The organism is Streptosporangium carneum, assembly GCF_027922005.1.
Lineage (GTDB): Bacteria > Actinomycetota > Actinomycetes > Streptosporangiales > Streptosporangiaceae > Streptosporangium > Streptosporangium carneum.
Genome location: NZ_BSEV01000005.1, coordinates 113,877 through 344,562 on the forward strand (window position 1 = coordinate 113,877; position 230,686 = coordinate 344,562).

Annotated in this window: 190 protein-coding genes and 2 pseudogenes (1 of these 192 running past the window's edge); 100 read left to right on the forward strand and 92 right to left on the reverse strand. The window is 70.5% G+C overall.

The window, feature by feature from the left end:
- Positions 1–51 precede the first annotated feature (51 nt).
- A complete protein-coding gene (locus tag PKF00_RS14050; protein ID WP_271217927.1) occupies positions 52–393 on the reverse strand; it encodes a winged helix-turn-helix transcriptional regulator in 342 nt (113 codons plus the stop codon).
- Positions 394–488: 95 nt separating this feature from the next.
- On the opposite strand from PKF00_RS14050, the gene PKF00_RS14055 reads away from it, so the two are divergent.
- Positions 489–1,373 (forward strand): NAD(P)-dependent oxidoreductase, encoded by an 885-nt coding sequence (locus PKF00_RS14055; protein ID WP_271217928.1) that lies wholly within the window; start codon positions 489–491, stop codon positions 1,371–1,373.
- A 116-nt stretch (positions 1,374–1,489) separates the two neighbouring features.
- On the opposite strand, the gene PKF00_RS14060 is transcribed toward PKF00_RS14055, so the two are convergent.
- Positions 1,490–2,314 (reverse strand): SDR family NAD(P)-dependent oxidoreductase, encoded by an 825-nt coding sequence (locus PKF00_RS14060; protein ID WP_271217929.1) that lies wholly within the window; start codon positions 2,312–2,314, stop codon positions 1,490–1,492.
- Positions 2,315–2,470: 156 nt separating this feature from the next.
- On the opposite strand from PKF00_RS14060, the gene PKF00_RS14065 reads away from it, so the two are divergent.
- Positions 2,471–3,139, forward strand: coding sequence for a TetR/AcrR family transcriptional regulator (locus PKF00_RS14065; RefSeq protein ID WP_271217930.1), 669 nt, complete (start codon positions 2,471–2,473; stop codon positions 3,137–3,139).
- Positions 3,140–3,357: 218 nt separating this feature from the next.
- A complete protein-coding gene (locus tag PKF00_RS14070; protein ID WP_271217931.1) occupies positions 3,358–4,059 on the forward strand; it encodes a type 1 glutamine amidotransferase domain-containing protein in 702 nt (233 codons plus the stop codon).
- Between the two features lie 150 nt (positions 4,060–4,209).
- On the opposite strand, the gene PKF00_RS14075 is transcribed toward PKF00_RS14070, so the two are convergent.
- From PKF00_RS14075 to PKF00_RS14090, 4 genes are all read right to left on the reverse strand, one after another.
- Complete coding sequence (locus PKF00_RS14075; RefSeq protein WP_271217932.1) at positions 4,210–5,736, reverse strand: NAD(P)-binding domain-containing protein; 1,527 nt, start codon at positions 5,734–5,736, stop codon at positions 4,210–4,212.
- 459 nt (positions 5,737–6,195) lie between these two features.
- Positions 6,196–7,179: a helix-turn-helix domain-containing protein gene (locus tag PKF00_RS14080; protein WP_271217933.1), complete on the reverse strand. Its 984-nt coding sequence runs from the start codon at positions 7,177–7,179 to the stop codon at positions 6,196–6,198.
- Between the two features lie 401 nt (positions 7,180–7,580).
- On the reverse strand, positions 7,581–12,704 hold the full coding sequence (locus tag PKF00_RS14085) for an Lhr family helicase (RefSeq protein WP_271218146.1): 5,124 nt from the start codon (positions 12,702–12,704) through the stop codon (positions 7,581–7,583).
- 271 nt (positions 12,705–12,975) lie between these two features.
- Complete coding sequence (locus PKF00_RS14090) at positions 12,976–13,389, reverse strand: hypothetical protein (protein ID WP_271217934.1); 414 nt, start codon at positions 13,387–13,389, stop codon at positions 12,976–12,978.
- A gap of 252 nt (positions 13,390–13,641) precedes the next feature.
- Between PKF00_RS14090 and PKF00_RS14095 the strand changes: the two genes are divergently transcribed.
- Positions 13,642–14,130 (forward strand): VOC family protein, encoded by a 489-nt coding sequence (locus PKF00_RS14095; protein ID WP_271217935.1) that lies wholly within the window; start codon positions 13,642–13,644, stop codon positions 14,128–14,130.
- A 140-nt stretch (positions 14,131–14,270) separates the two neighbouring features.
- Here the strand turns inward: PKF00_RS14095 and PKF00_RS14100 are convergent, their stop codons facing one another.
- Both PKF00_RS14100 and PKF00_RS44675 read right to left on the reverse strand, forming a co-directional pair.
- On the reverse strand, positions 14,271–15,599 hold the full coding sequence (locus PKF00_RS14100; protein ID WP_271217936.1) for a phospholipid carrier-dependent glycosyltransferase: 1,329 nt from the start codon (positions 15,597–15,599) through the stop codon (positions 14,271–14,273).
- Positions 15,600–16,527: 928 nt separating this feature from the next.
- Positions 16,528–16,692, reverse strand: a pseudogene (locus PKF00_RS44675) (S26 family signal peptidase); the annotation flags it as partial.
- Positions 16,693–17,232: 540 nt separating this feature from the next.
- Between PKF00_RS44675 and PKF00_RS14105 the strand changes: the two are divergent.
- From PKF00_RS14105 to PKF00_RS14125, 5 genes are all read left to right on the forward strand, one after another.
- Positions 17,233–18,669, forward strand: a complete 1,437-nt coding sequence (locus PKF00_RS14105; RefSeq protein WP_271217937.1) for an MBOAT family O-acyltransferase — start codon at positions 17,233–17,235, stop codon at positions 18,667–18,669.
- A gap of 12 nt (positions 18,670–18,681) precedes the next feature.
- Positions 18,682–19,875 (forward strand): alginate O-acetyltransferase AlgX-related protein, encoded by a 1,194-nt coding sequence (locus PKF00_RS14110; protein ID WP_271217938.1) that lies wholly within the window; start codon positions 18,682–18,684, stop codon positions 19,873–19,875.
- A gap of 79 nt (positions 19,876–19,954) precedes the next feature.
- The gene (locus PKF00_RS14115) at positions 19,955–20,149 is read left to right on the forward strand and encodes a DUF3046 domain-containing protein (RefSeq protein WP_271217939.1); all 195 of its coding nucleotides are present in this window, start codon (positions 19,955–19,957) and stop codon (positions 20,147–20,149) included.
- Between the two features lie 633 nt (positions 20,150–20,782).
- Complete coding sequence (locus PKF00_RS14120; protein ID WP_271217940.1) at positions 20,783–21,373, forward strand: response regulator transcription factor; 591 nt, start codon at positions 20,783–20,785, stop codon at positions 21,371–21,373.
- A gap of 126 nt (positions 21,374–21,499) precedes the next feature.
- On the forward strand, positions 21,500–22,423 hold the full coding sequence (locus PKF00_RS14125) for a DMT family transporter (protein WP_271217941.1): 924 nt from the start codon (positions 21,500–21,502) through the stop codon (positions 22,421–22,423).
- On the opposite strand, the gene PKF00_RS14130 is transcribed toward PKF00_RS14125, so the two are convergent.
- From PKF00_RS14130 to PKF00_RS14140, 3 genes are read right to left on the reverse strand one after another with little or no spacing between them, the layout of a single operon-like run.
- Positions 22,364–23,797, reverse strand: a complete 1,434-nt coding sequence (locus PKF00_RS14130; protein ID WP_271217942.1) for a cation:proton antiporter domain-containing protein — start codon at positions 23,795–23,797, stop codon at positions 22,364–22,366. The genes PKF00_RS14125 and PKF00_RS14130 overlap by 60 nt on opposite strands.
- Positions 23,794–25,323, reverse strand: coding sequence for an amino acid adenylation domain-containing protein (locus PKF00_RS14135; protein WP_271217943.1), 1,530 nt, complete (start codon positions 25,321–25,323; stop codon positions 23,794–23,796). The genes PKF00_RS14130 and PKF00_RS14135 overlap by 4 nt, the downstream gene beginning before the upstream one ends.
- Positions 25,320–26,447 carry an acyl-CoA dehydrogenase family protein gene (locus tag PKF00_RS14140; RefSeq protein ID WP_271217944.1) on the reverse strand — a complete coding sequence of 376 codons (1,128 nt, stop codon included), beginning with the start codon at positions 26,445–26,447 and terminating at the stop codon, positions 25,320–25,322. The genes PKF00_RS14135 and PKF00_RS14140 overlap by 4 nt, the downstream gene beginning before the upstream one ends.
- A 303-nt stretch (positions 26,448–26,750) precedes the next feature.
- On the opposite strand from PKF00_RS14140, the gene PKF00_RS14145 reads away from it, so the two are divergent.
- Genes PKF00_RS14145 through PKF00_RS14165 form a run of 5 tightly spaced genes read left to right on the forward strand, consistent with a single transcriptional unit; the run spans position 26,751 to position 31,202 of the window.
- A complete protein-coding gene (locus PKF00_RS14145) occupies positions 26,751–27,005 on the forward strand; it encodes an acyl carrier protein (protein ID WP_271217945.1) in 255 nt (84 codons plus the stop codon).
- Positions 27,006–27,053: 48 nt separating this feature from the next.
- The gene (locus PKF00_RS14150) at positions 27,054–28,397 is read left to right on the forward strand and encodes an NAD(P)/FAD-dependent oxidoreductase (RefSeq protein WP_271217946.1); all 1,344 of its coding nucleotides are present in this window, start codon (positions 27,054–27,056) and stop codon (positions 28,395–28,397) included.
- A gap of 43 nt (positions 28,398–28,440) precedes the next feature.
- Complete coding sequence (locus PKF00_RS14155) at positions 28,441–29,802, forward strand: TrpB-like pyridoxal phosphate-dependent enzyme (RefSeq protein WP_271217947.1); 1,362 nt, start codon at positions 28,441–28,443, stop codon at positions 29,800–29,802.
- A 1-nt stretch (position 29,803) separates the two neighbouring features.
- Positions 29,804–30,796, forward strand: a complete 993-nt coding sequence (locus PKF00_RS14160) for an amidohydrolase family protein (protein WP_271217948.1) — start codon at positions 29,804–29,806, stop codon at positions 30,794–30,796.
- Positions 30,780–31,202: a MaoC/PaaZ C-terminal domain-containing protein gene (locus tag PKF00_RS14165; protein WP_271217949.1), complete on the forward strand. Its 423-nt coding sequence runs from the start codon at positions 30,780–30,782 to the stop codon at positions 31,200–31,202. Before PKF00_RS14160 ends, PKF00_RS14165 begins: the two co-directional genes overlap by 17 nt.
- Before the next feature lie 96 nt (positions 31,203–31,298).
- On the opposite strand, the gene PKF00_RS14170 is transcribed toward PKF00_RS14165, so the two are convergent.
- Positions 31,299–32,774, reverse strand: a complete 1,476-nt coding sequence (locus tag PKF00_RS14170) for an aminotransferase-like domain-containing protein (RefSeq protein WP_271217950.1) — start codon at positions 32,772–32,774, stop codon at positions 31,299–31,301.
- Positions 32,775–33,309: 535 nt separating this feature from the next.
- Entirely contained in the window at positions 33,310–33,594 is a 285-nt protein-coding gene (locus tag PKF00_RS14175; protein ID WP_271217951.1) for a hypothetical protein, read from the reverse strand.
- A 281-nt stretch (positions 33,595–33,875) separates the two neighbouring features.
- On the opposite strand from PKF00_RS14175, the gene recA reads away from it, so the two are divergent.
- From recA to rny, 3 genes are all read left to right on the forward strand, one after another.
- Positions 33,876–34,973: a recombinase RecA gene (recA, locus tag PKF00_RS14180; protein ID WP_425582276.1), complete on the forward strand. Its 1,098-nt coding sequence runs from the start codon at positions 33,876–33,878 to the stop codon at positions 34,971–34,973.
- A gap of 13 nt (positions 34,974–34,986) precedes the next feature.
- Positions 34,987–35,904, forward strand: coding sequence for a recombination regulator RecX (recX, locus tag PKF00_RS14185; RefSeq protein ID WP_271217952.1), 918 nt, complete (start codon positions 34,987–34,989; stop codon positions 35,902–35,904).
- A gap of 449 nt (positions 35,905–36,353) precedes the next feature.
- Positions 36,354–37,973, forward strand: a complete 1,620-nt coding sequence (gene rny / locus PKF00_RS14190; RefSeq protein ID WP_271217953.1) for a ribonuclease Y — start codon at positions 36,354–36,356, stop codon at positions 37,971–37,973.
- 231 nt (positions 37,974–38,204) lie between these two features.
- Here the strand turns inward: rny and PKF00_RS14195 are convergent, their stop codons facing one another.
- The 8 genes from PKF00_RS14195 to PKF00_RS14230 form a co-directional block, all read right to left on the reverse strand.
- On the reverse strand, positions 38,205–41,099 hold the full coding sequence (locus PKF00_RS14195; protein ID WP_271217954.1) for an ATP-binding protein: 2,895 nt from the start codon (positions 41,097–41,099) through the stop codon (positions 38,205–38,207).
- Positions 41,096–41,602, reverse strand: coding sequence for a hypothetical protein (locus tag PKF00_RS14200; RefSeq protein WP_271217955.1), 507 nt, complete (start codon positions 41,600–41,602; stop codon positions 41,096–41,098). Before PKF00_RS14200 ends, PKF00_RS14195 begins: the two co-directional genes overlap by 4 nt.
- Before the next feature lie 189 nt (positions 41,603–41,791).
- Entirely contained in the window at positions 41,792–43,672 is a 1,881-nt protein-coding gene (locus tag PKF00_RS14205) for a S9 family peptidase (protein WP_271217956.1), read from the reverse strand.
- 142 nt (positions 43,673–43,814) lie between these two features.
- Positions 43,815–44,756, reverse strand: coding sequence for an amino acid ABC transporter permease (locus tag PKF00_RS14210; protein WP_271217957.1), 942 nt, complete (start codon positions 44,754–44,756; stop codon positions 43,815–43,817).
- A complete protein-coding gene (locus PKF00_RS14215; protein ID WP_271217958.1) occupies positions 44,753–45,421 on the reverse strand; it encodes an amino acid ABC transporter permease in 669 nt (222 codons plus the stop codon). The genes PKF00_RS14210 and PKF00_RS14215 overlap by 4 nt, the downstream gene beginning before the upstream one ends.
- A gap of 55 nt (positions 45,422–45,476) precedes the next feature.
- Positions 45,477–46,286 (reverse strand): glutamate ABC transporter substrate-binding protein, encoded by an 810-nt coding sequence (locus tag PKF00_RS14220; RefSeq protein ID WP_271217959.1) that lies wholly within the window; start codon positions 46,284–46,286, stop codon positions 45,477–45,479.
- A 40-nt stretch (positions 46,287–46,326) separates the two neighbouring features.
- Complete coding sequence (locus PKF00_RS14225) at positions 46,327–47,082, reverse strand: amino acid ABC transporter ATP-binding protein (RefSeq protein WP_271217960.1); 756 nt, start codon at positions 47,080–47,082, stop codon at positions 46,327–46,329.
- Between the two features lie 100 nt (positions 47,083–47,182).
- Positions 47,183–47,830, reverse strand: coding sequence for a Uma2 family endonuclease (locus PKF00_RS14230; RefSeq protein WP_271217961.1), 648 nt, complete (start codon positions 47,828–47,830; stop codon positions 47,183–47,185).
- 170 nt (positions 47,831–48,000) lie between these two features.
- On the opposite strand from PKF00_RS14230, the gene miaB reads away from it, so the two are divergent.
- Together miaB and PKF00_RS14240 are read left to right on the forward strand one after the other, a co-directional pair.
- The gene (miaB, locus tag PKF00_RS14235) at positions 48,001–49,503 is read left to right on the forward strand and encodes a tRNA (N6-isopentenyl adenosine(37)-C2)-methylthiotransferase MiaB (RefSeq protein WP_271217962.1); all 1,503 of its coding nucleotides are present in this window, start codon (positions 48,001–48,003) and stop codon (positions 49,501–49,503) included.
- Positions 49,504–50,163: 660 nt separating this feature from the next.
- Positions 50,164–50,925 carry a class III extradiol ring-cleavage dioxygenase family protein gene (locus PKF00_RS14240; protein ID WP_271217963.1) on the forward strand — a complete coding sequence of 254 codons (762 nt, stop codon included), beginning with the start codon at positions 50,164–50,166 and terminating at the stop codon, positions 50,923–50,925.
- A 19-nt stretch (positions 50,926–50,944) separates the two neighbouring features.
- Here the strand turns inward: PKF00_RS14240 and PKF00_RS14245 are convergent, their stop codons facing one another.
- Complete coding sequence (locus PKF00_RS14245; RefSeq protein ID WP_271217964.1) at positions 50,945–51,874, reverse strand: ribonuclease Z; 930 nt, start codon at positions 51,872–51,874, stop codon at positions 50,945–50,947.
- 55 nt (positions 51,875–51,929) lie between these two features.
- On the opposite strand from PKF00_RS14245, the gene PKF00_RS14250 reads away from it, so the two are divergent.
- Positions 51,930–52,412 carry a methylated-DNA--[protein]-cysteine S-methyltransferase gene (locus PKF00_RS14250; RefSeq protein ID WP_271217965.1) on the forward strand — a complete coding sequence of 161 codons (483 nt, stop codon included), beginning with the start codon at positions 51,930–51,932 and terminating at the stop codon, positions 52,410–52,412.
- A gap of 135 nt (positions 52,413–52,547) precedes the next feature.
- On the opposite strand, the gene PKF00_RS14255 is transcribed toward PKF00_RS14250, so the two are convergent.
- Positions 52,548–52,922: an antitoxin gene (locus PKF00_RS14255; protein WP_271217966.1), complete on the reverse strand. Its 375-nt coding sequence runs from the start codon at positions 52,920–52,922 to the stop codon at positions 52,548–52,550.
- A 75-nt stretch (positions 52,923–52,997) separates the two neighbouring features.
- Between PKF00_RS14255 and miaA the strand changes: the two genes are divergently transcribed.
- From miaA to PKF00_RS14290, 7 genes are all read left to right on the forward strand, one after another.
- Entirely contained in the window at positions 52,998–53,903 is a 906-nt protein-coding gene (gene miaA, locus PKF00_RS14260) for a tRNA (adenosine(37)-N6)-dimethylallyltransferase MiaA (protein ID WP_271217967.1), read from the forward strand.
- Positions 53,904–54,022: 119 nt separating this feature from the next.
- Positions 54,023–54,829 (forward strand): diaminopimelate epimerase, encoded by an 807-nt coding sequence (dapF, locus tag PKF00_RS14265; protein WP_271217968.1) that lies wholly within the window; start codon positions 54,023–54,025, stop codon positions 54,827–54,829.
- Between the two features lie 157 nt (positions 54,830–54,986).
- Entirely contained in the window at positions 54,987–57,263 is a 2,277-nt protein-coding gene (locus PKF00_RS14270) for a tetratricopeptide repeat protein (protein WP_271217969.1), read from the forward strand.
- Between the two features lie 223 nt (positions 57,264–57,486).
- The gene (locus PKF00_RS14275) at positions 57,487–58,245 is read left to right on the forward strand and encodes an SDR family NAD(P)-dependent oxidoreductase (RefSeq protein ID WP_271217970.1); all 759 of its coding nucleotides are present in this window, start codon (positions 57,487–57,489) and stop codon (positions 58,243–58,245) included.
- Positions 58,246–58,350: 105 nt separating this feature from the next.
- The gene (locus tag PKF00_RS14280) at positions 58,351–58,713 is read left to right on the forward strand and encodes a phosphomannose isomerase type II C-terminal cupin domain (protein WP_271217971.1); all 363 of its coding nucleotides are present in this window, start codon (positions 58,351–58,353) and stop codon (positions 58,711–58,713) included.
- 668 nt (positions 58,714–59,381) lie between these two features.
- Complete coding sequence (locus PKF00_RS14285; protein ID WP_271217972.1) at positions 59,382–60,203, forward strand: 3-hydroxyacyl-CoA dehydrogenase family protein; 822 nt, start codon at positions 59,382–59,384, stop codon at positions 60,201–60,203.
- 52 nt (positions 60,204–60,255) lie between these two features.
- Entirely contained in the window at positions 60,256–60,927 is a 672-nt protein-coding gene (locus PKF00_RS14290) for an HNH endonuclease family protein (RefSeq protein ID WP_271217973.1), read from the forward strand.
- A gap of 633 nt (positions 60,928–61,560) precedes the next feature.
- Here the strand turns inward: PKF00_RS14290 and PKF00_RS14295 are convergent.
- A complete protein-coding gene (locus PKF00_RS14295) occupies positions 61,561–62,010 on the reverse strand; it encodes a carboxymuconolactone decarboxylase family protein (RefSeq protein ID WP_271217974.1) in 450 nt (149 codons plus the stop codon).
- Positions 62,011–62,092: 82 nt separating this feature from the next.
- On the opposite strand from PKF00_RS14295, the gene PKF00_RS14300 reads away from it, so the two are divergent.
- Positions 62,093–62,971 (forward strand): sigma-70 family RNA polymerase sigma factor, encoded by an 879-nt coding sequence (locus PKF00_RS14300; RefSeq protein ID WP_271217975.1) that lies wholly within the window; start codon positions 62,093–62,095, stop codon positions 62,969–62,971.
- Positions 62,972–63,859: 888 nt separating this feature from the next.
- Here PKF00_RS14300 and PKF00_RS14305 read toward each other — a convergent pair.
- From PKF00_RS14305 to PKF00_RS14330, 6 genes are all read right to left on the reverse strand, one after another.
- A complete protein-coding gene (locus PKF00_RS14305) occupies positions 63,860–64,960 on the reverse strand; it encodes a CU044_5270 family protein (RefSeq protein ID WP_271217976.1) in 1,101 nt (366 codons plus the stop codon).
- Positions 64,957–65,526 carry an RNA polymerase sigma factor gene (locus PKF00_RS14310; protein WP_271217977.1) on the reverse strand — a complete coding sequence of 190 codons (570 nt, stop codon included), beginning with the start codon at positions 65,524–65,526 and terminating at the stop codon, positions 64,957–64,959. The genes PKF00_RS14305 and PKF00_RS14310 overlap by 4 nt, the downstream gene beginning before the upstream one ends.
- An 847-nt stretch (positions 65,527–66,373) precedes the next feature.
- Entirely contained in the window at positions 66,374–67,204 is an 831-nt protein-coding gene (locus tag PKF00_RS14315; RefSeq protein ID WP_271217978.1) for a hypothetical protein, read from the reverse strand.
- Positions 67,205–67,266: 62 nt separating this feature from the next.
- Positions 67,267–69,270: an MMPL family transporter gene (locus PKF00_RS14320; RefSeq protein WP_271217979.1), complete on the reverse strand. Its 2,004-nt coding sequence runs from the start codon at positions 69,268–69,270 to the stop codon at positions 67,267–67,269.
- Positions 69,271–69,655: 385 nt separating this feature from the next.
- On the reverse strand, positions 69,656–70,345 hold the full coding sequence (locus PKF00_RS14325; RefSeq protein WP_271217980.1) for a response regulator: 690 nt from the start codon (positions 70,343–70,345) through the stop codon (positions 69,656–69,658).
- Positions 70,342–71,529: a sensor histidine kinase gene (locus PKF00_RS14330; RefSeq protein WP_271217981.1), complete on the reverse strand. Its 1,188-nt coding sequence runs from the start codon at positions 71,527–71,529 to the stop codon at positions 70,342–70,344. The genes PKF00_RS14325 and PKF00_RS14330 overlap by 4 nt, the downstream gene beginning before the upstream one ends.
- Positions 71,530–71,727: 198 nt before the next feature.
- On the opposite strand from PKF00_RS14330, the gene PKF00_RS14335 reads away from it, so the two are divergent.
- Positions 71,728–72,651: an SPFH domain-containing protein gene (locus PKF00_RS14335; RefSeq protein ID WP_271217982.1), complete on the forward strand. Its 924-nt coding sequence runs from the start codon at positions 71,728–71,730 to the stop codon at positions 72,649–72,651.
- 149 nt (positions 72,652–72,800) lie between these two features.
- Here PKF00_RS14335 and PKF00_RS14340 read toward each other — a convergent pair whose 3' ends face one another.
- From PKF00_RS14340 to aceB (PKF00_RS14360), 5 genes are all read right to left on the reverse strand, one after another.
- Positions 72,801–73,532, reverse strand: coding sequence for an IclR family transcriptional regulator (locus PKF00_RS14340; RefSeq protein WP_425582287.1), 732 nt, complete (start codon positions 73,530–73,532; stop codon positions 72,801–72,803).
- A 176-nt stretch (positions 73,533–73,708) separates the two neighbouring features.
- Complete coding sequence (locus tag PKF00_RS14345) at positions 73,709–74,947, reverse strand: (Fe-S)-binding protein (RefSeq protein WP_271217984.1); 1,239 nt, start codon at positions 74,945–74,947, stop codon at positions 73,709–73,711.
- 2 nt (positions 74,948–74,949) lie between these two features.
- Positions 74,950–76,281: an FAD-binding oxidoreductase gene (locus PKF00_RS14350; protein ID WP_271217985.1), complete on the reverse strand. Its 1,332-nt coding sequence runs from the start codon at positions 76,279–76,281 to the stop codon at positions 74,950–74,952.
- Positions 76,281–77,738 (reverse strand): FAD-linked oxidase C-terminal domain-containing protein, encoded by a 1,458-nt coding sequence (locus PKF00_RS14355; protein ID WP_271217986.1) that lies wholly within the window; start codon positions 77,736–77,738, stop codon positions 76,281–76,283. Before PKF00_RS14355 ends, PKF00_RS14350 begins: the two co-directional genes overlap by 1 nt.
- A gap of 141 nt (positions 77,739–77,879) precedes the next feature.
- The gene (gene aceB, locus PKF00_RS14360; RefSeq protein WP_271217987.1) at positions 77,880–79,466 is read right to left on the reverse strand and encodes a malate synthase A; all 1,587 of its coding nucleotides are present in this window, start codon (positions 79,464–79,466) and stop codon (positions 77,880–77,882) included.
- 234 nt (positions 79,467–79,700) lie between these two features.
- Here aceB (PKF00_RS14360) and PKF00_RS14365 point away from each other — a divergent pair, with 234 nt between their 5' ends.
- On the forward strand, positions 79,701–80,390 hold the full coding sequence (locus PKF00_RS14365; RefSeq protein ID WP_271217988.1) for a DUF4097 family beta strand repeat-containing protein: 690 nt from the start codon (positions 79,701–79,703) through the stop codon (positions 80,388–80,390).
- Between the two features lie 219 nt (positions 80,391–80,609).
- Positions 80,610–82,067 carry a GTPase HflX gene (gene hflX, locus PKF00_RS14370; protein ID WP_425582277.1) on the forward strand — a complete coding sequence of 486 codons (1,458 nt, stop codon included), beginning with the start codon at positions 80,610–80,612 and terminating at the stop codon, positions 82,065–82,067.
- Between the two features lie 99 nt (positions 82,068–82,166).
- Here the strand turns inward: hflX and PKF00_RS14375 are convergent, their stop codons facing one another.
- Genes PKF00_RS14375 through PKF00_RS14400 form a run of 6 tightly spaced genes read right to left on the reverse strand, consistent with a single transcriptional unit; the run spans position 82,167 to position 88,125 of the window.
- The gene (locus PKF00_RS14375; RefSeq protein WP_271217989.1) at positions 82,167–83,759 is read right to left on the reverse strand and encodes a fused response regulator/phosphatase; all 1,593 of its coding nucleotides are present in this window, start codon (positions 83,757–83,759) and stop codon (positions 82,167–82,169) included.
- Positions 83,756–85,495 (reverse strand): ATP-binding response regulator, encoded by a 1,740-nt coding sequence (locus tag PKF00_RS14380; protein WP_271217990.1) that lies wholly within the window; start codon positions 85,493–85,495, stop codon positions 83,756–83,758. Before PKF00_RS14380 ends, PKF00_RS14375 begins: the two co-directional genes overlap by 4 nt.
- Positions 85,492–86,502 carry an ATP-binding SpoIIE family protein phosphatase gene (locus PKF00_RS14385; protein ID WP_271217991.1) on the reverse strand — a complete coding sequence of 337 codons (1,011 nt, stop codon included), beginning with the start codon at positions 86,500–86,502 and terminating at the stop codon, positions 85,492–85,494. The genes PKF00_RS14380 and PKF00_RS14385 overlap by 4 nt, the downstream gene beginning before the upstream one ends.
- Positions 86,490–86,891: an anti-sigma regulatory factor gene (locus tag PKF00_RS14390; RefSeq protein ID WP_271217992.1), complete on the reverse strand. Its 402-nt coding sequence runs from the start codon at positions 86,889–86,891 to the stop codon at positions 86,490–86,492. The genes PKF00_RS14385 and PKF00_RS14390 overlap by 13 nt, the downstream gene beginning before the upstream one ends.
- Positions 86,888–87,268, reverse strand: a complete 381-nt coding sequence (locus tag PKF00_RS14395; RefSeq protein WP_271217993.1) for an STAS domain-containing protein — start codon at positions 87,266–87,268, stop codon at positions 86,888–86,890. The genes PKF00_RS14390 and PKF00_RS14395 overlap by 4 nt, the downstream gene beginning before the upstream one ends.
- Positions 87,268–88,125 (reverse strand): STAS domain-containing protein, encoded by an 858-nt coding sequence (locus tag PKF00_RS14400; protein ID WP_425582278.1) that lies wholly within the window; start codon positions 88,123–88,125, stop codon positions 87,268–87,270. Before PKF00_RS14400 ends, PKF00_RS14395 begins: the two co-directional genes overlap by 1 nt.
- Positions 88,126–88,983: 858 nt before the next feature.
- Between PKF00_RS14400 and hutI the strand changes: the two genes are divergently transcribed.
- From hutI to PKF00_RS14420, 4 genes are all read left to right on the forward strand, one after another.
- On the forward strand, positions 88,984–90,192 hold the full coding sequence (gene hutI, locus PKF00_RS14405) for an imidazolonepropionase (RefSeq protein ID WP_271217995.1): 1,209 nt from the start codon (positions 88,984–88,986) through the stop codon (positions 90,190–90,192).
- Between the two features lie 93 nt (positions 90,193–90,285).
- Positions 90,286–91,131 (forward strand): DegV family protein, encoded by an 846-nt coding sequence (locus PKF00_RS14410; protein ID WP_271217996.1) that lies wholly within the window; start codon positions 90,286–90,288, stop codon positions 91,129–91,131.
- 1,090 nt (positions 91,132–92,221) lie between these two features.
- Positions 92,222–92,896, forward strand: coding sequence for a ComEA family DNA-binding protein (locus PKF00_RS14415; protein WP_271218148.1), 675 nt, complete (start codon positions 92,222–92,224; stop codon positions 92,894–92,896).
- Positions 92,897–93,256: 360 nt separating this feature from the next.
- A complete protein-coding gene (locus PKF00_RS14420; RefSeq protein ID WP_271217997.1) occupies positions 93,257–95,782 on the forward strand; it encodes a ComEC/Rec2 family competence protein in 2,526 nt (841 codons plus the stop codon).
- Between the two features lie 160 nt (positions 95,783–95,942).
- Here PKF00_RS14420 and PKF00_RS14425 read toward each other — a convergent pair whose 3' ends face one another.
- Positions 95,943–97,586, reverse strand: a complete 1,644-nt coding sequence (locus PKF00_RS14425; protein ID WP_271217998.1) for an SMI1/KNR4 family protein — start codon at positions 97,584–97,586, stop codon at positions 95,943–95,945.
- 363 nt (positions 97,587–97,949) lie between these two features.
- The gene (locus PKF00_RS14430; RefSeq protein ID WP_271217999.1) at positions 97,950–98,108 is read right to left on the reverse strand and encodes a hypothetical protein; all 159 of its coding nucleotides are present in this window, start codon (positions 98,106–98,108) and stop codon (positions 97,950–97,952) included.
- A 100-nt stretch (positions 98,109–98,208) separates the two neighbouring features.
- On the opposite strand from PKF00_RS14430, the gene holA reads away from it, so the two are divergent.
- On the forward strand, positions 98,209–99,192 hold the full coding sequence (holA, locus tag PKF00_RS14435) for a DNA polymerase III subunit delta (protein WP_271218000.1): 984 nt from the start codon (positions 98,209–98,211) through the stop codon (positions 99,190–99,192).
- Between the two features lie 858 nt (positions 99,193–100,050).
- On the opposite strand, the gene rpsT is transcribed toward holA, so the two are convergent.
- A complete protein-coding gene (gene rpsT / locus PKF00_RS14440) occupies positions 100,051–100,323 on the reverse strand; it encodes a 30S ribosomal protein S20 (RefSeq protein WP_271218001.1) in 273 nt (90 codons plus the stop codon).
- Between the two features lie 381 nt (positions 100,324–100,704).
- A complete protein-coding gene (locus PKF00_RS14445; protein ID WP_271218002.1) occupies positions 100,705–101,706 on the reverse strand; it encodes a glycoside hydrolase family 18 protein in 1,002 nt (333 codons plus the stop codon).
- A gap of 74 nt (positions 101,707–101,780) precedes the next feature.
- Here PKF00_RS14445 and lepA point away from each other — a divergent pair, with 74 nt between their 5' ends.
- Positions 101,781–103,619, forward strand: coding sequence for a translation elongation factor 4 (gene lepA / locus PKF00_RS14450; protein WP_271218003.1), 1,839 nt, complete (start codon positions 101,781–101,783; stop codon positions 103,617–103,619).
- A 293-nt stretch (positions 103,620–103,912) separates the two neighbouring features.
- A complete protein-coding gene (locus tag PKF00_RS14455) occupies positions 103,913–104,548 on the forward strand; it encodes an MOSC domain-containing protein (protein WP_271218004.1) in 636 nt (211 codons plus the stop codon).
- A 721-nt stretch (positions 104,549–105,269) separates the two neighbouring features.
- Here PKF00_RS14455 and PKF00_RS14460 read toward each other — a convergent pair.
- The 3 genes from PKF00_RS14460 to PKF00_RS14470 form a co-directional block, all read right to left on the reverse strand.
- Positions 105,270–106,547: a glycoside hydrolase family 18 protein gene (locus tag PKF00_RS14460; RefSeq protein ID WP_271218005.1), complete on the reverse strand. Its 1,278-nt coding sequence runs from the start codon at positions 106,545–106,547 to the stop codon at positions 105,270–105,272.
- A gap of 251 nt (positions 106,548–106,798) precedes the next feature.
- Complete coding sequence (locus PKF00_RS14465; protein WP_271218006.1) at positions 106,799–107,149, reverse strand: hypothetical protein; 351 nt, start codon at positions 107,147–107,149, stop codon at positions 106,799–106,801.
- Positions 107,146–108,918, reverse strand: coding sequence for an AbeC-like domain-containing protein (locus PKF00_RS14470; protein ID WP_271218007.1), 1,773 nt, complete (start codon positions 108,916–108,918; stop codon positions 107,146–107,148). Before PKF00_RS14470 ends, PKF00_RS14465 begins: the two co-directional genes overlap by 4 nt.
- Before the next feature lie 285 nt (positions 108,919–109,203).
- On the opposite strand from PKF00_RS14470, the gene hemW reads away from it, so the two are divergent.
- On the forward strand, positions 109,204–110,415 hold the full coding sequence (gene hemW, locus PKF00_RS14475) for a radical SAM family heme chaperone HemW (RefSeq protein WP_271218008.1): 1,212 nt from the start codon (positions 109,204–109,206) through the stop codon (positions 110,413–110,415).
- Positions 110,416–110,445: 30 nt separating this feature from the next.
- On the opposite strand, the gene PKF00_RS14480 is transcribed toward hemW, so the two are convergent.
- From PKF00_RS14480 to PKF00_RS14490, 3 genes are read right to left on the reverse strand one after another with little or no spacing between them, the layout of a single operon-like run.
- On the reverse strand, positions 110,446–111,063 hold the full coding sequence (locus tag PKF00_RS14480) for a DUF4870 domain-containing protein (RefSeq protein WP_271218009.1): 618 nt from the start codon (positions 111,061–111,063) through the stop codon (positions 110,446–110,448).
- Positions 111,064–111,087: 24 nt separating this feature from the next.
- Entirely contained in the window at positions 111,088–111,903 is an 816-nt protein-coding gene (locus PKF00_RS14485) for a DUF3097 domain-containing protein (protein WP_271218010.1), read from the reverse strand.
- A 57-nt stretch (positions 111,904–111,960) separates the two neighbouring features.
- Positions 111,961–112,722 (reverse strand): hypothetical protein, encoded by a 762-nt coding sequence (locus PKF00_RS14490; protein WP_271218011.1) that lies wholly within the window; start codon positions 112,720–112,722, stop codon positions 111,961–111,963.
- A gap of 185 nt (positions 112,723–112,907) precedes the next feature.
- On the opposite strand from PKF00_RS14490, the gene hrcA reads away from it, so the two are divergent.
- From hrcA to PKF00_RS14505, 3 genes are all read left to right on the forward strand, one after another.
- A complete protein-coding gene (gene hrcA, locus PKF00_RS14495; protein ID WP_271218149.1) occupies positions 112,908–113,921 on the forward strand; it encodes a heat-inducible transcriptional repressor HrcA in 1,014 nt (337 codons plus the stop codon).
- A gap of 14 nt (positions 113,922–113,935) precedes the next feature.
- Positions 113,936–115,075, forward strand: a complete 1,140-nt coding sequence (gene dnaJ, locus PKF00_RS14500) for a molecular chaperone DnaJ (RefSeq protein ID WP_271218012.1) — start codon at positions 113,936–113,938, stop codon at positions 115,073–115,075.
- 87 nt (positions 115,076–115,162) lie between these two features.
- Positions 115,163–115,894, forward strand: coding sequence for a 16S rRNA (uracil(1498)-N(3))-methyltransferase (locus PKF00_RS14505; protein ID WP_271218013.1), 732 nt, complete (start codon positions 115,163–115,165; stop codon positions 115,892–115,894).
- A gap of 215 nt (positions 115,895–116,109) precedes the next feature.
- On the opposite strand, the gene PKF00_RS14510 is transcribed toward PKF00_RS14505, so the two are convergent.
- Together PKF00_RS14510 and PKF00_RS14515 are read right to left on the reverse strand one after the other, a co-directional pair.
- Positions 116,110–116,766 (reverse strand): hypothetical protein, encoded by a 657-nt coding sequence (locus tag PKF00_RS14510; protein WP_271218014.1) that lies wholly within the window; start codon positions 116,764–116,766, stop codon positions 116,110–116,112.
- Entirely contained in the window at positions 116,763–117,242 is a 480-nt protein-coding gene (locus tag PKF00_RS14515) for a SigE family RNA polymerase sigma factor (RefSeq protein WP_184719763.1), read from the reverse strand. The genes PKF00_RS14510 and PKF00_RS14515 overlap by 4 nt, the downstream gene beginning before the upstream one ends.
- Positions 117,243–117,523: 281 nt before the next feature.
- On the opposite strand from PKF00_RS14515, the gene PKF00_RS14520 reads away from it, so the two are divergent.
- The 9 genes from PKF00_RS14520 (at position 117,524) to PKF00_RS14560 (ending at position 125,786) form a co-directional block, all read left to right on the forward strand.
- Entirely contained in the window at positions 117,524–117,877 is a 354-nt protein-coding gene (locus PKF00_RS14520) for a histidine triad nucleotide-binding protein (protein ID WP_425582281.1), read from the forward strand.
- 92 nt (positions 117,878–117,969) lie between these two features.
- Complete coding sequence (locus tag PKF00_RS14525; protein ID WP_271218015.1) at positions 117,970–119,046, forward strand: PhoH family protein; 1,077 nt, start codon at positions 117,970–117,972, stop codon at positions 119,044–119,046.
- Positions 119,043–119,525, forward strand: coding sequence for an rRNA maturation RNase YbeY (gene ybeY, locus PKF00_RS14530; RefSeq protein ID WP_271218016.1), 483 nt, complete (start codon positions 119,043–119,045; stop codon positions 119,523–119,525). Before PKF00_RS14525 ends, ybeY begins: the two co-directional genes overlap by 4 nt.
- Entirely contained in the window at positions 119,522–120,826 is a 1,305-nt protein-coding gene (locus PKF00_RS14535; protein WP_271218017.1) for a hemolysin family protein, read from the forward strand. The genes ybeY and PKF00_RS14535 overlap by 4 nt, the downstream gene beginning before the upstream one ends.
- A 385-nt stretch (positions 120,827–121,211) precedes the next feature.
- Entirely contained in the window at positions 121,212–121,895 is a 684-nt protein-coding gene (locus PKF00_RS14540; RefSeq protein ID WP_271218018.1) for a hypothetical protein, read from the forward strand.
- Between the two features lie 71 nt (positions 121,896–121,966).
- Positions 121,967–122,299: a cytidine deaminase-like protein gene (locus PKF00_RS14545; RefSeq protein ID WP_271218019.1), complete on the forward strand. Its 333-nt coding sequence runs from the start codon at positions 121,967–121,969 to the stop codon at positions 122,297–122,299.
- Positions 122,300–122,316: 17 nt separating this feature from the next.
- On the forward strand, positions 122,317–123,237 hold the full coding sequence (era, locus tag PKF00_RS14550) for a GTPase Era (protein WP_271218020.1): 921 nt from the start codon (positions 122,317–122,319) through the stop codon (positions 123,235–123,237).
- A 471-nt stretch (positions 123,238–123,708) separates the two neighbouring features.
- Positions 123,709–124,782 (forward strand): transporter substrate-binding domain-containing protein, encoded by a 1,074-nt coding sequence (locus PKF00_RS14555; RefSeq protein WP_271218021.1) that lies wholly within the window; start codon positions 123,709–123,711, stop codon positions 124,780–124,782.
- Entirely contained in the window at positions 124,779–125,786 is a 1,008-nt protein-coding gene (locus tag PKF00_RS14560; RefSeq protein WP_271218022.1) for a hypothetical protein, read from the forward strand. Before PKF00_RS14555 ends, PKF00_RS14560 begins: the two co-directional genes overlap by 4 nt.
- Positions 125,787–125,793: 7 nt before the next feature.
- Here PKF00_RS14560 and PKF00_RS14565 read toward each other — a convergent pair whose 3' ends face one another.
- Positions 125,794–126,783, reverse strand: a complete 990-nt coding sequence (locus PKF00_RS14565; RefSeq protein WP_271218023.1) for a GNAT family N-acetyltransferase — start codon at positions 126,781–126,783, stop codon at positions 125,794–125,796.
- Positions 126,784–126,849: 66 nt separating this feature from the next.
- Positions 126,850–127,095 carry a DUF2630 family protein gene (locus tag PKF00_RS14570; protein ID WP_271218024.1) on the reverse strand — a complete coding sequence of 82 codons (246 nt, stop codon included), beginning with the start codon at positions 127,093–127,095 and terminating at the stop codon, positions 126,850–126,852.
- Positions 127,096–127,403: 308 nt separating this feature from the next.
- Here PKF00_RS14570 and leuA point away from each other — a divergent pair, with 308 nt between their 5' ends.
- A complete protein-coding gene (leuA, locus tag PKF00_RS14575; protein ID WP_271218025.1) occupies positions 127,404–129,116 on the forward strand; it encodes a 2-isopropylmalate synthase in 1,713 nt (570 codons plus the stop codon).
- Positions 129,117–129,401: 285 nt separating this feature from the next.
- Here the strand turns inward: leuA and PKF00_RS14580 are convergent, their stop codons facing one another.
- On the reverse strand, positions 129,402–129,941 hold the full coding sequence (locus tag PKF00_RS14580) for a PadR family transcriptional regulator (RefSeq protein ID WP_271218026.1): 540 nt from the start codon (positions 129,939–129,941) through the stop codon (positions 129,402–129,404).
- Between the two features lie 95 nt (positions 129,942–130,036).
- Between PKF00_RS14580 and PKF00_RS14585 the strand changes: the two genes are divergently transcribed.
- The 25 genes from PKF00_RS14585 to PKF00_RS14705 all read left to right on the forward strand — a co-directional run bounded on the left by PKF00_RS14585 (position 130,037) and on the right by PKF00_RS14705 (position 160,131).
- A complete protein-coding gene (locus tag PKF00_RS14585) occupies positions 130,037–130,615 on the forward strand; it encodes a DUF3159 domain-containing protein (RefSeq protein WP_271218027.1) in 579 nt (192 codons plus the stop codon).
- Positions 130,616–130,677: 62 nt separating this feature from the next.
- Positions 130,678–132,012 (forward strand): carotenoid oxygenase family protein, encoded by a 1,335-nt coding sequence (locus PKF00_RS14590; protein ID WP_271218028.1) that lies wholly within the window; start codon positions 130,678–130,680, stop codon positions 132,010–132,012.
- A gap of 239 nt (positions 132,013–132,251) precedes the next feature.
- Complete coding sequence (locus tag PKF00_RS14595; protein WP_271218029.1) at positions 132,252–133,889, forward strand: ABC transporter substrate-binding protein; 1,638 nt, start codon at positions 132,252–132,254, stop codon at positions 133,887–133,889.
- Between the two features lie 12 nt (positions 133,890–133,901).
- Positions 133,902–134,846, forward strand: coding sequence for an ABC transporter permease (locus PKF00_RS14600; RefSeq protein ID WP_271218030.1), 945 nt, complete (start codon positions 133,902–133,904; stop codon positions 134,844–134,846).
- Positions 134,843–136,786: a dipeptide/oligopeptide/nickel ABC transporter permease/ATP-binding protein gene (locus tag PKF00_RS14605; protein WP_271218031.1), complete on the forward strand. Its 1,944-nt coding sequence runs from the start codon at positions 134,843–134,845 to the stop codon at positions 136,784–136,786. Before PKF00_RS14600 ends, PKF00_RS14605 begins: the two co-directional genes overlap by 4 nt.
- Positions 136,783–137,634 (forward strand): ATP-binding cassette domain-containing protein, encoded by an 852-nt coding sequence (locus PKF00_RS14610; RefSeq protein ID WP_271218032.1) that lies wholly within the window; start codon positions 136,783–136,785, stop codon positions 137,632–137,634. Before PKF00_RS14605 ends, PKF00_RS14610 begins: the two co-directional genes overlap by 4 nt.
- On the forward strand, positions 137,631–138,839 hold the full coding sequence (locus PKF00_RS14615; protein ID WP_271218033.1) for an acetyl-CoA C-acetyltransferase: 1,209 nt from the start codon (positions 137,631–137,633) through the stop codon (positions 138,837–138,839). Before PKF00_RS14610 ends, PKF00_RS14615 begins: the two co-directional genes overlap by 4 nt.
- Positions 138,840–138,905: 66 nt before the next feature.
- Positions 138,906–139,604, forward strand: coding sequence for a TetR/AcrR family transcriptional regulator (locus tag PKF00_RS14620; RefSeq protein ID WP_271218034.1), 699 nt, complete (start codon positions 138,906–138,908; stop codon positions 139,602–139,604).
- 423 nt (positions 139,605–140,027) lie between these two features.
- A complete protein-coding gene (locus tag PKF00_RS14625; protein ID WP_271218035.1) occupies positions 140,028–142,127 on the forward strand; it encodes a hydantoinase/oxoprolinase family protein in 2,100 nt (699 codons plus the stop codon).
- 23 nt (positions 142,128–142,150) lie between these two features.
- A complete protein-coding gene (locus PKF00_RS14630; protein WP_271218036.1) occupies positions 142,151–144,448 on the forward strand; it encodes a hydantoinase B/oxoprolinase family protein in 2,298 nt (765 codons plus the stop codon).
- A 26-nt stretch (positions 144,449–144,474) separates the two neighbouring features.
- The gene (locus tag PKF00_RS14635; RefSeq protein WP_271218037.1) at positions 144,475–146,145 is read left to right on the forward strand and encodes an AMP-binding protein; all 1,671 of its coding nucleotides are present in this window, start codon (positions 144,475–144,477) and stop codon (positions 146,143–146,145) included.
- On the forward strand, positions 146,138–147,634 hold the full coding sequence (locus PKF00_RS14640) for an AMP-binding protein (RefSeq protein ID WP_271218038.1): 1,497 nt from the start codon (positions 146,138–146,140) through the stop codon (positions 147,632–147,634). The genes PKF00_RS14635 and PKF00_RS14640 overlap by 8 nt, the downstream gene beginning before the upstream one ends.
- The gene (locus tag PKF00_RS14645; RefSeq protein ID WP_271218039.1) at positions 147,631–148,368 is read left to right on the forward strand and encodes a 3-hydroxyacyl-CoA dehydrogenase family protein; all 738 of its coding nucleotides are present in this window, start codon (positions 147,631–147,633) and stop codon (positions 148,366–148,368) included. Before PKF00_RS14640 ends, PKF00_RS14645 begins: the two co-directional genes overlap by 4 nt.
- A gap of 204 nt (positions 148,369–148,572) precedes the next feature.
- Positions 148,573–149,181 carry a VOC family protein gene (locus PKF00_RS14650; RefSeq protein WP_271218040.1) on the forward strand — a complete coding sequence of 203 codons (609 nt, stop codon included), beginning with the start codon at positions 148,573–148,575 and terminating at the stop codon, positions 149,179–149,181.
- 1 nt (position 149,182) lies between these two features.
- A complete protein-coding gene (locus PKF00_RS14655; RefSeq protein WP_271218041.1) occupies positions 149,183–149,431 on the forward strand; it encodes a hypothetical protein in 249 nt (82 codons plus the stop codon).
- Between the two features lie 6 nt (positions 149,432–149,437).
- Positions 149,438–150,682 carry an alpha/beta fold hydrolase gene (locus PKF00_RS14660; protein ID WP_271218042.1) on the forward strand — a complete coding sequence of 415 codons (1,245 nt, stop codon included), beginning with the start codon at positions 149,438–149,440 and terminating at the stop codon, positions 150,680–150,682.
- Between the two features lie 76 nt (positions 150,683–150,758).
- On the forward strand, positions 150,759–151,688 hold the full coding sequence (locus PKF00_RS14665; RefSeq protein WP_271218043.1) for an SDR family NAD(P)-dependent oxidoreductase: 930 nt from the start codon (positions 150,759–150,761) through the stop codon (positions 151,686–151,688).
- A complete protein-coding gene (locus tag PKF00_RS14670) occupies positions 151,685–152,926 on the forward strand; it encodes a metal-dependent hydrolase family protein (protein WP_271218044.1) in 1,242 nt (413 codons plus the stop codon). Before PKF00_RS14665 ends, PKF00_RS14670 begins: the two co-directional genes overlap by 4 nt.
- The gene (locus PKF00_RS14675; protein WP_271218045.1) at positions 152,923–154,086 is read left to right on the forward strand and encodes an acetyl-CoA acetyltransferase; all 1,164 of its coding nucleotides are present in this window, start codon (positions 152,923–152,925) and stop codon (positions 154,084–154,086) included. The genes PKF00_RS14670 and PKF00_RS14675 overlap by 4 nt, the downstream gene beginning before the upstream one ends.
- A 26-nt stretch (positions 154,087–154,112) precedes the next feature.
- Positions 154,113–154,508 carry a Zn-ribbon domain-containing OB-fold protein gene (locus tag PKF00_RS14680; protein ID WP_271218046.1) on the forward strand — a complete coding sequence of 132 codons (396 nt, stop codon included), beginning with the start codon at positions 154,113–154,115 and terminating at the stop codon, positions 154,506–154,508.
- Positions 154,505–155,104, forward strand: coding sequence for a GNAT family N-acetyltransferase (locus PKF00_RS14685; protein WP_271218047.1), 600 nt, complete (start codon positions 154,505–154,507; stop codon positions 155,102–155,104). The genes PKF00_RS14680 and PKF00_RS14685 overlap by 4 nt, the downstream gene beginning before the upstream one ends.
- Positions 155,101–155,853: a maleate cis-trans isomerase family protein gene (locus PKF00_RS14690; protein ID WP_271218048.1), complete on the forward strand. Its 753-nt coding sequence runs from the start codon at positions 155,101–155,103 to the stop codon at positions 155,851–155,853. Before PKF00_RS14685 ends, PKF00_RS14690 begins: the two co-directional genes overlap by 4 nt.
- Before the next feature lie 158 nt (positions 155,854–156,011).
- A complete protein-coding gene (locus PKF00_RS14695) occupies positions 156,012–157,433 on the forward strand; it encodes an FAD-linked oxidase C-terminal domain-containing protein (RefSeq protein WP_271218151.1) in 1,422 nt (473 codons plus the stop codon).
- Positions 157,433–158,668, forward strand: coding sequence for an FAD-binding oxidoreductase (locus PKF00_RS14700; protein ID WP_271218049.1), 1,236 nt, complete (start codon positions 157,433–157,435; stop codon positions 158,666–158,668). Before PKF00_RS14695 ends, PKF00_RS14700 begins: the two co-directional genes overlap by 1 nt.
- Before the next feature lie 185 nt (positions 158,669–158,853).
- Positions 158,854–160,131: a (Fe-S)-binding protein gene (locus PKF00_RS14705; protein ID WP_271218050.1), complete on the forward strand. Its 1,278-nt coding sequence runs from the start codon at positions 158,854–158,856 to the stop codon at positions 160,129–160,131.
- A gap of 94 nt (positions 160,132–160,225) precedes the next feature.
- On the opposite strand, the gene PKF00_RS14710 is transcribed toward PKF00_RS14705, so the two are convergent.
- Entirely contained in the window at positions 160,226–162,181 is a 1,956-nt protein-coding gene (locus PKF00_RS14710; protein ID WP_271218051.1) for an FAD-dependent monooxygenase, read from the reverse strand.
- A 173-nt stretch (positions 162,182–162,354) separates the two neighbouring features.
- On the opposite strand from PKF00_RS14710, the gene aceB (PKF00_RS14715) reads away from it, so the two are divergent.
- Together aceB (PKF00_RS14715) and PKF00_RS14720 are read left to right on the forward strand one after the other, a co-directional pair.
- Positions 162,355–163,971, forward strand: coding sequence for a malate synthase A (aceB, locus tag PKF00_RS14715; RefSeq protein ID WP_271218052.1), 1,617 nt, complete (start codon positions 162,355–162,357; stop codon positions 163,969–163,971).
- The gene (locus PKF00_RS14720; RefSeq protein WP_271218053.1) at positions 163,968–164,087 is read left to right on the forward strand and encodes a carotenoid oxygenase family protein; all 120 of its coding nucleotides are present in this window, start codon (positions 163,968–163,970) and stop codon (positions 164,085–164,087) included. Before aceB (PKF00_RS14715) ends, PKF00_RS14720 begins: the two co-directional genes overlap by 4 nt.
- Before the next feature lie 228 nt (positions 164,088–164,315).
- Here PKF00_RS14720 and PKF00_RS14725 read toward each other — a convergent pair whose 3' ends face one another.
- The 5 genes and pseudogenes from PKF00_RS14725 to PKF00_RS14745 all read right to left on the reverse strand — a co-directional run bounded on the left by PKF00_RS14725 (position 164,316) and on the right by PKF00_RS14745 (position 168,452).
- Complete coding sequence (locus PKF00_RS14725; protein WP_271218054.1) at positions 164,316–164,528, reverse strand: DUF397 domain-containing protein; 213 nt, start codon at positions 164,526–164,528, stop codon at positions 164,316–164,318.
- A pseudogene (locus PKF00_RS14730) lies at positions 164,516–165,014 on the reverse strand (DUF5753 domain-containing protein). The gene PKF00_RS14725 and the pseudogene PKF00_RS14730 overlap by 13 nt, the downstream one beginning before the upstream one ends.
- A gap of 6 nt (positions 165,015–165,020) precedes the next feature.
- Positions 165,021–165,365: a helix-turn-helix domain-containing protein gene (locus PKF00_RS14735; RefSeq protein WP_271218056.1), complete on the reverse strand. Its 345-nt coding sequence runs from the start codon at positions 165,363–165,365 to the stop codon at positions 165,021–165,023.
- Positions 165,366–165,732: 367 nt separating this feature from the next.
- On the reverse strand, positions 165,733–167,364 hold the full coding sequence (locus tag PKF00_RS14740) for an SIR2 family protein (RefSeq protein WP_271218057.1): 1,632 nt from the start codon (positions 167,362–167,364) through the stop codon (positions 165,733–165,735).
- A 629-nt stretch (positions 167,365–167,993) separates the two neighbouring features.
- Complete coding sequence (locus PKF00_RS14745; protein WP_271218058.1) at positions 167,994–168,452, reverse strand: nuclear transport factor 2 family protein; 459 nt, start codon at positions 168,450–168,452, stop codon at positions 167,994–167,996.
- 95 nt (positions 168,453–168,547) lie between these two features.
- On the opposite strand from PKF00_RS14745, the gene PKF00_RS14750 reads away from it, so the two are divergent.
- Entirely contained in the window at positions 168,548–169,126 is a 579-nt protein-coding gene (locus tag PKF00_RS14750) for a TetR/AcrR family transcriptional regulator (RefSeq protein ID WP_271218059.1), read from the forward strand.
- A 25-nt stretch (positions 169,127–169,151) separates the two neighbouring features.
- Here the strand turns inward: PKF00_RS14750 and PKF00_RS14755 are convergent, their stop codons facing one another.
- Complete coding sequence (locus PKF00_RS14755) at positions 169,152–171,356, reverse strand: GmrSD restriction endonuclease domain-containing protein (RefSeq protein WP_271218060.1); 2,205 nt, start codon at positions 171,354–171,356, stop codon at positions 169,152–169,154.
- A 489-nt stretch (positions 171,357–171,845) separates the two neighbouring features.
- On the opposite strand from PKF00_RS14755, the gene PKF00_RS14760 reads away from it, so the two are divergent.
- Positions 171,846–172,169: a hypothetical protein gene (locus PKF00_RS14760; protein WP_271218061.1), complete on the forward strand. Its 324-nt coding sequence runs from the start codon at positions 171,846–171,848 to the stop codon at positions 172,167–172,169.
- Between the two features lie 354 nt (positions 172,170–172,523).
- On the opposite strand, the gene PKF00_RS14765 is transcribed toward PKF00_RS14760, so the two are convergent.
- Entirely contained in the window at positions 172,524–173,393 is an 870-nt protein-coding gene (locus PKF00_RS14765; protein WP_271218062.1) for a glycoside hydrolase family 19 protein, read from the reverse strand.
- A gap of 425 nt (positions 173,394–173,818) precedes the next feature.
- Between PKF00_RS14765 and PKF00_RS14770 the strand changes: the two genes are divergently transcribed.
- On the forward strand, positions 173,819–174,595 hold the full coding sequence (locus tag PKF00_RS14770) for a DUF2267 domain-containing protein (RefSeq protein WP_271218063.1): 777 nt from the start codon (positions 173,819–173,821) through the stop codon (positions 174,593–174,595).
- 151 nt (positions 174,596–174,746) lie between these two features.
- Here PKF00_RS14770 and PKF00_RS14775 read toward each other — a convergent pair whose 3' ends face one another.
- Complete coding sequence (locus PKF00_RS14775; protein WP_271218064.1) at positions 174,747–175,445, reverse strand: TetR/AcrR family transcriptional regulator; 699 nt, start codon at positions 175,443–175,445, stop codon at positions 174,747–174,749.
- A 115-nt stretch (positions 175,446–175,560) separates the two neighbouring features.
- Between PKF00_RS14775 and PKF00_RS14780 the strand changes: the two genes are divergently transcribed.
- Both PKF00_RS14780 and PKF00_RS14785 read left to right on the forward strand, forming a co-directional pair.
- Complete coding sequence (locus PKF00_RS14780) at positions 175,561–175,905, forward strand: YrdB family protein (protein WP_271218065.1); 345 nt, start codon at positions 175,561–175,563, stop codon at positions 175,903–175,905.
- Positions 175,906–175,974: 69 nt separating this feature from the next.
- Complete coding sequence (locus tag PKF00_RS14785; protein ID WP_271218066.1) at positions 175,975–176,919, forward strand: NAD-dependent epimerase/dehydratase family protein; 945 nt, start codon at positions 175,975–175,977, stop codon at positions 176,917–176,919.
- Positions 176,920–177,048: 129 nt separating this feature from the next.
- On the opposite strand, the gene PKF00_RS14790 is transcribed toward PKF00_RS14785, so the two are convergent.
- Both PKF00_RS14790 and PKF00_RS14795 read right to left on the reverse strand, forming a co-directional pair.
- Positions 177,049–178,245: a cytochrome P450 gene (locus PKF00_RS14790; protein WP_271218067.1), complete on the reverse strand. Its 1,197-nt coding sequence runs from the start codon at positions 178,243–178,245 to the stop codon at positions 177,049–177,051.
- A 77-nt stretch (positions 178,246–178,322) separates the two neighbouring features.
- Positions 178,323–179,030, reverse strand: a complete 708-nt coding sequence (locus PKF00_RS14795) for a TetR/AcrR family transcriptional regulator (protein ID WP_271218068.1) — start codon at positions 179,028–179,030, stop codon at positions 178,323–178,325.
- Positions 179,031–179,141: 111 nt separating this feature from the next.
- On the opposite strand from PKF00_RS14795, the gene PKF00_RS14800 reads away from it, so the two are divergent.
- On the forward strand, positions 179,142–180,032 hold the full coding sequence (locus PKF00_RS14800; RefSeq protein ID WP_271218069.1) for a Gfo/Idh/MocA family protein: 891 nt from the start codon (positions 179,142–179,144) through the stop codon (positions 180,030–180,032).
- A 243-nt stretch (positions 180,033–180,275) separates the two neighbouring features.
- Here PKF00_RS14800 and PKF00_RS14805 read toward each other — a convergent pair whose 3' ends face one another.
- From PKF00_RS14805 to PKF00_RS14815, 3 genes are all read right to left on the reverse strand, one after another.
- Positions 180,276–181,286: an acetamidase/formamidase family protein gene (locus PKF00_RS14805; RefSeq protein ID WP_271218070.1), complete on the reverse strand. Its 1,011-nt coding sequence runs from the start codon at positions 181,284–181,286 to the stop codon at positions 180,276–180,278.
- Between the two features lie 160 nt (positions 181,287–181,446).
- Complete coding sequence (locus PKF00_RS14810; RefSeq protein ID WP_271218071.1) at positions 181,447–182,841, reverse strand: APC family permease; 1,395 nt, start codon at positions 182,839–182,841, stop codon at positions 181,447–181,449.
- Positions 182,842–182,921: 80 nt separating this feature from the next.
- The gene (locus PKF00_RS14815; RefSeq protein ID WP_271218072.1) at positions 182,922–184,010 is read right to left on the reverse strand and encodes a substrate-binding domain-containing protein; all 1,089 of its coding nucleotides are present in this window, start codon (positions 184,008–184,010) and stop codon (positions 182,922–182,924) included.
- Between the two features lie 74 nt (positions 184,011–184,084).
- Here PKF00_RS14815 and PKF00_RS14820 point away from each other — a divergent pair, with 74 nt between their 5' ends.
- Positions 184,085–184,597, forward strand: coding sequence for a MarR family winged helix-turn-helix transcriptional regulator (locus tag PKF00_RS14820; RefSeq protein WP_271218073.1), 513 nt, complete (start codon positions 184,085–184,087; stop codon positions 184,595–184,597).
- Between the two features lie 237 nt (positions 184,598–184,834).
- Here the strand turns inward: PKF00_RS14820 and PKF00_RS14825 are convergent, their stop codons facing one another.
- Positions 184,835–186,202, reverse strand: a complete 1,368-nt coding sequence (locus PKF00_RS14825) for a Glu/Leu/Phe/Val family dehydrogenase (RefSeq protein WP_271218074.1) — start codon at positions 186,200–186,202, stop codon at positions 184,835–184,837.
- A 250-nt stretch (positions 186,203–186,452) separates the two neighbouring features.
- Between PKF00_RS14825 and PKF00_RS14830 the strand changes: the two genes are divergently transcribed.
- Complete coding sequence (locus PKF00_RS14830) at positions 186,453–188,018, forward strand: alkaline phosphatase D family protein (protein ID WP_425582288.1); 1,566 nt, start codon at positions 186,453–186,455, stop codon at positions 188,016–188,018.
- Here the strand turns inward: PKF00_RS14830 and PKF00_RS14835 are convergent.
- The 6 genes from PKF00_RS14835 to PKF00_RS14860 form a co-directional block, all read right to left on the reverse strand.
- On the reverse strand, positions 188,008–189,531 hold the full coding sequence (locus PKF00_RS14835) for an MptA/MptB family glycosyltransferase (RefSeq protein WP_271218076.1): 1,524 nt from the start codon (positions 189,529–189,531) through the stop codon (positions 188,008–188,010). The genes PKF00_RS14830 and PKF00_RS14835 overlap by 11 nt on opposite strands.
- A 344-nt stretch (positions 189,532–189,875) precedes the next feature.
- Positions 189,876–191,087: an ornithine--oxo-acid transaminase gene (rocD, locus tag PKF00_RS14840; RefSeq protein ID WP_271218077.1), complete on the reverse strand. Its 1,212-nt coding sequence runs from the start codon at positions 191,085–191,087 to the stop codon at positions 189,876–189,878.
- A gap of 59 nt (positions 191,088–191,146) precedes the next feature.
- A complete protein-coding gene (gene ddaH, locus PKF00_RS14845) occupies positions 191,147–191,941 on the reverse strand; it encodes a dimethylargininase (protein WP_271218078.1) in 795 nt (264 codons plus the stop codon).
- A 109-nt stretch (positions 191,942–192,050) separates the two neighbouring features.
- Positions 192,051–192,524, reverse strand: coding sequence for an Lrp/AsnC family transcriptional regulator (locus tag PKF00_RS14850; protein ID WP_271218079.1), 474 nt, complete (start codon positions 192,522–192,524; stop codon positions 192,051–192,053).
- 86 nt (positions 192,525–192,610) lie between these two features.
- Positions 192,611–193,318, reverse strand: coding sequence for a DUF5941 domain-containing protein (locus PKF00_RS14855; RefSeq protein WP_271218080.1), 708 nt, complete (start codon positions 193,316–193,318; stop codon positions 192,611–192,613).
- Positions 193,315–194,892: a CDP-alcohol phosphatidyltransferase family protein gene (locus tag PKF00_RS14860; protein WP_271218081.1), complete on the reverse strand. Its 1,578-nt coding sequence runs from the start codon at positions 194,890–194,892 to the stop codon at positions 193,315–193,317. The genes PKF00_RS14855 and PKF00_RS14860 overlap by 4 nt, the downstream gene beginning before the upstream one ends.
- Positions 194,893–195,053: 161 nt before the next feature.
- Between PKF00_RS14860 and recO the strand changes: the two genes are divergently transcribed.
- Both recO and PKF00_RS14870 read left to right on the forward strand, forming a co-directional pair.
- Entirely contained in the window at positions 195,054–195,806 is a 753-nt protein-coding gene (gene recO / locus PKF00_RS14865) for a DNA repair protein RecO (RefSeq protein WP_271218082.1), read from the forward strand.
- Entirely contained in the window at positions 195,803–196,594 is a 792-nt protein-coding gene (locus tag PKF00_RS14870) for an isoprenyl transferase (RefSeq protein ID WP_271218083.1), read from the forward strand. Before recO ends, PKF00_RS14870 begins: the two co-directional genes overlap by 4 nt.
- 148 nt (positions 196,595–196,742) lie before the next feature.
- Here PKF00_RS14870 and PKF00_RS14875 read toward each other — a convergent pair whose 3' ends face one another.
- The 7 genes from PKF00_RS14875 to PKF00_RS14905 all read right to left on the reverse strand — a co-directional run bounded on the left by PKF00_RS14875 (position 196,743) and on the right by PKF00_RS14905 (position 201,700).
- Positions 196,743–197,237, reverse strand: a complete 495-nt coding sequence (locus PKF00_RS14875; protein ID WP_271218084.1) for a beta-class carbonic anhydrase — start codon at positions 197,235–197,237, stop codon at positions 196,743–196,745.
- Positions 197,238–197,325: 88 nt separating this feature from the next.
- Complete coding sequence (locus PKF00_RS14880) at positions 197,326–197,874, reverse strand: CGNR zinc finger domain-containing protein (RefSeq protein ID WP_271218085.1); 549 nt, start codon at positions 197,872–197,874, stop codon at positions 197,326–197,328.
- A gap of 353 nt (positions 197,875–198,227) precedes the next feature.
- Complete coding sequence (locus tag PKF00_RS14885) at positions 198,228–198,638, reverse strand: Fur family transcriptional regulator (RefSeq protein WP_271218086.1); 411 nt, start codon at positions 198,636–198,638, stop codon at positions 198,228–198,230.
- The gene (locus PKF00_RS14890; RefSeq protein WP_271218087.1) at positions 198,635–199,468 is read right to left on the reverse strand and encodes a metal ABC transporter permease; all 834 of its coding nucleotides are present in this window, start codon (positions 199,466–199,468) and stop codon (positions 198,635–198,637) included. Before PKF00_RS14890 ends, PKF00_RS14885 begins: the two co-directional genes overlap by 4 nt.
- Positions 199,465–200,217 (reverse strand): metal ABC transporter ATP-binding protein, encoded by a 753-nt coding sequence (locus PKF00_RS14895; protein ID WP_271218152.1) that lies wholly within the window; start codon positions 200,215–200,217, stop codon positions 199,465–199,467. The genes PKF00_RS14890 and PKF00_RS14895 overlap by 4 nt, the downstream gene beginning before the upstream one ends.
- 36 nt (positions 200,218–200,253) lie before the next feature.
- Positions 200,254–201,237: a metal ABC transporter substrate-binding protein gene (locus tag PKF00_RS14900; RefSeq protein ID WP_271218088.1), complete on the reverse strand. Its 984-nt coding sequence runs from the start codon at positions 201,235–201,237 to the stop codon at positions 200,254–200,256.
- Between the two features lie 28 nt (positions 201,238–201,265).
- Positions 201,266–201,700, reverse strand: coding sequence for a DUF6703 family protein (locus tag PKF00_RS14905; protein ID WP_271218089.1), 435 nt, complete (start codon positions 201,698–201,700; stop codon positions 201,266–201,268).
- A 209-nt stretch (positions 201,701–201,909) separates the two neighbouring features.
- Between PKF00_RS14905 and PKF00_RS14910 the strand changes: the two genes are divergently transcribed.
- Both PKF00_RS14910 and PKF00_RS14915 read left to right on the forward strand, forming a co-directional pair.
- On the forward strand, positions 201,910–202,188 hold the full coding sequence (locus PKF00_RS14910; RefSeq protein WP_271218090.1) for an antibiotic biosynthesis monooxygenase family protein: 279 nt from the start codon (positions 201,910–201,912) through the stop codon (positions 202,186–202,188).
- Between the two features lie 142 nt (positions 202,189–202,330).
- On the forward strand, positions 202,331–203,716 hold the full coding sequence (locus PKF00_RS14915; RefSeq protein WP_271218091.1) for a glycine--tRNA ligase: 1,386 nt from the start codon (positions 202,331–202,333) through the stop codon (positions 203,714–203,716).
- Between the two features lie 21 nt (positions 203,717–203,737).
- On the opposite strand, the gene PKF00_RS14920 is transcribed toward PKF00_RS14915, so the two are convergent.
- A complete protein-coding gene (locus tag PKF00_RS14920) occupies positions 203,738–204,373 on the reverse strand; it encodes a hypothetical protein (protein WP_271218092.1) in 636 nt (211 codons plus the stop codon).
- A gap of 482 nt (positions 204,374–204,855) precedes the next feature.
- On the opposite strand from PKF00_RS14920, the gene ppdK reads away from it, so the two are divergent.
- The 3 genes from ppdK (at position 204,856) to PKF00_RS14935 (ending at position 209,875) form a co-directional block, all read left to right on the forward strand.
- Positions 204,856–207,498 carry a pyruvate, phosphate dikinase gene (ppdK, locus tag PKF00_RS14925; protein ID WP_271218093.1) on the forward strand — a complete coding sequence of 881 codons (2,643 nt, stop codon included), beginning with the start codon at positions 204,856–204,858 and terminating at the stop codon, positions 207,496–207,498.
- Positions 207,499–207,902: 404 nt separating this feature from the next.
- A complete protein-coding gene (locus PKF00_RS14930) occupies positions 207,903–208,145 on the forward strand; it encodes a hypothetical protein (RefSeq protein ID WP_271218094.1) in 243 nt (80 codons plus the stop codon).
- A 488-nt stretch (positions 208,146–208,633) separates the two neighbouring features.
- Positions 208,634–209,875: a deoxyguanosinetriphosphate triphosphohydrolase gene (locus tag PKF00_RS14935; protein ID WP_271218095.1), complete on the forward strand. Its 1,242-nt coding sequence runs from the start codon at positions 208,634–208,636 to the stop codon at positions 209,873–209,875.
- Positions 209,876–209,904: 29 nt separating this feature from the next.
- Here the strand turns inward: PKF00_RS14935 and PKF00_RS14940 are convergent, their stop codons facing one another.
- The 4 genes from PKF00_RS14940 to PKF00_RS14955 all read right to left on the reverse strand — a co-directional run bounded on the left by PKF00_RS14940 (position 209,905) and on the right by PKF00_RS14955 (position 215,204).
- Positions 209,905–211,419 carry an amino acid permease gene (locus tag PKF00_RS14940; protein WP_271218096.1) on the reverse strand — a complete coding sequence of 505 codons (1,515 nt, stop codon included), beginning with the start codon at positions 211,417–211,419 and terminating at the stop codon, positions 209,905–209,907.
- 119 nt (positions 211,420–211,538) lie between these two features.
- Positions 211,539–212,459 carry a glutaminase gene (locus tag PKF00_RS14945; protein WP_271218097.1) on the reverse strand — a complete coding sequence of 307 codons (921 nt, stop codon included), beginning with the start codon at positions 212,457–212,459 and terminating at the stop codon, positions 211,539–211,541.
- Positions 212,460–212,512: 53 nt separating this feature from the next.
- Entirely contained in the window at positions 212,513–213,886 is a 1,374-nt protein-coding gene (gene gad, locus PKF00_RS14950) for a glutamate decarboxylase (protein ID WP_271218098.1), read from the reverse strand.
- Positions 213,887–214,070: 184 nt separating this feature from the next.
- Entirely contained in the window at positions 214,071–215,204 is a 1,134-nt protein-coding gene (locus tag PKF00_RS14955) for an epoxide hydrolase family protein (RefSeq protein ID WP_271218099.1), read from the reverse strand.
- A 150-nt stretch (positions 215,205–215,354) separates the two neighbouring features.
- Here PKF00_RS14955 and PKF00_RS14960 point away from each other — a divergent pair, with 150 nt between their 5' ends.
- Both PKF00_RS14960 and PKF00_RS14965 read left to right on the forward strand, forming a co-directional pair.
- Positions 215,355–216,341 carry a helix-turn-helix transcriptional regulator gene (locus tag PKF00_RS14960; RefSeq protein ID WP_271218100.1) on the forward strand — a complete coding sequence of 329 codons (987 nt, stop codon included), beginning with the start codon at positions 215,355–215,357 and terminating at the stop codon, positions 216,339–216,341.
- Between the two features lie 489 nt (positions 216,342–216,830).
- Positions 216,831–218,069, forward strand: a complete 1,239-nt coding sequence (locus PKF00_RS14965) for a serine hydrolase (RefSeq protein ID WP_271218101.1) — start codon at positions 216,831–216,833, stop codon at positions 218,067–218,069.
- Here the strand turns inward: PKF00_RS14965 and PKF00_RS14970 are convergent.
- Positions 218,048–218,470: a hypothetical protein gene (locus PKF00_RS14970; protein WP_271218102.1), complete on the reverse strand. Its 423-nt coding sequence runs from the start codon at positions 218,468–218,470 to the stop codon at positions 218,048–218,050. The two genes, PKF00_RS14965 and PKF00_RS14970, sit on opposite strands and share 22 nt — an antisense overlap.
- A gap of 691 nt (positions 218,471–219,161) precedes the next feature.
- Here PKF00_RS14970 and PKF00_RS14975 point away from each other — a divergent pair.
- Positions 219,162–223,136: an nSTAND1 domain-containing NTPase gene (locus PKF00_RS14975; protein ID WP_271218103.1), complete on the forward strand. Its 3,975-nt coding sequence runs from the start codon at positions 219,162–219,164 to the stop codon at positions 223,134–223,136.
- A 155-nt stretch (positions 223,137–223,291) separates the two neighbouring features.
- On the opposite strand, the gene PKF00_RS14980 is transcribed toward PKF00_RS14975, so the two are convergent.
- Positions 223,292–224,611 (reverse strand): helix-turn-helix domain-containing protein, encoded by a 1,320-nt coding sequence (locus PKF00_RS14980; RefSeq protein ID WP_271218104.1) that lies wholly within the window; start codon positions 224,609–224,611, stop codon positions 223,292–223,294.
- A gap of 259 nt (positions 224,612–224,870) precedes the next feature.
- Here PKF00_RS14980 and PKF00_RS14985 point away from each other — a divergent pair, with 259 nt between their 5' ends.
- The gene (locus PKF00_RS14985) at positions 224,871–225,017 is read left to right on the forward strand and encodes a hypothetical protein (RefSeq protein WP_271218105.1); all 147 of its coding nucleotides are present in this window, start codon (positions 224,871–224,873) and stop codon (positions 225,015–225,017) included.
- An 80-nt stretch (positions 225,018–225,097) separates the two neighbouring features.
- Here PKF00_RS14985 and PKF00_RS14990 read toward each other — a convergent pair whose 3' ends face one another.
- On the reverse strand, positions 225,098–225,580 hold the full coding sequence (locus PKF00_RS14990; protein WP_271218106.1) for a DM9 repeat-containing protein: 483 nt from the start codon (positions 225,578–225,580) through the stop codon (positions 225,098–225,100).
- Between the two features lie 203 nt (positions 225,581–225,783).
- Between PKF00_RS14990 and PKF00_RS14995 the strand changes: the two genes are divergently transcribed.
- Both PKF00_RS14995 and PKF00_RS15000 read left to right on the forward strand, forming a co-directional pair.
- On the forward strand, positions 225,784–226,437 hold the full coding sequence (locus PKF00_RS14995; RefSeq protein ID WP_271218107.1) for a hypothetical protein: 654 nt from the start codon (positions 225,784–225,786) through the stop codon (positions 226,435–226,437).
- Between the two features lie 1,255 nt (positions 226,438–227,692).
- Positions 227,693–230,686, forward strand: the 5' portion of a protein-coding gene (locus tag PKF00_RS15000; RefSeq protein ID WP_271218108.1) for an RHS repeat-associated core domain-containing protein. 4,680 nt of this gene lie beyond the right edge of the window; 2,994 of the gene's 7,674 nt are visible here — the first part of the coding sequence; the start codon lies at positions 227,693–227,695; its stop codon lies beyond the right edge, outside the window.

A 230,686-nucleotide genomic window follows, 5' to 3' on the forward strand; every position in this document is an offset into this window, starting at 1 on the left:
GAACTTCCCGGCGGCCCGGCGAGGAGATCCTCCGTCGGACCCGGCGCGGGCTCACGCGCTCTTCGCAGGGCCGAGCACGTGCTCCCGTCCCCAGTCGCCGAGCGGCGCCAGCGCCTCGTTGAGGGAGACGCCGAGCGTGGTCAGGGAGTATTCGACGCGGGGCGGCACCTCGGCGTACACCTCGCGGTGCACGATGCCGTCGGCCTCCAGCTCCCGGAGGTGGGAGGCGAGCACCTTCTCGGTCACCCCCGGCACCAGCCTGCGCAGCTCGCCGAAGCGGCACGCGTGCTCGTTGAGCGCCCAGAGGATCAACACCTTCCACTTCCCGCCGATCACGTCCATCGCCGCGTCGATCCCGCAGACGTACGCCCCGGGCCTTCGCACGGTCGCCATGCCCATCCCCCCTGCCTGCTCACTCACCCCGGGGTAACCACCCACTTCGAAGTGCGTACTTGATCACTTTGGGGCCTGCCGCAAGCCTAGTCGGCATGACCGACAACGCTTTCGAGAAGTCCTCGATCACTTTGCTGGGGCTCGGCGCGATGGGGGCCGCGTTCGCTCGCACCTGGCTCGCCGCCGGACATCCGCTGACCGTGTGGAACCGCACTCCCGCACGGGCGGAACCGCTCGTCGCCGAGGGCGCGAAGCTCGCCGGGACGGCCGCGGAGGCGGTGGCCGCGAGCGATCTCGTGGCGGTCTGCCTGCTCGACGACGCCTCGGTCGGCGAGGCCCTGGCGGACGCCGACCTGACGGGCAAGGACCTGGTCAACCTCACCACCGGCACCCCCGCCCAGGGCCGTGCCCGCGCCGAATGGGCCGAGGGACGCGGCGCCCGATTCCTGGACGGCGGGATCATGGCGGTCCCGCCGATGATCGGCGTCCCCGACTCCGGCGCCTACGTCTTCTACAGCGGGTCCCGCGCCCTCTTCGACGCCCGCCAGGGCGAGCTGGCCGTCCCCGCGGGCACCGTGTACGTCGGAGAGGACCCCGGCTACGCCGCCCTGCACGACGTGGCGCTGCTGAGCGCGATGACGGGGATGTTCTCGGGGGTCGCGCACGCCTTCGCGCTGGTCCGCGGGGAGAAGGACGTCTCGCCGAAGGAGTTCGCCCCCCTGCTCGTCGGCTGGCTCACCGCCATGGCCCCCTACGTGTACGGCGTCGCCGACCACCTGGAGAGCGGCGACTACACCAGGGGAGTGACCTCCAACCTCGCCATGATGGTCCAGGCCAACGGGACGCTGCTGCGCACGGCCGAGGATCAGGGGGTCGGCACCGAGTTGCTGACCCCGTTCATGGGCTTGATGGAGCGTCGCCTCGCCGACGGACACGGCGACGAGGGCGTCACCGGTGTGATCGACCTGCTCGCCCGCTGAGGGCGTGTCCCGTGGAGCTCCGTCCCGAGACGACAGGAGAGCCACGGGGGCGGCCCTCGAGCCCACCGTGAGCCCACCGTCGTTCCCGGTGACGGCGGGAGACGAGGAACCGCGTGTCAGCGTGACAGCAGCCTCCCGGTGAGGTCGCGGAGCCGTGCCGCGGCGCTCCTGTCGAAGGACGCGTCCTCCACGCTGATCCGGCGGCCCTCCACGAAGGCGCTCAGCGGTTCGGCGGGCGGGTCGTCGAGGACGGCGATGATCGGTGCGGCGCTCTCCCGTACCGGCTTCCCGCGTTCCTTCATCGCCTCGATGTGCGGCCTCACCGCCTCGTCGTACTCGCCGGAGAAGCTCGTCGCCGTGATGCCCGGGTGGAACAGCGCGTACCTGGTGCGGCCCGCCCGGTGCTCCTCGGCGAAGGAGACAGCGAGCAGGTCGTTCAGTTTGCCGCCCTGCCCCAGCGCCGCACCGCCGTCGTAGCCCCGTTCGAGTTCCAGGTCGTCCCAGCGGATCAGAGACATGTTCCCGCCCGGCCCGGCCACGTTCGCGATGACCGGCCTCTCGGCCCGCTCCAGGGCCCCGGCCAGACCGTGGCTGAGCAGGAAGCGGCTCAGGTAGAACAGCGCGAAGTTCTCCTCGAAGCCCTCCGGCGTCTCCCGTCGTCTCGAGAGGTAGTGCCGCGCGCACAGCACGAGCGCGTCCACCGTGGGGAACCTCGCCGTGATCTCCTCGATGACCCTCCTGTTCTCGCTGACCAGGCTCAGGTCCGCCTCGACGAAGAAGGCCCGCGCGCCCGCGCCGGTCTCGGCGGCGGCTTCGAGGAGGGCTCTCCCCTTCTCCGGGTTCCGGCCGACGGCGACGACGTTCTCGCCTCGGCTCAGGGAGGTGAGGGCGATCTCCCTGCCTATCCCGTCGGTTCCACCGGAGATCACAACGGTCCTCATCAGAAGTCTCCTTCGGCGCCCGCGTCGGCGGGAAGAGCAAAATGATTGCACTGACGGGTGCACTTTAGTGGTCTGGCTGGTGCCGTACAACACGTCAGGGCAGAAGATTGCACTCGTGAGTGCAGTCGGGCGAGGCGGCCTCGATACGATGGCGAGGTGATCGGATCGACGACCCCGGCCGCGACCGGGCGGTCCGCCTCGCGCGGGCGCATCGACAAACGGCGGGCCATCCTGGAGGCGGCGTTCACCGTGTTCGCCGTCAGGGGATACGCCCAGGCGTGTGTGCAGGAGATCGCGGAGGTGGCGGGCGTCGCCAAGCACACCGTCTACAACCACCTCAACGACAAGGAGAACCTGTTCCGCCACGCGATGGCCGCCGCCGCCGAGAGCGCGCTGGCTGAGAACCTGGCCGTGGTCGAGTCGCTGGTCGTCCGTGGCGGCGATGTGCGCGCGACGCTGGAGGACGTGGGCCACCGGCTGCTCCGGCGCCACTGCGACGAGCGGTCCTGGGCGCTGCGGCGGCTGCTGTACGCCGAGTTCGCCAGGTTCCCCGACCTGCTCGACGTCGTCCAGGGCGGTGAGGTGAACCGCGTCAACGACGCCCTGGCCGATCGGCTGGCCCGGCTCTCCCTCGCGGGCGGCCTGCGCGCGTGCGACCCGGTCGAGGCGGCCGAGCAGTTCCTCGCCCTGCTCACCGGGCCGATGGAGACGCGCTCCCGGCTGGGCGCCCGGCCCGTTCCCGAGGCCGAACTGCGGGCCGTCGCGAGGGCCGCCGTCGACACCTTCCTGTGCGCCTTCGCCGCCGGGCCGGCGAGGGGTGCGTAACCGGATCCCGGGATCGAACGCCAGTTTGGTGGAGTTTGTCTGTTTTTAGGGCGGGTAACTCCGGCATGGACGGTTGAAGCCCTGACGCTCCCAGCGGCCCGTGAGGCAGTTGTCCGTGAGGCAGCCGCTCGTGAGGCGGCCGTCTGTGAGGCAGGCCCGCACAACCCGCGCTTGTCCCGCGCGAAACATCCCGCACACTCCCACGCGAAGGAGCGGACATGTCAGCGAAGAACAAGATCCTGGTCATCGTCACCAACACCGAGGAGTACGAGAAGGTCGGCATGCGGACGGGCCTGTGGCTCGGGGAGCTGACGCACTTCTGGGACCACGCCGAGCAGGCCGGGTTCTCCATGGACATCGCGAGCCCGTCCGGCGGCATGATCCCGATCGACCCGGAGAGCCTGGCGCACGACGTGCTGGCGGACCTGGGCACCGAGCGGCGCTATCGGGACAGGGAGTTCATGAACCTCCTCGACGACACCAAGAGGGTGTCCGACGTCGACCTCGAGGACTACGACGCGATCTATCTCACCGGCGGTCACGGAGTCATGTTCGACTTCCCCCGGAGCGACCCCCTGGAGTCTCTGATCGCGAGGTTCTACGAGAGCGGACGCGTCGTCTCCGCCGTGTGCCACGGCCCCTGCGGACTGCTCAACGTCACCCTCAGCAGCGGGGAGCCGCTGGTGAAGGACAAGGACGTCACCGGGTTCTCCTGGCCGGAGGAGGAGGCCGCGCGGCGGGCCGAGGCCGTCCCCTACAGCCTGCAGGACGAGCTCAGGAAACTCGGAGCACGCTACAGCACCGCGCGAAAGCCGTTCGAGACCCACGTCGTCGAGGACGGCCGCCTCATCACCGGGCAGAATCCCGGCAGCGCCAGAGGCGTCGCCGAGGCCGTCGTCAAGCAGCTCCAGCCCGCGTGAGGGTCTGACCGTACGGCGCGCGTACGCGAAGCCGTAGCCCGGCCTGTCTGTGAGCCGGGTGGGAGGACCGTCCGGCCTGTCTGTGAGCCGCGTGGAAGAACCGTCCGGCCCGTCTTGAGCCGCGTGGACGGAGGGTGGCCGCGTGCGAGCTCACGGGGGCAGCAGCCGGGCGAAGAAGCGCTCCAGCGGGGCCAGATGCCGGTCCGGATGACGCCACTGGGCGACCACGCTGTCGGGCAGGTGCAGCTCGCTCGTCAGCACGCCGTTCCTGAAGACCCGGACCGCGGGGTGGATGGCCTCGCTCTCGGTGGCCCCCGGCGGCAGCGGGCGGCGCCCGACCGCGAACGCCGCGGCCTCCAGGTCGTCCGGGTCGGGCTCCCGGCTCTGACGCAGCCCCACGGTGACCAGGTCGCCGAAACGCTCGACGGCGTAGTCCTCCGGCAGGTCCTCGAAGCGTTCGATGCCGTGCTCGGTGATCACCAGGGCGTCGACCAGGTAGCCGGCCTGGGCCCACAGGGCCGAACTGCGGTTGACCCGGTCCAGGACCGACTCGACCAGCGTCGCGCGGGGGACGACGGCGCGCGGGAACCGTACCCCGTCGTAGCGCTCGGCGAGCAGGCGGCTCAGCGTCCGCAGGTTGTAGCGGAAACCGTAGATGAACGCCGACGACCCGCGCCTGGCGTCGCGGGCCTGCATCATGGTGCCCGCGACGTAGAGCCCGTCGAGGTTGGCCGACTCCCAGTCCGACGTGATCGCGGGCAGCCTTCCGCCGGGGGCGGCTCGCAGCCCGTCGGCGAACACCTCGGTGCCCATCCGGAAACCGGTGCAGCGCAGCACCGCGTCGTACTCGAGCGTCTCGCGCTCGCCGCCCGCGTGGTTGTGGAGGATGTCGGCGGTGTAGGTCTCGCCGTCGAACTCGATCCGCTCGACCGTGCAGTCCAGCAACGCGTGGAGCGCGCTGAAGTGGTGACTGTCGAGCAGCGCGCCGTACGAGCCGCGCACGTCCCCCGGATGCCGGGACTTCCAGGCGAGCCGGACCGGCCTGGGGCTGGCCAGATGGATCATCGAGGCGTGGTCGCGGAGGGCGTGCGCCGTCTCGAACGCCGAGTTCCCCTTGCCGAGGATCAGGACCCGTTTGCCGCGGAACGGCTCGGGGTCGACGACCATGTCCTCATATCCCTCCGCGTGCTCGATGCCGGGGATGTCAGGGATGTTCGGACCACCCCAGCCGCCCGCCCAGATCAGGCACTCCGCCTGGATCTCCCGCCCGTCCTCGGTCTCCAGCCGGAACCCCTCCTCCTTGCCGATCACCCGGTTGACCCCGGTGCCGAAGGCGACCCGCAGGTCGTGGGTGGTGTGGAAGTCGGTGAGGTAGCGCCGCAGGTCGTCGGGGGAGGGGAAGTAGTCGTCGCTGTAGTCGGGGAACAGCAGGGACGGGTCGTCGCTCAGCAGTGAGTTCCAGTCCCAGCGGAGCCGGAGCTCGGGGTCGTCGGACCAGGTGTGCACCTTGTTGAGCGAGATCAGCCGCCGATGCCGGGGAAAACGGGTGAAGAAGCCACCCGCTGACCGCTCCCGCTCCACGATCACGTAGTCCGCGCCCCGCTCCTGCAGGAAGTAACCGATCTGCAACCCCGCAGGACCAGCGCCGACCACGACGTAACGATGCTCCTGGATCACGAGCCGACCTTTCTGGAGGTGGTGCACGCCCCTCCTGGGATACCCACCCCTGGCGCTCGCCCATCCCCGCATTCCGTGCCGGCAGGTTTCCGTCGCGTCGTGTTCTTCGCCTCCTGGCTTGCTCCGTTTTCTGGTTCCCCGGCTCTTGCGGGGTAAGGCGTGTTTTCTGGGGCGGTCGTCCTTGAAGTGCGGGTTTTTGATGGGTTCTCTGGGTTCTTTTGGTTTGGTTTGTTCGCGTGGAGGGGGGCGGGTGGTCCGACCCCCTCCACGCGAACAAAGCCCAGCCCAGAGAACAGACGAACCCAGAGACCCCAACGGCCACAGCGGACAAGGCAAGTCAAAAGAACCCAGCGAAACCCCCGAACCCACCCGCCCCACCGCAAACCAGCTCTGAACGACAGTCGCCCCCAGAAAACACGTCGACGCCGGCAGCCTCCCCGACCCCTGAATCCCGCGGGCTCACGCCAGCAGGCCGACCAGGGCCTCGCCGCGGTCGGTCGTCCGCACGCGCACGTGGCGGCCGTGACGTTCGCGGTGCAGCAGGCCCGCGGCCTCGAGCTGGGAACAGTGGTAGGTGGCGGCGGCCGGGGTGGAACGCAGCAGGGAGGCGATCTCGCTCATGGTGAGCGACGCCCCGGCCACCCTCAGGATGGTGGCCCTGGCCTTTCCCAGCGTGAGGACGAGCGGATCGGAGGCCTTCACGTCGCCCGTGCCGCCCTCCCACAGTAGGCCGAGGGCGGGGAGCGGGTAGCCGATCCATGTCGTGTCGGGGTGGTCGAAGGCGAAGATGCTGGCGCCGCTGCCGGACACGATCGGCACCAGGGCGAGCCGCCTGCCGTTCAGGTCGAACCGCTTGGCCTGCTGGTCGGGCAGGCCGAGTGTGGTGCCGGAGAACCGGAAACGCGGGCTGAGGTCGGTCAGCACCGTCTCCAGGCGGTTGGCCACCGCGGCGGCCCCCACCCTTTCCCTCTCACGCTTCAACAGGCTGTCCGCGCGCTGCCAGACCGGCCTGAACTCCTGCCACAGGACGCGCATGAGGTGCGAGTACGCCTGGATCCACGCGCGGGGCCGTTCGACGACGGACCGCCACTGGGCGGGCACCGCCGGAGGGAACTCCGCTTCGAGCTCGGAGAGCAGGGTGTCGGGGGAGAGGTCGGCCAGCCGCTCCAGGTGGGTGTCGGCGTCGACCTCCGACATGGACACCGTGGGGCTCACACAGTCGGGGATGACGGAGAACTGCGGGGCGAACAACGGGCGCAGCACCTCGGGGGTGTTGCGCGGGGCCGCGGCCACGACCGCCTGCCGCCAGTGCCGGGGAATCCCGTGGGGTCGGCCGCCCATGGTGCCCGCCGTCAGCGACAGGAGCGTCGCCCCCGGGTGGAGCACGACCGAGACCCTGACGTCGTCCAGGCGCCCAAGCTGGAGTTCGGAAAAGCCCTGCATGATCCATCTCCCGTGCCTCAGCAGTGGGAGTTCTGCTCCCACCGGAACGCCATGCTTTGTCCCGCTTCCCCGAAAGCGCTCATCTTTTAAGGATCATTTTAATGATTGTGGTCGGTTTTTCGGTTCGCGATGCTCTTCCCGTAAGACCGAAACGGGGGCGGTCCCGTTCGGTGTGGACATCTGGGACAGGAGGCGGCCATGCGTTCCACGGGGGTACGCGTGATTCCGGGCTCGGCGACGGTTGGGCTCTTCATCGAGCCTGAGAACCGCGAGTACTGCTGAACGAAGGGCGGCTCCATCTGTTGAGAGCCCTCTGACCCATGCCGAAGGACAGGGCGGCTCGCTGCGCCTCCGCGGGCACGCGGAGGAGAGCGGCCGCCCTGTCCGCTGCCGTCTCCCGGTCAGGCGCGCAGACGCAGTCCCCGGGGGGTCGGGTGGAATCCGGCGGACTCCAGGGCGGCTCCCAGGGGGGAGTCGTTGATGGCGGCGCCGTCCGCGCGTTCCACGGTCAGCTTGCCCAGGGCCCCGTCGCGTACGGCCAGCGCGAGGGCGTCCACCGCGGGCTGGAGCCTGTCGCCGTAGGTGAAGGACAGCAGGGTCCTGCCGCCGCGCTCGACGTAGAGCACCAGGTGCCCGTCCATGAGCACCACCAGGGCACCCGCCTTCCTGCCGGGCTTGTGGGACACCTCACCCGGATGGACCGGCCACGGCAGAGCCGCGCCGTACGGGTTGGCCGGGTCGGTCGCGGCCAGCACGACCGCCCGCCGCGCGTTCTCGGCGGGCTGGCGGGTGCTCCACGGGTCGCGCGCGGGACGTGCCTCCTCCGGAGGGGCGGAGGCCGCGCGCATGCGGTCGACCGCGCCCGGCAGCGCGAACTGGGCTCCGCCCAGGCCCTCGACGAAGTAGCCCCTGCGGCACCGGCCGCTCTCCTCGAAGGCGCGCAGCACCGGGTAGACCGCGGAGAACCCGCCGGGCAGCCGCTCGGCGGCGACCGCGCCTCGGGTCACCACGCCGTGCCGCTCCAGCAGGATCTCCGCCTGGGCGTGCGCCCGCTGGGTCGGCTCCCCCGACGGGTCGGGCAGCGCCCACCAGCGTCCGCCCACGGTCGGCGGCCCGCTCCGGGTGGGAAGCACCGCGCGCCGCCTGCGTGTGGGAGCCCTGCGGTGCGCGGGGCGTCCCGTGCCGAGCGTGGCGCGCAGTGGCGCGAGGGTGTCGCCGGTGATCCGCCCGGCCCACACCAGATCCCACACCGCGGCGGCCAGCGCGCCGTCGTCGGGGACCGAACCGGGCATGAGGGAGCCGACCCGGCCCGCCAGGTCGCGGAAGAACAGCGCGCCTCCGCCGCCGAGAACCTCCAGCACTCGCTCGTGCACCGGTGTCACGGTGATCTCGACGGGGTCCGGCATCAGCAACGGCGCGGTGTCGGCGAAGTACAGCGCCACCCAGCCGTCCCCGCCGGGCAGCGACCCCTGCCCGGCCCAGACGACCTCGCCGGAGGCCGTCAGCTCGTCCAGCAGCGAGGGGTCGTAGCCGGGCACCCGCGAGGGCAGGATCAACGTCTCCAGGGCGGAGGCGGGCACCGCCGCCCCCTGGAGCTGCTCGATCGCGCCGACCAGCGCGTCGATCGGCGGCCTGCCCCGCTGGGGGCTGCCGGTGATGCCGTGCCAGGCGGGGGCGAAGGCGGCCAGGGTCTCGGGGGTGACCGGTTCGACCTCCTTGCGGAGCCTGGCCAGGGATCTGCGGCGCAGCGTCCGCAGCACCCCGCTGTCGCACCACTCCTCGCCCCGGCCTCCCGGTCTGAACTCCCCGCTCACCACCCGCCCCGAGACGGCCAGGCGACGCAGCGCGTCGGTGACGACCGCCGGGCCGAGGCCGAGCCTGGCGGCGGCCGTACCCGCGGAGAACGGGGTTCGTGTGCGGGCGTGCCTGGCGACGAGGTCGCCGAGCGGGTCCTCGACCGGTTCGAGGAAGACGTGCGGCACCCCGACCGGCAGCGGTACGCCGAGCGCGTCGCGCAGCCGGGCGGCGTCCTCGATCGCCGCCCACTGCTCCTGCCCGGCCACCCGCACCCTGATCGCCCGCCGGGCGGCCTCCAGCTCGGTCAGCCACGCGGGGTCGCCCTCGCGGAGGCTGACGTCCGCCGCGACCAGGGGGCCGTGCGAGCGGAGCAGGTCGGCCAGGTCCTCGGCGTCGCGCAGCGGGCGGTCGAGGCGGGCCAGCTCCCGCTCGGTGTCGGCGATCACGTCGGGGTCGAGCAGCTCGCGCAGGTCCGCCTGGCCGAGCAGCTCGGCCAGCAGGCTCGTGTCGAGGGCGAGCGCCTGCGCGCGGCGTTCGGCCAGGGGGGCGTCCCCCTCGTACATGAACGCGCCGACGTAGTTGAACAGCAGCGACGCCGCGAACGGCGACGCCTGCCCGGTCTCGACCTCGACGAGCCGCACCCGCCGCGCCGAGACGTCCCGCATGAGCCTGACCAGCCCGGGAACGTCGAAGACGTCCTGCAGGCACTCGCGCATCGTCTCCAGCACCACGGGGAACGAGCCGTATCTGCCCGCGACCTCGAGCAGGTGGGAGGCCCGTTGTCGCTGCTGCCACAGCGGGGTGCGCCTGCCCGGGGTGCGCCGGGGCAGCAACAGCGACCGCCCCGCGCACTCCCTGAACCGCGCGGCGAACAGCGCGGAGCCGCCGAGCTCCTCGGTGACGATCTGCTCGATCTCGTCGGCGTCGAAGACCGCGATGTCCGAAGGGGGCCCGGAGAGCGTGTCGGGGACGCGCAGCACGATCCCGTCGTCGGAGTGCACCGCCTGCGCGTCGACGCCGTAGCGCTCCCGCAGCCGCCGCCCGATCGCCAGCGCCCAAGGCGCGTGCACCCTGGCTCCGTACGGCGAGTGCACCACGACCCGCCAGTCGCCCAGCTCGTCGTGGAAGCGCTCGACCAGCAGCGTCAGGTCGTCCGGCACGTATCCGGTGGCCTCCCGCTGCTCGGCCAGGTAGGACAGCAGGTTCGCCGCGGCGAACCCGTCGAGCCCCGCCGCCCTGATCCGCTCCAGCGCCCCCTCGCGCGCCGAATCCCCCCGGCCGACGGCCGAATCTCCCAGCCCGGCCGCCGGGGCGTCCCGTCCGGCCGCCGAGTCCTCCTGGCCAGCCGCCGGGGCGTCCCGTCCGCCTCGGTCTTCCGCCGACGGGTTCCGTCCGCCTCGGCCCCCCGCCGGGTCGTCCTGCCCGTGCCGGTCCTCCACGGAGAGGGGGCGTCCGCCTCGCTCCGCTTTCACGTTCGCGCCGCCGGGGCGGGGGGCCTTCCGCCCCGAACCCCCGTCCGCCGGGGCGGTCTTCGGGCGGGAGTCCGCGCCCGCGCTTGACATCTCGCGCAGGAACGCGCCGATCGCCCTGCCCAGCTCGGCGGGGCGGCCCGCGCTGTCGCCGTGCCAGAACGGCAGCTTGCCCGGCTGCCCGGGGGCGGGGGAGACCAGCACCCGGTCGGCTGTGATCTCCTCGATCCGCCACGAGGTCGCACCCAGCACGAACACGTCGCCCACACGGGACTCGTAGACCATCTCCTCGTCCAGCTCGCCCACCCGGGAGGACTTCTCCCCGACGAGGAACACGCCGAACAGCCCCCGGTCGGGGATCGTGCCGCCGTTGGTCACCGCCAGCCGCTGGGAGCCGGGCCGCCCGCTCAGGACGCCTGTGACCCGGTCCCACACGATGCGGGGCCGCAGTTCGGCGAACTCCTCGCTGGGGTAGCGCCCCGCGAGCATGTCGAGCGTCGCCTCCAGCGCGCTGCGAGGCAGCGTCCGGTACGGCGCGGCGCGCCGTACGACGGTCTCCAGGTCGTCGACCGTCCACTCGTCCAGCGCGGTCATCGCCACGATCTGCTGGGCCAGCACGTCGAGCGGATTGCGGGGGTAGCGCAGCTCCTCGATCTCGCCGCGCCGCATCCGCTCGGCCACCACGGCCGTCTGGACCAGGTCGCCGCGGTACTTGGGGAAGATCACGCCACGGGAGACCGCGCCCACCTGGTGACCGGCCCTGCCGATCCGCTGCAGGCCGCTCGCCACGCTCGGCGGCGACTCCACGCAGGCGACCAGGTCGACCGAGCCCATGTCGATGCCGAGCTCGAGGCTGGAGGTCGCGACGACCGCGGGCAGCCGCCCCGACTTCAGCGCCTCCTCGATCTGGGATCGCTCCTGCTTCGACACCGACCCGTGGTGGGCCCGCACGATCTCCGGGAACGCCCCCTTCGACGCGCCCGCCTGCGCCATCATCGCGGCCGGGGTCGACAGGGAGGCCGGTGGAGAGGCCGGAGGTGTGGGGAACCCCTCCGCCCAGTGGACGGGCTCCGACGCCCCCGATCCGCCGGAAGGCCCTGGCTCCGGGGACACGGGCGGCCCCTGCGGCGGGGCGGATCCCGGTGACGCGAACGGCCCCGACGCCGCCGGCTCCGAGCCCTCGCCCCGTCGCTCCCAGGCCAGCTCGTTGAGGCGGGTGCACAGCCGTTCGGCGAGCCGCCGCGAGTTGGCGAACACGATCGTCGAACGGTGCTCGCCGATCAGGTCGAACAGCCGCTCCTCGACGTGCGGCCAGATGGAGCGCCTGGCCGGGGGCTCGGTCAGCCACCGGTCCTCGTCGTCGGGCTCGGCGGGGCGCACCGGCGTGTCGAGCTCGGTCATGTCCTCGATCGGCACGACCACCTCGACCTCGATCACCTTCTCCGAGGGCGGCTGGACCACCGTGGCGGGCCTCGGGCCGCCGAGGAAGGCGGCCACCTCGCTCACCGGGCGCACGGTCGCCGACAGGCCGACGCGCTGGGCGGGCCGGGGGAGCAGGGCGTCGAGCCGTTCCAGGCTGAGGGCCAGGTGCGCGCCGCGCTTGGTGGCCGCGACCGCGTGCACCTCGTCGACGATGACGGTCTCCACACCGCGCAGCGCCGCTCTGGCCTGACTGGTCAGCAGCAGGAAGAGCGACTCCGGGGTCGTGATGAGGATGTCGGACGGCTTCGCCGCGAAGCGTCGCCGCTCCTCAGCCGAGGTGTCGCCGGAGCGGATCGCCACCGAGATCTCGGGAACCGCGAGCCCGAGCCGCCGGGCGGTCTGCCTCAGCCCGGCGAGCGGCGCTCTGAGGTTGCGCTCGACGTCCACCGCCAGCGCTTTGAGCGGGGAGACGTAGAGCACCCGGCACCGCCGGGCGGACTCCTCCTCGCCTGGTCGCTCGCCTGGTCGCTCGCCCGGCTGGCCGCGCCCGGCTCCCGAGGCCGCGACATCGGGAGAGCCCGCCGCGGAACCGTCGCCGGGGGAGCCCGCGCTCGCGCGGGAGGGGGCCCGGCGGGTCGGATCGGTCGCGCGCTCCGCGGCCAGCCGGTCGAGCGACCACAGGAACGCGGCCAGTGTCTTGCCCGACCCGGTGGGCGCGACCACCAGGGTGTTGTCGCCCTTGGCGATCGACGCCCAGGCCCCCTCCTGCGCCGCGGTCGGGGCGGCGAAGGCCCCGGTGAACCACTCCCTGGTCACGGGGGTGAAACGGTCGAGCATCCCGCCCGTGGCCACCCCCGCGACCTCCGCGTCCTTCTCGCTCACCGCTCACCCCCCACGACCAGGCCTGACCCCCTCAGACCGTTCACCGATCCATACTGCACGGCCCCACCGACATAAATCGTTCGGCGAGGCGGAGGCCGGGCAGCGAGGCGGGCCGCGCGGTTCCAGTCGGCCGTCGCGGGACGCCGCGAGTCACCGGCGGTCACCGCAGGTCGCTGCGAGTCGCTGCGGGGCGCTGCCGCTGTGGGTCGCTGTGGGTCGCTGTGGGTCACTGTCTGGCGGGAGCGGGCTCCATGCGCAGCAGCCCCGCGGCGAACGCCTTCTGGCACAGCGCGCCGAGCCCGACGACCGTGGGGGGATATCCGTTGTGCCCCATCGCGACCGCGACCAGGTCGGGCCTGATCACGGCGGTGTCCACCATCGCCTGCCCGTAGCCGACCAGGAACGCGCGCAGCTGCGCGGGCGTCGGCGCCCCCTCGCCACGGGGCAGGCCCATCTCCAGCATGTCGACCTCCTGGGCGATGGCCTGCGACAGGGCGGGCTCCGCCGCCGCCTTGGCGAGGATCTCCCGCCCGTAGCGGTCGTAGAGATGCTCCAGCGACGGGCCCGTGAGGGAACGGGTCGCCCATCGCGTCTTGCGCTGACGTAGCGCCTCTGACAGCCGCAGGATCGCTGTTCTCATGCCTGTCGGGACGCCCGCCTCCCGCGGAGGGATGGCCTGGTGGGCAAATCGTTACCCGAGCGCCGGCACGAACGGGAGGCCGGGGCGGGTTCCTGTGTCCCCGGCGTGTCCCCGGTGCCCGCGCGGACACGGGGAGAGGTTTCCGCCGCCTGGAAATCCCTGCCACGGGGTGTCGGCGCGGAAGGTTCATTCGCTGACAATGCGGAGATAGATTGCAGATGAACAGCCGACGCAGTGAGCGGTGAGCCAGCGATGAGCATCGATCATCCGGCCGTAGAGGCGGCACGCGAACGGATCAGGGCGGAGCATCTGCGGCGGCACCGTCCGCCGAGCAGCGCGAGGGGGCTGCACCACTTCGCGCTGATCTCCTCCGACGTCGAGGCCACCATCGCCTTCTACCAGGACCTTCTGGAGTTCCCCCTCACGGAGATCGTCGAGAACCGCGACTACCGGGGGTCGAACCACTTCTTCTTCGACATCGGCAACGGCAACCTGCTGGCCTTCTTCGACTTCCCCGGCCTGGACCTCGGCCCCTACCGGGAGGTCCTCGGCGGACTGCACCACATCGCCATCTCGGTCGACCCGGCGACCTGGGAGAGGCTGCTGGGCAAACTGGAGGCCGAGGGCGTGCCGCACCAGGTCGAGAGCGGCGCCTCCGTCTACTTCAGGGACCCCGACGGCGTCCGCCTCGAACTGCTCGCCGACCCGCTGGGGGAGATGTACGGCTCCCGCGTCCTGTGACGGCCTCCTGCCACGGGACGGGGCCGCCCGGAGCCGTCGTCTCCATGACGGCCGGTCCCGCGGGAGGCCGGACCGTGCCGCCCGTGCCCGCCGGCGTCCCGCGAGGCACGGCGGCGGTGCGGCGAGCGAGGCGGGAGACCTCAGGCGGCGGCCGCGCGGTCCTTCGACGGGACGAACGCCAGGCCGGCGGCGAGGCAGGCGAGCGGGATGACCGGCAGGACGTACCTGTGGTCGAAGTCGAGGACCGCGACCGGCAGCACCAGCAGGGCCGTCGCGGTGACCCAGGGCAGGAGCGAGCGCCCACGGCGCAGGCCCGGCAGACCCAGCAGGATGATCGCGGCGAGGTACGGGCCGCGCAGGTAGGCGGGGTACTGGTACACGCGCAGGAATCCGGCGTAGGGTTCGGCCGCCTCATCTCCTCCCGTGGCCCCGGGGTCGTACGCCCGCAGGGCGGAGGACGCCCACGGGGGGACCGGGTCCGGCGCCCTGCTTCCGGCGAAGCCGAAGGCGGGCGTCGTCCGTGCCGGGTGGGCCACAGGCGTCCAGGGGAAGGCCAGTGAGACGTCGCCGGCGACGGTCCGCAGATAGTCGAAGGGCTGCGCGGCGATCGCGTGGAGGGCGAAGGATCGGGCGAGGGCCTCGTTCTTCTCCCTGCCGCCCGGCATGCGGTTGAGGGAGGCCTCCGGTGCCCAGAAGTAGCCCTCGGCCGCGTCCTTCCACGTGCCGTTCGGGCACAGCGGGAGCTCGGCGGGCGGAGGCTTGATCCGATCGCACTTCGCGAAGGTCATGCTGCGCGCCCACAGCGCCGCGCCGTCCCCCGCGACCAGCCTGAAGCTTCCATGCTCCGACCGGTACCAGGTGGCGTACAGCGTCAGGGGCAGCAGCCCGGCCAGGGCCGTGACCGCGAGCGGACGCCAGCCGACGCGACGGACCGCGAGGTAGGCCAGAGCCAGCAGGAGGATCGGCAGGCCGACGGTCCGGGTGAGCGCGGCCCACGCCAGGCACAGGCCCGCGACCGTTCCGGTCAGGATCGTCGGGGTCGGCGACCGCATCAGGGCGACCACGCCGGCCACCACGAGGAAGATGAAGAACTCGTCGCCGAGCACGGCGTGCTCGAGCCTCAGGAACGAGGCGTCGAACAACCCCGGCACCGTGGCCAGGGCCGCACCCCACGACGGGAGTCCTTTGCGCCGGAGCAGCCCGTAGATCATCACTCCGACGCCCAGCCCCATCAGATGCTGGACGCCCACCACCACCGGGACGCTGTGAAACGGCAGGAGCAGCCGGAGCAGGAAAGGGTAACCGCTCGGGTTCAGATCCATTCTGGGGCGCAGGTCCAGCGCAAGCTGAATGTAGGTGTAGGTGTCGTACCAATAAATGCGGCCGGGACGATAGCCCAGCATGGTCACGATGCGTAACGCGGCGGCGAACAGCAACACGACCACGAAAAGCCGGTGACGTGCGATCAACCGGCGCAGGCGCGCGGGCGGGGCTGAGTTCTTTTGCTGAACGTTCGTTAAAACGGTCAAGCGGGGGACCTGCCTTCGGCCTGGGGATTGCGGGACGACCTCCTGACTTCGGCCCTTGAGCGTAGCGGACATTCATCATCAATGCGCACAAATGAAAAAATGTAGACAGTGGGTGGTGGATGTTCCGTGAGGTTTGGCCCGGTTTTGAGGGCTCCGGGGGTGACGCTCCGTTAGGAGTGAGTGCTATTTGTATCGCATGGCTGGCGACAAGGTGACGTTAGGGGACATAGCGTCTGTAGGGCTGTGAAATCGCGAAAGGTGAATGCCTTCTGGAAACTGATGTCATCAATGATGCATTTTTGGCCTGGTATGCCGTGATACGGCCATCGGGTCCGCCTTTCCGGGGGTCACCTCACCGTGACGCGGTGAAGTCGTTCACCGGGCGTGACGCTGTTTTCGCCGGCGTCGGCCGCGGGGGATTCCCGCCGCGGGCCTCGCCACGGCGGAGCGTCTCGTGGCGGATCCGTTCAACGCGGGGCGGTCGCCCATGCGCCGGATCTCGTTGTGCGCGCCCGTCGCCGACGCGGCCGCGGTCGCTCCGGACTGATTTGACACGCCCGTCGTCGGATGTCTCCGGGTTCGTTCCTCAACGTGATGCGCGAAGCTCTCCCGTTCGCCTCCGGAGCCTCTTCGGGGCCGGAATGTCGGCCTTCCGGGACAGGCCCGCGGAAAGGCCGGCCCAAAAAATCGCCATTGGGTGTGGTGAAAAGATTTCGGTGGACGGCCGACGCTTTTCCGACTCCCGCGCCTTCGGCCTCCGGGGCCGCTGTGTGCTGCTTCGGCGGTCCATGAAAGGCCGTGGAAGCCTCCAAGAGGCTCCATTGCCTGACCGGTGCGGGGTGTGCGCGTTTCCGCCGCGGCGGATCCGCTACGACATGCGTCTGAGCGCGGTTCCGAGAATGCGCGTCTCAGGGAAGTGACCGACGTATCGAGAGTCGGAACTCACCCGCGGGTTGTCGCCCTGCAGGACGTGCGTTTCACGGGGCACGACGGCCTCGGGGGCGTTCGCCAGGGCGTGGACGTCCTCGCGGGAGACCTCGTCACCGGCGTCGCGGCCACCCGTTTGGCGAGCCGTTCGTGGTTCTCCGGGACCGTCTGCCGGGTGTCACGCGGGAAGGGGGCCGTGTTTCACCGGGCTCCGTACGTCGGCTCCTCGGCGACGACGACGTCGCCTCGGCGGAGCCGGGTGGTCCGCCGCGGCCGGGGTGTTCTTCGTGGGAGGCGTGGTTCGTCCTGCCGCCGGGACGCCGGTCCTTGCGACGTCCGCCTGTCGGATGCCGTCGTCTTCGGTAACGTGGCGATTTACCACGTCATGTAATTGTCAGGCGGCAGAAAGCGGGGTTGCGGTGGAGGCGAACCGGTGTGGGGAGCTTCTGACCGGTGCTTCGGGGCGGTAGGGTTCATCCGCGATCACCCGTGGCCCGCGGTGCGTCGCGGAGCCGGCCAGACCGTGCATCCCGGTGGGCGTGCGGGGTCACGAAGACCCCGCCCTCGATCCTGACGATCCCCCCGCGGCTGTGCGCGGTCCCCTGCGCGGCGCCTGACCGTCCCCCGCCTCCGATCCGGAACCTCGATGTCGTTCTCCTCCCCCGCGTTCCTGTGGTTCTTCATGCCGGCGACCCTGCTCGCCTACTGGGTGCTCCCGCCCCGGTGGCGCAACGGGCTCGTCGCCGTGGTCAGCCTGGCCTTCTACACCTGGGGCGCGGGGCCGTACACCGTGCTGCTGCTGTCGGCGATCGCCGTCAACTACGGCGCGGGCCTCGCGGTGGACTCCGCGAGGCTGCGCGCCCGCCCGGGAGCCCGCAGAGGCGTGCTGGTCGCGACGGTCGGATGGGACCTGGCGATCCTGGGGGTGTGGAAGTACGGAGGGTTCGCCAGCAGGCAGGTCGACGCGGTGTCGAGCGCGCTCGGACTGGGCCACAGCCCGATCGTGAGCCTGGCCCTGCCGATCGGGATCTCCTTCTTCACCTTCCACCATCTGTCCTACGTGGTGGACGTCTACCGCGACAGCAGGCCCGCGCAGCGGAGCCCGGTCCAGTTCATCACGTACATCGCGATGTTCCCCCAGCTCATCGCGGGTCCGATCGTCCGCTATCACGAGATCTCCGAACAGCTCGCCGACACGCGGCGCAACAGGTTCGACGACTTCGCCGCGGGATTTCCCCGCTTCGCCCTGGGGCTGGCCAAGAAGGTGATCGTCGCCGACACGATCGCCCCGGTCGCGGACGCCGCGTTCGCCCACTCCGGCGGCCAGATCAACACCCCGACCGCCTGGCTGGCGGCGCTGGCCTACACCGTCCAGATCTACTTCGACTTCTCGGGATACTCCGACATGGCCATCGGCCTGGGCACGATGTTCGGCTTCAGGCTTCCTGAGAACTTCAACCGGCCCTACTCGGCGTACTCCGTGACGGACTTCTGGCGACGCTGGCACATGTCCCTGTCCCGCTGGTTCCGCGACTACGTCTACATCCCGCTCGGCGGCAACCGCGGCGGCACCCTGAACACCTACCGCAACCTGTTGGTCATCTTCGTGCTCTGCGGCTTCTGGCACGGCGCCAACTGGACCTTCCTCGTCTGGGGCCTCTACCACGGCGGTCTTCTGGTCGTCGAACGGCTGCTGGGCTGGGACCGCCCGCCCGGCACCGCCCTGGCCATGCTGCTGCGCCGCGCCGCGACCTTCCTGCTGGTCGTGGTCGGCTGGGTGTTCTTCCGCGCGGAGACCATGACCGAGGCGACCGGCGTCCTCCAGGCGATGTTCACCTGGAGGCCGGGCGAGCTGGACGAGTTCGCGGCCTTCGCGCTCAACCACCAGCGGACGCTCACCTTCGCGCTGGCGCTGACGGTGGTGCTGCTGCCGGCCTCGCTCACGCTCGGCCCGCTGATCGAGTCGGGCAGGGGCAGGGCGGCGAGGGCGGTGCGGGTCGCGATGACGTGGGTGGCCGCACCCTACGCCGGGGTGCTGGTCGCCGCGGGGACCTTCAGTCCTTTCCTGTACTACCAGTTCTGAGGGAGGCCGCCGATGACCGCCGTCGAGACCGAACCGACGCCTCCCGCGACGCGGGTCCGCCGCCTGAGAGGCAGGCGGCTGCCGACGCTGCTCGTGGCGGGGGTGTTCTTCTTCGGGCCCGCGCTGGCCTTCGCCGCGGGCGAGCGGGCCGCGGCGATCGAGAACCGGAAGCTGCCGGACTTCCCCGCGCTGTCGGAAGGGTGGGACTTCATCCCCAAGGCCGAGGCGTGGGCCGTCGCCCACCTGCCGCTGCGGCAGTACGCCGTGCGCGGCAACGTCGCCCTGTCGGAAGGGGTGTTCGGTCAGCCGCCGTCGTACAACAAGGGAGGAAAGCCCACCTATCCCCGGGTGGTCGAGGGCCGCGACGGCTGGCTCTACTTCGGAGACGACGTGATCGAGGCGTGCGGGCCGCGCTGGAGCGTCGCGGAGACCCTGGAGCGGACGCGCAGGCTGGCCGAGATCGTGCAGAGGTCGGGCAGGCGCTTCGTGCTCACCGTGGCGCCGGACAAGACCACGGTGTATCCCGACAGGCTTCCCGAGCGCTTCCTCGGCCAGGCCTGCCTGGGCGAGCGCAAGCGGGAGTTCTGGGCCGCGCTGCGGGCGGCGCGCCTGCCGGGATACATGGATCTGCGGGGGCCTCTCGAGCGGCTGCAGCGGGAGTCGGGCGAACCCGCCTACTGGCGGACCGACAGCCACTGGAACGAGCGTTCCTGCGGGCTGTACGGCACGGAGCTGGCCAGGACGCTCGACCCCGGCCTCGCGCGGGGCACCCGGCTGGTCGAGATCGAGCAGGCGGTGCGGGACGGCGACATGGGTGTGATGCTCGGCACGCCGCGCAAGGAGACGATCGACCAGTGGCGGCTGGTCCGGGACGGTGTGAAGCGAGTCAAACAGGATGACGCGCAGATGCCCGTGTCGTTCGCCACCGCCAACGCCTCGACCGGGGCCCCGCTGTTCGAGCCCAGGACCCTGCTGATCGGCGACTCGTTCACCCGCAACTCGCTGCCGTGGGTCACGCCGTACTTCGCGGACCTGACCTATCTGCGCAGCGACGCGTCCGCGAAGGCGGGCCCCGAGTACGTCGCGGAGAAGGTCGCCAGGAGCGAGACGGTGGTGTTCGAGATGGTGGAGCGCTACTTCGTCGGCGGACACGGGGAGATGCTGGACGACGCGACCCTCGCCGCGATCGACAGGGCGCTGCGCTAGCCCGCACGGCCGGGACGGACGCGGGCGTTCGGGAAGGTCGCGTCGTCCTCGTCGTCCTCCGGAGCCCCATACTTGGAGGATGCGCCTGTCGGAGTTCTGGAATCGGATGAAACTGCACTTCGGTGACACCTACGCCGAGTCGTGGGCTCACGACTACGTCATCGCCGACCTGGGCGGGCGGACCGTCGACCAGGCGCTGGCCGACGGCGTCGCGGCCAAGGACGTCTGGCGGGCCGTGTGCGGGGTTTCCGACGTCGCCGCCCGGCTGCGCTGACCGGCGCTCGGGGGCGTGGTGCGAAACACCGCCTGATAGGGCCATCCCTTTCCCGGCATCCGATCTTGAATCCGGCGGGGCGGGCGGGCGCGGCGGGCTTCTCCGTTTCCCGCGTCGTGTCGCCTAGCTGGGTAAATCCGCGAGTCATGGCCGAAGTCCGGGCCGAAGCCGTCATCCCGGTCTGTCGGCCTCCGCCGAATTCGGCACGGTTTGCTCCATTGATCGACTTTTCCCGTGCGGCCGCTACCTGGCCGAATAGCGTTCCGGTCGCAAATAGCGAGGGTTAAGTAACAAAAATCGGTAGATACATTGCGATCCTGCTGCTGTATACCGAAGGTATGAGTATCCGGATAGTGGGGGTCTGTCCGCTACGTCTCGTGTCAACCACGAGTCGATTCGCCCCATGACCCTTGAGACGCCCGCCAGGGGCGGGCCCGCCTCGAAGGCGGTTCTGACGGCCCACACGCGGGTGCTCCCTGCGGTGACGCCAGGCGAGGGTCACCGCCACCGCGATTTCCCGGGTCAGATACGGTGACGATGAAGAATGCCGCACAAAAGAAAACCGTTCTGCTGGCAGAGAGCCGCACACTCCTCCGGATCGGTCTGAGAGAGATCGTCCACGAGGCGGGTGACATGGCGGTGACCGGTGAGACGACGGACTCCGCCGACACCATCCGCAGCATCCGCGACCTCTGCCCCGAGATCGTCGTGATGGGGCCGCTCACCGACTGCGCCGACTCCGTCGAGGCCACCCGGAAGATCGCCGCGGAGGTCTCGTCCGGGCTTCCTCGGTTCCTCGCGCTCGTCGACGCCTGGGACGCCAGGTCCTTCGACGTGACCGAGTCGGAGGTCGGGGGGCTGCTGTTCACGAACGCGTCGGCCGAGGAGCTTCGCGCCGCGATCCGGATGCTGTCGGCCGGATACTCCTTCCTCGCCCCGGAGGTGTACCAGAGGGCCGTGCGGGCGGTGTCGAGCCCGAGGACGCCGCCGGTGACGGACATGACCAGCAGGGAGCTCGAGGTGCTGCGCCTGCTCGCCCGCGGTTACACCAACGCCGAGATCTCCAGGGACCTCTCGCTCAGTGAGAGCACCGTCAAGTCCCACGTCCAGAACGTGCTGCACAAGAAGCACCTGCGGAACCGGGCGGGTGCGGTGATCTACGCCTACGAGACGGGTCTGATGAAGGTGGGGGAGAACCTCCCTCACCTGTCCCGCAGGACATGACCGGGTGAAAGACGCGACAGAGCGGCCAACGCGCGGCAGGGCCGTCGGCGACGAGCCGACAGCCAGTCCACTTGGTCGCCCATTGGTACTTCCGCAAGATCGCCGTACTTGCCACGATGGCACTCCGTGACGTTCATACGAGACATGGCCGACCGGCGGCGCGGCATGATCGGCGCCGCGACCGCGATGTTCTGCGTCGGCACGTTGACGGGGGTCTCTCCTGCGCTTCACGCTTACCCGGTGTACGGCGGGCAGGCGGTCCGCTACGCCGTCGGCGCGATCCTGCTGTTCGCGGTCGCCAGAGCCAGGAAGCTGCCCGCGGTCAGGCTGACAGGCCGCGAACTCCTCCTCGTCGTGCTTCTGGCCCTGGTCGGGCTCGCGGCCTTCAACGTGTTCATCGTCGAGTCGACCCGCCACGCCGACCCGGCGATGGTCGGCACGATCGTGGCCACGGTCCCCATCGTCCTCGCGGTGGCCACACCGCTCATGGAGGGCAGGAGGCCGACCCCGTACGTCGTCGTCGCGTCGGTCGTGGTCGCCGCGGGGGCGGCCGTCACGATCGGGCTGGGGAGCGCGACGTTCACCGGGGTGCTGCTCGCGCTCGGCGCGCTCGGCGGCGAGGTCGGGTTCTCGCTGCTGGCGATCCCGCTGCTGCCGAAGCTTGGCGCGATCAGGGTCGCGGCCTACTCGGCGACCGCGGCCGTGCCGCTGCTGCTGGTCGCGGGACTCGTCGTCGACGGGCCTCGGCTGGTGCGGGCGCCCACGCTCTCCGAGACGGCCGCGCTGGGTTATCTGGCCGTCGTGGTGACCGCGTTCGCGTTCTTCTGCTGGTACGACGCGCTGCCCCGCCTCGGCGCCGATCGCGCGGGCCTGTTCTCCGGCTTCCTGCCGCTCGGCACCATCGTCGCCGCGCTCGTGCTGGGCACCGGCCACCCCGGCTGGCCGGAGTTCCTCGGCGCCGCCCTGGTGATCGCGGGCCTGCTGCTCGGGCTACAGCCCGCGCCTGCGCCTGTCCCCATGCCCTCTCACGCGGTCGAGCAGCCCGAGTAGCGGGGCGGCCGCCGCCGTGGTCACCAGCGCCATGACGACCAGGGCGACGAAGAGCCGGTCACTGAGCAGTCCGAGGGCGAGTCCGAGATTGAGCACCACGAGTTCGGTGAGACCACGGGTGTTGAGGAGCACCCCCAGCGTCATCGAGTCGGGCCAGCCGAACCCTGAGGCGCGGGCCATCAGCATGGGGCCCGCCAGCTTCCCCAGCATCGCGACCACGATCACGAGCGCGGTGACGCCGAGCAGCGAGGCGTCGAGCCCGCTGCGCCAGACGTCCGTGCGCAGCCCGGTGCCCACGAAGAAGAACGGCAGCAGCAGGACACCCGAGACGGTGTCGATCCGTTCGGTGAGCCGGGTCACGGAGCCGGCGGGACAGCACAGGCCGTAGAGGAAGGCGCCGAAGATCGCGTGGATCCCGATCGCCGAGGTCGCCGCCGCGGACAGCAGGAGCCCCGACAGCAGCACCAGAAGGCGCACCTCCTCGCGGCCGCCCTCGAGCGCGGCGAAGATCCGGGCCAGCCAGGGGCGGCCGATCCACGCCATGGCGGCGCCGTACACGATCACGAGCGCCACGGTGAGCACGGCGCGCGCCGGGGTGTCCCGGCCCGCCACCGCGGTCATGGCGGCGATCAGGCACCACGCGACCACGTCGGCGATGGCGGCGCACAGCATGCTCAGCCGTCCCAGCAGGGTGCGGAGCATGCCCCTCTCCACCAGGATGCGGGCGAGCACGGGGAAGGCGGTGATCGACAGCGCGGACCCGAGGAACATCGCGAAGACCACCGGATCGGCCTGCGGTCCCGCCCAGTCGGGATACAGCAGGATCGCCAGGAGCGCGCCGCCGAGGAAGGGGCCCGCGATCCCCGCGTGGGCGACCGCCATGGCGACCCTGCCCTGCCCCTTGAACGAGGTCTGCCTGGTCTCCTGGCCGACCACGAACATCAGGGCGATCAGCCCGAGGTCGGCGAGGCCCTGCAGGACGGGGCGCAGCTCGGCGGGGAAGAGCCAGGCGCCCGCTCCCGGCAGGAGCGCGCCGAGCACCGACGGTCCCAGGCAGAGACCGGCGAAGATCTCACCGACGACCCGCGGCTGCCCGACGGCCGTGGCCAGCCGCCCGAAGAGCCTGGCGGCCAGGATGACGACGGCGATCGAGATGAAGAGCTGGACGCTGTGGTCGGCGGGTCCCGCCCCCGTGAGGGCGGTCCCGCCGCCCGGCCCAGAGGAGCCCATCAGCACCAGCAGGCCGACGGCGGCCAGGGCGGGGAGCGCCGCGGTGAGGGCGTACACGACGGCGGTGGCCCGGGTGTTCGCCGGTGGCGAGGCCTCGGCGGAGCGGGGACCGACGTCCACGGGACCGGGAGAGGTCTGGGTCATCGCGTCTCCGCGGCGAGCAGGCGGCGGTGCACCTTGCCGTTCGGCGTGCGGGGCAGCTCGTCCACGTACCGGACGGCATCGACGATCATGTGACGGGGCAGCGCCGCCGCGCAGTGGCGTTTGATCTCCAGCAGGTTCGGGCGGTCCTCGCCGGAGGGCACCGCGTAGGCGACGAGCCTGGCGTCGATCCCGCTTCCCGTCAGCACGACGGCCGCGTCGCTGACCGCGGGGTGGGCCTGCAGCACGGACTCGATCTCGCCGACCTCGATCCGGTGCCCCCTGACCTTGACCTGCCCGTCGCGCCTGCCGAGGAAGCGGTAGTCGCCGTCGTCCTGCAGGACGACGCGGTCACCCGTGGCGTACGGCCTGCCGCCCTGCGGAGGATGGCCCCAGTAGCCCAGCATCACCGTCGGCCCGTCGACGACCAGCTCGCCCTCCTCCCCGGGCCCTGCCACGCCGCCGTCCTCCCTGACCGCCCACACCCGGTCGCCCGAGCAGGCCCGCCCGATCGGGACGGGCGCCGTCCTGTCCGCGGGCACGGAGCCGACCTCGTGGAAGGTGCACACGTTGGTCTCCGTGGGGCCGTACAGGTTGAGGAAGCGCACCCCCGGCAGGTGCTCGCGGAGCGCGCGCAGGTGCGTCACCGGGTACGGCTCGCCGGCGAACAGCAGTGCCCGCAGGCCTGTGGGGCGCGTGTCGAGCAGCCCGCCGTCGCGGGCCATCAGGATCAGCGCGGACGGCACCGAGTACCACACCGTGATGCGCCGGTCGAGAAGGAAGTCGACCAGCAGACGCGGCGCGTACGCCGTCTCCTGGGGGATCAGGTGCACCGACGCCCCGGCGCGGAAGGCCACGTACAGGTCCAGGACCGACAGGTCGAAGTGGAAGGGCGCGTGGTTGGCGAACCGGTCCGCGCCGGTCGCCTCCAGCTCGGCGGCGGCCCAGTCGACGAAGGCGAGCGCGTTGCGGTGCGACAGGCACACCCCCTTCGGCACACCGGTCGAGCCCGAGGTGTAGAGGATGTAGGCCAGGTCGTCGGCCGTCCCGCCGGGGTCGGGGAACGGCTCGCCTCCCGCGTAGCCCCCTGCGCCGACCCCTGCGCCGACCCCTGTGCCGACCCCTGTGCCGACCCCTGTGCCGACCTCTGTGCCGGCCGTGCTCAGGCCTGGAACGGTCACGCCGTGCCGGGCCAGCGTCGCCAGGCGTTCGGGCGAGGCGACCACGGCGCGGGGCGCACAGTCGGTGACGAGCTGGACGGCGCGGTCCGCCGGGCTGAGCGGGTCGACGGGGACGTAGGCCGCGCCGAGGCGCAGCACCGCCTGCATGGCGACGACGGCCCACGCCGACTTGTCGAGCCAGAGTGCGACGCGGTCGCCCCGCCGTACGCCGAGCCCGGCCAGCGCGCGCGCCGTGCGGTCCGCCTCCGCGTCGAGCTCGCCGTAGTTCAGCGTTCCGTCCGCCGCCACGACCGCGGTCGCCAGCGGCGTACGGCGCGCGCTCTCGCGGACGAGCTCGTGCAGCCTCACAGCCCCAGCTCCTTGACGATCTGTTCGAGCTGGATCTCGGACGTCCCGGAGAAGACGGTGGCGGGCAGCGCGTCCCGCAGCTCGCGCTCGATGCCGCTGTCGGTGCGGACGCCCGCGCCCGCGAAGATCCGCATGGCGTCGAGGCCGGCCTCGACCGCGCCCTCGCTGACCGCGAGCTTGGCCATCGCGACGTCGAGCACGGCCCGCTCGCCCTGGTCGAGCCGCCAGCACGCCTGCCACAGCAGCAGCCGCGCCGCCTCCAGACGGAGCCGCAGCCGCGCGATGCGGTGGGATATCGCCTGGTTGTCGGAGATGCGGCGACCGAACTGGCGGCGTTCCAGCGCGTGCTCGACGCACCGCTCCAGCAGCCGCTCCGTCCTCCCCAGGTAGGCGGCGAACAGACAGGTGCGCTCCCAGCGCATCGAGGCCTGGAAGATCGCCGCCCCCTGCCCCTCCCTGCCCAGCCGGTTGCCCGCGGGGACGCGGCACCCGTCGAGCCGCACCGCCGAGGCGGGCACGCTCTCCAGCCCGACCTTGTCGAACGGCTCGTCGACGGTCAGCCCCGGCGTGTCCCGCGACACGGCGAACGCGGTCACCCCGAGATGGCCGAAGGCGGGGGCGGTCGAGGCGTAGACCGTGAAGACGTCGGCGATCGGGGCGTTGCTCACGAAGGACTTGACCCCGGTGATGACGTAGTCGTCGCCCTCCCGCACCGCCCGCGTCGCCATCGCGGTGACGTCCGAGCCCGACCCCTCCTCGGTGATCGCGTTCGCGCCGACCAGCTCACCGGAGCACAGCCCGGGGAGCGTCCTGTCCCGCAGTTCGGCGCCGCCGTGCTCGGCGATGGGCATCGCGCAGGCGAACAGGTGCGCCATGGTGGCGAACACCAGCCCCATGTCCGGGCAGCCCCGCCCGAACGCCTCCACGGTCCGGGCCGTGCTCAGGAAACCGAGTCCTCCGCCGCCGTGCTCGACGGGCACGGAGAGGCCCGTGAGCCCGAGTCCCGCGCACCGTCGCCAGTCCTCGCGGGTGAGGAACCCCTCTTCGACGGCAGGCCATGTACGTGTCTTTTCCCGGACCAGCTCGTATCGCTCCCGCTGGTCGGGGTCCCAGGCGAAATCCACGATCGGAAGCTTAGGATCGGCCGCTTTCCACTGTCCTCATCCTTTCTGCAGAAGCCGTGCTCCGCCGTTCTGCCCGGAGCTCGGGAAAACGCCTGGAGAGAGTCTTCCCCGTCATCACTTCCGCCCCCTACGAAAGGACGAGGCAACGGGTCAGCAGGCGGATCCGCGAGAGGGGAAGTTCAGTATTTGTCAGGAGGACAGTCAGACGGGAGCTTCGTAGTCTCATGCCGGTGGCCGCGCCCACGACGGCGGCCACGGCGGCGTGACCACCCGGTGGGTCACCCATAAGACGGGAGCGGGCAAATGAACGAGTCGGAGGTCGCCGACGTACTCCGGAAATACCTGACGGAGAGGATTCTCGACGCCTCGGACGTCGAGATCGAACTGAACACCCCGTTGCTCGAGTGGGGGATTCTCAATTCGCTCACCACGACCCGGCTGGTGGGCTTCATCAGAGAGCAGTTCGGAATCGAGATTCCCGTCGAGGAGATGGTGGGCGAGAACTTCAAGGACCTGCTGAGCATCAGCAGGCTCGTCACCGGGCTCGGCGGCGAATGAGCGTGCTCCGGCGCGCCCGTGAGTGTGTCTATGAGGGGAAGGTCAATCATGTCCGACGTTGACTTCGACATCGCGATCATCGGAGGCGGTCCCGCGGGATCCTCGATCGCCTCCTATCTGTCCAAGGCGGGCCTGTCCTGCGTGGTGTTCGAGAGCTCGACCTTCCCCCGCGAGCACGTGGGAGAGTCCCTGATCCCCGCGACCACCCCCGTGCTGTCCGACATCGGCGCGCTGGCGAAGATCGAGGCCGCCGGCTTCCCCAAGAAGTACGGCGCGGCCTGGACCTCCGCGGCCGAGACGAAGATCCCCACCCTGGGATTCGAGCTCTCCCACGGTTTCAGGGCGGCCGAGATCGAGTTCAGCGAGCGCGACCAGGCCGGGGTGAACCAGGACTACACCTACCACGTGGACCGGGGACTGTACGACCTGATCCTGCTGCAGCACGCCGAGTCGCTCGGGGCCAAGGTCTACGAGGGGATCCGGGTGCGGCGGGTCGACTTCTCCGAGCCGCTGCCGAAGGTGGTCTTCAGCATCGGCCGCAGGGAGAGCGACGTGCGGGTGCGGATGGTGGTCGACGCCAGCGGGCGCAACACCTTCCTCGGCAGGCAGCTCAAGCTCAAGGTCTCCGACCCGGTCTTCAACCAGTACGCCGTCCACACCTGGTTCGACGGGCTCGACCGCACGGCGCTGGCGGTCAACAAGGAGCAGGCGGACTTCATCTTCATCCACTTCCTGCCCATCACCGACACCTGGGTCTGGCAGATCCCCATCACCGACACCGTCACCAGCGTCGGCGTGGTCACCCAGAAGAAGCACTTCAGCGAGGCCGGGGCCGACTGGGAGACGTTCTTCTGGAAGTGCGTCGAGAGCCGCCCCGAGCTCGCGGAGGCGCTGCGCTCCAGCAAGCAGGTCAAGCCGTTCAAGCCCGAGGGCGACTACAGCTACGCCATGCGGGAGATCTGCGGCGACGGCTGGCTGATGATCGGCGACGCGGCGAGGTTCGTCGACCCGATCTTCTCCAGCGGCGTCAGCGTGGCGATGAACGGAGCCAGGATCGCCTCGTACGACATCCTGGCCGCCGCCGAGAAGGGCGACTTCACCAAGCCCTCCTTCGCGCAGTACGAGGGCAAGCTGCGCAACGCCGTGAGCAACTGGTACGAGTTCATCTCCATCTACTACCGGCTGAACATCCTGTTCACGGCGTTCGTGGCCGACCCCAGATACCGTCTCGACGTCCTGAAGATGCTGCAGGGCGACGTCTACGACGGCGGCGAGCCCGCCGCGCTGACCAAGATGCGTGAGATCACCCGTCAGGTCGAGCAGAACCCCGACCACCTCTGGCACAAGCACCTCGGCTCGTTGCGCGCTCCCAGCGCCGCCCCGCTGTTCTGAAAAGCGCCGCTGTTCTTGGAAAAACGGAAGGACCGGGAAATCCGTGAAGAAGTTCATCCTGGCGGAGAACGACCTGCCGCAGCAGTGGTACAACATCCTGCCCGACCTGCCCGCCCCGCTGCCGCCGTACCTCAACCCCGTCACCCACGAGCCGCTGCGCCCTGAGGACCTCGCCCCGCTGCTGCCGCAGACGGTGATCGAGCAGGAGTTCTCCCAGGAACGCTGGATCGACATCCCCGAGCAGGTGCGGGACATCTACCGGATGTGGCGGCCGAGCCCGCTCGTGCGGGCCGACAGGCTGGAGAAGGCCCTCGACACCCCGGCCAAGATCTACTTCAAGTACGAGGGCGTCTCGCCCGCGGGCTCGCACAAGCCGAACACCGCGATCCCGCAGGTCTACTACAACGCCCAGGAGGGCGTGCGGCGGGTGACGACGGAGACCGGCGCGGGTCAGTGGGGCTCCGCCCTGTCCTTCGCGGGCAGCCTCTTCGGCGTCGCCGTCACGGTGTACATGGTGCGGGCGTCCTACCACCACAAGCCCTACCGCCGCTCGCTCATGCACACCTGGGGAGCCGAGGTGTTCCCCTCCCCGACCGAGCGCACCCAGGCGGGCCGCGACATCCTCGCCAAGGACCCCGACTCGCCCGGCAGCCTCGGCATCGCCATCAGCGAGGCCGTCGAGGACGCCCTCGCGCACGACGACACCAAGTTCGCGCTCGGCTCCGCCATGAACCACGTGGTGCTGCACCAGACCGTCATCGGCCTGGAGGCCAAGCGCCAGCTCGAGCTGGCCGGGGACTACCCCGACGTCGTGGTCGGGTGCGTCGGCGGAGGCTCCAACTTCTCCGGGCTGGTGTTCCCCTTCATGGCCGACAGGCTCTCGGGGGAGCGTCCCGAGACCCGGTTCGTGGCGGCCGAGCCGACCGCCTGCCCGACCCTCACCCGAGGCGCCTACACCTACGACTACCCCGACACGGCGGGACTCGGCCCGCTGCTGCCCATGCGCACGGTCGGCCACGGCTTCATGCCCGCTCCCATCCACGCGGGCGGGCTGCGCTTCCACGGGGACGCCCCGACCCTGTGCGCGCTCCACGACCAGGGATACATCGAGGCGCGCGCCTACGACCAGAACGAGGTGTTCGCCGAGGCCGTGCGGTTCGCCCGCCACGAGGGCTTCGTCATGGCGCCCGAGTCCTCGCACGCCCTGCGCGGCGCCGTGCAGGAGGCGCTCGCGGCGAAGGAGGCGGGGCAGGAGCGCACGATCCTGTTCGGCCTGTCCGGGCACGGGCACTTCGACCTGGGGGCCTTCGACGCCTACCTGGCCGGGCAGCTGGAGGACTACACGATCCCCCAGGCCCAGCTGGACGAGGCGCTGAGCCAGCTCCCCAAGATCGAGCGGATCTGAGATGGGCGGCGGCTGGATCGACGTCCACCACCACAGCTACCATCCGCCGCTGATCGCCGAGCTGCGCCGGAGAGGGGTGACGCACATGGCGCCGGGCGTCCCCCTCCCCGAGTGGACGGTCGACGATTCCCTCAAGGTCATGGACGCCAACGACATCCAGGCGGCGATCCTGTCGATACTGCTGCCGAACGCGGCCTTCGACGAGAACGCGGCGTCGCTGGTCCGGCAGGCCAACGAGTGGTCGGCGGAGCTGGTGCGCGCCCGGCCCGACAGGTTCGGGGCGCTGGCCGTACTGCCCCTGCCGGACGTCGAGGCGGCCCTCGCGGAGATCGACCACGCCTTCGACGTGCTCGGTCTGGACGGGGTCGTCCTGAGCGCCAGCCTCGCGGACGGCCGCTACCTGGGCGACCCGGCCTTCGCCCCCGTCTTCGACGAGCTCAACCGGCGCGGAGCCGTGGTGTTCGTCCACCCGAACCCGGCCTACCGGTGCGACTGCGCCGGAGGGCCCGGGTTCACGGCCAAGGTCCCGCCGCCGCTCGTCGACTTCGTCATGGACACCACGAGGGCGGTCGCGGACCTGCTCTTCGGCGGCACCCTCGGCCGCTGCCACGACATCCGGTTCGTCCTCGCCCACGCGGGCGGCACCGTGCCGTTCCTGGCCTGGCGTCTGGAACTGGCGGCGACCTGGGTGCTTCCCGGGGCGGCGGACACCGACGTCGCGGGCGAACTGCGGCGGCTGTACTACGAGACGGCCCAGGCGGCGTCGCCGGCGACCCTGGGGTGCCTGAGGGAGGTGACCGAGAGGGAGAACGTCCTGTTCGGCACCGACTTCCCGTTCATGAGGGACACGGTCGTCTCGGCCACCAAGCGGCATCTCGCCGAGGTCGCCGACCTGGACCTCACGGGCAACGCGCTCGCGCTCTTCCCCGCGCTCGCCGGCAGGCTTGAGGCGGCCGGGGTGGCGAGAGGGGTCGCGGATGCCGCGCGCCTTTGAGGACTTCCGGATCGGGGACGTCTACGAACTGGGCAGTCAGAAGGTCACCCAGGAGGAGATCGTACGGTTCGCCCGGATGTATGACCCCCAGCCCCGCCATCTCGACGACGAGGACCTCATCGCCAGCGGCTGGCACGTGACGGCGATGTTCATGAGGCTCTACGCGGACGAGGTCCTGCGGCACGCCGAGGCCGAGGTCTCACCCGGTGTCGACGAGCTGCGGTGGCTGCGGCCGGTCAGGCCGGGAGACGTCCTCACGGGCAGGGTGACGGTCGTCGGGGTCGCGGCCTCGCTGTCCAGGCCCGACTGCGGCGTCCTGCAGCAGCGCGGGGAGTTCCTCGACGAGGAGAACCTGCCGGTCATGCGGGTCATGCTGTACGGCCTGATGCGCAAGAGGGGAGGCTGACGCCGCGGGGAGCCCTCCAGCCGCCGGGCGAGGCTGTGAACCGCGAACCGCCCGGCTTCGGCCGGGAATCCCGGTCCTTTCGGGACCGGGAGGATGTCAGACGACGATCTGTACGGCGGGAGCGGGGCCGTGCCTTTCGATCTCCGCCCAGGCCCGGGCGAGCCGGTGGACGAGCTCGTCGAGGGTCGAGGGGGCGAAGGTGAAGGGCAGCCTGATGTGGTTGCCGTGCCCGCCGTCCGGGTCCATCGCGGTGCCCGGCACCACGTCGACGCCGTGCCGTACCGCCACCTGGGCGAACGCCATGGCGTCGACGCCCGGCAACTCGACCCACAGGGCGCCGCCGCCGTCGGGGCGCCGCCAGCGCCAGCTCGGCAGCCGCTCACGCAGCAGGCCGTCGATGTGGTCGAGCTGACGGCCCAGCTCCTGCGCCCGTGAGGCGAGGATCCGGTCGAGCTGGGGCAGCAGCCGGGCCGCGATCGCCTGGTCGAGCACCGGGCTGCCGATGTCGGCGAGGACCTTGCGGCGGGCCAGCCGCTGCACGATCTCGGCGGGCCCGCGGACCCACCCGATGCGCAGGCCGCCCCAGACGGCCTTGGCGAGCGAGCCGAGCGACAGCATCTCCGTCCTGGGCGGGGCGTAGGCCGCCAGCGGCGCGGGCACGGCTCCCGACTCGGGGTGGTAGGTCATGTAGGCGTTGTCCTCGAGGACGGGCACCTCGTGCTCGGCCGCGAGCTCGGCGATCCGGTGCCTGCGCGCCGCCGACATGAGCACCCCGGTCGGGTTGTGGTAGGTGGGCATGAGGTAGAGCAGCGCGGGCTTCCGCTCACGGAGCATGGCGCTGACCGCCCTGACCTCGGCGCCCTCGTCGTCGAGCGGCACGGTCGCGAGGCGGGCGCCCGCGGCGCGGAACACGTCCAGGCAGCCGGGCCAGTTGGGCGCCTCGACGAGAACGGTGGCCCCCGGGCTGACGTACAGCTCGGTCACCAGCACCAGGCCCTGGTGCGCGCCCGTCGTCACCAGGATCTCGTCGTGGGCGGTGGGCAGTCCCGTCCCGGTCAGGTGGGCGGCGACGGCCTCGCGCAGGGCGGGCAGCCCCGAGGGGTGGTAGCCGGGACCGGCCAGCAACTCGTCCAGGTCGTCGCGGACCAGTTCGCGCAGCGCGACGGCGAGTTCGGGCGCGGCGTCCCCGGCCGCCACCGCGACGGAGATGAGCTCGCCGGGACCGTCGATGAGCCGCTGGAAGATCGTCGTGGCGGTGCCGCCGGGCACCCGCCCGTCGGCGGAGGGGCGTCGGATCCTGACGTCCCGCGCCACTCGCGTGCCGCTTCCCTGACGGCTCACCAGCAGGCCCCTGCCGCGCAGCTCCTCGTAGGCCGCCACCACGGTGGCCCTGCTCACCTGGAGCGCTTCGGCCAGAGCACGCTCGGAGGGCAACCGGTCGTCCGCGAGCAGCGCGCCGTCCTCGATGGCCTCGCCCAGCGCCTGTGCCAGTTTCCGGTAGAGGGGGCCGCGCCCCGACGCCCAGTCACCAAGGAGCGCGACGACATCACGTTCGGTAGGAATCCGATCCATTCGACCCTCTACTGGCTCTGGCCACTTGTTCCCAAGATGCCAAGACTGGATGTCATGGGCAATGGAAGTGGACTGGAAAAATGACCAATATCCTAATTTTCCTGGCCGCAGCCGTACTCTTGGCCGTGGTCGGGCCGCGTTACGGCGCGGACACCCGTGACAGCCTGGACTGGACGCCCGTCGAGCCCTTTCCGCCGGAGTGCGCCGTCGCCCCCGTCGTGACCGGCAGTGAAGCGGGAAGGGCGTACGCCGGGCGGCGGGCATCCCTGCGGAAGGCGGGCGCGGTGGGAGCGTCCGGTCCGCATCGGACGATCAGGGCTCATCGTCTTTGAGAGCGCCGGCGGGGGCGCGGGCGGGCCAGGTTCCGTGCGGTGAGTGAGGTTCCGTGCGGTGGGTGAGGTTCCGTGCGGTGGGTGAGGTTCCGTGCGGTGGGTGAGGTTTCGAGCGGCGACTGAGGGGCCGCGGGGCGACCGGAGTCCGCGGGCCGACCGAGGGAGCCGGGGGAGCGCGGGCCGGCCGGGGCTCCGCGGGCAGGTCAGGGCTCCGCGGGCTGAGCGGAGTCTTCCAGCAGGCGCTTGATCGAGTCGGCCGCCCGCCGGAAGTCTTCCGCGTTCTCCTGTCCGTCGGGCGACCACAGGAAGAGCCAGCCGTCCCCGGCCGGGGTGGCGAACACGATCGTCTGGCGCAGGCTGTCGGGGTGCCACACCCACAACACGGGGTCGTCGCCTCCGACCATGCGGCCGGCGAGTCCCCGCTCCGACAGCTCGGCGGACAGGGATCCAAGGTAGGTCAGGCGTTGCTGGCTGAAGACGCTGGTCACGTCGGACACCTCGGGATCGTTTGCCTCAAGGATCACCCCAGGTCAACCCCGTGGCAACACGTGCAGGGGAATGCCCGGAAATGTTGCCTTCCGGATGGGGTCGGCTGTCTCGCGTGACCGGAGACGGCCCGGAACATGTGGCGCCGTTGAGCCGCGATCGAACAGTCGTTCGGCTATATTGGACGCGCCGTCACTCCTCGGCGTGCTCTGAAGAAAAATGTCGGTGGCACCCCGTAGCTTTCTGGCAACCGATCCAACCCGCGACCCTCCAGGGGGCTCCCATGGCAGCTAACGACCGCGAGAAGGCGCTCGAGACCGCCCTCGCTCAGATCGAGCGGCAGTTCGGCAAGGGCTCCGTCATGCGCCTCGGCGACGAGACCCGTGCGCCCATCGAAGTGATCCCGACCAGTTCCATCGCGCTCGACGTCGCCCTCGGCATCGGCGGGTTCCCGCGTGGCCGCATCGTCGAGATCTACGGGCCCGAGTCCTCGGGCAAGACCACCGTCGCGCTGCACGCCGTGGCCAACGCCCAGCGGGGCGGCGGCATCGCCGCCTTCATCGACGCCGAGCACGCCCTCGACCCGGAGTACGCCAAGAAGCTCGGCGTCGACACCGACGCGTTGCTCGTCTCCCAGCCCGACACCGGTGAGCAGGCGCTCGAGATCGCCGACATGCTGATCAGGTCCGGCGCCGTCGACCTGCTGGTCATCGACTCGGTCGCGGCCCTGGTGCCCAAGGCCGAGATCGAGGGCGAGATGGGTGACAGCCACGTCGGCCTGCAGGCGCGTCTGATGTCCCAGGCTCTGCGCAAGGTGGCGGGCGCTCTCAACAGCACCGGCACCACCGCGATCTTCATCAACCAGCTCCGAGAGAAGATCGGCGTCATGTTCGGCTCGCCCGAGACCACGACCGGTGGAAAGGCGCTGAAGTTCTACGCCTCGGTCCGTCTCGACATCCGCCGCATCGAGACGCTGAAGGACGGCACCGAGGCGGTGGGCAACCGCACCCGGGTGAAGGTCGTCAAGAACAAGATGGCTCCGCCCTTCCGCGTGGCCGACTTCGACATCCTCTACGGCGTCGGCATCTCCCGCGAGGGCGGCCTGATCGACATGGGTGTCGAGCACGGCTTCGTCCGCAAGTCCGGCGCTTGGTACACCTACGAGGGCGACCAGCTCGGCCAGGGTAAGGAGAACGCCCGTAACTTCCTGAAGAACCACCCTGACATGGCCAACGAGATCGAGAAGAAGATCAAGGAGAAGCTCGGCGTCGGCCCCCGTCTGGACAGCCCGGCCACCCCGCCGCCCGCCGCTCCGGCTCCCGCCGCGGCGACCTCGGGCCGTGGTTCCAAGGCGGCCACTCCCAAGCCGGGTGACGTCTGATCCGGGTTGACCGATGACGACGGGACCTGACTCCGGTCCGGCTGACGCAGCCGGGCCGCGAGACTGGGGTGCCTGGCCCGACATTCCGCAGACGGCGTCCTCCACGGCGGCTGGTCGTTCCTCCAGGCGAGGAGGCAGGCGGGCCAGAAACGATGGCGCCCGAGACGAGATCGCCGGACACGAGGCCGCCGGACATCAGGGGGGCGGTCACTGGGGCGCCGGACACGCCCCTGGCGCGGATGAGGGTGTCACGGACGAAACCGCCGGACACGAGGAGGACGCCCGGGGCGAGAGCGGCCGGGGGAGGGGAAGTCGCAGGTCCCGGCGAACGGAGCGGTCTGCCGGGCGCTCTTCGGGGAGGGGTTCGATTCTGCCCGACGGGCCGGTGGAGGGTTCTCCGGCGAGCCGGGGGCCCGACGCGGATCCGCAGGCGGTGGCGCGGGCGATCTGCCTGCGGCTGCTGACCATGGCGCCGCGCACCCGGGCCCAGCTCGCGGAGGCGCTGCGGAAGCGCGAGGTTCCGCAGGAGGCCGCCGACGCCGTGCTGGAGCGCTTCTCCGAGGTCGGCCTCATCGACGACGAGGCGTTCGCCGCCGTATGGGTGAGCTCTCGCCATGCCGGGCGGGGTCTCGCCCGCAGGGCGCTCGCCTCCGAGCTCCGTCACCGCGGGGTGGACGAGGACATCATCAAGGACGCGGTCGAACAACTCGACTCCGAGCAGGAGGTGGAGACGGCGCGCCGGCTGGTCATGCGCAAGCTGTCGTCCACCCGGGGGCTGGAACCCGCGGTCAGGACCCGGAGGCTGGCGGGCATGCTCGCCAGAAAGGGATACGGTCCCGGTCTCGCATTTCGCGTGATCCGCGAGGCGCTGGAGGGGGAGGCGGCGGAGAGTTCCGCTTCCACGGACGACTTCGATTATCCGGATGACTGATGTGAGCGTTTCGTAACCGTCCGAGTTCTCGCTGCTTCGGGAAATGTCCCGCTTGGCCGACGCCCCCCGTCGTCACCGCCGGTAACGGCGGGCGTAACCGGCGGGACGGTGACCCTCGCACGGCATCAGGCAGTGCCGCGTGAGGAAGGAGAGGCGTCTCCTCATGTTCGGCCGTTTCCCAGCGGTTCTTTGCTTGCCCGTTACCTCTTTGACGCTTAACCTCGACGGCAGTGAGGAGTTACTCCGCGCAGCGCGGATTGTCATAACGGTGAATTACGGACGAGTGAGCTTGGCGGATTCGGACATACGGGGCGTCGGTGGGAAGAGCCGATGCCACGTAGGCCCTGGATCGATATCTGTCCTGGTGGTGCCGCCGCTTGGACTTTCCGTGCCGTGCGTGTGACCCCTCGTGTGCTCGATATCGGCAACGCGAGGAGGGCGGGGCGCGCATGAATTCGGTTGTGGTCGTCACCTTGACGGTCGCGGTCGCGGTTCTCGCCGTGGTGACGATAGCCGCGCTGATCGTGTTGCTGCGTCGCACCGGTGGAGCCCTGGGAAGGCCGGGCGGTCCTTCCCCGGAGCAGGAGGCGGAGGTCCAGACGGAGCTGGACGAGGCCAGACGTGAGGCCGCCGAGATCCGTGCCCGTGCCGAGACCGACGCCGGAGATCTCCTGCGCAGGTCCGAGGCCGCCGTCGAGGCCGCAGCCGAGTTGCGCAAGGACGCGGAGGCGGAGAGCCGGAGCCTGAAGCACGAGCTCAAGGAGTTGCGTTCGGATCTCGAGCGCAGGGAGAAGCGGCTGGCCGAGCGGGAGCAGCGGCTCGACGAGGAGGCCGGACGCCAGGCGGAGCAGGCCCGCAAGCTCGCCGAAACGGAGACCGAGCTCGTCGGCCGCCGTGAGGACCTCGACCGGGTCGACCAGGAGCGCCGGGCCATCCTGGAGCGGGTGGCCGGGCTCACCGGAGATCAGGCGAAGTCCGAGCTGATCAGGGAGATCGAGAACCACGCCAAGCGCGAGGCCGCCCTGATCGTCAGAGAGATCGAGAGCCAGGCCCGCAAGGAGGGGGAGAAGCGCGCCACCAAGATCGTCACATTGGCGGTCCAGAGGGTGGCGACCGAACAGACCGCCGAGTCCGTCGTCAGCGTTCTGCACCTGCCCGGTGACGAGATGAAGGGACGCATCATCGGTCGCGAGGGTCGCAACATCCGTGCTTTCGAGTCGACCACCGGCGTCAACCTGATCATCGATGACACGCCCGAAGCGGTGTTGCTGTCATGCTTCGACCCGGTCCGTAGGGAGACGGCCCGACTGACGCTGGAGAAACTCGTCCTCGACGGACGCATTCACCCTCAGCGCATCGAGGAGGCGCACGAGCGGAGCAGAGCCGAGGTCCAGGACCTGTGCGTGCGCGCCGGCGAGGACGCCCTGGTGGAGCTCGGCATCACCGAGATGCACCCCGAGCTGATCACTCTGCTCGGCCAGCTCCGCTACCGCACCTCATACGGCCAGAACGTGCTCGGCCACCTGGTCGAGTCCGCCCACATCGCCGGGATCATGGCCGCCGAGCTCCGGCTGGACCCGGTGCTGCTCAAGCGCTGCACGGTCCTGCACGACATCGGCAAGGCGCTCACCCATGAGGTCGAGGGCAGTCACGCGCTCATCGGCGCCGAGATCGCCAGACGGTACGGCGAGCACGAGGACGTGGTCCACGCGATCGAGGCCCACCACAACGAGGTCGAGGTCAAGACCGTCGAAGCCGTCCTGACCCAGGCCGCGGACGCGATCAGCGGAGGCAGGCCGGGGGCCAGGCGCGAGTCGCTGGAGGCGTACGTCAAGCGGCTGGAACGCCTGGAGGAGATCGCCACCTCCTACGACGGAGTCGAGAAGGTCTTCGCCATGCAGGCGGGCAGGGAGATCAGGGTCATGGTGAAACCCGACGCGATCGACGACATCCAGGCCCAGGTGATCGCCCGCGACGTCGCCAAGCAGGTCGAGGAGGAGCTCACCTATCCCGGCCAGATCCGCATCACGGTCGTCCGCGAGTCCCGCGCCACGGAGTTCGCCCGTTAGAACGCTTCCCAGGCCCCTTCCGCCCGTCCCGGCTCGCGCCAAGGCGCGCTCGCGGCTGACGGCGGTCGGGGGCGTCCACGGTGCACTGTCCCTTCCGGAGCTTTCTGAGGAGGGCGGCGGTCAGGGGGCGTCTGCGTATGTTGTGCCTTTTCGAGCTTTCTGGGGATGACGGCGGACAAAGGCTGTTCACGGTGTGTTGTGCATCCTCGATCCTTCTGGGGACAGCGGCGGTCAGGGAGTGTTCGCGGTGCGTTGGGCTTCTTCGAGCCTTCTGAGGATGTTCGTCACGATGCTCTCGCCCTGCCGGTCGCCGGTCTCATGGAAGATGGCGGCCGCGTGCCGGCCGGCGGTGATGGCCTCGTCGAAGCGCCCCGTCTGTCCCAGGGCGATCCCGAGGTTGCCCAGAGCCTTGGCCTCGCCGTGGCGGTCGCCGGTCTCACGGTAGACGTCGGCGGCCCGTCGGCACGCGACGACGGCGTCCTCCGAGCGCATCACCTGCAGCAGGGCGTTTCCGAGATTCGTCAGTGCTCCGGCTTCGCCGTGGGGGTCTCCGGCCTCGCGGTGGAGGTCGGCGGCTCGCCGGTGGGCGGTGGCGGCCTGGTCGAGCTGTCCCGCCGTGGCGAGGGTGGTTCCGAGGTTGCTCAACGCCTTGGCTTCGCCGTGGCTGTCGTTGGTCTCACGGTAGAGGTCGGCGGCTCGCCGGTGGGCGTCGACGGCCTCGGCCAGGGCTCCCGCCTGCCGTAGCGAGTCACCGAGGTTGTTCAGTGTCGCGGCTTCGCTGTGCCGGTCGCCGGTCTCCTCGAAGACACCCATGGCCTGCCGGTGTGCGGCGATGGCCTCGGTCAGGGATCCCACCTCTCGCAGGACGCTGCCGAGATTGCTCAGCGCCATGCCCTCGCTGTGCCGGTCGCCGGTTTCCGTGAAGATGCGGGCGGCCTGCCGGTAGACGACGACGGCCTCCTCCAGATGTCGTGACCGCATCAGCGCGTTGCCGAGGCTGTTCAGCGCGACGCCCTCCTGGTGCCGGTCGCCGGTCTCGCGGTAGAGGTCTACGGCCTGCCGGTGGACGGCGACCGCCTCGTCCAGACGCCGCAGCTCCTGCAGGTCGTCGCCGAGGCTGTTCAGTGCCGCGGCCTCACCGTGCCGGTCACCGACTTCCCGGCAGATCCGTATGCTCTGCCGGTGGGCCACGACGGCCTCGTCGAAGCGACGTGTCTGACACAGGGCGTCGCCGAGGTTGCTCAACGCCGCGGCCTCGCCCTTCAGGTCGCCGCTTGCGCGCAGGAGATGTCCGGCCTCTCGGCAGGCGGTGATGGCCTCGTCGAAACGCCGCAGAAACCGCAGGGCGTTGCCGAGGTTGTTCAGCGCCATGCCTTTGGCGTGCTCACTGCCGAGGAGATCGGCGGCACGCAGGGCGTGGCGGGTGAGGGCGACCCAGTCGTTGAAACGCCGTCGCCATTTGAGGAACCCGGCCAGCGCGACGGGCAGCAGCCAGGCGACGACGTGGCGGTCGTCGCCCGCGACGGCGACGGTGGCGGCCAGGTTGGGGTATTCGACGTCCAGCCAGGCCAGCGCGTGGTCGCGATCGGCGAAGGCATCGGTCATCGGATCGTCGAAGGCGTGCTCGAGACGGCCGCTGGCGGCCACCGCGCCCGACACGTAGTACTGCAGCAGCGTGGCGAGGGCGGAGGCGCGGTCGTCGGCGTCGGCGTCGGCACGGCCGTGCCGGTCGGCGAACAGGCGTACCAGGTCGTGCATACGCCACCGGCCATAGGAGCTGCCGCGTTCGATCAGATGCGCCTGGGCCAGTCCCTCCAGGAGGCGGCGGGCGGGGACGTCCCCGATGCCGGCCAGGACCGCCGTGGCCTCGGTGGAGATCTCCGGCCCTGGATTGAGCGGCAGCAGCCGGAACAGCCTCGCCTGTTCCAGGTTGAGGTGCCGGTGTGACAGGTCGAGCGCGGCGCTCACCGCGAACTGGTGCGGGGAGGGGGGCGTTCCGCCCACGACGACGCCGGCGTCGTACTCCATCTCGTCCAGCCGGGAGTCCGCGCTGCTCAGCCGGGCCACGATCGCCGCCGGCGGGCAGGTGGGATCCACAGCCAGCAACGCGGCGATGATCCGCAGGGCCAGCGGCAGGCCGCCGCACAGTTCGGCGAGCGCGGCCGCGGCCTCGGGGTTGTCGGTGATGCGTCTGTCGCCGGGAGAGGCCACTCGCAGGGTCCGTTCGAGCAGCGTCACCGCCTCCGCGGGATCCAGCACGTCGAGGTCCAGCAGGCGGGCGCCGAGCATGCCCAGGGTGTGGCGGGAGGTCACGATCGCCGCTGTGACGCCGTCCGCAGGCAGGAGCGGCCGGACCTGTTCGTGGGAGGAGACGTTGTCGACCACCACCAGCATCCGCCTGCCCTCCCGGGCGTAGGCGGCCAGCACGGAGGCGTACAGCCTCGTCCGGTCCTGGAGGGTGGGCGGGATGTGCTCGCCGGGAACGCCCATGGCGCGCAACCACCCGTCCAGGACCTGGTCGGGGTCGAGGCGGCGTGCGCTGTCGTAGCCGAACAGGTCGGCGAACAGCGCTCCGCCGGGAAACCAGCCCATCCGCAGGGCGGTGTGGGCGGCCTGCAGGGCCAGCTCGGTCTTGCCGACTCCGCCCATTCCTCCCACCGCCGTCACCACCACGGTGGAGGCGGAACCGCTCCCCACGGTCCGGGGCGGCTCATCGGTCCGGGCGGTCCCGCCCGGCTGAGGGATCGCTCCATCCGGGACGGCCACTCCGCCCGTCCGGTGGGTCGCTCCGCCCGCCTGAGCCGCCCCCTCCGCTCGGAGGGGCGACCCGCCCGCCTGAGCCGCCATGCCCGGGACGGCCGTTTCGCCCATCCGGAGGGCCGATCCTCCCGGATGGGCGGCTGCTCCTCCCGGATGGGCGGCGGCGTCGGCGGGCGGTCGGGGAGCCAGGGTGTCGAGCACCGCCCGTAGGTCGTCCGCGCGCCCGGTGAACGCGGCTGAGGCCGATGGAAGCCCGGACAGCGCCAGGGGCACCCGCGGCGGCAGCCGTACGGTGACGTCCCGGCCCTGGATCACCGTGGAGAAGAAGACTCCGCCGCTGATCTCGTTGTGGGGCGTGCCGGTCACCGGGATCCCCCCTCCTTCTCCTCCTCGGAAGGCGCGGAGGAGGGTGTCGGCGGGCCGAAGGCGACGTGGCTGATGGTCCGTCCCTGGATGACGGGGCCGTGGAAGGTGCCGCCGGTGATCTCGTTGCGCACTCCGCCGGGAGCGGTCTCTTCGGCGGCCGCGTCGCCCGGCGCCGCCGCGTCGCCCGCCGCGCCTTCCATCGGGCTTTCCACAGCACCTTTCCCGGTGCCTTTCCCGGTGTCTTTCCCGGTGTCGGCGGGTGTCGACGCCGGGGCGGGATGAGAGGCGGAGTGGTCCGCGTCGGAGCCGGCACGGGTGTCGCGAGGAGCGGTGCGGGTGCCGAACAGGGCCATGGCCAGACCGGCCAGGGCGATGAAGGCGGCGATCACGCTGCCCCAGCGGTCGGCGTCTTCCAGGCCGACCCGGTAGAAGTAGGCGCCCATCCCGATCGCGGTTCCCGCGAAGAGGACTCCGCCCACCCATTTCAGAACGCGTCCTGACATGCCTTCATCGTCTCGTCGCGGAAAGTTCGCAGAACGTGGTCCGGCGCAAGGGTGATCCGAACGTTGCAACTCCAGCGGCGCGGTACGCCGGAAACGGTCGCCTTCCGGCGGACGGGACCGCCATCGTGAAGTGCGGGCACCGGCTGTCCCCTCCTGACGGCCGGTGCCCGCGCGGGGTGTGTCCGGTCGTCAGGCGCGGAAGACCTGTTGGTAGAAGGCGAGCTCGGTGGCCAGGGCCGTGCTGCGGGTCTCGGCACGGCGGAAGCCGTGGGCCTCGCCCTCGAAGGTGAGGTAGGTGCAGGGAACGCCACGCTCGGCGAGAGCGTCGGCGAAGGACTGGGACTGCGGGGGAGGGACCACCGGGTCGGACAGTCCCTGCAGCAGCAGCATCGGGCAGGTCACCCCCGCGACCCGGCCGAGAGGCTCCCGGGAACCGTACAGGACGGGATCCTCCGGGCCGACCAGCCACTCGATGTAGCGGGACTCGAAGTCGTGGGTGGTCGTGACGAACGAGGCGAGCGCGCTCACGCCGTAGTAGGAGACGCCGCCCGCGAACACGTCCGAACTGCAACAGGCGGCCATGACCGTCCAGCCGCCCGCGCTGCCGCCCCTGATCGCGATCCGTCGTCCGTCCGCCAGCCCCTCCGCGGCCAGCCACTCGGCTGCGGCGATCGAGTCCTCCACGTCCACCACTCCCCACTGGCCGTGCAGCAGGTCACGGTAGGCGCGGCCGTACCCGGTCGAACCGCCGTAGTTGACGTCGAGCACGCCGATGCCCCTGCTGGTGAAGAAGGCCTTCTCCAGGTCGAGCGCGCTGACGCTGTGCGAGGTCGGGCCGCCGTGGGCGAAAATCACGTACGGCGGAGCGCCCTCACCGCGAGCCTCAGGATTGGAGGGCGGGTAGAGGATCGCGTGCACCCGGCGTCCGGAGCGGCCGTCGAACTCCACGCCCCTGGGGGCCGGAAGGTAGGCGGGGTCGGGCAGCTCGCCGACGTCGCGACGGAACTCCTCGACCTGCCCCGTCGCGGTGTCCACCCGGACGACGGAGCGGGGCGTCGTCGCGCCGTAGGCGATCGCGGCCACCGCGTGCCCGTCGGAGGACAGCGACGGATGCCAGCCGTCATAGGGCGTGTCCAGGTCGGTCAGCGTGCCGCTGTCCGGGTCGAGGACGCCCAGCCGCATGTCTCCCCGCCCGTGCAGGAGGGCGATCCGGCCGTCGGCCAGCGGGATGTACGGCGAGCCGCCCAGCTGCCACAGCGGTCCGGCGCACTCCTCCTGAAGGGGGCAGAGCGCCTGGAAGGAGGAGCCGTCGACGCCGATCCGGTAGAGGTTCCACCAACCGGAGCAGTCGGAGACGAGATAGAGGGTGCGAGCGTCACGCCAGCGCGGAGAGAGCACGGACTCGGAGACGCCGCCGCGTATCGTCCGGGTCTCGCCGTCGGCCACCCGGGTGACCCGAAGCTCGGTGCCGTTCCACGGCATGCGGGGGTGATCCCAGCAGATGTACGCCAGGTGCTCGCCGTCCGGCGACAACGCGAGGGAGGCGTAGAAGTCGCTTCCCCCGGCCCGCTCGCGCGGCTCGGCGCCGCCGTGCACCGGCATCGAGACGATGGAACGGCTGATGCCGCCGTCGACGTGATGCCGCTCGCGCACGCACCACACGTGCCCGTCGTGGACGATCATGTCGGCGTAGCGGAGACCGCACTCGCTCTCCGGCTCCGGTGAGATCGCCTCCGGCTCCGCACCCGGGAGCAGGAGGTAGAGCCGCTGGTCGGCGAGGTTGGCGAACACCACCCCTCCGCCGGGAAGCACGGCGTACGGCCGCCCGCCGTACTCGTGGACGCGGGTCCGGGCGTTCCAGGGGGCGGGCAGCAGCTCCCGGCGCGTGCCGTCGGCGTCCTGGTGCATGATCGTGGTGCGCCCGCCCTCCATGGGGCGGTCCTCGCTCCACCACATCTCCGCACCTGACACCGTCGGGAATCCAAGGCGCAGCCCGGATCGGGCGACACCCGTGGTCGAGATGGGAGAGGGCCAGGTACCGTACGGCCGGACGACCTGCTCGGGGGACATGGCGCCATCCTGCCCGATAACCCGTCGCCTGTCGCCGGTATGGCGCTCATCCCACGCGACATGCGGGAATTCGTTTTCCATGACGGCTGGAAGCAGTCCCCCAAACAGTGATGATCAGGTTTTCCCGGACGCCGGGTTCCGGTCAGTCGACCGCGGAGACGCCCGGGGTCGCGCCCGGCACCACGATCGCCCCCGGGGGTTCGATCGGCTGGGCCGTGGTCTTGCGGCTGCGACGGGTGCGTCTCTCCAGCCACGTGGCGATGGCCCCGACGATCAGGTTGATGATGATGTAGACGACCGCGATGACGATCACCGCGGGGATGATGTTGTTGAAGTTGGACGGCAGCACGCGCGCGCCCGCGTTCAGCAGGTCCTCGAACGAGACGATGAACCCCAGGGCGGTGTCCTTCAGCAGCACGACGAGTTGGGCGACGATCGCCGGCATCATGGCCGTGACCGCCTGCGGGAGCAGGATCATCCGCATGACCTGGCCCTTGCGCAGCCCGACCGCGAGGGCCGCCTCCGACTGGCCGCGCGGGATGGCCTGGATGCCCGCCCGCACGATCTCCGCCAGCACCGAACCGTTGTAGAGGACCAGTCCGACCACCACGGCCATGAACGGGGTCACGGTGAGCCCGAAGACCGCGCTCCCGCCGTACATCACCGCGAAGATCATGATGAGCAGCGGGATCGCCCTGAAGAACTCGACCACGACGTCCGAGGGGACGCGGATCCAGGCGTGTTCCGACAGCCGGCCGATGCCGAAGACGAATCCGAACGGCACCGCGATCACCGCGGCGACCACCGCGGCGCTGAGGGTGTTCAGCAGGCCGGGCAGGATCAGGTTGACCCACACGTCGGCCTGCAGGAACGGTCTCCACAGGGCGGGGTCGAGCTGGTTCTTCTCCTGCAGCTTGATGACCATCAGGTAGAGGACGGCCAGCACCGCCAGGACGACCAACGCTGTGAACACGGTGTTGCGCCGTCGCGCCCGGGGCCCCGGCGCGTCATAGAGGACGCTGGTCCGGTCGGGCACGCTCCCGTGCTCGCGGCTCTGGCGAGGTTCCGCGGTCAGCGTGCTCATCGGATCACCGCCAGTCGTTTGGACAGCCAGGTGAACAGCATTCCGGTCGGCAGGGTCAGGATCACGAACCCCAGCGCGAACCCGAAGAAGATGGGGATGACCTCGGCGCCGTGCGACTCGAAGAGCGTCTTCATCGTCAGGGACGCCTCGGTGACGCCGATGGCGGCCGCGACCGTGGTGTTCTTGATCAGCGCGATCAGGATGCTGCCCAGCGGGGCGATCACCGCGCGCAGCGCCTGGGGCAGCACGATCAGCCTCAGGTTCTGGGAGAAGGTGAGACCGATGGCGCGGGCCGCCTCCGCCTGGCCGATCGGCACCGTGTTGATCCCGGCCCTGATCGCCTCACAGACGAACGCCGCCGTGTAGGCGGACAGACCGATGATCGACAGCCAGAGGTAGTTGGTGGACAGGCTCGTGGAGAACGAGACGTCCAGCACCAGGCCGAGGCCCAGCCCGCAGAACACGATGACCAGGGTCAGCGGCGTGTTCCGCAGGATGTTCACATACGCCGTGCCGATCCCGCGCAGCACGGGCAGCGGGCTGACCCGCATCGCGGCGAGGATCGTCCCGAGGAGCAGAGCCGTGATCCCGCTGGCCAGCGTCAGCCGGATCGTCAGCCAGAAGGCGTCCCGGATGACCGGGAATTCTTCGAAGAGTGCCTGCACTCGTCCCTCCAGTGGCCCGAGGGCCGGGACGACGCGCCCCGGCCCGGCCTGGCCGTCAGTAACGCTCGATGGCAGGGGGCGTGGTGAAGAACTTGCCGAACTCGCCGAAGTTGGCGTCGACGGCCTTCTTCCAGCTGCCGTCCTGGAACATCTTCTCGACGGCCTTGTTGATCTTCTCGCGGGTCTCCTTGTCCTCCAGCTTCACGCCGATGCCGTACTTCTCCTCGGAGAAGGGCTTGCCGACGAGGCGGAACTTGCCCGGAGACTGGGTGGCGAACCCGGCGAGGATCGTGGCGTCCGTGGAGATCGCGTCGACCTGCTTGTTCTCCAGCAGCGGCAGGCAGGCGCCGTAACCCTGCTGTTCGGTGAGGTACTGGCTCTTCCAGGCGTCGCCGAACTTGTCCACCAGGCGCTTGGGCGAGGAGGACCCCTGGGCGCCGCAGACCTTCTTGGTCTTCAGGTCGTCGACGCTGTTGATCGTCGTGTCGTCCGCGCGGGTCAGGATGTCCTGGCCGGTGACGAGGTACGGCCCGGCGAAGCCCACCTTCTTCTTGCGGTCGTCGGTGATCGAGTAGGTCGCGGCCACGATGTTGACCTGACCCTGCTGGATGAACGACTCGCGGTTGGCCGAGATGGCCTCCTTGAACTGGATCTGGTCGTCCTTGTAGCCGAGCTCCTTGGCGACGTACTTCGCCACGTCGACGTCGAAACCCTTGAACGAGCCGTCCGGTTGCTTCTGACCCAGGCCGGGCTGGTCGAACTTGATGCCGACGACGAACTTGTCGCTCCCGCCGCTGCAGGCGGTGAGTCCGGCCGTCATGGCCGCCACCGCGATCACCGCGGCTCCGACACGATGTGCACGCATCCTGCTACCTCGTCTTTCGTCAAGAAATCTGGGTGAGCCGCTAGTGCGTAAGGATTTTGGAGAGGAAGTCCTTTGCCCGCTCGCTCCTGGCGGAGGTGAAGAAGGCTTCCGGGGTGTTCTCCTCGACGATCTGCCCCTCGGCCATGAACACCACCCGGTTCGCCGCGCGGCGGGCGAACCCCATCTCGTGGGTGACGACCATCATCGTCATGCCCTCGGCGGCCAGGCCGATCATGACGTCGAGCACCTCCTGGACCATCTCGGGGTCCAGCGCCGAGGTCGGCTCGTCGAACAGGATCATCTTGGGGTTCATGGCCAGGGCGCGGGCGATGGCCACGCGCTGCTGCTGGCCTCCCGACAGCTGGGCGGGGTACTTCGACGCCTGCGCGCCGATGTCGACCCTTTCGAGCAGCTCCATGCCCCGCCGCTCGGCCTCGGTCCTGCTCAGGCCCCGCACCTTGATCGGCCCGAGGGTGACGTTCTCCAGGATCGTCTTGTGCGCGAACAGGTTGAAGGACTGGAACACCATGCCGACCTCGGACCTGAGCCTGGCCAGCGCCCTGCCCTCCGCCGCGAGCGGCTGCCCGTCGAAGGTGATCGTTCCGCTGTCGACGGTCTCCAGCCGGTTGATCGTTCGACACAGGGTCGACTTGCCGCCTCCCGACGGACCGATCACGACGACGACCTCTCCCCTGGAGATCGTCAGGTTGATGTCACGCAGGACGTGCAGGTTTCCGAAGTGCTTGTTCACGTCCGCGAGGACAACCAGAGGAGGCGCCTCCCCGTTCTCCGTCATGAAACACAACGTAAATCTGTAAGCGGCACCTCGGGCTAACCCTGAGGTACCGATCAGATCACAGCATGCTTACCTTTGGTAAAGGTTTGTCGCGTTTCTGTCATATGGCGGCAAGAGAGGCCGGAGCGAGCGTCAGCTTCCAGGGGTCGACCAGATCGATCTCCATTCCCGTCGCGATTCGGTGGGTGAGCTGGTAGACGCCCCCTTCGTCGAGACTGTAGGTGAACACGATCGGCAGTTGTTCGTTTCCCTGGCCGTTGAAGGGGAGCATCTCGACACGCCAGAAGTGCGGAATGCCGACTTCTGCGTATTTTGCGGGCTTGGTTCTGCGGTCTGTTGCGGTGGTGGACTCCGAGACGATCTCCACCACCAACCGCACCCACTCGGGCTTGGCCGCCTTGGCGTCGTCGCGGAGGGGCTTTCGCTCGACCACGATGACGTCGGGGATGACTCCGGGGGCGTCGTTCAGCAACAGGCCGGACGCGGTGATGGCCGCGAGACCCTCGGGGAGGGAGCTCTGGAGCAACGTCCGCAGGTTGTCGCCGATCCACTGGTGCTGGGCCGGTGGGGGAGGAGGCACGACGAGACTCCCGTCGATGAGCTCGTAACGACTGCCGTCGTCGCGCGAGTCGAGCTCGAACCACTCATCGACACCCAGCTGGCCGGGGGTGCTCCAGACGCTCTCCGACGTCGCCTTCTTGTGCGGCTTCCTGGCCTTCACCGGCGCCTCCGAGGTCTGCGCGAGCACCGCCGTCCCGGCTCACCGCTCTCAGCTGTCGGACGAGTCTCATTCTCGCATGTGGCTTTGGAACCCCAGGTCAGCGACTTGTTTGACGGAGAGTGATGACTTCATTGCCCGAAGTGGAGGGGGCGTCGATCGTACCTTGGGGTCGGCGAAGCGCCTACCCTTGTCTTGAGATGACTGTCACCGTGGAGAGCGCCCGCACGTACGAGGTTCGTACCTACGGGTGCCAGATGAACGTGCACGACTCCGAGCGCCTGTCGGGCCTTCTCGAGGACGCCGGATACGTCCCGGCTCCCGAGGGGGAGACGGCCGACGTCGTCGTGTTCAACACCTGTGCCGTGCGGGAGAACGCCGACAACCGGCTCTACGGCAATCTCGGGCACCTGCGTCCCTCGAAGGTCAGCAATCCCGGGATGCAGATCGCCGTCGGCGGTTGCCTGGCGCAGAAGGACCAGGGGGAGATCGTCCGTAGGGCGCCCTGGGTCGACGTGGTGTTCGGCACGCACAACATCGGCTCGCTGCCGGTGCTGCTGGAGCGGGCACGCGTCCAGCAGGAGGCCCAGGTCGAGATCAAGGAGTCCCTGGAGACCTTCCCGAGCACGCTGCCGACCAAGCGGGAGTCCGCCTACGCCGCGTGGGTCTCGGTCTCCGTCGGGTGCAACAACACCTGCACGTTCTGCATCGTGCCCGCGCTCCGGGGCAAGGAGAAGGACCGCCGCCCCGGCGACGTCCTCAACGAGGTGCGGACCCTGGTCGACCAGGGCGTGCTGGAGATCACCCTGCTCGGTCAGAACGTCAACACCTACGGCGTCGAGTTCGGCGACAAACTCGCCTTCGGCAAGCTCCTGCGGGCCTGCGGCGCCGTCGACGGCCTCGAGCGGGTCCGTTTCACCAGCCCGCATCCCGCCGCGTTCACCGACGACGTCATCGAGGCCATGGCCGAGACGCCCAACGTGATGCACCAGCTCCACATGCCCCTGCAGTCGGGCTCGGACCGGATCCTCAAGGCGATGCGCCGCTCGTACCGGGCCGAGCGCTACCTGGGCATCATCGAGCGGGTCCGCGCGGCCATGCCGGACGCGGCCATCTCGACCGACATCATCGTGGGCTTCCCCGGCGAGACCGAGGAGGACTTCCAGGGCACGCTGGACGTCGTGCGCCGGTCGCGCTTCGCCAACGCCTTCACCTTCCAGTACTCCATCCGCCCCGGCACGCCCGCCGCGACCATGGACGACCAGATTCCCAAGGAGGTCGTGCAGGAGCGCTACGAGCGGCTCGTCGCCCTGCAGAACGAGATCTCCTGGGAGGAGAACAAGAAGCAGGTGGGCCGCACGCTCGAGGTGCTGGTCGCCGAGGGCGAGGGTCGTAAGGACGAGGCGACCAACCGCCTCTCCGGGCGCGCGCCCGACAACCGCCTGGTCCACTTCACCCCTGGCGCGGAGGTTCCGCGTCCCGGCGACATGGTCCGCGTCGAGGTAACCTACGCCGCGCCCCACCACCTGGTGGCCGACGGGCCCGCGCTCGAGCTGCGCCGTACGCGCGCGGGCGACGCCTGGGAGGCCAGGCAGGCGGCCCCGGCGGCCCAGGGCTCGGGAGTCATGCTCGGCATGCCCTCGATCGGCCGCCCCGCCGTCCCCGCCGTCCAGGAGGCCTCGGGCTGCTCCGTCCGTTCCTGAGCCGCACGGGTCGCCTGAACGCCACTCAGCGGCGCACGAGCTCCTCGAGCACGGCACGGCAGTACGCGCGTCTGAGTCCTTCGAAGGCCGCGCAGGGGTCGGAGCGCCGGGGCGCCGGCCTGTCAGGGGCCGGGTGACGCCTGGTTCGGGGCGCGACCGCTGAGGGGCGGGGCGTGGGCCTCGGCGTCCTCCTCACCCGGCTGTGTCCTGCCGTTCGCTCGGCCGCCCCTCCCGCGGGCGGGACGAACACGGCTCCGGAGCCGGAGGGGCCGTGTCCTCTCCTCGCCGGGGACGCCGGGGAGTTCGCGGCCGTGGAGACGCCGGTGGGCGACACGGCGGACGGCATGGCGGGCGACACAGTAGGCGACACGGTGGGGAAGGCGGCCTCCGACGGTGTGAACGGGGCCGGTTCAGGGGTCGTGGCCGCGACGAGTGAGACGCCGAGGCCCACGACGCCGATGGCCGTGATCACACCTGCCATGGCATACGTCCACGAGCGCACTGCCGGTCTGCCGAAAGGTCTGCCGAAATACGACAAGTCGCACTTCCTCCTGGTGGCTGCGCGAGTGTTTCCTGACTCCGGCCAGTTTGGTGCAGGTCCCCCGGGGACGGTGCGGGTTTCCCGCGAGGACGTTCCCCCGCCTGCCGTAGTCTGTCGAGGTGCTTGTCGCCGCGGCCGTGTGCCCGCATCCTCCGCTGCTGGTTCCCGAGTTGGCCGGCGCCGCCGCCCCGGAGCTCGACGCGCTCAGGACAGCCTGCGCGGCCGCGCTGGACGCCCTGCGTGACGCCGCGCCCGACGTGATCGTGGCGGTCGGCGGAGCGGACCGGGCGGGAGTCTACGGCGCGGGCGCGGCGGGAAGCCTGGCGGCCTGGGGAGCCGATGTCCGCGTCGGCGCGGGCGAACCCGTCCTGCCGCTCTCCCTGACGATCGGCCGCTGGCTGCTGGAGGCCGCGGGGCTGGACGCGGCCGAGTTCCACGCCGTGCCGTTCGACGCCTCCCAGGAGACGTGCGCGGCACTGGGCGCACGGCTGGCGGAAGGACACGGCAGGGTGGCGATGCTGGTCACAGCCGACGGTTCCGCCTGCCTCACCGAGAAGTCCCCGGGATATCTCGACCCCCGCGCCATGGCGTACAACACCGCGATCGTCGAGGCCCTGTCCAGGGCGGAGGCGCCGTCGCTCGACCCCGGGGAGGCCGCGGAGCTGTGGGTCGCGGGCCGCGCCGCGCTCCAGGTTCTCGCCGGAGCCGGAGCCGGAGCCGGAGCCGGAGTCAGTGCGGGGGCGGGTTCTGGGGCCGGTGCCGGTTCCAAGGCTGGGGCTGGAGCCGGCGTTCTCCGGGGGGAGATCCTCTACGACGACGCGCCCTACGGCGTCGGCTACTTCGTCGCCACGCTCGTGCGCGAGACCCCCGGGACGCCGTGAGAGGCCGCCGCGCGCCCGCTCACCGCGCGACGCGGCGAGGGACGGGGATCCGCGTCAGGTCGTGCGCCAGGACGACGTCACCGTCGAAGAACCGACGCGCCTCCTCCAGGAACCGGGGTTCGTCGCCGGCGTCGTAGCGTTCGGAGACGTGGGTCAGGACGAGGCGCCGGACACCGGACTCGGCGGCGACCCTGCCCGCCTGAGCCGCGGTCAGGTGACCGTACCGCGAGGCCAGCGCGGACTCCTCCGACAGGAACGTGGACTCGATCACCAGCAGGTCCACTCCCGAGGCGAGGGCGAACACCTCCTCGCACAGCCGGGTGTCCATGACGAAGGCGGCGCTCTGGCCAGGGCGCGGTTGACTGCACTCCTCCAACCTGACCGTCGTCCCGTCGGGGGCGATCACCGTGCCGGTGCGCTGCAGTTCACCGATCGACGGGCCGCTGACGCCCCGTTCGGCCAGAAGCGAGGGAATCATCCGGTGGCCGTCGGGTTCGTCGAGGCGGTAGCCGTAGGACTCGACGGGGTGGGAGAGCGGGCGGGCGGTGAGGGTCACAGGCCCTGCGTCGAGCCGGGTGTGCTCCCCGGAGACGGGACGCTCGTAGATCACCGACGTGTCGGCGAAGGCGGTCGCGTGGCGCAGACGGCGCCAGAAGGTCTCACCGCTCGCGGGATAGGCCGCCTGTACCTGGTGGGCGACGCCGTCCCTGGCGATGCGCTGGACGACTCCGGGGACGCCGAGGCAGTGGTCGCCGTGGAAATGCGTCACGCAGATCCACGTGATGTCATGGGAACTGACGCCCGCGTGGAGCATCTGACGCTGGGTGCCCTCCCCGGGATCGAACAAGAAGCCCTGACCATCCCAGAGCAGAAGATATCCATTGTGATTACGGTGGCGGGTGGGGACGGCGCTTGAGGTGCCGAGGACGACGAGCTCACGAAGGGACACAGTCCACATGGTAGGAACCGTGGCGTTCGGGAGTGTCCCGACACCGTTGGGGGACATGCTCGTCGCCGTCACGGAGGACGGTGTGGCGGGCGTCGGCTGGGTGCACAGAAGCGACGGGCTCAAGGAGCGCATGCTGGGCAGACTCGGGCTGGTCGAGGTCGACGACCCGGCCAGGACGGCTCAGGCGCTCAGCGAGCTCGCCGAATACCACGAGGGCAGGCTGCGGACCTTCGGAGTCGCCGTCGACTGGCGGCTGACCTCGTCCGTGCAACGGAGGGTCCTCGGCACACTGTACGAAACAGTCGGTTACGGCAAGGCCGTGACCTACGGCGAGCTGGCCGCGCGGAGCCGGACGGGCGTTCCCGCACGGGCCATCGGATCGATCATGGGGGCCAACCCCATCCCCATCATCGTCCCGTGCCACCGGGTGGTTGCGGGAAACGGGCTGGGCGGCTTCAGCGGAGGAGAGGGCGTGGAGTCCAAGCGCTGGCTGCTGACCCTGGAGGGCTATCTGCAGCCGACCCTCGACTGGGACTGAGCCGTCTCTCCCGGCGCCCGCCCGGCGGGAAAGCGCCCCCGCGCGGGCGCCGCCGGAGGGCGATCGCCTTCCGGCGGCGTGAACCCGAGCTGCGGTGAGCCTCCTCGATCCGGTGGGCGACCCAGGTCCCGGCGCTCAGGGCGCGTCCGGCCTGCCCGTCGAAGGAGGAGGGGGCTCGTCGTCAGGGGCCCGGTGGGGGACGTTCCCGCCGGGAGTTCCCGAAGGGCCTGTGCCTCCGTACGGATCACCGTGGCCGGAGGCCGCGGAGGCGTCGTCGTGGGCTCCGTGAGGGCCGGTCCGGCCGGGAGCCTGTGCCGGGTCGCTCTGACCGTCGATCCTGTCGGTCATCTCCCTGGCCTTGGCCGCCGCTGTGTCGATGTGCTCGTCGTACTTGCCGCCGGTCTTTTCCTTGGCTTTCCGCGCCGCCTGGTCGACGCCCTGCTTGGCGAGCTCTTCGGCCTTGGTGCCGTGTTCGCCGAGCAAGCTCTTGACCTTGTCGAAGATCGACATGGGTAAGACCCCCGATCCGATGCGACGAAGCATCGTCATCCCATGCATACCCAGAGAGTTGACACACTTATCACCGTGCGTCAGCTACCAGTCATCGCCGTCATCGGCCCCACCGCCGCGGGGAAGTCCGACCTCGCCGTGGACCTGGCCCTCGAACTGGAGGGTGAGGTCATCAACACCGACTCCATGCAGCTCTACCGGGGAATGGACATCGGCACGGCGAAGCTCACCCGGGAGGAGCGGCGCGGGGTGCCGCACCACCTGCTCGACATCTGGGACGTGACCAGGGCGGCGAGCGTCGCCGAGTACCAGTCACTGGTCCGCCCGCTGATCGACGACCTGCGGGCGCGGGGGATCGTGCCGATCCTGGTCGGCGGGTCCGGGCTCTACGTGCGGGCCGCGCTCGACGACCTCGAGTTTCCCGGCACGGATCCGGAGATCCGCGCGAGACTGGAGGCGGAGCTCGAACGCGCGGGCACCGCCCCGCTGTACGAACGGCTTCGCGAGCGCGACCCGAGGGCGGCCGAGGCGATCCTCCCCGGCAACGGCCGCAGGATCGTCCGCGCGCTGGAGGTCATCGAGCTGTCTGGGCGGCCGTTCTCGGCCACGATGCCGTCGTACGACGCGGTCTACGACAGCGTGCAGCTGGGGGTCGAGGTGCCGAGGGAGGTTCTGGACGAGCGGGTCGCCGCCCGGGTCGAGCGCATGTGGGAGGCCGGGTTGGTCGAGGAGGTCAGAGGCCTGGCCGCGCGCGGACTCGCCGAGGGCAGGACAGCCAGCCGCGCGCTCGGTTACGCCCAGGTTCTGCGCTTCCTCGAGGGGGAGTGGAGTGAGGAACAGGCCAAGGAGGAGACGATCCGCGCCACCCGCAGGTTCGTCCGCCGCCAGGAGTCGTGGTTCCGGCGCGATCCCCGGGTGCTCTGGCTGCCCCAGCAGGCGCCGGACCTTCTCGGCAGGGCGCTCGCGACGCTGTCCCGCTGACCCCGGCCGGGACGGCCGTCGGAAGGACGGCGTCGACCGTCGCCCTCCGCCGCCCGGCCGCGCAGCGGGGGGCCGGTCGCAGGTCGAGGGGGGCCGAGGTGCGGGGATAGAGTTGGGGCATGCGATTCGTCAAGGGGCACGGCACCGAGAACGACTTTGTGATCCTCCCCGATCCTGACGGTGAGCTGGAGCTCTCCGCGGCGCGCGTCGCCGCGATGTGCGACCGGCGCGCGGGGATCGGCGCCGACGGAGTGCTGCACGTGATGCGCACGAAGCTCAGCCCCGAGGTCGCCGACCAGGCCGGTGAGGCCGAGTGGTTCATGGACTACCGCAACGCCGACGGCGGCGTCGCCGAGATGTGCGGCAACGGCGTGCGGGTCTTCGCCCGTTACCTGGTCGACGCCGGGCTGGCGGACGCGGGCGAGTTCGGGATCGCGACCAGGGGGGGCGTCAAGCGCGCACGGCTGGCGGAGACCGGCGACGTGACCGTCGAGATGGGCCCGGCCCGGGTCCTGGGCGACAGCACCACGACCGTGACGGGCAGGCGGTACGACGGCGTCCACGTCGACATGGGCAACCCCCACCTGGCGTGCGTCATCGGAGACCCGGTCGCCCAGCTCGACCTGACCCACCAGCCCGCCTTCGACCCCGCGGTCTTCCCCGTGGGAGTCAACATCGAGCTGCTCAACCCGGTGGGGGAGCGCCGGGTGGTGATGAGGGTCTTCGAGCGAGGTTCGGGAGAGACGCGTTCCTGCGGCACCGGCGCGGTCGCGTCGGCCGTGGCGGCCGCTCGCCTGGCGGGGGAGTCCACCGGCACCTGGACGGTCGAGGTTCTGGGCGGCACGGTCACCGTCACCCTCGACGAGCACACCACTTATCTCGCGGGCCCCGCGGTGCTGGTCGCCTCGGGCGAGCTGAATCTCTGAGCCCGGCGACCGGAAGATCCTCCGAGTCCCGACGACCGGAAGGCGGCGTCTTCGAGGTCGGATGAGGCGAACTCCACTGAACTGGTCGAATCGCTCCGTCAAGCGGGACAGCCGAGTCGTTTGGGGCATGGTCGCCGACCTGGCAGACTGACGTCTCATGGACGTGGACATCTGGGCCTGGGTGGGCGACACCCAGCGGCAACTGCACGAAGCCGGGAACACCGGCCTGGCCATGGCGATCGGCGACGTGCCCGCGCAGGCGCTGGAGGGCCGATACTCGCAGCTCGACGTGCTCGCGCCGGCCATCGCACAGCAGGCGCAGAACCTGGGGCTGCCCTGGCTGGAGTTCTACGCCCGCTACTGGCACCTGATCGGCCGCATCGGCGACCGCGCCCAGGGCGCGGTCGCCATCGCCGACGCGGAGACGCTGGTCGAGTTCGCCGGGCGCGACGACGTCCGTGACTGCCCCGGCGCTCCCGGCGCCACGACGGCGCTGGCTCTCACCCAGGCGAACACCGACGGCCCCGGTTACGCGGCCGAGCGGCTCGCGGCTCTCGAGGCCCTCGAGGTCGAGCCCGCCTCGCTGGCCTTCTCCGCGGTCGCCGAGCAGTACGTCGCGGCACTGGTCGACGCGGGCAGAGCGGACGAGGCGGTCACCCACGCCGAGTCCGCCGTGGCGAAACTGGGCGCCGCAGGCCGTGAGGCGAGCTGGGAGCTGGGCGCCGCCTCGGCCCGCGCGCTCCTGGCCGCAGGCCGCGCCGAGGACGCGCTCACCGCGCTCGACGCCGCCACCGGCTTCAAGCCCGACGACCCCGTCGCCAAGGCGCACCGCGAAGGCGTGCTGCGCTCGCTCGTGCTCGCCACCCTGGGAAGGCCCCAGGAGTCCGTCGACGCCCTGCCCGACCTCGACGTGGTCGGCGACCACCCGCGTGACTGGGCCGAGTGGGCGCGGGCCGTCCGCGAGCTCGCCGGGTCCGCGCGGATCACCAACACCTGGCAGCTCGGCCGGGTGCTCAAGCAGTGGATCGACTACTTCGCCATGATGGGCGGCTACCACACCAGGGTCGAGCTGGCGCTCGTCGCCGGGGACCTGGCGGTCAGCAGGCAGGGCGTCTGGCAGGCCAGGCTGCTGGCCGACATCGCCGAGTCCGCCGCGGGCGAGCTCAGGAACCCCGGTGACGTCGCCGAGCGGGTCGCCGCGCTGCGCGCCGCGGCCGACAACGCCGTCCAGCCGGAGGCCCCGGGCCCCGAGGCCGAGCTGGTCGAGTACTTCGACGCCGCCGACGGCTTCAACGCCGACCCCGAGCGCTGGGTCGACTGGCTGACCCCGCTGTCGGGGCACGACCTGCCCGCCACCCGCAGGCACACCACCACGCTGGGCTTCCTCGGATACCCGGCCAGGGGCGCCGACATCTACTGGACCATGCTGGTCGAGTCGGGCGACCTCGACGCCGCCGAGGCGCAGGACGTCTCCTACCTCACCGGCCTGCTGATCGAGGCACGCCAGGACGAGCGCCTGGAGCAGATGGCGCAGCGACTGCCCGAGGCTCAGCGTCACCTGGCCCTGGGTCGCCTGCACCGCGCGAGGGAACGCTGGGAGCAGGCCGCGGCCGAGGGGGAGGCGGCGGTCGCCGCAGGTGCGGGCATCGAGGCGAGCCGGCTGTGGTCGGCCGCCGTGCAGCAGAGCGGCGACAACGCCAAGGGCGCCGCGATCCTGCGCGATCTCCTCGACTCCGAGGAGATCGAGCCGGAGGACGTCTGGCGGATGATCACCATGGCCACGGCCGCGGAGGACTGGGAGACCGTTCGCGCGGGCACCGCCAAGCTCGGCATGCCGCTGCAGTCGACCGAGGGGCCGATCGAGGAGGAAATGGGCCTGGTGCGCATCATCCTGCCCGCTCCCGACGGCAGCCAGCGTTCGGTCATCAGCCTGCGGACCGGCCCCGCCACGGCCCGCCTGGCCATTCCGCAGCCTCCCGGAATGGAGTACAACGCCGGTGACCTGGTCGTCTTCGACCCGCAGCTGCTGGAGCCCATCCCGGAGAGCGAGGAGGAGCAGGAGGGGTTCATCCCGCCGTTCGCCGCGGTCAGCATGCTCCGCCCCGGCGGTTACACCAGCTGGTTCTTCGACGGCGCCGCTCCCAGCGAGGCCGACTGGACCGAGTTCAACGAGGTCATGGCCGAGCGCGGCTGGCCGATGTGGGTCTACAGCGACGACAACTACACCGTGACGCACCCGACCTCGGGCGAGAGACTGCCCGGAGTGTTCGGCTGGATCGCGGTTCCGCCGGACGTCACGCCGGTCGAGGTGGACGCGCTGCTCGACGACGCGACCGAGCGCTGGGTCCACCCTCTCGCCTGGCTCGACCTGGCCAAGGCCGTCGACGTCGAGGTGGAGCGGCACGAGCGCATCGTCAAGGAGTACGGCCTGTAACCGTCGTCCGGAAGGCCCCGCCTCCGAGACCCCGAGGGGCTTCGAGGCTCCCGGGTCTTCGAGTTCAGGCCGGAGGCTTTCGAGGCCTCCACGCCGTCGACACCACGCCGCCCGCGAGGATCATCCTCGCGGGCGGTCGGCTTTCCCGCTGGAATGTCGTTTTCGGATTCGCGTGGATAATGTGCGCGGACAACCGGATGAGCCGGCGAAGAGGAGGACCCGGATGCTGGACCGATTCCGGCTGGACGGCAAGGTCGCGATCGTCACCGGCGCCTCCTCGGGGCTCGGCGTCGCGTTCGCCCGGGGCCTCGCCGAGGCGGGGGCGGACATCGCGATCGGCGCGCGTCGCGAAGACCGTCTCGAGCGGACGCGCGCCCTGGTCGAGGAGACCGGCAGGCGGTGCGTCGCCCTGGCGACCGACGTGACCAGTCCCGAGGACTGCCAGGCCCTGGTCGACGCGGCGGTCGCCGAGCTGGGCGCGGTGGACGTCCTGGTCAACAACGCGGGCGTCGGTACGGCGGTGCCCGCGCTCAAGGAGACCCCGGAGCAGTTCCGCCGGGTCGTGGACGTCAACCTGCACGGCTCCTACTGGATGGCGCAGGCCTGCGCCCGGGTCATGAGGCCGGGCTCCTCCATCGTCAACGTCGGCAGCGTCCTGGGGGAGACCACGATGGGCCTGCCGCAGGCCGCCTACAGCGCCTCGAAGGCGGCCGTCGCCGGGCTCACCCGCGACCTGGCCCAGCAGTGGACGGGTCGACGCGGCATCCGGGTCAACTGTCTGGAGCCGGGCTTCTTCGTCTCCGAGATGACCGAGCAGTACGCCGAGGGATACCTGGACCGGCAGCTCGAACACCGGGTGCTGATGAGACGCCCCGGCGACCCCGCCGAGCTCGTCGCGGCGGCGATCTTCCTCGCCTCCGACGCGGGCTCCTATGTCACGGGTGCGGTGATCCCGGTTGACGGTGGGATCCTCATCACCTGAGGTAATCGTCTCACCTGAGTTAAGCATCCGGTTTCATGGAACATGCACGTCTGTTACGCGGGCATGCGAGAGTTCCTGTTACTCAGGTGAACGGAAGGAGGCATCTTGCAGGAGATCGACCGGCTCGGCGCGGTCATTCGCGACGAGCGCCCGTGGGGCGGTTTCGAGCGTTACACGCTCAACGAGACGTCCACGGTGAAGATCATTGAGGTTGCGCCGGGACAGCGGCTCAGCTTGCAGAGGCATGAGCACAGGGACGAGCTCTGGGTCGCCCTCGACCCGGGCGCGGTGTTCGAGATCGACGGTGAGTCGATCGAGCCCGCTGTCGGTGATCGTGTGCTCATCCGGGCGGGCCAGACCCACCGTCTCAGCTCCTCGGGAAAGGCCACCCGGATTCTGGAGATAGCCTTCGGTCACTTCGACGAGGATGACATCGAGCGGCTCGAAGACTCCTACGGCCGGGCCTGAGCCCCTTTCCCCCCGCCGGACCCGAAAGCCCCTGACCCCCGCAGAGCCCCTCCCCTGCGGGTCCGGGGTCCTACCCCGCCGGACGTCTGAGCTCTGGCCTGCCTGCCATGGGCAGAGCACGAGACCGACCCAGGCCCGCGACAGCCCTCGCCTGGCCCCCCACCGGGTCGGCCGTGAACCCTGCCAACCCGTTCGCCCCCTGCCGGGCCGGCCGTGAAACCCCGGTCGACTCGCCTGGCCTCTGCCGGACTGGTCGTGGAATCCCGCTGACCCGTTCGGCTTCTTGCCGGGCCGGTCGTGGAACCCCTGTCGACCCGCCTGGCCTTTGCCGGACTGGTCGTGGAACCCCTGTCGACCCGTCGGTCCCCTGTCGGGCCGCTTGGCCTCTGCCGGGCCGGTTGTGGAATCCCGCTGACCCGTTCGGCTTCTTGCCGGGCCGGTCGTGGAACCCCTGTCGACCCGCCGCCCCCTGTCGACTCGTTCGGCCCCGCCGGGCCGCCTGGCCCCCTGCCGGGCCGGCTGTGGAACCCCTGCCGAGCCGCGAGCCTGGCGCCCTCAGGGGAGCGGGTCGCGAGCGGCTGTGGCCGGCGCCGAGACCTGTCCACCACCTTCCTGGTTCACTCCGGTAACTTGCCGAATGCCCGTTTGGGGCGATGTGAGGAGGCAGGATGAAGGTCGCGGTGATCGGTGGAGGCCGGATGGGGGCGGGAATCGCCCAGGTGTTCCTGGCCGCGGACGCGCACGTCACGGTCAGGGAGGCGAACGAGGCCACGGCCGCCGCCGCGCGGGAGCGGATCGCGCAGGGCCTGCGGATCGCCGAGGCCAAAGGGGGCCGCGGCGCGGAGGAGGCGCTGGGACGACTGGAGATCGGATCGGTGCCGAGCGACGCCGACCTGGTCGTCGAGGCGGTGCCCGAGGACCCGGCGCTCAAGATCAGAGTTCTGGCCGAGGCCGAGGCGGCGGTCGGGGCCGGGGCGGTGCTCGCCACCAACAGCAGCTCCTTGTCCGTCGCCGAACTGGCCGCGGGGCTGGAACGGCCTGAGCGGTTCGTCGGGTTGCACTTCTTCAATCCGGTGCCGGTCCAGGAACTTGTGGAGGTCGTGGCCGGCCCCGGCACCTCACCGGAGACCCTGGATCTGATCCGCGCCTGGGTGGCCGGAATCGGCAAGACCGGTGTGGTGATCAAGGACTCGCCGGGCTTCGCCACCACCCGCCTGGGCGTTCTGGCCGGTCTTGAGGCGATCCGGATGGTTGAGGAGGGAGTCGCCTCGCCCGAGGAGATCGACCAGGCCATGGTTCTCGGCTATCGCCACCCGATGGGCCCGCTCAGGCTGAGCGACCTGGTGGGCCTGGATGTCCGGCTGGCCATCGCCGAATACCTGTGCGAGCGGCTCGGCCCGCGCTTCGAGCCGCCGGGGCTGCTGCGCCGGAAGGTGGCCGCTGGAGAGCTCGGCCGTAAGACTGGGCGTGGCTTTTATGATTGGAACTGATCTGTCGGGTAATTTGCCACTTCGTAGCTGGTGAATACGGATAAGGGGTGGCATGGTGCGGTCGGCGCTGAGACGAGGTGCGATCGCCGCGACGATCGCGTTCACGTTGACCGGTTGTGGCCTCGCGGGGCAGGCGGGCAGTGACTCGTCCGCCCCCAAGGGGCAGTCCTCCGCCGAAGCACTCAAAGACCTGAACAAGCTGCAGGTCAAGGGGCGCGCCCCGATGACCGGGTTCGACCGCGATCAGTTCGGTCCCGCCTGGTCCGACGTCGACCACAACGGCTGCGACACCCGCAACGACATCCTCAAGCGCGATCTGAAGGACGAGACCTTCAAGCAGGGCACCCACGACTGCATCGTGCTCACCGGCACCCTTGACGACCCCTACAGCGGCAGGACCATCAAGTTCGAGCGCGGCCAGAAGACCAGCTCGGCGGTGCAGATCGACCACGTGGTCGCCTTGGCCGACGCCTGGCAGAAGGGGGCGCAGCAGTGGTCGGAGAGCAAGCGCAAGGAACTCGCCAACGACCCGCTGAACCTGCTGGCCGTCGACGGCCCCCTCAACAGCCAGAAGGGCGCCGGTGACGCCGCCACCTGGATGCCGCCGCGCCGCACCTACTGGTGCTCCTACGCCTCACGCCAGATCCAGGTGAAGGCCAAGTACGGCCTGTGGGTGACGGCTGCGGAGAAGGATGCGATGCAGACCGCCCTCAAGACCTGCTGACGACCCCCTCCCGTCCCGCCAGACCGACCTCCGTCCGGTCCCGGCCCGGGTTTCGTGCCGAGTGGTTGGGGCGGTCGCCGACGGGCCGGTGTCGTGTCTGCGGAGTGTTCCCGTTCCTGGTGTTCGCCGGGTGGCTTACCGGGGTTCGCCAGGTCGGCGTCGCCATGAACAGCGACGCCGACCTGGGATGACGACCTGTTGTCGTGCGACACCGCGCGGCGAGGGGGTAGCGGCCGGCGGGGTCTCGCGCCGCGTGGGTGACGAACCGCTGTCCGTGCCGGGGCAGGGCAGTCTTCCCGCTGGCCGGTCCGGCCGCGCGTTGGCGAGGTGTCCCCATCGCTCAGCCGGCCCTTCTGGCCGGGCGACCGGGACAGGCGTCGGTGAGGAACGGTCAAGACCCGTGGGGCGGCGCGTCTGTCGCGAATGCTGCGGTCCCCGAGATCCGATCGGCTTCGTTGAGAAGTTCTGAATCTCGACGACCTGCCACGGTGTCCGCGTACATCGCCGGCGCCAACTCGCGATCCCCCTTCAGGATCGTGCAGATCGGGAGCTCGGCGCCTCGGTCTGCAGGGGCGTCATCCGTTGATTGCGGGGAGGCGGCCCGGCCTCCGGGCGGATGACACCCCGCCCGGCTCACCAGGTCTTGCCGGCCTGCTCCCGGTTCGTGCGGTTGATCCGATTGAAGAAGTTGGTCATCGCGATCTCCAGGTTGATCGCGGCCAGCTGCTTCTCGTCGAAGTGGGCGGCGGCGGCGTCCCAGATCTCGTCGGTCACTCCTGGCGCGCCGTCCTGGATCCGGGTGGCGGCCTCGGTCAGCGCGAGCGCTGCCCGCTCCGCCTCGGTGAAGAAGGGCGTCTCGCGCCAGGTGACCACGTTGTGCAGCCGCTCATCGGTCTCTCCGTGCTTCTTGGCCGCCGCGACTCCGGCGAAGACGCACGGGCTGCAGCCGTTGATCTGGCTGGCTCGCAGGTGGACCAGTCCGAGTACGCGCGGGTCGACGCCACCGGCGTGAATCGCCTTGTAGAGGTGCTGGATCGCCGTCATCACGTCGGCGTTCGCCGGGCTCTTCATGCGTGCTTCCATCAGTCTTGCTCCTTCATCGGTTACCTGTGCCCTTCCGGGCTCGTCATCTCCATGACGGAGCAGATCCGAGAAAGGTAACAACATGCCCGACACCAGCCCGGCGGACCTCGTGGCCGAGACGTTCGAGGCCCAGCGCGACCGTCTGCGCGCGGTCGCCCACCGCATGCTCGGATCGCACGCCGACGCCGAGGACGTGGTCCAGGAGGCCTGGCTGCGGCTCTCCCGCCAGGACACGGCGACCATCCACAACCTCGCCGGCTGGCTGACCACGGTGGTCGGCCGGATCAGCCTGGACGTCCTGCGATCGCGCCAGACCCACCCGGAGGCGTCCTACGACGACCGGTTGCCCGACCTCGTGGTGACGCTCGACGACGGCCTCGCGCCAGAAGACGACATGGCGCTCGCCGACTCGGTCGGACTCGCGCTCCTGGTCGTCCTGGAGTCGCTGCGGCCGAACGAGCGGCTGGCGTTCGTGCTGCACGACCTGTTCGCGGTGCCGTTCGACGAGATCGGTCAGATCCTCGGCAAGTCCACCAACGCCACCAAGATGCTCGCCAGCCGCGCCCGCAGGAAGGTGCAGGCGACCGGTCAGCCGACGCCCGCCGGACGGGAGCAGCGCGAGGTCGTCCAGGCGTTCCTGGCAGCGGCTCGCCGCGGCGACTTCGAGGGATTGCTGCGCGTGCTCGACCCCGAGGTGAGGCTGACCACCGACACCCCTGACGGTGTGGTCGTCACCCTCGGCGCCACCCGGGTCGCCGCCGGCGCGCAGCTGGCCGCCGACGCAGCCGGATGGGGGCGAGGGGTGCTCGTCAACGGCCTCCCCGGGTTCGCGTCGTGGCGTGAGGACGGCACTCCGCTCTCGGTCATCGCGTTCACCGTCGCCGACAGCCGGATCACCGACATTACGGTCGTGGCCGATCCGGCCAAGCTCGCGTCGATGAACCTGCCGGATCCGTGGTGAGTCACTGCCAAGGCGGGTCGCCGCCGGCGCGGGCGGCCAAGATCTGTGGATCGTTACCTGTATCAGGCTGCGTGGGCTGCGGGGCGTTCGACAAGGTGGCCGCGTTCGAACAGGCTGCGTGGGCTGCGGGGCGTTCGACGAGGTGGCCGCGTTCGAAGCGGGCTCCGGCCGGACGATCTCGTCGAGTAAGGAAGAGCTGTTGGCGGTGCTGTCGCCGTCGTTCACTGCGCTGAGCACGGACACGCCTTCCCGGCCAGTGCTGCGAGCACCGGCCTTTTCGGCGACCTGTCGATCAATCACTCCGGAAGGCGCGTCCTCCCGAGCTGATCCACAGGTTCTGCGCATTGCTCGGTGTCGCTAGACGGGCGTCATACGCCGGGTGAGGTGGTTGTCGGCAGGTGAGCGTCATGCGTCGAGGTTTTCCACTGCCCGGCTCGGTTTTCGTGCCGAACCGTCGAGGCTCCCGCTGAATGGCCGGTCGGAACATGCCGACCGGCCAGGACCTTCGCGGGAACGGAAACCGTCAGACCTCCATCGGAGGGTGGGAGCCTCCCCAGCGAGGTAGCCGGGCCTCTCCTGGAAGGTGGAGCCTCCCCGACGGGCAGCCGAGTCTCCACCGGAGGGTGGAGCCTCCCTGACAGGCAGCCGGGCCTCTCCCGGTGGAGCCTCCCTGATGGGGCAGCCGAGTCTCTCCTGGAAGATGGGAGCCTCCCCGACGGGCAGCTGGGCCTCTATTGGAGGGTGAGAGTCTCCCGGTGGGGCAGCCGAGTCTCCACCGGAGGGTGGGAGCCTCCCTGGCGGGGTAGCCGAGTCCCTTCCCGAGAGGGGAGCCTCCCTTGACAGGGCAGCCAACCCTCCGTCGGAGGGCAGGAGCCTCTCCTGCCGGGGTCAGTTGCAGCTGACCTCCTTGCCGTCCAGCACGACGGACACGCCGTCGGATGCCTCAGGGGTCTCCTCGGGGAGGGAGTCGGCCACGCTGACGGAGAGCTGCGCGGTCGAGGCGACCAGGCTGCCCGCCGGGGACTTGGCCTCCTTCTCGTCCACGACGACGCCCCGCTCGCCCAGGAGCTCGTAGGTGGTCGGATCGAAGATCAGGTCCTCTCTGACGCCCGCGGAGACCCGGCCGACGCCGATGCCCTTACGACCCGCCGCGTCCTCGGCGTTCTCCATGACGTCGACGCCGGGAATCGTCCCGATGGCCTTGAACAGCGCCGCGCGCTGGGCGGCGGGCACGTAGTTCTCCCGCAGCATGTCACCTGCCGCGGCCCATGCGGCCTCGTCCTTGGAGTCGCCGCCGCGGTCTCCCGTGTAGAGGTGGGCGCGCATCCCGTCGGCGTCGGTGGGCAGCTTCTTCAAGCTCGCGTAGTCGTTGCGCAGGTAGGCGGGCGGCTTCTCGCAGATCGGCAACCTGGTCCATCCGTCGTCGCGCCGTTTGTACGCGCTTTGCGGGATGGGCCAGCCGGGATAGACGCGCGGCTCGAGGTTCTCGACTTTCAGCACACCGGCCTTCTCCCCGTTGGCGGACTGCCAGATCGCCCGCTTGGTCCGGTAGAGATACCGCGTCTCCGGGGACGTTTCCCCCTTGTCGTTGGTGACCAGTTCCCCGAACGCGCCGTACATCGTCTGCGACTCCACCTTGACGAACTGGTCGTCACGCGGATCGAGCTCGTCACGCGCGGCGTGCGCGGCCCGGCCGAGCACCTCGTGCGCGGACATGTGAGAGATCTCGGGCAGCGCGACGACCGCCTGGGTGCCGCCGTCCTGCCTGTTCGTCTCCCCGCCCGGCGCCTGCGCCGTCACCACTGCCGTCGTGCCGACCGCCACAGCGAGCGCTCCGGCCAGCGCCAGCGTGTACGACCTGCGCCACCGCGGCTCGCGTGTCCCGGCGGCCGCGACCAGCCTCCGCTTGGCCGCGTTCCTCGCCTCACGGTCGTACGGCGGCGCGTCCGGGCGGATGTCGGCCACCAGTTGGATCTCGTCGTTGTTCATACGTGTGACTCCAGGAAGCGGCGGATCTTGGTGCGGGTGCGGGAGAGCCTGGACCGTACGGTCCCGACCGGGACGCCAAGTGCCTGCGCTGCCTTCTCATAGGTCAGGTCGGTCCAGGCGACCAGCAGGAGTAGGTCCCGTTCGGCGGATCGGAGACCGGTGAGGGCGGCGGCGAGCGCGGGTCGGAGGCGGTCGGCGGTGACCCGCTCCGCACTGCGCTCCTCGAACCCAGCAGGCGGTTCCGGGGCCTGCCGGGCCAATGCCTTGAGCCTGCGGACCTCGGACCTGCGGTGTCCAGAGATCAGGTTCGAGGCGATGCCGTACAGCCAGGGTCTGGCGTCGGCCTTGCTCAGGTCGTAGCGCTTTCGCTTGCGGAAGGCGACGAGAAACGTCTCGGCCGTCACATCCTCGGCCGTGGTGACGTCGTCCAGCCGCCGAGCGGCATATCGGTAGATCTCATCGGCGTGCCGGTCGAAGAGTCCGGCGAATCTGTCGGGATCCGCCAGCGACTCCTCGATCAGCGCCGCGTCATCGGAGGGCGAGGGGGGCGTGTGCGTTCCTGCCATATGGGTGAGGGGCAGTGTCACCACCCGTTTCGTCCAGTCATCTCAGGGAGTCCCTTCCGGGGCGCGCTCGCGCCCACACCCCCTACTCCGCCGCTCGCCACCATCCGGTTCCAGGTGATCTTTCCCTTTCGCACCCCTTCTCCTTTCGCCGTGGCCTGCCAGAAGACGGCCTCTCCGCTCTGCGCTCTCCGCCTTGGTCTGGACGAGGAGAATTCCGACCTCCGGCCACCTGCCATGTCAGGCCGCACTCGCCTGGCGTGGGTCGCACCTGTCGGTTCAGGCGGCACTTGCCTGGTCAGGCTGCACCTGCCTGGCGCGGGTCGCACCTGTCAGTCCAGGCCGTACCTGCCTGGTTCGGGCCGTACCTGCCCGGTTCGGGCCGTACCTGCCCGGTTCGGGCCGCACTCGCCCGGTTCAGGCCGCACCTGCCTGGCGCGGGTCGCACTTGCCGGTCCAGGGCGTATCTGCCCGGTCCAGGCGGCACTTGCCTGGTCCAGGCCGCACGCCCAGCTCAGGCCGCATCTGCCTGGCATGGGCGTGCGGCCTGGCGTGGGTCACACCTGCCTGGCGTGGGTCACACCTGCCTGGCGTGGGCACGCCCGGTAGAGGATCGGGGTACCGGGCACTGCCGCGGCGACCCTACCCCTTCACCGGGTTGTCGCCGCTCAGAGCGTCGGTACGGCGAGCGGTGACGCCGCACGGATCGACGTCGCACCCAGTGCGCGACCCGGTGAGCGTTCCCGGTCACATCAGCACGCTCAGCTCTCGGGGCACATCACCACGCCCAAAGGAATCTGGCACGTCTGGCCGGGCTCCGGAGTGGTCGTGTTCTGGGGAACCCGGGTTGTCAGGCAGGAGTCCGGGTGACCATGTCCTGGGGAGTCCGCGGCGGGTAGGTCAGGCCGGAATCTGGGATGACTGTGTTCTGAGTCAGGGGCAGGGGAGCCAGGGGCAGGGGGGTCTGGGGAGTCAGGGGCGGGGGCGTCTGGCGGGAGTCCGGGGTGGCTGTGCCGTGTGGGAGACGGCCGGTCGCGGAAGGACGGAGCAGGAAACCGTTGTGGTCGCGGACCACGCCATGGGACGCCTCGCCGATCGACATGGCCAGGCGCTCGGCTGCCTCGACGAGGGCAGGGGTTACCGGCCCGCGTCCCACTGACACCTCGTAGTCCATCTCCCCGTCCTCTCCGCCGCAGAAAGTGATCTCCAGTGGGCTCCAGCCGTTGGCCAGCAGGGTGATGTCCACCCCGGCGATCGCCCTCGGTCGTGAGCCGGGAAGGAGCTCTGACAGGCGCCCGACGGGCAACGCCCGCCCGGTGATGGCGAACAGGTCGGGCGAGCGGTCCTGCGTGTGGGGGCAACAGAGGCCACCGAGACGCTGGGCCAGCCCGGCTGTGATCGCGGCCGGGTTGATATCGCTGTCCGGGGTCAGGAGCTCCACCACGTAGGCCACCGGCCAGCCGACGGGAATGCCGGCGAGTAACGCCGACTTCCTGGTCACCGTGAAGGGGCCGCTGAGCCGTAGCTGCTTGCCGATCATGATCCTTCGGTCCTGCGCTGTCGCCTCCGGACTGTGCTGCCGGACCGTTTCCAGCACCTTCCAAGGAGTGGCAGAGGACGGCAGCAGCAGCGTGGGGCCGCGCCGGAGCCGTCTGGCCCGCAGAAAATCGAAGACTCCCATGGCGCCGGAGTCTTCCAGCGTTCACTTGCGAAACACTGGTATCCCGCATGGTGCCGCCAGGGTCACCGGACGAGTGTCCGGGCAGGACGGGGACGGGCTCTCTCTCCGCCTGGGCGGGACGGCCACCAGACGCGTTCCCCGATGTCCAGCAGCAGTGCCGGAACCAGCACCGACCGGACCAGAAAGGTGTCGATCAGCACTCCGACCGCGACGATCAGTCCGAACTCCACCGCCCACACCAGCGGCAGCACGGTGAGCGCGGTGAACGTGGCTGCCAGCACGAGACCGGCCCCGGTGATGACAGGCCCGGTGTGGGCCAGCCCGCTCAGCACGCCTCGCCGATGGTCGCCGGTGCGTGAGACCTCCTCACGGACGCGGTGGACGAGGAAGATGTTGTAGTCGACGCCGAGTGCGACCAGGAAGACGAACCCCAGCAGGATCGCGTCGAATCCCAGGGCGGGAAGGCCCAGTATCCGGTCGAAGATCAGCCATCCGGCGCCGAGCGCTGTGCCGAAGGAGAGCACCACCGTGGCGACCAGCAGCAGGGGTGCGAGGATCGACCGGAGCAGCAGCACCAGGACGACCAGGATGACCGCCAGCGCGAGCGGCACCACCAGACGCAGGTCGCGCTGCTGGGCCAGAGCGGTGTCCAGTTGCTGTGCGCTCTGCCCGCCGACCAGTGCGCCGGGGATCTCCCGCAACCGCAGAACCGTCTGCTCGGCCCGCTCGCTCTCCGGTGGGTCGGTCGGCGCCACCCGGAAACGCGTCCGGTCGCCGTACGGCGTGGCCGAGACGATCCGGGCCACCCCGGGGGTTCTCGCGATCCGGGCCGCGTGCCCGCTTTCTGCGATCACCTCGATCGGGGCGGACATGCCGCCGGGAAAATGGTCGGACAGCAGCCGTTGGCCGACGATCGACTCCGGGGGCGAGGTGTAGGCCTCGGTGCCCGGGATCCCGATCCGCGCTCCTGCGAGCCCGGCGCACAACGCGGTGAGACCGAGCACGGTGACCGCCCACACGGCCCGGGGACGCCGGGAGACCAACGTGCCTGCCCGGCTCCACAGCCCCTCGCGGGCGACCGATCCGATGCGGGGGACCAGCGGCCAGAAGATCCAGCGGCCGAACACGAGCAGCAGCGCGGGCAGCAGCGTCGTCATGGCCGCGAAGGCGCACACCACGCCCACCGCCGCCACAGGAGCCAGGCTGGCGCTTGAACGCATGTCGGCCACGAGCAGGCAGCAGACGCCGAGCAGCACGGTCGCCGCCGAGGCGGCGAGAACCGGCAGTGTCGCCCGCAGCGCCGTGGCCATCGCCAGGTGCCGGTCGCCCTGCGCGCGCAGTTCCTCGCGGTAGCGGGCGATCAGCAGCAGCGCGTAGTCGGTGCCCGCGCCGAAGACCAGGGCGGTGAGGATGCCCAGCCCCATGCCGGTGACGACGAGGCCGGTCCCCTGAACCAGCAGGTAGACCAGGCCCTGGGAGACCCCGGTCGCCAGGCAGGCCGCGAGCAGCGGGAGCAGCCACAGCACCGGACTGCGGTAGATGAGCAGCAGGAACACCGCCACTGCGGCGAGGGTGACCAGCAGCAGCGTGAGGTCGGCGTCGAGGAAGGCGTCCGCGCCGTCGACGTAGAAGGCGGCGGGTCCGGTCACCGCGACTTTCAGGCCGTCCGGCACGTCCTTGCCCACTCGCTGCCTGATCGCGGTCAGCGTGTCGTAGGCCGTGCCGTCGTCGGCGCCGTTCACCGGCTGGACGGCGAGCAGGGCCCTGCCGTCGGCGGAGGGGATCGGACGGACTCCGGGAAGGTCGTGCTCCGCCCTGGCCCGGTCGGCGGGGGTGATCCCGCTGTCGCGGACGTAGACGACGACGGCGGGCATGTCCTGGCCAGAGGTCTCCTTGGCCAGAAGCTCCCTGACCTTGGACGAGTCGGCGGCCGCCGGGGTGAACTCGGCGATGTTGTTGTCGGTGACGTCGTTGGCGTGCCGGGCGAGCGAGGCGACGCTCATCGCCAGCGCCGCCCAGACGAGCAGGACCGCCCATTTCGATCGTCTGCCGGTGAGGAATCTCATGCGGCTGAGCTTCTCGGCACGCTGCTACGCGTGTCGTCAGCGTCACATCGGCCCTCGGTCTACGTGTCTCGCCGTACGGACTCGTCGCCCTGCGGGTCTCTCGTGCGCTCGTCCGCCTGTCGTACGGAGCCGGCATCTGCCTGTCGTACGGCGGACCTTCCGTCTCTCGTGCTTCACCTGTCTGTCATGTGCGCCGCCTGTCCCTGTACGCCGCCTGTCCCCGTGCGGTGTCTGTCGTGTGCGCCGCCTGTCCCCGTGCGGTGTTTGTCGTGTGCGCCGCCTGTCCCGTGTGGCCGGTCTGTCCGCCGTGCGACCCGGTCGCCCGCCGTGCGACCTGCCCGCGCGTCCCTCCGCGTGACGCCGCCGGTCCGTCAGGTCATGTGTCTCACCGTACGAGTCCCGACCGGTAGGCGATCGCCACGAGCTGGGCGCGATCCCTGGCCTGTAGTTTCACCATGGCGCGGCCCACGTGGGTGCGGACCGTCGCGGGGCTGACCACCAGGCGGATCGCTATCTCGTCGTTGGACAGACCGCCGCCGACCAGACCGAGGATCTCGCGCTCGCGTTCGGTGAGCTCGGAGAGCCGTTCGTGCGGTGTGACCGGCGCGGAGCGGGAGGCGAACCTGCCGATCACCCTGTGCGTCACCGTGGGCGACAGCAGCGACGCTCCCGCCGCGACCACCCTGATGGCTCGCAGCACCTCCTCGGGTTCGGCGTCCTTGATCAGGAACCCGCTCGCCCCGTCCCTGAGGGCCTCGAAGACGTACTCGTCGATCTCGAACGTCGTCAGCATGACCACCCTGACGCCCGTGAGCGCCGGGTCGGCGACGATCTCCCTGAGCGCGGTGAGCCCGTCCGTCCCCGGCATCCGGATGTCCATCAACACCACGTCGGGCCTGACCCGTCTGACCAGCTCGACCGCCGCGCGTCCCTCGCCCGCCTCGCCCGCGACCTCCAGGTCGTCCTCGGTCTCCACGAGCACCCGGAGCCCGATGCGGATCAGTGACTGGTCGTCCACGATCACCACTCGGATCGCCGGCGTCCGCGTCGCCGCCCGGTCCTCGCCCCTCCTCACCGCTCCGCACTCTCCTCGCGCGGACATGGTGAGTCCTCGCGTGGACACGGCGAGGTGCCGTGCCGGGACTGTCCTGTCTCTCCCATCGCCGAAACCCCTTCTCGTGTCACAGGAAACCGGGCCCGCACGGCGAAGCCGCCTCCGCTCAGGGGGCCCGCGGTGAGAGCGCCGCCCAGGGCGGCCGCCCGCTCGCGCATCCCGGAGATGCCGCTGCCCTCGGGACCGTCGAGGGCGGTCCCGTCGTCGGCGATCTCGACGGTGGTCGCCTCGGGGCCGTGGTCCACGGTCACCGTCGCCCTTCTCGCGCCCGAATGGCGCAACACGTTGGTCAGGGACTCCTGGACGATCCGGTAGACCGCGTGGCCCACGGCGGGGCGGACGTCCCCGGACGCGCCGAGGACGGTCAGCTCGACCGTCACTCCCGTGCTGTCCATGGACGCGACCAGGGCGCCGAGCCCGTCGAGACCCGCGCTCGGCGCCCGGTCGCGCACGACCTCCAGGGTGGCGCGAAGCTCTCTCAGGGCGTCCCCGCTGGTTCTCTTGATCGTCTCAAGCGCCTCCAGCGCCTGGTCGGGCCTGCGGGCGGCCACGTGCAGGGCGACTCCGGCCCGCATGTTGATCAGGGTGAGGCTGTGGCCGAGCACGTCGTGGATCTCCCTCGCGATCGCGAGCCGTTCCTCCTGTGCCCTGCGCAGGGTCTGTTCCCACTCGGCCTCCGCGGTGGCGAGCCTGGCCCGCGTGTTCGCCCGCACGATGAGGCCGACGCCGTACGGGATCAGCATCGAGCTGTACCAGACGACGGCGTTGGACGGCGCGCCGCCGCTGACGAGGTCCGCCGCGGTCAGCGCCGCCCCGCCCAGCGTGAACGCCGCCACGCCGTGCGGCAGCGACCGGTGAACCGTGACGGTGTAGAGCGCGACGACGAGCGTCAGGAAGACCGGGCCGTAGGGGTAGTGCAGGGCGGCCAGGGCGGCGCTGCATCCCAGGGTGGTCGCGAGGACCGCGACGGGAAAGCGCGCCCGGCCCGCCAGGGCGAGGCCCGCGACGACCAGCAGCAGGTAGGCGGGTGCGTCGAGGGGCTTGAACGGCGGCACCCTGGTCTGAGCGGCCACCTGGGTGCCGAAGATCAGCAGCGTCACGGCCCCGGCGGCCATCAACGCGTCCTCGATCTGCCTGCGTCTCACCTTGCCAGCCTAGGAAATCGGATCTTCCCTGTCGTCGGCGTGGGAGCGTATTCCCCCCTACGTCGAGTCGTGGACGTCACGGTCTCCCGCCCATACCTTCCTAGTCACAGCTCTCACTCGCCGTCCCCGCTCGTGACACGGGGGTAATAAGATCCGCCTTCGACGAAACGGGTGTGAAGCGGGCGTAAAGGATGAGGGATGAGCACGAAGAAGCCGGAAGCCAAACGGAGACGGCTCAGAGGATATCTGCTGGCGGTGCCCGTGCTGGTGGTGTGCGGCCTGTTCCTCAGCGGGTGCTCGCGGGTGAGCACCCAGCCCGACGAGGTGGTCCTGCACTACGCCGGCGGCATGTTCGAGGCCATCAAGTTCGAAAGGTGCATCAACCCCTCGAGCGGCGCCACGCTGCTCGGTCCCGGGGACACGGGGTACTCCTACCCGTTCGGCCAGCGGACCTTCGACTTCTCCGGAGCCAGTGACGCGGAGTCCAAGCCGCTGTCGGTCGTCTCCAAGGACAACGTCGAGATGACGGTGTCGGGGGTGGCGACGTTCACGCTGAACACCGACTGCAAGACGCTGCAGCGCTTCCACGAGAAGATCGGGCTGAAGTTCCGCGCCTACTACGAGGAGGGCGAGTCGGAGGGCTGGAGGCGGATGCTCAACATCTACATGCGGGTGCCGCTCGACCGCGCGATGGACGCCGCGTCACAGGAGTTCGAGTGGCGCGGACTGTTCAACGACCCCAAGGTGAAGCAGGCCTGGGAGGCCAGGGTCGGCGTGCTGGCCAGGCAGTTCATCGAGGAGACCGGCGGCGCCGACTACTTCTGCAACCAGAACTACACGGGCAGCGGCGAGTGCGGTGACATCTCCCTGACCATCCAGAAGCCCGAGCCGCCGGAGGCGCTGGTGAACGCCCTCGCCTCCGAGCAGGCGGCCAAGGCCGAGAACGTCGCCCAGACCCAGCGCAACGCCAAGGTCCGCACCGAGATCGAGTCCATCAAGGACCTCGTCAGGGTTCTGGGGCCGCAGGGCGCCGTGCTCTGGCAGGCCATCCAGAAGGGCCAGGTCTCCGTGGTCCCGATCCCGCAGGGCAGCAACCTCAACATCACTCCGCAGGGCCGTTAGACGGCGGGCGGGGGCGTCCGCCGGGTCGCGCGCCGTCGGCGGGCGCCGGCCCGTCCGGCGTCGCCGCCCTGCCGCCGCCCGCCCCGTCGGCGCTCCAGGCGGCGGACACGACGAAGGCGAGCCGGCCTCGAAGCTCAAATACCCAGAGCTCAAAGGCCCAGTTCGGAGCCGAAGTCGTGTGCGATCTTCCGCATGCCCTCCGCGAGGTCCTCCCGGTCGAGTGCCTCGATCCGCTCGGCCGGGCCGGAGACCGACATGGCGGCGATCGTCCGTCCGCCGTCGTGCACCCCCACCGCCAGACAGTGCACGCCGAGTTCCTCCTCGCCCAGGTCGAGGGCGTACCCCCGCTCCCGGACCCGACGCAGCTCGGCCAGCATGCCGGGGAGGTCGGTGATCGTGTTGGCGGTCCGCGCGGGCATGCCGGTCCGCTCGACCAGCGACGCCACGTCGTCGTCGGTCCGGTCCGCCATGAGGACCTTCCCCACCGCGGTGCTGTGCGGCAGCACCCGCCTGCCGACCTCGGCGAACATCCGCAGCCTCCGCGGCGAGGGCGCCTGGGCGACGTAGACGACGAAGTCGCCCTCCATCACCGCCAGGTTGGCCGTCTCGCCGGACAGCTCGACCATCCTCACCAGGTACGGCTGCGCCCAGGTGGCGACCATGCGCTCGGCCACCCCGCCCAGCCGTACCAGCGCGCCGCCCAGTGCGTAGCGGCGGTCGGACTCCTGACGCACGTAACCGCGGGAGAGCAGGGTGCGCAGCAGCCGGTGGATCGTCCCGTACGGCAGGCCGGTCCCTGCCGCGATCTCGGAAAGGGCCGCCTCCCCGCCCCGCTCGGCCAGCGCCTCCAGCACGTCCAGCGCCCGGTCGACGGACTGCACCGTGCCGCCTGCGGCTCCCGCCCCGCCCCTGCCGGGGCCTCCCGCGTCCCGCTCGCCCGCGGGGGCGCCGCTCGTCCGTCCGGCACGTGGCGTGTCTGGACGGTCCTCGGGAAACTCAGCGTTCACGCTACCTCCGTGCTCGTCGATCGGATGGCCGGAACGCCCCGACCCCGCGTTCACGGCACCCCCGTCAGGCCGCGCAGCGAGGCGTCCAGCACCTGGGCGGTGTGCGCGACGGCGATCGGTCCGGCGCCGAGGCGACGGACGGCCGAGGCGATCTGCATGGTGCAGCCGGGGTTGGCGGAGACCAGCAGGTCGGCGCCGGTGGCCAGCACCCGCTCCGCCTTGCGGTTCCCGAGGTCGCGGGCCGCCTCCGGCTGAAGGAGATTGTAGGTGCCCGCGGAACCGCAGCAGATCGACGACTCGGCGATCTCCTTCAGCCGGAGGCCGGGGACGGCGGTCAGCAGCGCGCGGGGCTCCGACCTGATTCCCTGCGCGTGCGCCAGGTGACAGGCGTCGTGGTAGGCCACGGTGAGCGGAAGCGGATGCCGTTCGGCCACGGGGCCGAGCGCGACGAGGAACTCCGCCAGGTCGACGGTCCTGATGGCCAGCGCCCGCTGCGCCCACTCGCCGTCGAGGAGGTCGGCGTACTCCTTCATGGTCGATCCGCAGCCGGCGGCGTTGACCACGACCGTGTCCACGCCCGCGCGCTCGAAGGTCGCGATCGTCCGCCTGGCGAACCGCTCGGCCTGCTCCCGCCGCCCCGAGTGCAGCGACAGGGCTCCGCAGCAGCCCTGCGACGGCGGGATGACCACCTCGCAGCCCTCCATCGCCAGCACTCTGGCCGTGGCGGCGTTGACCTGGGGGAAGAACTCGCCCTGAACGCATCCGGTGAGCATCCCGACCGTGGCCCTGCGCCTGCCCCTGGCCGTGACCCTGCGCGGCAGCCGTATCCTGGCGGGGGCCGGGGGAGCGAGGTCGGCCATCGCGGCCAGGGACGGGTTGACCCGCTCCAGCCTCGGCGCGATCCGGCGGCGCAGTCCCGCGCTGAGCCGCAGCGGCAGCCGCATCGCGCGCAGCCGCCGGGGGTAGGGGAACAGCTGGAAGATCAGGGCCCGCAGCGCCCTGTCCTCGGGCCGTCTGACCTGGGTCCGTTCGACCTCGGCCCGCGTCTGCTCGATCAGCCGGTCGTACCTCACCCCTGAGGGACAGGCGGGCACGCACGCCATGCATCCCAGGCAGGCGTCGAAGTGCCCGGCCATCTCCGGTGTCAGGGGCGTGCCCTCGACATGCTGCTTCATGAGGTGGATCCGACCGCGAGGGGAGTCCATCTCCTCGCCCCACAGAACGTAGGTCGGGCAGGCGGGAAGGCAGAACCCGCAGTGCACGCAGTCGCCGATCAGCTCGGGGTCCATCTTCAGATCCCTCCGACGAACCGGCCGGGGGACATCCTCCGGTCCGGGTCGAACCGTTCCTTGACCCGCCGCATCAGCGGCAGCGCGCTCACCGGCCCCCAGCGGTCCACCCCGCGGGCCAGCTCGTACGGCGCGGCGAGCACGGTCAGGCCGCCGCCGAGGCGGCCCAGGTCGTCACGCATGGACGAGACGAAGGCCGCGAACGCCTCATGGCCGACGTCATGCGGCAGGGTGACCCTGAGAACCCCCGACGCCGCCGATCCACGCACCCGCGCGGACAGTCCGCGTACCGCGACGGCCCGTATCGCGTCGCCCGTGCCCGCGGGCGGAACCCGCGCCTCCAGCAGCACGTCGTCGCCGGGCAGCGTGTTCCACCAGGCCGGTGCGGCCTCGCCGATCCGCGCGTCCCCGTGCCCGTCCGCCAGGGCCAGTACGGCCCGCGCCCGCTCCTCGGCCGCCGTCCCCTCCACGAGGGCGGCCACGGTGGGCCCGCCTCCCGGGCCGGGCCAGTCGACCTCGACGGCGCTCGGTTCCGCCTGGGAGGCCGCGAACTCGGCGGCGAGCGCGTCCAGGGCGGTGAACGCGTCCGGGGCGGCGAGCCCGGACGGGGAGGCGAGCCCGGACGGGGAGGCGGCCGTGTCCGGGAGGGCGTCCCCTTCGCCCGTCGCGGGCCTTTCCGAAGCCGGGGACGCGGGCGTCTCCACGGTGATCCAGCGGCGTTCCCTCGGGGCCGGATGGAGGCGGAAGACGGCCTCGGTGATGACGCCGAGCGTTCCGTACGAGCCGCAGAAGAGCTTGCCCAGGTCGTAACCCGCGACGTTCTTGACGACCCGGCCGCCCGACCTCGCGGTCGTGCCGTCGGCAAGCACGACGGTGACGCCGATCAGCAGGTCGCGGGCGGTGCCGTACCTGAACCTGCGGGGGCCCGCGACCGCGGTGGCGAGCGTGCCGCCGACGGTGCCCGCGGGCAGCGGGTTGTCCAGGGCCAGCTCCTGCCGGAAACCGGGGAAGGAGGCCAGTGCGTTCACGGCGAGTCCCGCGCTGACCCTGACCACCAGGTCGCCGGGGGAGTGCTCGACGAAGGCGCCGCCCTCGAGGGCGAGGCGGCGGGTGTCGACCAGCAGATCGCACCGCTCGGGCGGGTTTCCCCAGTTCAGCTTGGTCCCCTCTCCCGTGGGGACCACGGCGAGGTCGTGGGCGGCGCAGGCCCGCATCAGCGCGGCGACGTCCGCGGTGGTCTCGGGCAGCGCGACCCAGCGGGGCACGACCCCGGCCACGGCGTCGTCGGCCCCGGCCCGCCGGAGCGTCACACCGGTCTCGCTCAGGGCGTCCATCAGAACTGCTCCGCCTGTCCTGACTCGACCAGCGGGTGCGCGCCTTTGCGCACTCCGGGAACCTCGCCGCACAGCCGCGGGGTCGGGAAGACCTTGCCCGGGTTCGACAGACCCAGGGGGTCGAAGGCGCAGCGCACCAACTGCATGGTGTCGAGATCGTCGTCGGAGAACATTTTCGTCATATATCGAGACTTGTCGACGCCGACGCCGTGTTCGCCGGTGATGGAGCCGCCGTGCTCGACGCAGAGGTCCAGGATCCTGCCCGAGACGAGCTCGGCCCGCTCGGCCGCGCCCGGCTCGCCGTCGTCGAACAGCACCAGCGGATGCAGGTTGCCGTCCCCCGCGTGGAAGACGTTGGCCACCCTGATGCCGTGCTCCCGCGACAGCCGGTCGATGTCCGCCAGCACCCCGGGCAGCGCGGTCCTGGGCACGACCCCGTCCTGCACGATGTAGGCCGGGCTGATCCTGCCGACCGCGGCGAAGGCCGACTTGCGGCCCTTCCAGATGGCCGCCCTCTCCGCGGCGCCGGCGGCGGTCCGCAGCTCGAACGCGCCGTTCTCCGCGCAGATCCGTGTCACCTCGCCGAACTGGTGCGCGACCTCGGGGGCGGGGCCGTCCAGCTCCACGATGAGCACCGCCCCCGCGCCCTCCGGGTAGGCGCAGGACACCGCGGCCTCGGCCGCCTCGATGGCCAGGGCGTCCATCATCTCGATCGCCGCAGGCAGGATGCCTCCGCCGATGATCGCCGAGACCGCCCGGCCGCCCCGCTCGGTGCCGTCGAACGCGGCGAGCAGGGTCGTCACGGCCTGCGGGGCCCGCGTCAGCCGTACGGTGACCTTGGTGGTGACGCCCAGCGTGCCCTCCGAGCCGACGAAGGCGCCCAGCAGGTCGTAGCCGGGATCGTTCTCCGACAGCTCCACGATGTCGCCGTCCGGGGTGACGATCTCCAGGGCCCGCACGTGGTTGACCGTGAAGCCGTACTTCAGGCAGTGCGCGCCGCCCGAGTTTTCCGCCACGTTGCCGCCGATGGAGCAGACCTGCTGGCTCGACGGGTCCGGCGCGTAGTAGTAGCCCTGGTCGCGGACGGCCTCGGTGATCGCCAGGTTGGTGACCCCCGGCTCGACCACGGCCCGCCGGTTCGCCAGGTCGATCGAGATGATCCTCCGCATCTTCGAGGTGACGATCAGCACCCCGTCGGTCCTCGGCAGCGCCCCGCCCGACAGGCCGGTTCCCGCGCCCCTGGCCACGAACGGCACGCCGTGCTCGGCGCAGATCCGCACCACGGCCGCGACCTGCTCGGCGGTCTCCGGCAGCACGACGACCCCGGGAGTCGCGCGGTGGTGGGTCAGGCCGTCGCACTCGTAGGTGCGCAGCCGTACCGGATCGGTGACCACGCAGCCGTGGCCGAGGAACTCCTGGAAGCGCCGGACCGGCTCTTCGAGTGTCTTCGCCGACATCGCTCCTGCCTCCTTCCGTGTGCCCTGACCGTGTGTCCTGGACGCCCCGGAGCCCGGCGGCCCCGTCGCCGTCCCCGGAGACTCCCGCGTCCTTTTGGGGCGGGCGCCTCCTCGAGGGGCGCCCGCCCGGACCGGCGGTCCTCAGGGCATGCGGGCGTACGCGGGCAACGTCAGGAACTCCACGAAGTCGTCGTCGAGGGCGACCTCCTTGAACAGGGCGGTGGCCTGGGCGTAGCGGGCCTCGTCGTAGCCGGGTTCCGCGGCGATCCCGGCGAGTTCCTCGTCGATGATCCGCTCGACGAGCTCCCTGGTGACCGTGGCGCCGGTGTCGGCGAGCTCGATGTCGTTGTGGATCCACTGCCAGATCTGGGAGCGGGAGATCTCCGCGGTCGCGGCGTCCTCCATCAGGTTGTGGATCGCCACCGCGCCCAGCCCGCCCATCCAGGCCGCGAGGTAGCGCAGGGCCACGTCCACGTTGTTGCGCAGGCCCGCCTCGGTGATGTCGCCCGGGGTCTTCGAGACCGCCAGCAGGTCGGCGGCGGAGACGGAGACGTCCTCACGCAGCCGGTCGAGCTGGTTGGGCCGGTCGCCGAGGACGCCGTCGAACACCTCTCGGCAGATCGGGACCAGGTCGGGGTGGGCCACCCATGAGCCGTCGAACCCGTCTCCCGACTCGCGGGTCTTGTCGGCGGTGACCTTCTCCAGGGCGACCCTGTTGACCTCGGGGTCGCGGCGGGAGGGGATGAAGGCGGCCATGCCGCCGATGGCGTGGGCGCCGCGCTTGTGGCAGGTGCGGACCAGGAGCTCGGTGTAGGCGCGCATGAAGGGGGCCGTCATGGTCACCGCGTTGCGCTCCGGCAGCAGGAACTCCCTGCCCCGGGTGCGGAACTTCTTGATCACGCTGAACAGGTAGTCCCATCGGCCCGCGTTGAGCCCCGCCGAGTGGTCGCGGAGCTCGTAGAGGATCTCCTCCATCTCGAACGCGGCCGGGTAGGTCTCGATCAGGACGGTCGCGCGGATCGTGCCCTGCGGGACGCCCAGCAGGTCCTGAGCCCTGACGAAGACGTCGTTCCAGAGGCGGGCCTCCAGATGGGACTCCAGCTTCGGCAGGTAGAAGTAGGGGCCCCTGCCCTTGGCGATCTGCCGTCGCGCAGAGTGGAAGAAGTAGAGGCCGAAGTCGACGATCGACCCGGAGAACGGGACGCCGTCGAGAGTGAGGTGCTTCTCCTCCAGATGCCAGCCGCGCGGGCGGACCACGATCGTGGCGAGCTCCTCGTCCGGCCGGAGCGCGTAGTCCTTGCCCCCCGCGGAGAAGTCGATCCTCCGGTCCAGCGCGTCACGCAGGTTGAGCTGGCCGTTGACGGTGTTCTCCCAGGTGGGGGCGTTGGCGTCCTCGAAGTCGGCCAGCCAGACCCTGGCCCCGGAGTTCAGCGCGTTGATCGTCATCTTCCGGTCGACCGGGCCGGTGATCTCCACACGGCGGTCCTCCAGGCCGGGAGCGGGCGGGGCGACCCGCCACTCGGACTCGCGGACGTGCCCGGTCTCCGGGAGGAAGTCGAGGGCGCCGCCCGCCGACAACTCCGCCTGACGCTCCTGGCGAGCCTGGAGCAGCTCGAGGCGCCGGGCGCCGAACTCGCGCTGGAGCGCGGCCGTGAAGGCCAGCGCCTCCGGCGTGAGGATCTCGTCGAACCGGTCTCCCGAAGGGCCGGTGATCTCAACGCCGTCCATGAGCTTCCTTTCCGCAGGGTGGAAAAACTCTTCTGAATTATGGAATCGACGCTACTCGATGGTCACTTACCGGTCAAAAACAGGGGTCCCCTAAGGGGTCGTGTCCGGGGATTCCCCGATGAAGGGCGGTGCCGTGTTCGGCGACAGTTGGGACGGCTCCCTCCGAGGAGGGAGCGGAAGGACCGCTCGTCAGAGGGAAGCGAACGGCTTTTCGGGAAATCAAGGATTGGGCTCATGAAGAAGAACGTGATCGTTGCGGGGGCGCTCCTGGGCTCGGTCCTTGTGCTGTCCGGCTGCCGCCTCGACGTGGGCCTCGGAGAACGGAACCAGGCCGTCGTCTCCTACGACGTCGGCGACGCCGTCACGGCGCTCGAGGCGTACACGGGCGCGGGGGACATCGTGGTCAACGAGTCCGACCGTTCCGGAGTCCGGGTGACCGAGACGATCCGCTGGAATGGCGACAAGGCGGACCAGCCCAAGACCGAGCACCCCGTCGACGGCGGCACGCTCACGTTGCGCCACGACTGCTCGAACTGCACGATCGACTACAAGGTCGAGGTTCCCAAGGGGCTGAAGGCCACGCTGGAGTCCGGGGCGGGAGACGTCACGCTGCGCTCGCTGACGGGTGAGGTGGACGCGACCGCGACCTCGGGCGACATCGAGGCCGGCGCCCTGGGGACCAAGAAGCTCGTCGCGACCACCGGCGCGGGCAACGTCGAGATCAGGTTCGCCGTCGTACCCGAGCGCGTGGAGGTCGAGACCGGTGCGGGCGACGCGACCCTGTGGCTGCCCAAGGGAAGCTACAACGTGTCGGCCAAGACCGGCGCCGGAGACAGGACCGTCAACGTCGACAAGGACCCGTCCTCCCAGAGCAGCGTCTCGGTGCAGACCGGCGCGGGCGACGCCAAGGTCCTGCCCGCCTGAGGCGGGCCGGACACGGCGAACCCGCTGCCGGGGACGCGAGGGGCCCGCGGTCCCGGGCGGGCGTCCCCTCGCGCGGCGAGGTGACGCCTCCACGGGCAGGTGGACGTCTGCTTTCGTGGCGAACGGGTGGATAACCAGATGAAGTGTCTGGCGTTCGCATGACACCATCTTGGGGAAGAGACCTGAGGTGTTCAGGCGTTCTCATAAGAGATGACGCACATGAACCACGCATCTGAATGGAGCAACGACATAGACACTCGTGAGCCGCTGGACATCGACCCCTTCGACGACCTTCCCGAGATCGGCGAGATGGATCTGGCCGAACGCCAGGCGCTACGCCGGGTCGCGGGGCTCTCGACAGAGCTCCAGGACGTCACCGAGGTCGAGTACCGCCAGCTGCGACTTGAGCGGGTCGTCCTCGTCGGCGTCTGGACCTCGGGCACGGCGGTCGACGCGGAGAACTCGCTCCTTGAGCTGAAGCTCCTCGCGGAGACCGCGGGATCGGAAGTCCTGGAAGGAGTGATCCAGCGCCGTCAGAAGCCCGACACCGCGACCTACATCGGCTCGGGCAAGGCGCAGGAGCTCGCCGACATCGTCTCCGCCACCGGCGCCGACACCGTGGTGTGCGACGGCGAGCTGAGCCCCGGCCAGCTCCGGCAGCTGGAGGAGGTCGTCAAGGTCAAGGTCATCGACCGGACCATGCTGATCCTCGACATCTTCGCCCAGCACGCCAAGAGCAGGGAGGGCAAGGCGCAGGTCGAGCTCGCCCAGCTCAACTACCTGCTGCCGCGCCTGCGAGGCTGGGGTGGCAACCTGTCCCGCCAGGTCGGCGGTCGCGCCGCGGGCGGCGTCGGCATGGGCGGCCGAGGCCCCGGTGAGACCAAGATCGAGCTGGACCGCAGGCGGATCCGCGAGCGGATGGCCAAGCTGCGCCGGCAGATCACGGAGATGACCACCGCGCGGGAGACCAAGCGGGCGCGGCGCCTGGAGCGCGAGGTGCCTGCCGTGGCCATCGCCGGTTACACCAACGCGGGCAAGTCCTCGCTGCTGAACCGTCTGACCAGCGCGGGCGTGCTGGTCGAGGACGCCCTGTTCGCCACGCTGGACCCGACGGTCCGCAGGGCGCACACGCCGGAGGGCAGGCTGTTCACGCTGGCCGACACCGTCGGGTTCGTCCGGCACCTGCCGCACCAGCTGGTCGAGGCCTTCCGTTCCACGCTGGAGGAGATCGGCGACGCCGACCTGATCCTGCACGTGGTCGACGGCTCGCACCCCGACCCCGAGTCGCAGCTCGCCGCCGTGCGGGAGGTGGTCGCCGACATCGAGGGCGCGCGCGACATCCCGGAGATCGTCGTCATCAACAAGGCCGACGTCGCCGACCCGGTGGTGTTGGCCCAGCTGACCGCGAGGGAGAAGCACACCGTCGTGGTCTCGGCCCGCACCGGCGCCGGGATCGGCGAGCTGATGGCGCTGATCGAGCGGGAACTGCCCCGGTTCGACCAGGAGGTCAGGCTGCTCGTGCCGTACCAGCGCGGTGACCTGATCTCCAGGGCCCACAAGGAGGGCGAGGTTCTCGGCCTCGAGCACACGGGAGACGGCACGATCCTGCACGCCAGGGTGCTGCCGAGTCTCTTCGCCGAGCTGGAGAGGACCGCCAAGCCGGTCGAGACCGTCTGACCCGGGACTGTCCGCACCCCGTCCCCGCCACCCGTTCGCCGCGAACGGGTACGGCGGGGGCGGGGTGTCGCCGTTTCCGTGTGACTTTCCGCCGGACGCCTACGGGTTCGGTCCCGGCTTCCTGCGGCGGAAGGCCACGAGCGCCACGTCGTCCTCGCGGGCGCCGAACTGCTTGATCAACCGGTCGCAGAAGAGCTCGAGGTCCTCCTCGACTGTCTCCGCCAGGTGCCGTACGATCTCCAGGCTCTCGTCGAGCAGCTTGTCGCGGTCTTCGATGAGGCCGTCGGTGAACATCAGCACGACCCCGTTCTCCGGCACGGTCAGCGTGTCGACCCGGTAGGTCTCGTCGGCCACGCCCAGCAGGAGGTTGCCCAGCCGGTCGTAGCGGGCCTCGTCGTCGCCGATGAGCAGCGGCGGGATGTGGCCCGCGTTCGCGACCTCCATCTCCCCGGTGGCCGGATCGATGAGGGTCAGGCACACGGTGGCGGTCATGCCGGGGTGGTAACGCCGCAGCACGTCGTTGAGCAGGGCCATGGACGCCCCGAGGTCCACCGTGCCGATGAGGGAGGCGCGCAGCGCGTGGCGGAGCTCCGCCATGACCGTCGCGGCGAGCAGGGAGTGCCCCTGGACGTCCCCGATGGCGATCAGCACCCGCTCGCCCAGCCGCAGGACCTCGTAGAAGTCACCGCCCACCTCGATGTTGTCGACCGAGGGCTGGTAACGCCAGCTGATCTCCAGTCCCGGAGTCTTGGGGAGGCTGGCGGGCAGCAGGCTGCGCTGCAGGGTGAGGGCGATCGCGTGCTCCTCCGCATACGCGCGCAGCGCGTCGACCGCGAGGGCCAGGGCCTGTCCGAGCTGGCGCAGGACGTTGGACTCGTCCTCGTCGAGCACGGGCACCGCCTCGACGCCGAGGTAGACCGGCGGCCTGCCGACCTTGGTGCGGCACAGCACCCCGGTGATGCCGCCCTCGACGGGCGAGTCCGGAATCAGTTTCAGCCAGTCGTCGAGGGCGACTGTGAAGACCTGCGTCCCGGCGGCGTTGCCCAGCGATATCGAGCTCAGCCTGGGCAGGGTGTCCGGTGTCGTGCTCCTGGACGTGGCGACGCTCTCCGGGGGAGTGGCGGCGTACCTGCGTATCCGCCCGTCCGGGGGCAGCGCCAGCGTCCCCGCCTGCCGGTCCAGGATCCGCGAGGTGCCCTCGACGGCGGTGGCGAGAAGCTCGTCGAAGGTGTCGGCGGAGTTCATCGCGAGGGTGACCTCGGTGAGGGCGGCGAGCCGCTCGGCCATCCGCTCCGCTCGCTGCCGCGCCCGGTAGTAACGCAGAGTGGCCTCGACCGTCGCGGCGAACTCGTCGGGCTCGACCGGTTCCGCGAGGTACGCGTCGGCCCCGCGTTCGAGCCCGTGGGCCCGGTCCGCGGGGGTGATTGCCGCCCCGGAGATCTGGACGACCGGTATCGAGGCGGTCGCGGGGTCCGCCTTGATCTGCTCGCAGACCTCGTAGCCGCTGATGTCGGGCAGCCGGACGTCGAGGACGACCAGGTCAGGCCGTATCTCCCGGACCTTGGCGAGCGCCTCGAGGCCGCCGGTCGCCTGCATCACCTGGTGCCCGGAACGCCGCAGCCAGCTGGACAGGATGTAGAGCTTGGTCGGGGTGTCGTCCACGACGAGCACCGTGGCCTGCCCGTCGGTCATCGTGACTCCGCCTCGGAGTCCTCACCCTGCCCCAGGGCGCTCCGTACGGCCTTCAGCAGGCTGTCCCTGCGCAGTCCCTGCTTGGGGACGATCGTGCGGGCCTCCTGGGGGTACTGGTGCGAGCTCGCGACGGTCACCACGACCACCGGCACCTCGCGCAGCCGTTCGTCGGCGGCCATCCGCTGCAGCAGGGCGGCGCCGTCGAGCCTGGGCATCAGCAGGTCGACCAGCGCGAGGTCCGGCGGGTTCAACGCCATCATCTCGAGCGCGACCAGGCCGTCCGCGGCCTCGTCGACATGGGCGGCGAACCCGGAGAGCATCCGTCGCACGGTGGCGCGGAACTCCTCGTCGTCGTCGGCGACGAGGACCCGGTCGATCACCGGAACCCTGCCGTCGCGGATCGGCAGCCTGAGGGTGACCGTGGTCCCCTGCCCCGCCGTACTGGCCAGCCTGAGCGTGCCGCCCATCGCCTCGGCCAGCCTGCGGGCGTACGGCAGGCCGAGCCCCGTGCCCTTGGTCCGCACCTGGATCGGCCCGGGCACCTGGTAGAACTCCTCGAAGACACGCGCCTGGTGCTCCTCGGGCACGCCGATCCCGGTGTCGACCACTCTGAAGACGACCTCGTGGGTGGCCGAGTCAAGCCGCACGTCGAGGCCGACCTCGCCCTCCTCGGTGAACTTCAGCGCGTTGGACAGCAGGTTGCGCAGGACGCGGGTGAGCATCATCTCGTCGGTGACGATCTCCGACGCGTCGTCCGCGACCGTCACCGACAGGGAGACCCGGTCGGTCCCCGTCGTCGGGCGCAGCGTCATGCGCAGCCGCTCGGCCAGCGCGACCAGGTCCACCGGAGCCGGCTGCGGATCCAGCCGGCCCGCCTGGGCCTTCGCCATGTCGAGCAGCTCGCTCACCAGGTTGAGGAGCGTCTCCGCCGATGAGCCGATGAGCTTGATCTGGTGCTGCTGCTCGTCGGCCAGCGGTTCCCCGCCGGGGCCGACCAGCAGACGCACCAGGCCGATGATCGAGTTGAGCGGGGTGCGCAGCTCGTGACTGACCGTGGCCCAGAACCGGTCCTTGGCGGCGCTCGCCTCCCTGAGCTGCGCGGACTTCTCGTCCAGTTCGGCGTACAACGCGACGACGCCGCGGTTGGTCTCCTCCAGCTCCTCGGAGAGCTGGTTGTACAGGGCGAGCACGCCCTGGTTGGTCTCCTGGAGTTCGGCGTTGAGTTGCATGACCTCCTCCAGGGTCGCGGCGAGCTCGCGGTTCTGCTGGCGCAGCTCGTCGTAAGCGGTCGCGGGGGTCAGCTTCGCGAGTTTGGCCCGTATTTCCGCCACCGAGGGTCTCTGGCGGCCGGGAGGGAGCCGTTTGAGCATGCTTATCGTTCCCCTGGCGGGATCCAGTTCGATCACGTCGACAAGACGCCCCGCCAGCGTCACGCCGTCCGCCGACTGGAAACCGGCCTTCGCCGGGAGGTCGATCGTGACGAGCAGGCTGTCCTGCACGAGCATGAAGGCGGCGAACGCCTCCGACCTCTCGCCGAGCACCTCCCGTCCGATCTCGCTCAGGGCGGTGGCCATGCGGATCTGGTCCTGGGGCTCGAGCCCGGCGGCCTCGGCTACCTCACGGCCCAGCTTGCGCATGGCGAACACGTCCTGTTCGTCCCGGAGATGCATCCGGATCAGCTCGTCGCCGTGCGGTTGCCCGGCCTCGCTGTCCCTGTGCCCGGCATCGCGGTTCATATGCCCGGCCTCACGGCGACCACACACGCGTCGTCTCTGCGGGTCCCGGCGTCCCGCAGCAGCGTGGTGGCGACGACGGAGGGGGAGCGCGTGACGAGGCCGGGATAGGAGGTGACGTCCCAACGGTCGGACAGGCCGTCGGAGTGGAGCACGACCACGCTGTGCGGCGGCACGACGTAGTCGTACTGGCGCAGGGTCCTGGCCTGGTGGCCGGCTATCCCCGGCACCGAGATCATTCCCTGTCTGCCCTCGTGGTGGGTGATCCACGCGGAGACGTTGCCGAGTCCCGCGAAGTTCACCGTGCCCGCGACCCGGTCGACGCGGGCGACGGCGACGGCGCCGCCCCTGGTCTGGCCGAGCCCGGCGTGGATCCGCTCAAGGGAACCGATCGGCGTGAGGTCGGGGCGTTCGAGGAACAGCCGTACGGCCTCCCGCGAGGCGTGGGCCGCCGCGCTGCCGTGGCCGAGACCGTCGCAGAGCATCACGGTCACCGTGGCGCCGGTGTCGAAGGCCGCGAACGCGTCGCCGCAGACCTGCTCCTCGCCGATCGGACGCGTCACACCGCTCACCCGGCACGGAGGCTGGGGGGCTTTGCGCGCGGTGAAGTACATGCCGAGCACAGTGCCCCGTCCAGGCATGGAGTGAACCTCGTATCCGCTGGCCATCCGCGCGATGCCGCCCATGCCGATGCCGAGGGTGCCCGTGGTGGAGTACCCGTCGCGCAGGGCGCGGGACACGTCGCGCATCCCCGGTCCCCTGTCGACGGCGATGACCTCGACCGCCGACGCCATCTCGGGATGGGGGCGGATCAGCATGGTTCCCTCGATCGCGTGCTTGACCAGGTTCGAGGCGGCCTCGCTGACCGCGACGGCCACCCGCCCCGTGTCCTCCTCGTCGAACCCCCGGTTCTCGGCCAGCACCACGGCGGCGCGCCGAAGAGAGCCGATCGCGCTCGCGTCCTCGGCCCTCACCCATGTGTCGTTCTGGGAACCGATCACCTCGCCCATTTCGTCACCGTGATCAGCGTTCCCTCTCCGGGAGCCGATTTGAGGTCGAACTCGTCGACCAGCCTGCGGGAGCCGCTGAGCCCCAGGCCGAGCCCGCCGCCGGTGGTCCATCCGTCGGTGAGCGCCTGCTCGATGTCGGGGATGCCGGGGCCCTCGTCGCTGAAGACCAGGCGCAGGCCCTTGCGAATGCCGTTGTGCACGATCTCGACGCGCACCTGCCCGCCGCCCGCGTAGACCAGCGCGTTGCGGGCCAGCTCGCTGGCCGCGGTCACGACCTTGGTCTGGTCGACAAGGGACAGGCCCACGTCTATGGCCGTGGTCCTGACGTGCTGGCGCACCAGGACGACGTCGCTGTTGCTGTTGACGGGCAGCTCGGCGGGAGTGGTCACTGGACGGCCGCGGCGATCCGGGAGCCCTCGAGGTGGTTCAGCAGCGCGACGCCCTTCTCGAGGTTGAGCGCGGTGCGGACGCCGCCGAGGGAGAGGCCGAGTTCCACGAGGGTGATCGCCACCGCGGGCCGCATGCCGACGACCACCGTCTCGGCGTCGAGCATGCGGGAGATCGCCGCGATGGTGGCCAGCATGCGCCCGATGAAGGAGTCGACGATCTCGACCGCGGTGATGTCGATGATCACACCTCGCGCGCCTGTCGCCACGACCTTGTCCGCCAGGTCCTCCTGGAGCGCCAGGACACTCTGGTCCTGGAGGTCGATCTGGATGGAGACGATCAGGATGTCTCCGAGTTTCAGGACGGGTACGCGGTCCATCAGTCCTCCTCGGTCCGCACAGCGACGCGTGTCTTCCTGCTGACGAACTCGACCCCGCTCTCCCGCAGCGCGTGCGCGAGCGCGTCGGCGAGGGAGGCCTTGGTCACGATGTCGCCGAACTCGATGCCGAGGGTGACGATGGTGTGGGCGATCTGCGGGCGGATGCCGGAGATCACACACTCCGCGCCCATCAGCCGCGCCGCCACCACGGTCTTGAGGAGGTGCTGGGCGACCTGGGTGTCCACCGCGGGCACGCCGGTGATGTCGATGACCGCGTGCTCGGAACCGGTGTCGACCAGCGTCTGCAGCAGCTTCTCCATCACCACCTGGGTCCTGGCCGAGTCGAGCGTGCCGACCAGTGGCACCGCGACGATGCCCTCCCAGAGCTTGACCACCGGGGTGGAGAGCTCCAGGAGCTGCTCCGCCTGGTCGATGATCACCTTCTCGCGCGCGGCCGCGTAGTTCTCCATCGTCAGCAGGCCCAGGTCGTCGATGAGCTGGGAGAACCAGATGAAGCCCCGCAGAGCCTCGGGGGAGCCGTCGGTCTCGATGCTCTCGTAGAGCGCCTCCTTCAGGCCGAACACCACGACGGCGGTCTCGGTCGGCGTGAACCCCTGGCGGGCGCGGGAACGGGAGAGCTCGGCGAGCAGTCCGCGCAGGTCGGAGTCTCCCGACCCGTCGAGCGACTGTCGCAGCGCCTGGTAGAGCTCCCGCAGCTGCCCGGCCAGACTGCTCCGGTCCACGTGGCTGCTCGAGGACGATCCCGCTATCTCCAGCCAGCGCTTGAGGACGCGCTCCTCGTTTTCCTGAAGTAGCTCTTCTATGCGACGCCGACCGGCGTCCGTGGGGACGGACAAGGTGACTCCCATGCGTGCGGCCTGTGGATAGCTCGCCCGAAAGATTACATGGTATGTCCTGCTTAAAGCCTGTTTCGGGGCTGCGTGACGGGTGTCACTGGACGGAGGAAAGCCGGATGGAAAAGGCGGTGAATGCCACGCTCCAGCCCTGGGAGAGCCGTGTCCTCCTGTCGGAGGGTGGTGAACGTCACCGCTTTCCCGCGGGCCGGTTCGCGAACCCGGGCGTCCGGTCCGCGAAGCGGGGCGCCCGCTCCTCCCGCGGGCTCCGGCCTGCCGTCGCCGCGTCGGCGCGGACCGTGCCCGCCTCTTCGATTTCAACAGCCTAGGTGGGTGGTGTGCGACCTTTCAAATGACATCCTTGCCACGGGTGGGCTTTGTGGGATGCACTGATGGCGCGGCGAAACCGTACAAAAGCCTCAAAAGCGACAGTGGTCGGCCAAGGTTTGGATTGCTACCATAAGGCAAATCCAGCGAGAAGCTGGGGCGCAAGTTGTCCTGGTGACCGCTGTTGTCGATGAGCAAGAAGTGGCCTGAGCAGTGCAAACATGTTCGGGTCGCGCGGGGCCACGGAACCGCTGGGTCAGATGTGGTTGCGGTGAAGCGGCGTTCTTCCCAATTAGCCTGTACAGCGAGCTCACTTGTGAAATAACGTAACTGAACTGAAATCGCCTGATCATGATCTCGGCGATACTGTCCCCGCACAACGATATGCGGATGAGAGCAGGAGACTCCCCCAATGTCGTCTGGACTCACAGCGAACCCGGCGAGCCTGACGCCCCGCGTCGGCCGGGACGGTTCGTCGTGTCCGGAGACGGTCTCCCTCCCGACATCTATCCCTGCGTGCAAGGCTGTGATGCGATGACGGTCCGCCTCCTGACCAACATCGGCCGGCTCTGGACCGGCAACGACGTGTGCAGCAACGCCGCGATCCTGGTGCACAACGACCGGATCGCGTGGGTCGGGCGGGCGGCGGACCTGCCGCAGAGCGTGCCGGGAGTGGTCGACGACATCGTCGACGTCGACCACGTCGAGAACCTCGGCGGTGCGCTGGTCACGCCCGGCCTGATCGACGCCCACACCCATCCGGTCTACGCGGGCAACCGCTACGCCGAGATGGCCATGCGCTCCGGCGGCTCCACCCCGTCCGCGATCACCGCCGCCGGTGGCGGCATCGGCTCGACCGTCACGGTGACGCGCGGCACCGATCCCTGGACCCTGTGCAACGGCGTCCGTGAGCGCCTGCGCGAGTGGCTGCTCAGCGGCACCACCACCGTCGAGGCGAAGACCGGCTACCACCTCACGCGTGACGGCGAGCTGGCCGACGTGCGGCTTCTGCGCGAGCTCGAGAAAGAGCCGATGATGCCGCGCGTGCACGTCACCTTCCTCGCCGCGCACGTCGTCCCGCCGGAGTACTTCGGCCGTCAGCGCGACTACGTCGAGGCCGTCGGAGCCTGGTGCGCCGACGCGGCCGCCGCCGGAGCCGACAGCGTCGACGTCTACTGCGACGAGGGGCACTTCACCACCGACGAGGCCCGCTGGGTCCTGGCCTCCGGGCGCAACGTCGGGCTGCTGCCGCGTCTGCACGCCGGCGCCTACAGCCGCCGCGGCGCCGTACAACTCGCGGCGGAGCTCGGCTGCGCCTCGGCCGACCTGCTCCACCACACCTCCGACGAGGACATCTCGATCCTGGCCCGCTATGGCGTGCCCGCCGTCGTCTGCCCGGGAACCGCGCTCCAGAACGGCAGCCTGCCGCCGGTCAGGCGCATGCTCGCCCAGGGTGTCACCGTGGCGCTCGGCAGCGATCACAACCCCGGTCACTGCGGCATCACCTCGATGTCCCTGGTCATCAGCCTCGCCGTGGCCGCCTTCGGGATGAGCGTCGGCGACGCCCTCCGCGCCGCGACGCTCGGCGGCGCGACCGTGCTCGGCGTTCCCGACCGCGGAGTTCTCGCTCCGGGCCGCCTGGCCGACATCGTCCAGTGGGACGCCGACCATGAAGGGGCCTTCGCCTGGGCGTTCGGCCTCAAGCCCCGCCGCGTCTGGCGTGGCGGAACCCCCGTCCAGTAGTTCCCTCCTCTTCTCGCGGCACGCGGCACGCGGAGCGACCCGGTGGGTCACTCCGCTCCTCGTCACGTGATCTCAGCTGGGTAATCTCTGGATATGTCACCATCGGTCGCCGTCGTCACGGACTCCACCGCGTACCTCCCGCGGGAGGAGACCTCCCGGCTGGGGATCACGGTGGTGCCCCTCCAGGTGGTCGTGGGTGGCAGGGCGCTCGACGACGTGGTGCAGGTCGACAGCGCGCGTATGAACGACGCGCTACGGGAATGGGCGCCGGTGACCACCTCGAGGCCCGCCCCCCAGCGCTTCGCCGACGCCTACGACGAGGCCGCGGCCCGGGGGGCGGTGGCTGTCGTCTCCATCCATCTTTCGGGGGACATGTCGGGCACGGTCGAGGCCGCTCGCGCAGGGGCGGAAGACTCCCTGATCCCCGTCGAGGTCATCGACAGCAGGTCGATCGCCATGGGCCTGGGCTTTCCCGTCATCGCCGCCGCCGAAGCGGCGGCCAGGGGCGCGACTCCGGCCGCCGTGGCCGACGCCGCGCGCCGCTGTCTGGCCTCGACCAGCAGCTTCTTCTACGTCGACACCCTGGAGTACCTGCGCAGGGGAGGGCGGATCGGCGCCGCGGCGACTCTGCTCGGATCCGCTTTGATGGTCAAACCCCTGCTGCACATCGCCGAGGGGGCGATCGTCCCCCTGGAGAAGGTCCGCACCGCCGCCCGTGCCATCGCGCGCCTGGAGGACCTCGCCGTCCAGGCCGCGGGAACCGGCCCGGTGCGCGTCGCCGTCCAGCACCTCGCCACCCGGTCGCGCGCCGAGGCGCTGGCCGTACGGCTGCCCACGCGCATCCCCGCACTGTCCAAGGTCATGGTCGTCGAGGTCGGCGCTGTCATCGGCGCACACACGGGTCCTGGCATGCTCGGCCTGACGGTGTCCCCGGCCTGACGGTGTCCCCGGCCTGACGGTGTTCCCCGGCCTGACGGTGTTCCCCGGCCTGACGGTGTTCCCCGGCCTGACGGTGTTCCCCGGCCTGACGGTGTTCCCCGGCCTGAGGGTGCCCCTGGCCTGACGGTGCCCCAGGCTTGACGGTGTCCCCAGGGCGGGCGGCGTCTTCGGGGTCGGAGCTGTCCCGGGCTTGAGCTCCCGGACCGGGTCCGGCGTGCCTCGGCTCAGCGCGTCGGGTGAGCAAACGGATCCGGCAGGTTTCGAGGCTCGCTGTCCACAGGTCGCCGTAGGTCCTTCGAGTTATCCCCAGAGTCGCGTTCGGTGGATTGGCGCGCAGCCACGTCGCCATAGCGTCCTGGACGTGCGGACCACAGATCAGGCCACCGAGCGACTCCGTGCCGAGTCGCGGCTGCGACTTCTGACGGCGTTCGACGTCCCCGACTCCGTCCCTCTTCCGCTACGCCTGGTTCATTCGACCTCTCCGGATCACCAGACCGGCCCGGGGCACCCGGCTTCGCCGATTTCCCCCGCTGCTCCTTCCAGGCCCATCGATGACGCCCCTTCCCGGTTCGCCGGCCCTGCGGGGCCGGAGGCTCCTCTCCGCCCCAGAGATCCTGTCGACCTTGACGCGCCCTCCCGCTCCGCCGATCTTGTCGGCTCAGGCTTCCCCTCCCCTCCTCATGTCTCCGTGCGGGCTGGCGGCTCGGCGCGCTCCAGTGGCTTCGCCGTACCGGAGGAGGTCGCCTCATCCCACAGCACGCCGCTCCAGGACAGCCGGTTCCGCTCCGGCCCCCTCTTCGGCCCCACAGGGGCCGCTGATCCGGGAGGCGTCGTTCGATCCTCCGCTCCCGCCGACCAGGAGGGCTTGGGCGAGTGGCCCGACGGCAGGGGTTTCGTCCCCTCGACGCTCGTCGTCGATCCGGGGGACACCGTCCGACCGGCCGACCCCACTGACCAGAAGGGCCGAAACCGTCAGGACGACCAGTCCGCTGTGGGGGGCTCCGCGCATCCGGGGAGCGCCGGGCGTTCCGAGGGCGCCGAAGCTTTCGCCCACACCGGCGCTCCCGCCGGCTGGATCCGCTCCACCCCGATGCCTCCCTCCTTAGAAGCCCTCCGTACGGCCGTCACCGCTCAGGGACCCTTGTTCGGCCTCAGCCGTCCGGCACTATGTGTGCTCGTTCTCATCGCCTTGGCCGCGGCTCTCGCGGCAGGCGTCCATCTCTGGCGATCACAACCGGAGCCCGAGCCGCTCGCCCCGCCCGCGCCGATCTCCGGCTCTCCTCCTGCGTCTCTGTCGCCCCTCTCGCATCCGTCCTCCCAGCCCGCGACCGCAGGCGAGGCGGCCTACGAGGTCACCGTCCACGTCACCGGCAAGGTTCGCCGCCCAGGCGTGGTAACTCTGCCTGGCGGCTCTCGAGTGACTGACGCCCTCCGGGTCGCGGGAGGCGTGCGCGAAGGCGCGGCGGCGGGCACGCTCAACCTCGCCCGCAGGCTCGTCGACGGGGAGCAGATCGTCGTCGGTGCTCCTGGCCCCGCCGCGGTGGCCGCACCGGCTGGGGTCGATCCCGCAACGGCTGTTCTCGATCTCAACAGCGCCACACCGCAACAACTCGAACAACTGCCGGGCGTCGGTGAGGTGCTCGCCCGTCGCATCACCGAGTACCGCGACGGTCACGGGGGTTTCCGCGACGTCGGTCAACTACGTGAGATCAGTGGCATCGGCGATCGGAAGTACGCCGAGATGAAGGACCGGGTCCGCGTATGAGCAGACACCTGACCCAGGTGGGGTCATGAACCATATGAGCAGACACCTGACCCAGGTGGGGTCATGAACCGTCCTGACGCTTTCACGACGTGGCGCTCCGACACCTCCGGCGACGTCGCCCGCGGCACCGTCCATGACGGCGGCCTCTCAGACCATGGCTTCTCAGACCATGGCTTCTCAGAGCACGGGGATGGGCCTCCACACCCGGCCGATGAGTTTTCACGCCGTGGTGAGAAGTCTTCACGTCGTAGTGAGGAGTCTTCATGCCGTGGTGAGGAGTCTTCACGTCATGCAGGTGGGCCTCCACCCCGTGGTGACAGTCCTTCCCGGCAGGACACACACTCGCACACACTGCATCTGGTGCTGCCCGCCCTCGCGGCCTGGGCCACGGCCCTTGTCCTTCTGGGCTGTTCCGCCTCCGCGGGAGGCTGGGTGGCCGCGATCGCCGTTGGCGGCGCGCTCCTGGCGGCGGTGATGTTCCGCCGGGAGAGGGAGGCGGGCTGGAGGAGTGTGACGTTCGCGGTGCTGGTGTGTGTGGCGGCCGTGGCCGGCACAGTGGCTTTCCACGTGCGTGCGACCGGCGTCGGACCGGTGGCCGAGCTGGTCGGCAGGAGGGCTTCAGCGACGGTGGAGGCGGTGGTGACGGACGATCCCAGAGAGCTGCCCCAGCGCGGCGGGCTTTTCCGCAGGAAGAGCTTCGTGGTGTCCGCGCGGATCGAGGTGGTCGAGACAGCGGCGGCCACGGCGGCGGGCGGCAGCACGGGAACTGCGGGGAACGGAGTGGTGGGAAACAGCGCGGTGGAGAACGGAGCGACGGCGGGGGAGGCGGCAGACGAGATGGAGAAGGGAGGAGAGAGCGGGGGGAGCACAGGGACAGGTGTGGGGGAGGGGGAGGGTGAGGTGATGCGTGGGGAGGCGAGCGGGGAGGCGAGGGGGAAGGCGAGGGGGAAGGCGAGGGGAGCGCTGGGCAGGGTCGCGGTGCGCGCGTCGGTGACGTTGCTCGCGTCCGGAGAGGAGTGGCGGTCGTTGCTGCCCAGTCAGCGGATAGCCGTCCGAGGACGGTTCGGTCCGGCCGGCCCGGGTGAGCTGCTCGCCGCTGTGGTGCTGGTGCGAGGGCCGCCCCAGGTCCTGAGCGGGCCGTCCTGGATCCAACGTGTGGCGGGGGAGCTGCGTTCAGGGCTGCGTGAGGCGGCGGCCGTGCTGCCACCGGCCCAGCGAGGGCTGCTGCCCGCGCTGGTCGTCGGAGACGTGTCCCGTATGGACGAGCAGGTCAGAGCGGACTTCAAACAGGCCGGGCTCAGTCACCTCACGGCGGTGTCGGGCGCCAATCTGGCGGTCACCGCCGGGGCGGCCGTCGCACTGGCCCGGAGCGTGGGGCTGCCCCTCGCCGCCCGGGCGGCCCTGGCGATGCTCGCCATGTTCTCCTTCGCGATCGTCGCACGTCCGTCGCCCAGTGTGCTCCGCGCTCTGCTCATGGGAAGCGTCGGCGCTCTGGCGCTCGGCACAGGGCGGCCGCGTGACGGCGTCGCGGCCCTGTCGGTGACCGTTCTCGGGCTGATCCTCTTCGATCCCGTTCTCGCCCGGTCCTACGGCTTCGCCCTGTCGGTCTGCGCCACCGGCGGCATCCTGGTTCTCGCCCCACGTTGGCGGGACCGGTTCGCCACGAGGTTGCCCCGTTGGGTCGCGGAGGCGATCGCCGTGCCCGCTGCGGCGCAGGTCGCCGTCACTCCGGTGCTGGTGTTGATGTCCGGGCAACTCGTACCTGCGGCTGTTCCCGCCAACCTGCTCGCGGGCCCCGCCGTGGCTCCCGCCACCCTGCTGGGTTTCGTCGCCGCACTGGTCGCACCGCTGCACATGGGAGCCGCGCACCTGCTGGTCCGTCCCGCCGGTCTGGCCATCGGTTGGATCATCGAGGTGGCGGAGCACGCCGCCGTGCTCCCCCTGGGGGTGATCTCGTGGCCCGGCGGTCTCGCGGGGCTGATCGCCCTGCTCGTGGTCGTCCCGCTCGCCTTCCTCGCGCTGCGACGTCAGTGGTCGCGCCGGGTCGTCGCGGCCGCGGTGTCCGGAGCGGCCGTCGTCGCCGTCGTGGCCGGATCGGTCGTGACCGCTTGGCCGCCCGAAGACTGGCTGTTGGTGGCGTGTGACGTCGGCCAGGGGGACGCGCTGCTCGTCGCCGCGGGACCGGGCCGTGCCGTGGTCGTGGACACCGGGCCTGATCCTGTGCGGATGGACCGGTGCCTGAGGTCCATGAGGGTGCGGGAGGTTCCACTCGTCATCCTCACCCATCCGCACTTCGACCATGTCGGAGGACTGGACGGGGTTTTCCGCAGGCGTACGGTGGGGGCGATCATGGTCACACCCCGAAGCGCGGCCGAGAGCGAGGGCGTCCGGCTGAGCGGTGATCTCGCTCGGCGCAGGGTCGTCGAATGGGCGGCGCGTCCGGGGCTGAGTTGGCGCTTAGGTCCCTCCGAGCTCACGGTTCTCGCCCCGCAGGCCGAGACGCCCCCGTCCGGTGGAGGCGAGGGAACGACCATCAACAACGCCAGCGTCGTGGTGCATGTGCGCTGGGCGGCCGGTACGGCGTTGCTCAGCGGAGACATCGAGACCGAGGCACAGACCGAGCTCCTCAGACGAGGTCTGCCGCGGGTCGACATTCTCAAGGTTCCCCATCACGGATCGGCGAGACACGATCCCGCCTTCTTCGCGGCGACCGGCGCCCGTGCCGCCCTGATCAGCGTCGGGGCCGACAACGACTACGGTCACCCGGCCGCACCCACTCTGACCGGGCTGCTGGGGCTCGGCATGCGGGTCTACCGGACCGACCTGTCGGGAACTCTCGCCGTGGTCGCCCGCGAAGGAGGGCTGGCTGTTGTCTCAGGAAAGTGAGGCCTCTCACGGCCGGCGATCCGACGGGTTCGGCCGGCGTCCAGGAGCCATGCTCCGCCGGTGTCAGCCCGTCGAAGGGGGAGAACCACGGCGGTCCGCCGGCCTTGGTGCGGCTGATCACCGCGTGCCGTTCCTGTTCATGGGGCTTCGGCATGGCCGGTCATCTTGTGCTCTCCCAGTCCAGTTCGCCCTTCCTGACGGTGGGGCGCCAGCCGCGAATGGGACGGCCGGTCTCCAAAGACCTCGCCGTCGCCTTGAGCAGCGCGAGATAGGAAGGCCAGACGACGTCGCCTTCGAAGGTCAGTCCCTCCTCGTTGAAGTACTCACCGGTTTTACCGGTTCGGGTGTCGATGAAAAGGTTTCCACCGTCGTGAGCGGCGGCGAACGGGATCAGGTGGCCGTCCCACCAGTAGCCGACCCCCTCCCCGGATCCGCTGAGAACGATGTCGCACAGCATCTTCCAGTCCGAGTAGACGTACTTGGCGGACATCAGCTCGTAGAACGGGGCGGGTCCGAATCCCCAGGAGCCGGCGCCGTTGTGGCGGAGCAGAGAGGCGCGCAGGTCGTCGGGAAAGCGCAGGCCCATGGCGGCCTCCACCTTCGCGATGTCCCGAGGGCGGGCCGGGGGCGGGAGAAGCTTGTACGTGGCAGGAGCCTTGCGGGCCAGCCATCGTTCGACGCGCCGCCAGACGGCGTTGATCTGGGCGGTGACCTCCGGACCCGGAGTCCGGACGACCGGAGTCCCCCGTGCGGGCCTGCACCCGCTGGCGCGCACCTGTTCCGGTGTGGGCTTGTCCGGCGTCGGCTCGACGGTCGGGGTGGGGGTCGGCGACGGGCGGGGCCCGCCGGCGCAACCGGTGGGGGCGGAATCCGCGGGTTCCTCGGCCCAGCGCAACTCACATCCGGGGGTGACGACGGGATACCAGTCGCGCAGCGCCGTACCCCTCTCCAGCGAATCGGCGAGGGCTTCCAGAAGGGCGAGATACGACGGCCAGCCCATGGGGCCGTCGTAGCTGAGGTCTTCGTTCCACGCCGACTCGCCGACGCGGCCGGTTCGAGGCTCGACGAACAACTCCTTACCGGTGCTCGTGTCGCCGATCGCCAGCAGGCTGCCGTGCCATCGCCCGTGTTCGGGGTCGGCCGCTTCCCGGTTCCCGTCCATCACGAGGTCCTGGCACTTTCCGCTGTTGACGTGGTCGATGTCGGACAGCTCGAGAAGGCCGTAGGACGGGGGCAGCTGGAACCCGTCGCCCAGGTTGCCGTCGGCTCCGTCGTGGTGCATGTAGGAGGCGTACAGGTCGTCGGGCAGCCTGCGTTTGTGAGACTCCTCCCAGAGAGCGAGCGCCTCAGGTCCTGCGGGAAATTTCAGCTTGCGCAGGGTGGCGGACGCGTGCTCGCCCAGCCAGCGTTCGATCCGGGCCCATGCCTGGTCGACCCTGGTGGAGATCGCCGGGTCGGGCGTCCGGGAGGAGGGAGGCGGCGTCGGGGAGAAGTGGTCGAGATCCGGCTCGGGCGACGAGATCACGTCGGGAACAGGTGCTTCGGCCGTGTCCGATCCGTCGTGCCAGGTGATGGGGTCGCATCCTGCGGCTTTCGCCTCCTCGGGAGTGAACGCCTGAGCTTTGATCTGGGCTTCGAGCTCGGGGTCCTGGCACGACATCGAGACCGTGTCGCCCACCGAGGAGGAGACGCAGGTGACGATCAGCCCTCTTTCGAGGTCGGTCGAACTGGCCGCGGCTCCGCACACCAACAGCGCTGCGGCGACTGCCAGTCGTGCAGGGCGAAACAGCCAAAACCTGATCATTTGTCGTACGCTAGCGAGCCGGGCGCGTCAGCCGCCGACAAACGTCCAAACACCCCCTCGCCTGCGACTCGTCAGGACGACAGGTGCTTTTGGCGGCCGGGGACGAGCCCGGAGGCGACGCGACGACTCCCGGGGAGAGCGGGCTCGAGAGTTCTCGAAAGGAGCAGGTCCGGGAGTCTGGGTCTCGAGCTCAAAGAGAGCGTTGACTGGAGCGGTCTGGGCACCGCCGCGTCGCGGGAGTCCGGCCGATCCTCGGCGGAGGCGAGGGGTTGGGGAACGAGCCCTGGACCGAGACGGTGGGGTCGGCCGAGTCGTGGGCGTTCGGCCGATCCTCAGCGGAGGCGAGAGCTCGGGGGAGGTGCCCTAGACCGAGACGGTGGGGTTGGCCGGGTGGTGGAACTCAGTGTCCACGTCGGCGGCGTAGACGGAACGGCCGCAGGGGGCGCAGCGATACATGATGGGTCCCTCGTCGAGGGCCGCGCCGCAGTGGGGGCAGGCATGACGGCAGACGGTGGAATTCATCGGGTTTTCATCTCCTCTGGTCATTCAGAGTGTGCCGCACGCCACCTGCAGATGAATTGCGAATCGCTTGTCGATTGCGATTCGGCCACCGGTACGTGGCATGCTGCTGAGCATGGCGGCGACCAATCCAGCACCAGTGACCTTGGTAGTCGGCGACGAGGAGTTGCTGGCGGATCGCGCGGTTGGCGAGGTGGTCGCCGCCGCGCGGGCGGCCGACCCTGGGGCCGAGATTCACGACCTGGTCGGCGGGAAGGTCGAGCCAGGAGAGTTGACTCGGCTGACCTCGCCGTCGTTGTTCGGGGACAGGTCGGTGGTGGCCATCCGCTCCGCCCAGGACCTCGCCAAGGAGGTCATCGCCGAGATCGTCTCCTACACCGGAAACCCGTCGGAAGACACCGTCCTGGTCCTGGTCCATCCAGGTGGGGTCAAGGGAAAGGCACTGGTCGACGGCGTCAAGAAGGCCGGAGCCCAGGTGATCACCATCACCAAGCTGACCAAACCCGCCGAACGGCTCGCGTTCGTCAAGGCCGAGTTTAAGCGGGCAGGGCGCACCATCGGCGGCGACGCGGCGGCCGCCCTGCTCGACGCGGTGGGCACCGACCTCAGAGAGCTCGCCGCCGCCTGCAGCCAGCTCGCCTTCGACACACCGGGAAAGGCCATCGACGAGGCGGCCGTCGCCCGTTACCACCGGGGACGGGCCGAGGTCAGCGGGTTCACCGTGGCCGACTCCGCCGTGGAGGGCCGCCTGGGAGACGCCCTGGAGCAGTTGCGCTGGGCTCTCGCGACAGGCACCGCCCCTGTTCTGCTGGTGAGCGCGCTCGCCGGCGGTCTGCGCTCCCTGGCAAAGGTGGGCGGCGCTCCCCGCAATCTGCGCGGCGGGCAGCTCGCCAGCCATCTCGGCATGCCGCCGTGGAAGATCGATCGCGTCCAGCGTCAGCTGAACGGCTGGGGACCCGAGGGCATCGCCCGCGCGCTCCAAGCCGCCGCGACGGCCGACGAGCAGGTCAAGGGAGGCGGCGCCGATCCCGCCTACGCGCTGGAGCACATGATCCAGACCGTCGTCGCCAGCCGTACCGGTCGCTGAGACCCACCCGGCGATCTCGCTCCCACGCGCACGGTGATGCCCGGCTGGGAATTCGGTCGGATGCGGGCCGTCGCGACCTCGCCCATGCGTGTGCAGGTCCGTCCCTGCGCGGACAGACCGGGTGGCACGGGGCCTGGGGCCCGTAACCACGGGGGCCCGGGACGGGAACGGAGGTGTCCTGGGAGGAGATGCCCGGAGCGGGGATATCCGGGGGGCGGAAGTGCTCGGGATGGGGATGCCTGGGGTGAGGGTGTCCGAGGCGGGGATACCCGAATCCGGGACGGAGGTGTCCGGTGGGTGGGGGCGTCCGGGGCGGGGATGCTCGGGGCGGAAGTGCTCGGGATGGGGATGCCTGGGGGATGCCCGAATCCGGGACGGAGGTGTCCGGTGGGTGGGGGCGTCCGGGGCGGGGATGCTCGGGGCGGAAGTGCTCGGGATGGGGTGTCCGGGGCGGGGATGCCTGAGGCGGGGACGATCGGGGGCGGAAGTGCCCAGGATGGAGATGCCCGGGTCCGGGGCGGGGGTGTCCGGGGACGAGGCGTCCGGGATGGGGATGCCTGGGGCGGGGGTGTCCGCGGGCCCGCTGGTGGAGCGTTCTGTTCAGACGAGGTCGTGTGTCCGGCTGAGAGGACGTCCCGTGACGGGGCGGGTCTGGGGAGTGGGCAGTCGGATCTGGACGGATTGTGCGGATCGGGTCGGATGGCGGGCGGGTCGCGTCCACGGGCAGGACATGCCCCTTTGGGGGCATGCGTCCTTGGGAGGGATGTGCGAACCGGGCGGGGCGTCGGGAGCCCGGGCGGGGACAACGCCAAAGACGCCGCACCCCCTTCGAGGGTGCGGCGTCTGGAAGAACCTGGGTTACTTGGCGGCCGACAGGGCGGCGACGCGCTGGGCGATCGCCGACTTGCGGTTGGCGGCCTGGTTCTTGTGGATCACGCCCTTGCTGGCGGCCTTGTCCAGCTGGCGGGAGGCGGCGCGCATGAGCACAACGGCCTCGTCGACCTTGCCCTGGTCGGCAGCCTCGCGGAACTTGCGGACGGCCGTCTTCAGGGACGACTTGACAGCCTTGTTACGCAGCCGGGCCTTCTCGTTCTGCCGGTTGCGCTTGATCTGGGACTTGATGTTCGCCACGAAGAAGCCTCGGTGAATGTCGTCGGAGTGGGGCGCGCGGGCAGAGAGGGCGCGCCACACGCAGTTGAATAGGCTACCAACTGCCTGGGCGGTCGCTCAAATCGACAGCCTGGACAGAGGGATGCCTGATCAGCTTACCGTGCTCATGTCCTGATCGTCGCCGGGAACCGCCGACCGTCCCACACCGGATCGGGCGACCGCTCCACATCGGACCGGGGAAGCGCCGCCGATGCCGTCGGATTCCGTCTCCCGGCTCTTGTGAGAACCCTCGGCGGAGTCGTCTTCCAACCCGTCGAGCCCTCCTGCTGGAAGGTCTCCCAACCGTCTGGTCCCCCACTGGAGGACGGAGCCGGGGGGACGTCCGGCGAGGGCGGGGCGGGCTCAGGGGCGTAGCCAGGCCCGGTCGTACTCCTCCCAGTCCTCGGCGGTGGCCGCGAAGTCGACGTAGAGCGCCAGCCCGAACAGCTCTCGCTGCTTCCCGTGGGAGGTCAGGGCCAGCCGGGCGCCCTCGGCAGCGGTCTCGACGCTCTCCGCCATGTCGCCCCACTCCACTCCGTGGTCATGGTAGGCCGGGGCGCCGATCAGCAGGGTCTTCTCCTCGGGCACGAGTTCCAGCGCCAGCGTGCTCTGCCGTACGACGTAGCCGCCGTAGAGCAGTTCGGAGGGGAGGAAGGAGTCGTAGGTCATGATCGCCACCTGGTCGGCACGGGTCACGACCTCCTGGAAGTAGGCCGGTGACCAGTACTTGTCGTGGCCGATGACCGCGCGCACCGCGGGCCGGGTGAGCGGGAACGGTTCGATCTGGGGTGTCGAGACGGAGAGCAGGCCTTCGCCGACGACCTGGCGGGTGCGGGTCAGCAGGTCCAGGAACTCGGTGTCACCGTCGCCGACCGGCTCGAAGTTGTAGTGCACGCCGTCGAATCCGGTCGCCATGATGGCGCGCGCGCCGTCCAGCACGCGCTGCCTTGAGGCGGCGTCGTCGAGGTCGAGGCCTACGTCGACCTTCTGCCCCAGCCACGCCGAGACTCGGATCTTCGGCAACTCCGCGCGCAACCGTTTCAGGAAGTCGGCGGCCTTGGCGTACTTCGCGGGAGGAAGCGTGCCGTCGAAGTCGAACGGGCCGGAGTGGACGTACAGGTCCCTGATCCCGCTCTTGCGCAGCCGGGCGGCCAGAGCCTTCACGTCGGCGGCGTTCTTACGGCCGTCCACCCACATGTGACCGAGCCACAGAGCGTCGTGGCCGGTGCTCTTCGCCCAGGGGGCGGGTGTCCCGGTAAACTGGATCGTGAGGGTGGCCGCGGCCACCCCTGGCAGTACAAGGAGCAGGGCCGCGACCGCCACTGAAAACCGCAGGCCGCGCCGTGCTCTGGTCTGGGTAATCACCCGGACATGTCACCATGGAGAACGGCTGGTATGCCAGCCGTAGATCGTCATCAATCCCGTCGAAACGGACACCGGTGCGCATTCAGCCTGGCCAGACCGATCCCGCGGTGATCCGCAACTTCTGCATCATCGCGCACATCGACCATGGTAAGTCGACGCTTGCCGACCGCATGCTGCAGATTACCGGTGTGGTCGACGACCGCTCCATGCGCGCCCAGTACCTCGACCGGATGGACATCGAACGCGAACGCGGCATCACGATCAAGTCGCAGGCGGTCAGGTTGCCGTGGCAGGTGGACGGCACGGACTACGTCCTCAACATGATCGACACTCCGGGGCACGTGGACTTCACCTACGAGGTCTCCCGCTCGCTCCAGGCGTGTGAGGGCGCGATCCTGCTGGTCGACGCCGCGCAGGGGATCGAGGCGCAGACCCTGGCCAACCTCTACCTGGCCATGAACAACGACATGACGATCATCCCGGTGCTCAACAAGATCGACCTTCCGGCCGCCCAGCCGGAGAAGTACGCCGCGGAGATCGCCCACCTCATCGGCTGCGAGCCCGAGGACGTCCTCAAGGTCTCCGGCAAGACCGGCGTCGGCGTCCGGGAGCTGCTCGACCACGTCGTCGCGAGCGTCCCCGCCCCGGTCGGCGAGGCCGACGCGCCCGCCCGTGCGCTGATCTTCGACTCCGTCTACGACACCTACCGCGGCGTGGTCACCTACGTCCGGGTCATGGACGGTCATCTGGGCAAGCGCGAGCGCATCCTGATGATGTCCAGCGGCGCGACCCACGAGACCCTGGAGATCGGCGTCATCTCCCCCGAGCCCAAGATCGCGGACAAGGGTCTGGGCGTCGGCGAGGTGGGTTACCTGATCACCGGCGTGAAGGACGTGCGCCAGTCGCGGGTCGGTGACACCGTCACCTCCGGCACCCGGCCCGCCACCGAGGCGCTCAGCGGCTACGAGCACCCCAAGCCGATGGTCTTCTCCGGCCTCTACCCGATCGACGGCGACGACTACCCCGAGCTCCGTGAGGCGCTGGACAAGCTCCAGCTCAACGACGCCGCCCTGGTCTACGAGCCGGAGACCTCCGCGGCCCTCGGCTTCGGCTTCCGCTGCGGCTTCCTCGGCCTGCTCCACATGGAGATCGTCAGAGAGCGTCTCGAGCGCGAGTTCAACCTCTCGCTCATCTCCACCGCGCCCAACGTGGTGTACCAGGTGGTCATGGAGGACGGCAAAGAGGTCGTCGTCACCAACCCCTCCGAATTCCCCACGGGCAAGGTCGACAAGGTCTTCGAGCCGGTGGTGAAGGCGACCGTGCTGGTCCCCTCTGAGTTCATCGGGGCGATCATGGAGCTCTGCCAGAACCGCAGAGGCAACCTCCAGGGCATGGACTACCTGTCCGAGGACCGCGTCGAGATTCGCTACACCATGCCGCTCGGCGAGATCATCTTCGACTTCTTCGACCAGCTCAAGTCCCGCACTCGCGGCTACGCCTCGCTCGACTACGAGCCCTTCGGCGAGCAGGAGTCCGAGCTCGTCAAGGTCGACATCCTGCTCCAGGGTGAGGCCGTCGACGCCTTCAGCGCCATCGTCCACAAGGACAAGGCCTACGCCTACGGCGTCGAGATGGCCAAGAAGCTCCGCGAGCTCATCCCGAGGCAGCAGTTCGAGGTGCCGATCCAGGCCGCGATCGGCGCCAGGGTCATCGCCAGGGAGAACATCCGCGCCATCCGCAAGGACGTCCTCGCCAAGTGCTACGGCGGCGACATCTCCCGTAAGCGCAAGCTGCTGGAGAAGCAGAAGGAAGGCAAGAAGCGGATGAAGATGGTCGGCCGAGTCGAGGTGCCCCAGGAGGCCTTCGTCGCGGCGCTGTCCACCGAGTCCTCCGCCGACAAGTCGAAGAAGTAGTCCGCGCGGGGCCGGGAAGCCTCCTCGAGGCTCCTGACGGCCCCGGCCGTTCCGAACCGCTCGCCGAAGCGGTCACCGGCTCGGCGGCGGCCGTCACGGTGAGCCGGTGCACGGGCTCCGGACGGTGCTCGCCTCGGTGTCGGGTGGTGTGGGGTGTCCTGCCCTGAGGCGTCGGATGGCCGCGCGTGGGCGCGGTCAGCCGACGCCGTCGTGTGATGGGGCCGGGAGACTCGTGTGACGGGAAGCGGGAGAAACGCCTCGCCTCCCCGGGGGAGGGCGGCTACCGTCGTGTCATGCGCATCGTCGCCGTCAACGTGGGCAGGGCCGTCGACGCCGAATGGGCGGGGAAGCTCGGGCGGACCGCGATCGACAAGGCCGAGGCGCGGGGCCGGATCGAGGTCGGGCCCAACGGCCTGGCGGGCGACGAGCGGGCGGACGTCGAGCATCACGGCGCGCCCGACCACGCGGTTTACTCCTATGCCCGCGAGGACTACGACTGGTGGCAGCGGGAGCTGGGCCGTGAGCTGCGCAACGGCTGTTTCGGGGAGAACCTCACCACGGAGGGCCTCGACGTCAACGGCGCGGTGATCGGCGAACGCTGGCGGGTCGGCACGGCCGTCATCGAGGTCACGGGGCCCCGGGTGCCGTGCCTGGTGTTCCGCAACTGGCTCGGTGAGAAGGGCTGGATCAAGCGTTTCACCCAGGCGGGCAGGGTCGGGGCCTATCTGCGGGTGGTCGAGCTGGGGGATCTCGGCTCCGGCGACGCCGTGGAGATCGTCGCCCGCCCTGAGGGCAGTGTCACCGTCACCGAGTCCTTCCGCGCCTACCACGGGGACAAGGAACTACTGCGGCGTCTGCTCGCCGTGCCCGGCCACTCTCCCGTGTGGGACGAGGTCGCCGACCGGGTGCTGGGCGGCCGGAGGGCCTGACGGGGAGGTCGCTGACTGGCTCCGGCGGGGCTCCACGGGGGCTCCAGGCTGCCGCAGGCGTGCTTTCCCGTCATGGACGGCCACGGGATCCCGACGAGACCGTGCGGGAACTGTCGAGCTTCGCTTTGGCGGTCGAGGACGCGTCAGAGAGCGGGAGGGAATCGCGCCAGGTGTGCTGCGCTGGGAAACCGCCCCAAACCACTCCAGCGAAACCCGGAGATCACTTCATGGGCGCGGAGGGGGACCGGTCAACGGGTTCGCGCCGTTCATGGGCGCCGTTCCGCTCTGTGCCGCCGCTCGCCGTACCGGCGCTGAAAGGGGGCAGCGCTGGAAGGGGCGTAGAGCTGAGGGGGGAGGCAGTGCTGCGAGGGGCGCGGCGTTGAGGGGGTGGGTGGTGCGGCGCTGGAAGGGGGGCGCAGTGCTGCGAGGGGTGGTGTGGCGCTGGAAGGGCGCAGGCCGGCAGAGCTGAGGGGGAGGCAGTGCTGGAGGGGGGCTGTGGGGCTGAAAAGGGGTGTGGTGGTGCGGGCGGGGGCGCTGATGACCCAGGATCTGCGACCCCGCCCGGTCTTGAGGAGGCGGCCAGGCGCGGGGCTTCCGGAGGGAGTCACCTGGCACGTGATGTCCAGGGGGCTTCGCTTCCGGTGGGACGGCCGGAGTCAGTCGTCCCACCGGAAGCCTCTGGAGGGAGCCGCCCCGCGCAGGGCGGCCGGAGGGAGTCGGCTCAGCGGAGGACGTTGTAGATGGCCGAGGTCAGGGACGCCTTGGCGTCGTCCTGGTCGATGGACCACATCATGGAGCCGCCGAGGCCCTTGAGGCGGATGTAGGCCGCCTTCTGGGTCGCGGTGGCCGGGGTGTCGTAGGACCAGAACTCGTTGCCGTCATAGATCCAGGCGGATCCGGTCCTCGGGTCGAAGTAGCGCTTGCCGGGCTTCTTGACGATGTTCTTGTAGTCGTCGGAGCCGGCGGCCCAGGTGCCCTGGGCGGCGCCGGTGGCGCTCTTGAACAGGCCGTTGCCGCCGCCGGTGACGCCGGTCCAGCCCTGGCCGTACGCCGGGATGCCGACCACGATCTTCTTGGCCGGGGCGCCGCGCGACAGGTAGTCGCGGACGGTCTGGTCCACGCTGTACTTCACCGTGTTGGGGTCACGCCGGTCGGTGAGCAGGTTGCCGTTGTGGCCGGTGATGTTCTCCCACGAACCACGCAGGTCGTAGCCCTGAACGGTGGCGAAGGTGAAGTGCTTGAAGAGCTCGCGGACCTCGAAGCCCGCGTCGATCTTCGCCGCGGCGGCAGGAAGGTAGGCGCTCAGCTCGCTCTTCCGGTTCACCTCGTTCATCTGGCGGCGCAGCTCGGCGGTGAAGAGCGTGAAGTTCCGCTTGTCCTCGGGCCTGATGACGTTGCCCTCGGCGCCGGAGGAACCCGGCCACTCCCAGTCCAGGTCGATGCCGTCGAAGACGCCCGCGCCCGCGCCGGGGGCGGCGCCGGGCAGGTTGCCCTTGAGCCACAGGTCGACGCAGGAGGCCGCCAGCTTGCTCCGCCCCTCGGCGGTGAGCACCGCGTCGGAGAAGTACTTCGAGCCGCTCCAGCCGCCGAGGGAGATCATCGCCTTGAGGCCGGGGTGCTTGGCCTTGAGCTTCTTCAGCTGGTTCAGGTTGCCGTTGAGGACCTGGCCCTCCGGGTCGGCGACGCCGTCCACGCTCTGGTCGGCGGGCACCGGGCGCTGCCAGTCGGCCCAGGAGTCGGAGGAGATGCAGTTTCCCTCGGGGCTGACGAATCCGAAGGCGTAGTTGACGTGGGTGAGCTTGGCGGCCGCGCCGGTGGTGTCGATGTCCTTGATGTGGTAATTACGGCCGTAAATGCCCCACTGAACGAAATAGGCGACCCGCTTGAAGCGGTCGCCGTGGTCCGGGTGCGCCTGGGCCTGGGCGGGAGCCGGTACGGCCAGCGCCGTCAGACCGGCGGCGAGGGTCGCCGCGAGCGTGTTCCGGAGGAGTCTCTGCACGGGCTTCTCCACTTGCTGGGGGGGTAACTTATAGGAAACTTTCCTTTAAGTTTTCCCGGATCGTAGACTTGGGCGATCTAGGCGTCAATGGTCTGCCCGGGATTTGCTGCATAGGCCCCGCCGGTCACACCGGCCCCACCGAGTGCGGGACCCGCCGGAGCGTCGTCCGCCGGGTCCGAGACCGCCGGGCGGGGCCGGAACGGGCGGCCGGAAGGCCGCCGTCGCTCGTGTCGCCGACCCGCCCGGAGGGGCTAGGTACCCGACACCAGGGCGGCGAGCGCCGCGACCGCCTCGGCGATGGCGGCGACCGAGGTGACACGGCCCGCCATCCTGGCCAGGGTCCCGGACAGGTAGTCGCCGTCGGGGCTGTCCTCCTGGAGTTCGGCCTCGACCTGGTCGGCGTCCCTGAGCAGGGGACGGGTGTCGCCGAGCTCCGCGGCGTGCCGCCGTACCAGCTCGCGGATCAGGGCGAGCAGCTCGGCCGGGCGGTCGCCGCCCGCGGGGGCCGTGGTGTGCTGCACCGCCTGGGCGCCGATCCCGGCGGCCATCGGGCCGTTGAAGACGCCCCCGGTGATCTGGAAACCGCTGTTGCTCTCGCTCACTTGTCTCCTCCGTGCTGGCTCGCGCTCGCCCCGGTCCCGGCCGCGACCGGCCCGTTGAAGGTGCCGCCGGTGATCAGGGCGCCGTTGTTGATGATGTTCGAGGCCTGCGCCCTGTATCCGCTGGTGTCGATGTCCTTGGAGTCCAGGTAGTCGAGGACCGCCTCGGTGAGCCGCCGTTCGATCAGCTTGACGTACTTGTCGGCGTCGAGCCGCTGGATGAACCCGCCGAGGCCGTAGGCGGATCCCAGCTCCCGCACGCTCCTGCGCGCGCCGAAGGGGTAGACGGGCAGGGCCGCGGGGTTGCGCGTCTCCCGGCGCCATCGGATCGCCCTGACCGCGACGCGGACCAGACGGAAGGGTGCGAAGACCGTGTCGGCGATCAGGTCCAGCGTGTTCCGGCTGACCGCGCGCCAGACGAGCGCCGGTCCGGTGAGGGCGGGCAGTTCGTCGACGACCCGGTACTCGGCGGCGACCGGAGGCAGCACGGTCAGCACGAACTGCGTGTAGAGCATCCGTCCCTCCACCGCGAGATGGATGAAGGCGGAGACGGAGACCTGCCTGTCCTCGCCGGGGGCGAGAAGGGAGCCGTTCGAGCTCACCATCTCCTCGCCGTCGCTGTCGACGGTGACGCGCTGGTAGTGCTTCAGCCCGCCCTGGGGCTGGCGGATCACGTCGGTGATCACCTCGGGCGGAGCCACGAAGTGCGGCAGGCCGCTCGCGGTGTCGATCAGCGGGTGGCTCTGTCCGCTCCAGCGGCGCGGGGCGCCGGATTCGGGCCAGTCGAGCCGGGTGAACGTGCCGCGTGCGGTGAGGTGGTCGCCGACGTGCATACGGCTGACCCGCTCGGGGGCCTCGTTGACCGCGTCACGCATCTCCAGCAGGCGCTGCCTGACGAAGGAGTGCAGATCGGCCGGGTCGATCCGCGCGTAGTCGCGGGGGGTGGCGGCGGGGGAGTTGTCGGAGCGCGTCGTCCGGTCCAGCTCCGCCACGATCGACCACGAGCGCCGTACGGAGCCCGCGCCGACGAACGGGTCGTCCGCGCCGAAGAGCGTGATGTTGCCCCACTGGGCCTGGTCGAGGTAGGCCTTGCGGCTCCGTCGCCAGCCGGTGTCGCCGGAGCCCCCGGGGGGCGGGAGGGTGGCGCCGGGGCGCAGTTCCGTGCTCAGCGCCACGTAGCGGTTGATCCGGTAACCGGCCGCGATGGCCAGGGGGAGGAAGCTGATCAGCAGGCTGATCAGCAGGCCGAGCAGGAGAGCCAGGACGATGAGCAGCGGGGACGGAGAGGTGTCGACGTAGGTGCCCGTCGCCATGTCGAAGGCCCTCGAGGATCTGGGCAGGAAGGCCAGGGCCATCCAGATGAGGAACAGCGGCAGCACGGCGAACTCCGCGACGGTCAGGAGGATCAGCAGCACCCGCCAGACCCTGGGACCCCGCCGGACACGGGGCAGGGACAGCAGGGCTAGCGGAAGGAGCAGGCAGATCCAGTTCCAGCCGAACACGCCCAGGAGGGACGCCGTCCCGGTGATCAGGGCATCGCGGATCAGGGTCATCTGCTGGGCCCGCAGACAGTGCGTCAGCACGGGGGTCAGGTTCCACCCGCCCAGTGAGGGGGCGACGGCGCGATGGGGGTCGCCCATCAGCTCGTCCAGCACGCGGTCGCGGAAGCGGCTGTCGAGGTAGGCGCCCGCCGACAGGTAGCGGGTGGCGTTCTGCAGGGGCGGCGGCGCGGCGGTCTGGTCGGCGCCGGGTTCGGTCGCTGGGTGGCTCACGGGCTCTCCGAAGGGGGATGCATGGTGAAAACCGAGGGGGATGCATGGCGAAAAGGAGTGCGTGTGCATATGTCGGAAAGATCGACAAACAGCGTGGACCACTTTCACCGTCAGGACCATCGGAACCGTGTGCCAAGTTGGTGCCCAGCTTCGCGGCCGCCGTCCGGCCCCGCCGGTCCCGGGGGTGCGGCCCGTCGCCCGCCGGTTCCGAGCCGCCCCTGAGCCGGCGCCGGGGGGCGAGCCCGCCGTACGGGGCACCGCGATCGGAGCGGCAGACTTGATGCCGTGCCATCCACACTTCCCGACGGCGACCCCGTCCCCTCCTCGGGCAGCCTCCCCGGCAGCGCGCTCGAAGGCCTGGGGGAGCGGCCCTTCGGCTTCTACGTTCACGTCCCCTTCTGCGTGACCCGCTGCGGCTACTGCGACTTCAACACCTACACGGCGTCCGAGCTCGGCCCCGGCGCCTCACAGAAGGACTACGCGGAGACCGCGGCCGACGAGGTACGGCGGGCGCGGGCCAACCTCGGCGACGTGGACCTGCCGGTGCAGACCGTGTTCTTCGGCGGCGGCACCCCGACCCTGCTGCCCGCGGCCGACCTGGTCCGGATCCTGGCGGTGATCGAGGAGGAGTTCGGCCTCGCCCCCGGCGCGGAGGTGACGACCGAGGCGAATCCCGAGTCGGTCGACCGGGCCTACCTGGAGGAGCTGCGGGGCGGCGGCTTCACCCGGATGAGCTTCGGCATGCAGAGCGCCAGCGAGCACGTGCTGCGGGTGCTGGAGCGCCGCCACACCCCCGGCCGTCCCGCGCGCGCCGTACAGGAGGCCCGTGAGGCGGGCTTCCGGCACGTCAACCTCGACCTGATCTACAGCACGCCGGGGGAGAGCGACGACGACTGGCGCGCCTCGCTGGCGGCGGCGATCGAGGCCGGGCCCGACCACGTGTCGGCCTACTCGCTGATCGTGGAGGACGGCACCAGGCTTGCGGCGAGGATCAGGCGCGGCGAGCTGCCGATGCCGGACGACGACGTGGCCGCCGACCGCTATCTCATCGCCGACGCCATGCTCGCGGAGGCCGGGTTCGAGTGGTACGAGGTGTCGAACTGGGCGGCCTCGGAGGCGGGGCGCTGCAGGCACAACCTGCTGTACTGGACCGGCGGCGACTGGTGGGGGGTGGGCCCGGGGGCGCACAGCCACGTCGGAGGCACCCGGTGGTGGAACGTCAAACACCCGGCGGCCTACGCCGGGCGTCTGGCCTCGGGCGTCTCGCCCGCTCACGCCCGCGAGGTGCTGACCGCGGAGGACAGGGCGGTCGAGCGGCTGATGCTGGAGCTCAGGCTCGCCCAGGGCTTCCCGCTCAAGGAGATAGAACGGCCGCCGGTGGTCGCCAGGGCGCTGGCCGACGGGCTGCTGGAGGTGGAGCCGTTCAAGACCGGCCGCGCCGTGCTCACCCTGCGCGGCCGTCTGCTGGCCGACGCCCTGGTGCGCGACCTGACCTGACACGCCTCGGGACCCGCGCGGCCCCGGGGGTCAGCTCACGAAGCGGATGTTCATCGGATAGCGGTAGTTCTCCCCCCGGTTGGCCGCGACGGCGGCCATGATCATCAGGATGAGCGACCCGATCCAGACCACGAAGATCAGCAGGAAGCCGATCAGCACGAAGATCAGGACCCAGGAGACCACGTAGGCGATCATCAGGGTGAGCTGGAAGTTGAGCGCCTCGGCCGCCTGGGCCCGCACGTAGGGTGACTCGTCCTTCTTGGCGAGGTAGAGCACCAGCGGGCCGATGAACGAGGTCAGAAGCCCCAGCAGGTGGGCGAGCATCGCCATGGTGGCGTCGTCGGTGCCGGGGCGCGGGCCGTACGGCCCGGGGTGTCCGTAGCCTCCTGCGCCGTACATGAGCGGGGCGTACGACCCCTGGTAGCCGTAGGGGTCCTGGTCGTACGGCGAGGCCGTCGGCGGCGGGTAGTCCTGGCCCTGCCGGCCGTATCCGGGCTGGCCGTACCCGGGTTGGGGGTACCCGGGCTGGGTGTGCCCCTGCCCGCCGTATCCGGGCAGGGTGTGGCCCGGGTAGGCCTGCGGATCCGCGTGGCCGGTGTGGTCGTCGCCCGCGGGCTCGCGCCGCGGATCCTCGGGAGTGTCGCTCATGGCCCCTCCTGCGGGGTTGCGGGGTCAGTCGTCCTGGCCGGGAACGGTCACGAAGTCGATCAGCTCCTCGACCGGGCCGAGAAGCTCCGGCTCCAGATCCGCGTAGGTGGTGACCGATCCGAGAACGCGGCGCCAGGCCTCGCCTGGCTCCAGATCCCAGCCCAGGGCGGCGATGACGCCTTCTTTCCAGGGTATGCCGCGTGGCACCGGGGGCCAGGCGGGGATTTTCAGCACCGACGGCTTGACCGCCTGCCAGACGTCCACGAACGGGTGGCCGACGATCAGCACGTGGGGTGAGGAGACCTGGGCCGCGATCCTGCTCTCCTTGGACCCCGGGACCAGGTGGTCGACGAGCACGCCCAGGCGGCGCCCGGGGCCCGGCTCGAACTCCTCGACGATCGAGGGCAGGTGGTCGACGCCCTCGAGGTACTCCACGACCACTCCCTCGACACGCAGGTCGTGGCCCCAGACCTTCTCCACGAGCGCGGCGTCGTGCACGCCCTCCACGTAGATCCGGCTCTCCCTGGCGACCCTGGCCCGCAGGCCCTCGACCGCGATGGATCCCGAGGCGCTCCGCCTCGGGCCCCGCGGCGCGGCGGCGGGCCGTACCAGGGTCACCACCTTGCCCTCCAGGAGGAACGCGGCGGGCTCCAGCGGGAACACCCGCCGCCGCCCGAACCGGTCCTCCAGCGTGACGGCCTCCTTGTCACAGGCCACCACGGCGCCGCAGAAGCCGCCGTCCGCGTCCTCGACGACCAGGTCCGGCTCCGCGGGGACCTGGGGGATCTTCCCCTTCAGGGGGCGTCGCCAGTTTCCCGCCAGCACGTCACGCTCGTACATCACCGACCGCCAACCGCCTCTCGCCAGGGATCAAGTGGACGGTAGCAAAAGCCCCCGTCACCCGCCGTACGGCCCGGGCTGGCCCCACTGGCCCGCCGCGGCCGCCGCCTGGCGCTTACGGGCGCCGCTGCGCTTGACCAGCACGACGATCGTCACGACGACGGCGAGCAGGAAGCCGACGGTCGGAACCCCGATCAGCGCGAGCACGCCGCCGACGATGCCGCCCGCGGCGAGTTCCCTGCCCACGCCGAACTTCGCCTCGGCGTTGTCGGTGGTGCAGGTGAGCGGGTACTCCCCGGCCTTGTCCACCCCCACGCGCAGGCCCAGGTTCCACCTGACACCGTCGACGGTGACCTCCTGAGCCACTGTGGGCTGCTGGAGCCTGACCGTGCCAGGGTCGCCCTTGAGCTCGCACTGGAAGTTGGTGCCCTTGGTGGCCGAGACGTAGATGGCGGGCTTGTCCGCCGGGTCGAGCTTGACGTTCACCGTCTCGCCGGGGCCGAACGAGCTGGTGGGGGCGGAGTCCTTGACCGCGCCGAAGATGCCGCCCGCGAACCCGCCGATGCCGACGATCACGCTGAGCACGAACAGGAGCCACACCCCGACGATCCAGCCGACGCCGGGCTTGATCTTCCCGCTCCCGGGCGGGGCCTGGGGGGCGCCGTAGCCGGGAGGCGGGTAGCCGTAGGAGGGGCCGCCCTGCGGCTGCTGGTACTGCTGCGGCTGCTGGTACTGCTGGCCGTAGGGCTGCTGGGGGGCGCCGTAACCGGGGACGTGTGCGGAGCCGTCACCCGAAGGGGATCCGAAATCATTGGACATATACCGAATTGTGGCCCTTAGCACTTGGATAGCGATAGCAACTGACTTGACACTGGCTTGCCCGCCGTCATCCTGGTGCCGTGTTATCGCACCCCGAAGGCGGGAGCCGTACACTTGGCACTCGGGAACACAGAGTGCCAGACCTGACGTTTTCCCGTCCGAGCGCAGGTAGGGAGGTGAGCACGTTGGTTGACGACCGCAAGCTGGCGGTCCTACGCGCCATCGTCGAGGACTACGTGTCCACCAACGAGCCGGTGGGTTCCAAGGCTCTCGTGGAACGCCACAACCTGGGTGTGTCGCCCGCGACCATCCGCAACGACATGGCGGTGCTGGAGGAGCAGGGCTACATCGCCCAGCCCCACACCAGCGCGGGCCGGGTGCCGACCGACAAGGGCTACCGGCTGTTCGTCGACCGCCTCTCACAGGTGAAACCGCTGTCCGGCGCGGAGAAGAGGGCCATCGAGACCTTCCTCGCGGGCGCCGTCGACATCGACGACGTCGTGATGCGCACGGTGCGGCTGCTGGCGCAGCTGACCCGTCAGGTCGCCGTGGTCCAGTACCCCACGATGACCAACTCCAAGGTCCGGCACGTCGAGCTGGTCCCGCTGAGCGAGCGCCGCCTGATGTTCGTGCTCATCACCAACACCGGGCGGGTCGAGCAGCGCGTGGTCGAGCTGCCCGACGTCGTCGACGAGAACCGCGTGGCCCACCTGCGCGCGGTCCTCAACGTCTGCCTGGACGGCTGCGGGCTGGCCAGCGTCCCCGACAAGGTCGCGGACCTGCCCGACCGGCTTCCCGCCGAGGATCGGCCGCTCGCGGCCACGATCCTGTCGGTGCTGCTGGAGTCCCTCGTGGACAGGCACGATGAGAAGATCGTTTTTGCCGGGGCCGCCAACCTCGCGGGAGCCGACTTCACCGTCGGACTCCGTGACGTGCTGGAGGCCCTGGAGGAGCAGGTCGTGCTCATGCGACTGCTCGGTGAGACCTCGGACCTGTCGGCGCTGACGGTGCGGATCGGCTCGGAGAACCCCTACACCGGTCTTCAGGGCACGTCGATCGTCGTCGCCGGATACGGTTCCGGGGACAAGCAACTGGCCCGGCTCGGTGTGCTGGGTCCGACACGTATGGACTACCCGGTCACGATGGGCGCGGTGCGCGCGGTGGCACGCTACGTCAGCCAGATTCTGGCTGCATCATAAGAGGTCAACTAAAAGTGGCTAAGAGCGACTACTACGGCACCCTAGGGGTGCGGCGCGACGCCAGCGCGGAAGAGATCAAGAAGGCTTACCGCCGGCTGGCGAGAGAACTGCATCCTGACGTGAACCCGGATCCTGAGACCCAGGAGCGGTTCAAGGACATCACGCAGGCCTACGAGGTGCTGTCCGACCCCAACAAGCGCCAGATGTACGACATGGGCGCCGACCCGTTCGCCTCGGGCGGCGCGGGCGCGGGGGGCTTCGGCGCGGGCTTCCCGTTCAGCGACATCATGGACGCCTTCTTCGGAGCGGCGGGCGGCGGCGGTGGCAGAGGTCCCCGCTCGCGTGCCCGCCGGGGCCGCAACGCCACCATCAGGGTGGAGCTCGACCTGCGGGAGTCCGGCTTCGGCACCACCCGCGAGCTGGTCGTCGACACCGCGATCCTCTGCGAGGTCTGCACCGGATCGGGCGCGGCGCCCGGCACCCACCCCGACACCTGTGACGTCTGCCACGGGCGCGGCGAGGTCTCCCAGGTCACCCGGTCCTTCCTCGGCCAGGTCATGACGTCCCGCCCCTGCCCCCAGTGCAGCGGGTTCGGCTCGATCATCCGCAACCCCTGCCAGGAGTGCTCCGGAGACGGCCGGGTCCGCACCCGGCGGACCATCAAGGTCCGCATCCCCGCGGGCGTCGAGGACGGCACCCACATCCAGCTCGCGGGCGAGGGCGAGATCGGCCCCGGCGGAGGCCCGCCCGGCGACCTGTTCCTGGAGATCGTCGAGCGCCCCCACGAGATCTTCGAGCGTCGCGGCGACGACCTGCACTGCACCGTGCAGATCCCGATGACCGCGGCCGCGCTCGGCACCATCCTGTCGATGGAGACGCTCGACGGCGCGGAGGAGCTGGACGTCCGCCCCGGCACCCAGTCGGGGCAGACCATCCCGCTGTACGGCAGGGGCGTCCAGCGTCTCAACGAGACCGGCAGGGGCGACCTGCTGATCCACGTCAACGTGGAGACGCCCTCCCGCCTCGACCAGGCCCAGGAGGAGCTCCTGCGCGAGCTGGCCAAGCTCCGCGGCGAGGAGCGCCCGCCCGGCAAGTTCGCCCCGGGGCAGCAGGGCTTCTTCTCCCGCCTGAGAGACGCCTTCAATGGCCGCTGACCCGAGGGGCGCGGCTCCGGCCGCCGCGGGCCCCGCGGCGACCTCTGGGGCCGTCTCCGGGCCGCCTCGGCGCGCAGCCGAGGGCCGATGACGGTCCCCGTCTTCCTGGCCGAGCCGGACGACCTGGCTCGGCCCGAGTTCACCTTCGGAGGCCCCGAGGGACGCCACGCGGCCGCCGTACGGCGGCTGCGGGCCGGAGAGCGGCTCGACCTCACCGACGGGGCCGGGGCCGTGGCCGAGTGCGTGGTCCGCGACGCGGGCAAGGACTCCCTCCGCGTCGCGGTGCTGCGCCGCTACGAGGTGCCTCCGCCGAGTCCCCGCCTGGTCGTCGTGCAGGGGCTGCCCAAGGGCGACCGGGGCGAGCTCGCGGTCGAGATGATGACCGAGGCGGGGGTCGACGTGATCGTGCCCTGGGCCGCCGCCCGGTGCGTCACCCAGTGGAAGGGCGAGCGGGCGGCCAAGTCGCTGGCTCGCTGGCGGTCGACGGCGCGTGAGGCGGGCAAGCAGTCGCGCCGTTTCCGCCTGCCCGAGGTCACCGAACCCGCGGCCACCCCCGCGGTCGCCGCGCTGCTGTCGGCGGCGAAGCTCGGCGTCGTGCTGCACGAGGAGGCGGCTTCGCCCCTGTCGGCTCTCGACCTTCCCGGCGACGGCGACATCGTCGTGGTGGTCGGGCCTGAGGGCGGCGTCTCGGGAGAGGAGATCGAGGCCTTCCGCGAGGCGGGGGCCGTGCCCGCGCTCCTCGGTCCGACGGTCCTGCGCACCTCGACGGCGGGAGTCGCCGCCGCGGCGGTGCTCCAGACGCGCACAGGGCGCTGGTGAGCCCGGGGCCGGGGGTGATCCCCCCGGCCTCCTGACGCGAAAGAGGCGTTCTCGACGAGTGCCGGTCCGCCCGCGGTCGACGGCGTCAGGCGCCGTGTCCGGGGACGTTCACCGGGCCGCACGCCGTTCGAAGGCACCGGGCGCGCCCGGGTCGGCACCCGCCGCACCGGCGCCCGGAGACACCGCGAACCCGGCGAGGGCGTGCGGTCACCGCACTAGGTGCCCGTGGGCGTGGGGGTCGACACCTCCGTCGGCGCCGGGGCCCTCGTCTCCTCCGTCGGCGGACACTCGTCGGCCGTGCACGGGTTGTCCGAGGGAACGCCCGTCTCGGAGGGCTCGGGGGCCGGCGGCTCGGTCTCCCTGCACCCCTTGGACAGCCCCTCCGGCTCGACCGTGGTGTTGCTCGGGGGCGTCGGGCAGGTGGGCGACGGCGTGGGCTTCGGAGTCCTGGACGGCTTCGCCGACGGCTTCGGGGTCGGCGTCGCGGACCTGGAGCCGGTCGGGGCCGGCGGGGGCGGGGTGAGGCCCCCCGGCCTCGTGGTGACCGGGGCCGGCGTGTCGTTCTGCCTGGGCGGCCGTGAGGTGGCCAGCATCTCCGGCGGGGCCGAGACGGTGTAGTTGACCTCGCCGCTCTGCACCTGCTTGATGACCTCCTGGCGGAACTGCGGCACCACCATGACGACGGACGCCGCGACGAGGACCGCGCCCGCGACGGAGGCTCCGACGCGCCACCACATCAGCCCGCGGAGCCCTCGTCGTTCTATGCGGGCACGGATGATCTCCAGTCCGTCAGGGGAGGGAACGACCGAGTTCGCCTCCGCGCTCAGGGCACGGCGGAGCAGCTCGCCGTACTCGTCGGGGGAGTCGGTCATGACAGTTGCTCCAGTGAGGTTCGTAGGGCGGCCATACCGCGCGCCGTGTGGCTCTTGACCGCGCCCTTGCTGATGCCCATCGCGTGGGCGATCTGCGCTTCGGACAGGTCCCCGTAGTAGCGCAGGACCAGGGCCTCCCGCTGTCGGGCGGGCAGGCCGCGGAGCGCCTCGATGACGGCGGACCTCTCCAGCTCGCCTATCGCGCCGTTCTCGGCGCTGGGCGCGTCCGGCAGTCCCTTGGGCGCGTACTTCTCCACGACCGCTCGGTGCCGGAGCACGGAGCGCGATCGGTTGACGACCGATTGGCGCAGGTAGGCGAGTGCCTTGTCGGTGTCACGCAGGCGGCGCCAGGCGCCGTGAATGGCGACGAACGCATCCTGCACGACCTCCTCCGCGGTTGCCATGTCGCGGACGAGCAGTACTGCGAGACGCACAAGAGACCGATAGTGCGCGCTGTAGAGCGCGGTAACGGCCATGTCGGCGTCCCAACCGACGGGCACCGCCCCCAGCGACCTGTCGGCCACGAGGGTCTCGGTTGTCACATCAGTGGGACGCTCGGCCTTCCCAGAGGGTTTACGCTCTTCCGGTTCATTAGGGGGCATGACCCAGTCGTGTCCTCGCCAGGCGGCCATATCGTGCTAATCGCAGGCTCTGTCGTTGTTGAAGTTTTGCACACTTACCTTAGCTGGGTGGATCTTTGTTTGCTGACGATGGACCATCACCGATTGACAACGGCGCGAGGGGATAGGGTGCCCGCATGGTGACCGAAGCCGAGTGTCTGTTCTGCAAGATCGCGGCCGGGGAGATCCCCGCGAAGATCGTCCACGAGACCGAGCGCACCGTGGCCTTCAGGGACGTCAACCCCCAGGCGCCGACCCACGTGCTCGTGATCCCCAAGGGCCACTATCCGAACGCGGCGGCGCTGGCCGCAGCCGACGACGGCCTCGCCGACGAGGTGTTCAAGGCGGCGCACGCGGTCGCTGAGCAGGAGGGGATCGCCGAGTCGGGCTACCGTCTGGTGTTCAACACCGGCCCCGGCGCGGGCCAGACCGTCTTCCACGTGCACGGGCACGTGCTGGGCGGACGCGGCCTGACCTGGCCGCCCGGGTAGAAATCGGAAAGCGCGATCGCCGCGATCACGGATACGATGGCGTAGAAGTCCGAAGCCGATATCTGGAGGCGAACAGGCCGAAAGGCCCGCCTATGTCCGAGACAAACGATTCCAGCAGAACGTCCCAGCCCAGGTCGAAGGGGCCCAGCCGGACCCAGGCGAAGGTGGTGATTCCGGACGACCATTCGATGGTGAGCCTGCTGGGCTCGCGCGACGAGCTGCTGCGAGTCGTCGAGGGCGCCTTCCGCGCCGACATCCACGTCCGGGGCAACGAGATCACCATCACCGGCAGTCCCGAGGAGAGCAGCACCGTCGTGCGTCTCTTCGAGGAGCTGGTCGAGCTCGTCCGCGGCGGCGCGGAGCTCACACCGGACGCCGTCGAGCGCAGCATCGCGATGCTGCGCATGAGCTCCGACCGTCCGGCCGAGGTGCTCTCGCTCGACATCATCTCCTCGCGAGGCCGGACGATCCGTCCGAAGACCGTGAACCAGAAGCGCTACGTCGACGCGATCGACAGGCACACCATCGTCTTCGGCATCGGTCCCGCGGGCACCGGCAAGACCTACCTCGCGATGGCCAAGGCCGTCAGGGCGCTGCAGGAGAAGAAGGTCAACCGGATCATCCTCACCCGTCCCGCGGTCGAGGCCGGAGAGCGGCTCGGCTTCCTGCCCGGCACGCTCTACGAGAAGATCGACCCCTACCTGCGCCCGCTCTACGACGCGCTGCACGACATGCTCGACCCCGACTCGATCCCGAGGCTGATGGCCGCGGGCACCATCGAGGTCGCGCCCCTGGCCTACATGCGCGGGCGCACGCTCAACGACGCCTACATCATCCTCGACGAGGCGCAGAACACCTCGCCGGAGCAGATGAAGATGTTCCTGACGCGTCTGGGCTTCAACTCGAAGATCGTCGTCACGGGTGACGTCACCCAGGTCGACCTCCCCGGCGGCACGCAGAGCGGCCTGAGGGTGGTCCAGGACATCCTCGACGGCATCCCCGACATCCACTTCAGTCGTCTGACCAGCGCGGACGTGGTGCGGCACAAGCTGGTCAGCGACATCGTCGACGCGTACGGACGCTACGACGAGACACAGCGGCAGAGCGAGCCGCAGGCGATCAAGGGCGTGGTCAAGCGCCATCGGGGAAGAACGGTGAGCGACCGATGAGCATCGAGGTGAACAACGAGTCCGGCGTCGAGATCGACGAGGGGCTCATCGTCTCGCTGGCCGGGCACGTGCTCGAGCGGATGGACATCAACCCGCTCGCCGAGCTGTCCATCCTCGTCGTCGACGAGGAGGCCATGTCGGTGCTGCACGAGCAGTGGATGGGCGAGCCGGGCCCGACGGACGTGCTCGCCTTCCCGATGGACGAACTGCGTCCCGGACCCGGCAGCGGAGCCCGCCAGGAGGGCGACGCCCCCACCGACCCCGCGCTCCTCGGCGACGTGGTGCTCTGCCCGCAGGTGGCCGCCAAGCAGGCGGCCGAGGCGGGGCACAGCACCGCGGCGGAGCTGGAGCTGCTGTGCACGCACGGCATCCTCCACCTGCTCGGCTACGACCACGCGGAGCCCGAGGAGCACAAGGAGATGTTCGGCCTGCAGGGCGAGCTCCTGGAGTCGTGGCGGGAGGTGCGCCCCCAGCGGTGAACCTCGCCAACGGGTGGTTGTTCTCGGCCGTCGTCCTCGTCGTGGTCGGCGGTCTGATAGCCAGCGCGGAGACGGCCCTGACCCGCATCTCGCGGGTGCGGGCCGAGGAGTTCGTCCGCGAGAGCCGCAGGGGCGCGACGCGCCTGCAGGCGATCGTCGCCGACCCGCCGCGCTACCTCAACCTGCTGCTTCTGCTCCGTCTGAGCTGCGAGCTGGTCGCCACGGTGATCGCCACGCTGCTCTTCATCGACTGGCTCGGCGACAAGGGCGGGGCCTACGCCGCCGCCGCGGCCGTCATGATCGTGATCAGCTATGTGATCGTCGGGGTCTCCCCGCGCACGCTGGGCCGCCAGCACGCCGAGCCGATCGCCCTCGCCAGCGCCCCGCTCGTGTACGGCCTGACCCGGATCTTCGGCCCGTTGCCCAAGCTGCTCATCCTGCTCGGCAACGCCGTGACGCCGGGAAAGGGCTTCAGGGAGGGGCCGTTCACCTCGGAGGCTGAGCTGCGCGACCTGGTCGACCTGGCCGAGGAGCGCAGGGTCATCGAGCCCGACGAGCGCGAGATGATCCATTCGGTCTTCGAGCTCGGTGACACCCTGGTCCGCGAGGTCATGGTGCCCCGCACCGACATGGTCTTCATCGAGCGCGGCAAGACCCTGAACCAGGCGCTTTCGCTCGCCCTGCGCAGCGGGTTCTCCCGCATCCCCGTGGTCGGGGAGAACGAGGACGACGTCATCGGCATCGCCTATCTCAAGGACATCGTGCGCCGGGTGCAGGAGACCGGTGACGACGGCCGTGCCGAGCAGGTCGAGACGATCATGCGGTCGGCCACGTACGTGCCCGAGAGCAAGCCCATCGACCAGCTCCTGCGCGAGATGCAGGCCCGTCAGATCCACCAGGCCATCGTCATCGACGAGTACGGCGGGACCGCGGGCCTGGTCACGATCGAGGACATCCTCGAGGAGATCGTGGGCGAGATCACCGACGAGTACGACCAGGAGGTTCCCCGGGTCGAGCCGCTGGACGACGGTTCCGTCAGGGTGACCGCCCGGCTTCCCGTGGGCGACCTGGCCGACCTGTTCCACATCGAGCTCGAGGTGGACGACGTCGAGACCGTGGGCGGGCTGCTGGCCCACGCGCTCGGCCGGGTGCCGATCGCGGGCTCGGAGGCCGTGGTCGAGGGTCTCAGCCTGACGGCGGAGAGCCTCGCGGGGCGTCGCAACCGGATCGGCACGGTCCTCGTCCGGCGGATCACCCCCGCGGAACCCGACTCGGTCGGAGCCTCGGCCGGACACGACTGACCCGGGGATCCGCGCCGTCGCCTCTCACCCGGCCGGCCCGCGCTCTGGCCGCGCCGGTACGGCGGGCAGGTCCCGCAAGCGGCCCGCAAGCGGTCTGCAAGCGGGCCCTGCCACTCTCATCTCACGGCACCTGGTCGCGCGGGGCCGGTGGGGATGTCCTCGACGCCGGGAGGGGTTCGCGGCGCGGGGACGATCCCCGGGGGGAGAAGAGGGCGCGGGACGGTCGCCAGACCGTTTCTCGTCTTTCGCTGAAGGGTGTTCTCGGCCATATGGCGTGGTTGAGGGCACCCTTAGGCGTTTCTTGATGATTGCCGCTTTTGGTGACGGGGAAGAAAGCGGATCGGCGGGGATAAGTCGCCTCGCACATGACATCGGGGGATTAGTCATGACGCGGGGGATTCGAATTGTCATTACGGCTGCCGTCTGCGGGTTTCTGGCGGGAGGGCCCGCGGCGTGCGGCGGGTCGGCCGACGGCGGCGGGCCGGTCGACGGAGGCCGCACCGCGAAGGGGCCCGACGCGGAGCTCGCACGGCTGCGAGGGCTGCTGAAGGCGGAGGCCTCGACGCTTCCAGACGGATTCTCCGCCCGGCCGCGCGACGGATGGTCGCCCCCGTTCCGGGCGGCCGACCAGGACTGCCGGCTCCTCCTCGACGCGGCAGGAGGCGGCCCGGCCCGGCGGGACGGGGAGACGAGGGTGGCGGTGACCTACCCCGGCGACAGGCTCGGCGAGCTGGCCGGGGTCAGCCTCGCCTCGTACGCGGGGGAGGGCGCGGAGCTCCGCTTCGCGGAACTGACCGAGGCGCTGGGCCGCTGCCGGGTCGCCGCGGTCTCCCGGGCGACGAAGGGCACCTCCTTCAAGGTCTCCGACCTGAGACTGGAGGCCGTCGGCACCGCCGTACAGGCCAGGAGGCTGCACGGCAGGCTCAACGGATACCCCTACGAGATGCACCTGGTCTTCGCCCTCACCGGGCACACCCTGGTCTCGCTGGTGCACGCCGGAGTCGCGGACGTCGACGCGGAGCGCACCGGGCAGCTCGCCCGGTCGCTCGTCGGCCAGGCGGCTCCGTGACCCGAGCCCGGGCGCCGAGACCGGGGCAGGGGCGGTCGCGCCCGATCCCGCGGGCTGAATACCCTTGTGCCGTGAGTGACGTGACCCTCGACCCCGAGGACAACAAGATCATCGTGCTGGCCCGCTCGGCCCGCGCCCGCAACGGCGCCGCCGAGGGGGCGGCCGTGCGCGACGAGACAGGGCGGACCTACTCGGCGACCAACGTGGCGTTGCCGTCGCTGACGCTGTCGGCGTTGCAGGTGGCCGTGGCGATGGCCGTCTCCAGCGGAGCGGAGTCCCTGGAGGCGGCGGCGCTGGTCACGGCGGGCGACGGTCCCGCGGAGGCGGACGTGCTGGCCGTCCGTGATCTGGGCGGTCAGAGGCTGCTGGTGGCCGGCCCCGACGGGACGTTGCGTCAGAGCTGAGCCCGGCATCGGGGACAATGGTTGGCGTGAGTTCCTCAGCTGCTGATTTCCATGCCGGTTTCGCCTGCTTCGTCGGCAGGCCCAACGTCGGCAAATCCACGCTGATGAACGCGTTGGTCGGCACGAAGGTGGCGATCACCTCGTCCAAGCCCCAGACCACCCGCCGGGCCATCAGGGGCATCGTCCACCGCCCGGACGCCCAGCTCGTCATCGTGGACACCCCCGGCCTGCACCGGCCCCGCACCCTGCTGGGCGAGCGGCTGGACAGCCTGGTGCTGTCCACCCTCACCGAGGTCGACGTGATCGGCTTCTGCGTGCCCGCCAACGAGCCCGTCGGCAAGGGCGACCGGTTCATCGCCGAGAAGCTCGGCGCGGTCAAGAAGACCCCGGTCGTCGCCGTGGTGACCAAGTGCGACCTGGCGACCCGTGAGCAGATCGCCGCCCAGCTGCTGGCGGTCTCCCAGCTCGCCGACTTCGCGGAGATCGTCCCGGTCTCGGCGGAGTCGGGGGAGCAGCTCGACGTGGTGGCCGACGTGCTGATCGACCGGCTCCCCGAGAGCCCTCCGCTGTACGAGGGGGGCCAGCTCACCGACGAGCCCGAGCAGGTGCTGGTGGGCGAGCTGATCCGTGAGGCCGCGCTGGAGGGCGTCAGGGACGAGCTGCCGCACTCGATCGCGGTCGTCGTCGACGAGATGCTGCCCCGTGAGGGCCGCGACGACCTGCTGGACATCTACGCCCACATGTTCGTCGAGCGTCCCTCGCAGAAGGCCATCGTGATCGGGCACAAGGGCGCCCGCCTCAAGGAGGTCGGCAGCAACGCCCGTAAGCACATCGAGGCGCTGCTCGGCACCCGGGTCTACCTCGACCTGCGGATCAGCGTCGCCAAGGACTGGCAGCGCGACCCCAAGCAGCTGCGTCGTCTGGGCTTCTACGACTGAGGCGTGCGCCGGCCCCCGGCGCGGGGCGGCCGGGACGGGCCCGGCGCACGCGGGGGGCGGTCACGACCGCCGCGCGGCCGGACGTCCAGGCCTCGCGCGGTCGGACGTTCGGTCCTTGTGAGGCCTGGGCCGGGTCCTGTGGGTCCGAGGCCGGGTCTCGTGGGTCCGCGGGGCCTTCGGCCGGGCGCGTTCCGAACGGCGATGTCCTTCCTGCGCTGACGGCCGCGTGAACGGCGAATTCGCCCGCGGGAATATGCGTGTTCTGTTTGCGCGCGTTCCCGGACGGCGGTGAGATCGCCCAGGTGGCGCGGTTGCGCGGGCACGGTCTCCGTCGCCGTGGAGAAAGTCGGGAACCCGCACCCCGCCCTGGAAGTTCTCAGGAAAAGGTCGTTTGGTCTCGGCTTGGTGAAGGCGCGCCCGATTCTCGGAACCGCGACATAGCCTGCGGAAAACAGGAAGCCCAGGGGTGCCATGACTGAAGAGCCTGCGGGCGTGGAGGCGGCGGCGGAGGAGCCGCGGGTTCTCCCCGAGGACCGTGAGCCGCTGCCCGTCCCGCCGCCGGAGCCGAGGCGGCCCCGGCGCATGAGACGCTTCCGGCTCGCCGCGTGGATAGGCCTGGTCCTGGCCGCGCTCGTGGTCGTCGCGTCGGTCCTGTGGGTCAACGGGCCGCCGGCCGAGGACGAACTGCGGGAGAAGGCCGGGCTGTTCGGCAAGGAACGGCTCACGATCGGCGTCAAGAAGGACACCCCCGGCATCGCGCTGCTCCAGGAACAGGGCGGCAAGCGCGTCTTCAAGGGGTTCGACATCGAGATCGCCTACATGATCGCCGCCGATCTGGGCTACCCGCGGGACAAGGTCGACTTCATGACCATCGAGACGGAGGACAGGGCGCGCAGGCAGGCCCAGAACGCCAACGGCGAGTTCGTCAGGGTGGACCTGGTGGTCGCGACCTTCAGCGTGACGCCCTCCAGGAAGGACGACCCCGCGGTCGGCTTCTCCACGCCCTACCTCCTCACCGAGCAGTCCGTGGTGACCAGGTCCGACTACTCCGGGAAGATCACTTCTCTGGGGCAGCTGAAGGACAAGAAGGTCTGCACTCTCGGCACCTCGACCTCGGAGACCGAGCTGGAGAGGGCGACGAAGGCGGACGTCACCGGCAAGAACCTGATCAGCGACTGCGTGGACGGACTGAAGAACGGCGAGTTCGACGCGGTGACGACCGACGCGGCGATCCTGGCCGGATTCGTCGCGGAGTCGGGCGGGACGCTCAAGCACCACGACATCGCCCTGGAGGCGACCGAGATGTGGGCGGTCAACGCGGGCCCGAACGTCGCCCTGCGCACCCTGGTCGACCTCTCGCTCTACCGGTCGTACGCCGACCCGCAGGACCACAGGTGGGAGAAGGCCTACGAGACCTACATCGACCCGATGCTCTCGGTCGACGTCAACGTGGCCCAGGCGGAGCAGCCGTGCGTGCAGCCTCCGCAGGTGCGCAGGTGGCCGTGGGAGCAGAACCTCCCCGTCCAGGACTGCCCGTCCCGGTGAAGCGCGCCCGGCGCGTCAAGGCCACGCCGAAGAACCAGGAGTGGCTGCTCACGCTCCTGCCGGTGTTCCCCCTCGTCCTGCTGGTGGTGCGGCTGTGGTACGCCAGCAGGCAGGACACCCAGACGCTGCTCCTGCTCCTGCAGAGCATCAGCCCGCTCGGGCTGCTCAGCGTCGCCCTGTTGACGGCGCTGTGGGTTCTGCCCGCCCTCGTCCTGGGGGGCAAGGTGCTCGGCACCCTCTACTGGATCAGCGCGCGCCGCTCCTCCTGGCTGGTGCGCGCCGCAGAACGGCTTCCCGGCTGGGTGGTGATCCTGGCCGTCGCGGTCGGCCTGTTCTCCTGGCAGCTGCGGTTCCTGCCCACGCTGGCGATGCTGGCGCTGGCCGCCGCGGGCCTGACGGTCAGGGACCGCTTCCCCCACCGTGAGGAGTTGCGGATCGCGTTCTGCTACGCGTTGCCCGCGATGGCCGCGATCCTCTCCTACGTGGCGCTGTGGCCCGCCATCGCCGCCGCGGTCGCCGCGCACGACGTGGCGACCGCGCTCCTGCTGACCCTTCCGCCGGGAGCCGCGGTCCTGCTGACCGGCCCGGTTCCCGAGGTCCCCGCCAGGATGCTCACCCACGGCATCGCCGTCGCGATCGCGGTGTTCGCGCCGTTCCTGGTGGGCGTGGTCGTGATGCGGGCGCCGATCCTGCCGCTGACCGCCCTTCAGGTGAGCGAGAACGGGTCGCCCCGGGTGCTCGTCGGCTATCTGGTCGCGAGCGACGACCAGATGTTCACCGTCCTGGGGCGTGACGGCGGGGTGAGCTTCGTCGAGAACGGCACGCTCCAGTCCAGGGTGCTGTGCCCGGACCCCGGCGCGGTGCCCCGCACCTCGGTGAACCTGCACGGCTGGTACGTCGAGCAGAACGTGGCCTCCTGGCTCGCGCCGACCCGTCCCGTGCAGCCGGTCGACCCGCGCTGCCAGGGCCGGTCCGTGAAGGACCCGGGGGCGGCCCCCGGGTGAGCGGGGGTCAGAGCCGCAGCTGCCAGTGGTGCCACCTGTCGAGTGTGCGGAAGCCCATGAGCTCGTTGATCGCGACCATGTGCGTGTTGGAGTCGGCGTTCCAGGTGACGACGCGCTGGACGGAGGGCTCGCGCTCGTGGAACCAGGCGGCGTTCTCGATCTTCATGAGCAGGCCGAGCCTGCGCCCCCGGTGGGCCGCCAGCACCGTGGTGTCCCCCTGCTGCCCCCAGTTCCCCGGGTCCTCCCGGCTCACGTGCAGCTGGGTGAAGCCCGCGGGCTCACCGCTCCTCCCGTGTCGCGCGAGCGTCGTGTACGTCAGCAGCCCGGCGGCCCGGACGGCCTCCTCGGACAGGAGGTAACGCTCGGCGTCCCAGCGCGCCCCCTCGACCTCGAGGCCGTCATGCGGGGCGTCGTTCATCCCGGCCATCAGCGCCACCATGTCGGGGGCCAGCTCGGGCGGCGTCGCGCCCGCCCACCGCTCCAGCCGGTAGCCCTCCGCGTGCCGTACGGCCCGCGCCCGCATCCCGTCGAGACCGGGCCAGTCCGCCGCGTGCAGATCCAGCGCCCTGCGGCCGTTGACCATGCCCAGTTCCGCCCCCGCGCCCGCGGCGAACGCGTCGGCGGCCTCCTCCGCGCGGACGTCGGACAGGATCAGCTCCCTGCCGTGCGCGCGGGCCCTTCGCACGCAGTGCTCCAGCAGCGCCGATCCCGTTCCGCGCCGCCGGTGGCCGGGATGGACCACGAGGAAGCGCAGGTCGCAGCTGTGGGTGTTGTCCGTCGTCGGGAAGTGGAGGGAGCAGCCGCCCACGACGAGGCCCGCCTCCTCGGCGACCCAGGCCTCCACGTGATGGTTCGACCAGCCGCGCTCGACCATCACGGTGAAGCGCCGCAGGCCGGGCAGGGGGCCCGGCACGCCGGTCTGGGAGGTGAGGTAGGCCGCGTGCCACTGCGCCGTCCGGCTGCCGGGGTCGGTGAAGTCGATCCGTTCGATCCTCATGGACCAAGGAGAACCCGGCGGGGGGCGGCGGGGCGACTGGTTTACGGCGCCTCGCCACGGAGGGCCCTACTGGCGGTACTCCTCGACCTCCTGGATCGGGCGCGGCGCCGCAGAGTCGGGGTCCTCTCCGAACTCCCGGCGAGCCCTGCGCTGCCTGAGCAGGTCCCACGCCTGGTCGAGGGCCTCCTCCAGCTGCTTGATCCGGTTGTTCTCCTCGTGGGAGGAGATCGAGCCCGAGGCCAGCCGCTGGCGGAGGCCGTGCTCTTCGGCTATCAGCTCGTGGATGTGGGCGAGAATGTCGTCATCCTTCATTTCCGTCCCCTGTCATCGGCGGTAGCGCCACTGTAACGCGCGACCGGAAGCGGCCGATTCGGGTGCATGCGAGGTGGCGGAGCGTCCTCGCGGGGACCTCGCGCGGTCAACGGGACTCCGAGGCCTCCCGGGTTCCGCGATGTGAGACCGGTTCTCAAGCATTCGGGAGCGTCTGCTAACGTGCTAGGCATGCTGCGCGTGCTGCTTCTTAGCTGCCGCGACGAGGGCCTGTAGAAGGCCGGCTCCCTCGTCGCGGAGCGAGCCATGCGTGTCGGCCGCGATTGTTTTCCCAGCCGAGGAGCCCTTGCATGTATCCGCAGCAGCAGCCCAGTTCCATGCCGTTCAAGCGCTATCAGCCCTACGCCCCGGTCAGGCTCGACGACCGCACCTGGCCTTCCAGGGTCATCGACCGGGCCCCGCAGTGGTGCGCGGTCGACCTGCGTGACGGCAACCAGGCGCTGATCGACCCGATGGACGCCCACCGCAAGCTCAAGATGTTCGAGCTGCTGGTGAAGATGGGCTACAAGGAGATCGAGGTAGGTTTCCCCGCCGCGTCGCAGACCGACTTCGACTTCGTCCGGCAGATCATCGAGGAGGGCCGGATCCCCGACGACGTGGTGATCCAGGTTCTGACCCAGGCCAGGCCCGAGCTGATCGAGCGGACCTACGAGTCGCTGCGCGGCGCCAAGCAGGCCATCGTCCACCTGTACAACTCCACCTCGACGCTGCAGCGCAGGGTCGTCTTCGGCCAGGACAAGGACGGCATCACCGCGATCGCCGTCGAGGGCGCCAAGCTGTGCAAGAAGCTGGCCGCCGAGCTGGAGGGCACGGAGATCTACTTCCAGTACTCTCCCGAGTCCTTCACCGGGACCGAGCTGGAGTACGCCGTCGAGGTCTGCGACGCCGTCAACGACGTCTGGCAGCCGACCCCCGACCGCAAGGTCATCATCAACCTGCCCGCCACGGTCGAGATGGCCACGCCGAACGTCTACGCCGACCAGATCGAGTGGATGCACCGCAACCTGGCCTACCGCGACTCGATCGTGCTGTCCCTGCACCCGCACAACGACCGGGGCACGGCCGTGGCCGCGGCCGAGCTGGGCTACATGGCGGGAGCCGACCGCATCGAGGGGTGCCTGTTCGGCAACGGCGAGCGCACCGGCAACGTGTGCCTGGTCACGCTGGGCATGAACCTGTTCTCGCAGGGCATCGACCCGCAGATCGACCTGTCCGACATCGACGAGGTACGCCGGGTCACCGAATACTGCAACCAGCTGCCCGTCCACCCGCGTCACCCCTGGGGCGGCGAGCTGGTCTACACCGCCTTCTCCGGCTCCCACCAGGACGCCATCAAGAAGGGCCTGGAGCACATGGAGCGCGACGCGGCCGCCGCCGGCGTGCCGGTGGACGAGTTCACCTGGGCGGTGCCGTACCTCCCGATCGACCCCAAGGACATCGGCCGCACCTACGAGGCGGTCATCCGGGTCAACAGCCAGTCCGGCAAGGGCGGGGTCGCCTACATCATGAAGGCCGACCACCACCTGGACCTGCCGCGCCGCCTGCAGATCGAGTTCTCCCGCGTCGTCCAGGCCCGCACCGACGCCTTCGGCGGCGAGGTGAACCCGGCCCAGATGTGGGAGGTCTTCACCGACGAGTACCTCCCGAACCCCGCCAGCCCGTGGGGCCGCCTGGGCCTGCTGGCCCACCGGACCGTCTCCAGGGGGGACGACAAGGACGCCATCGGCGTCGACCTGCGCTTCGAGGGTGAGATCCGTGAGATCGAGGGCGTCGGAAACGGCCCCATCTCCGCCTTCTGCGACGCCCTGGCGGGCATCGGCATCCAGGTCCGCGTGCTGGACTACGCCGAGCACGCGATGAGCGCGGGCACCGACGCCAAGGCCGCCTCCTACATCGAGTGCGAGGTGGCGGGCCAGGCGCTGTGGGGCGTCGGCATCGACGCCAACACCACGACCGCCTCCCTGAAGGCCATCATCTCCGCCGTCAACCGCGCCACCCGCTAGCGCCCTCATCGCACGCCTTCGCCGTTCCGGCGCCGTTTCTGGGCGCCGGCTCGGCGAGCGACGACACCGGCCGGATCGACTCCGGTGAACGGCGTGCGGCCCGGTGACCGCTCCCGGCCGCCACACCAGGCACGGCAGAGCCTGACCGTCCCGTCCCACCGGCGGGGACGGCCCGACGCCGCCCGGCACGACCTGCCGGGCGACGCGCCCCAAGGACGCCCACCAGGCGGCCGCACTCTCCACCCGACCGCGTCCACCGCGAAACCCGCGTGAGGCGCGGTCGAGTCATGCCCGGGGCCGGCCGGGTTCGTCGCCGATCTGCCCTTCGGCCCACAGAGCCCATTCGCGATACATGGCGCTGGCGCGCAACCCCCACTCCAGGGCGATCATGCCGTACACCGACAGGGCGTCGTCCCCGTGCTCCACGACCTCCTTCAGCTTGTTCAGGCCGTCGTTCTGCCTCTGGGCGTCCTCCGCCAGCCGCGCCAGGTAGGCGCGTGCCTGCTCGGGGCGGACCTGGCCGAGGAAGAAGACGCGCAGGAGCATCTCGCTGCGCCTGTCGTGGGGGGCGGGGTCGGTCTCCGTCAGCCAGTGACGGAGCTCGGCGAGCCCGGCCTCGGTGATGGCGTACTCCTTGCGGCCGCGCGGCCCCTCCGCCGTCACCTCGACCAGACCCGCGTCCGCCAGGCGGCCCAGCTCGGCGTAGAGCTGGCTCTGCGTGGCGGTCCACACGTTGGCCAGGGAGGCCTCGAAGATCTTCAGCAGGTCGTAGCCGCTCGCCGGTCCCTCGCTGAGCAGGCCCAGCATCGCGTGTCTGAGGCTCATGGCGGCATTCTATATTTCTCTGTTGACATGTCTAAATAGGAAGGTCTACCTTCGACCTGTCTACATAGGAATGTCGAGCGTCGAAGAGGTCGGCAATGATCCGCAATCTCCTGGGCTTCCTCCCCTGGATCGTCTACGCCGTCATCGCCACCGGTGACGACTGGCGCTATGGCGCGCTGGCCGGCCTGGTGATCGCGCTCGGGGTGATCGTCGCCGACCGTCGCGCCGGCAAGGAGTGGGACCAGATGGTCATCGAGACCAGCGCCGCGGTCTTCTTCGTCCTGGTCGCCCTGATCTCCTTCGCGGACCCGGACTCCCCGCTCATGCCGTACGGCCCGGCCCTCGTCAACGCCTGGCTGGCGGTCACCGCCTGGGGATCGCTGGCCATCCGCAGGCCCTTCACCCTCGGCATCGCCAGGAGCATGGCGCCGAGAGAGGTCTGGCAGACGCCGCGGTTCTACCGCGTCAACGCGGTAATCACCTCCGTGTGGGGCGTCGCCTTCACCGTCGCCGCCGTCGGGCTGGCCCTGCTGCTGCGCGTCGCCCCGCACGCCACCGCCGCCGTCGTCACCATCAAGATCGTCACCTTCGTGGCGCCCATGATCTTCACCGCCCGCTACCCGAAGGTCGTCGCCGCCCGCCGGCAGGCTCCGGCCGCCCGCGACACCGCCTGACCGACGGCTGAGCGGCCTGTCCACCGCCTTTTCCGATCCCGCCACATCGTTTGGAGTTCACCGTGACCGCCGTCTCCAAGACCTCAGAAACGCCGCGAAGCCCTGCCTACCTCGCCGGTGACCTCGCCCCCGTCCCCGACGAGATCGACGCCTTCGACCTGCCGGTCACCGGCGTCCTGCCGCCCGAGCTCACCGGCCGCTACTTCCGCAACGGACCCAACCCGCTGCCCGGCCAGGACCCGGGCCACTGGTTCGCCGGGCACGGGATGATCCACGGCGTGCGCCTGCGTGACGGTCGCGCCGAGTGGTACCGCAACCGGTGGGTGCGCACCCGCGCCTTCACCGAGGGCGCCCGGGTGGTCGACGAGCAGGGCAACTTCGACCGGACCGCCGTCAGCGCCAACACGCACGTCATCCGGCACGCGGGCAAAATCCTCGCGCTGGTCGAGAGCGGTTTCCCCTACGAGATGACATCCGAGCTGGACACGGTCGGACCGTGCGACTTCGGCGGGCGGCTGACCACCGCGATGACCGCGCACCCCAAGCAGGACCCGGTGACCGGCGAGCTGCACTTCTTCGGCTACGGGGTGTTCCCTCCCTACCTGACCTACCACCGCCTGTCGGCCGCCGGGGAGCTGGTGGAGAGCCGGATCGTCGACGTACCGGGGCCGACGATGATCCACGACTTCGCGATCACCGAGAACCACGTGATCTGGCTCGACCTGCCGGTCGTCTTCGACATGAGCATGGTCGGCGGCGGCCTGCCGTTCCGGTGGGACGACTCCTACGGCGCCAGGATCGGCGTGATGGACCGCGCGGGGAGGACGACCTGGTTCGACGTCGACCCGGGCTACGTCTTCCATGTCGGCAACGCCCGCGAGGACGCCTCGGGGCGTGTGGTGCTCGACGCGGTCCGTTACTCGCGGAAGTCCTTCACCTCCATCTGGGGGCGGGTCGGCGGCAGTGCCAACCCCGCCGCCGAGACCGGGGGAGCCGTGCTGCACCGGTGGGTGCTCGACCCGGCGAGCGGCGCGGTCAGGGAGGAGCAGCGCGACGACCGCACGGTCGAGTTCCCCACGTTCAACGAGGACCGGCTCGGCCGCGCCGCCCGCCTGCTGTACACGGTCTCCGACGACGCGGTGGTGAAGTACGACACCGAGACCGGCGCCGCCCAGGTCGGAGACGTCGACGGGCACCCCGGCGAGGCGGTGTTCGTGCCCGCCGCCGGTTCGGACGCCGAGGACGACGGCTGGCTGCTGTCGATCGTCGCCGACCGGTCGGGAGACGCCTCCCGGCTGCTCGTCCTGGACGCCGCCACCCTGGACTTCACCGCCTCGGTCCGGCTTCCCCGTCGCGTCCCGGCAGGCTTCCACGGTTCCTGGCTGCCCGACCTCTGACCCGCGGGCCACGTGCCGAACCTCCGGAGCCGAAAGGGACCTCGGTCGGAACCGAGGTCCCTTTCGTCGCTCCGCGGCGCGGGCGCCGGCCGAGTCGGAGCGATTCCTGGTCGTCTCCGGAGGGAGATCTCCGGAGGGGGGGAGGCGTGGGGACGTCCGGTGGGGCATTGACGCGCCACATTCCTCGACGTTAGCGTGCATTATTTGACGCACCTGTCGAGAAATTAGGTGATGGCCTCATGGCGAAGGCTCACGGCCTCAGTGCCCCCGGCGCTTACAGCGCACCCCCCTCCGGCCCCGCCCGCGCCCGGCCGCGCGTGCTCGCCTCCGTCGTCATGGCGACCGCTCTCACGGCGGCCGGCTGCGGCGGCGCCGGCACGGGAAAGCCCGCCGTCGATCCCGCTGCCCCCGTCGTGGTGCGGCTCAACTCCGACTGGGACTCCCTCGACCCGGCCAAGACACGGACCACCAACGGCTACCAGCTCGTCACGGCCCTGTACGACAGGGTGGTCGCGGTCGAGGGGGACAAGGTCGTCCCCTATCTCGCCGAGTCCTGGAAGCAGACCGCCGACTCGGTCACGCTGATCCTGCGTAAAGGCGTGACGTGCGCCGACGGTGCGGAACTGACGCCCTCGGCGGTCGCCGCCTCGCTGAGGCGGCTCGGCGCCGAGGAGACCGGCGCGCCGTACGCCAACCTGGTCTTCGGCAACGCCGGACACACCGTCGAGGCCGACGACGCCGCCCGCACGGTGACGGTGAGGACGAACCAGCCCTACAGCGACCTGCTGATCGGCCTGGCCCAGCCGATGGCTTCGATCGTCTGCCCCGCGGGACTGCGCAGTCCCGCGGGCCTGGCCGCGGCTCCGGCCGGGAGCGGGCCCTACACGCTGGGCGGGACGACCAGGGGGGCGAGTTACACGCTTCGGGCCAGACCTGGATACGGGTGGGGTCCGGCAGGCCACACGGGGGCCTACCCGCGAGAGGTGACCTTCCGCGTCGTGCAGAACGACAGCACCGCCGCGAACATGCTCGGCTCGGGCGATCTCGATCTGGGCTGGATCAGCGGGCCGGACGTGCGCAGGGCCCAGAGCGACACGTCGCTGACCGCGGTGACGCAGGCCATCTACGGGTCGTTCTTCCTGGTGTTCAACCACGCGAAGGGAAGGCCGGGGGCCGACCCCGCGTTGCGCGCGGCGCTCGCCGGGGCGGTCAGCGCCACGGACTTCAACACGTCGGCCTTCTTCGGCGCGGGTGACCCGGCCACCAGCCCGGTGAGTCCCGAGGTCCCCTGCCACACCCAGGTCAGATCTCCGGTCACCGCGGTCGACTCGGCCGCGGTGACCAGGGCGCTCGCCGAGGCGGGCTGGATCCTGGAAGGGGGCAGGCTGGTCAGGGACGGCAAGCCGCTGACGATCAGGCTGCTCGGCTCGACCGACTACGCGGCCGGGTTCGAATACGTGCTGGAGGCCCTGCACAGAACCGGCGCCTCCGTCGAGCTCCAGCTCGTCGAGCTCAACGGCTTCGCCGAAACCCTGTTCAAGGGCGGCGACTGGGACGTCACCGTCTACCCGTTCACCCCGCTGGCTCCCAGCCTCGGCGCGCTGGGGCTGTTCGTGACGGGTGAGGCGCCTCCGAAGGGGGCCAACTTCGCCGGAATCCGCAACCCCGGCTTCGAGAGCGCCGTCGCCAAGGCGCAGGCGTCGCTCGGCGCGGAGCGCTGCGCCTTCTGGGCCGAGGCGCAGAAGACGATCGTCGAGTCCGCCGACGTCGTCCCACTGGTGCACCTGAAGCCGCACTGGTTCGCCCGTGCGGGGCTCACCGCCAGGCTGGCCGGTGGCGGCACCCTGGTCGACCTTCACCACCTCTCCCGGTCGTAGGCGGTGACGATCATGCATGTGCTGACCTGGGCCGCGCGCCGGATCGGTGTGACGGCGGCCCTGCTGGCCGGGTTGCTGGTGGTGTCGTTCCTGCTGCTGCACCTGGTCCCCGGCGACCCCGCCGTCCGCGTCGCGGGCCTCAACGCGACTCCCGAGCAGGTCACGGCGGTGCGTCAGCGGCTCGGGCTGGACCAGCCGATCCACCGGCAGTTCATCGGTTACGTGGCGCACGTGTTCCAGCTCGACTTCGGCCGCTCCTTCCAGACCGGCGAACCCGTCACCGAGGTCATCGGCTCGCGTCTGGGGGTGACACTGCGCCTCGCGACGGCCGGGATCGTGGTGACGATGTCGGCCGGTGTGCTCATCGGGCTCGTGATGGGCGCGCTGACCCGGGAGGGCAGGCGCCGGGGGGCCGAGGCCTCGTTCGCGCTGGGCACCTCGCTGGCCGGCGCGGTCCCGGAATATGTGACGGGGGCGCTGCTGGCGCTCGTGTTCTCGGTCGTGCTCGGCTGGCTGCCGGTCGCGGGACTGACCGGTCCGTCCGGTCTGATCCTGCCGACGATCGCGGTGAGCCTGGCGCCCGCGGCCGTGCTCTCCCGGATCGTGCGGGTGGAGACGCTGGCCGTGCTCGCGCAGGAGTACGCGCGCGCGGCCTGGGCCAAGCGGCTGCGCCCGCTGCGGGTGTACGGCGTGCACGTGCTGCCCAACGCGCTGACGGCGGCCCTGACCGTCGGCGGCCTGGTGTTCGCCGGGCTGCTCGGCGGGACGGTGGTGGTCGAGAACGTGTTCGCGCTGCCGGGACTCGGGTCGAAGCTCGTCGAGTCGGTCATGGCCCGTGACTATCCGGTGGTGCAGGCCGTGATCCTGCTGCTCGGCGCGGCGATCGTCCTGGTGAACGGCTGTGTCGAGGCGGCCGTCAGGTTGCTCGACCCTCGCGTCAGGGCGGCCACGTCATGACCGCGCTCACCGGTCAGGCCGTGCCCCAGGCCGCTTCGGCCCCGGAGCGGCGGGGAGGCCGGCGGGCGTTCCGGTCCACGGTCGTGGGGCCGGTCGCCCTCGGGGTGCTGGCGGTGCTGGCGGTCGTCGCACTGGTCGCGCCCGTGCTGGGGAGCGGTCCGGCGGTCACGGTGCGCGCCGCGGACGCGGTGCTCGGACCGAGCGCCGAGCACTGGCTCGGCACCGATCGGCTCGGCCGAGACGTGCTGGTTCGCACGCTGGTCGCGACCCGTACCTCCCTGCTGCTCGGCCTGGGCGCGGCCGCGGTGGCCGCGCTGGGCGGGGTGATCCTCGGCGGCGCGGTGGCCGCGGCCGGACCTCGGACACGATCGGCCGGCCTGCGTGTGCTCGACGCGGTGCTCGCCTTCCCCGCGATCCTGGTGGCGATCCTGGCCACCCTGGTCCTGCCGCAGGCGACCGGGAGCGCCGCGGTCGCGGTCGGCGTGGCCGGCGCCCCCGGGGTGGCCCGCATCGTGGTGACCCTGGCCATGACGGTGCTCGTCCGTGACCACGTCGCGGCGGCCAGAGGGTTCGGAGTCGGCCGGATCAGGGTGTTCGTACGGCACGTCGTGCCCAACATGGCCGACAGCCTCGCGGTGAGCCTGTCGGTGGTCGCGGGGATGAGCCTGGTCGTGGTCTCGTCGCTGAGCTTCCTCGGAGCCGGGGTCCAGCCGCCCGCGTACGACTGGGGCGGCATGCTGTCGCAGGGGGTCCGCGACCTCTACGTCACCCCGCTGGTCGCGCTGGCCCCGGCGGTCATGATCGCGCTGGCCGGGCTGGCCTTCGGCCTGCTTGGCGAGGCGCTGGCCCGCGTGGCCAATCCCTCGCTCTGGACGACCGGCGACGCCGGGCGCGACCGGCGGGCCCGGGCGGCATCCGGTGCGGAAGGCGCGGCGGACGAAGCCCCGGACGACATCTCGGAGGGTCCCGCCCTGCTCGACGTTCGCGGCCTGACCGTCACGGTGGACGGGAGCCCGGGCAGCGCCGCCATCGTGTCCGGGGTGGACCTGCGGGTCGGCCGAGGTGAGATCCTCGGGCTGGTCGGCGAATCCGGGTCGGGCAAGTCGATGACGATGCTCGCCGTCGCCAGGCTCCTGCCGTACCCGGTCGGCTCAAGCGCTGACACGCTCACGCTCGACGGGCGCGACCTGCGCTCCGACCGGCCGCGGGAGCTCAGGAGACTGCTCGGCACCGGGCTGGCGCTGGTCTTCCAGAACCCGGCGGCCTGCCTGAACCCCGCGCTGAAGCTGGGCGTCCAGCTCACCGAGGCGCCGCGCGCGCACCGGGGGGCAGACCGGGCGCGGGCCCGGGAGCTGGCCCTGGCAGGGCTGCGGGACGTGCGGATTCCCGAACCCGAACGGCGACTGCGGCAGTACCCGCACGAGCTGTCCGGCGGGCAGCGGCAGCGGGCGACGATCGCGATGGCCCTGGTCACCGCGCCCGGCCTGCTGCTCGCCGATGAGCCGACCACCGCGCTGGACAACACGCTCCGCCGGGGGATGCTCGACCTGCTGCGCGACGTCAACACCGCCGACGGAACAGCGATCGTGCTGGTCTCCCACGACCTGTCCGTGGTCGGTGGACTGTGTCACCGGATCGCGGTCATGTACGCGGGCCGGATCGTCGAGGAAGGGCCGACCGCCGAGGTGATGGCCACGCCGAAGCACCCGTACACCCGGGCGCTGCTGGACAGTTCGCTCACCATGACCACCGACCTCGGCCGCCCGGTGCCCGCCATCGACGGGCAGCCGCCCCGGCCGGGTGAGGGGCCGCCGGGCTGCGCGTTCGCGCCCAGATGCGCCCTGGCGGAGGACCGGTGCGCGCGGACGCGTCCCGTGCTGCGCGAGGTTCCCGGCGGGCGCAAAGTCGCCTGCTGGGTGGACGAGGGGAGTCTCGCGTGAACCGGCTCGAACTGCGGGGCGTGAGCGTGCGCTACGGCCGGGGACGGAACGCCGTGACCGCGGTCTCCGGCGTGGACCTCGACCTTCCGGCGGGCGGCGCGGTCGGGGTGGTCGGCGAGTCGGGTTCCGGCAAGTCCACCCTGGCCCGCGCGGTCACCGGCATGGTGCCGCTCTCCGCGGGCGAGATCCGCGGCGACGGAACCGTGCTCCGCGCGGCGGGCCGCCGCCCCAGGCCCCACCCCGAGATCCAGATGGTGTTCCAGGACCCCAGCGGATCGCTCAACCCCCGCATGACCGTGGCGTCCGGCATCGCCGAGGCCGCCGGGCGGGCCGGTGACAGCGGCCGGACGGCCGTGCGGCAGGCGCTCGACCTCGTCGGCCTGTCCACGGGCCTGCTCGACCGCTATCCCCACGAGCTCTCCGGCGGACAGCGCCAGCGCGTGGCCATCGCCCGCGCGCTGGCCGCCAGGCCCAGGACGCTGGTGCTCGACGAGGTCACCTCGGCGCTGGACGTCTCGGTGCAGGCCCTGATCCTCAACCTGCTGCGCGACCTGCGGGCCGAGCTGGGCCTGGCCTACCTGGTCATCGCGCACGACCTGCCGATCGTGCGGTACCTGTGCGACTCGGTCGCGGTCATGTATCTCGGCGAGTGCGTCGAGCGCGGCCCGTGCGCGGAGGTCCTGGTCACTCCCGCCCATCCGCACACCCGCGCGCTGCTCGACGCGGTCGACACCGTCCCCGGCACCGTCTCCGGCACCGTCCCGGACACCGTCCCCGGCACCGTCCTCGCCGGCGACCCCGCCCGGAACCTCACCAGGACCCGGAAGCTCACCAAGGAGGAGAAATGACAGAGGCGGTCATCGTGGCTGCCGCTCGCTCGCCGATCGGCCGCGCGGGCAAGGGCTGCCTGCGCCAGATGCGTGCCGACGACCTGACCGCGGCCGTCGTGTCCGCGGTCCTCGCCCAGGTGCCCCAGGTCGACCCGGCGCGTCTCGACGACCTGGTGCTCGGCTGTGGCAGCCCCGGTGGTGAGCAGGGCTGGAACCTCGCCAGGATGGTCGCCGTGCTGCTCGGCCTCGACGGCCTGCCGGGAACCACGGTCACCCGGCACTGCGCGTCCAGTCTCCAGGCCGCCCGGATGGCGGTCCACGCGATCCGGGCGGGCGAGGGGGACGCGTTCGTCGTGGCGGGGGTGGAGACGGCCAGCCGCTACGAGCACGGAAGCGCGGAGAGCTCCGGCGCCCCGAACGCGTGCTACACGGCGGCGGCGAGCCGTACGGCGAGGCACCGCGCCCGGGGCGACTTCGCCTGGAGCGACCCCCGCACGCGTCTGGAACGGCCGGACGCCTACCTGACGATGATCCAGACGGCGGAGTACGTGGCCGCGCTGCGGGGGATCGGCAGGGCGGCCATGGACGAGTTCGCGCTGCGGTCGCAGCGGCGGGCGGCGCTTCACCAGGAGTTCTGGCGCTCTGAGATCACTCCGATCACCCTGCCGGACGGCACGGTCGCAGACCGGGACGACGGCCCGCGCCGGGAGGTGACCCTTGAGGGGCTGGCCGCGCTCGAACCCGTCCTGCGTCCCGGGGGGAGGATCACCGCGGGCAACGCCTGCCCGGTGAACGACGGGGCGGCGGCCCTGGTGGTGACGAGCGACCGGCTGGCCCGTGATCTCGGGATCGCGCCGCTGGGAAGGGTCGTCTCCACCGGCCTGTCCGCGCTCAGCCCCGAGATCATGGGGCTGGGCCCCGTCGAGGCCGCCCGCCGTGCCCTCGCCAGGGCGAAGATGAGCATGGACGACGTGGACCTCGTCGAGCTGAACGAGGCGTTCGCCGCCCAGGTCATCCCCTGCGCTGAGGATCTGGGGGTCGGCGACGACCGGCTGAACGTGCGGGGCGGGGCGATCGCGATGGGTCACCCGCCGGGCATGACGGGCGCACGCATGGTCGGTACCGTACTGCATGGGCTCCGCGAGACGGACGGCGCGGTCGGTCTGGTGACGATGTGCGTCGGAGGCGGTCAGGGAATGGCCATGGTCGTCGAACGGATCTAGCCGTCGGGATGTTGCTGCTGCCGTAAAGTATTGGACGTATCCGTAGACAGCGATGGAAGGTGCCCGGTGACCAAGGCCAGTTCGCGCAAGGAGCTCATGAGCAACACGGTGCTTGAGAAAGCGGCCGTGCTGTTCGCCGAGCGTGGCTTCGCGGGCACCAGTCTGCGCGACATCGCCGAGGCGATGGGCATGACCCGGCCCGCGCTCTACTACTACTTCGACAGCAAGGAGACACTCCTGCGGGAGTTGGTCCGGGGCATCACCGGGGTCGGCTCGCAGGAGCTTCGCAAGCTCAGGGAGCGCACCGATCTCAGTGCGGCGGAGAAGCTGCGGACGGTGGTGATCGGCACGGCGGTGCGCGTCGCGGAGAGCCCGGTGCGGTTCCGGCTGCTCGAGCGGAACGAGGCGGAGCTGCCCGACAGCATCCTTCAGGAGCACAGCGCGAGCAAGGGGCGCATCCTCGACGAGCTCAGTGCGATCATCGGGGACGGTGTCAGGTCGGGGGAGTTCCGGCCGGTCAACGAACGGATCACGGCCTTCTCCGTCATCGGGATGATCAACTGGATCGCCTGGTGGTACAACCCTCAGGGGCCCAGCAGCCCCGAGGAGATCGCCGAGGAGATGTACACGCTGGTCTCGCGCGGTCTGCTCCGGGGTGAGGACCGGGTTCCGGCGCGGGGCATCGAGGGCGCGGTCGCGCTGCTCCGCGAGGATCTCACGCATCTGGAGCGTCTGCTCGCCGACGGCGAGCGCCCCACCTCCTGAAGGCCCCCTCCTGAAGGCCGCCTCCTGAAGGCCGCCCATGCCCTGTCCTGCCCGCGCTCTGCCCGTGCTCTGTTCGTGCTCTGTTCGTGCCCTGCCCTCTCGTGAGGGCGGTCCGCCCTGCCCGTCCCCCGGGGGCGGCCCGCCTCCGTGGTTCGCCCGTCCGGGCCTTCCGGGCGGGCGGCCGCCTGTTCGGGGGCAGGTGAACGAGCGCGCCGGCCCCCGCGCGTGACCCGCGCACGTGACGCCGTCACCGGCCCGGTGGCGGCGTCGCCTCTCTGTGGGGTTATGTGGAGTGAACCCGGCCGACCGGCCTGAAGGGTCGGCCGACGGTCCCGCCTCCCATTGACTTTGACGCTTCATTCGAATAGTTTTCGTTGCTGTCAGATTGTGGTGAAGGCCACCCGACCAGGAAGGCAGGCGGGCGTGACATACGTGATTGGTCTGGACGTCGGAGGGACCTTCACCGACGCTGTCGCGGCGGATTCCTCCGGCGCCCTGTACACCGCCAAAACCCCGTCGACGCCGCCCGACTTCGCGTGCGGCTTCGAGAACGCCCTTGATCTGCTGGCCTCGCAGGCGGGCCTGACCACCGGGGAACTGCTCGCCCGGACCAGCCATGTCGCGCACGGCACGACGGCGGCGCTCAACGCGTTGGTCACCGGGGACGTGGCGACCGTGGGGTTCCTGACCACCAGGGGACACGGTGACGCGATCACCATCATGAACGTCGAGGGCCGCTACCTCGGGCTCTCCCCCCACGAGGCGCAGGACACCCTGCGGACCCGCAAACCGGACCCGCTGGTCGCGAGGTCGCTGCGCTGTGAGGTCACCGAGCGGATCGACCGCGACGGCAGGGTCGTCGTGCCGCTCGACGAGGACGAGGTCCGCGCGCACCTGCGCGAGATGGTCGCCCAGGGGGTGAGCGCCCTCGCGGTCAGCCTGCTGTGGTCGTTCCGCAACCAGGCGCACGAACTGCGGATCAGGGAGCTGGCCAGGGAGGAGGCGCCCGATCTCTACGTCACGCTCTCCAGCGAGCTGACCCCGCGCATCCGCGAGTTCGCCCGCGCCGCGACGACGATCATGAACGCTCAGGTGGGCCCGACGCTCCGGGCCTACCTCGATCCGCTGGAGCGCCGCCTGCGCGACCGGGGGCTGGCAGGGCCGCTGCTGGTCATGCAGGGGTCCGGAGGCACGGTCTCGGCGCGCAAGGCGCCCGAGGTGGCGATCACCACGGTCGGTTCGGTGCTCACCGGCGGGGTGGTCGGCGCGGCCAGGCTCGCCGAGCAGCTCGGCCACCCGAACGTGGTCTCCACCGACGTGGGCGGCACGACGTTCCTGGTCGGGCTGATCGTCGACGGCCGGCCGGTGTCCACCGCTGGAACGGTCCTGAACCAGCATCCGATCAACACCCCCGCGCTGCGGGTGCACGCGATCGGGTCGGGCGGGGGTGCCATCGCCGCCGTCGACGCCGGGGGCAACCTGAGGGTCGGACCGAACAGCGCCGGCGCCAGGCCGGGGCCGGCCTGCTACGGGCAGGGTGGCCTCAGTCCGACGGTCACCGACGCCGACCTCGTCGTCGGCATCCTCAACCCCGACTTCTTCCTCGGCGGCCGCCAGCCGCTGTCCCGGGAACTGGCGGAGAAGGCCCTGCTCGAACAGGTCGGCAGGCCCCTCGGGCTGGACGCCGAGGGCGCGGCGGCGGCGGTCTTCGCCGTCCAGAACGGTCAGACCGGCGACCTGGTGCGCAAGGTCGTGGTCGAGGCGGGACACGACCCGCGTGACTTCGTGGTCTACGCGTTCGGCGGCGCGGGGCCGATGCACAGCTTCGCCTACGCCGCCGAGCTCGGCGCGCGCAGGCTGGTCGTGCCGCTCGGCCCGACCGCCGGGGTGTTCTCCGCCTACGGCCTGGCCGCCAGCGGTGTGACCGTCTCGGCCGAGCTGAGCGATCCGGCGCCGCTTCCCCTCGACCCGGCCCGGGTGCAGGCCAACTTCGACGCGCTCACCGCGCGGGTCAGGACCGCTCTGGCCGATCAGGAGCTGGACTTCACCTCGGTGGTCCTGCGCCGGGAGGTCGACGCGAGGTACGGCCCGCAGATCTCCGAGGTCACCACCCCGGTGGCCGACGGCCCCTTCGACGAGGCCGCGGTGGCCGCCGTCGGCGACGCCTTCGAGGCGCAGTACGCCCGGCAGTTCGGTGCGGGCACCGGCTACCGCGAGGCCGGCATCCAGGTCATCACCTACCGGGTCCACGGCGTCGGCACGCTCCCGGTCGACCCCGCGCTGCCGACGCCGCCTCCCGCCGCCGTCAAGGTCGAGGAGGCCCGCAAGGGGAGCAGACCGGTCTTCCTGGACGTCACGCGTGGTTGGGCGGACACCGCCGTCTACGACTACCGGGCCCTCGGTCCCGGTCACGTCATCGCCGGACCGGCGGTCGTCGAGGTGCCGACCACCACCGTCGTCATCCCCGCCGACGCCGAAGGCCACGTCGACAGGCTCGGCAACCTCGCCATCCACCTGCCCTGAGTTCACAGCTAGGAGGGACGCACGTGCCTGCCGCATTCCCCGACCGGTTCGCCAGCCGGCCGATCCCGATCGAAGAACTGCGCCGCGCCATCTCGCCGAAGCTGCGGCTGCACACCGTGGACCAGGCGGCGATCGACGCGATCGACCCGCTCACCTACGAGGTCGTACGGCACCGCATCTGGTCGATCACCGACGAGATGGGCGACACGCTCAAGCGCATGTCCGGTTCCACCTCGGTGACCGAGGTCAACGACTTCGACTTCACCATCGGCGACGAGCTGGGCCAGGAGGTCCAGGTCGGCCTGTTCAACACGGGCCTGGTCGCCGCCATGGATCTGGCGATCTACTGGACCCTGCTCCATCGGGGCGAGAACCCCGGCATCGCCGAGGGCGACATGTTCCTGTGCAACGACCCGTGGGTAGGCGGTGGCCTGCACCAGAACGACGTCGCCGTGCTCGCCCCGATCTTCCACGACGGGCGGCTGTTCGGATGGTCGACGGCCATCTGCCACGTCGCCGACCTGGGAGGCAGCGCACCCGGCTCGTTCTCGCCGTCCGCGACCGACATCTTCTCCGAGGCCGTCCCCACCCCGCCGATCAAGATCGTACGCGGCGGTGAGATCCAGGACGACGTCGTCGACGCCTACCTGCGCCGGTCGCGGGTGCCCGAGATGGTCGGCCTCGACCTGCGTGCCAAGATCGGCGCCAACCGCCTGGCCGTCGAGCGCCTGCTCACCCTGGTCGGCCGCTACGGCCCTGACCTGGTCAAGGCCGTGATGAAGCGGATGATGGACGACGCTGAGCGCCGGTTGCGCGCCAAGCTCGCCGCGCTGCCGGACGGCGCCTGGCACGCGATCGGCCACCAGGAGCAGGCAGGACTGGGCGACCGCGGCATTTACAAGATCGAGCTGCGGATGACCAAAATCGGTGACCATCTGACGTTCGACTTCACCGGCACCGACCCGCAGCAGGGCATGATCAACTGTCCGTACGCGGGTATGCGCGCGGGGGTCATGTTCGCCCTTCTCCCCGTCCTGGCCGGGGACATCCCGTGGGCCGCCGGCGGCCTGATGCGCTGCTTCGACCTCGTCAGCGAAGAGGGCACGATCAACAACGCCTCCTTCCCCGCCGCGGTGGCCAAGGCCCCGGTCGGCCCGGCCTGGGCGACCGCCAACCTGGTCGCCGAGTGCCTGGGCAAGATGCTCGACACCATGGTGGAGTCCAGGCCCCGCGTGCAGTCGGTGTGCGCGGGAACCTACGACGGATGCCTGCTGGCCGGGGTCGACGCCGAGGGGCGTCCCTTCATCGGGGGCCTCGCCGACACGATGGCCTCCGGATACGGGGCGCAGACCGACGCCGACGGCGTGGACACCGCGGGCCTGTTCGTCATCCCGATGGGCCGCGCGCCCGATGTGGAGATGACCGAGCTGACCCAGCCGCTGCTCTACCTGTGGCGGCGGGAGGAGGCGGACACCGGAGGCGCGGGGCGCAGGCGGGGCGGCCTCAGCGGCTCGGTCTGCGTCATCGGGCACGGGACCCGGGGATCGATGACGGCGATGTTCACCGGTTCCGGCAAGGCCGCGTCGATGAGCCCGGGACTGGCCGGAGGCTATCCCGGCGGAACCCAGCTCGACCTGGTCGTCCACGACAGCGGGGCACGCCGGGCGCTCGCCGCGGGACGCATCCCCGGGTCGGTCGAGGAACTCGGCGGCGAGCACTACCTGGTGCAGGCCCACGACGAGGTGCCGGTGCACCCCGACAGCGCGGTGGTGCTGCGCTGGGGCGCCGGTGGGGGTTACGGCGATCCGCTGCTGCGTGAGCCCGCCGAGGTCGCGCGGGACGTGGCCGACGGCAAGGTGTCGCCGGAGGCGGCCCGCACGCTCTACGCGGTCGTGCTGGACGAGATGGGCGCCGCCGACCCGGCGGCCACGGACGCCGCCAGGCGGCGGGCCCGTGTCCGGCGCAGGGAGTCGGCGACGGCCCCGGTGACCACGGCGGAGCCGGTGCTCGCCGTCGCCGGCGAGCGCCGCCCGCTGGACGACAATCTCAGACTCGCCCCGGACGGCGAGGGCGGCAGCGTCGTCGTCTGCGCGCACTGTGACCACCCGCTCGGCCGCTGGGGCGAGAACTACCTCGCCCCGCTGCCTCGCCGTACCGGGTCGCCCGGTGAGGCCGGCCCCACCGCCTGGGCCGACCCCGCCGACTACGTCGACGTCCCGATCGAGTTCCGCCAGTTCTACTGCCCGGGTTGCTACACCGCCCTGCTCACCCAGGTCGTCCCCGCCGCCCAGCCGATCCTGCTTGACCGCGCACCGGTATGACCGGGCGATCCCGCCCCGGAGGTTCCATGACGCTCTCCGACGTCCCCGACGTCGTTCCCTACCCGGCACATCTGGCCCGTTCCTACCGGGAATCCGGAATGTGGCGCCCGCACACCATCGCCGGTGAGCTGAAACTGGTCGCCGAGCGACAGCCGGACGCGCTCGCGGTGGTCACGGCCGCCGAGCGGATCACCTACCGCGAGCTGGACCGCCGCGCGGACCGGTTCGCCGTGGCGCTGCGCCGCCTGGGGCTCGAGCCCGGTGACCCGGTGGTGTTCCAGCTCGCCAACGAGGTCCACACCGTGGTCGCCTACTACGGCGTGCTGCGTGCCGGGCTCATCCCGATCTGCTCGCTGGCCCAGCACCGGGAGCGGGAGATCGGCTACCTGATCCGGCACACCGGAGCCCGCGCCCATCTGGTCGAGGCCGAGTTCCGCGACTACGACCTGCCCGGGTTCGCCGCCTCGCTCGCCGCCAAGCACACGAACATGCACGCCGTCGTGGTGTGCGGCGGTCCAGCGGGCAGCGGGCAGCACGCCTACGAGGCCCTGATCGAGGGGGTGGATCCCGGCGAGGCGGCGGCCGAGGTGGCCACCTGGCGGATCGACCCCGAGTCGGTCGCGGTCTTCCAGCTCTCCGGCGGCACCACGGGCGATCCGAAGGTGATCCCGCGCCTGCACTGCGAGTACGCCTACAACGCCAGGGCCTGGGGCCGGTTCTGGGACTGGGGACCCGGCAGCGTGGTGCTGCACGCGGCCCCGATGATGCACAACGCGGGCATCGTCGTGGCCGTCCAGTCGGCCCACCTCACCGGGGCGACCCTGGTGCTGGTCCCGCGCATCGACGTCAAGGCGATCGCCGAGGCCGTGGCCGCCGAACGGGTGACCGACATGATGATGGGGCTCGGCCTGATGACCCGCGTCGCGGAGCACCCCGAGCTGGACACGTTCGACTTCTCCTCGCTCAGGCGCGTCTTCTTCGCCCCCTCCATCCCCGCCGCGGGCGACCAGGCGGAGGAGCTCTTCGGCTGCACGGTGGTCCCGCTCTTCGGGGCGGGAGAGGGCATCTTCCTCACCGCCCCGGACGACGCCCCCGAACACGCGCGCAAGGCCACCTGCGGCGCGCCGCTGTCCCCCCTCGACGAGATACGGGTGCTGGCTCCCGGCACCGAGGACCAGGTGCCGCCCGGGGAGATCGGCGAGCTGGCCGCGCGCGGGCCGTACACCATCCACGGCTACTTCAGGGCGCCCGAGCGCAACCGCGACGCCTTTACGAGCGACGGCTTCTACCGCACCGGGGACCTCACCCGCGCGCACGTGATCGGCGGCGTCACCTACTACTCCCACGAGGGGCGCATCACCGACAACATCAGCCGGGGCGGGGAGAAGATCCACGCGGACGAGCTGGAGGCGCTCCTGCTCCGGCACCCGGCCGTGGCGGAGGTCTCCGTGGTCGGGATGCCGGACCGGCTGCTCGGCGAGAAGGTGTGCGCGTTCGTCCGCCCGGCTGGAGAACAGGCGCCGACCGTCGCCGACCTGGCCGCCCTCCTGCTCGATCTGGGCCTGGCCAAGTACAAGCTGCCCGAGCGGGTCGAGATCGTCGACGACCTGCCCCGGACCAAGGTGGGCAAGGTGTCCAAGCGTGATCTGCGCACCCGGATCGCCGAGATCCTGGAGAGGGAGCAGGCCGATGGCTGATCCGGTGGGATTCGGCACCCGGATCACGCACATCGCCGCCAGGATCCCCGACCGCCCGGCACTCACCTTCGCCCCGGTCGGCGGGCCCGAGACCGTGCTCACCTGGGCCGATCTGGAAAGCCGCGCCAACCAGACGGCCCGCCTGCTGGCCGCCTGCGGCGCGGGGCCGGGAACGCGCGTGATCGTGGCGCTGCGCAACGGTCCCGCGCACTTCCTGGCCGCCATCGGCGCCTGGAAGGTGGGGGCGATGGTGCTTCCGCTGAAGCACTCCCTGCCCCCGAGGGAGCAGGCCGCCTTCACCGAACTGGTCGGGCCGGTCGTGGTCGTGGCCGACGGGTGGGAGCGGCCCCGGGGAGCCGCGCTGCTCGGTACGGCCGAGCTCGACGGTGCCGGGGACCTGGAGTCCGGAGCGCTGCCCCCGATCGTGCCCCGTCCGGGCAAGGCGGTGGCCTCCGGCGGCTCGACGGGCCGTCCCAAGGTGATCGTCGACCCTCGCCCGTGGGCGCACCGGCCGGGCCACGCGCCGGGCGTGGGGGCGGCGCACGGATTCGGGGCAGGCCAGACCCAGCTCGTCGCCGGGGCGCTGTACCACAACGCGCCCTTCTGCTGGGCGCATCTGGGCCTGTGCGAGGAGCACCACCTCGTGCTGACCGACCGGTTCGACCCCGCCCACTCGGTGGACCTGATCGAACGGCACCGCGTGCAGTTCCTGTTCATGGCCCCGGTGATGATGCAGCGCGTCATGCGGCTGCCCGGCATCGCCGAGCGGGACATGTCCAGCATCCAGACCCTTTTCCACACGGCCGCGCCCTGTCCGCCGTGGCTGAAGCGGGCCTGGATCGACAGGATCGGACCGGAGCGGGTCATCGAGCGGTTCGGCGCCTCCGAGGCGGTGGGCAACACCTGCATCACCGGCGGTGAGTGGCTGACCCGTCCGGGAAGCGTCGGCCGGGGCGAGAACACCCACATCCGCATCCTGGACGCCGACCGGCGCGACGTGCCCACGGGTACGGTCGGCGAGATCTTCACCCGTCCCCTGCACGTCACGGGGCCGACCTACGAGTACCTGGGCTCGCCTCCCGCGACCACCACCCCCGACGGCTACACCAGCGTCGGCGACATGGGCAGGCTGGACGAGGACGGCTACCTCTACCTGGCCGACCGCCTCCCGGACATGATCAACAACGGTGGCGTCAACGTCTACCCGGCCGAGGTCGAGGCGGCGATCTCCGAGCATCCCGACGTCGCCGACGTCGCGGTCGTCGGTCTTCCCGACGAGGAGTACGGCCGGCGGGTGCACGCCGTGGTCGAGCTCGCCGCGGGCCGGGAGCTCACCGAGGCCGAACTGACCGCCTTCTGCCGTGAGCGCCTGGCCTCGGAGAAGGTGCCACGCAGTGTGGAGTTCCGCGACAGGCTCCCCCGTGACGAGGCGGGGAAACTGCGCAGGCGCGGACTCGTCCCCGACATCCCCGTCAGGAGTGATCCATGAAGCCAAGGACCATAGCCGTGACCGGCGGCGGCGTGATGGGCGCGCAGATCGCACAGGTCTTCGCCACCCACGGCCACACCGTCCGCGTCCACGACCTCACCGAGGACAGGCTCGCCGCGGCGCGCGAGCGCATCCTCGACGGCCGCTTCGGGCTGCGTGCCTCGGTCGCGCGCGGCAAGATCAGCGAGGAGGCCTCGCGGGGCGCTCAGGACCGGCTGACCTACGTCACCGACCTGGCCGCCGCCTGTGACGGGGTGGACCTCGTGCAGGAGGCCGTACCCGAGGACATGGGGCTGAAGGTCCGTGTCTTCCGTGAGCTCGACCGGGTCAGCCCGCCCGGAGCCGTGCTGCTGTCCAACACCGCGGGGTTGTCCGTCGCCGCCCTGGCCTACGCCACCGACCGGCCGGGACAGGTCTTCGGCTGGCACTGGTTCCAGCCGTGCGCCGCGATGCGGTGCGCCGAGCTGGTCGTGCACGACGCGGTCACCCCCGAGGCCCACCGGTTGACCGTCGAGGTCGCCGAATCGTGCGGGCGGCGGGTGGTCACCGTCAACGACCAGCCGCTGGCCTGGGGTTTCGTCGCCAACCGGATAAACGCGGCGGTCCGCAGGGAGGCCGACATGATCGTCGCCGAGGGGGTGGCCACCCCGGAGCAGGTTGACGCGATCATGAAGGACGCGCTGCGCTGGCCCATGGGCCCGTTCGAGATGCGCGGGGCCGCCGCGCTCGGCTAGGGCGTGCCTCCTGGAACAGGCGGCGATCGTCGATCAGGCCGCAGGCCGTGCGGTGGGACTGGTTGTGGCTCGGTCAGAAAGCCCCCAAGCCCCCAAGCCCCCAAGCCCCCAAGCCCGCGACGCGCGGCGTCGCAAAGCAACACGACTGCCTACATATTTGACGCAGATGTAAAATTATCAACAGAAATGACAGGAGGTGACGGGATGCCGACGGCAATGCGCACCCGGGGCGTGGACCACGCCGCGTATGTGACGACCAGGCCCGCCGAGACCATCCGCTTCTACCGCGACGTCATGGGCCTGCGCACCCCGCACGTCATCACGGCGAAGGGGTGGGGTAGCAGGCCCCATCCCGACTTCGTCCACTTCTTCTTCGACATCGGCGACGGCGACCGGCTCGCCTTCTTCTACTACTTCGGCGTGCCCGAGGACCCCGAGGCCCGGCCGCCCGACTACCACCTGGCCCTGCACGTGGACACCGAGGAGGAACTGCTCGCCTGGCGCGGGCGCTTCGAGGAGCACGGCGTCCGGGTCATCGCCCAGATCATCCACGAGACCATCGAGTCGATCTACGCCCGCGACCCCAACGGCATGATCATCGAAATCACCCGGCCCCTGCGGGACCTCACCGACCGCGACCGGCGCGACGCCGAACTCTCCCTTGAGGCGCTCCTCGACTCCCTCGCGGACGACGTCGAGCCGACCCTCGAGACCTTCTGGCGGCGCAAGGCCGAACTCGTCGCCAAGGAACTGGACAACGAGGTCGCTCCCGACGACTCCGCAGACGGCCACACCGAGCAGGAGGCCGACTGACATGACCGCGATATACGTGCTCGACGTTCCCGAGTTCGCACCGCTGGCCGGCGCCGCCGTCGCCGACGGCCTGCTCCTCACCCGCCGCGCGGGCTACATCCGGCTGACCGCGGAAGGACCCATCACCGTACGGCGGGCCGACGCCGACATGGTCGACGCGGTCTGGTTCAGCGCGCTCACCGGGGGATACACCGGCGTGCTCGAGTGCTTCGACCGGGACCGGATCCGGGTCCTCCCGGACGGGAGGTGAGGCAGGGTGCGCCCCGCGACCGCCCGCCGCCCGCCCGCGGCGCTCAACGGTGACTGGTACCCCCGGGTCCTGCCCGCCGGGATCGACGTCTCCTCCCACCTGCTGGTCACCGCCGACGGATCGGCCACCCGGGGCTGGCTCTACACCCCGCCCCGCGCCCGCTCCGTGATCACCGTCATGCACCCCCGGGCCGACGCCAGCCGCCACTACCTGATTCCCGACCTGCTCAAGGCCGGGTTCGCGGTCTGGGCGCAGACCGGCAGGGGCGGCGGCAGCGACCTCAGCCTCGTCCACGAGAGCGCCCTGCTCGACATCGCCGCGGGAATGACGTTCCTGCGCGGGCTCGGCTTCGACCAGATCGCCGCCCTCGGCAACTCCGGCGGCGCGAGCCTGTACACCTTCTACGTGCAGCAGGCCCTGCGCGATCCGGCGGGGCGCGTCACGCTCACCCCGGCGGGCCGCCCGAGCGGCCTGGACACCGCCGACCTCCCGGCCCCCGACGCGGTCGTCTACCTGGCACCCCACCCGGGACAGGGGGCGCTGCTGCTGGAGTGCATCGACCCCTCGGTGACCGACGAGGACGACGCCCTGTCCGTCGATCCCGCACTCGACCCCTTCGACCCGGCGAACGGATTCGCCGAACCTCCGGCCAGCGCGTCCTACACCGCCGAGTTCCTCCAGCGCTATCGCGCCGCCCAGCGGGCCAGGGTCGCCCGCATCGACGACAGGGCCCGCGCGCTCATCGAGCGGCGCGGGGCCGCCCGCGCCCGTCACAAGCGGTCGGGAGCCGCCGCCGACCTGCGCCTGTCCACCCACATGCCGGTCGTCACCGTGCACCGCACCGACGCCGACCCCCGCACCGTGGACCTGTCGCTCGACCCCTCGGACCGGCGCTACGGCTCGGTCTTCGGCGTCCGCCCCGACGTGACGAACTACGGCCTCGTCGGGTTCGGCCGCACGACCACCCCCGAGGCGTGGCTGTCCACCTGGTCCGGGCTGAGCAGCAACGCCGAGATGGCCCGCACCGCGCCGGAGATGACGCTGCCCTGCCTGGTGGTCGAGTACACCGGCGACAACTGCGTCTTCCCGGCCCAGGTACGGGCCATCCACGACGCGCTCGGCGCCGCGGACAAGACCCACGTCCGGGTGCGGGGCGACCACTTCGGCGGTCCGCTCCAGGACGACGGCCCCGAGGCGTCCGGCCAGGCCGGGACCGTCGTCACCGGCTGGCTGCGCGACCGTCTCGGCTGATCCCCGCCCCCGCGAAGCCCCGGCGGCCCCTCAGCGGGCCCCACGGAAGAAACTCAACCAACGGAAGGGAGGCCCAGTGTCCGCACTCGCCGGTCGCGTCGCGATCGTCACCGGTGCCGGCCGCGGTCTCGGCCGGGCCCACGCGCTGCTCCTCGCCAGGCTCGGCGCCGCCGTCGTGGTCAACGACCTGGGCGGAGACGTGCACGGCACCGGCCAGGACACCACCCCGGCCCTGCAGGTCGTGGACGAGATCCGCCACGCGGGCGGCCAGGCCGTCGCCAGCGGCCACGACGTCGCCGACTGGGCCCAGGCGGCGGCCCTCGTCGACCTCGCCGTCACGACCTTCGGCGACCTGCACGTCCTGGTCAACAACGCGGGCATCCTCCGGGACCGGACACTGGCCAGGATGAACGAGGCCGAGTGGGACTCGGTCGTCCGCGTCCACCTCAAGGGCCACGCGGCCCCGACCGCCCACGCCCTGGCCCACTGGCGGCGGCGGGCCGGGGAAGGCGTCAGGCCGGACGCCTCCGTCATCCACACGACCTCGGTCGCGGCCTTCACCGGCAACGTCGGCCAGGCCAACTACGGCGCGGCGAAAATGGCCATGCTCGCCCTGTCGCGCTGCGTCTCGCTGGAGGCGGGCCGCCACGGCGTGCGCTCCAACGCGATCTCACCCGGGGCGCGCACGCGCATCACCGAAGGCATGGGGACGGCCGAGGTCGCCGAGGGGGCCTTCGACCCCGCCGACCCGGCCAACGTCTCCCCCCTGGTGGCCTGGCTCGCCCAGGCGGGCTGCCCCGCGGACGGCCAGGTCTTCCACTGCTCCGGCGAGGAGATCCTCGTCGTCGACATGCCCAGGGCCGTCGCCAGGCTGCGAACCGAGGGGCGGTGGACCCTTGCCGACCTGGACCGCAGGCTTCCGGACGCACTCCGTACCCCGCCCGCCCTGGACGACTTCCTCGGCGGCGCCGAACCCGCGCGAGGCGAGACGGAGGCAGACCGATGAGAACCCTCTACACCGGAGCGGCCGTCTTCGACGGCACCGGGGCGCTCCCCGCGCCCGCCGACGTCGTGGTCGACGGCGACCGCGTCGTGGAGGTCGGCCCCGGTCTCGACGGCGACATCCGCGTCGACCTGACCGGGACCGTCCTGCTGCCCGGCTTCGTCGACTGCCACGTCCACGTCACCGTCGACGGCGTCGACATCCTCAAGCAGCTCGCGGCCCCCTACTCGCTGCGCTACTACCAGACCGCGCGCAACCTCGGCGACCTGCTGGACGCCGGGCTGACCACCGTGCGCGACGCGGGCGGGGCCGACCTGGGAACCAAGGTCGCGGTGGACACCGGCGTGGTGCGCGGCCCCAGGCTGCGGATCGCCGTCACCATGCTCAGCCAGACGGGTGGCCACGCCGACGCCTGGCTGCCCTCGGGAAGCTGTGTCCCGGTGCTGCCGGTCACGCCCGGCGCGCCGCGGCCGGTGGTCGACGGCCCGGACGAGATGCGCCTGCGGGTCCGTGAGCTGGTGCGGGCCGGAGCCGACTGGATCAAGGTGGCCGCCTCGGGCGGGGTCATGTCACCCCGTACCGACCCGCGCCGGGCCCAGTTCTCCCCCGAGGAGCTGCGCGTCGCCGTCACCGAGGCCGCCGCCGCCGATCTCGGGGTCATGGCGCACGCGCAGGGCGGCGAGGGCATCCGCAACGCCGTACGCGCCGGGGTCCGCTCGATCGAGCACGGGATCCACCTCGACGACGAGTTGATCGAGATGATGTGCGAACGGGGCACCGTCCTGGTCCCGACCCTGCTCGCCCCGCACAGCGTCCTGTCCGCCGCGGCCTCGGGCGCCGCCTTCAGCGAGCAGTCCCGGCGCAAGGTCGCCGAGATCGTCGAAGCGCACGCCGACTCCTTCCGCAGGGCCGTCGCCGCCGGGGTGACCGTCGCCATGGGCACCGACGCGATCGGCTACCCGCACGGCCGCAACCTGGAGGAACTCGACCTCATGCGGGCCGGGGGGATGACCCCGTACGGCGCGCTGCATGCCGCGACCGGCGCCGCGGCCGCACTGCTCGGCCTGGCGGACGACCTGGGCACGATCGCCCCGGGCAAACGCGCCGACCTGGTCGCCCTCCGTGGCGACGTCACCGACCTGACCGGCCTGCGGGACCGGATCGCCCTCGTGGTCAAGGACGGCCTACCGGTCGCCGGGCCACTCACGCACGAGGCTCACCAAGAAAGAAGGACCGCATGACCCGCACCGTCTGGGACAGGCACGGTGTGCACATCGCCGGTGTCGCCGAGACCGCGCTCGGAGAGGTGCACGGCCAGACCGAACTGTCGATGTTCGCCGCCGCCGCCCGGGAGGCGCTCTCCGAGGCGGGGATGACCCTGCGCGACGTGGACGGCCTGTTCGTCAACTACATGGGGGAGGAGGGCACGGTCCAGGTCGGCGAGTACCTCGGCGTCACCGCGCCGCGCTACGTCGACTCCACCGACATCGGCGGCGCCGCGTTCGAGGCGTTCGTGCATCACGCCATGCTCGCCGTCGCCGAGGGGCGCTGCGAGGTCGCGCTCATCGGCTACGCCTCGCGCCAGCGCACCCGCCGCGCCCGCAGCGTCGGCGGCGGCGCGGTGGACACCGACAGCCTGGCCGCGCAGTTCCAGTCGCCGTACGGCCTGCCCGCCCCCATCGGCCACTACGCGATGATGGCCGCCCGGCACATGCACCAGTACGGCACGACCCCCGAGCAGCTCGCCGAGGTCGCCGTCGCGGCCCGCTCCTGGGCCCGGCTGAACCTCAAGGCCTGGTCCCGCGATCCGCTCACCGTCGAGCAGGCCCTGGCCGGCCGGATGATCTCCACCCCGCTCCGGCGCAGCGACTGCTGCCTGGTCACCGACGGCGGCGCGGCCGTCGTCGTCACCACCGCCGAGCGCGCCCGCGACGCGCGAAAGCCCTCGGTGCGCGTGCTCGGCGCGGGCGAGAGCCAGACCCACTGGCACCTGGCCAGCATGCCCGACATGACCGTCACAGCCGGAGCGGTCTCCGCCCGCGAGGCGTTCGGCATGGCCGGAATCACCGCGGCCGACGTGGACGTGCTCCAGCCCTACGACTCCTTCACGATCACCGTGCTGCTCGCCCTGGAGGACCTGGGCTTCTGCGCCAAGGGCGAGGGCGGCGCCTTCGTCGCGGACGGCCGCCTCGCCCCCGGCGGCGCCCTGCCCGCCATGACCTCCGGCGGCGGCCTGTCCTACAACCACCCGGGCGCCCTCGGCGCGCTGCTGCTCGTCGAGGCCGTACGGCAGGTGCGCGGCGAGGCGGGCGACCGGCAGGTGCCAGGCGCCGAGATCGCCGTCGCCCACGGCGTGGGCGGCTACAACTCCACCGCCTCCACGGTGGTCCTGGCCAGATGACAACGGACGAAAGGCGGAAGAGCCCCATGACCGAGGCGTACGGCGACGCCGTCACCGCCCCCTTCTGGGCGGCGGCGGGACAGGAGCTGCTGCTGCAGCGGTGCGACTCCTGCGGCGCCCACCAGTTCTATCCCAGGCCGTTCTGCCTGGCCTGCGACCACGACGGGCTGAGCTGGACGCCCGCGAGCGGCACCGGCGTGATCTACTCGCGCACCGAGGTCCGGGTCAAGGTGCGGCCCGAGCTGGTCCCGCCGTACACCGTGGCCGTCGTCGCCCTCGCGGAGGGCCCCCGGATGACCACCCTCGTCGTCGGCGACGACGGCGAGCCAGGCCCCACCTGTGAGATCGGCGACGCCGTCGAGGTGGCCTGGATGCCCCGAACCGATGCCCCGCCCCTGCCCGTCTTCCGGAGATCCGCATGAGCACCGTACGTCCCTTCCAGCCCGGCGACACCGCCCAGACGGCCCTCACCATGGCCAGGGCCTTCGCCGACTACCCCTACACCCTGTGGACCGTCCAGGCCGAGGACCGGCACGAGCGGCTGCGCGGGCTCTACACCCTTTTCGTCGCCGAGTTCTCCGCGAGCCTCGGCGGGGTCTGGGTCACCGACGACTGCGCCGCCGTCGCCTCCTGGCTCCCGCCCGGTGTCGTCGGTCCCGACGAGGCGTTCCAGGAACGCCACGGGGCGACGATCGTGGAACTGATGGGCGACCGGCTGCCCGCCGCCATGGCCGCGGCGGAGATCGTCGACCCGATGCGGCCCGCCGAACCGCACTGGTACCTCGCCTCCATGGGCACCCACCCCGACTGGCAGAACCGGGGCCTCGGCAGCCGGGTTCTCGAACCGGTGCTCAGCCGGTGCGACGCCGAGGGGGTTCCCGCCTTCACCGAGACCGCGACCGAGGCCAACGTGCGCTTCTACCGCAGAGCCGGATTCGACGTCGTCGCGGAGGCGGAACTCCCCGACGGCGGCCCGCGGCTCTGGTTCCTGTACCGCAGGCCGGAGGGGAGCCGGTGAGCGCCCACCGGGTGGGCCTGATCGTGCCCAGCTCCAACATCACCATGGAGACGGAGATCCCCGAGCTCCTGCGGCGCAGGACGGCCCTCCACCCCGAGGACGTGTTCACCGTGCACGGCAGCCGGATGCGCATGCGCCGCGTCACCGCCGAGGAACTGCGCCGCATGGACGCCGAGGCCGACCGCTGCGTCACCGAACTGGCCGACGCCCGCTGCGACGTCTACGCCTACGCCTGCCTGGTCGCCATCATGGCCGCGGGCCCCGGCTACCACGACGCCGCGGAGAGGCGCCTGACCGGGGTCGCCGCCGACGCGGGCGGGCCCGCCCCGGTCGTCTCCAGCGCCGGGGCCCTGCTCGCCGGGCTCGACGTGCTCGGCGCGCGCACCGTCGCCATGGTCACGCCGTACCTGCCGGAACTGACCGACCTGGTACGCGGCTACCTCGAAGGTCACGGCGTCACGGTGCGAGACGCCCTCAGCCTGGGCGTCGCGGACAACCTCGCCGTCGGCTGCCTCGACCCGGCGAGCCTGCTCGACCACTACCGCAGGCTCGACCTCTCCGGGTGCGACGCGCTGGTGCTGTCCGCCTGCGTGCAGATGCCTTCGCTCCAGGTGATCCAGCGAGTCGAGGACGAGGTCGGCATCCCGGTGCTCAGCGCCGCGACCGCCACCGCGCACGCGCTGCTCACCTCCCTCGGACTGGCCCCGGTCGTGCCGGAGGCCGGGGCCCTCCTCGCGGGGTGCGGGTGACCGTCCCCGCGGGGCGAGTCCCCGGCCCCGGCGCCCGCGGTGGGGAACCCGCGTCCGGGGCCGCGGGTTCCGGGGCCGCGGGTTCCGGGGGCGGCCCGCGCCCTCGGGAGGCCGGCCAGACGGCCGGGGCCCGCGCCGTCGCCCGCGCCCTGACCGGTGTGCTCCCCGCGGAGGCGATCCTCACCGACCCCGCCAGGCTGCGCACCTACGACTGCGACGGGCTGAGCCACCTGCGGGTCACGCCCGGCCTGGTCGTGCTGCCCGAGACCACCGCCCAGGTGCGCGCGGCCGTACTGGCCTGCGCCGAGGCGGGGGTCCCGTTCGTGGCGCGCGGCGCGGGCACCGGTCTGTCCGGCGGTGCGCTGCCGGTCGCGGACGGGGTCGTCATCGCGCTGACCCGCATGCGGCGCATCCTGCGCGTCGACCCGGCCGACAAGGTCGCCGTCGTCCAGCCGGGAGTGGTCAACACCGAGATCAGCGCCGCCGCCAGGCCGTACGGCCTCTACTTCGCGCCCGACCCCTCAAGCCAGACCGTGTGCACGATCGGCGGCAACGTCGCGGAGAACTCCGGCGGAGCCCACTGCCTCAAACACGGTTTCACCGTGAACCACGTCCTGGCCGCCACCGTCGTGCTCCCCACAGGGGAGGTCGTCGAACTCGGAAGCCAGGCCCCCGACCCCGTCGGATACGACCTGCTCGGCGTCTTCGTCGGAGCCGAGGGCACCCTCGGGATCGCCACGGAGATCACCGTACGGCTCACCCGGGCTCCCCTGGCCGTGGAGACCCTCCTGGCCGGGTTCCCCGGCGTCGAGCCGGCCGCCGCGACCGTCTCCGCCATCGTCGCCGCGGGCGTCGTGCCCGCCGCCGCCGAACTCATGGACGCCCTCGCCGTCGAGGCGGCCGAGGCCGCGGTCGGCTGCGGGTACCCGCCCGGCGCCGGAGCGGTCCTGCTCGTCGAGCTCGACGGCCCGCGGGCCGAGGTCGCCGGCGCCCTGGCCGAGGTCGAGGAGCTGTGCCGCCGGCACGGCGCCTTCGACCTGCGCCGGGCCCGTGACGAGAGCGAACGGGCCGCCCTGTGGCGCGGCCGTAAATCGGCCTTCGCCGCGGTCGGCCGGATCAGTCCCGACTACTACGTCCAGGACGGCGTCGTGCCCCGCACCGTGCTTCCCGAGGCGCTCCTGCGCATCGGCGCCCTCGCGGAGCGGGCCGGGCTGCGCGTCGCCAACGTCTTCCACGCGGGCGACGGCAACCTGCACCCCCTGGTCCTCTTCGACGCCGCGGTCCCCGGCGCGGCCGAGGCCGCGGAGCGCCTGGCCGGCCGGATCCTCGGCGTCTGTCTCGACCTCGGCGGCTCCATCACGGGCGAACACGGCGTCGGGGTGGAGAAGATGGCCTACCTGGCCCACCAGTTCTCCCGCGACGACCTCGACGTCATGCAGTTCCTCCGCTGCGCCTTCGACCCGGCCGCGCTCGCCAACCCCGGCAAACTCTTTCCCACCCCGCGGCTGTGCGGCGAACCCCCAGGCCCCCGCCGCGGCGCCCATCCGCTCCAAGACGCGGGCCTGGCGGAGCTGTACTGATGCCCCTCACCGACGCGGTCCGGCGTGACCTGCACGCCCTCCCCGATGTGGCGGTCGTCCCCGGCGACCCGCCGACCGTCCTGCCCACGACCGTTCAGGCCCTCGCCGCCGTCCTCGGCCACGCCGGGGACTTCACCGTGGCCGTCGTCGGCGCCCGCACCTCGGTCGCGCCCGGCGAACCGTGGACGGCCGCCGACGTCGTGATCGACACCGGCCGCCTGGACGCCCTGCTCTCCTACGACCCGGGAGAGCTCGTGGTGCGGGCCCAGGCGGGGATGCCCCTCGCCCGTCTCCAGCGGACACTCGCCGAGCACCGCCAGCGACTCGCCCTCGACCCCGAGCACGACCGGGGCACCCTCGGCGGCGTCGTCGCCACCGGTGCCTACGGCCCCCTCCGGCTGCGGCACGGCACCGTACGCGACCAGCTCCTCGGGGTCACCGCCGTCCTCGCCGACGGCCGCGTCGCGCGCGCGGGCGGCAACGTCGTCAAGAACGTGGCCGGATACGACCTGGGCAAGCTCTACACCGGGAGCCTCGGCACCCTCGGCGTCCTGGCGGAACTCGCCTTCCGGGTCGCCCCGCTGCCGCCCGCTCACCGCTGGCTGGCCGTCCCCTGCGGCCTGCCCGCCGCCGTCGACCTGGCCAGGACGGTCGACGAGGCCGCGCTCGAACCGGCCGCCGCGCAGTGGTACGGCCCCGGCGAAGGCGGAGGGGAGCTGTGGCTGCTCTTCGAGGGGACACCGGCCGCGGTCGAGGACATCCTCGGCCAGGCCCGCGCGCTGGCGGCTCCCTTCGCCACCGGCGCCCCGCGAAGCCACGCGGCCCACACCCGCCCGGTTCCCCCGGCGACCGCGGACACGTCCGCCAGGCTCCGGCTCGCCGCCCCGCTCTCGCGCCTGGCCGACCTCGTACGCCACACCGTGGCCCGCTGTGCCCGCCTCCCCGAGGCGGTGTGGACCGAAGCGGCCGTCGGCGTCGGCGTCGCCACCCTGTCTCTTCCTGTGTCCCTCCCGGCAGGCCCCTCCTCGGGCTGGGAGGAGGCGCTGAAGGAGGTCCGAGACCTGGCCGCGCCGTACGGGGGCAGCGTGGTCGTGGACACCGGCCCGGGGGCGGCGCGTCTGCCCGCCGACCCCTGGGGCTCGCCGCCGGACGCCGTGGCCCTGATGCGCGCGGTCAAGGACCGGTTCGACCCCCGGCACCGGCTCAACAGGCACCGATTTCTGGAGGGACTGTGACCTCGTCGCCAACGCCGTTCCCACCCGGTTCCCAGCCCGGGGATCCAACGCCGTTCCCATCCGGTTCCCAGCCCGGGGATCCAACGCCGTTCCCATCCGGTTCCCAGCCCGGGGATCCAACGCCGTTCCCGCCCGGTTGCCAGCCCGGGGAGGCGTCCGCGGAACACCCGCCGCGCTCGCCGTCCGTGCCCGCGCCGGGCGCGGCGCACGCGGCGGCCTCCGGAGGCGGTGACCCGAGCGGATGGCTGGCCGACTGCGTGCACTGCGGCTTCTGCCTGCCCGCCTGCCCGACCTACATCCTTGACTCCGCGGAACCCGACTCCCCCCGGGGCCGTATCCAGCTCATCGGCCAGATCCTCGACTCGGGCACCGTCTCGCCCGTTCAGGCCGGGCACCTGGACAACTGCCTCGGCTGTCTCGCCTGCCTGCCCGCCTGCCCGTCGGGCGTACGGTACGACAGGCTGATCGAGCACGCGCGGGAACGGGTGGAGGAGGAACATCCCCGTCCGTGGCGGGAACGGGCACAGCGTGCCCTCGTGTTCGCGCTGTTCCCGCATCCGCGAAGGCTCCGCCTGGTCCGCCCGCTGCTGTGGCTGTACCAGCGTCGTCTCTCAGGGCTCGTCTCCCGGTTCCTGCCCGCGGCCGTACGTGAGATGGCCGCTCTCGCCCCCGAGGTGACCGGTCTCACCTGGACCCCCGTCGCCGAGACCGTGCCCGCGGCGCAGCCCCGGCGCGCCGTCGTCGGCCTGGTCGCCGGGTGCGTCCAGCGCGTCTTCTTCCCCGGTGTGAACCAGGCCACGGCAGAGGTGCTGGCAGCCGAGGGCTGTGAGGTGCGCACCCCCGCCGCCCAGGGATGCTGCGGGGCCCTCAGCGCCCACGCCGGACGCCTTGAGGAGGCCCGCCGCTTCGCCCGCGACCTGATCGGGACCTTCGAGAGCGCGGGGGTCGACGTCGTCGTCGTCAACGCGGCCGGCTGCGGCGCGGCCATCAAGGAGTACGGTCACCTGCTGGCCGACGATCCCGCCTGGGCGGCGCGGGCCACCCGCTTCGCGGCCAAGGTCCGCGACGCCGCCGAATGGCTCGTCGAGATCGGCCCGCGGGCCGCCCGCGTCCCCGTGGGACTCAGCGTCGCCTACCAGGACGCCTGCCATCTCAGGAACGGCCAGGGCGTCATCGCCCAGCCCCGTGCCCTGCTGAGCGGCATCCCCGGCCTTGACCTTCGTGAGGTCGCCGAGCCCGGAGTCTGCTGCGGGTCCGCCGGGATCTACAACCTCCTGCAGCCCGGCACCGCCTCCCGCCTCGGCCACCGAAAGGCGGAACACGTACGGGAAACCGGCGCGGAGGTCCTCGCCACCGCCAACCCCGGCTGCGCCATGCAGATCCGCCAGGCCCTGCGCGACTCCGGCTCCGAGGTGCGGGTCATGCACGTGATGGAACTGCTCGCCCTCAGCATCCGCGGGTAGGGGACCCGGCCCCGCGGGTGGTGGGATCCGCCGATCCCACCACCCGCCTACGGACGCCGGGCCGTCTCACCCCCGCCATGGGAAGCCCGGGACGTCAAGCCGGTCCGCGACCCGAGGCGGCCGAGGTGACGGGCCAGCACTCGGCCAGGTCCGCCTGGCCCGCCACCACGGCGGTGCGGAGATGTTCGGTACGGGCGGATCCGTCGCCCACGAGGGTGGCCACCGAGGCCAGTGCCCGGATCTCTTCGGCCAGCGCGGCCAGAGCCAGTTCGGAGGCGGGGGTCCTGGGCTGCTCCGGCGCGTGGAGGAGACGCACGAGGTTCGCTCCGGCGGCCTTCAGCTCCCGGGCCCGGGCGACGACGGCCGGGAAGGTTCCGGAGCGCACGGTGAGAGCGACACCGCGCAGCGGGGTGGCGGTGGCCTGGATCACGGCGGCCAGGTCCGCCGGTGAGGCCTGGTCCGAGGCCTGGTCCGAGGCCTGGTCCGAGGGCTCGTCCGAGGGCTCGTCCGAAGCCTCGGACATGACCGGGCAGGTGTACTCGACATAGCCGAAACCAGCCTCGGCGGCGGCCTTGGCCAGGGTGGTGTCGACGGGAAGCCGCACTCCGGCGAGCGCCTCGGTGTAGGTGGTGACGAAGTCGGCGAGTCCGGAAAGGGCGGTCCAGTCGAGGGTGTCGGCCGAGACGGAGGCCAGGTCGGCGACGACGAGCCCGGCGCCGGCCAGGGCGAGGCCGCCGAAGAGGGTGAGATCGCGTTCGTGGCGGGCCGCCGAGCCCGCGGGGGCGAGAGGCCGGGTGACGACGACGCGGGTGGGCAGCGTACGGTCGGCGATCCGTACCGGGGTGCACAGGGGGTCGGCCCCCGCGTTGAGGGGAAGGTCGACCTCGGCGGCGGTCGCGTCGGTGAACCAGCGTTCGACGTCGCGGGCGAGGCGGGGATCGGCGGCGCGCAGCCGGTCGTAGGACAGGGCCCCGGTCCGGGTCAGCCACTGGAAGGCGAGCTGGCTGGGGGCGCGGTTCATGCGCTGCCCGAAGGTCTCCCACCAGATCTGGCTGGCTCTGGCCCGTGCCTGAAGGTGTTCGACGGCGGGGCGGCGTTCGGCCTCGTAACGTGCGAAAGCCGTACCGGGGTCGGGTTCGGCGACCAGGCAGCGGGCGAGCACGACCGCGTCCTCCATGGCCAGGGTGGTGCCCGAGCCGACGGAGAAGTGGGCGGTGTGGGCCGCGTCGCCGACGAGGACGACGTTGCCCGCGCTCCAGCGCGCGCAGTCGACGTTGCGGAAGTTCGCCCAGCGTGACCTGTTGCCGAGCAGTGGGCGGCCTTCGAGGTCGGCGGCGAACAGCCGCTCCAGGTACCGCTTGCTGCGCAGGTCGGTGCCGTCGGAACCAAGGGGCGCGTCGGGCCGGTCGAGCCCGGCGCGGCGCCAGGTGTCCTCGTCGGTTTCGACGAGGAAGGTCGCCATGCCCGGCGCGTACGGGTAGGCGTGCGCGGCCCACGCGCCGTGCTCGTCGGCGGCGAAGCTGAAGGTCATCCCGGCCAGTCCGAGTTCGGCGCCCAGCCAGATGTACTTGGCGCGGCCGAGCCCGTCGGTCACCCCGAACTCGGGGCCGAGCGCGGTCCGGGTGGCGCTGTTCGCGCCGTCGGCGGCCACGATCACGTCGGCGTCGACCTCGCCGAGTTCGACGGTGGTGCCGTGTTCGAGGGTGACTCCCACCGCGAGGGCCTGCTCGCGCAGGATGTCGAGCAGTGCGGCGCGCGCGATGGCGGTTCCGCCTCGCGGGCCCCATCGCACGTCGGCGCCGTGGTGACGCAGTGAGATGCCGTGACCGACCACTCCGGCCTCGACGATGCGACGCTGTGTTTCGAGGTCGGCCTCGGCCAGCGCCGCGACGGTGCGGTCCGCGAGGCCGATGCCGAAGCCGAAGGTCGAGCCTGGAGCGTCCCGCTCGTAGACCGTCACCTGCCAGGACGGGTCTGCCCGACGCAACAGCCGGGCCAGGAACAGGCCGGCCGGGCCGCCGCCCAGACAGGCCAGGGTGCGATTGCCCATGGAGCTCCTTAGTCTTACGTTGAATATTCTACGCAACCGTAAATCGAGTCGTCGTGCGGGCGCAACGGGCTCTTCGGGGCGACATCTCGGTGGATCCTTCCGATGCGTTAAATATTAGACTAACCTGTCAGAAATTCGCGCGGGATCGCCCGTCCGATCCACAGGGAGGTCTCATGACCACGTCCACTGACACCCCGCCGCCCGGCGTCCGGGTCGCCGGCCCCCCGGTAGCGGGTGCCGGAGAGGTGCTGACCGGCCCGGCCCTGGCGTTCGTCGCCGAACTGCACCGCAGGTTCGCCCCCGTCAGGAACGAGTTGCTGGCCGCGCGTGCCGTACGGCGGGCGAAGATCGCCGCCGAGGGGCGGTGTGACTTCCTGCCCGAGACCGCCGGTGTGCGGGCAGGGGACTGGCGCGTGCCACCTCCCCCCGCCGACCTGGCCGACCGCCGCGTGGAGATCACCGGCCCGGCCGAGCGCAGGATGACCGTCAACGCGCTGCGCTCCGGGGCCAAGGTCTGGCTCGCCGACTTCGAGGACTCCCTCGCCCCCCGCTGGAGCAACGTGATCGCCGGTCAGATCAACCTCTCGGCCGCGATCGCCAGGGACATCGACGAGGAGATCGACGGAAAGCGCTACGAGCTGCCCGAGGGCCCGCTGGCCACGATCGTGATGCGTCCCCGGGGCTGGCATCTCGACGAGCGGAACCTGGAGATCGACGGTGAGCCCGCGGTCGCCGCTCTCGTCGACTTCGGCCTCTACTTCCTGCGCAACGCGCACACCCTCCTCGAACGGGGCAGCGGCCCTTACTTCTACCTGCCCAAGCTCGAAAGCCACCGCGAGGCCGCGCTGTGGAACGAGGTCTTCCTCGCCGCCCAGGCGGCCCTCGGCCTGCCCGCCGGGACGATCCGTGCCACGGTGCTGATCGAGACGATCACCGCCGCGTTCGAGATGGACGAGATCCTGCACGCCCTCGGTCCGCACGCCGCCGGGCTCAACGCCGGACGCTGGGACTACCTGTTCTCCATCGTCAAGACGTTCCGCGACGCGGGCGCGGCCTTCGTGCTGCCCGACCGTAACACCGTCACCATGACCGCGGGCCTCATGCGGGCCTACACCGACCTGCTGGTCGCCACCTGCCACCGCAGGGGGGCGCACGCCATCGGCGGCATGTCGGCCTTCATCCCCTCACGGCGTGATCCGGAGGCCAACCGGATCACGCTGGACCACGTGCGCGCCGACAAGCGGCGAGAGGCGGGTGACGGGTTCGACGGCTCCTGGGTGGCCCACCCCGACCTGGTGCCCGTCTGCCGCGAGGTCTTCGACGAGACCCTCGGGGACCGCCCCAACCAGCTCGGGCTGCAACGCCGGGCGCGGATCACCGCCGACCAGCTTCTCGACGTGCGCTCGGCGGGTGACCGTTTCACCCGGGCGGGCCTCGACAACGCCGCCGACGTGCTCCTTCGCTACCTCGCGGCCTGGCTCGGCGGCAGCGGCGCGGTCGGCATCCACAACCTCATGGAGGACGTCGCGACCGCCGAGATCTGTCGTTCGCAGCTGTGGCAGTGGCGCCACAACGCGGTACGGCTCGACGACGGCGTCACCGTCACCGCGCACGTGCTGACCCGCGCTCTCGACGAGCGTCTGGCCGTGATCCGCGAGGAGCTCGGCGAGGCCGCGTACGCCGCGGGCCACTGGAGCGCGGCACGTGAACTCGCCGGCGGGCTCGTCCTGTCCGACGACTACGCCGATTTCCTCACCCAACCGGCCTACCCCCTGCTCACCGAGGGGTGAGCAAAGGCTCGCGCCTGCTCGCCCCGGACGCCGCCGACCTGGACTTCGTGGCGTCGGTCCAGCTCCCGCGCCGCGTCCCGGCGGGTTTCCACGGCAACTGGCTCCCCGACCTCTGACGGATCGGGAGCCGCCGGTGTGGTCGTCTCTGCCGGCGGCAGGATTCGAAGAGGAACGAGATGTCCATCCCGCCGACCGGCTCCGTCGAGCCGGTCGGCGGCCGATTGGGATGAGCGGGGTCGTCCCGCTCACCTGCAGTTAACTTTTAGTTCTGCGTCATCCTGTCGCGTGAAACCAAAGTTACGTTGGGGCAGGGAGAATCTCCCGCCCGGCAGAGGGCGCGTCCTCTAGCCGAATGCGCCGTTCCTGATGACTTCGACGAAGGCGTTCCACCCGGCGGGGGTGAGGATCAGGGCGGGGTCGGAGGTGTCCTTGCTGTCGCGGACGCCTCGGTGTCCGCCGGTCAGCGTGGCGACCTCGACGCAATCCCCGCCATCGCTTCCAGACAGGGTGGACTTGCGCCAGGTGGCCGTGTCGACCTCTCGGATCAGCTCATCCATTTCTGTGTCGCCTCCTTGAGCAGCTCCACTGATTCGCGCTGCGGTGCCGCCTCGGCGCGGATTCCCTCGTACCTGAACGTCAAGGCGCTGACATCCTCCGGGCGCTCCGTCACCCTCCCCAGAAGTCCGGCGGATTCGATGTATGCCGTGTCGGCCATCCCCTGAGTCTGCGCTATAACGAATCCGCCGAGAAGACCTGGAGTGGAGCGTGCGCTGAAAGGGAGGACCTGAATGGTGATTCGGGGCGTCTGGGCGAGCTCGACAAGGCGCTCAAGCCGCGCGGACATGACGGCGGGGTCTCGATGGGGCGGTAAGGATCCCCTCGTCGAGGACCACCCAGAGCATGGGAGGGTTGACGTGGGTGAGCAGATTTTGGCGCTCCAAACGAGTGGCCACCTGCTTCTCCACCTCCTCCGGCCCTGCTCCAGGCTCACCGCTGAGAATGACCCTGGCGTACTCCTCTGTCTGGAAGAGACCGGGAACCATCAACGGTTACCAGGTACGCAGAGCGTCCGCTGTGGCCTCGACGTCGAGCCAGGGTCTGAACCACATGGGCGCCGCCGAGTGACTGACCATCGGCCACAGGCGCAGCAGAGCCCCCTCCGCCTCTAGGGCCTCGTCGCAGAACCTGGCGAACTCCTCCGACGGCGCCCGCTGCGCCGTCTCGATCGTGCTGATCGTGCCCACGGAATAGGGGATGTGTTTCGCCAGTTGCAGCTGGGACCAGCCTCGGACCCTACGGAGTCGTCGCAGCTCGAAGCCGAAGAGCGCGGTCGGGGAGCCAGACGGGTGGAGATCACTTTCCTTTGGCGTCGGACCTTTGGGGGAGCCTTTCATCAGGCTTTCGGAAGGGTTTCCCTAAAGCGCTTAATGACGATGCGAAGTCAATCAACTACTTACCATAGTCGAAGCTTGGCGTGGTGGGGAGGGGCGGTCAAGGTCGAGCTCTTCGGGTGGGTGAAGCCGTGAGGTCAGTGGGTGGGGAGCCAAAGGTGCTCGGAGAGATCGGCCTGGCCGGTGTCCATGAGTTCGTCGCGCAGGCACCGGCGCCGGAAACCACCACGAACAGGGTGAGGACGTGTGGTCACCGCGCTAAGCGTTCGGAGACGCGTCGTTCTTCGGGGGGCAGGGGGCGCAGGGCGGCCAGGAGGTGAAGGAGTTACCCGGTCGCCATCGCCTCTAAGGCTGAGTCATCCATTCCGATTTACTGTCGATTTGCTACAGGTAGAAAATCTGAAAGCTCTCCGTTTCTGATGAGACGTTCCGTGATTAATGATCCAAAGCCCACCATTGCAGTTAAGGCGAACTTCTTCAACCCGCCTTTGAAGCCTGTGTCTTCGAGAATTGGGATAGCATCGGCCAGTATGCTCTCAGGGTTGTACCCCACGGCGATACGGGCATCGTCAAGTGCTGCATCGTACTGTTGTTGTGCTATTCGGGAGAGCCCTCGGATCTCGTAAGGAACGGCCTCGCCGATGACAGGAGGAGGTGTGCTGTACTCATGGGAGGTTATCGCATCCGATGCGAGCGACACAGCCTTCCTATAATCAAGGCTGATGTAGCTTATTATGGCGCGAGCGATCAAAACGGGGCTTGCGTCTGCTCCCAGCTCAGCTGCTCTTGCCATTTCACTGTCGGCCTCTTTGATGTTTCCCTCGCCGAGGAGTGCCAGTCCAAGACCATAGTGGGCTTCGGGTGATTCAGGAAGAAGTTCCTTCGCCCTGCGGAACTCCTCCACTGCTTTTTTGAAGTCCAGTTTGTCGAACAGTAGGTCCGAGCCGCACGCTTCGTGCGCCTCTCCCAGCCGCCGATCAAGATCAAAGGGGTATCTCGAGCCCCTCTTTTTCATACTCTCGAGGGTCGTCACCAGGCCGCTGTAATCCTCTGCGGAGTCCGCATCAAGGAACGCCCGCACCGGATTTCCCGGCTCGGCTGTCTCTCTGATGAGGTAGTCAAGGAGAACGGCGATTTGGTCGTACATTCCCGGTGGGTGCCATATGGGGCGGATATTGTGGTCGGAAAGGAACCTGGAGCGGTTCCGTGCGGCTTCGTCCTCGGCGGGGCGTTCGACGACCGCGAAATGGCAGTGAGGATCACTGCAGGTTTCGGTGAGTACCTTCACTACGCGGTCGTTCGAGAGGGAGCAGCCAATGAAAAGAACGGAATTTCCAGAGAATAGATGGCGCAGCAGCTGGTAAAGAGTGTTGGGAGCGTTCGGGTCGTGGTTCTCTCTAGAGTTGTACTGACGATCGTATTCGGCCACCGTGAGAACCCGGTCCGACTCGTCGAGCACGTCACCATGGATCTTCAGGAGAATGTGAAACCGTTCGAACAGTGCGCGCTTGAAGATCATTGATCGATTCCCCCACGCGAGGAGGTCGAACGGGTTCCCCGAGACCTTGTATGTATCTTCGATCACGTGATCGAAATTCGTCGTCACCATTGGGCCATGGAAAAGTGGGGGGAGGTATTCTACGGCGGTTATATTTCCTGGGTGACGAGCTTTGTTGGGGCAGAATGCATCGTACACAAGGTCTTCGAACCTACGGAACCCCAAGGCTTGCTGTAGAATCTCGGCAGCTCTTTCGTAGCCACAGGAATTAGAGTCGTGGTTGTCGATCAGAGTGGACACTTCCCCCTCTTTGTCAGCTTCTTGTGCGAGGTTCTTCAGGAAGTCCGTCCAGCCCTGATATTCGTAAGGAACGGTTAATCCAGCTCCGATGAACGGTACGATTCCGCGTCGAGAGCGTATGGTTTCGGCCAGTTTTTTGACGGTATCTTTGTTCCCCGCATAAGTGATGATGTCTTCATCATCGCGAGTGATGGGGTCAGCCATGATCTGCCTCCCAAAATCACTTCTATTTATGCTCTCTCCCTCGATGGGTGGATGTCAAGCAGAGACCTGCTCTCTGTGTGGTGATTTATCGTGGAGGTCTGGCTATAAATCGTTCTTTACATTTCGCTTGACTTTTTCCCGGCCTGATGGACTCGGATCCCCGCCCTGCCCGGCTCGGGTGCCTTCCTGGGGGTTTTTAAACATCGCTGATCTTTAATTCGCTTTGACGCAGCCTTGGACCCTGGCTCTACGGCGATTGTTCTATGAGAGGCCACACTTACGTCTTTGCGCCTCGATGGCCCTCGCGTCGGGCTTGGTGGCCCGGTGCGCAGGTGCCTGGTTCGACCAACCGCTCCGCTTGAGCGGCCCCCATGCTCCGGTGGAGAAGGTGCGATGGATGGAACACCCAGCCGATCGCCCGCCGGACCCGTGTGAAGGGATTAACGCTTGGCCGACGTCCGGAGGCCCGCAAGTCCTTGCTGCCTGCGCATCGGTATGGCCGGGGGTGAAGATCGGTGACGAGTAATCGTACTTTTTCTCGCTCGGCTCGTTGTCATGAGGTAAGTCAGTCGCCTTGTACATACCTCATGACGGAGGCATGCAGCCGCAAACAAGCGCTTTCACTTGGTTTAGGCGTCCGAGGGGGTGAAGTGCAGGGCTGCCAGAAGGTCGGGCAGCCGGCCGGTCGCCGTGGCCATCGCCAAGGTGTCCTGGTACTCGCGCCAGTGCGCGATCTGGCCGTCGCGGACCCTCAGCACGCCGATGAAGGGGGCGCTGGACCGGTGACCGGTGACCGGGTCTACGCCGGACAGCTCGTACTCGGTGATGATCACGTCGGCGTCGGCGGTCTCGTGGACCACGACCTCGCCCAGCTCCAGTTGGAACGGCAGGGCGGCCCGGCCGGAGCGGGCGAAGGCGAGGAACTGCTCGCGGCCCACGAAGCGGCGCGGCCTGCCGGGCGGGGCGAACGGCGTCTCGACGACGACGTTCTCGGCCCACAGGTCGTCGGTGAGGAAGTCGCCCTCCCCGGACATCCCCCGGTGAAGGCGCTCGAGCACCTCGCGTGGACCGGCGGCGGTTGAGGTCATCGCGGTTACCTCCAGCGAACGGCACTAAGATGAGTGGACACTCACTTTGGCGAAAATAATGAGTCGCCACTCATCTTGTCAACGGAGCGCCGACCATGACCCCGACCGACGACCCGACACCGCTGCGCGCCGACGCCCGGCGCAACCGGGAGCGCATTCTCGCCGCCGCCGAGGCCGTCTTCGCCGAACGGGGCCCCTCCGCCTCGACCGAGGAGGTCGCCGCGCGGGCGGGCGTCGCGATCGGCACCGTCTTCCGGCACTTCCCCACCAAGAACGACCTGCTCGGCGCGATCGTCAAAACCTTCATGGCACGGCTCACCGAGGAGGCGGACGCCCTCGCGGATCACGGTGACCCGCGGACGGCGCTGTTCACGTTCTTCACCCGGATGGTCGAGGAGGCGGCGGCGAAGAGGACGGTCGTCGACCTGCTGGCGGGAGCCGGAGTCGACATGGGAGTCGCCAAGCCCGTTCAGACCTTCCGGGAGGCGATCGGGACGCTGCTCGCCCGCGCCCAGGGGGCCGGCGCGGTACGCCAGGAGATCCGCCCGGACGAGGTGGTCGCCCTGCTCACCGCGGCCTGTCAGGTGGCGCTGCAGGCCGGATGGGACCCCGGCCTGCGCCGCCGTACCCTGAAGATCATCTTCGAAGGCCTGCGCCCGAAGGACGACGGCTGACAGGCGAGGGGCGTGGACGTTCTCTTCAAGAACCGGTGGAAGACAGGCGCAGGGCCTCGTCGCGGATGTCCTTCAACTGGACCGGTGCGCCGTGGCGCTCCATCCGCCAGACGATCCATCCCTTGCAGGCCTTGGTCCCGGCCAGCGCGTTCCCGGCGGCCATGAGGGTGGCGAAGCGCTCGCCGGTGGCCAGCCGGATCATCCCGTCCGCCTCGACGGTGGCGTGGTGGGTCTTGTTCCGCACCTTGCGGAAGATCGTCGTGCCGGCGGGGACGGCTCCGTTCCAGACCAGGGCCGCGAGGTCGACATCGGGCCGGGGAGGAGGGGGAGGCGGGAGCGGTGGAGGCGTGGGTCCGGGCGCGGGCGCGGGTGCGGGTGGGGGAAGCACGAAGCCGAGGCGCCCGGGATTCCAGATGTCCTCGCAGAGACGCCGATAGAGGCGCTGGCGTTGCTGGATCTGTTCGAGACCGAAGGTCGGGCACGGGAGGAACATCTCCTCCAGGCCCTCCCGTCTGATGTAGTTGACGAACGGGGCGTTGCGTTCGAGGCTCTGCGGATGCAGGGAGGCGGCGAGCCGGTTCTCGGCGTAGTAGTGCTTGAGTTTGCGGTCGTAGGGGTCGTCGCCGAAGCTGGCGTTGACGGACTTGGGCAGGAGCAGCAGCGCGCCGAGCCGGTTGCGCCAGACGCCGAACTCCTCCTCGCTCGCGACGATCGACGCGTATCTCCCAGGGTGGTTGGCCCAGATGTGCTCGATCTCGCAACCCTGCAGATAGTCGCCCTCGTCACCGACGCCGCCGCACTCCCGCTCCACGTGTGCGGTCATCCTGGCGAGAAGGTAGCGGACGAAGCGCCGGTTGTTCGCCCGCAGCCCGAAGGACCCAAGCTCCCGGAAGTCGTGTTCCAGCCGGGTGACCCTGCGTCCGAGGAGTGAGGCGATGTCCGAGACCGTACGGCACCGCCGCAGGGAGGGGATCAGCCGGTGCACGATCTCGTCCAGGTCGCGGCGCTGCACGGGGAAGTTGTCGGCGCACCGCCGTACGTAGACGAGATCGAGGAAGGCGGCGACCAGCGAGCACTTCTCGAAGGACACGCGCTCGGGATCCTCGGGGGAGATGACCGCCAGGAGGAGCACGAACTGGTTGTCGATGCCGTTGTAGCCGTTGAAGAAGACGGGGGCGAGGTCGGCCCTGAACTCCAGGCGCGCGCGCAGGACGGCTCGGTAACGTTCCGCCACGGCTGTCAGTCTTCTGATGAACTCCCGGGCCCCGGCCGCGCGGTCGATGCCGAGACGGCTCTCGTTGCGCAGAACCCACTCGTGGAAGGCCTTGTCGATCTTCTCCAGATCGGTGGATCCCTCCTGGAACGAGGCGTGCCGCGCCAGGAGGTAGGAGCGCACGTAGGCGCTGGGCACGTTCGCCTCCGGGGCGTACGGCTCCGCCGCGGTGAGATGGGCGAGCATGTCGGCCCAGGCCCTGCCGAACTCCTGGCGGGACGGCTCGTCAAGCCGCCTGAACAGGTGCCCCTTGAGAAGGTCCACGTGGTTGGGTCGCAGACCTCGGTCGTTCATGGAGACGAAGATCTCGCGGCCGTTCTCCTGGTTGAGCGCCTGGATGCCCACCAGGCAGACCCGGTCGAGCAGCCACTGGACGAAGAAGACCAGCGCCTCCTGGCGCAGTGCCTCGGGGAAGTCCTCGTCGATCTCCCGGCTGCGTTCGTAGAGGTTCCGCGCCGAGAGATGGGCGTTGTCGGGCAGCAGGAAACCGCCGAGATCGTTCCAATTGACGACGAGGGCGTTGAGCAGCTGCGCGCGGGTCAGCTCTTCGGCGGTGCCGACCTTGAAGCTGCGCTTGCCGTGTTTGGCGGTGTAGGTGAGATTCTCCAGCTCCTGGGCGCGGAGCCTTTCCTCCTGATCCTTCAGCAGGTTCGCGAGGTAGATCAGCAGAAGGTGGAGCGTGGTGATCCGCTGTTGACCGTCCACGAGAAACGTGCGGCCCTCGTGCTCGTGGTAGACGTAGGGGCCGAGGAAGTAGGGGGCGTACCGGCTGACCTCGGCGTGCTCGTGCTGGGGGCGCCACTGGGCGAGGAACCTCTCGCCGAGGTCGTCGATCAGAGTCCGGACCTCGCTCCGCGTCCAGGTGTACTCCCGCTGGTAGTAGTCCAGGGCGAAGGAGTTCTCTGCGAAGAGTGTGCGGACGGTTACGCCTGCGCCGTGGATGGGACTGTCCACCATGAAGTCGGGAGTGCCTCTCGTTCGCGGGGGCGGCGGCTCTTCTGAGCCGGTTCATTCCATTTATCACGCGGGGTGGGGGAGCGTTACCGATCTCGCCGAAGTCACCGCTCCGTGCGGCGTGTTCTCCGATGTCCAGCGGGACCGGCCCAACGGCGAGAGCCGCCTCGCCTCGTGGGAGCCGTCCCGCCTTCCCCGGCCGGAGGTGGGTGCTTCCGGCGTGCCGTACGGGTGCCGGAGCGGGGAAGGAAAGTCTGGTTCGGGGCGTGTCTTTTCATGGTGGCGACGGAGAGGATCTTCATTGGGGGATTCTCGGTGTCTTCGGTATTATTTAGGAAAGTTTCCTGTGTAAAACTCCGCCTTGGATGTCGCTGCCTGCTGTTGTTCGTCCCGCTATCGGTGGCGGGCCGTTGAGGTCGAATGGTCCTGCGGGAATCGCCGGCATCGCCGGAACCGGAGGCTCGAAAGCGTTCCCAGCCATTGGAGACAGTCATGTTCCGACGTGTCCTCCCCCTGGGGCCGGCCACGGCCTTGGCCGCCACGGCGTTCCCCGCGCAGGCCGAGATCGTCGAGTCCGTCGACAGTCCTCTCGGCGTCGGCGGGTACCGCGTGGCCAATGTCCATCCCGACGCGTACCTCGGTTTCTACGAGCGAGGCTCCGTCACCTGCCACGCCAACGGCCTGCGCGGGGGACTCGTGCTCAAGGGCGCCGGAGCCCCCTACGCCGCCTGCCGGTTCACGCGCCGGGAGGGGCTGATCGTGGGGGTCAGGGAGAAGCTGCCGGACCATTACCTGGTGTGCGTGATACAGCGCTGAGGTCGTTGTGGGCGTGGGAGCGGATCCACCGCCCCGACGCTCACGCCGGTCGAACGGTCCCGCCGGGCGATCCGTTTCGCTGTCGGCGGCAAGGTGTTGCCCGAGCGGTCCCGCGAGAAACACCGGGAACGCCGGGAGCGCCGGGAACGCCGAAAGTGGAAAGCCGAAATCGTTTCCCGGACCGAAAATGGCTTCTCGTCGGGGAAGCGAGTGTTTCGCGTTTTCTCCCTCGAACCTTCGTCGTTCCTCCGTCTGTTTTTCCCGGCACGGGTCAGAAGGGGTGAATAAATCCAAAGAAAGGGGGCGGCCGATAAGCCGCCCCCTTTCTTGTCATGACATGGCGCCGCCTCGCGGTCAGCAGCTCAGGTTGTCACCGGGGTCGACCCCGAGGATCGCGGAGAACCTCTTGTAGGCGTCGATGCGGCTCTGCACCTGACGGGGGTTGCCGCCGTCGCACTCGAGGAAGCCGTTGATGCTGCGGATCGTCTCGCCGAAGCCCCGGCTGTTGACCATCGCGGTGTGCGGGGTCATCGTGCCGGGACCGTTCTGGGTCATCCAGTACCAGATGCCGGTCATCCAGGCCACCGAGGCCTCGGTCTGCACCAGGTTCGGGTTGTTGAGCAGGTCGATGCCGAGCGCGTCGCCTGCCGCCTTGTAGTTGTAGTTCCAGCTCAGCTGGATCGGGCCGCGGCCGTAGTAGGACGACAGGCCCGCGGGACAGCCGAAGGGCTGCTTGAGGTCGCAGTAGTGGGGGTAGTTCGCGGTGTTCACCTCGACGATGTAGAACAGGCCGGCCGTCTCGTGGTTGATGTTGGCGAGGAAGGCCGCGGCCTCCTGCTTCTTGATGGTGTCGTTGCCGGTCCCGGCGAAGGCGGGGTAGGCGCTCAGCGCGGTGACCAGGCCGTTGTAGGTGTAGAAGGGGTTCCGCTTCGGGAACATCTCGTTGAACTGGGCCTCGGTGACGACGAAGTTCCCCTCGCTGGCCTCACACGCTCCCTGGTCCGTCCAGATGCCGGAGGGGCCGCCGGGGACGTTGTTCTTCGTCCACCACTTCGCCCGCCAGTTGTGGCCGTTGTAGGAGGCGACCAGACCGCCGGCGTATCCCTTGGTCGAGCTCCACTCGGTCGCGCAGATCGGTGCGGTGGCGGCGGAGGCGGAGGCGGGGGACGCCGGGAGCGTGGCCGCCAGCGCACCCGCGAGCGCCATCGCGGAAAGGGATGACATGAAGCGGCTTCTCAGCATTCTTTCACTCCTTCGTACGGTGCAAACCGTACATAAAAACGACAAAAGACCGACCTTGGGGCGGACGGTGACACGGCGGACGGAACTTCAATAGAGGGCGCCGCCGCGGGATTGACGCCAATCAAACGGAATTCGATTTATTACGTCAATAGGTGAACCGCAAAGTTCCGCATAGTGCTCACGGGCGGTCCCGGCGGGGAACCGGGAACCGTCCGGGCGTCGACGATCCCGGCCGTCCGGGAGCGCCCGCCCGCCGTCCCCGCCTCTCCTGTCCGTCTTCTTCGCTCTACTTCGCTCTACGCCGAGTTGACCGGGGCCATTGGTGGCCGATTCGGGATTCGGGGTAGCTGACCAAAAGGAAGACCGGAGCGCATGCGTTGCCCTACGAGCCGGGTGAGGAGCGAGCCGTGGATTACGAGGAGTTCATCGACACCCTGAAGCAGTACGCCGATCTCGGCACCGAGGAGGCGGAGCGCGCCGTGCGCGCGACGCTCGAGACGCTGGGGGAGCGGCTCCCCTACGGCGGGAGCGGGAACGTGCTCCAGCGGTTGCCCGCACGTGTGAAACCGTGGATCCACGCGGGGAGGGATCCCGGGTCCTTCGACGTGGACGAGTTCCTGCGCCGGGTGGCCGAGCGTGAGGAAGTGGACGTCGAGGTGGCCGCACGACACGCGCGGGAGGTCTTCTGGCTGCTGGGAGAGGCGGTGGAACCCGAGGCGGTCGCCGACATGGCGGCCTGCCTGCCGGAGGACTTCGACTCCCTGATCGCCGAGGCGCAGCGGCGTGACGTCCAGATCATGCCGGCGGAGGAGTTCCTCGTCCGGGTCGCGAGCAGGGCCGACCTCGACGCCGCCGCGGCCCACCGCGCCACCGAGGCCGTGCTGGAGACGCTCGCCGAGTGCGTCGCCGCGGGGCGGGCGGAGAATCTGATCGGTGAGCTGGCCGTTCCGCTTCACGAGCCGCTGAAACGGGGCAGGGCCGCGGGCCTTCCCACGAGCGAGTGGATGCCGCTGGACGGCTTCGCCTCCCGCGTGGCCGAACGGCAGGGCGTGCAGCCGGACGAGGGGCGCAGGCAGGTCCAGGCCGTCTTCACCACACTGCGTGAGGCGATCACGGAGAAGGGGTTCCTCGACGTCATGCTCGGGCTCCCCGAGGAGTACCGGACGCTGCTGACCGAAAGCTAGCCGTGGTGGAAGCGTTCACCGGGCCGCGCGTCGCCCGTTCGCGCCGATCCGCTCGGTGCCGCCGCTCGCCGCACCGGCGCGAGAGGAGGCGGCCGGTCTGGTCGGTGTCGCCGCTCGTGTGTCGGAGGGGAGGGGGCCGGGCCTAGCGGGGTCAGACGGGCAGGCCCAGGAAGCCGGCGTGGCAGCGCATGGAGTGGTCGAAGGCCGTCGTGGGGTCGAGGAGCACGTTGTTGAACTGGCCGAACACCTCGAAGTTGACCCAGCCGAACAGGCCGGTCCACACGATCAGGGCGCGGACGATGACGTCGTCGGGGACCTCGGGGATGACCTCGCGCACGCGACCCGCGTCCTCGGTGAACGAGGGAGGCGGAGGCGGGCAGACGGCGGGCGGGTTGAGGGCTCCCGCGCGGTGGGCGTCGGAGACGATCCGCCCGTAGACGGCGGTGTCGCGGACGGCGGCGGCGACGGTGTCCATCGGCGCCTTGTAGCCGGGCACGGGTGAGCCGTACAGCAGGGCGTACTCGTGAGGGTGGGCCAGTGCCCAGTCCCGTACGGCATGGCACACCGCCAGCCAGCGGCCGGTGTGGTCCTCGCGCGGGCAGGCCGCGTCGGCGTTCTCCACGGCCTCGCCGACGGCGTTGTAGCCGTCGATGATCAGTGCCGTGAGCAGGTCGTCCCTCGACGGGAAGTAGCGGTAGATCGCGGAGGAGACCATCCCCATCTCGCGGGCGACCGCGCGCAGGGACAGGCCCGAGGCCCCTTCTGTGGCCAGCTGGCCTCGGGCGATGTCGGTGATCTCGCGGGTCAGCTCTGCCCTGACCCGCTCCCGTGCTGTTCGGCTTGAGCTCATGCTCAGGACCATATCAGAGCACCGAGAATAAAAAAGAGCACTGCTCTTGACGGACCATGCTCAACAGGGAGAGCATTGCTCTCAGAACGGAACGTCAATCTCTAAGGAGCCCAGGATGCTGTCCCTGGCCAAGAACGCCAACCTTCTCGTCATGTTCCTGCTGGAACTGGGTGTTCTCGCCTCGACCTGCTACTGGGGCTTCACCGTCGGCCAGAACTGGCCGGTCAAGCTGCTCCTCGGCCTCGGCGCGCCGGCCCTGTTCATCGTGGTCTGGGCCGTCTTCGGCGCCGCGAACGGCGCGCAGATCCCGCTCACCGGCCTCGCCAGGGTCGCCCTGGAGGTCCTCTGGTTCGGCGGCGGCGCCGCGGCGCTGGTCATGGCGGGGCGGCTGACCCCGGGCGTCGTCTTCGCCGCCGTCTACGTCGTCAACGCCGCGCTGCGGGTGCTCTGGAAGCAGTGAGAGACCGTGAGCGGCAGTGAGAACCACATCACACCCAACCGAATGAAACCCGTCGAAGGGAAGAGAGTCATGGGCAAGCACGTCATCGCGGGAGCGGGACAGGTCGGCTCCCAGGTCGCGCGGCTGCTGGCGGAGCAGGGGCACGAGGTCGTCCTCGTCAGCCGTTCCGGGTCGGGCCCCGATCTTCCCGGAGTCGGCAAGGTGGCCGCGGACGCGGCCGACCGGGAGCGGATGACCTCGCTCACCAGGGGGGCCGACGCCCTCTACAACTGCGTCAACCCGCCCTACCACCGCTGGGCCCAGGACTGGCCGCCGATGGCGCAGTCGCTGCTGGGCGCGGCGGAGGCCGCAGGCGCGGGATACGTCGTCCTCGGCAACCTCTACGTCTACGCCGCGCCGGAGCGTCCCATGCGGGAGGACGACCCGCTCACGCCGCCCAGCGCCAAGGGGGCCGTCAGGCTCCGCGTCTGGCAGGAGGCGCTGGCCGCGCACGAGGCGGGCCGGGTCCGCGTGACCGAGGTGCGTGGCTCCGACTACTTCGGTCCCGGCTGCCTGGACCAGTCGCATCTGGGGGAGAGGCTCGTCCCCCAGATGCTCGGCGGCAAGCCGGTCCGCGTCATCGGGGACCCGGACCAGCCGCACAGCTGGACCTACGTGCCCGACGTGGCCAGGGCCCTGGTGACGGCCGCCGCCGACGACCGGTCCTGGGGGCGCGCGTGGCACGTCCCGACGACGGAGCCGATGACGACCCGCCAGATCGCGGACCGGCTGTGCGCGCTCGCGGGCGTCCGGAACCCGGGAGTCAAGGCCATGCCGCACTGGATGATCCGCGCGGCGGGGCTCTTCTCCCCGATGCTCGGCGAGCTCGAGGAACTGCGCTACCAGTTCGTCAGGCCCTTCGTCCTGGACTCCTCCGACTTCCAGAGGACCTTCGGGGTGACGCCCACCCCGATGGACGAGGCGCTGAGCGCCACGATCGCCTGGTGGCGCGACCGCCTGGCCTCGGCGGCGTGAGTCGTACGGCGCGTCCGCTCCGCCGCGGAGGCCGTGCGGCCGGAGGCGTCCGTCCGGCCGTACGGCGTGATCGCCGGTCCGGGAACCGGCGGCGACGTCGGCGGAAGGGCGAACGTGAGGGCTCCCAGGCTACGACGCGTCCCAGGTGACGGGGAGCCGGTGCACGCCATAGATGATCATGTCGTCGCGGAACGGCACCTCCTCGAGGTCGACGGCCAGGCGGAGAGTGGGGAACCGGTCGAACAGCGCCGGATAACCGACCTGCATCTCGACGCGTGCCAGCTGCTGGCCCAGGCACTGGTGGACGCCGTGGCCGAAGGCCAGATGCCCGCCGCCCGGCCTGAGCAGGTCGAGGATGTCGGGGTCGGCGAACCGGCTCGGGTCGCGGTTGGCCGCCGGAATCGAGACGGTCACCGTCTCACCGGCCCTGACCGGTCGCCCGTCCAGCTCGACGTCCTCGAGGGCCGTCCGGGTCGTGAAGGGGATCACGCTCAGGTAGCGCAGCAGTTCTTCGACGGCCTGGCCGGCCGCGTCCGGGCCGGCGCGCAGGACGGCGAGCTGGCCGGGGTGCTCCATCAGGACGAGGGCGCCCAGGGCGAGCATGTTGGCGGTGGTCTCGAACCCGGCGCCCAGCAGCACGAAGCCGATGCTGGTGAGCTCCTCGTCGGTGAGGTCGGCGCCGGTCAGGCCGCTGAGCAGGTCGTCGGTCGGCTCGGCGCGCTTGGCCAGCACCAGCTCGCGCATGAACCCCTGCATCGTGGTGTAGGCGGCGACCATCTCCTGCGGGGAGTTGTCCAGGCGCATCAGCGCCGCGGAATGGCGCTGGAAGTGCTCCCGGTCGGCGTAGGGCACCCCCAGCAGCTCACAGATCACCAGCGCGGGGATCGGCAGCGCGAACGACTGCACCAGGTCCACCGGCGGGCCGTGCCGTTCCATGGCGTCCAGGTGCTCGGCGGTGATCTGCTGGACGCGCGCGGTGAGCCCGCGCATGCGCCGGACGGTGAACTGGCCGGTGAGCAGGTGCCGGTAGCGGGTGTGGTCGGGCGGGTCCATCCGGCTGAAGACGCCCGGCGGCGCAGGCTGGGGCCCGCCGGTGAGGGCCGGTCGGGGGATCGGGAGGTGGTTGAGCTCGGCCCTGGCGCTGAAGCGGGGGTCGGCCAGGACCGCGCGGACGAGGGCGTGGCTGGTGACCAGCCATCCGGTATGGCCGTCGGGGTAGGCCAGGGGGCTGACGGGGGCGCTCTCGCGGAGTCGCGCCAGCGCGGTGGGCGGGTCGAAGTGGTTGGGGCGTTGGGCGGGGATCGGCGCGGGGGTGGCGTTCGGCATGGAGATCTCTCCTCTGATCGGATTCGCTTCCCGCGGGTGGGGCGCGCCAGGCCGTGCCCGCGGGTCGCCTAGGCTGGTCAGCCCGGCTCTGAGGTGCGCTGGTAGCCGTAGATCCACTCGCGGTAGGGCGGGACCACGTCCTCGATGACGCCCAGGAGCTCCGCGGCCGCCGTGGCCAGGACCTGAGGATCCGGCGGGACCGCGGGCTCGAAGGCGGTCCGGACGACGTGCGCGAGCGAGTCGGCCCTCGCCCGTACCTCCAGCCTGGCGGACGCGGGGTCCAGGGTGTCGAGGAGCATGAAGCCGCTGTTCGTCGCGCTCAACGCGTACGTCAGGTTCGGCACGTCGTCACGGAACAGGCCGTGGCGGGTCAGCACGTCGAAGAGCCTGGCACTGGCGAGCAGCTCGTGGCCGCGCATGGCGCTGTCGGTCATCCTGGCCTGCAGCCGTTCCAGGTCGCCGTTGAACATGGCGCGCAGCACAGGAGTGTCGTGGACGATCAGGAACGACGCGGCCATCAGGCGATGCGGCAGGACCGTGGCCGGGTCCCGGCGCAGCTCGTCGGTGAGCCTGCCGATGTAGGCGATGGACTCGCGCAGGAGCAGGGCTTCGAAGAGCTGCTGCTTGGTGGGCCAGTGCAGGTAGACCGTGCCCTTGCCGATCCCGACCCGCTGCGCGATGTCCTCGACCGTGACCTTCCGGTAACCGAGGCGCACGAGCAGGTCGGCCGCGGCGTCGAGGATCCGGTCCGCGCGGTCGGGGTCCTGTCTCGGTCGTCCTGGCACCGTACGCTCCCATGACTTTCTGACCAATTACGAAATTTAGTCAACAAGTCAGACCGTACTCCGCGCCCGGGGGCCGCACAACCCCCGCGGGGCGGGCCGTACGCTCTGGGCATGAAGATCGCCATGATCGGCCTCGGGGACATCGCGCAGAAGGCCTACCTGCCGGTGCTCGCCGCCACGCCGGGCCTCGACCTGCACCTGTGCACCCGCGACCGCGCCACCCTCGGTCGTCTCGGCGAGACCTACCGGATCGAGCGCCGCCTCACCTCGGTCGACGAGGTGATCGACGCCGGGGTCGAGGCCGCCTTCGTGCACGCGGCGACCGAGGCCCACGCGGAGATCGTCGAACCTCTGCTCGGCGCCGGCGTCCACGTCTACCTGGACAAGCCGATCGCCTACACGCTGGCCGACTCCGAACGCCTGGTACGGCTGGCCCGCGAGAGGGACCTGTCGCTGTTCGTCGGCTTCAACCGCCGCAGGGCGCCGTCGTACGCGGCCCTGCTCGACCTGCCCCGCCACCTGGTGATGATGGAGAAGAACCGGAGGAACCTCCTGGAGGACCCGCGCACCACCGTCTTCGACGACTTCATCCACGTCGTGGACACCCTGAGGTTCCTGGCGCCCGGGCGGGTCGAGCACACCGGGGTCCGGGCGAGGGTCAGGGACGGTCTGCTCGAACACGTGACGCTCGAGCTGTCCGGGGACGGCTTCACCGCGTTCGGGATCATGAGCAGGGTGAGCGGCGCCGCGGAGGAGACCGTCGAGGTGATGGGCGGGGGAGTCAAGCGGCGGGTGGTCAACCTCGCCGACGTGGTCGACCAGGCGGGCGCGGAGACGCTGACCCGCCGCGGCGACTGGACCCCCGTCTCCCGGCAGCGCGGCATCGAGGGGGCCTGCCTGGAGTTCCTCGGCGCGGTCCGCTCGGGAACGCGCGTCGACGCGGAGGACGCCCTGGTCACCCACGCCCTCTGCGAGGACATCGTGACCGCGTGCGCGGGCTGAGCGCTCAGGAGGCGGGAACCGGGGAGCCGCTCAGGGGGCGGGAACCGGGGAGCCGCTCAGGGGGCGGGAACCGGGGCCGCCGGACGGGCTCAGGCCGCTTCTGGTCGTGAGCCGAGCGCTCCGGGTCAGGGAGGCGGGAACCGGACGGGCTCGGGCCGCTCCCGGTCGTGAACGGAAAAGTCCCGCGCCGCGCACCCCGGCGGTACGCGACGCGGGACGCCTTCCCCGCGCGGGCCCCCGCCGTCAGCGCTGGGCGAGGTATTGCCGGCCCAGGGCGCGCAGGCGCTCGTGGGCCGACTCGTAGACGCCGGACCCGCCCAGATATGCCTTGGGGAGCTTGGCGACCATCGTGTAGTTGCTGTCGCAGACGTTGCCGACCGGGGCCTCGCCGATCTGGCTGACCAGCTGGTAGGCGTCCAGGGTCTCCAGGCCGGTGACCTCGGAGGTCCAGGTCACCAGGTCGTGCTGGCTGATCCGGTAGGCGTCCTCGAGCGGACGGGCGGAGCCGGTCGACATCAGGCTGTGGTCGTCCTCCAGGCGCGGCCACGGGGTGGCGACGCCCTTGATCAGCTCGACCGCGACCACGGTGTTCATCGCCGCCTCGATGGCGGTGCCGCACACCTCGCCGTGGCCCTGGCGGGCGTGCCCGTCGCCGACCGCGAACAGCGCGCCCTCGACGTTGACCCCGAGGTAGACGGTCACGCCCGCGCGCAGCTCGGGGGTGTCCATGTTGCCGCCGTGGGCGTCCGGGGTGATCGTCATCCGGGCCTCGGACGCGCCGGGCGCGACGCCGACCGTGCCGTGCATCGGGTCGAGCGGCAGCTCGACCGTGAAGTCGCTCTTGCGGGCGTGGTAACGGGCCACCCCCGCCTCGACGTCGATGTCGTAGTGCCAGACGACCTCGTCGAGCGGCGGGGTGAGCATGGCGGTGGTGTGCGTGCCGGTCAGCGCTCCGAAGTGCGGGAACGTGGCCGACACCGCCCAGTCCCTGGCGGGCTCGATGGTGACGAAGTGCAGTGCGAGCGTGTCGCCAGGCTCGGCGCCCTCGACGTGGAAGGGGCCGGTGACGGGGTTCAGGTAGGGGAACTCGCAGACCTGCGAGGGCAGGTCGTCGACGGAGCGGACCCGGCCGCCGAAGCAGTCCTCGGTGTACATCTCGACGATGGCGCCGGGTTCGATCCTGGCGACGGCGGGCCTGCCGCCGAAGGTGTAGCTGAGATCCTCGGGAGAGGGCCTGTAGGAGAAGACGTTCACCGCACACCCGCCCGGCTGAGGTTCGTTACCGCGTTGAGGAGGGCAGAGGCGAAGCCCTCTTCCACCTCAAGAAAGATTTCGAACATGTGGTCTGTCCTTGCGTGATCGAAAGGGGGTTGCGGGGGGTGTGCGGCAGGTCGTCGGTCAGGACGCCGAGGCGTTACTTGATGGGGCCGTCGTGCGACTCGCCCAGGGCGGCCAGCAGGGGGCGGCGGCCGTAGGCGAAGAAGGTGGCGAGCACGAGCACGCCGATGGCGAGCCAGACGATGCCCACAAGCTGGGCGGCGATGCTGGCGTTGATCACCACGTAGACCAGGATCCCGAAGCCGATCAGGGGGGCGAACAGGTGCCGCCACCAGGCGCGGCTGCCGCTGCGGAAGACGTAGTGGACGATCACCGACAGGTGCAGCGCGAGGAAGGCGGTCATCGCGCCGAAGTTGACCAGGCCGCTGATCAGTGCGACGCCGTCCTCACGGTCGGCCAGGAAGAGGCCGACGGCCAGGGAGACGAGGGCCACGAGGATGGTGGCGTTGACCGGCACCTTGGTCTTCGGGTGGATCTTGGCGAGGAAGGCGGGCAGCTGGCGGTCACGGGCCATCGCGTACAGCAGACGCGAGGTGGCGGCCTGGGCGACCAGCGAGTTGGCGAAGCCCCAGGCGATGGCGGTGGCGACGGCGGTCAGGATGCTCAGCCAGTGACCGCCCGCGAACTCGGCCATGTCGTAGAACGCGGTGCCCGCCGGGTCGCCGGTGTTCAGCAGCTGGCTGCGGTTGGGGGTGAGCAGCGCGCCGATCCAGGTCTGCACGATGAACAGCGCGCCCGCCAGGCCCAGCGCCGCGATCATCGAGCGGCCGATCTTACGGCTGTCGACCTTGCTCTCCTCGGCCAGCATGGAGATGCCGTCGAAGCCGAGGAAGGAGAGGACCGCGACGGAGACCGCGCCGAAGGCCAGTGGCCAGGAGAACGTGTCCGGGTTGAACAAGGGAGTCAGCGCGCCCGTCTGGGCCTTGCCCTGGAGCAGCGCGAACAGGCCGATGAGGATGAAGATCGCCAGCACGATGAGCTCGCCGATCAGCATGATCCGGGTGATCTTCGCCGTCATCTGGATGCCCAGGTAGTTGACGACCGTGTTGAGGACCACGAACACGATCAGCCATCCCCACACCGGCAGGGGGATGAACGAGGCCATCGCCAGGCTCGCGATGAGGTAGAGCAGGGCGGGCACCAGCACGTAGTCGAGCAGCATCGCCCAACCGGCCAGGAAGCCGACGGGGCCGACGATGCCCCGGCCCGCGTAGGTGTAGACCGACCCGGCCATCGGGAAGGCCCTGGCCATCTGCGCGTACGAGAACGCGGTGAAGGCCATCGCGACCATGCCGATGATGTACGCGAGTGCGACCATGCCACCGGACGCCTGGAAGACGCTGCCGAAGATGCCGAACGGCGCGATCGGAACCATGAAGATCAGGCCGTAGATGAGCAGGTCGTTGAAGCTGAGGGACCTTCGAAGCTCTTGCCTGTAGCCGAACTGTTCCAGGGAGGGGTCAGTGGTCATGGAACAACTCCTAGAAGAGGATGTGCAGGCGTCACTTTAGGACGAATCCTTGAAAAGGAAAAGTTTGCAGGGGAAAGTTGTTAACGTACGATGTCGAAGTCGAGACCGTCCGCTCTGCCGATGTGGGCCCCGCGCCTCACTCCGTGGTCCTGGAGTGTCAGCCGCCCACGCGCGGTGACGATCGAAGTGCCGTCGGCGATCGCGTCGACCGCGGGCACATAGAGCGTCCCCGCGCGCCTCGCGAGCGCGGCAAGCATTAACACCGCCTCGTAACAACCCTGGCCGTGCCCGTTGAGCATCGGCGCGTTTGATCCGAAGCGACGAGTGTAACGTTCCCCAAGACTGAGGCTGTCGTCGGTCACCAGACTGGAAAAATAGCCCATCGCGCCGTAAAGCTCGCCGGTGTCGTCCCCGCCGATGCTGAGCAGGCCGTGCTCCTCCAGCGCGCCGCAGAGGCGGGGATAGCCCAGGCCCGCCGCGGCGAAGGCGCGGTTGAAGTTGACGAGGTCGCTGCCGATCAGGCTGAGCAGCACGGCGTCCGGCCTGCTGGCCACCATCTGCTCCAGGATGGCGCCCAGGTCGTGGTTGCCGCAGGGGACGTACAGGTCGCCGACCACCGTCGCGCCTCGGGCGGCGAGATGGCGGCGGGCGGCCCCGTGGACCAGGCGGGGCCAGACGTAGTCGTTGCCCAGCAGGAACCATCTTCGGGCGCGGCGCAGCTCGATCAGCCAGTCGAGTCCCGGCTTGAGCTGGTGGTCGGGCGTCTCGCCCAGGAAGTAGACCCCGGGAGCGCGGCCGCCCCCCTCGTACGGCGGGGCGTAGACGAACGGCGTCCGCCCCGCCAGCGCCCGCACGATCGCGATCCGGACGTCGCTGCCGCAGGTGCCGATCACCGCGTCGACCACGCCGCTGCGCGCGAGCTCCCCGACCTCGGCCGCCACCTGTTCCGCCGGGCGGCCCCCGTCGACGAGGACCAGCTCGATCGGCCTGCCCAGCATGCCGCCCGCGAGGTTCACCTCGTCGGCGGCGAGCACCGCGCAGTTGATGGCGCACGGCCCGACGAGCCCGAGCACCCCGGAGACGGGCACCACGAGTCCGACGCGCAGGGTCACCCCCTGGAGCAGCTGCGCTTCCAAGGGCTCGATGACGGATGTGATGGCTTCTGCCACATCGCCGAGTATCCTCCTAAAATGACGGGTATGGCATGTCCGTTACTCAGCTGGGATACAGACGGGAGGTTCACATGGTGACGACCGGGCTGGGATCCTCGCTCGCCTACCTGCTCAGCCGGGCTGAGCGTAGTGTCAACCGAGGACTCGCCGCCGCGCTCACCGCGGAGGACGTCAGCGTCGAGCAGTGGCGCATCCTGCGCGCGCTCGCCGACGACCGCGGCCACTCGATGGGGGATCTGGCCGAGGCCGTCCTGATGCCGCATCCGACGCTCACCAAGGCGATCGACCGGCTCATCGACCGCGCGTTCGTCTACCGCGGGCACGACCCGGTCGACCGCCGCAAGGTCGCCGTCTTCCTCGCCGACCGGGGAGCCGAGCTGCTCGACCGGGTCGAGGGCGCGGTGGCCGGACATCACCGGATGATCGAGGCCGCGTTCGGCACGGAACGCACCGAGCAGCTCATGCACGACCTGGAGCGCCTGGTCAGGGCGCTGGACGCGCCGCCCGCCGAGAGGCCTTCCGACACGCCCTTGCACAGGATCGCAGGGCGCGACGGCGAGGCGGTTCCCGCGCTGCGTTCCTGAAACCGCGCCTGGGACGCCTTCGAGGCGGGCCGCGTGCCGGAACGCCTCAGGGGCCGTGTCCCCGAGTGTCCACGAGTGTTCCCGTGTTGTTCCCGAGTCCTTCCGGGAGTGTTCTCGAGGGCTTCCGGAAGTGTTCCCGGGGGTTCCGAGGTTTTCGCGTTTCCCGAGAGGCGCTCCGCGCCGTACGGCCCGACCCCCGACGGGGGCCGGGCCTTCCTGGTGAGCGGGGGCGGGACGTCAGAGACGCAGGCCCCTCGCCCTGTGGGACTCGGCGACCCGGCCGACGCCGACCGCCAGGGCGGCCTGGCGCAGGGTGATCCCGCGTTCCGCGGACACCGCCGCGACCGTGTCGAAGCACCCCTCCACGAGGTCGCGCAGCCCCGTGACCGCCTCGTTCGCGGCCCACGGGGCGGAGGTCCGCGGATGCGCGACCCACGGACGGGAGCGCCGATCCGCCGGCGTCGACCACGCCGTCGGCCGCGCCGCCGGCCACCGGTCGTCCGAGAGGGCGACCGCGTCGCCCAGGCCCGCCAGGACGTCCGGCACCACCGTGGTCCCGGCGTCCGCCAGAACCAGGTCCGCCTCAGGCGTGGTCGGGCCGTCCACGGCCTCCACGACCAGGCGCGCCCTGATCCGGGAGGCGTTCCCCGCCGTGATCGCGCCCATCCCGGCCGCGGGGACGAGCACGTCGACGTCGAGTTCGAGCAGTTCCTCCGGGGACAGGGCGTCCGCGCCGCGGTAGCCGCGCACGCCGCCGCTCTCCGCGGCCCATGCCCGCAGATCCGCCACGTCCAGCCCCGAGCGGTCGAGCACCGCGTCGGTGGCGTCCGAGACCGCGACCACGCGGCAGCCCTCGCCTGCCAGGTACAGCGCGGCCAGGGAGCCGACCTCGCCGAAACCGTGCACCGCGACGGTGCGGCCCTCGGGCGAGCCGCCGGGCAGCGTCCCCAGCGCCCTCAGCGCGGTGACGCACACGCCGAGGGAGGACGCCGAGGCCCGGTTCCGCGCGTCGCCGGACGGGGCGGGGCCGCCGGACGCCACGCCAGGCGGGGGGTAGCCCGCCCGCGCGGAGCAGCTGTCGGCGATCCAGGCCGAGATCCAGGCGGTGGTCCGTTCGTCCGCGCCCGAGTCGGGGGAGGGGACGTCCCGCTCAGGGCCGATGATCGGCATGATCTCGTTGACGTAGCGGCGTGTCACCCGCTCCAGCTCCCTGGCGTCCAGCGAGGCGGGGTCGACGCGGACGCCGCCTCTGGCGCCGCCGTACGGGAGGCCGGCCAGCGCGCACTTCCAGGTCGTCAGCATGGCCAGCGCGGTGACCTCGTGGACGTCGGCGGAGGGGGTGAACCGTATCCCGCCCCTGGCGGGGCCGAGAGTAGTGTTGTGCTCGACTCGGAAGCCTTGGACGATCTCCGTCCGGCCGTCCCGGCGGACCGGCACCGAGACGGTGAGCGAGCGTCTGGGGGTGGCGAGCATCGTGCGCAGGCCGTCGTCCAGGCCGAGCAGCTCGGCTGTCTCGTCGAGCTGGGACAGAGCGGCGTCGAGGGCCTGGCGGCCCGGGACGACGAGGGCGGTCGCCGGCGTCTTTGACGGCACCGTGAGGGTCATGAGGAGAAGCCTCCATCCGGTGAGCGGAGCGCCATTGCTCCACTCGTGGTGGTTCGTGATGATCAGACTAGTTATGGGGCTTTTGCCGTGCCAAGCCGACAATGTTGCGGTCTGATGACCGTTTTTTGTGTATTTCCCTACTTTGGCGTGATCCGTTGTTAGCCGTGCGAGCTGCCGGGCACTGTGGGGAAGACACACCGACATGGCAGGCTCCCCGTAGGGCGTCTGCCGTTTTGCAGTGGTTGAGGAGATGAACGACGTGCCGGAACTTGTGGTCGGTCCGCTGCTGCGTTACGTGGACGAGACGAGCGCGTCGGTGTGGGTGGAGACGAGCGTGCCGTGCGAGGTGACCGTCGAGGTCGGCGGGGCGAGATCGCAGGCGCGGACGTTCTCCGTGCACGGCCACCACTACGCGATCGTGGACGCCGGAGGCGAGGGGGCCTACGAGGTCCTCCTCGACGGGCGGAGCGTCTGGCCGCTGCCCGACCAGCCGCCCAGCCGCATCCGGTTCCTCGGGCCCGGCGGGCCGAGGAAGGTGATGTTCGGCTCGTGCCGGACCAGCGTGCCGCACGACACCCTGCACACCCTCTCCCACGGGGTCGACGTCCTGCGCGCCTACGGCTGCACCCTGATGGACAGGCCGCAGGAGGACTGGCCCGACATGCTCCTGCTGCTCGGCGACCAGGTCTACGCCGACGAGCCGTCCGTCGAGATGCTGGAGTTCATCAGGAACCGCAGGGACAGCGAGCCGAAGACGGAGATCGCCGACTTCGAGGAGTACGCCGAGCTGTACCGGATCGCCTGGACCGACCCGGAGATCCGCTGGGTCCTCTCGACGGTGCCCAGTGCGATGATCTTCGACGACCACGACCTGCGCGACGACTTCAACACCTCCGCCACCTGGCGCGAGCAGATGGCCGAGGTCCCCTGGTGGCCGCGCCGGGTGGTCTCCGGGCTCGGGGCCTACTGGATCTACCAGCACCTGGGCAACATGTCGCCCGAGGAGCGCTCCGGCGACGAACTGCTCAGCAAGCTGTGCGCGGCCGAGGGCGACGGGGCCGAGATCCTCGACGCCTTCGCCGAGCACGCCTACGACGTCCCCACCGACAGCCGGTGGAGTTACTCCCGGGACCTCGGCGACACCCGCCTGATCATGCTCGACTCCCGCAGCGCCAGACAGCTCACCCCCGGCGACCGGCGCATGATCGACCCGGTGGAGTGGGAGTGGCTCGTCGAGCAGCTCGACAGGGGCGGCGTCGAACGCTTCGTGATCGGCACCTCGGTGCCGTTCCTGCTGCCCGCGGGCATCCACCACATCCAGAACTGGAACGAGGCCCTGGCCCAGGGGGCCTGGGGCAGGAGGGTGGCCCGCTGGTCGGAGGCCCTGCGCCAGGCCGTCGACCTGGAGCACTGGGCGGCCTTCCGCCGCTCGTTCGAGGAGCTGTCCAGGCTGCTGGTGAAGGTGGGCAAGCCGGTGATCCTGCTCTCCGGCGACGTGCACTACTCCTACGTGGCCAAGGCCGACGGGCTGCCCATCTACCAGCTCGTCTGCTCGCCGATCCGCAACCCGCTGAGCCGGCTGCTCAGGCTGGCCAACATCGTCGCGCAGTTCGGCCTCGCCACGCTGGTCGGCGGCTGGCTGTCCCGCCTGGCGCGCATCCCCAGGCCGCCGTTCAAGTGGCGCATCGTCCACGGCCCGTGGTTCTCGAACGCGGTGGCCAGCCTGTCGCTGGACACGACCCCCCTCTCCGTACGGTGGGACACCGCGGCCGCCACCGAGGTCTCCGAGGTCGCCACGGTCGAGCTCACCCGCTGAGCGCGCGCTCGGGCTCCCGTTCCCGCGAGGGGACGGGGGTCCGGCGCGGCCTCCTGTGGCCCAGGGCGTTCGCGAAGGCCAGCACCACGACGCACAGGATGACGGCGTCGGAGGCGAGTGGAGCGATCCACGGGCGATAGGTCTCGGCGATCCACCGGGTCAGCTCGGTCGGCTGGAGCTGGAGCAGACCGACGGCGCCCGGCAGGTAGATGAGGCTGGTGACGACCCCCCTGAAGACCATCAGCCCGTCGAGCCGTCCGGCGGGCATGAGGGCCAGCAGAGGGAACAGCATGGCGTCGTACCAGGGGTGCTGCACGGGGGAGGTGAGCAGCCACCCCAGGCACAGCGCGAGCGCGGGCCGTGCCGAGGCCAGGCCCTCCGGCGCGGGAGCCAGCCGCCAGCACAGCAGGACGGCGACGAGGAGGGCGGCGCCCAGGGTGATCTGCCCCTCCAGCGGAGACGACTCCGTTCCGAGGCCGAGCGCGTCGGTGATCACCCGCCACGGGTCCGCCAGCGAGCGCGCACCGAGCTTGCCGACCACGTTCTCGAAGGCCTCGGTGCTCTGCGTGGCGTACATCGTGATCAGGGCCGTGAACGCGCCCATGCCCAGGGCCACGAGCCTGGTCGGTGGGTGGCGGGCCGCCCACGCCAGCCCCGCCCCCGCCAGGACGAACGGCGCCTTGACCGCCGTCGCCGCGCCGAGCAGCGCCCCCGAGAGCACGTTCGCGATCACGCCGCCCCGGCGCGGGACGAGGAACGCGGCGACGAGGAAGAGCACCCCCAGGCCGTCGATGTGGCCGCCGAGCACCACGTGCCACAGCATCAGCGGGTTGAGGGTCCACAGCAGGTGGACCCGGGCCCGGCGCCCGGAGTCCGCTCCGGCCAGCCGGTCGAGGGCGAACGCCGACAGCAGGAACGCCAGGCCGGCCATGGCCTTGAAGGCGAACACCGTGCCCGCCATGGACGCGCCGCCCAGGAGCGAGGCGGCCATCTGCGCCCAGGTGGCCAGCGGGCCGTAGACCGAGGACGTGTTCCGCCAGGCCAGGGGTGTGAGGTCGCCGACCGGGTCGGCCATCCTGTGCAACCACGCCGGGGTCAGCACGTACGGGTCGTGCCCCAGGGCGGCGATCCGTCCGTACACCGCGTAGTTGAGCACGTCCGTCGACCCGGCGGGCGGCACGAGCGTCAGGGCGAGGACGGCGATCACCGCGCCCAGGGGGACGACCCTCCGCGCGGGACGCCATCCGCGGCGCACGGCCCACAGCCCGGCTCCGACCCCCAGCCCGGCGACGATGACGGCGGCCCAGCTCAGCTGGATCACCAGCGTCTCCGAGGGGGCGACGCGGAGGGACCACGGCGGACCGCCGCCGCCGAGCTCGGGGACCGCCGCCGAAGGGCCGAGGAGGGCGACGGCCAGCATGACCGCCACGGAGACCCCGATCAGGAGGAGTCCCGAGACCCCGGCGAACCGCGCGCCCCGGCGTGGAGCCGCGGCGGGCTCCGGTTCCGTCATCGGGGGACGTGCATCGGGTCCAGCCGACGTCGACACCTGCCGAACCTCCAAGAGCCACCGGGACGGTCACGGCACCGCGGCGGCCCGGCCCGACGCCACGCGGTCGCCGACCCTGCCTCTGCCCACCCCCGTGCCCGTTCCACGGCCCGCGCCCTTCGGCACCGGCCTCGTGGTGAGGCGGCCTGGGCGTCGACGATTTCGCGTGGGGTTGACGCGATGCTCACCCAAGCGTAGATCGTTCGGAACGGTGGTGCGGCCGGGGATACGCGGCCGGCTCCGGCACGGTGGCCGCGGAGGGGGGCGGGGCCGTGCCGGAGCCGGTGGCGGGGCCGGGGTGGGCCGGGCTATCCCGCGTACTCCTTGAGGGCGTCGGCCAGCTGGTCGACGGCCCACAGGAGGTCCTCCTCGGAGACGACGATGGGCGGGGCCAGCCGGATCGTCGAGCCGTGGGTGTCCTTGGCCAGGACGCCGCGGCGCATCAGCGCCTTGGAGATCTCCCGGCCCGTGGCGAGGGAGGGGTCGATGTCGACGCCCGCCCACAGGCCGCGGCCGCGTACGGCGACCACGCCCTGGCCGACCAGGGCGCGCAGTCTCTCGTGCAGGACCGCGCCGAGCTCCTTCGCCCGCGTCTGGTACTCACCGGTGTTGAGGATCTCGATGACCGTGGTGGCCACCGCGCAGGCGAGCGGGTTGCCGCCGAAGGTCGAGCCGTGCTGGCCCGGCTTGATGACGCCGAGCACGTCCTCGTTCGCGGTGATCGCGGAGACCGGCACGACGCCGCCGCCCAGGGCCTTGCCCAGCACGTAGATGTCGGGCACGACCCCCTCGTGGTCGCAGGCGAAGGTGTCGCCGGTGCGGCCGAGCCCCGACTGGATCTCGTCGGCGATCATCAGGATGTTCTCCGCGGAGCACAGCTCGCGGACCTGGGTGAGGTAACCGTCCGGCGGGACCAGCACGCCCGCCTCGCCCTGGATGGGCTCGAGCAGCACCGCGACGGTGTTGCCGTCGACGGCCTCGCGGATCGCCTCGATCGAGCCGTACTTCACGATCTTGAACCCGGGGGTGTACGGGCCGAAGCCGTCATGGGCGTCCGGGTCGGTGGAGAAGCTGATGACCGTGGTGGTGCGGCCGTGGAAGTTGTCCTCCATCACGATGATGTTGGCCTGCTCGGCGGCCACGCCCTTGACCTCGTAGCCCCACTTGCGGGCCACCTTGATCGCGGTCTCCACGGCCTCGGCGCCGGTGTTCATCGGCAGGACCATGTCCTTGCCGGTGAGGTCGCCCAGACCGGCGGCGAAGGCGGCGAACTGGTCGTGGAAGAAGGCGCGACTGGTCAGCGTGAGCTTGGCCAGCTGCTCCTGCGCCGCTCCGATGATCTTCGGGTTGCCGTGGCCGAAGTTCAGCGAGGAGTAGCCGGACAGGCAGTCCAGGAACCGCTTGCCCTCCACGTCGGTCACCCAGGCGCCCTGCGCCTCGTGGATCACGATGGGGAGGGGGTGGTAGTTGTGAGCGCTGCGGCGCTCGCTGAGCTCGATGAACTCTTCTGTGCTCGTCATCTCTGTGCGCGTCATCCGATTGTTCGCCGTTCTTTGGTTCGTGACCGTTCTGCCTGCGTCTATCCCCGAATCTCCAGCGTGCAGCATTTGGGTCCGCCGCCCGCCTTGCGCAGCTCGGACAGCTCGACGGGTATGACCTCGAGCCCGCGGCGCTTGAGCTCCAGCTGCAGGTCGGTCGCCTCGGCGTTGATCACCACGTGGGTGCCGTCGCTGACCGCGTTGAGCCCGAGCACGGTCGCGTCATCCTCGTTCGCGATGACGGCGTCGGGGAACAGGTTTCTGAGTACCTCCTGGCTCCCGACCGAGAAGGCCCCTGGGAAGTATGCCACGTTATGTCCGTTTAGTGGGAAAAGGGCAGTGTCCAGGTGGTAGAAGCGAGGGTCAACCAGCCGCAGCGAGACCACGGGGCGGCCGAGGAACTCCTGGGCCTCGCCGTGCGCGGCGACGTCGGTGCGGAAGCCCGTGCCCGCCAGCACCAGATGGTCGAGCGTGAGGAAGTCGCCCTCGCCCTCGTTGGTGAACTCGGCCTCGCGCGAGGCGTGGTAGCCGTTGGCGGTGAACCACTCCAGGTACGCCGGTCCCTCCGCGGCGCGCTCGGGATGCGTGAACCGCGCGCCGTACACCCGGCCGCCGACGACCAGCGCCCCGTTCGCGGCGAAGACCATGTCGGGCAGCCCCTCAACCGGGTCGATCAGGCTGACCCGGTGGCCGAGGTCCTCATAGGTGCTCTTGAGCCCCTCCCACTGGCGGATCGCGACCTCGCGGTCGGCGCCCGCCTCGGGGTCCATCCACGGGTTGATCGCGTATTCGACGGCGAAGTGGTCGGGCCGACACATGAGGTAGTGCCTTGTCATGAAAAACCCCGTTAAGGAAGTCGTGGTGAGGGATTGCACCAGACTAGGAACGGGGTTGACGCGGGCCAAGGGCCCGATCTTGCGCGTTGCCGCAGGTCCCTTGCGTGCTTCAGGCGACGAACGGCGATTCGTTGCGCGAGGTGATCAACGGGGCCTCGATCAGCCGCGAGAGCACGATGGAGCTCTTCGTCCGCACCACGAACGGCTCGGAGGCGATGCGCTCGATCACCTGCTCCACGTGGCGCACGTCGGTGGCCCTGATGTGCAGCAGCGCGTCGGCCTCGCCGGTGACGGTGCAGGCGGAGACCACCTCCGGATGCCGGGCGACGGCGACCCCGATCTCCGACGGCGACGTCTTGCCCGCGCAGAACAGCTCCACGTAGGCCTCGGTGGTCCAGCCGAGCGCGGCGGGCTCGACCCTGGCCGTGAACCCGGTGATCGCCCTCGTCTCGCGCAGCCTGTCGACCCGCCGTTTCACGGCCGACGCCGACAGGCCGACGCGCTGCCCGATCTCGGCGTAGGTTGCGCGGGCGTCCTCGACGAGCGCCCCGATGATGTCACGATCCAACCGGTCCAGTTCCACGCTGCTTTCTAACACAGCGAGAGGGCCGCGACGGACGGTCGCGGCCCTCTCGGGGGTGCGGGGCGCGGCGCGGGCCGCGTACGAGGTCAGGCTGTCTCGGCCTCGCCCGTCGCCTGCTCCATGGCCTCCTCGGGGGAGGCCTCCAGGTCGTCGCCCGCCTGGGCGAGCGCGGAGGCCTTGTCGAGACGGACCCAGCTCGTCACGCTCTCGACGGCGAACAGCACGCCGAGGTACAGGGTGAGCGCGGCCACCACCCAGGTCGCCACGCCCAGCGCGGCTCCCACGCCGATGAGCAGCAGCCGGAGCTCCCAGCCGAGGCCCGCCTTGAACACCCAGTCGGGCGGCCAGATGCTCTGCCGCGTCCGGTACACCGTGTCGTAGGTGTGGTAGCCGACCACGTAGAGCAGCACGAACAGCAGCCACTTGGGCGCCTCGGCCGCCAGGCCCACCAGGATGATCGTCAGGAACTCGGTCGCCCGGATCAGCGGCGGCACCAGCCAGTCGAGCTTGCCCAGGTGGTCGCGGGCCGCGGTCGGCAGCACCAGGACCAGGACGACCAGCGCGGGCACGACCAGGATCGGGCCCTCGCCCAGCAGCCCGGCCGCGGCCATCGCGACGACCACGAGCAGCGCGGCGAGCGTGGCGGGCACCGGGGGCAGCCCGGGGCCGACCTTGCCGCGGAGCGCGGCGACCAGCGGGCCGTCGTCGCGATAGGCGAGCAGCCGGGCGGTCTGCACGCGCAGCCGCTCCAGATAGGGGTCCGGAGCGGGGGTTGTCTGCGGCTGGGTGATCATGCGAGCGACCTCATCAGACGTCCGGTGAGCGAGTAGGCGGTGGCGAGGCCGCCCCAGATGATCAGGGTGATGAAGGTGATCCTGGCGTCGAAGACGGCGCTGACGATCGCGATGGCGGCGAAGCGCTCGCCGATCGGGAACACGATCATCTTGCGGGCCCAGTAGACGGTCTTGTTCTTGCCCGCCTTGGTCCACATCTTCAGCAGGCCGCGGATCCCGCCGCTGCGGGCGATCTTGCGCTGCTCGAGCGCCGCGCGCAGCTCGGTGTCCGGGCTGATCGACAGCGCTATCGAGGGCAGCGGCGACGGGGGCTTGCGCCGGTTGGCCGCGCCGAAGGAGAAGTCCAGCAGGTGCTTGATGGACTGCATGCCGAGCGCGACGAGCGCCAGCGTCCACACGTCGCCGACGCCGGAGACGGCCGCGCCGACCGCGAGCCCGGCGAAGACCACGTACTCCTTGAAGCGGTCGAAGGTGGCGTCCAGCCACGCCCCGAGCACGCCGAACTTGCGGGCGTACCGCGCGACCTGGCCGTCCACGCAGTCGAACACGAACGCGAAGTAGATCAGGATGCCGCCGGCGATCATTCCGACCCGCGCGCCGGTCGCGAAGCACGCCGCCGCCGCCACACCCAGCGCGATCGAGATCAGTGTGACCTGGTTCGGCGTGAGCCCGCGCCTGGCGGCCCAGCGGGCGATGAAGCGCGAGTAGGTGCTGACGAAGTAGGTGGTGAAGAAGCCGTCGGCGCCCTTCACCGCGTTGTTCAGCCGCGCCTTGTCCTCGTCGAACGCCGACATCTCGGACACCGCCTGGGCGGCCTCCTCCGGGGTGTTCAGACGGCGGAAGAACAGGTCGCGCCTGCCTCTGATGCCGACCGAGACGCCTCGTCGTACCAGGCCGAGAACCAGCAGCTGGACCAGGTCGTCCTCGGGGCCGAGCAGGTGGGCCATGTCGGCGAGCTCGCGGGCCGCCTCCGCCAGCGTGACCGCGTGCTTGTGGTGCAGGTGCAGCGGTCCGAGCAGGACGGAGTTGGGCCGGGTGACCGCGTGGAAGGCCGAGCCCACCGAGATCACCCGCGACTTGCCCGCGCGGACCCTGACGGGCAGGCCCTCCAGGCTCCGGTCGCCGATCTCGGGCAGAGCCTCGTCGATCGGGACGTTGGGGACGATGGCGTCGCCGTTCTCGTCCTCCTCGCGGGGCTCCTTGGTGATCAGCGCGAGCGCTCCGCGCTTCGACTTGGTGATCTGGTAGATCAGCTCGTCGTGGATCAGCGAGTTCGCGGGGAGGATGAGCAGGTTCTCCGTGGCGTGCTCGACCGCGTCCGCGACGGCGCGCAGATCGCTCGCCAGATCGGAGGTCTCGACGAGGCTGCCGGGAAAGCCCCGGTAGGCCGCGGCGTCGTCGGATCGGGCGATCGTCACCGGCGCGGAGTCGAGGGAGGCGATCTGGCCGTGCAGCTTGCCGATCACCGTGGGGCAGCCGGGAAGCGCGGGCAGAGTCAGCGCGGCGGACGGCGTCGACTGGCCGAAAGCGGCATAGGGGCCGGGTGATGAACCCAGCAGGACCACGCGGGGCATGGCACCCTTTCGTACAGGGGTGAGGTGAAACGTGGCGCAGGGAGGTCGCCAGAGGCCAAAGTTTAATGAGTTTTAGGTGAACAACACGCACTCGTGATCCTTCCGTGCCCGTTGATCATGATTGAGCCCGGGGCACACGGGTCACCCCCTAGACTGATCAGGTGAGCCTGTACCGTGACGAGGGCATCGTGCTGCGCACCCACAAGCTGGGTGAGGCGGACCGCATCGTCACCGTCCTGACCAGGCGGACCGGCAAGATCCGGGGCGTGGCCAAGGGCGTCAGGCGCACCATGTCGCGCTTCGGCGGCAGGCTCGAGCCGTTCACCCACGTCGACCTTCAGCTCCACACCGGCCGCACGCTCGACGTGATCACCCAGGCGGAGACCATCCGCCCGTACGGCGAGGCGCTCGTGGCCGACTACCCGCGCTACACCGCGGGGACCGCGATGCTCGAGACCGCCGAGCGGCTGATCATGGCGGAGAAGGAACCCGCCCTGCGCCAGTTCCTGCTGCTGGTCGGAGGGCTGCGCACGCTCGGTTCCGGGGAGCACGAGGCCAGGCTCGTGCTCGACGCCTACTTCCTGCGCTCGCTGGCCGTCGCGGGCTACGCCCCCGCGCTCGAGGCGTGCGCCCGGTGCAAGGCCACCTCGGTGCGGGCGTTCGCCATCGTGGCGGGAGGCGTGGTGTGCGGCTCCTGCCGCCCTCCCGGCGCGGCCGTTCCCGCGGGCGAGACCCTCGCCCTGATGGCCGCCCTGCTCAAGGGCGACTGGACGGCCGCCGACGCCTCCGAGGGCAGGCACCGCAACGAATGCAGCGGCCTGGTCGCCGCTTATCTCCAATGGCACCTCGAACACGGCATACGCTCTCTCCGGCACGTAGAACGGGAGTACGTAGAAAGGGAACTCGCCACGTGAACGTCCGTCCCCCGGCACCTCACCCATCAGGCGCGACTCCGCCCCCCATTCCGCGTGACCTCGTGCCCCGGCACGTGGCGATCGTGATGGACGGCAACGGCAGGTGGGCCAAGCAGCGAGGCCTGCCGCGCACCGAGGGGCACAAGGCGGGTGAGGCGTCGCTGTTCGACGTGATCGAGGGCGCGATCGAGCTGGGCGTCCCCTATCTGTCGGCCTACGCCTTCTCCACCGAGAACTGGAAGCGCTCGCCCGACGAGGTGCGTTTCCTGATGGGCTTCAACCGCGACGTCATCCGCCGCCGCAGGGACGAACTGCACGCGATGGGCGTGCGGGTGCGCTGGGCGGGCCGCCCGGGGCGGCTCTGGAAGAGCGTCATCTCCGAGCTGCAGGACGCCGAGCGGATGACCGAGGGCAACTCCACGCTGACCCTGCAGTTCTGCGTCAACTACGGCGGTCGCGCGGAGATCGTGGACGCGGCGCTCCGTCTCGCGCAGGACATCGCCGCGGGGCGGGTCAGGCCGGGCAGGGTGAAGGAGGAGACCTTCGCCAGATACCTGGACGAGCCGGAGATCCCCGACGTCGACCTCTTCGTGCGCTCCTCGGGTGAGCAGCGCACCTCGAACTTCCTGATCTGGCAGATGGCCTACGCCGAGATGGTCTTCCTCAACCGTCTGTGGCCCGACTTCGACCGCCGCGACCTGTGGGAGGCCTGCGAGCTCTACGCCAAGCGCGACAGGAGGTACGGCGGAGCCGTGCCGAACGTCGTGGGGGATGGCCCTCGCCCCTGACGGCGGGACGCGCGCGGGACTCGCCGTCTTCGAGGGCGGGGCGCATGCCCTCGAGGGCGCGGGATCCGCGCGCCCCTGACAGGCGGCCGGGGTCCCGCTCCCTCCGGGAGGAGCGGGCCGTCACGGCGACTTCCACACGGTCAGGCCGTCAGGACTTGACCTCGCGCAGGCGCCCGGTCTCGACCTCGTAGACGAAGCCGCGCACCGAGTCCGTGTGCGGGATGAAGGGGTCGTTCCTGATCCTGCTGATGGACTGCAGGACGTCCTCCTCGAGGTCGGGGAAGGCCTCGGCCGCCCAGTCGGGCTTGGCTCCGACCTCCGCCTGGATCTGCCTCTTGAAGTCGTCGTCGGTGAAGGTGAGCATGCCGCAGTCGGTGTGGTGGATGAGGATGATCTCCCGGGTGCCGAGCAGGCGCTGGCTGATGGCCAGGCTGCGGCGCTCGTCGGCGGTCACCACACCGCCCGCGTTGCGGATGACGTGCGCGTCGCCCTCGGTGAGCCCCAGCAGGCCGTAGGGGTTCAGCCGCGCGTCCATGCAGGCGAGCACGGCGACTCCACGCGCGGGAGGCAGCGGCAGGTCCCCCTTGTCGAAGGTCTCGGCGTAGCGCTCGGCGTTGGCGAGGAGCTCGTCGGTAACACTCATGGGCTCTCCTGTAGGGGTAAGCGGGAATGCCACAGGCCAACTTACCCCTATTACCTACTCAGTCAATAGGTTATTACGGAGAGTGTTCTCACGCCCGGCGGCGCGCGCGGTAGGCGGCGACGTGCATCCGGTTGCCGCAGGTACGGCTGTCGCAGTAGACCCGGGAGCGGTTGCGCGACTCGTCGACGAAGACGTTGCCGCAGTCGGGGGCGGAGCACGTGCGCAGGCGCTCCCACTCGCCCTCGGCGAGCACATGGGCCAGCGCGACCCCGAGATCGGCCGACAGGTGCTCGCTGATCGAGGCGTCCGGCGCGAAGTAGTGGATGTGCAGGGGGTGCCCGTCGTGCTCGGTGAGGCGCGGGGTGATGCGTGTCCCGCTCAGCAACGTGTTCAGCCGGATGACCGCTGTCGCCTGGTCGGGGGCGGTGAAGACCTTGTGGAAGGCTTCACGCACCGCGCGCACCTCGCTCAGGTCGGTGGCGCCGAGCTCGCCGACGCCGCTCATCTGATGGCGTTCCACGAAGTCGCCGAGCTGCTGTGTGTCGACCAGTCTGTCGGGTCCTCCAGTCGCGGGGGAGGTGTTGACGAGATCGACCGCGGCTGCGAGTGAGTGCACCATGTCATGTCCGAATGGCATGTTGACTCCTGATGATGGCGGTTTCAACGTGGGAAGAAGCTGCATACGGCGAATCGCCGTCTCGGAAGATTATCCCTCCGACGCGGGCGCGAGGGGGGTTTCGCGGCCGGACGTGGCACGCTTTTCCCCGCGACGTGGCGAGGCGCCTCACGACGTCCGTGACCTGGCTCCCGGAACGCGCCCCGGACCTCGGGCGGGCGTCGCCGGAAGTCCGGCGGGGGCTCGGGGCGGCCGCGGCCGGAGTCTCGGCCCGGACCCGGTCTCGGGCGCTTCCGCGCGCCGGGTCCCGGAACGCGCCAGGGAGCGCGGGCGGTCGCGACCCGGGCCCGGACGGCCCGCCCGGACGCACGCGCTCAGGCGTGGCTCGCCGCCGCCCCCTGGGGCTTGGCCGCGGCCGAGCACGAGGCGCAGGTGCCGAAGACCTCGACCGTGTGGGTGACCTCGGTGAACCCGTGCTCCGCCCCGACGGCCTCCGCCCAGCGCTCGACCGCGGGCCCGGCCACCTCGACGGTCCTGCCGCACCGGCGGCAGACCAGGTGATGGTGGTGGTCCCCGCTGGCGCACGCGCGGTAGACGGACTCCCCCTCGTCGGTCCTGAGCATGTCCACGTGGCCGCTGTCGGCCAGGGCCTGCAGCGCCCGGTAGACGGTCGTCAGGCCGATCTTGGCGCCCTCCGCGCGCATCTCGGCGTAGACGTCCTGCGCGCTGCGGAAGCCCTCGCTGTGGCGGAGGACGTCATGGACGGCATCGCGTCTGTTGCTCATGGGCTGGACTCCTGTGGTCGGCTTCGGCGTACGAATCTACCGAGCCCGAGGGCCAGGACGAACCCTCCGAGCGCCACGATCACAATGATGGCACCGGGAGGCACCTCGACATAGAAGGACGAGGTGAGTCCTCCGACTGTGGCGATCATGCCGAAGAGCATGGAAAGCAGCATCGTGCTCCGGAAGCTCCGGGTGAGTTGCTGGCTGGTCGCGACCGGGACCACCATCAGCGCGCTGACCAGAAGCAGGCCGACCACGCGCATGGCGATGACCACGGTCAGCGCCGCGGTGATCGCGATCAGCAGGCTCAGGAAACGCACCGGCAGGCCGCTGGCCTTGGCGACCTCCTCGTCCTGGCAGAGCACGTAGAGCTCGCGCCCGAAGATGACGACGACGCCCAGGACCGCCGCCGCCAGCGACGCGATCACCCACACGTCCTGGAGGCTGACGCTGCTGATCGAGCCGAACAGGTAGGACATCAGGGTCGAGTTGCTGCCGCCGGGGGCCAGCGAGATGAGCAGCACGCCTCCGGCGATGCCGCCGTAGAACAGCAGGGCGAGCGCCACGTCGCCGCTGGTCCTGCCGCGCTCGCGGACCAGCTCGATGGCCACCGCCCCGGCCACGGAGACCGCGACCGCGGTCAGCACGGGGGCGGTGCCGGTCAGGAAGCCGAGCGCGACACCGGTCAGGGCGACGTGCCCGATGCCGTCGCCCAGCAGGGACAGGCGCCGCTGCACCATGAACGTGCCGATGGCGGGGGCCGCCAGGCCGACCAGGAGCGCGGCGATCAGCGCCCGCTGCATGAAGTCGAACTGCAGGAGGTCGATCACGACGTGGGTCTCCAGTCCAGGGGGCTCAGGGGCTTCTCCGCGGCGTGCGGGTGCACGTGGTCGTGACCGGGCAGCGCGTGCGCGCCCACCGCGTGGGGCGGCGCGCCGTCGTGGCACACGAACCCGTCCCTGAGCACGACCGCCCTGCTGATCAGCGGCTCCAGCGGGCCCAGTTCGTGGGCGACCAGCAGGACCGTCTTGCCCTGCCCGACGAGGACGGCGAGGGTGTCGGCGAGCAACTGCTGGCTCTGGGCGTCGACGCCCGCCGTCGGCTCGTCCATGACGAAGGTGTCCGGCTCGCCGGCGAGGGCGCGGGCGATCAGCACCCGCTGCTGCTGGCCGCCGGACAGGGCCTGGACCGGGTCGCCCGCCCTGTGGGCCATGTCGACGGCGGAGAGGGCCGCGGAGACCGCCTCACGGTCGGCCGCGCCGGTCAGGCGGAACCGTCGCTGCCTGGCGATCCTGCCCGAGGCGACGACCTCGCGGATGGTGGTCGGCACGCCGCCGCCGACCGAGAGCCGCTGGGGCACGTAGCCGATCCGCCACCACTGCCTGAACCGCGCGGGCGGCGTGCCGTACAGCAGGGTCGTGCCGCCGGACACGGGCGTCAGGCCGAGCAGGGCGCGGATGAGCGTGGACTTGCCCGATCCGTTCGCGCCGAGCACGGCCACCACCTCGCCGGGCTCGATGGTCAGGTCGATGCCGCGAAGCACCGGGCGGCGGTCCAGGCTGACCTGGCCTCCGCTCATGGTGAAAACCGCTTGCTTGGATGTCACGTGTCGCCTTTACGAGCAGCTGAGGGCCGCCTGGAGTGCGGTGAGGTTCTGACGCATGGCGGACAGGTAGTCGCCGTTCGCCGGTTTGCTTTCGACCGGGTCCAGGACCGCTGTCTTGGCGCCGATCTCCGAGGAGAGAACCTCGGCGACCTTCGGGCTGACGAGAGTCTCGGTGAAAATCGTAGTCACTTTCTCCTGCTTGGCCACTTTCGCCACTTCGGCGAGGCGAGCAGGAGAAGGTTCGGAGTCCGGATCGATGCCGCTGATCCCGATCTGGCGGAGCTTGTAGCGGTCGGCGAGGTAGCCGAAGGCGGCGTGGCTGGTGACGATCGCGTTCGAGGCGCACTTTCCGAGGCCGCGCGCCATCTCGCCGTCCAGGGCGCCGAGGTCGGACGCCGTGGCGGCGGCGCGGTCCCGGTAGTCCTGGGCGTGGGCGGGGTCGGCCGCGGCGAGCCTGTCGCCGAGATTGGTCGCGACCGTCGCCATGCGGGAGGGGTCGAGCCAGACGTGCGGGTCGTAGTCGACCTCGTGGTGGCCCTCCTCGCCCTCGGCGTGCGTCGTCTCGGTGGCCTCCGGGGCCGCGGCGATGGTCTTGATCACCGTCGCCGCGTCGAGGCTCCGGTCCTGCGCGTGCTGCTCGACCGCCTCGTCGACGGCGGGCTGCACGCCCTTGACGTAGACGACGAGCCTGCTCTTGCCGATCACGGCGATCTGGATGGGCGTCAGCTCCAGGTCGTGCGGCTCGACGCCCGGCTTGGTCAGGGTGGTGACGGCTGCGTCCGGCCCGCCGATCCGCTCGGCCAGCCACTCCAACGGGTATATGGCCGCGGTGATGTAGGTCTTGCCTTCCTGGGAACCGGCAGGCTCGACCGAGACGGCCGACTCGGAACCGCAGGCGGTGGTGACGGTGAGAAGGGCGGTGAGAGCGAGCAGACCTACTGTGCGGGTGTGCGTACCTCGGGAGGAGCCGGACATCATTCCCTCAGTATGCACGCAAATGAAAATGATTGTCAAAATCGCCTTAGAACGCCCCGAAACGGTCGGCGACCAGCAGGAGCAGGAAAGTGATCAGGGCGACCCGCAGGACGCGGCCCCTCGCGCCGAGCGACGGCCATGACATGTAGGCCAGCCAGCCGACGAACCCGATCACCGGCAGCACCGCGAGGCCGCCCCAGAAGGACGAGACGGCGAACCCCGCGAGCAGCAGCGCCACGAGGATCACCGGGAGGATCCAGCGGGGGAGCCGGAAGAGGAAGACGAGGGGGGCGGCGCTGCGCCGCTCGACCTCGCGCCGCAGCCCCTCGGCGCCCGGCGTGAAGAACTGCTCACCCGGCGGAAGCGGGCGTCCCGTCCTTCCGCCCCGGCGGGAGCCCTGCCCTGACTCTCGCTGGGAGCCCTGCCGAGGACGGGGCCTGGCCATCGGATGTGCGGGGCGCTCACGACGTTTTTCGGCCACGGCCAGAGCCTAACGCCGCGACCCCCCGCCTGACATGCTCCCGCGCCCGCCTTCGCGGCGGCCTGCCGGCGGGCGGGCCTGCCGGGCGGGGCCGCGAGGGCGGGCCGCCGGGCTCGGAGGGGCGTCCCGCGTGAGAAAACGGCGGGGGCGGGACTCGGGGACGGGCCTCGGGGACGGGGAGCCGGTCGCGGCTCTGGCATGCTTGGCGAATGCTCGCTCTCATCCGCTACTCGGTGCCCGACGGCCGGACCGAGGAGTTCCTCACGCAGGCGCGCGACATCGTCGCCGTCCTGGCCGGGCAACCGGGATACCTTCGCGGCCGCGTGGTCCGCTCGGTGGACGAGCCGGAGCTGTGGGCGCTGGTCAGCGAGTGGGAGGGGGCCGGGTTCTACCGGCGCGCCCTGGGGGCGGCGCGGATGGCGATGTATCCGCTGATGACCCTGATGATCAACGAGCCCAGCGCGTTCGAGGACGCGGACGGCCGCTGACCGGCTCTCCCCGGTTCTCCCCGATTCTCCGCCGGACGGGGCGGGCGTGACGGCTATGCGCGTGCCCCGCTCACGCGGCTCCCCTAAGCTGGGAACTCAATCAATTCCTCGCCGACCTCCAGCCGGATGGAGATTTTCTCTCATGGCACGCCGTACGGACATCATGGACACCATCGTCAGCCTCGCCAAGCGACGTGGGCTCGTCTACCCCTCCAGCGAGATCTACGGTGGCCTCCGGGCCTCCTGGGACTACGGTCCGCTGGGCGTGGAGCTCAAGAACAACGTGAAGCGGCAGTGGTGGAAGACCATGGTGCAGGGGCGTGACGACGTTGTCGGCCTCGACTCCTGTGTGATCCTCGCCCGCGAGGTGTGGCAGGCCAGCGGCCACGTGGACACCTTCACCGACCCGCTGACCGAGTGCCAGTCCTGCCACAAGCGCTACCGCGCCGACCACCTCGAGGAGGCCTACGCCGAGAAGCACGGCAAGGACCCCGAGCACGGTCTGGCCGACATCACCTGCCCCAACTGCGGCAACAAGGGCTCCTTCACGGCGCCCAAGCAGTTCAGCGGCCTGCTGAAGACCTACCTCGGCGCGGTCGAGGACGAGTCGGGCCTGGCCTACCTGCGGCCCGAGACCGCGCAGGGCATCTTCATCAACTACCTCAACGTGCAGCAGTCGGCACGCAGGAAGATCCCGTTCGGCATCGGCCAGATCGGCAAGTCGTTCCGCAACGAGATCACCCCGGGCAACTTCATCTTCCGCACCCGCGAGTTCGAGCAGATGGAGATGGAGTTCTTCGTCAAGCCGGGCAGTGACGAGGAGTGGCACCAGTACTGGATCGACGAGCGCTTCCGCTGGTACACCGACCTGGGCATCACCCAGGAGAACCTGCGGATCTACGAGCACCCGCAGGAGAAGCTGTCGCACTACTCCAAGCGGACCGTCGACATCGAGTACCGCTTCAACTTCACCGGCAGCGAGTGGGGTGAGCTCGAGGGCATCGCCAACCGCACCGACTTCGACCTGACCGCGCACGGCAAGGCCTCGGGCACCGACCTCAGCTTCTTCGAGCAGGAGACCGGTGAGCGCTACGTCCCCTACGTCATCGAGCCCGCAGCCGGTGTGGACCGCGCCACGCTCACCTTCCTGATCGACGCCTACACCGAGGACGAGGCGCCCAACGCCAAGGGCGTCATGGAGAAGCGCACGGTCATGCGGCTCGACCACCGGCTCGCGCCGGTCAAGGTCGCGGTGCTCCCGCTGTCGCGCAACGCCGACCTGTCGCCGAAGGCCAAGGACCTGGCCGCCCAGCTCCGCCGCCGGTGGAACGTCGAGTTCGACGACGCGGGCGCGATCGGCCGCCGCTACCGCCGCCAGGACGAGATCGGCACGCCGTTCTGCGTCACCGTCGACTTCGACACCCTCGAGGACCACGCGGTGACCATCCGGGAGCGTGACTCGATGACCCAGGAGCGCGTGGCGCTGGACAAGGTCGACGCCTACCTCCGCCAGCACCTCAACGACTAGGTCTCGGTCCCCGCGACGCCGTCAGGCGGCTCCCGCCCCCAGGGGCGGAGCCGCCCGTGTCGGCGGGGCGGCCGGTTCGGGGTCGACCGGCTTGAAGAGGAACCCCGACCCCCTGCGGACGGCGACGCAGACCACGAGGCGGTCGTCGGGCCACTCCTCGCGCAGCGGGACGAAGGCCAGCGAGGCCAGCTGGTCCCCGAAGGGACTGCGTTCGAAGATCGGGCTCAGCCGGTCCAGGCAGCCGTCGACGGCCAGGGTCCGCACCGTCCCGTCGCCGGGCCATCCGCCCGCGGGCAGCGGGAAGCTGGCCAGGACCTCGCCGTTGTGCGCGTCCGCGCAGTCCGCCAGGGGCAGGACGCCGCTGTCCTTGCCGAGGACGACGCCGTCGGACACGTCGTTCACACACGTGCCGGGCCGCATGTCGTCGATGTAGGCGATCGCGCCCTGGTCCTGTGGCGCCCCGGTCGCCGCGGGCGCCGGAGCCCGGCCGGTCGGGACGGCCCCCGCGGACGGACTCCGGCTCGCGGAGGAGCCCTGACCCGTGGGGAGGACGGAGGCGGGCGCGCCGTCGGCCGTGCCCCGGTCCACGCCTCCGACGAGGACGGCCGCGCCCGTGACCGCGGAGACCAGGAGCGTTCCCGCCGCGACCACCGCCACGACCGCCCCCGTACGGCCCCGCCGCGGTGACGACTCCCGCGGCTCCGGTGTCCACGTGGCCCGCGGCTGTTCCTCTCGCTGGTCGGGTCTCGCCCAGGGGCGCTGCTTCCTCTCCTCCGCATTCATCACAAGGCCGACAATCCCACGCGAAGTCACCGGCAGGCCAGAAGATCACGGGTTTCCCGGACACGTCCCCGCGCGTCCGGGGGGCGCGGCGCCCCTATACCGCAGGGGGTGAACCGCCCGTGAACGCGTTTGAATGCTGAGACAATTGGTTTATACCAATTGGTTTATACCAATTCTTGGGGTGGTCCATATCGCCGAGTCTTTGCCGCCGATTTAAATTGGATTAGACCGCTCTGTGGGCTTTGGCCTGGGCGAACGCCCCTTCGCCGGGTGGGTGGCGTTTCGTCTTCTTCTACGTCGGTAGAGTCCAACCAAGGCGGAACCACACGTCATTTGAAGTCGCAGAAGGAGCAACCGTGCCCAAGTACGTTTACGACTTCACCGAGGGCAACAAAGATCTCAAGGATCTGCTCGGCGGGAAGGGGGCCAACCTGGCCGAGATGACCAATCTCGGGTTGCCGGTGCCTCCCGGCTTCACCATCACCACCGACGCGTGCCGCCGCTTCCTCGAGGACGGCGGGTTCCCCGAGGGGCTGGAGGAGGAGGTCTCCGGGCACCTGGCCGCGCTGGAGGGGCAGATGGGCCGTCGCCTCGGTCAGGCCGACGACCCGCTGCTGGTCAGCGTGCGCTCCGGTGCGAAGTTCTCCATGCCCGGCATGATGGAGACCGTCCTGAACATCGGGCTCAACGACCAGTCGGTGCACGGCCTGGCCAAGCAGGCGGGTGGCAACGAGCGCTTCGCCTGGGACTCCTACCGCCGTCTCATCCAGATGTTCGGCAAGACCGTCCAGGGCATCGACGGCGAGCTGTTCGACGAGGCTCTCGAGGAGCTCAAGAACGGCCGTGACGACCTGGAGCTCGAGGCGGCCGACTTCCAGCGCCTGGTCGAGACCTACAAGGGCATCGTCCGCGAGCAGACGGGGCAGGAGTTCCCCGCCGACCCGCACGACCAGATGCGCATGGCCGTCAAGGCGGTCTTCGAGTCCTGGAACGCCCCGCGCGCCATCCTCTACCGCCGCCAGGAGCGCATCCCCGCCGACCTCGGCACGGCTGTCAACGTCTGTTCGATGGTGTTCGGCAACTGCGGCATGGACTCGGGCACCGGCGTGGCCTTCACCCGCGACCCCGGCAGCGGCCACCAGGGCGTCTACGGCGACTACCTGCAGAACGCCCAGGGTGAGGACGTGGTCGCGGGCATCCGCAACACCATGCCGCTGCAGGAGCTGGAGCGCATCGACAAGCCCGTCTACGACGAGCTCATGAAGATCATGGAGACGCTGGAGAACCACTACCGCGACCTGTGCGACATCGAGTTCACGGTCGAGCGCGGCAAGCTGTGGATGCTCCAGACCCGGGTCGGCAAGCGGACCGCGGGCGCGGCCTTCCGCATCGCCGTACAGCTGGTCGACCAGGGCCTGATCGACCTCGACGAGGCCGTGACCCGGGTGAACGGCGCCCAGCTCGCCCAGCTGATGTTCCCGCGCTTCGCCGACGACGCGAAGAGCGCCTGCGTCACCAAGGGCATGAACGCCTCGCCGGGCGCGGCCGTGGGCAAGGCCGTCTTCTCCTCGGAGCGGGCCGTCGAGCTGGCCGCGAAGGGCGAGGCCGTCATCCTGGTCCGCCGCGAGACCAACCCCGACGACCTGGCGGGCATGATCGCCGCCCAGGGCGTGCTGACCAGCCGCGGCGGCAAGACGTCCCACGCCGCCGTGGTCGCCCGCGGCATGGGCAAGACGTGCGTGTGCGGCGCGGAGGAGCTGGAGGTCTCGACCAAGGAGCGCAGGTTCACCGCGCCGGGCGGTGTCGTGGTCTCCGAGGGTGACGTGATCTCCATCGACGGCTCCAGCGGCGCCGTCTACCTGGGCGAGGTGCCCGTCGTGCCCTCCCCGGTCGTCGAGTACTTCGAGGGCGCGACCGAGCAGGACGACGAGCTCGTCAGGGCCGTGCACCGCATCATGAGCCACGCCGACGCCTCCCGGCGGCTGCGGGTCCGGGCCAACGCCGACAACGCCGAGGACGCCGCCCGCGCCCGCAGGTTCGGCGCCGAGGGCATCGGGCTCTGCCGTACCGAGCACATGTTCCTCGGCGACCGCAGGCAGCTGGTCGAGGACCTCGTCCTGGCGACCTCGGACGCCGAGCGGGAGCAGGCCCTGGCCGCGCTCGAGCCGCTGCAGAAGGCGGACTTCACCGAGATCTTCCAGGAGATGGCGGGCCTGCCCGTCACGATCCGGCTGATCGACCCGCCGCTGCACGAGTTCCTGCCCGACTACACCGAGCTGTCGGTGAAGGTCGCCCTCGCCGGGGACCAGGCGGAGGAGAAGGACCGCAGGGTGCTGGCGGCCGTCAAGCGGCTGCACGAGCAGAACCCGATGCTGGGCCTGCGCGGTGTACGGCTCGGCCTGGTCATCCCCGGCCTGTTCGGCATGCAGGTCAGGGCGATCGCCGAGGCCGCCAAGGCCGTCGAGGGAGCCCGCGCCGAGATCATGATCCCGCTCGTCGGCGCGGTCCAGGAGCTGGAGCACGTCAAGGACGAGGCGCAGCGGATCCTCGAGGAAGTGGGCGTCGAGGCTCTGGTCGGCACGATGATCGAGGTGCCGCGCGCGGCGCTGACCGCCGGGCAGATCGCCGAGGCCGCCCAGTTCTTCTCCTTCGGCACCAACGACCTGACCCAGATGACCTGGGGTTTCTCCCGCGACGACGTCGAGGCGGCGTTCTTCTCCAAGTACCTGGAGCTGGGCGTCTTCGGTGTCTCGCCGTTCGAGTCCCTGGACCGTGACGGCGTCGGCAGGCTCGTCAGGATCGCCGCGGAGGAGGGTCGCAAGACCCGCCCCGACCTCAAGCTCGGCATCTGCGGCGAGCACGGCGGCGACCCGGACTCGGTGCACTTCTGCCACCAGGCCGGTCTGGACTACGTGTCCTGCTCGCCGTTCCGCATCCCCGTCGCCCGTCTCGAGGCGGGCCGGGCGGCCCTGGTGAGCACGGGCTCCGACACCCGCTGAGTCGTCCGCGCGCTCCGGTCCCGTGCTGCGGCGGGGCCGGAGCGCGCGGCGTTTCCCAGGTCGTGCGCCCGGGTTCTCCGGGACGGGGCCCGGCGGCGACCGAGGCTCACCGTCGCCGCCGGCACGGTCGCGGATCAGAGGTCGCGGTCACGCGCCCGTGGCGGAAACGGCGGTCATCACGCCGCCAGGGAGCATTTCCACCTGTTTCTAAAGCTTTCGGTTATCCTTTTATTGTGAGCCGAGCTCGGCATTCTCTAAATATATGTCACATATTCCTTGAATGTGTGTGTAACTCCACATGTGAATAAAGCCGCTGTGCCGCTGGTTCTACCCGCTATGGATTCGGTGGCTCGTCAGCCCCGGGATCGTCCGGGACGCCACCGGGTCGCGCGAGGCGATATATCATGATCAGTTTCAAGGGTGTTCTCGTGACCGCGACACTGGCGGCCTTCGCCTTCGTCGTGCCCGCGACGTCGGTGGCCCAGCTCACCGGTGCCGAGTTCGTGGGCCGGACTCCTGCCGTCACGCACGTTCTCGCTCACAACGGCAGCAGCAACAACGGCGCCGCCAACGGCGGCAGTGTCAACAGCGGTAGCGGCGGCGGCGGTGGCAGCAACAGGGCCGCCCACGGCTCCCACGCCCACTAGGAAGGCCGGTGCCGGAGGTCGTTTTCCGATCCTCGTCGGACCGCCTCTTTCGGACACGGCGTTTCCCTGCCGCTGGACAGGTTTGTCGAACATGACGGCCTGGCCACCGGTTGCTCGGCGCGGGCGACCGAACCCGCGCTCCCGGGGCCGCCGAGAACGGCTCGGCAAGGAGGTCTTTCGCCGGGTGGCCCCGACGCACTGGAACCCGGCCCCGTCCGGCCCCGTGCCGGTCGGGGTTTCGTATGGCCGTGCGAACTCCGCCCTCCGCGGAGGCGGAAGCGCTACGGGCCGAAGACCTGTCCGACAGGTTTCCGGCGACTGCCGCCGGGGCCCGGGGCCACGCCGTACGGGATGTTCCCGACGACACCGGAGGGGAGGGAAGGCGCGCGGGGAATATGGAGCGCATGCATCTGCCCTCCAGGAGTCATCAGGTGTTTTCATGCAGTTCCGCATAGGACACCTCTTTCCTGGATAAAATCACTGCACTTATGCACGGTTACGACGAGCATGACCAGGCCAGATGGGCACCGGAACCACCCGGCAACCCTGAGCGAAGCCCGTTCGAACGCGACCGGGCGCGCGTCCTGCACAGCGCGGGGCTGCGCAGGCTCGCCGCCAAGACCCAGGTGGTCGGTCCCGCGGAGACGCTCGGCAGCGGCCAGCACATCCCGCGCACCCGGCTGACCCACTCCCTGGAGTGCGCGCAGATCGGCAGGGAGATGGGGCAGGCGCTCTGCAGGGATCCCGACCTGGTCGAGACCGCCTGCCTGGCCCACGACCTCGGGCATCCGCCGTTCGGGCACAACGGTGAGACCGCGCTCAACGAGCTCGCGGCGGGATGCGGCGGGTTCGAGGGGAACGCGCAGAGCCTGCGCCTGCTGACCCGCCTCGAGGCCAAGGTCCTCACCGAGGACGGCCGCAGCGCCGGGCTCAATCTCACCCGGGCCTCCCTGGACGCCGCGACCAAGTACCCGTGGACCCGCGAGACGAGCCCCAAGTACTGCGCGTACGGCGACGACCTGGCCGTCTTCGGGTGGATCAGGGAGGGGGCGCCCGAGGGGCGGGTCAGCTTCGAGGCGCAGATCATGGACTGGGCCGACGACGTCGCCTACTCGGTGCACGACCTCGAGGACGCCATGCACTCGGGCGCGGTCGTGCCGCAGGCGCTGCGCGCCCCCGCCGAGCGCCACGAGGTCTGCGTGACCACCCGCTCCTGGTACGCCCAGGACGCGGAGGTCGGCGAGCTGGAGGACATCTTCGGCCGTCTGGTCGCCCAACCGCTCTGGCCCCGCCACTTCGACGGCTCCCTCGGAGACCTCGCCGCGACCAAGGGGCTCACCAGCGCCCTGATCGGCCACCTCTGCCGGTCGGCGCAGGTCGCCACCCGCGAGGCCTACGGCCCCGCCGCGGGCCGCTACGGCGCGGACCTGGTCGTTCCCCGGCGGACCCGCCTGGAGTGCGCCCTGCTGAAGGGGCTGACCGCCCACTACGTGATGACCAGCCGCGAGCACAGCGCCAACCAGGCCAGGCAGCGCGAGCTCATCCACGACCTCGCCCACCTGATCATGCTGGGCGCGCCCGGCACGCTCGAGCCCGCGCTGCGCCCCTCCTTCATCAGGGCGGACGGCGACGCGGGACGGCTGCGCGTGGTCGTCGACCAGATCGCCTCGCTGACCGACACCTCGGCCGTCACCTGGCACAGACGCCTGTCCGGAGGCTCGGGAGCCTGATCCGGGGCGCCCGGCGCCCGGCGTCCGGCTCAGGTGTCGGGCGGGGACGAGGGAGTCTCCGCGTACCGCTTCCAGGACGGCTTCTTGAACCGCTCGACGACCAGGGGAGCCCCGGTGAAGACGATCGCCCCGGCGGCGACGAGCCCGACGTACAGGGCGGGGCTGCCGACCGGCAGCTGCGCGGGCGGCACGAAGGACAGCACGAAGGCGAACGCGACGGCCAGGAAGCCGATGCCCGCGACCGCCCACATGCCCACGGTCCCGCCGGGGATCCTGAAGGCCCTGGGCAGTTCGGGCTGGGTGTAGCGGAGCCGGATCGCGGAGGCGTACATGATCATGTAAACGATGATGTAGAGGCTGACCGCCAGGGCGGAGATGAGGAAGTAGACCGTGCTGACGTCGCTCATGAAGAGGTAGAGCGAGGCGATCACGGTGACGACCACGCCCTGGATGACCAGGATGTTCCTCTGCACCCCACTCCTGTTGGTCCTCTGCATGAACGGCGGCAGCATCCCGTCCCTGGCGGTGGCCAGCAGGCCGCGGCTGGGGCCGATGATCCAGGCCAGCACGCCGCCGAGCGCGCCGTAGCAGACCAGGAGGCTGATCAGCTGGACCGGCCACGAGACGTGCAGCAGGGTGGTCGAGAGCCGGTCGAAGGCGTCGAACACGCCGCTCTCGATGTTGATCTCCTTGTAGGGGAGGATCCCCGCGATCGCGAGCGAGCCGAGCGTGAAGATGCCGAACGACAGCAGCGCCGCGATCGCGATCACCAGCGGGTAGCCGGTCTTCGGGTTCCTCAGCTCCATCGCGTGCACGGCCTGCGACTCGACGCCCGCGAAGTTGAGCAGGATCCCGGCCAGGAACGACAACCCGGAGAGCCCGGTGATGTAGGGGAACCACCGGGGATGGGGGTGGCCCGTCTCCTCGACCGACACCGCGGGGCTGGTCGCCTCGCTCCAGCCGATCTGCTGGCGGGACAGCAGCCAGGCCAGGAACCCCGCGAGCAGGATCACACCGGGGATCACGGTGCCCAGCAGGAAGCCGTACTTGGTGACCTTGGCCGCGAACCGGTTGCTGACCAGCGCGGCTAACGTGCACAGCCAGAAGGCGACGATGATGAACAGGCCGACGTAGACGTGGTCGGAGGCCAGGTTCGGCCTGCCGATGGCGAACGCGGCGGCGGCGGAGGCGAAGCTGAGCCCGGCGGGATACCAGACGATGTTCTGCACCCACGACAGGAACATCGTGACGAACCCGGTGGGCTTGTCGAAGGCCTCGGCGACCCAGACGTACAGGCCGCCCGCCCGGTCGCCGAACGCGCCGCCCAGCTCGGCGGCGACCAGGCCGGCGGGGATGAGGAACAGGAAGGTGGAGAAGCCGATGTAGACGAACATCGTCAGCTCCTCCTTGGCCATCAGCGAAAGGCCGCGCAGGCTGGTGACGATGGAGGCCGCGGTCATCAGCCCGAGGGTCGAGACCGTCAGGTAGCGGCCTGCTCCGCCGGTTCTCGCCCGCTGTGAGGCGGCGTGTTTCGAATGGGCCACCGCTGTTCCCCCGATCGTCTGGGTCCGTCTGGGTCCGTCTGGGTTCCGTCCGGGTTCCGCCTGGGCTCCGTTCGCGTGTCGTCCGTGCGTCGTCCGCGCGGAGCCGGTGTCGTGGTCGCTCAGAACAGCGACAGGCCGGCCAGTTTGGCGAACGCCTCCAGGGCGGCGGCCGCCGCGACCGAGTTCCCCTTGTCGTCGACGCCCGGTCCCCACGCCACGGCGGTGCACCGTCCGGGGACGACGGCCAGGATTCCGCCGCCGACGCCGCTCTTGCAGGGCAGCCCCACGCGGTAGGCGAACTCGCCCGCCGCGTTGTAGGTGCCGCAGGTGAGCACGATCGCGTTGACGCCCCTGGCGTCCTCCTCCGAGATCAGGCGGGAGCCGTCGGCCCGCACGCCGTGACGGGCCTGGAACAGCGCGGCCCGCGCCAGCTCCTCGCAGCTGATCATGATGGAGCACTGGCGGAAGTAGTGGTCGAGCGTCTCGTCGACCGGGTTGAGCATGTTGCCGAAGTCGGCCGCCAGGTAGGCCAGCGCCCTGTCCCGGTGCCCCGTGGTCGCCTCCGAGTGCGCGGTGACCGCGTCCACGTGCAGCTGCGGGTTGCCCGTCTCGGCCCGCAGCAGCGCGCGGATCGCCCCGTAGGCGTCGCCGGTGTCGCGCAGGAGCTGGTCGGTGACGACGATGGCCCCCGGGTTGACGAACGGGTTGCCCGGAATGCCCTTGGAGATCTGGAGCGGGATGAGCGAGTTGAACGGGTCACCCGTCGGCTCGCGCCGTACCCGCCTCCAGATCGCCCTGTCGTCGTGGCTGAGCACGAGCGCGAGGGCGAACAGCTTGGAGATGCTCTCTATCGTGAACGGAGTCTTCGACTCCCCGCCCCCGTGGACCTCCCCGTCGACCGTGGCCACGGCGAACCCGAACTGGTTCGGGTCCACCTCGCCCAGGCTGGGGATGTAGTCGGCCACCTTCCCCTCGCCGATGTACGGCCGTACGGCGGTCATGACATGGTCCACGACGTCCCGGTAGTTCGGTGCGGGCATGGCGTTCCCCCTGGACTTGTGGCCCGGTCGTCCGCGCGGCGGCCGTGGCGCGGTCAGTGATGGAATCCGGGCCGCTGCTCCGCCCCGGCGCCGCGACCGAGCCGGTCGACGGAGCGGCGGATGTCCTCGGCGAGCAGGGCCATCTCGTCGCGGCCGATGCCGTGGCGGACCAGCACCCGCTGGATGACCGTGTCCTGCCGGTCGGCGGGCAGCGGGTAGGAGGGCACCTGCCAGCCGCGCGTCCGCAGCTGTTCGGTCAGGTCGTAGAGGGTGAAGCCGGCGTCGGGGTCCGCCAGGGTGTAGGAGATGCCGGGAAGGGCGCCCTTGCCGTCGTACAGGAGCTTGAACGGCCCCATCTTCTCGATCTGGCCGCCGAGGAACTGCGCGGTGTCGATGCAGGCCTGCTGGACCCTGCGGTAGCCCTCGCGGCCGAGGCGCAGCAGCATGAAGTACTGGGCGATGATCTCGCCGCCCGGGCGGGAGAAGTTGAGCGCGAAGGTCGGCATCTCGCCGCCCAGGTAGCTGACGTTGAAGATCAGGTCCTTGGGCAGCAGGTCGGCCGAGCGCCACACCACCCATCCGACGCCCAGCGGGGCCAAGCCGTACTTGTGGCCGGAGGAGTTGATGGACGCCACCCGTTCGAGGCGGAAGTCCCACACCAGCTCCGGCTGCACGAACGGGGCGATGAACCCGCCGCTGGCGGCGTCCACGTGGATCGGGACGTTCAGCCCGGTCTCGGCGTGGATGGCGTCCAGCTCCCTGGCGATGGCCTCGACCGGCTCGAAGTCGCAGGTGTAGGTGACGCCGAGGATGGCGACCACACCGATGGTGTTCTCGTCGACGTACTGGCGCAGCTGGTGCGGGCGCAGCCCGGTCGCGTCCGGTTCCAGGGGCACCTGCCGCAGCTCCACGTCGAAGTAGCGGGCGAACTTCTCCCAGCACACCTGCACGGGCCCGCACACCAGGTTGGGGCGGTCGGTCGGCTTGCCGTCCGCCTTCCTGCGCTGCCGCCACCGCCATTTGAGCGCCAGCCCGCCGAGCATCGCGGCCTCGCTGGAGCCGGTCGTCGAGCAGCCCATCGTGTTCTGGTTGGAGGGGGAGTTCCACAGGTCCGCCAGGATGTGCACGCAACGCGACTCGATCTCCGCGGTCTGCGGGTACTCGTCCTTGTCGATCATGTTCTTGTCGAGGGACCGGTCCATCAGCCGATGGACCTCCTCCTCGCTCCAGGTGGTGCAGAACGTCGCCAGGTTCTGCGCCGCGTTGCCGTCCAGCAGCAGCTCCGAGTGGAGCAGCTCGTAGACCACCCGCGGGTCGGACTGCCGGTCGGGGATGCGGTACTTCGGCAGTGCCCTCTCGCTCAGCGGCGACGCGTACAGGTCGCCGAACTCGGTGACGTCCCTGCTCGTGACCTTGTGCAAAGCCATGAAGATCTCCTGCTCGCTGTGGGCTCGTCATGGGGAGGACCGGATTCGGCCGGATTTTCCCGCTACCTACCCGGTCCTCATGAGGCAGAAGGCCCGCAAAACCTCATAAAAGCGTCAATCCACGACTTTTGCCTTTTGCGCCCAACGAACCGGCAAAGCATCTCCCGCCCCACAGCCGCCGAGGTCAGCGGACCCTGGCGAAGAAGCGGCGAAGGTCGGCGGCGACGTCGTCGGGGCGTTCCATGGCGACGAAGTGATGGCCGCCCGGGTTGTCCTCGGGCCAGTGGACGACGATGTTGTGCCGCTCGGCGAGCCTGCGGATTCCGGGAGGCCCGCTGTACACCCCGGTCGGCACCGTCTTCTGCCCCTCGGGCCAGCCCATGCCGGTGCTGTCGTAGTAGGGCCAGGACGAGGTGCCCAGCGTCCCGGTGAGCCAGTAGAGGCTCACGTTGGTGAGGAACAGGTCGCGGTCGATCAGCTCGTCCACCTGCTTGTCGGCGACGGTGAACTCCTGGAACTTCTGCGTCATCCAGGCCAGTGCGGCGAGCGGGGAGTCGTGCCATCCGTAGGCGAAGGTCTGGGGCGCGGCGCGCAGCAGCGCGTGGTGGTCCACGCCCTTCATCCAGTCCTGCCCCTGAAGCCAGGCGTAGGCCGCGCGTTCGTCCTCGGTCATCTCCGGCAGGTCGGCCTCGGTGGGGAAGCCGAGCCCGCTGATGACGTAGACGCCGACCACGTGGTCCGGGGCGGCCTTGGCGACCTCGGGGGCGACGTACGCGCCGAAGTCTCCGCCCTGCGCGCCGTAGCGGTCGTATCCAAGCCGTCGCATCAGCTCCGCCCAGATCCCCGCCACGCGCGCGGCGTTCCAGCCGGCCTCGCGCGGCGGCGCGGAGAAGCCGAAGCCGGGCAGCGACGGCACGACGACGTGGAACGCCTCCGAGGGGTCGCCGCCGTGCGCGCGGGGGTCGGTGAGACGGCCGACGAGCTCGGCGAACTCCAGGAAGGAGTTCGGCCAGCCGTGCGTGAGGACGAGCGGCAGGGCGTCCGGCTCGGCGGAGCGCACATGCAGGAAGTGGACGTCCTGACCGTCGATCTCTGTCATGAACTGCGGAAACCCGTTCAGCCGGGCTTCGTGCCGACGCCAGTCGTAGCCGTCACGCCAGTAGTCGGCCAGCTCCCTGAGACGGTCGGCGGGGACCCCGCGGCTCCACCCCTCGCCGGGCAGCGGCCGGGGCCACCGGACACGGGCCAGTCGGTCTCTCAGGTCGTCCAGGTCGGCCTGGGGGATGTCGATGCGGAAGGGGCGGATGCCGGTGCCCATGGTTCTCCTCGTGCGTGGCGGTGACGTGAGCGCGTGCCGCGACGACGTGAACGGCCGCCGTGGCGGTGCGCGCGTGTCGCGGTGACGTGAGCGACAGTAGAAACCATGTAGGTCGAATCCTGTCCTATATGGCTGGGCATCCTGGATTCCATGAGCGAAACCTCCGCGCGCCTGCTCGCCCTGCTGTCCCTGCTGCAGACTCCCCGGGAATGGCCGGGCGCCGAGCTGGCCGAGCGGCTGCGGGTCAGCCCCCGCACCATCCGCCGTGACGTCGACCGCCTGCGCGAGCTGGGATACCCGGTGCGGGCGACGATGGGGGCGGTAGGCGGCTACCGGCTCGTCGCGGGCAAGGCCATGTCGCCGCTGCTGCTCGACGACGAGGAGGCAGTCGCCATCGCGGTCGGCCTGCGCGCCGCGGCCGGAGCGCCGGTCGAGGGCATCGAGGAGGCGTCGGTACGGGCCCTGACCAAGCTGGAGCAGGTGCTCCCGGCCCGGCTGCGGCACCGGGTCGCCGCCCTCGGGGCCGCCACGGTGTCGATGGCGACCGGGGAGGTGGCGAGGGTGGACCCGAGGCACCTGACGGTGCTCGCCGGAGCCGTCACAGGGCGTGAACGCCTGCGGTTCGGCTACCGGGCGGCCGACGGGACCGAGACCGGACGTCTGGTCGAGCCGCACCGGCTGGTGGCGGCCGCGCGCCGCTGGTATCTGCTGGCCTACGACAACGACCGCGACGACTGGCGGGTCTTCCGCGTCGACCGCGTCGGCGACCCCCGGCCGACCGGCGCGCGGTTCACGTCCCGGCAGCCCCCGGAACAGGACGCGGCGGCCTTCGTCGCCGGCAGACTGTACTCACTCGCCCCGACCTACGAGGTACGGGCGACCCTGCGTCTTCCCGCCGGACAGGCGGCTGAGCGGCTCGGCGCGGCCCCGGGCGAGGTTCAGCCGGTCGACGAGCACAGCTGCCGTCTGTACGGGCGCGCCGACACCCTGGAATGGCTGGCGTCGCGGCTGCTCATGCTCGGCTGCGAGTTCCAGGTGCACGAGCCGCCGGAGCTGTCGGCGTACCTGCGCGAGCTGGCCGCCCGCGCCGCCCGCGCGGCGGGAGATCCCGGCGATGCCGGTCATCGCCAGACGTGACCGGCACCGGTGAGCGGTGCCGGTCTGAGGTCCCCCACCGGTGAACCAGAACCGGACGGGGAGGGTGACGCCTCACCCCGGAGGTGAAGTCGGGGCGGGCGGAGCTGTGTCGACCGGGGGACGACGCGTGCCGAGCCTTCCGCCGCGTCATGACCGGAATCCGGCGGTTTATGACCGAGATGCTGATTGTTCCGCTATCCGGGGTCATGGTTACGTAGGCGTCGCTTGAGGTTTTCGATCAATGTTCGTCCGGTTCTGGATTGGTTCGACGTATCGCAGAAGGCATGACGACAGTTCGCGGGACAGCCACCGCGGGGGCGATATGACGCCCGGCACGCCTGCCGGGCGAGGGGCTCGTCGACGAGCGTCCACGACACCACGAACAGCACGTGGTCGCGGGACGGGCCGAAGTCCGCTGACAACCGACGACGTACTGCCGTCCCGGCCGTGCGACACACGGCCGGGACGGTTCACCGATGAGGGAGCGACATGAGAATTCTCAGCGGGCTGCTCACAGGTGTGCTTGTCGCATCTGTCTTGGCCCTGCTGCCGACCTCCGCGGCGCAGGCCGAGGTGTGTCAGCACCGTACGGGCGTCAACCATGACGGCGGCATCTTCCCCAACCCGTTCACCGAGGACTCGATCTGCGGCAACCAGGCCCAGGCCCCGGTGCGCGCCACCCCCGACGGCGGCTCGCCGCAGGTGGGGATCCTGGACTCGACCCGGAGCTGGTTCCTGTGCTGGGCGCGCGGCCAGCAGCACAGCGGCGGCAACAACGTGTGGTACTACACCCAGGGCGACCGCGTGGTGAGCGACCCGGGGCGGCGGGGCTACGGCTTCGTGCCCGCCTCGCACCTGAACACCTCCGTCGATCCGGGGGACGCGCGCCTCAGCGAGTGCCCGCCGATCCCCTCGGGGCGCGCGACGGCGTACATGGTGTACGACCGCACCACCGGGGCGTCCACCCGGAGTGACGAGCACAAGCAGTTCCGCTCCGCCTCGCTGGTGAAGCTGCTCATCGCCCTCGACTATCTCGAGGCCCGTGGTCCCGGGGCGAGCATCCCGGCCGCCGACGCCCAGTTGCTGCAGACGATGCTGCGCTCCAGCGACGACACCGCCGCGACCACCCTGTGGACGCGCAACGGCTACAACGCGATCGTGAACCGGATGGTGACCAAGATAGGTCTGGTCGACACCACGCCCCCCGCCAACCAGAACATCTGGGGCTACACCGCCGTCAGCGCCGCCGACGTGGTGACGACCTACCGCTACATCCTGGAGCGGGCCCACCCGACGTTCCGTGACCTCATCATGGGGCACCTGCGCCTGGCGACCCGCTGCGCCTCGGACGGGTGGGACCAGTACTTCGGCATCCCGAGCGCCATCCCCAGGCCCTGGGCCGTCAAGCAGGGGTGGTCCGGCTTCAGCCTGAACCCGCCGCCCGGCCAGGAGTGCCAGGCCCAGACAGGCCGTACCGGGAACGCCTCCGAGGACGGCCGTGCCGACGGCGCGTCCACGGACGACCGCGCCGGGGACGCCTCCCAGGCGGCCAACGCCGCGGGTCCTGATCTGAGCGGCGTCGCGATGCACACCAGCGGCACCTTCTGCGCGAACGACCGCAAGATCATGGTGGTGCTGACCCTGAACCCGGCCGGCACCACCTGGTCCGACGCGGGCGGCCGGCTGACGACACAGGCGGGAGATCTCTACCGGGCCGTCGGCTGCTGACGGGAGGACGGCAGGCGCGTCCCGAGGGGCCCGCGGGACCGGGCGGCGGTCGACGGACCCGCGGGACCGGGCGGTGGTGAGGCGATGGTGACCGCCGGAGGAGGGACGCCGGGCGGCGGCCAGAAACCGGCCTGCCTGGCGCCGAAGAAACCGGCGTTGACCCGATCGGAGGTGTTGACCCAGCCGGTGAGCTCGTACTCGGTGTTCGGCGTGACGGGGACGGTCTGCAGGATGGCGTTCCACTGGCGGCCGGTCGACCAGGTGAAGGCGTTGTTGTCGCCGGTGTGCCGTTTGAAGTTCCTCCGGTCGATCCCCTTCCAGTCGGACCCCTCGGTGAACCAGGGCGAGCCGATGTCGTCGCGGTTCTGGACCTCGAAGCTGCCGTCGAACACGCGCGACATGCGCAGGTCGTAACTGGGATCGGCGCCGGTGAAACGGTTGAGCGGCCGACCGCTGAGCTGGACGTTCCTGACCGGCTTCCAGACGCCGAGGATCAGTGACCTGTAGAGGACGTCGACGGCGTCGAGGTTCCAGTTGTCGGCGAACAGGCCGTCGGGCGTGGTCGTGGTGAGGCGCAGGCCGGTGATCTCGGCGGCTCGCGATCGCAGAGGAAGGCGTCGGCGGCGGACGCGGCCGAAGGCGGCAGGAACAGGCCGGCGGCGACGATCAACACGGTCGTGAGCAGGAGCGAGGTCCGGCGCGACCCGTCGCGCGTCCGGGTCTCTCGGCGGCCACGGGTCCCGCGACTGACGCCACGGGTTTTCCGGGGCTCGTACGTCTTTTCGGCGCGGGCACGTGAACGTTTCAGGAACACAGGTTGATTCCTCCTTTTTTCATGGCGTGGTACGGCCTTTTCATGGCGTGGTGGGTCCGTGCCCGTTTCGCCGCGGACGCGGGTGGGCGGTAAAGGCCGTCGCGGGTGTCAGCAGAGCACGTTCTCGCCTCGCTGAGAGGCTCCCGATAAATGTCCGGACAAGTCAGGACGCCCGCTGAGCACGCCCGGTAGGATTCCCGGCGCATCGGCCTGTCGGCAGGGAGGACGTCGTGTCCGATAAGTCCCCTAAAGGTGACAAATCTGGATTAACGGATATTGTGAGTCGACAGGAATTCGCCAGGGAATTGACGTCGTTGCGTGAACTGGCGGGCCTGACGGTGAGAGACGTCACCCGCTCGACGGGAATTCCAGGCAGCACCGTCGGCGGTTATTTCGCGGGCGCGCATCTGCCCAACCAGAAGGCGCTCGCCGACGTGCTCGCCGCCTGCGGCGTCACCGACCCCGACGAGCTGACGCACTGGCGTGAGGCCCTGCTCGTCGTCCGCAGGGCTCCGGGACGCCGCCCCGCGAGCGCGCCCTGCCCGTACCGTGGGCTGGCCGGCTTTCAGCCGGAGGACGCCGAATGGTTCCACGGCAGGGAACGGCTCACCGCGGAACTGACCGCACGGGTCACCCGGTTGACGCGTGACGGGGGCGGGGTGCTCGCGGTGGTGGGCCCCTCGGGGGCGGGCAAGTCGTCGCTGTTGCGCGCCGGGCTCATCCCGGCGCTGGGCGGCCCGCGTGCGGTCGTGCTGACCACGCCGAAGGAACTGACCGACCCCGGGAGACCGACCGGATCCGGGGATGTGACCGAGCCGGGGGAGCCGGTCGCGTTCGAGGACGTCACGCCGGGGGAGCCGGTCGCGTCCGGTGACGTGACCGAGCCGGGAGAGGCCGTGTCCACCGGTCCGGTCGCGGCGGAGGAGCCGGTCTCCGGGCCGACCGCCTCCTCTGTGCCGGACCCGCCCGCGTCCGTGCCGGACCCGCTGGCCGTGCTCGCCCGGTGGTGCGGGCAGGCGGAGGTCGCCCCGGGCGCAGGGGGGCCGGTGGTCGTCGTGGACCAGTTCGAGGAGGTCTTCACCGAGTGGCATGACGGAGCACGCCGCCGGGCGTTCGTCGCGGCCCTGAGCGAAGCGGGCAGGGCGGCCTCCACCCACGCCGCGGCCTCCTCCGCCCTGCCGCCCAAGACCGTCGTCGTCCTCGGCATGCGGGCCGACTTCTACGGCGAGGCCCTGCGGGACCCGGCGCTCGCGCGTGTCCTGCAGGACGGGCAGATCCTCATGGGGCCGATGACCCGCGAGGAGGTCGAGGACGCGATCGTGAAGCCTGCCGTCCGCGCGAGAATCGACGTCGAGGAGGGCCTGGTCGAGCTGATCCTGCGCGATCTCGCCCCCGCGTTCGCCGGTCGGGACGCCGACGCGGGGGAGGCGGCGCACGACGCGGGGGCGCTGCCGCTGCTCTCGCACGCCCTGCTGGCCACCTGCGAGGCCGGCAGGAGGCGCCGGCTGACCGTGGCGGCGTACCGCGACGGCGGCGGTATCCACGGCGCGATCGCTCACACCGCCGAGGCCGTCTACAAGTCGCTCGACGAGGAACGACGCGCGCTGACCCACCGGCTGTTCCTGCGCCTGGTGCGGGTGTCGGACGACGGCGCGGACACCCGTCGCCGGGTGCGCGGGGCCGATCTGGCCGGTGAGGACGGGCGGCTGGGCGCGATCGTGGACGCGTTCGTCGAGGCCAGACTGCTGACGGCCGAGACCGACACCGTCACCGTCACACATGAGGCGCTGCTGCGCACCTGGCCGAGACTGCGGGCCTGGATCGCCGCCGACCGCACGGGACTGCTCGTCGGGCAGCGTCTGGCCGAGGCGGCCGAGCAGTGGGAGGGCGAGGGGCGCGATCCCGCCGCCCTGTACGGCGGGGCCCGCCTCGCGGCGGCCCAGCGGTGGCTGGACACGACGCGCCAGGATCCGGCCCCGCCCCTGCTCCGGGCCTTCGTCGCGGCCTGCGAACGGCACGAGCGCCGTCGCGCCAGGCGGCTCTACCAGGTGGTCGCCGCGCTGTGCGCGCTGGTCGTCGCGACGGCCTGCGCGGCGGTGCTCGCCGTACGGGCGAACGGCGAAGCCGAACGGCAGCGCGACCAGGCCCTGTCCGGCAAGGTCGCCAACGAGGCCAGGGGGCTGCACGCGGCCGATCCGGCGCTGGCGGCGCAGCTCGTCCTGGCCGCCCACCGGCTCGCCCCGACCGCCGAGTCACGCGGCGGGCTGCTGAGCACGGTGGGCGACCACTACGCGACCCGGCTGACCGAGCACACCAACGCCGTCTACGCCGCCGAGTTCAGCCCGGACGGGCGGATCATGGCCAGCGCGAGCCTCGACCGGACGGTGCGTCTGTGGGACGTCGCCGACCGGCACAGGCCCGTTCCGCTGGCCACGATCACCGGGCACACCGAAGGCGTCACGTCGCTGGCCTTCGGACCGGGCGGGCGGGTGCTGGCCAGCGCCGGCGACGACCGTACGGCGAGGCTGTGGGACCTCTCCGATCTCAGGCGGCCCGTGGCGCTGGGCGTCCTGGCCGGGCACGGTCAGGGCGTCATCGGCCTCGCCTTCAGTCCGGACGGACGCACGGTGGCGACCGCGTCGTACGACCGTACGGCCAAGTTGTGGGACGTCTCCGATCCCAGGCGGCCCGTGGCGCTGGCGACGCTGAAAGGCGCGAAGAGCGCGCTGTCGGGGGTGGCCTTCAGCCCGGACGGGCGGACGCTCGTCGTGACCGCCTTCGAGAAGACCGTCCGGCTGTGGGACGTCGCCGACCCGCGTCGCCCGGCGCGCCTGCCCGACCTCAGGGGGCACGGCGACCGGGTGCTGTGCGCGGTCTTCAGCCCCGGCGGGCGGCTGCTCGCGACCGGTGGCTTCGACAACACCGTACGCCTGTGGGACGTCGCCGACCCGCGCCGCGTGCGTGAGCTGCCCACGCTCACCGGCCACGAGGGCGGCGTCGTGGCCGCCGCGTTCACCGCCGACGGGCACACGCTGGCGACCGGGAGCTACGACCGCACGATCCGGCTGTGGGATGTGACCGACCCCGCGTTCCCGAGCGCTCCCGCCGTGCTGAACGGGCATTCGGGGACGGTCTACACCGTCGCCTTCACCCCCGGAGGCGACGCGCTGGCCAGCGGCGGCGGAGACGACAGCGTGCGGCTGTGGGACCTGCGGCGGCCCATACTCGCCGGGCACCACGGGCAGGTGAACGCGGTGGCCTTCAGCCCGGACCGCCGGTTGCTGGCCACCGGCACCTACCTGTCGACGCGGCTGTGGGAGACGACGGAGACGGAGACGGGAGTGCAGGGCAGGCCGTCGGCGGTCCTCCGGGGGCACACCGACAACGTTCGGGCGGTGGTCTTCACCCCCGACGGGCGCACACTCGTCACGGGAGGCCTGGATGGCACGATCCGGCTGTGGGACGTCACCGATCCCGGCCGCCCGGTCTCGCTGGCCGTCGCCGACGCCGGACTGGGGAACGTGTTCGCCGCCGCCCTCAACCGCGACGGTCGTACGCTCGCCGTCGCGGGGGAGGAGCCCGGCGTGGGGCTGTGGGACATCGGCGACCGGCGCGCACCCCGCCTCCTGGTCAGGCTGACGGGGCATACCGACAGCGTCCACGCGCTGGCGTTCGGGCCCGACGGCCGTACGCTGGCCACCGGCGGCGGCGACCGCACCGTGCGGCTGTGGGACGTCGCCGACCCCGGTGATCCCACCGAGGCCGCCGTGCTGGACGGACACGGCGGCGCGGTGTCGGCGGTCGCCTTCAGTCCCGACGGAAGGACGCTGGCCACCGCGAGCGGCGACCACACCGCGCGGCTGTGGGACGTCGCGACGCCGTACCGTCCGGTCCTCACGGCCACGCTGGCGGAGCACACCGACGCCGTCGACGCCGTCGCCTTCAGCCCCGACGGGCGCACGCTCGCCACCGCGAGCGTCGACCGCACCGCCCTGCTGTGGGACCTCGCCGCCCCGTCGGGCCCCCGGGTGAGCGCCGCGCTCACCGCCCACCTCGGGGCGGTCTCGGCGCTGGCCTTCAGCCCCGACGGACACACGCTCGCCACCGCGTCGCAGGACGCGACCGCCCGCCTGTGGCCGATCGACCTCACCCGGGTCTCACAGGAGGTCTGCGCGCTCGCCCATCCCCGCCTCACCCACGCACAATGGGACCGCCGCTTCCCCGGTCTGACCTTCACCCCACCCTGCGGCTAGCGCTGTGACCGCATGCCTCCACCGGATTCGTGGTGCTTTCAAGCGCCGGTACGGCGAGTGCCGGCACGGACATGTCCGGCGCCTTCGAACGGCGCGCGACCCGGTGAACGTTCCCGGTGACAGCCCTGGCGTGACGGCGCGTTCGCCCACCCTCGTCACCGGGCCGGACGGTCGGCTCTCACCAGTTCGTGGAACTCACGGGCGGCGGGCAGCGCCTTGGCCTGCTGGGGGAGGGAGGCCAGGAGTTCGGACGCGATCCTGCGGCGGGCGGCCGTGACGGGGAGAGGGGTTGTGACGTCGAGGGCATGGCTCAGTCCTTCGGCCATGTCACGGTCTCGGACCAACCCCCAGGCCTGGAGGAGACCGATGTTGGCCTTTCCCCCGACTTTCTCCGGTGGGGACGTCGCCAGCGCCTGTTCCAGCATGGGCATGGCCGTCGTGGTGTCCCCGAGCTTGATGAGCACGAAGGCCTCGGCGTACTGGATGCTCGCCGTCGGCATGCCCCACACGGAGATGTGATCGTCGGTCACAGCGGACGGGAGACGCTCATGGGCTTCTCTGAGATCATGGAGAGCCCTGTGGGCGAGGTCGGTCTGCCCTTGTGCGGCAAGGACGCGGCTGCGGGTCTTCAGAGCCTCGACCAGGCCGTGACATGGGCGGCCGTCGGCGAGATGCAGGGCCTCCCCTACCAGCGTGTCGGTGGCCGACCCGAGACGACGTAGATAGAACGAGTGGGAGGCCTCGATGGCGCGCACCCACACCCTCAGCTCGCGGTCTCCCGAAACGTCGGCGGCGGAGCGGGCGGCACGCCAGGAACGCCAGCCCGCGCGGGCCCCTGAGATCTCGACCAGGTCGAGTGCCATGAATGTCGCCAACTGGGCGTAGACCCGCAGCAAGGTGTTGCGGTCGCCCTGGTCTCGGGTGCGAAGCAGGGCCTGCTCCAGGTCACGGATGTCGCCCGTCAGGTCGGCGACCCTGGAGCCCGGCGGTTCAGTCCAGACGCCCTGGGCGTAGTCCCAGGCGATCTGCTCCCAGTCGTCCATGCTGTTGTCGGCGGCGTGGCCGGTGATCTGCCTGAGGCCCGAGTGCAGGGCGTCGACGGCGGAGGCGGAAATGCCGGAACCGGCGCTGAGAATCGTCAGGAACTGGAGAAAAGCGCGACGTTCCACATCGTCCTCGTTGCGAGATGGTGGATTTGTGTCCTTTCCACTTTCGCGTACCTCTTCAATTTCGGCAATAAGGTCGCGAAGCGCAATAAGATGCCCGCCGGTCCCCAGCGCGTTGTCGATTCCTCTGACGTGGTCGGAGTGCGGGCGGCCGAGCCCGCGCTCCCACCTCGACAACTCGCCCTGGTCGACGAGGGCCGCTTTGGCCAGCTCACGCTGCGACAGCTGACGGACGTCCTCGCGCCAGTGGCGTATGCAGGCGCCGAGCAGATGCCACGGTGACGTGTCGGGACGGACCGGTTCGCTCATGTACGGCATGAGAGCTCCCCCTGATGGGCGATGGGAAGGACGGCCCATCGGCATTTCCCTTTGAAGGATCGTGAAGCTCTTCCACTATGGCATCCACAAGCGGAAAAGACCCTGTAAACGGCGGGTCCGCCTGGCGCGCCACACGACCAGACGGACCCTTGATCAGGAAACGAGGTCCTGATCCATGACCCAGACTAAAAGCGATTCCTCTGTTTCCGTAATACCCGGATGGCGGGTGATCCTCAGCGACAGGGGACGAATGTGGGCATCTCGGGTCGTCCCCTTCACCGAGTCGCAGTTCGACGCCGGGGCGGAGCGGACGGTCGACGCCGACACCCTGGAGGAGTTGCGGGCCGAGGTCGACCGGCAGGAGGCCGTGGCCGCCGGCGATCTCCGTACCCCCTGAGGCAGGTGCGGCGGCGTCCTTCCCCGGCGCGCCGCCGTGCCGTACGTCATGCGGCCCGAGAGGACCCGGGCCGGGGCGGCTCAGGGACGGCGCTGCCACTCGAAGGCGGGGTCGCCTTCGATGTACTGGCCGGGACAGAGGACCGAGAACCGGGACATCCACAACTCCTGGCCGCCGTACGGAATGGCCGCGGCCGCCCAGTCCGCCCGCCACTTCCCGAGGTGCAGGCCGCCGTTGTGGTAGGCGCGGGCGGCGTACAGCGGGGTGCCGTCAGCCTCGTGGCCACAGACGATCGCGTCGCCCGGGGAACCACTCGGGACGTTCCACACGCCACCGGAGTTGTCGCTCAGCTGGTGTGTCCACACCTCGACCCCGTCGACCCACACCTCCTGGCCGCCGTGGGGGATGGCGGCCTTGTGCCAGTCGGCTCGGATCTTTCCGAGGTGCAGGCCGCCCGCGTACGCGGCCCGTGCGATGTAGAGGATCTGGTGGTCTTGTTCGAAGCCCGCCTGTCGTGCGTCCGGCGGCAGCCCGTTCCAGGGGGTAAAGCGTGCTGTGACCATGAGGTCACCTTGTGTCATGACGCTGCGTGCCGCAATACTCGGTGACCAACCTCGGTCGGCGATCTCGCCGACCATCCGGACAATCCATCATCGGTGAGGACCCCTCCCACGGGTGGGGACGTCCGGCCCGCGCGGCCAACCGTCGGCGTGCCCGGTCTCCGGGCGGCCCCTGGGAGCGGGGTGATCGTTGGTAGTGTCGCGTCATGTCCCAGACGTCCGGATCGCCCGCCGGTCCCGTCACCGCCGACGACGTTCAGCGCGCCGTACGGCTGGCGGTCGCCGCCCTGCGCCCGGCGCTCGCGGCGGACTGGGACGTCAGGGCGGGCTCCCTGGAGTGGAGCTGCTGGGAGACCGTCGAGCACCTCGCCGACGACCTGTTCTCCTACGCGGCCCAGCTCGGGCCCGAGACACCCCCGCTGGACGACCACGTCCCGTTCGCCTGGATCAGGAAGAAGCCGGGAGGCCCGGCGAACGTGATCTTCGCGGACCGCCGTCTCGGCCCCGCGGGGCTGCTCCAGGTGCTGGAGGCGTGCGGGACCATGCTGGCCGCCGTGGTGCGCACCGCCTCACCGCAGGCGCGCGCGTTCCACGTCTTCGGGGTCGCGGATCCGGAGGGCTTCGCGGCCATGGGCGTGGTGGAGACCCTGGTCCACATCCATGACGTCGCCGAGGGGCTCGGCGTCGCCTGGGAACCGCCCGCCGACCTGTGTGCCCGGACCCTGACCCGCCTGTTCCCCGACGCCCCGGCCGACACCGACCCCTGGCCCGCCCTCCTGTGGTCCACCGGCCGCGCCGACCTCCCCGGCCGCCCCCGCCCCACCTCCTGGCGCTGGCACGGCGCCCCTCGTGCCCTGTAGCCCTTCTTCGCGAAAGCAGTGTCCGTACTTCGCGAAGGACGAACGGAGAGCAGAAAACTCATCCCCCAATAAGGAATCTGGTAGAGAGGAGTCGCTCGTCTAGCTTGCGGTGTTCGAGGGTGAGTTGTGATGGCCCTTCGGGGCCGGGACGCGGCCCGCCGGACGAGTCGGCGAACCTTTGAACGCGGCGGAAGGCCGGAGACTCCGGTGACAAGGGAGCGATGAAGGTGTCGGTTGCCTCGTCGGAAAGCGTGCAGGACAGGTCATCCCATCCGTTGCCGATCCGGCGAAGGCGGTGGGTGCGTCGTGCGGTGAAGGTGCTCGTACCGATTCTGCTGCTCTACGCGTTTCGCCGCCGAACGGCCGTCTTTCGTCGAGGACGGATGCGATCTCACGGCGTGTCGGCTTGGTCGCATAATGCTGAACATACTTTGTAAGGGCGGTGGGCGACGGTCGCTGCATCGATGACGCTCGTCCTCGGTGTGCGACCGTTCTGCGCTTCATGACGGTTCGACGTGCTGCCACCTGGCTGACGTCGATCTCAGCCGGGCCTGGACGGCTGCTCGGTGTCCGTCGCGCGGAGGCCCGCGCCATGGTGGCGCGGGGGTGCTTCTCCATTCCCCGTGTCGCCCTTCCCGGATGCCTTCTGCCTTCTGGTTCCAGTGTGGCGTCTCGACCCAACTCACTGTCACTTTTTCTTTGAGGTGACGTTTCGTGTTCCTGGAGACGCCGGGCGTTCTGACTGTGTTGGCCCAGAAGTGGAAGTAGAGAAAGTCAAGATGTGAAAAAGTGATCTCTCTCACCTGGAGATGGTGTTTATTATATTTGTTACTTAAGTAAGTCTTGTTTGCTGGAACGGTTGATGTATACCTTCTGGTCGTCTACCGAGTCGTATGCTCCGAACCGCTCTCTTCATCCTTTGTTGGGGTTTCTTTCGGGCGAGGTGAGCGGGCGTCGGGCTGCCTGGTGAGAGGTCGGAGGGTGACGGCGTATGCGCCGTACTTTGTCATGGCCGAATTCAGTCCGCTGGGTGTTCCTCTTAACCCTTGCAATTCTTCCGGGTCTGGTGCAAATCAGCGCCTTGCCCGCGCCCGCCGCCACTGGGAAGGTCCTTTCGGCGCAGCCACCTGATACTCCCGACCAGCTTTCGAGAACGGCGGCGGGTCTGCCGTCGCTCGTTTCCGAGAAGGCCACGGCGACTTCGGTCAAGGTCTCGGCGTCTCTCACTCGGAAGTTCTCCCGGCCGAAGGGGGCGTTGCCGGTCGAAGTGCGCACGCTGACGTTCACCGATTACTGCTCGGCCTATCCCGCCTACAACTCCGTCACGCTGTACGAGGCCGGTGCGGTGGTGGCCTACAGCGGGCATGTGTGGACGGCGCGGGTGCAATCGGTCGGGCAGACACCCGGCGGTGGGTTCGGCGGGTATTGGATCGACGGCGGGGTCTGCCCGCCGCCGCCGGACCCCGACCCGACCGGGCAGCCGCCGTCGGTGACGCAGCTGTTCCCCACCGACCAGCTGCTGGTCGACTCCCGCACTCCGCTGCTGACGGCCGAGGGCCACAGCAACGACGACGACTATCCGGTGCAGTTCACCTTCAAGATCTGCGACAACGAGAACATGACCGGCAGCGGCTGCCAGTCCTCCGGTGAACTGGCCGAGGACGTGATGGTCTGGCGGGTCCCGGCCTCGCACAAGCTGGCCTGGAGCAAGCAGTACTGGTGGACGGTCAAGGTCAAGGACGCCCACAGCGGGGCAACCACCACCAGCGGCAAGTGGACCTTCACCACCGGAGTGCGCCAGCCGGCCATCACCTCCCAGCTGGCCGCCCGCGGCGTCAACGGCCAGGAGTTCCAGCAGCTGGCCGGTAACTACACCACCACCGCCACCGACGCGTCGGTGACCAGCGCAGGGCCGCCTTTGTCGATCGTGCGCTCCTACAACAGCCTGGACCCGCGCCGCGACGGGTTGTTCGGGGCGGGCTGGTCGACCCGGTTCGACATGAAGGTCCTGCCCGAGACCGGCGGCGTGGTGGACACGCTGCTGGTGACCTACCCCGACGGCCAGCAGGTGCGTTTCGCCGCCAACGGCGACGGCACCTTCCAGCCGCCGCCGGGCATGTACGCCACCCTCGGCGAGGTGAGCGGCGGTGGGTGGCGGCTGATGGACAAGTCCTCCACCATCTACCTGTTCGACGCGCAGGGCCGGTTGACGAAGATCAGCGACGCGCACAACCGGGCGCTGGAGCTGGAGCGCGCCACCGACGGCAAGCTGACCAAGGTCTCCGCGCCGGGCGGCCGGTACCTGACCTTCGCCTGGACCGGCGGCCATGTGACGTCGGTGTCCACCCCGCCGGTCGACGGCGCCGCGCTGACCTGGACCTACACCTATGTGGGGGACCAGCTCACCGGGGTGTGCGCGCCGGTGGCGGCGCCGAACTGCACTGCGATCGAGTACGGCACCGGGTCGCTGTATCGCAGCAGTGTCCTCAACTCCGGCCCGCTGGGCTACTGGCGGCTGAACGAGACCACCGGCACCGAGGCCGCCGACTCCGGCAACGGTGCGGGCGTGGCCCACTACAGCGACGCGACACTGGGCCAGCCGGGCGCGCTGTCGGGCACCGCCGACAAGGCGGCGTCGTTCAACGGCGAGGCCAGCCTGTCGCTGCCGACCGACGACCTGAACCGGCTGCGGGGCACGGCCTCGTTCGAGACCTGGTTCAAGACCGGCGGGTCGGGCATCGTGATGCAGCTGGGCAGCTTCCTGGATGGGTGGACTTACCGCGAGCAGGGCATGCTGTACGTCGGCACCGACGGCAAGCTGCGCGGTCAGCTGCGCACTCGGCAGGGCGCCACCCCGATCGCGCCGATCACCTCGGCGGCGGCGGTCAACAACAACGCCTGGCACCACGTGGTGCTCACGCTGACCGAGACCGAGCAGCGGATGTATCTGGACGGCCAGCAGGTCGGCGTGCTGACCGGCGCCCCCAGCACCGACCGGGTGGACTCCGCCACAGTGGCCGCCGGGGAGATCATCGGCACCTGGCCGGCGGTTCCGACCTCCAAGGCGCTGCCCTACACCGGCCAGATCGACGAGGTGGCGCTGTATGATCACCCGCTGACCCTGCAGGAGGCGCAGGCGCACTACGCGGCCCGCACGTCGGCGCCGTACGAGCTGACGAAGCTCACCCAGCCGTCCGGGCGGGTGTGGGCGGTCAACACCTACGACGCCGCGACCGACCGGCTGAAGACCCACACCGACCAGAACGGCGGTCTGTGGAAGATCGGCACCCGGGTCTACGACGCCAACACCGGCCTGGCCACGTTCACGGTCACCGACCCCAAGAACGAGTCCCTGAAGTACGTCCATGACGCCTGGCGCGGCTACCGGCTGGTGAGCCGGACCGACCAGCTCCTCAAGGTCACCTCCTACAGGTACGACACCGGCGGCTTCCTGACGAAGACCACCGACCCCAACAACAACACCGTCGAGCAGGTCAACGACGCCCGGGGCAACGTCACCGCGGTCAAGACCTGCCGGGCGGCCGGTAACTGCCAGACCGCCTACCACTCCTACTACCGCAACAGTGCTGACGAGTTCGACCCGCGCAACGACCAGGTGACCGCCACCCGGGACGCCCGCTCGAGCGGCGCCACCGACAACACCTACGCCACCGTCTCCGAGTACACCGCCCACGGTGAGCTGGCCAAGCAGACCACCCCAGCCACCTCGGACTTCCCCACCGGCCGATCGGACATCTTCACCTACACCGACGGCACCGAGTCGGCGGTCGGCGGCGGCACCACCCCGGCAGGCCTGCCGAAGTCGAGCAAGAACGCCAAAAACGAGGAGACCACCTACCGCTACACCGCGGCCGGTGACCTGGCCGAGCAGACCAGTCCGTCCGGGTTGGTCATCGAGTTCACCCACGACGCGGTCGGTCAGGTGATCTCTCGCAAGGAGATCTCCCAGGCGCACCCCGCCGGGGTGATCACGACGTTCACCTACGACGGGGTGGGCCGCCTGCTGGCCCGGACCGGGGCCGGCGTGAAGAACGAGGTCACCGACGTCACCCACACCGCCAAAGTGACCTTCACCTACGACGCGGACGGTAACAGGCTCACCGAGAGCCTGGCCGATCTGACCGGTGGTGATCCGGTGCGTACCATCACCTACGCCTATGACACCCACGGCCGGGTGGAGACGGTCACCGACCCTGAGAACGGGGTGACCCGCTCCGCCTGGGACGAG

Excerpts from the sequence above, each read along its gene's own strand:
- PKF00_RS14315 (WP_271217978.1), bottom strand. The coding sequence starts at position 67,204 with ATGGGAGTCTTCGATTTTCTGCGGGCCAGACGGCTCCGGCGCGGCCCC.
- PKF00_RS14095 (WP_271217935.1), top strand. The coding sequence starts at position 13,642 with ATGAGCATCGATCATCCGGCCGTAGAGGCGGCACGCGAACGGATCAGG.
- PKF00_RS14145 (WP_271217945.1), top strand. The coding sequence starts at position 26,751 with ATGAACGAGTCGGAGGTCGCCGACGTACTCCGGAAATACCTGACGGAG.
- PKF00_RS14115 (WP_271217939.1), top strand. The coding sequence starts at position 19,955 with ATGCGCCTGTCGGAGTTCTGGAATCGGATGAAACTGCACTTCGGTGAC.
- PKF00_RS14050 (WP_271217927.1), bottom strand. The coding sequence starts at position 393 with ATGGCGACCGTGCGAAGGCCCGGGGCGTACGTCTGCGGGATCGACGCG.
- era (WP_271218020.1), top strand. The coding sequence starts at position 122,317 with ATGGTTGGCGTGAGTTCCTCAGCTGCTGATTTCCATGCCGGTTTCGCC.
- PKF00_RS14350 (WP_271217985.1), bottom strand. The coding sequence starts at position 76,281 with ATGGACGCCCTGAGCGAGACCGGTGTGACGCTCCGGCGGGCCGGGGCC.
- PKF00_RS14070 (WP_271217931.1), top strand. The coding sequence starts at position 3,358 with ATGTCAGCGAAGAACAAGATCCTGGTCATCGTCACCAACACCGAGGAG.
- PKF00_RS14570 (WP_271218024.1), bottom strand. The coding sequence starts at position 127,095 with ATGAAGGATGACGACATTCTCGCCCACATCCACGAGCTGATAGCCGAA.
- PKF00_RS14395 (WP_271217993.1), bottom strand. The coding sequence starts at position 87,268 with ATGGACCGCGTACCCGTCCTGAAACTCGGAGACATCCTGATCGTCTCC.
- PKF00_RS14515 (WP_184719763.1), bottom strand. The coding sequence starts at position 117,242 with ATGGCCGTTACCGCGCTCTACAGCGCGCACTATCGGTCTCTTGTGCGT.
- PKF00_RS14290 (WP_271217973.1), top strand. The coding sequence starts at position 60,256 with ATGGTGCGGTCGGCGCTGAGACGAGGTGCGATCGCCGCGACGATCGCG.
- PKF00_RS14910 (WP_271218090.1), top strand. The coding sequence starts at position 201,910 with ATGCTCGCTCTCATCCGCTACTCGGTGCCCGACGGCCGGACCGAGGAG.
- PKF00_RS14540 (WP_271218018.1), top strand. The coding sequence starts at position 121,212 with ATGACGCGGGGGATTCGAATTGTCATTACGGCTGCCGTCTGCGGGTTT.
- PKF00_RS14205 (WP_271217956.1), bottom strand. The coding sequence starts at position 43,672 with ATGTCCCCCGAGCAGGTCGTCCGGCCGTACGGTACCTGGCCCTCTCCC.
- aceB (WP_271218052.1), top strand. The coding sequence starts at position 162,355 with ATGACCACGTCCACTGACACCCCGCCGCCCGGCGTCCGGGTCGCCGGC.
- PKF00_RS14200 (WP_271217955.1), bottom strand. The coding sequence starts at position 41,602 with ATGTCAGGACGCGTTCTGAAATGGGTGGGCGGAGTCCTCTTCGCGGGA.
- PKF00_RS14955 (WP_271218099.1), bottom strand. The coding sequence starts at position 215,204 with ATGGGCACCGGCATCCGCCCCTTCCGCATCGACATCCCCCAGGCCGAC.
- PKF00_RS14490 (WP_271218011.1), bottom strand. The coding sequence starts at position 112,722 with ATGTCCAATGATTTCGGATCCCCTTCGGGTGACGGCTCCGCACACGTC.
- ddaH (WP_271218078.1), bottom strand. The coding sequence starts at position 191,941 with ATGACAAGGCACTACCTCATGTGTCGGCCCGACCACTTCGCCGTCGAA.
- PKF00_RS14110 (WP_271217938.1), top strand. The coding sequence starts at position 18,682 with ATGACCGCCGTCGAGACCGAACCGACGCCTCCCGCGACGCGGGTCCGC.
- PKF00_RS14685 (WP_271218047.1), top strand. The coding sequence starts at position 154,505 with ATGAGCACCGTACGTCCCTTCCAGCCCGGCGACACCGCCCAGACGGCC.
- PKF00_RS14480 (WP_271218009.1), bottom strand. The coding sequence starts at position 111,063 with ATGAGCGACACTCCCGAGGATCCGCGGCGCGAGCCCGCGGGCGACGAC.
- PKF00_RS14880 (WP_271218085.1), bottom strand. The coding sequence starts at position 197,874 with ATGCCATTCGGACATGACATGGTGCACTCACTCGCAGCCGCGGTCGAT.
- PKF00_RS14295 (WP_271217974.1), bottom strand. The coding sequence starts at position 62,010 with ATGGAAGCACGCATGAAGAGCCCGGCGAACGCCGACGTGATGACGGCG.
- PKF00_RS14425 (WP_271217998.1), bottom strand. The coding sequence starts at position 97,586 with ATGATCAGGTTTTGGCTGTTTCGCCCTGCACGACTGGCAGTCGCCGCA.
- PKF00_RS14085 (WP_271218146.1), bottom strand. The coding sequence starts at position 12,704 with ATGCTCGACCGTTTCACCCCCGTGACCAGGGAGTGGTTCACCGGGGCC.
- PKF00_RS14985 (WP_271218105.1), top strand. The coding sequence starts at position 224,871 with ATGTGGGCATCTCGGGTCGTCCCCTTCACCGAGTCGCAGTTCGACGCC.
- PKF00_RS14655 (WP_271218041.1), top strand. The coding sequence starts at position 149,183 with ATGACCGCGATATACGTGCTCGACGTTCCCGAGTTCGCACCGCTGGCC.
- dapF (WP_271217968.1), top strand. The coding sequence starts at position 54,023 with ATGCGATTCGTCAAGGGGCACGGCACCGAGAACGACTTTGTGATCCTC.
- leuA (WP_271218025.1), top strand. The coding sequence starts at position 127,404 with ATGTATCCGCAGCAGCAGCCCAGTTCCATGCCGTTCAAGCGCTATCAG.
- recA (WP_425582276.1), top strand. The coding sequence starts at position 33,876 with ATGGCAGCTAACGACCGCGAGAAGGCGCTCGAGACCGCCCTCGCTCAG.
- PKF00_RS14800 (WP_271218069.1), top strand. The coding sequence starts at position 179,142 with ATGAAGATCGCCATGATCGGCCTCGGGGACATCGCGCAGAAGGCCTAC.
- PKF00_RS14980 (WP_271218104.1), bottom strand. The coding sequence starts at position 224,611 with ATGAGCGAACCGGTCCGTCCCGACACGTCACCGTGGCATCTGCTCGGC.
- PKF00_RS14825 (WP_271218074.1), bottom strand. The coding sequence starts at position 186,202 with ATGACCCTCACGGTGCCGTCAAAGACGCCGGCGACCGCCCTCGTCGTC.
- PKF00_RS14750 (WP_271218059.1), top strand. The coding sequence starts at position 168,548 with ATGACCCCGACCGACGACCCGACACCGCTGCGCGCCGACGCCCGGCGC.
- PKF00_RS14220 (WP_271217959.1), bottom strand. The coding sequence starts at position 46,286 with ATGCGTGCACATCGTGTCGGAGCCGCGGTGATCGCGGTGGCGGCCATG.
- PKF00_RS14060 (WP_271217929.1), bottom strand. The coding sequence starts at position 2,314 with ATGAGGACCGTTGTGATCTCCGGTGGAACCGACGGGATAGGCAGGGAG.
- PKF00_RS14605 (WP_271218031.1), top strand. The coding sequence starts at position 134,843 with ATGACCGCGCTCACCGGTCAGGCCGTGCCCCAGGCCGCTTCGGCCCCG.
- PKF00_RS14585 (WP_271218027.1), top strand. The coding sequence starts at position 130,037 with ATGATCCGCAATCTCCTGGGCTTCCTCCCCTGGATCGTCTACGCCGTC.
- PKF00_RS14790 (WP_271218067.1), bottom strand. The coding sequence starts at position 178,245 with ATGCCGAACGCCACCCCCGCGCCGATCCCCGCCCAACGCCCCAACCAC.
- PKF00_RS14525 (WP_271218015.1), top strand. The coding sequence starts at position 117,970 with ATGTCCGAGACAAACGATTCCAGCAGAACGTCCCAGCCCAGGTCGAAG.
- PKF00_RS14710 (WP_271218051.1), bottom strand. The coding sequence starts at position 162,181 with ATGGGCAATCGCACCCTGGCCTGTCTGGGCGGCGGCCCGGCCGGCCTG.
- PKF00_RS14775 (WP_271218064.1), bottom strand. The coding sequence starts at position 175,445 with ATGAGCTCAAGCCGAACAGCACGGGAGCGGGTCAGGGCAGAGCTGACC.
- PKF00_RS14385 (WP_271217991.1), bottom strand. The coding sequence starts at position 86,502 with ATGGGCGAGGTGATCGGTTCCCAGAACGACACATGGGTGAGGGCCGAG.
- PKF00_RS14995 (WP_271218107.1), top strand. The coding sequence starts at position 225,784 with ATGTCCCAGACGTCCGGATCGCCCGCCGGTCCCGTCACCGCCGACGAC.
- hflX (WP_425582277.1), top strand. The coding sequence starts at position 80,610 with ATGAACCACGCATCTGAATGGAGCAACGACATAGACACTCGTGAGCCG.
- PKF00_RS14505 (WP_271218013.1), top strand. The coding sequence starts at position 115,163 with ATGACGGTCCCCGTCTTCCTGGCCGAGCCGGACGACCTGGCTCGGCCC.
- PKF00_RS14760 (WP_271218061.1), top strand. The coding sequence starts at position 171,846 with ATGTTCCGACGTGTCCTCCCCCTGGGGCCGGCCACGGCCTTGGCCGCC.
- PKF00_RS14990 (WP_271218106.1), bottom strand. The coding sequence starts at position 225,580 with ATGGTCACAGCACGCTTTACCCCCTGGAACGGGCTGCCGCCGGACGCA.
- PKF00_RS14935 (WP_271218095.1), top strand. The coding sequence starts at position 208,634 with ATGCACGGTTACGACGAGCATGACCAGGCCAGATGGGCACCGGAACCA.
- PKF00_RS14250 (WP_271217965.1), top strand. The coding sequence starts at position 51,930 with ATGCTCGTCGCCGTCACGGAGGACGGTGTGGCGGGCGTCGGCTGGGTG.
- PKF00_RS14335 (WP_271217982.1), top strand. The coding sequence starts at position 71,728 with ATGAGCACGAAGAAGCCGGAAGCCAAACGGAGACGGCTCAGAGGATAT.
- PKF00_RS14960 (WP_271218100.1), top strand. The coding sequence starts at position 215,355 with ATGAGCGAAACCTCCGCGCGCCTGCTCGCCCTGCTGTCCCTGCTGCAG.
- PKF00_RS14120 (WP_271217940.1), top strand. The coding sequence starts at position 20,783 with ATGGCGGTGACCGGTGAGACGACGGACTCCGCCGACACCATCCGCAGC.
- PKF00_RS14635 (WP_271218037.1), top strand. The coding sequence starts at position 144,475 with ATGACGCTCTCCGACGTCCCCGACGTCGTTCCCTACCCGGCACATCTG.
- PKF00_RS14415 (WP_271218148.1), top strand. The coding sequence starts at position 92,222 with ATGCCTCCCTCCTTAGAAGCCCTCCGTACGGCCGTCACCGCTCAGGGA.
- PKF00_RS14675 (WP_271218045.1), top strand. The coding sequence starts at position 152,923 with ATGACCCGCACCGTCTGGGACAGGCACGGTGTGCACATCGCCGGTGTC.
- PKF00_RS14745 (WP_271218058.1), bottom strand. The coding sequence starts at position 168,452 with ATGACCTCAACCGCCGCCGGTCCACGCGAGGTGCTCGAGCGCCTTCAC.
- PKF00_RS14765 (WP_271218062.1), bottom strand. The coding sequence starts at position 173,393 with ATGTCATCCCTTTCCGCGATGGCGCTCGCGGGTGCGCTGGCGGCCACG.
- PKF00_RS14285 (WP_271217972.1), top strand. The coding sequence starts at position 59,382 with ATGAAGGTCGCGGTGATCGGTGGAGGCCGGATGGGGGCGGGAATCGCC.
- PKF00_RS14895 (WP_271218152.1), bottom strand. The coding sequence starts at position 200,217 with ATGAGCGGAGGCCAGGTCAGCCTGGACCGCCGCCCGGTGCTTCGCGGC.
- PKF00_RS14645 (WP_271218039.1), top strand. The coding sequence starts at position 147,631 with ATGAAGCCAAGGACCATAGCCGTGACCGGCGGCGGCGTGATGGGCGCG.
- PKF00_RS14780 (WP_271218065.1), top strand. The coding sequence starts at position 175,561 with ATGCTGTCCCTGGCCAAGAACGCCAACCTTCTCGTCATGTTCCTGCTG.
- PKF00_RS14520 (WP_425582281.1), top strand. The coding sequence starts at position 117,524 with ATGGTGACCGAAGCCGAGTGTCTGTTCTGCAAGATCGCGGCCGGGGAG.
- PKF00_RS14930 (WP_271218094.1), top strand. The coding sequence starts at position 207,903 with ATGATCAGTTTCAAGGGTGTTCTCGTGACCGCGACACTGGCGGCCTTC.
- PKF00_RS14855 (WP_271218080.1), bottom strand. The coding sequence starts at position 193,318 with ATGATCACCCAGCCGCAGACAACCCCCGCTCCGGACCCCTATCTGGAG.
- PKF00_RS14275 (WP_271217970.1), top strand. The coding sequence starts at position 57,487 with ATGCTGGACCGATTCCGGCTGGACGGCAAGGTCGCGATCGTCACCGGC.
- PKF00_RS14320 (WP_271217979.1), bottom strand. The coding sequence starts at position 69,270 with ATGAGATTCCTCACCGGCAGACGATCGAAATGGGCGGTCCTGCTCGTC.
- PKF00_RS14700 (WP_271218049.1), top strand. The coding sequence starts at position 157,433 with ATGCCCCTCACCGACGCGGTCCGGCGTGACCTGCACGCCCTCCCCGAT.
- PKF00_RS14755 (WP_271218060.1), bottom strand. The coding sequence starts at position 171,356 with ATGGTGGACAGTCCCATCCACGGCGCAGGCGTAACCGTCCGCACACTC.
- PKF00_RS14165 (WP_271217949.1), top strand. The coding sequence starts at position 30,780 with ATGCCGCGCGCCTTTGAGGACTTCCGGATCGGGGACGTCTACGAACTG.
- PKF00_RS14105 (WP_271217937.1), top strand. The coding sequence starts at position 17,233 with ATGTCGTTCTCCTCCCCCGCGTTCCTGTGGTTCTTCATGCCGGCGACC.
- PKF00_RS14600 (WP_271218030.1), top strand. The coding sequence starts at position 133,902 with ATGCATGTGCTGACCTGGGCCGCGCGCCGGATCGGTGTGACGGCGGCC.
- PKF00_RS14380 (WP_271217990.1), bottom strand. The coding sequence starts at position 85,495 with ATGAACCGCGATGCCGGGCACAGGGACAGCGAGGCCGGGCAACCGCAC.
- PKF00_RS14580 (WP_271218026.1), bottom strand. The coding sequence starts at position 129,941 with ATGAGCCTCAGACACGCGATGCTGGGCCTGCTCAGCGAGGGACCGGCG.
- PKF00_RS14735 (WP_271218056.1), bottom strand. The coding sequence starts at position 165,365 with ATGAAAGGCTCCCCCAAAGGTCCGACGCCAAAGGAAAGTGATCTCCAC.
- PKF00_RS14150 (WP_271217946.1), top strand. The coding sequence starts at position 27,054 with ATGTCCGACGTTGACTTCGACATCGCGATCATCGGAGGCGGTCCCGCG.
- PKF00_RS14255 (WP_271217966.1), bottom strand. The coding sequence starts at position 52,922 with ATGTCGATCTTCGACAAGGTCAAGAGCTTGCTCGGCGAACACGGCACC.
- PKF00_RS14810 (WP_271218071.1), bottom strand. The coding sequence starts at position 182,841 with ATGACCACTGACCCCTCCCTGGAACAGTTCGGCTACAGGCAAGAGCTT.
- ybeY (WP_271218016.1), top strand. The coding sequence starts at position 119,043 with ATGAGCATCGAGGTGAACAACGAGTCCGGCGTCGAGATCGACGAGGGG.
- PKF00_RS14820 (WP_271218073.1), top strand. The coding sequence starts at position 184,085 with ATGGTGACGACCGGGCTGGGATCCTCGCTCGCCTACCTGCTCAGCCGG.
- PKF00_RS14090 (WP_271217934.1), bottom strand. The coding sequence starts at position 13,389 with ATGAGAACAGCGATCCTGCGGCTGTCAGAGGCGCTACGTCAGCGCAAG.
- aceB (WP_271217987.1), bottom strand. The coding sequence starts at position 79,466 with ATGGACGGCGTTGAGATCACCGGCCCTTCGGGAGACCGGTTCGACGAG.
- PKF00_RS14160 (WP_271217948.1), top strand. The coding sequence starts at position 29,804 with ATGGGCGGCGGCTGGATCGACGTCCACCACCACAGCTACCATCCGCCG.
- PKF00_RS14835 (WP_271218076.1), bottom strand. The coding sequence starts at position 189,531 with ATGACGGAACCGGAGCCCGCCGCGGCTCCACGCCGGGGCGCGCGGTTC.
- PKF00_RS14300 (WP_271217975.1), top strand. The coding sequence starts at position 62,093 with ATGCCCGACACCAGCCCGGCGGACCTCGTGGCCGAGACGTTCGAGGCC.
- PKF00_RS14970 (WP_271218102.1), bottom strand. The coding sequence starts at position 218,470 with ATGTCGCGCGTGTTCGACGGCAGCTTCGAGGTCCAGAACCGCGACGAC.
- recX (WP_271217952.1), top strand. The coding sequence starts at position 34,987 with ATGACGACGGGACCTGACTCCGGTCCGGCTGACGCAGCCGGGCCGCGA.
- holA (WP_271218000.1), top strand. The coding sequence starts at position 98,209 with ATGCTGCTGAGCATGGCGGCGACCAATCCAGCACCAGTGACCTTGGTA.
- PKF00_RS14915 (WP_271218091.1), top strand. The coding sequence starts at position 202,331 with ATGGCACGCCGTACGGACATCATGGACACCATCGTCAGCCTCGCCAAG.
- PKF00_RS14785 (WP_271218066.1), top strand. The coding sequence starts at position 175,975 with ATGGGCAAGCACGTCATCGCGGGAGCGGGACAGGTCGGCTCCCAGGTC.
- rocD (WP_271218077.1), bottom strand. The coding sequence starts at position 191,087 with ATGACGAGCACAGAAGAGTTCATCGAGCTCAGCGAGCGCCGCAGCGCT.
- PKF00_RS14355 (WP_271217986.1), bottom strand. The coding sequence starts at position 77,738 with ATGTCGGCGAAGACACTCGAAGAGCCGGTCCGGCGCTTCCAGGAGTTC.
- PKF00_RS14640 (WP_271218038.1), top strand. The coding sequence starts at position 146,138 with ATGGCTGATCCGGTGGGATTCGGCACCCGGATCACGCACATCGCCGCC.
- PKF00_RS14670 (WP_271218044.1), top strand. The coding sequence starts at position 151,685 with ATGAGAACCCTCTACACCGGAGCGGCCGTCTTCGACGGCACCGGGGCG.
- PKF00_RS14305 (WP_271217976.1), bottom strand. The coding sequence starts at position 64,960 with ATGAACAACGACGAGATCCAACTGGTGGCCGACATCCGCCCGGACGCG.
- PKF00_RS14725 (WP_271218054.1), bottom strand. The coding sequence starts at position 164,528 with ATGGATGAGCTGATCCGAGAGGTCGACACGGCCACCTGGCGCAAGTCC.
- PKF00_RS14375 (WP_271217989.1), bottom strand. The coding sequence starts at position 83,759 with ATGACCGACGGGCAGGCCACGGTGCTCGTCGTGGACGACACCCCGACC.
- PKF00_RS14270 (WP_271217969.1), top strand. The coding sequence starts at position 54,987 with ATGGACGTGGACATCTGGGCCTGGGTGGGCGACACCCAGCGGCAACTG.
- PKF00_RS14740 (WP_271218057.1), bottom strand. The coding sequence starts at position 167,364 with ATGGCTGACCCCATCACTCGCGATGATGAAGACATCATCACTTATGCG.
- PKF00_RS14565 (WP_271218023.1), bottom strand. The coding sequence starts at position 126,783 with ATGAGGATCGAACGGATCGACTTCACCGACCCCGGCAGCCGGACGGCG.
- PKF00_RS14615 (WP_271218033.1), top strand. The coding sequence starts at position 137,631 with ATGACAGAGGCGGTCATCGTGGCTGCCGCTCGCTCGCCGATCGGCCGC.
- PKF00_RS14885 (WP_271218086.1), bottom strand. The coding sequence starts at position 198,638 with ATGAGCAACAGACGCGATGCCGTCCATGACGTCCTCCGCCACAGCGAG.
- PKF00_RS14365 (WP_271217988.1), top strand. The coding sequence starts at position 79,701 with ATGAAGAAGAACGTGATCGTTGCGGGGGCGCTCCTGGGCTCGGTCCTT.
- PKF00_RS14830 (WP_425582288.1), top strand. The coding sequence starts at position 186,453 with ATGAACGACGTGCCGGAACTTGTGGTCGGTCCGCTGCTGCGTTACGTG.
- PKF00_RS14310 (WP_271217977.1), bottom strand. The coding sequence starts at position 65,526 with ATGGCAGGAACGCACACGCCCCCCTCGCCCTCCGATGACGCGGCGCTG.
- PKF00_RS14965 (WP_271218101.1), top strand. The coding sequence starts at position 216,831 with ATGAGAATTCTCAGCGGGCTGCTCACAGGTGTGCTTGTCGCATCTGTC.
- gad (WP_271218098.1), bottom strand. The coding sequence starts at position 213,886 with ATGGCTTTGCACAAGGTCACGAGCAGGGACGTCACCGAGTTCGGCGAC.
- miaB (WP_271217962.1), top strand. The coding sequence starts at position 48,001 with ATGACTGTCACCGTGGAGAGCGCCCGCACGTACGAGGTTCGTACCTAC.
- PKF00_RS14210 (WP_271217957.1), bottom strand. The coding sequence starts at position 44,756 with ATGAGCACGCTGACCGCGGAACCTCGCCAGAGCCGCGAGCACGGGAGC.
- PKF00_RS14875 (WP_271218084.1), bottom strand. The coding sequence starts at position 197,237 with ATGAGTGTTACCGACGAGCTCCTCGCCAACGCCGAGCGCTACGCCGAG.
- PKF00_RS14225 (WP_271217960.1), bottom strand. The coding sequence starts at position 47,082 with ATGACGGAGAACGGGGAGGCGCCTCCTCTGGTTGTCCTCGCGGACGTG.
- PKF00_RS14080 (WP_271217933.1), bottom strand. The coding sequence starts at position 7,179 with ATGCAGGGCTTTTCCGAACTCCAGCTTGGGCGCCTGGACGACGTCAGG.
- PKF00_RS14345 (WP_271217984.1), bottom strand. The coding sequence starts at position 74,947 with ATGGACCCCGAGCTGATCGGCGACTGCGTGCACTGCGGGTTCTGCCTT.
- hutI (WP_271217995.1), top strand. The coding sequence starts at position 88,984 with ATGACGGTCCGCCTCCTGACCAACATCGGCCGGCTCTGGACCGGCAAC.
- PKF00_RS14410 (WP_271217996.1), top strand. The coding sequence starts at position 90,286 with ATGTCACCATCGGTCGCCGTCGTCACGGACTCCACCGCGTACCTCCCG.
- PKF00_RS14430 (WP_271217999.1), bottom strand. The coding sequence starts at position 98,108 with ATGAATTCCACCGTCTGCCGTCATGCCTGCCCCCACTGCGGCGCGGCC.
- PKF00_RS14130 (WP_271217942.1), bottom strand. The coding sequence starts at position 23,797 with ATGACCCAGACCTCTCCCGGTCCCGTGGACGTCGGTCCCCGCTCCGCC.
- PKF00_RS14650 (WP_271218040.1), top strand. The coding sequence starts at position 148,573 with ATGCCGACGGCAATGCGCACCCGGGGCGTGGACCACGCCGCGTATGTG.
- rny (WP_271217953.1), top strand. The coding sequence starts at position 36,354 with ATGAATTCGGTTGTGGTCGTCACCTTGACGGTCGCGGTCGCGGTTCTC.
- PKF00_RS14170 (WP_271217950.1), bottom strand. The coding sequence starts at position 32,774 with ATGGATCGGATTCCTACCGAACGTGATGTCGTCGCGCTCCTTGGTGAC.
- PKF00_RS14945 (WP_271218097.1), bottom strand. The coding sequence starts at position 212,459 with ATGCCCGCACCGAACTACCGGGACGTCGTGGACCATGTCATGACCGCC.
- PKF00_RS14455 (WP_271218004.1), top strand. The coding sequence starts at position 103,913 with ATGCGCATCGTCGCCGTCAACGTGGGCAGGGCCGTCGACGCCGAATGG.
- PKF00_RS14485 (WP_271218010.1), bottom strand. The coding sequence starts at position 111,903 with ATGTACGAGCGTGACGTGCTGGCGGGAAACTGGCGACGCCCCCTGAAG.
- PKF00_RS14860 (WP_271218081.1), bottom strand. The coding sequence starts at position 194,892 with ATGCCCCGCGTGGTCCTGCTGGGTTCATCACCCGGCCCCTATGCCGCT.
- PKF00_RS14510 (WP_271218014.1), bottom strand. The coding sequence starts at position 116,766 with ATGACCGACTCCCCCGACGAGTACGGCGAGCTGCTCCGCCGTGCCCTG.
- PKF00_RS14680 (WP_271218046.1), top strand. The coding sequence starts at position 154,113 with ATGACCGAGGCGTACGGCGACGCCGTCACCGCCCCCTTCTGGGCGGCG.
- PKF00_RS14555 (WP_271218021.1), top strand. The coding sequence starts at position 123,709 with ATGACTGAAGAGCCTGCGGGCGTGGAGGCGGCGGCGGAGGAGCCGCGG.
- PKF00_RS14055 (WP_271217928.1), top strand. The coding sequence starts at position 489 with ATGACCGACAACGCTTTCGAGAAGTCCTCGATCACTTTGCTGGGGCTC.
- PKF00_RS14595 (WP_271218029.1), top strand. The coding sequence starts at position 132,252 with ATGGCGAAGGCTCACGGCCTCAGTGCCCCCGGCGCTTACAGCGCACCC.